Genomic DNA, 211,483 nt, shown 5'->3' on the forward strand with positions numbered 1-211,483 from the left:
ACCCTTCTTCTCTTCTTCGTGAATATCCAGCACAATATTTCCGGAATCCATCATCAGGATACGGTTTCCAAGATCCAGCGCAGACTGCATATTGTGAGTGATCATCAGACAAGTCAGCTGATGTTCCTCCACGATTCTCTTCGTAAGATTCAATACTTTCTCTGCTGTTCCCGGGTCAAGGGCTGCTGTATGCTCATCCAGTAACAACAATTTCGGTGGATTCATAGTTGCCATCAAAAGTGTCAGCGCCTGTCTCTGTCCACCGGAGAGAAGTCCTACCGGCTGAGTCATACGCTTCTCAAGTCCGATATCCAGAAGTTTCAGTTCTTCATGGAATCGTTCTTTCTCCTGCCTGGACACATGGGAAAGCCATCCGCCTTTCCCTGCCGCAAGCGCCAGATTCTCTTCTATCGTCATTCCCGGCGCTGTTCCTCGCATCGGATCCTGATACAGACGTCCGATCGCCTTTGCACGCACATGCTGTGACATAAAAGTAATATCCTGTCCATCCAGCATGATCACTCCGGAATCTGTAAGGAAATCTCCGCAGATTGCGTTAAAAAGCGTTGATTTTCCTGCTCCGTTAGAACCGATGATCGTTGCAAAATCACCTTTCTCCAAATTCAGGGACAAATCTCTGATGGCCTGTTTCTCGTTTACCGTACCCGGATTAAAAGTCTTGGAAATATGTTCAATCTTCAGCATAAATCACTGTACTCCCTTCCTGTGAGTCATTCTTCTCTTAATCTGCGGCCACTGTTTCTTCAGATACGGACCTGAGATAGCCAGTACAACAATCACAGAAGATACCAGTTTCAGCATAAATGCCGGCATATTAAATCTCAGAGCAATCGTATATACCAGACGGAAGATAAATGAACCAAGCACCATACCGACCGCTCTTACAAAAATACCACCTCTGCCAAGAATCGTGCCACCAATCAGCAGAGAGGCAAGTGCGATTGTAACCATTCCCTGTCCAATATTAATGTCTACAGATTTCTGTGACTGAGACAGAAGACATCCGGAAAGTGCTGTAAATGAGTTTGCCACACAAAGGCCTACGATTGTAGTAAATACCGGGTTAATAGAGGAAGATTTAACCATATCTGCATTATTTCCGGTTGCCCTGATTGCCAGACCAAGTCTTGTTCTAAGGAAAAATACAAGAAAGACAACCACTATGGCTACTGCGATAAAAGCAACTACAATATCTCCTCTCCCTTTCAGTGGTGTATTTTTCAGCGCCTCTTTCATCATGGAAAACACAGTATCTGTTCTGTTCATATTGATCAGAGAAGAACCTCCCATCACTGCAATATTCACAGAATACAAACCTGTATTTACGATAATTCCGGCCAGAAGACTGTCAACGCCAAGCTTCGTCTGAAGTATAGCCGTCACAAATCCCGAGCACACGCCTGCAGCCATAGCTGCAAAAATTGATAAAAAAGGATGTCCGCTGACTGCCACTGCCGCTCCAACAGCTGCTCCCAGAGTAAAGCAGCCATCAGTGGAAAGGTCACAGACATTCAGCATAGAATAACTGAGAAACAAAGCAAGAACTGTCAGTGAACAGATCAGACCAAGTTTCAGTGCGGTCTCTCCAAGAGAGAGTATAGTCGCAATAGTCACGATGATTTCCTCCTACTCCTCTACTTCATCAAAGCTCTCTGCTGTAACGGTTTCATTTACCTGTGTGCACAGTGGCTCGAAATCTTTCTTGATTGTTTCTAAATCAAGTCCAAGTCCCTCGCAGGTTTCTGTGTTAATAGTTGCTGTACCATTATCAAATGTCTCTACAGGAGTTGTTGCAGGATCTGCATCGTTCATAAGGATATCTGCGATCATATCTGCTGTCTTCTGCCCAAGGTTTGCGTAATCAACACCATATCCGACAAATGCGCCATTTAATGCAAAAGAATCAGCTCCTGTGTACTGCGGGATACCTGCATCAATGAATTTCTCATAGATAGAAAGCTCTGCTGTCATAATTGTATTGTCAGTCGGGGTAAATACTGCATCCACACCATCTGCTACCAGTGCATCAGCCGCGAGCTGTACTTCATCTGTTGTAGTACCGGTACGCTCTACATATTCGATTCCTTCTTTATCCAGATAATCCTTTGCTTCCTGAATTGCTGTTGTAGAAGAATCCTGTCCGATATCATACAAAAGACCGATTTTCTTTACATCAGGGTTTACTGCCTGAATCAGTTTCATAATTGATGTTGTATCCAGATAATCGCTTGTACCTGTGATATTTGCCCCAGGGGCATCTAAATCTTCTACAAGTCCACTGCCTACCGGATCAGATACTGCGGAGAATACAACCGGTGTACCTGTTCCTTCTGTTGCGGACTGCATACGCATTGCTACAGGTGTCGCAACACCTACCATTAAATCTACATTATCAGCCTGAAAATCAGAAATGATCTGTTCCATAACGTTGGCATCTGCATTACAGTTATCATAGGATACATCAAAAGTAACATCTTTGTCCTCGCCGATTTCTTTCAGACGGGACTGGATATTATCTACAATCTGATTTAAGGAAGCGTCATCTACATAGTTGCAGATACCGATTTTGAAATCCTGTGCCATAACCGGTGATGCCATCATCATAGTTGCCATTGCTGTTGCTGCGATTGCTAATACTCTTTTTTTCATAGTCTTTTTTCCTCTCTCTACATCTTATTTAGCAGTTCATTTTTGACTGCCATAGTCTCAGGGATATTTGCCAACCCCTTGTTACTGTCTGTGAGAAAGAACTCCCCGGATTCCTTTTCCCGGATGTGTCAATTACTCTGAAGAACCACTCAGATCAAAAAGAATTCCTGCCCTGTCATTTTTTATCTGTCGGGCTTTTATATATAATAGCAGAAATCTTAATAAGGTTTCTTTATATATAAAAAATCCGCCACAAGCTATCTCCTGCTTGAGACGGTAATAAGAATCTTATTATCGCGGTACCACTCAAATTGACGAATCGTCCACTTTCTCATGTACAAACATACACTCCTGATTTATAACGGGTTCGGTTCCCGTCGGCGCCTACTCTCACGCTTATTAAGATTTCGGACCGCCCTCGAAAGGCCATTCAACAATCAGCTTCATACGGCTTCCCACCAGTGACCGCTCTCTGGAATGATTCATAATTGCTTACTCTTCTTTCTCATCGGTTTTGATGTGTTTACTTTACCACGGTAACGTGCATATGTCAAGAGGTTTATTTTTTCTTTTTTTCAATAGGGACGCGAGGATTACTGTTCACACACCACTATCCTGCGAGGAGTTCTTGGCAAAATAACATATTCTCAAATACAACTGTAAATAGTTACTGGTTATCCGTAAGAGCTTGTGATAATATATCAGATAAAGAATAACTGCTAAAAACAAACAGGGATAACTTCATACAGAAACGAGGAATATTATATGTCAACTACTAAAATGGTTTTTCACGGAAGTGATATTGAAAAAATATGCGAGGTTTACCACCTCAAACAGGAAAATATTGTAAAATTCGGAGCTAATGTAAATCCACTGGGGCTTTCTGAGAATGTGAAAAAACAGCTCGCCAGCCACCTGGACATCCTGTCCTCTTACCCGGACAGAGACTACACTTCTCTTCGCAATACAATCTCAGACTACTGCAACGTCCCCGCCGAATTCATCCTTCCCGGAAACGGATCCAGCGAGCTGATTGCTCTTCTAATCCAGGAAAGAAATCCGAAACACACTCTAATCCTCGGGCCTACCTACTCCGAATATTCCAGAGAACTTTCCTTCTCCGGAAGCACCCAGGAATACTACCACCTTCGCGAGGAGGATAACTTTATCCTGGATATAGATGACTTCTGCCAGACTCTGAATGGAAAATACGACTTCCTCATCATCTGCAACCCAAACAATCCAACCTCTTCCGCCATTTCCACAGAAAATTTACGAAAACTTCTCGCATTCTGTGCCGAGAAAAACATCTTCGTAATGATCGACGAAACCTACGTGGAATTCGCCCCCGACATCCAGGCAATCACTGCTGTAACCCTCACCAGGGAATTCACCAACCTCATAGTACTTCGCGGCGTATCCAAATTCTACGCTGCCCCGGGAATGCGCCTCGGCTACGGAATCACCGGAAACCTCGAATTTCTCAAAAAAATGAAAGAAAAACAAGTCCCATGGTCCCTCAACAGCCTCGGAGCTCTCGCCGGTGAACTCATGCTCAAAGACCAGGAATACATCAGCCAGACCCGGACTCTGATCCTCTCTGAACGTGACCGTCTCCTTCACGCCCTGAGCCAGATTCCAACATACAAAACCTACCCCGCCTATGCAAACTTCATCCTCCTGAAAATCCAGAAACCAGCCCTGACCTCCTACGACGTCTTCGACGCCTGCATCCGTCAAAGCCTCATGATCCGCGACTGTTCCTCCTTCGAATGCCTCGACGGCGAATACATCCGCTTCTGCATCATGACACCCGAAGACAACACCAAGCTCCTCCATATATTAAAATCATTATAAATCATCCAATATTGCCCCACTCACACCAACAACCAGCGTGGCAGAAAATACTTTGTCTGCCACACGTCCCTCCTGTTTAAAAAAGGAGAGCCAGAAACTCCCTCTCCCGAAGTTCCTGACCCCTTATTTTTCTGACAATATTAATTTTTAAAACTATGAATCGGCGCCGGAATTCTACCCCCACGCTGCACAAACGCATCACAAGAAAACTGATTCACCGGCATAATCGGCGCATAACCCAACAATCCGCCAAACTCAACAACCTCGCCAACTCCCTTACCAATAACCGGAATCAGACGCACAGCCGTAGTCTTCTGATTAACCATACCAATCGCAGACTCATCCGCAATAATACCCGCAATCGTAGAAGCCTTCGTATCTCCCGGAATTGCGATCATATCAAGGCCTACAGAACATACACAAGTCATCGCTTCCAGCTTCTCAATCGTCAGCGCACCTGCATTAACCGCATCAATCATACCCTGATCCTCACTGACCGGAATAAATGCGCCACTCAGACCACCAACTGCTGTGGAAGCCATAACGCCGCCCTTCTTAACCTGGTCATTTAACAACGCAAGAGCAGCTGTTGTTCCCGGTGCACCCGCATGCTCAAGACCAATCTCCTCCAGAATCTCAGCAACACTGTCGCCAATCGCCGGAGTCGGAGCAAGAGACAGATCCACGATTCCAAATTTCACACCCAGACGTCTGGAAGCCTCCTGTGCAACCAGCTGTCCCACACGTGTAACCTTAAACGCAGTACGCTTGATCATCTCACAAAGAGTTTCAAAATCCTTACCTCTTACCTGTTCCAAAGCTGTCTTTACAACGCCAGGTCCGCTGACACCCACATTAATAATGGTATCTGCCTCTGTCACACCATGGAACGCACCTGCCATAAACGGGTTATCATCCGGTGCATTACAGAATACAACCAGTTTCGCACATCCAAGAGAATCCTGCTCTTTCGTAGCCTGAGCTGTCTCCAGAACAATCTCTCCCATCAGCTTGACAGCATCCATATTGATACCGGTACGTGTAGAACCTACATTCACAGAACTGCACACACGTTCCGTCTTTGCGAGCGCCTGAGGAATAGATTCGATCAGAAGCTTCTCTGCCGGAGTCATTCCCTTGCTTACCAGTGCAGAATATCCACCGATAAAGTTTACGCCAACTGTCTTGGCAGCTTTATCCAGAGTCTCTGCGATCGTAACAAAATCTTCTTTTGTCTTACATGCAGCTCCGCCTACCAATGCAATCGGAGTTACAGAAATTCTTTTATTTACGATCGGAATTCCATATTCACCGGAAATTGCCTCACCTGTAGATACCAGATCCCTTGCGCAGGTTGTGATCTTGTCGTAAATCTTTTTATTTAATGTTTCAAGGTCACTGTCAATGCAGTCAAGAAGACTGATACCCATTGTAATGGTACGCACATCCAGGTTTTCCTGTTCGATCATTTTATTCGTTTCATTTACTTCAAAAATATTGATCATGTCTAATTTCTCCCTTGTATGTTTTTTCAGCGTTTTGAATCAAGTGAAATTCGCAATCCGCTTCGCTACTTGCCTTCCTCTATTAGATTCTGTGCATTACATTGAAGATGTCTTCATGCTGGCAGCGAATTACTACGCCAATCTGATCTCCAAGGGCTTCCAGTTCTTTTGCAAGAACCCCGTTATCTTTCTCGCATTTGCTGGCATCAGTTACCATCATCATGTTGAAATATCCCTGTACGATGGTCTGGGAGATATCAAGAATATTTACATTGTTGTCTGCAAGATACGTACAAACTTTTGCGATAATTCCTACGGTGTCGTTTCCTACTACTGTGATGATTGTCTTTTTCATAAGTTCTTTTTCCTTTCTACACTGTAATTGCTTCTGATATGCAATCCCTTTTCGCCACCTGGATCTTAAAATCACGGGACTTATAAGGGTTGTCACCTAAGGTTACCTCTGAACAGACGGTTTCATATGCCAATTCTTCATAATTGTTTTCCCTGCTTAAATGCCCAAGGAATATGGCTTTCATATTGTCATGCAGTAATCTGCACAAAAGTCTTCCCGCATTTTCATTGGAAAGATGGCCTCTGTCTCCCAGAATTCTCTGTTTCAGATAATAAGGATACTTTCCAACCTGAAGCATGCGGATATCATGATTTGCCTCCAGAAGAAGCGCGTCAAGATTCAGCAGATTACTGATTATGTATTCATTATATTTTCCAAGGTCTGTAGCAATTCCCACAGAATGTTCTCCACATTCCACGCGATACCCGACCGGCTGTGCCGCATCATGCGGAATCGTAAAGGGATTTACTGTCAGATCTTTTATTTCAAAAGGTTCATCCTCATAAATTTCATGAAAAATCCCTTCCGGCATTTTCCCAAGATTCATCCGGGATAAAGCATCCACAGTTCCGCCGGTCGCATAGATCGGAATCTGATGTTTCCTTGCAATCACGCCCAGGCCTTTGATATGGTCGGAATGTTCATGTGTAATCAAAATACCATCAATATCTTTTCCTGTCAATTCCAAAGAATTTAATCCCTGCTCCACCCGCTTTCCACTGATGCCTACATCCACCAGAAGATGGGTATTGTCAGAGCCAACATAAATGCAGTTTCCACTGCTTCCGCTGGCAATGCTACAAAGTCTCATATTTCCTGATTCCTTCCTCAATCTGCTGCCTGGTCTGTGCAAAATTGCCATTATTTACAACAACATAATCTGCATTTTCCCGAAAAAAGCTCTCCGGAGCCTGACTCGCAATGATACTGGCTGATTTCTCTCTGGTATAACCACGATTCTCCATCAGCCGCTGAATACGGATTTCTTCATCCGTATGGATATACCATATGGTATCACAAAATTCCTGATAATGATCCTCCAGAAGAAGTGCAGCCTCCACCACACATACCTTCTGTCCCTGCTGTTTTTTTATCTCCAGCTGCTCTTTGATATACTGCTTCACAGCCGGATGAATAATCTGATTTAACTTCTCCAACAGTTCGGGATGTGAAAATACTACATCCGAAACCTGCCTGCGGTCAATAGTTTTATCATTTTTTATTACTTGTTTTCCAAATAATGCAATCACAGGTTCATAGCAGACCTGCCCCGGCTCCATCACCAGATGGCCGATCTCATCCGCTTTCATCACATATGCCTGATATTTTTCTTCGAGAAAATCAAGCACTGTACTCTTTCCGGCACCTACTCCGCCGGTAATTCCTATTGTAATCATTTCTGCCTCTTATCTATTCTTACATCTGCTGCTGAAAGTCAAACAGATATTTACAAACCGTTTTTACTTCGCCTCGTACCAATTATTTCCCTGATGCATATCTACTTCCAGTTCTACTGCAAGCTTCGCCGCACCTTTCATCTCTTCTTCCAGAATCGCAGATACCTGTGGAATTTCCGCTTTATAGGTCTCTATCAGAAGCTCATCATGCACCTGAAGCACCAGACGGGACTTCAGATGTTCTTCCTTTAATCGTCTGTATACACGGTTCATTGCAATTTTGATGATATCCGCCGCAGTTCCCTGAATCGGAGAGTTCATCGCAACCCTCTCGCCAAAAGATCTCTGCATGAAATTGCTGGATTTCAGTTCCGGAATCGGCCTGCGCCTGCCAAACATGGTCGTCACATACCCTTTTCCCTTTCCTTCTTCCACCAGCCCGTCAAGAAATCCCTTAATCTTTGGATAGGATTTAAAATATCTCTCAATATATTCTGCGGCTTCTTTTCTAGTAATACTTAAGTCCTGACTCAGTCCGAATGAACTGATTCCATAAACGATTCCAAAGTTTACCGCTTTTGCATTTCTTCGCTGCAGATCCGTCACCTCATCAAACGGTACATGGAATACTTCTGATGCCGTATGTCTGTGGATATCCTGTGCCTCCCGGTATGCCTGAATCAGCTTTTCATCCCCGGACATATGTGCCAGAACACGAAGCTCGATCTGTGAATAATCCGCATCCAGAAATACGTATCCTTCTTCTGGCACGAAAACTTTTCGAATCAGTCGTCCCAGTTCCATTCTTATCGGAATATTCTGCAGGTTTGGCTCCGTACTGCTGATTCTTCCTGTAGCCGTGATTGTCTGATTAAAGGTAGAATGAATCCTGCCATCCTCTGCGATCACATTTGCCAGACCATCCGCATAAGTTGATTTCAGTTTTGTAAGCTGACGGTATTCCAGGATATTCTTTACAATCGGGTATTCCGGTGCAAGCTTCTCCAGAATATCTGCCGCTGTAGAATAGCCCGTCTTTGTTTTCTTTCCACCTTTAAGGCCAAGCTTTTCAAAAAGAATCACGCCCATCTGTTTCGGTGAATTGATATTAAACTCTTCCCCTGCCTGCTGCCAGATCAGTTTCTCCAGCTCCTCAATGCGGACATTCAGTTTCTCCCCGTAGCTTTTGAGTTCTTCTCCTTTTACGCTGATTCCCCACTTCTCCATGGAATCCAGAGTAAAGATCAGAGGAAGCTCAATCTGTGTATATACATTCCACATACCAGTCTCTCTCAACGTCTCACACATCGGCACCTGGCAGGCAAACGCCGTATATGCCATATAGCAGGCCCAGAAGGTAAGTCCCTCTACGCTTTCTTCCCATGCTTTCTCTGCCGTTTTCTTTCCAAGAAGTTCTTCTCTTGTCGGCAGAATTCGTCCATTCAGGTATTCCTTCGCCATATCATCATACGTGTATGATGATTTTAACGGATTTAACAGATATGCTGCCACGCCTGCATCAAACACTGCTGACGGATCATCAAATATCACATGTTTCAATATTGCTTTTATATCTAGCGCGCAGACTACATGACGCTCTGTACCGGCGTCAGTGTTGTTTGCCGCCGCACTGTCTTTCATATTACTTTTTGCATTATGCTCAGATGCTTTCTTAAAAAGTGTTTCCAGCTTTCCGCAAAGATACGCCTCTGTAACCATTCCCTCTACCGGAATATAATAAATCTCTTCTTCGCTCAGTGCAATTCCTGCACCGTACACATGGCCATTTTCACTTATAAGAGAGACACCTGTTCTGGCACCTGCTTCTGCTTTTTCAAACAATGCTTCGCATCCTGACAGGTCTGCACAGGTAAAAAACTCCTGTTCCAGTGCATCTTCCTGCACTGCCTCAGAATCAAAACGGCTCAGCAGATTCTTAAATTCCAGCTGTCGGCACAGAATAAACGCTTCTTTCGTATAAAGATTTCCCAGTTTCGCCTTCTCATAGGAGAAATCGATCGGACTGTCTGTACAGATCGTTGCCAGTGCCTTGCTCATCTGTGCCATATCATAGTGCTCTCTCATGGATTCTCTGGCTCTGTTTGGTTTCAGTTCCTCCAGATGCTCATGAGCATTTTCAATGCTTCCGTATTCCACTATGATCTTCGTGGCAGTCTTTTCACCCACGCCCGGAATTCCCGGAATATTATCGGCACTGTCACCCATCAGTGCTTTTAACTCTATGATCTGTGGAGGTGTCACCTGATATTTCTCAATTACTTGCTGCGCATGATAATCCTCTATCGTAGTTTTCCCTCTTACTGTCTTGGGCAGGCGGATCATAATCTTATCCGTTGCAAGCTGAAGCAAATCCCTGTCCCCGGAAAGGATTGTCGCGTCCATCCCCTCTGCCTCGCTCTTCTTTGCCAGAGTTCCCAGAATATCATCTGCCTCATATCCTTCTTTTGTCACAATGTTAACGCCCATTGCCGTAAGGACTTCCTTGATCAACGGCACCTGTTCTCTCAGTTCCTCAGGCATCGGCTTACGCGTTCCCTTATATGCCTCAAACATCTTGTGACGGAAAGTCGGCGCCTTCAGGTCAAATGCCACCGTCAGATACTGGGGCTTCTCCTCCTCAATCGTACGAAAAAGAATATTCAGGAATCCATATACTGCTCCTGTATGTTTTCCCTCTGAATTTGTAAGATCCGGCAGGCCATAAAAAGCTCTGTTCAGAATGCTGTGCCCGTCAATCAGTAATATTTTCTCACTCATAAAATCCTCCAGTATCTCATATGATATGAATTGTTTCCATCATTATATAAACCAATATTGCCGCAAGTGCAGCGATCAGAAGACAAATCCCCGCCCCGACCAAAAACCAACTTGATTTCTTCTTGCGGATATATCTTCTGGATTTCCGGATGTCCTGCTCAAGCAGCCCTTTAAAATTCAGAACAGAATTACTGCTGTTATCGTCAAGCTGCTGCGTCACCTCATGGACAATAAAATATGTTTCCAGTTCATCATAGCAGGATGAACAATTCTGTACATGGTCAAGAAATTCCTCCAGCTCATTTACCGGGAGCTCATGCTCAATATAGCTGTTCACCATTCCCTCTGCTGTCTGGCAATCCATACCTGTTCCCTTCTTTCTCTTGCAGTGTTACTATCTGTGCTGTACCCGGCAGCATGCTTCGCGATGCATAAATCTGTACTGCACGTCTCGTGCTCACTATTACGAATTATAACCGAACCGGCGTTAATTGGCAAGGAAAAGCGCAAGAGAGCAACAGAAGCCTTTATTGCCCCTGCTGCCCTCTTTTGTAAAAACTGCATCTGTATTTAATCTTTAGTTTTCAGTACTCTCAGTATTCTCACTGTTCTCTTCTGATTTTGTCTGAGATTTTTCCAGAACAACTGCTTTCGGAGTTTCCAGAGGAGCATTCAGAATCTTCATAAATTCCTCACCTGTGATTGTCTCATGTTCATAGAGATATTTGGCAAGTTCATGAAGTTTACCAATATTGTCCTGAAGAATCTTCAATGCTTTCTGATGCTCTGTTCTTACAAGTTCTACAACCTTCTTATCCAGAAGTGTCTGTGTCTCAAAAGAACAGCTTAAGCTGGAGTCTCCGCCCAGGTACTGGTTGGTCACGTTCTCCATGGCTACCATGTCGAAGTCTTCACTCATACCATATCTGGAGATCATCGCTCTCGCAAGCTTGGTTGCCTGCTCAATGTCATTGGATGCTCCGGTTGTAATTGAATGGAAAATCAATTCCTCTGCGGCACGTCCGCCTGTAAAGGTTGCAATCTTATTTGCAAGCTCTTCCTTCGTCATCAGATAATGATCCCCATCATCTACCTGCATGGTATAACCCAGGGCTCCTGATGTACGTGGAATAATCGTAATCTTATGAACCGGCGCAGATTCTGTCTGCTTTGCAGCAACCAGCGCGTGTCCGATCTCATGGTAAGCAACGATCAGTTTTTCCTTATTGGAAAGAACTCTGTTTTTCTTCTGATATCCGGCGATAACCACCTCAATGCTCTCTTCAAAGTCAGCCTGTGTGGCAAATTTTCTGCCATCACGTACGGCGCGAAGAGCAGCCTCATTGACAATATTTGCAAGCTCAGCACCGGAAGCTCCTGCAGCTGCTTTCGCAATATCGTCAAAACGTACGGAATCCGCGATCTTAATCTTCTTTGCATGAACTTTAAGGATTTCTTCACGTCCTTTTAAATCAGGAAGCTCAACAGGAATACGTCTGTCAAAACGTCCCGGACGGAGAAGTGCAGGGTCAAGGGAATCCGGTCTGTTCGTTGCAGCCAGGATTACAACACCCTTGGAACCGTCAAAACCATCCATCTCTGTAAGCAGCTGGTTCAGAGTCTGCTCACGTTCATCATTGCCGCCTGTAAATCCGGCACCATCACGTTTTTTACCAATTGTATCGATCTCATCGATAAATACGATACATGGAGCTTTCTCATTTGCCTGTTTGAAGAGGTCACGCACTTTGGCAGCACCCATACCAACAAACATTTCTACGAATTCAGAACCGGAAATAGAGAAGAACGGAACTTCTGCTTCGCCGGCTACTGCCTTCGCAAGAAGTGTCTTACCTGTTCCAGGAGGGCCTACAAGAAGCGCTCCTTTCGGCATGGATGCACCGATTTCTCTGTATTTCTGAGGATTGTGAAGATAGTCTACGATCTCCGTCAGAAGATCTTTCGCTTCATCCTCTCCTGCTACGTCTGAAAATTTAATTCCTGTAGATGATTTCACATATACTTTGGCATTACTTTTACCAAATGACATTGCTCCGCCAGGGCCACCACCCATAGAGCTCATCATCTTCTTACTGAGCCATCTTCCAAGAAAGATAAAGATAGCAATCGGCAAGATATATCCTGCCAGCAGACTGATCCAGATAGATGTCTGCTGAGGTGCTGCCGCACCAAATTTCACATTTGCATCATGTAAACGGTCTACAAGGTCAGGATCATTTACCTTAACGGTTCTGAAATAACCCTCCTGATTATCGCTGACATCTGCTACATAATAAATATAATCATCCTGAATCTCTACTGTCTTGACATAACCCTTCTCTACTCCTGTCAGGAAGACACTGTACTCTGTTGTCTGTACCTTTCGTCCCTCAATCGCAGGAAGTAACAGCACATTCAGAAGAATGATAATAATTGCCGCGATGATATAATATACATAAAGCGGTTTTCTGCCTGGTTTTTTATTATCAAAGTTCATCGGCTTTTCCTCCATTTGTTATTGTTATGATGTACCATATCACTTATTTCTTCGTTTTTCAAGAAAGGTCGGTTAAATTTCATAAACATTTTAGAAATATCCTGAATTTTTTATCATTATTCTTTCACTATTTAAATTTTTTATCTTAATCAGTAAGTTCTTATTTTGCATTCGCAGCCAATAATATGGCAATCATTTCACTGCCTTATACCATTTACCCGCCGGAGAAAGGTCTGAAGTTTTGAAATTTCCGGTTCTGGTGCAGCTGCTTTTGAGAAGAGAACAGCTTTCCGCTTTGTTGGAAAGACTCCAGCATACGTAACTAATCTTATTTTTCTTCAGGAACGAAATCCATGTATCTGCCTCTTTCTTATCGATCGCGCCATTTCCCGAACTCTCAGATATGCCGAATTCGCTTACAAAGACAGGCAGACCTTTATTGATCGCTGTCTGAACTTTATTTCTGTAATAATCTTTGTGCGTTGCGGCATAGAAATGGAATGTATACATGATATTACTGTAACCTTTGATCGGGCTGCCTGCGACAATGTCCACATCCTGTGACCATGTCGGAGTTCCTACCAGAATAATATTTTTCTTGTCGTAAGCACGAATTGTTTTAATCACTGCAGCGGCGTAGCTTTTGATCGTCTTCCACGAAGTATTTCCATTTGGTTCGTTACATATTTCATAAAAAACATTTTTCTGGTTTTTGTATTTCCTTGCCATCTCTTTGAAAAATGCTACCGCCTGTTTCTGATTCTGTTTTGGATTGCTGTCACTGAGGATATGCCAGTCAATAATCACGTACATGCCAAGTTCCGTAGCATATTTTACGCCATTATTTATAAGTTTCTTCAGGTCACTTTGATTGCCACCGGAGCAATATCCGTTATATTCTGTTGTATACATCGGCAGTCTGATACAGTTTACTCCCCACTGGTCACGCAGGGTTTTAAAGGCAGATTTATTGATATACTGTGGAAACCAGTTAATGCCATGAATACTCACGCCCTTAAGGGTAACTGTTTTTCCACTGGAGTTTACGATTCCGGTGCCTTTTACTTTCAGCTGGCCATTCGTCTGCAATGGTGTAGAACTGCCGGCATATACCGGATACACTGACATTTGTAACAGTAAGCAGCAGATAAGGGAACTTATGATTACCATTTTCAAACCAGCACGTTTATCCCGTACATCTGACATCCTCACTACTTCTGATTTGTTCTCTCTTTTCGGTCTTTCCTGTGATACATTTTCTCCCATCCTCTCACCTTTTCCTTTCCGTAAAGCAGCTGCTTATCATTAACAAATTTCCTTATAAGCATACTATATCAGAAAATTCTTATCTCTTCTTGCCTTTTCTATATTTTTGTAACCCCAAAATGCCAAAAAATTTTCCAGAAAATCCAAAAACTCTCTTGCCATCTGATTGAAATCATGTTATTATATTAAACGTTCAAACGCCGGCATGTCGGAATGGCAGACGAGGCAGACTCAAAATCTGTTGTGGGCAACCACGTGTGGGTTCAAGTCCCACTGCCGGCAGTTAAAAAACTGGATTCCTGAGAATCCAGTTTTTTTATGCCAATATAGGTAAAATCATCTCTTATATAAATAGGTTTAGTTTTTTACAGTTCATTATTTTCTATTTTTCCACATATTATATCTTTCTCTTGTTTCTGTAAATATACCGGATTCAATTTTCTTTTCGTATACTGCAAGTAGCTATTTTCTGTCTTTCTAATAAGAAAAGCTGTAAAAAAAGTTCTCACCCACTGCTTATTGCTCTTCGCAACCTCCGCAGGGGACTTACTTGATTTAATTAAGCATTTGTCTCTGCCTGTCCTTATATTTGCTTTTTATTACACTATTATAGCCAAAAGCAGCAGCTTTGTACATAGCTGCTGCTTCGGATAAAATGTTTAAGATTTTATAAATTTTGTCTTCGGATATACGCTGCTTGCCTTGATCAGTTTCTGATATTTAGTAAATAACTTCTTTGGAAGTTTCATCGTGACTGTTTTATTAACGGCGAGGCCTTTCCTTCCAACGTATTCAAGTGCTGTGCTGTTGATCTTAACTGTTTTAACAGCCGGGCACTGATAAAAAGCTTTGGTGTCAATGTGTTTCACGCTTGCGGGAAGTGTGAAATTTTTCAGTTTTGCACATTCTGCAAATGCATTACTTCCGATTTTGGTTACTTTTGTACCAAATCTTATGGTTCTGAGATTTGGGCATTGATAGAAAGCCTGTTTTTCAATGGTAGTTACATTATTTCCAAAAATGACATCTGTAATCTCTTTGTCCGCACTGAATGCACTCTGATCAATCGTCGTTACTTTATAGGTCTTATCATTGATCACAACGGTGGACGGAATCTGCACGACATTAAGTGCTGCGCCAAATCCTGTCACGCTTACTTCTTTTTCATTCAAAATTTTATATCCGAGTCCGCCTATCAGATAGTTGTAGCTTTTTCCCTGATCTGTTAATGGTGCTGCGTTGAACTGGTATCTTACTGGCTGGATAATGTCATTTTTCACCCATACGTTTTCAATATATTCTTCCCTCTGGAAAAATACATACATATTATATGCGCGTTCTACTTTTGTATAAATTCCTTTTGCAGAACCGATTTCCCATTTTCTGTTGATATTACTTTCCTGAGGTTTAATGGACAAACTCCAGTATAGTGGTGTCCATCTGACATCTCCGTTGACAGGATTCATATTCTGTGTACCGGCACCGATCACATTAAATTTGTAATATGTATTTGGGTAAAAGACGAGTGGTTTCTCAAATCCTTCTACAATACTGTCGTTCGCGCTTACGCTCTTCGTTTCCTCTGTATCGTTTGTCGCATCCTCTCCGGCAGACCACGAATAGTCATAATTATCATCAAAATATTCTTCTCTTTCTGTATCCGTTCCATCTGAAAATTCTGCCGCATTTACTGTAGTAAATGATCCTGCTGTCAGTACACCTGCCAGGATAATAGCTGCTAGTTTCTTCATCAGGTACTCCTCCTTTTCATACATACTTAGATTACATTTTTCATTTTACTTTCTTTTCCAGCAAATGTCCACTTAGATTTTCTGCGAACTTTGTCGTATTTGCCTATATCTCATCCCTCATATGCCATTCCTGGTCTGCTTCTTTTATATCTGGTATGTTTTTAAATACTTCGCAGTCCTGGTCACATCCATCTTTTATGCATGGACAGACCATCTTTACTTTCTTAAAATGGCCGGGAACTCCCTCATACTGCACAGTCCATAAACCATTATAATGTAACTGCTTACACATTCCTGCTTCATATTCATATTTAATCATAAATTTTTCTTCTCTTTTCCTGCTATTTAAAGGTTACTGTTCACTCCGTACCCAGTAACCTTTAAAGCTCAAACTTTTTCTGTCCAGGTGCAAAACGAAAGGCACTGACCATTTTTTTCTTACAGATCAGCACCTTTCACTTTATACGTCTTACTTTATATTATTTGATTTGTACTTCTTCAGTTGGAATAAATATCCGGATTTATTTCATATCTTCCAGAAGTTTCTCATAAATCGGGAAGCAGTCAAATGTTGCAAAGTAATCCTTCGGTGTCTCAGCACGACGAATCATCTCGAATCTTCCATCCTCATGAAGAAGAATCTCAGAAGATTTCAGTTTACCATTATAGTTGTATCCCATTGCGAAACCATGAGCACCTGTGTCATGGATTACAAGCAGATCTCCCATGTCAACCTTCGGCAGGTAACGGTCGATTGCAAATTTATCATTGTTCTCGCAAAGAGAACCTGTTACATCATACATGTGGTCACATGGCTGATCTTCTTTTCCCATAACAGTGATATGATGATAAGCTCCATACATTGCAGGACGCATAAGGTTTACGGCACATGCATCAACACCGATATACTCTTTGTGAGTATGTTTCTCATGGATTGCCTTTGTTACCAGGCAGCCATAAGGTCCCATCATGAAACGTCCCATCTCTGTATAGATTGCAACGTCACCCATTCCGGCCGGAACGAGAACTTCTTCGTATACTTTACGAACGCCTTCACCAATCTCTCTGATATCGTTTGGAGTCTGATCTGGTTTATAAGCGATTCCGACACCACCGGAAAGGTTGATGAACTTCACATGAGCGCCTGTCTCTTTCTGAAGCTTCACAGCCAGTTCAAACATCTCTTTTGCTAACATCGGATAATACTCATTTGTCACTGTGTTACTTGCAAGGAATGCATGGATACCCAATTCCTCAGCACCTTTTTCTTTCAGGATCTTGAATGCCTCAAAGATCTGCTCAGTAGTCATACCATATTTCGCATCTCCAGGATTATCCATGATATCGTTGCTGATCTTGAATACTCCACCCGGATTGTAACGGCAGCTGATCACTTTCGGAATATATCCTACCGCTTTCTCTACGCTCTCGATATGTGTGATATCATCAAGGTTGATGATTCCACCGATCTCATTTGCATATTTAAACTCTTCTTCCGGTGTATCATTTGAAGAGAACATGATGTCTCCTTCTTTGCATCCGATTGCTTTGGACATCATCAGCTCTGTCATGGAAGAGCAGTCACATCCACAGCCATACTCCTGAAGAATTTTGATCAGAAATGGGTTTGGAGTTGCTTTTACAGCGAAGAACTCTTTGAAACCTTTGTTCCATGCAAATGCTTCTTTTACTGCTTTTGCGTTTTCACGAATACCTTTTTCATCATAAAGATGGAAAGGGGTTGGAAACTGTGCTGTGATTTCCTGGAGTTTATCCAGGGTGACAAATGGTACTTTTTTCATAATAATCTTCTCTCCTCTTACTTCTTGTGTATATGTGTATATAAGTGATCCTGACAGTACTCATAATTTCCATTACATTTAGAACAGAAACGGAATTCCAGATTTGGATCATCTTTCTCTGTACGTCCACAGACTGCACATTTATGCTTCGTCACTCCCTGTGTATTACCAGGGAAAGGAACGGTCTTACTTTCTCCCATCGCTCTCTTAAACTGATTTCTCCGGTGGATTTCCTTCGGATTATATCGGTTAAGATTTCTTGTTCCCAGGAAGAAAATAATAAAGTTCAGTAAGGATGCAACGATTGGCAGAGCCATAAACCATGCTCCGTTCATAACATAGCTTACAACGTTCCATCCAACAATCAGAACATAAAAAAGTGCCATCCATTTCATTTTTATAGGAATCACAAAATATAACAAGATTTTCATCTCTGGATATGTCATCGCATATGCCAAAAAAACGGATAAACTAATATAATAAGTTGTAAATGGCTGACCATTTAAAATATCCGAAGCTCCTCCTGTAATAAAATACAATATAAATGCGGAAATTACAGTAAATAGTATTCCCGATAAAATATATAATGTAAATTTAAAAGAACCCCACGTATGTTCCAAAGAATTACTTACAGGATAATAGAAGCACACAATTACTATAATAAATAAAAATAAATTCGTTGTTGTTGGCGGATAAATTACCCACGTTATCAATCTCCATATCTGTCCATGTAAAATTTGAGTCACATTCAAAGTAAGCATAGACAACAATCCTGGATTCAAAAACATCAGCGCATATCCCAGCACATAACTTACAATAATATATATCGTAAGATTCTCAATCCCGCGATTTCCAAATTTGCGTTCCAGTTTGTCAATAAATTTCATAAGTCTCCTTTACTAAATGAAGCGAAGCTCTCCTTCGCTTTACTCTGTCCACGACCAGTCTGCCTCTTAAGCCAAACTAATCATGTGTTACCGACACCTTTATTCTCAGTGGCAATAAAGTTTCTACAGTATACAGTAAAATCAGAAAAACTTCTTCTTGGAAAGAAATGCCCCTGCAATGATACTCACCACAACAGAAAGGATGATAATAAGTAAAAATCCCCATGGTGTCTTGGAAAGCGGCATTCCCGCTGCACTTACGTTCATTCCATAGGCACTGAAAACAATAGTCGGTATACTCATAACGATCGTAATCAAAGCCAGTGCTTTCATAACGATGTTCAGATTATTTGAGATTACAGAAGCAAAGGTTCCCATCATACTGCTTAGAATCCCGCTGTAAATGTTCGCCATCTCAATCGCCTGCTTATTCTCAACGATAACATCCTCCAGAAGTTCTGTATCCTCCGGATATTTCTTGATACTCTCCACTTTCAGGAGTTTCTCAAGCACCATTTCATTTGATTTTAGAGAGGTTGTAAAATATACCAGTGATTTCTCCAGTTCCAGAAGTTCCATTAACTCCTGATTTCTCGTAGACAGATGAAGTTTCTCCTCGATCTGCTCGCTCTTCTTATCTATAATACGCAGATATCTCAGGTACATACTGGCATTACGGTATAAAATCTGCAGGATAAATCTTGTCTTCATATAAGTAAAGAAATTTCTGACCCTGCCTTCCATAAATCTGGTAAGCACCTGTGTATCTTCCAGACATATGGTAAAAATCATCTTCTGCGTTACTATAATACCAAGAGGGATGGTCACATACCAGTCCTTCTCATTACGCTCTTCAATGGTAGGTACATCTGCAAGGATAAGGGTGTAATTGTCCTCCACTTCAATACGGGAACGTTCCTCCTCATCCAAAGGCGCGCGCAAATCGTCTACCTCTATCCCAAACTGCTCGGAAATTTCAAAAATCTCTGTTGCTGTAGGATTCGTCAGTGCAATCCAGCATCCTTCCTGTGGTTCCTGTATTTCATGGATTGAGCCATCGATTGTCTTAAAAATCCTTACCACGATCCACACTTCCCTTCTTCTCTCGATTTCCCCTCATCATATAAGCTGCTCCTCATCCTGTATACGGCAACCTATATAAACTCTCTGTTTTGTACAAAGATTCAACATCCATTATAATTTGAACATGAATTTTTGTCAATTCCAATGCTTTCGGTTTACAAAACTTTTACACTTCGCTATAATAAAGTCATATGTGTACCTCAAACATGTACACACTATATAAAAAGTGATAGCAAGAAAGGACTTAAAACATATGAGCCAGTCATCATTTGGAAATAAATTCAAGGTAACTACCTGGGGAGAATCCCATGGAAAAGCCCTCGGCGCTGTTGTAGACGGATGCCCTGCCGGGCTGTCCCTCTGTGAAAAGGATATCCAGGTCTTCCTCGACAGAAGAAAACCAGGACAGAGTAAGTACACCACCGCTCGCAAAGAGGGAGACCTCGTAGAGATCCTCTCCGGCGTTTTCGAGGGCAAAACAACCGGTACTCCTATCTCTTTAATGGTAAGAAACACAGACCAGCGTTCCAGAGATTATGGTAATATCGCTTACTCCTACCGCCCGGGACACGCTGATTATACTTTCGATCAGAAATACGGATTCCGCGATTACAGAGGTGGCGGTCGTTCTTCCGGACGTGAAACTATCGGAAGAGTCGCAGCAGGTGCTATTGCTTCCAAAATTTTAAGCGAACTTGGCATCTCCATCTGCACCTACACCAAATCCATCGGACCTGTAGAAATCACAACATTTAATAAAGAAGAGATAAATAACAACGCATTCTATATGCCGGATGCCCTGGCAGCTGCCAAAGCAGGTGAATATCTGGAAGAATGTATGAAAAATCAGGACAGCGCCGGCGGTGTGATCGAATGCCGCATCAGCGGTACTCCTGCCGGACTCGGCGACCCTGTCTTTGACAAACTCAATGCCGTACTTGCACATGCTTTAATGTCTATCGGAGCTGTCAAAGCCGTAGAAGTCGGTGATGGCATTGCCGTAACCTCCCTGAAAGGCTCTACTGATAATGATGGTTTCACAGTCAAAGATGGAGAAATCGTCAAAACTTCCAACCATGCCGGCGGCATCATGGGCGGTATCAGCGACGGAAGCGAAATCATTCTCCGTGTTCACATTAAACCAACTCCGTCCATCAGCCAGCCACAGCAGACTGTCACCAAAGACAAGGAGCCACTTTCCATGGAAATCCACGGCCGCCACGATCCCGTTATCGTTCCAAGAGCCGTTGTTGTCGTAGAATCCATGGCTGCAATCACACTTGCAGACGCACTCTTCGCCAACATGAGTTCACAGATGGATAAAGTGCGCGACTTTTACCTGTAAATATTGGCAGCTGTTCAATAAGCAGCCATCCCTCAAAATGTTCAAACATAAAATTACAGAGCATATAAAATCCCCTGCGTTAATTACTTATCACCTTTTGTAATTAATGCAGGGGATTTTTCATACTCTAATCAAATGATGTCAGAAACAAAAAATCTTTGCTCCTAAGTTCTATTTATTCTTCCGGAACCGGCCAGATACGGATACTGTTCGGTTCTGAAACTTTTAAAGGTTTTCCGTTCATTACAATAATATTCTTCTCATAATCCACTGTAAAAATAGTAATAGTATTACTTACATGATTTACAGCAGCCAGATGCTTATCATCCGGGAAGAGTATCAGGTCTTTCGGATACTCACCACTAATCGGAAGTGTAAACTTTCTGGTAAGCAGTCCTGTCTCTTCATCTCTCTCAAACATAGATACGGTATCCTCACCTGCTGTTGTGCAGAACAGATGCTTTCCATCATTTGCAAGGGACAGACCTGATGCAGCATTATGTGTATCGTGAGAATCCTTCTTTATACTTGTCTCAATACTCTGAATCAGTTCAAACTCCGGTGACTTACCGCTTCCATCATATTTATAAGCCTTGATCTCATTTGTAAGTTCAAAAAGAATATAAGCAAACTTGCCATCATCACTGAAACGGATGATACGCGGACCGCTCTCTCTCGGACATCTTAAGATATCCACCAGTTCAAGCTTATCACGCATTTTATTGACACGATAAATCTTCACCTGATCAATTCCGTTATCAACTGCGCACAGATATTTATTATCCGGTGTCGGACGCACACAGTTTATATGCGGACGGAAGTTACGCTCTGCAACACTTCCAAGTCCCTTATGAAATACACCATCCATCAGGCTTCCAAGTCTTCCGTCCTTATGAGTATGTACAACGGTCACCTTACCGTCATGGTATCCGGCAACATAAAGATATCTGCCATCCACATCAGTGGAAAGGAAACATCCTCTCATTCCATCAATATTCACACTGTTGATACGTGACAGATCACCATTCTTATCACGTTCAAACACTGCAACACCCTCATCCTCGATAGAATAGAGATACTTGCCATTCTTTGAAACAGCCGTGTGGGATGAGTTACTTACTTCAACACTGCTGCGCTCTGTAAGAGTACCATTCTCCACATCAACATCATATACATGAATCCCCTGTCTGGAAGAGCCATGTGTATAAGAACCCACATAAGCTACATATTTTTTCTCACTCATAATGTTCGTCCTCCTGCTGTCCTTCTAATACATCAAAAATCAGTCAACTATTCACGATGTACTCATCTATTGCCCGTTACTCTGGCCGGCACTGCCATATGATGTCGATATTATAGCATATTTTGCTAATATTCACAAGACAACCCACCCCATTTTTATATATTTTTCCAAATCCAAAGAAAAAGGCCGTCATCTCCCCTTCGAAAGATAACAGCCATTTAATCCCATTATTTAAAATAATTCTTAACCGCTTCCAGCGTCTTATCAATAATCTCATCTGTATGAGCCGTAGAAAGGAACATCGCCTCAAACTGAGACGGTGCCAGATGAATCCCCTGTGCCAGCATTCCCTTGAAATATTCAGAAAACGCCTTCGTATCCGCACTCTTCGCAGAAGTATAATCCACAACCTCCTGCTCAGTAAAAAACAGACTACCCAGAGAAGAAACATGGTTCACATGATAAGGAAGATCTTTCTCAGCCAGGATCTTCTCCATACTGCTGTAAAGTCTCTCACCCTTCTTTTCCAGTTCCTTATAAACTTCCTGATGCTCATAGAGATATTTCAGCTGAGTCAGTCCCGCAACCATGGCGATCGGATTACCACTTAAAGTACCGGCCTGGTAAACCTTACCAACAGGAGAAACCAGTTCCATGATTTCTCTTCTTCCACCATAAGCGCCAACAGGCATACCTGCTCCGATGATCTTACCATAAGTAACCAGATCCGGTGTCACCCCGAAATACTCTGCCGCTCCGCCAAAAGCCAGACGGAAACCAGTGATAACTTCATCAAAGATCAGAAGTGCGCCATACTCATCACAGATCTTTCTCAGTCCCTCCAGGAAGCCTTTCTTCGGAGGAACCACACCCATGTTAGCGCCAACAGCCTCAACAATAACAGCTGCTGTCTGGCCATCAGCCTGTTCCATCAGTGCACGAACGCTGTCCAGATCATTATAAACTGCTGTCATGGTATCCTCTGTGCAACCTTTCGGTACACCTGCGCTGTCAGGAACACCACTTGTCATCACACCTGAACCTGCACTTACCAGCATTGCGTCACTATGTCCATGATAACATCCGGCAAATTTGATGATCTTAGTCTTTCCCGTAAAGCCTCTCGCAACACGAACAGCACTCATAACAGCTTCTGTTCCGGAGTTAACCATACGTACCATGTCCACATGCGGAATATGATCACAGATAAATTCTGCCATCTCCACTTCAATAGCAGTCGCACATCCAAAGCTTAAGCCCTTCTCGCAGGCCTTCAGTACGCTTTCTTTTACTGCCGGAAAGTTATGTCCAAGGATCATCGGTCCCCAGGAATCAATATAGTCCACATATTCATTGCCTTCTACATCATAAATATAGCAGCCATCTGCGCGGTCAATAAATCTTGGTGCCATACCGATTGCACCGTAGGCACGAACCGGGCTGTTTACTCCTCCCGGAATCACCTTCACCGCTCTGTCAAATAATTCTTCTGAAGTTCCCATTAGCCAATTCTCCCTTCATCCATACACTTGGCAAGTTCTTTTGCATAATAAGTCAGATAAATCTGCGCACCTGCACGATAAGCACTTACAGCCATCTCGCACATGATACGTTCCTCATCGATCCAGTCCATCTTTGCAGCGGCTTTTACCATTGCATATTCACCACTTACACTGTACGCTGCAACCGGCACATTCACTGCCTTGGATACTTCTGAAACCATATCCAGATAAGACATTGCAGGTTTTACCATAATGATATCTGCGCCTTCTTCTACGTCAGTCAGAGCCTCTTTCATTCCCTCTCTTCTGTTGTGGAAATCCATCTGATAGCTCTTTCTGTCACCAAAGGATGGGGCTGATCCTGCTGCATCACGAAATGGTCCGTAGAAAGCAGACGCGTATTTTACTGCATAAGACATGATCGGTGCTTCATAATGTCCGTTTGCATCAAGAGCTTCGCGGATTGCGCGAACACGTCCGTCCATCATGTCAGACGGTGCTACCATGTCTGCACCGGCCTCTATATGAGAAACGGCAGTCTTGGCAAGTAATTCCAATGTTGCATCATTGTCTACATCATGACCGCAGAGTACTCCGCAGTGACCATGGGAAGTATACTCGCACATACATACATCAGTGATATAGTACATATCCGGGAACTGTTTTTTTGCTTCTCTTAAAGCTTTCTGTACGATTCCGTTCGGATCATATGCACCGCTTCCCACTTCATCTTTGTGATCTGGAATCCCAAACAGCATAACACTGTTTACACCAGCCTTCTGCAGGCGTTCCAGTTCAAAAGGAAGACGGTCTATGCTGTAACGGAACTGTCCTTCCATAGATGGAATTTCTTCTTCAATTCCTGTTCCTTCTTTTACAAACAACGGATAGATAAGGGAAGACTTGTCCATTCTTGTCTCTCTTACCATTTTTCTTAAGTTTTCACTGCCTCTTAATCTTCTTGGTCTCTGAATTAAATCCATGTCTTTTTGCTCCTTTTTACATCTAAATCCATAAATTGGGATTTCTACTTATCAGCAAATTTCCAGTTTCATTTGCTCTACTAATTCAATCAGACTCTCAATCGTCGCCTTTTCAGCCATTCGGGTCTGCATGCCATATGCATCTGCCGCAGCTTTCGTCTGTTTTCCGATACATGCAGCTTTTACTTTTGTATAATCAAGACCAGGAGTCCCTTCCACAAAACCTTTTACGGTAGAAGCACTGGTAAATACCACACAGTCCACACTTCCGGTCTCAAATTCTTTCTTCTCATCGATCAGTCTGCTCTTCTCATAGCGGGTCGTATAAGTAGCAATATCATCTACTTTTGCGCCAGTTTCTTCCAGCAGACTGGTCAGTTTCTTATTTCCGGCTTCTGCCCTCGGAATCAGAATATTCTCATTCCCCTGCAGTTCCTTCGCAAGTTCTGCTCCGAGCGTATCCCCATCGTATACGCTCGGCACAAAGTCCGCCATCAGATGGTGTTCTTTAAGCTTTTTCTTCGTTCCTTCACCGATCACTGCGATCTTCGCCTGACCAATGCTTCGCACATCCATCTCTTTTTTATCCATCTCATCAAAAAAGATTTCCACACCGGCCGGACTTGTAAAGATGATCCACTGATACGTCTGAATCTTCTCAAATGCCTCGTATAATCTGCTGTTATCTTCTACCGGTACTGTACAGATTGACGGCAGTTCCAGCACCTCCGCGCCCCTTTTGCGAAGAAGATCAGCGGTCTTTGAGATATGCTGTCTTGGTCTTGTCACCAGGACTTTCCAGCCTGCCAGCGGAAGTTTCTCATACCAGGCAAATTTATCTGCCAGAGAACATACCTTTCCAACAACAATAATCGCAGGTGTCTCAATTCCCTGTCTGTCCACTTCTGCTTTCAGAGTACCGACTGTAGCTACCACACGTTTCTGTCCTGCCGTAGTTCCTTTCTGAAGGACTGCTGCCGGCATATCCGGATCCATACCCCCTGCAAGAAGTCCGCTGCAGATATCTTCCAGTGCAGCAATTCCCATCAGGAAAACCAGCGTTCCTTTTGTCTGTGTCAGCGCCTTAAAATCAATATCATACTCCTGTCCTGCACGTTTATGTCCTGTAATGATATGCAGGGAAGAGCAGAAATCTCTGTGTGTCACAGGAATTCCGTTATAAGCCGGAACAGAAATTGGAGAAGTCACTCCCGGTACAATCTCATACGGGATTCCATTCTCAGAAAGAAGTTCCAATTCCTCACCGCCTCTGCCAAAAAGGAATGGATCTCCACCTTTAAGTCTTACTACTTTATTTCCTTTTTGAGCCTCTTCCAGAAGGACTTTATTGATATCCTCCTGCACCATGGTGTGATGGTTTGCTCTTTTTCCCACGTTGATCAGTCTTGCGTGCTCTGGAATTCTTGCCAGAACGCCTTCGCCAACCAGACTGTCATATACTACCACATCTGCCTGCTGCAAAACCGCTTCGCCCTTTAATGTAAAAAGGCCGATATCTCCCGGTCCTGCACCAACCAGCCAAACTTTGCCAGATATCATTTGTTTTCTCCTTATTATCACCTGATATACCAATCTATTTTATATCAGTTATTTACTTTCGCAATCAAACTTCAACTGTTTTGCAAGAGCAATTCCCAGTTCAGTGCCTTCCCCTGCAGAACCTTTTATCTGCCCTGTAAGCCACTTTCCTGTCACTTCGCTATAATATAATCCACGGATAAAGATCTCATCTCCACTTACCTCTGCAAATGCGGCTACCGGTGAAGAACATCCTCCGTCCAGATATTTTACATAGGCACGCTCTGCACTTCCTGCCATCCATGCATTTCTGTCGCAATATCCTTTCAGATAAGAATAGTCCTGATCCTTTCGTCCTTGCACCGCCAGAATTCCCTGTCCGGCTGCCGGGATCATTTCATCCGGTGTAAAATATCGGTTGATTCTTGCCTCCAGGCCCAGACGTTTCAACCCCGCCGCAGCCAGAATCAGTCCGGAATACTCTCCCTCATCCAGCTTACGCAGTCTTGTCTGCAGATTTCCGCGAATACTCTTTACTTCCATCTCCGGATATAATTTCTTTAACTGAAGAGTTCTTCTTAAACTGGAACATCCCAGCGGTTTCTCAGGATTCAGTTCTGTGATACCCTCCGGAAGTACCAGCACATCCCTTGGATCTTCTCTCTTTGAAAAAGCCAGCAGCGGAAGTTCCTCAGGTACCTCCATCGGCATATCCTTCAGGCTGTGCACAGAAAGATTACTTCTGCCATCCATCAGTGCTCTGTCCAGTTCTTTTACAAACAATCCCTTGCCGCCTACTTTATCCAGGGTACGGTCAAGAATAATATCTCCTGTCGTTTTCATAGTGAGAATATCCACCGTTATCTCAGGACTGTTATTCTCTTCTATGTAACTTTTTACCATTTCACTCTGCAAAACTGCAAGTTTACTCTCTCTGCTTCCAATGATCACCTTCGTCATCATTCTCCTCCTCATCTTCCCGCGCGACTTTCTCCAGTGCATTCTGGATTTCTTCCCTTATCCTGCGCGCTTTCTTATGATCAAGACCGCTGGCCGTAATTCCGACCACCAGTCCTTCCTGCATATAGATTCCCGGAAAATAAAAATCACACTGCTCTCTGTCACTGGCTACATTTACATAAATCCCTTCCTGTCGGCAGATTCTATGTATCTCCTCATTCAGTTTTCTGTCATTTGTGGCAGCGATCACCATATACGCCATCGCAAAATCAGATCGCTTCACCGGACGTGTGAGCAGTTCCACATAGCCAGCTTTACCAAGCTCCATCATCTCCATGGTAACCTTCGGTGCAATGACTCTGATATTTCTGGTAAATGACAGCAGTGTTTTTACCCTGCGGGTTGCGATATTTCCGCCTCCCACCACCACGATATTCTTATCCGATAAATCTATAAACATTGGAAAATAAGGCTTATTCTTCATATATTTTCTCCAGTCCTGCAACACACTCCAGAAAAGCTTCCTGATTCAGACTGTCCCGTAAGCCAAAAATCAGCTTATTTACTACTTTTCCGGCGGCGGTATCTACTGCCTGCACCAGGTTCTGTCTGTCATCCTCTTCCATTGGTGTTTTCTTCAATATCTTCGCAATTCTGAGATTCAGGTCATTTACTGCCTCTTCTTTGATCTCCTGAATTCTCGGAATCAGGTCTCTTCCATCCAGCCATTGAAAAAACTCATCCATCTGTTCTCTTACAATTGCACCTGCTGCCTCCAGATTCTCCTGAAGTTCTGCCGGAATCTCTTCAATACGGAAACTATCCATATCGTAAAGTGTGATTCCCTGAATCTTTCCAATAGATGGCTCAATATCTCTTGGAACTGCCAGATCGATCAGAATCAGTTCATCTTTCATCTGAAGATTCTGAAACAGTTCTTCTCTTAATGTAAAATTCGGGCTCGCAGTCGCACTTACCACCAGATCACACTGCGGCACATATTTCATTCTCTCTCCGTAATTAATACGTTTGCAGCCCAGCGGAATATTTACCACACCGCTTCTGTACTGACGAATTGTTACTGTCACATCAGCACCCGCTTCTCTCAAAGCCTGTGCAGCTACTTTTCCCATCTCACCGTTTCCAATAACCATGCAGGTCTTGTCCTTAAGAGAATACCCCTTCTGGGCCAGGAATCCGATTGCCTGATGGATTACTGACGGGTTTCCATGAGAAAAGGGAACTTCCGTCTTGATTCTCTTTCCTGCTGTAACAGCCATTCTGAACAGAACTTCCAGAACCCCGTCTGCCGCAAAATTCTCTCTTGCCAGATTCAATGCATCCTTTACCTGTGTAAGGATCTGATCCTCCCCGATAATCTGGGATTTCAGTCCGCTTGTAAGATAAAAAAGATGTTCGACTGCCTCTTTGTCTTTTCGTTCCACAAAATATTCTCTATAAGAATCTTCTGTGGTTCCTTTTAACTGACAGAGACAGTCGTAAAGACAGACCTCCTCGTCATCATCCACACTCGCCCAGACTTCCAGGCGGTTACAGGTTGAAAGGATCACACATCCGTAAATTCCTTTGTGGTTCTTTATTTTTTCCATGGCTTCACCGGCATTTTTCTTTGTAAATGCGAAATGCGCACGTATATCTACCGGTGCCATATTATGATCTATTCCAATCATGGAAATACTCATAATTTCTACTTCTCCTTCGTATCTCCTATTTTCGTCCAAAAATATCATAAACACTTCCTGCGAAGATGTCAATTATAAACACACGAAAAGCGCCCGAAATGAGCATTTATGCTACCACACTCATTCGGACGTTTTTTGCTTTGCTACCTGACATCTGTATACAGGATGCTCCTGCAATATCTCACGGTGAATATTTTCTTACTCTTAACGGAATTCCATTCTGCGCAGCCAAAATCTTACTCTGCGCTACCTTTTCCTCCCCAATCACGTCTACAACTGTAAATCGTACATCGTCGATGTGCTGTTTGCAATCTCTTGCAAATTTCAGCATGGCATCAAAGGACTTCTCTCCGTATGCCGGTCGGACCACCTCATTGTAAGAAGCTGCATCCGGCATGTTAAGACTGATAGATACACTATCTACCGCCTGACAGACTTCCTTTGCCGTGGAACGGTTATGAATCAGATCAGAGAGCCCGTTGGTGTTCAGTCTGATTTTAAATGGATATCTCTCACGCACGTATTTACTTACTGCGATCAGATTCTCAAGAGCCATCGTCGGTTCTCCGTATCCACAGAAAACTACTTCCTGGCAGTCTGTAAAATCAAATTCATCGATTGCTTTATAAATTTCTTCCAGTCCCGGTTCATGGTCAAACCAGAGATTGGATGCCTCGCCGATGGCATCTTCTGTATTTCTGATACAGAACGTGCATCTGCATGGACATTTATTGGTAATATTAAAATATACCTGATTTTTATATCTGTATATGATATCTGTTGTCATTTTATGTTCCCTTCAAATTTCTGATACAAGGATTGCGCCTGCCGCACATGCATATGGAAATGGCAGAAATGCTGCTGCAAGATAGATCATCGTATCGCCAAGGTGAACATATCCTCCGTTCACACCCACCGGAATGTGAAAGATATAGGCGGTCATCAATGTGGTAAGTGCCGCCATTACAGCTGTTGCCGTAATTTTCTTTACTGTACTTGCAGTCTGTACATTCTGTTTTGTTGTTGTTACTTCTGACATAATAACTTCTCCTCGTTATGCCTTTTTAACTGTATTTTATGAATTTTCTGTCAATCAGGCTGATAAAAATATCCACCTATAGCAATCCTCGTAAATAATGCATTTAAGACAGTTCGGCAGAGTGTGAAAGACAAGGAAGATATCTGCAGGCGTGCTGACGCACGGCAAAGATATCTGACGCAGGATTTCACACTCTGATGGGCTGGATTAAGATGCATTATTTTAGAGGATTGCTATAGTATTCATTCATCCCCAAAACAGCTACAGCATTTTTAAATATTTTTCAAAGCAGACACCGTCATTTCTGTCGGTTCCTTCCAGTACCGCATCATGAATGGCCCCGGCAAGGAATGCGATTGCTTTCTGCACACATTCCTTCATGGATATTCCTTTTACCATTCCTGCGCTGAGCACGGATGCAAACAGGTCTCCGGTTCCGGAATAGCTTCCGCCTTCTTTTATGGAAAAATACCAGTCTGCTTCATTTTCCTCTATTACCAGATTACCCATTTTCACACTGCCATCACCGCACACTACATCCACTCCGGTGATAACAATCGATTTTAATCCAAAACGGTCTGCCAGCTCTCTGCCGGATTTCTCTGTTTCTTTCAGCTGCTGTGTCTCATCCATCTGAGAAAAAAGCTCCATTTTCTCTTTCATGCCCTGTTCTCCGTACAAAAGCAACAGTGCTTCTGTAAGATTCGGGGTAATTACGGTCGCATGCTGAACCAGAATCCTCATCTTCTCGCAAAGTTCTTCGGAATATGTCCTGTAAATATTTCCTCCATCGCCCATTACAGGATCTATCAGGATATGTGTCTCATCCGTACAGAACATATCTGTAAATTTCAAAATCACATCTACCTGTCTGGCATCTGCCAGAAACCCTGTATATACACCATCCGGTTTAAAACCCATTTTCTTCCATTCGTCCATGATCAGTTGCATCCGGTCTGTATAATCATCCCAGAAATAAGAACCGTATCCGGTCTGGTTGCTCAGCACTGCTGTAGGCAATGGACAGGCCTGCACTCCCATAGCAGAAATCACCGGTATTGCCGCTGTCAGGGAACATTTTCCCATTCCGGACAGATCATGAATGACTGCAATCTTCTTCAATTTATCAGTACCTCTTGCTTTCTTAATAAGTCTGTCATCAGCCTGAAACATCTGAATTCTTATTCTTCCAGATGTGATTTTCATTCTGACCTTATTAATATAGCATTGGATTCTGTATCTGGATATATCCAGTTTTGTATTTTTTTTAGAGGTCAGTTTTATGTCAGATATAATATAAAATAAGCTCAAATCCATCGGATATCTGTGATTCACTTCAATTACCTGTCCATAACAGGTAATCGGATTAATATCCTCTGTTATTATCGATCATATAAAGCAATGCATTACAGATACACGCCGCGATATTGCTTCCACCTTTTCTTCCTCTTGCCACAATATACGGAACGTCTGCCTGCATGATCAGTTCCTTTGACTGTACCACATTTACAAAACCTACCGGCACGCCAATAATGAGTTCCGGATTCAGTTTGCCATCCTCGATCAGTTCATAAAGACGCACCAGTGCTGTCGGGGCGTTTCCAATAGCAAAGATCAGTTTCTTTCCCATCGCTGCTGCTTTATCCATGCTGGCAGTTGCCCTTGTTGTTCCATTGGCTTTGGCTATCGCTGCCACATCTTCATCCGAAATAAAGCAGAATACCTCTCCACCATAACGGGAAAGAACTCTTTTATTGATTCCGGATTCCGCCATATGTGTGTCTGTCACAATGCAGGCTCCCTCTTTAATCGCCGCGATAGCTTTCTGTACTGCATCCTCAGAAAAGCAAAGATTCTTTGCATAATCAAAGTCTGCACTTGTATGAATGCATCTCTTTACGATCAGTTCCGTTCCGGGAATCAGTTCTGTATCTCCCAGCTCCTCTGTAATGATCTCAAAGCTGCGTTTCTCTATATCCATTGGTTTTACATTTTCCAGCTCTACTTTCATTTTATACCTCCAAAATCTGCTCGAGCAGATAATATCATCCGCTTTCGCTTCATAACTGCAGAACGTCTTTTATATTACACTCCCTGCTCCAGAATCTCATAAATTTTCTTCATATCCAGATGCTTCCGAAGTTCAGATGCCAGAATGTCATACTGTGTCTCTTTAAATGCCGTAAAATCAACTCCTGTCATCTCAGATACATCAAGTCCTTTCTTTTCTCCGAGCGCGCGGACAACAGCCTCCGCAACATCTTCTTTGTCAAAAACTCCATGTACATAAGTTCCACAGACATTTTTACAATATGCACCATCTTCCTTCCGGCTGCCTGATACGTGATCCTCAATCGACACACAATGACCTGCGTTCTCTTTCAGAACGGTCTCTCCCATATGGATTTCATAACCCTCCAGTTCCGCTCCTGAAAGAGCAGCAAGATCTCCGTCCAGATTCAGAAACTTTCCAGATACTCTGGTTCGTGTCTTATTCTCTGCAAATATGGTATCCATAGGCAGAAGTCCCATTCCTTTGATCGTTCCGCCCGCTTCTACATGGTGAGGGTCGCTTAAAGTTTCTCCGAGCATCTGATAGCCGCCACAGATTCCGAAAATAATCTTTCCTCTTGCTGCTTCTTTGAGTACTGCCGCTTCCAGTCCATTTGCGCGCATCCAGAGAAGGTCTTCCATGGTATTCTTCGTTCCCGGCAGAATAATCATATCCGGATTCTTTAATTCACTTACATGCTGTACATAACGAAGAGAAACCCCCGGAATACTTTCAAATGGGTTAAAGTCTGTGAAATTAGAAATTCTTGGCACCCGGATAACTGCTATATCAATCAGATCCACTTCCGTTTTTCTGTCAAATCGCTCCGTCAGACTGTCCTCATCCTCCACCTGAATATTGAGATAAGGCGCCACACCAACTACCGGGATATGACTTCTCTCCTCCAGCATTTGTACGCCCGGATCAAGGATTGTCTTGTCTCCGCGGAATTTGTTGATGATCAGTCCTTTAACCATCTGGCGCTCATCCTCTTCCAGAAGCTCCACTGTACCGATCAGCTGGGCAAAAACACCGCCTCTGTCGATATCTCCGACCAGAAGTACCGGAGCTTTCGCCATCTTTGCCATTCCCATGTTTACGATATCTTCTGTTTTCAGATTGATCTCTGCAGGGCTTCCTGCTCCTTCGATCACGATAATATCGTTCTCTGCTGCCAGCGCATTATATGCTTTCATGATATCCGGCACCAGTTTTTTCTTATATTTGAAATAGTCTCTGGCGCTCATGGTTCCAAGGACTTCTCCATTTACGATCACCTGAGAACCAACGTCATTGGTAGGTTTTAACAGAATCGGATTCATCAACACTGAAGGCTTGATTCCTGCGGCTTCCGCCTGCATAACCTGTGCTCTTCCCATTTCCAGCCCCTCTTCTGTAATAAAGGAATTCAGAGCCATATTCTGTGATTTAAAAGGTGCTACCCTGTATCCATCCTGCTTAAAGATCCTGCACAGACCGGCTGCCAGTAAGCTTTTTCCTGCATTGGACATTGTCCCCTGCACCATAATCGCTTTTGCCATTTCTTTGTCCCCTCTTTTCTTTTGCTGTATTTCTTATTTTCTATATTTTCATAATTATCTATAAATAATGTCAGGGATAAAAAATCTTTTGATTCCGACTTAATACCACCGATTATAATGGTTTATCCCATTAGTTCTGTCAACACCCGCACCAGCTTTTCATTCTGTTCATGAAGTTTCACTGCCACGCGGTAATATCCTTTCTGTAACCCCGGATAGTTGCTGCAGTCACGAATCAGAATTCCTTTTGGCACACATTTCTCAAATAAATCTTCCGGTCCACGAAAGAATATATAATTTGCCTCTGACGGATATACTTTCAGGCCAAGCTTTGTCATTTCTTCCTTCAGCCACGCAGATTCCTGAAAAATGATCTGTCTTCCTTTTTCTACGTATTCCGTTTCTTTCAGCGCCGCCAGTCCTGCCTGCTGTGCCATGGTAGATACATTCCAGGGTTGTGTTACTGCCTCCATCCGTTCCAGAACTTTTCTGTCAGAACAGAATCCATATCCAAGGCGCACACCCGGAATCGCATAGCGTTTGGTAAATGCCTTAAGCAAAAAAAGATTCGGGTGCTCTGCAAGTTTTCCCTTTAATGTGTGTCTGTCCGGATCTTTTACAAAATCCAGGAAGCATTCGTCCACGACCATAAAGATACCAAGTTCTGAACAACTTGCAAGAATCTTCTCCGGTAATTCCTGCGGCATTGTGATTCCTGTAGGATTATTTGGATTACACAGAAAAATAATATCTGGTTTTTCTGTTTTAAGAAGCTGCAGATAATTTTCCTCTACACAAAAATCTGCCGTTTCTTCCAGATAATATCTTGTGATCTCACATCCCACGCTCACCAGTGCCTGCTCATATTCTGCAAAGGTCGGTGCCAGAAGAAGTGCTTTTTTCGGATTTTTTGCTCTGCAGAGAGAAAAAATAAGGTCTGCGGCTCCATTGCCGCAGATCAGATATTCTTTTTGCGTCTGCTCATAAACTGCGATTGCTTCTTTTAATGGTCCACAGCCTACCCTTGGATAATCACTGAGACCATCCACGCTGTCTATGATTGCCTTTTTCACGCTCTGCGGTGTCCCAAGAGGATTACAGTTTGCTGAAAAATCCAGGCAATGATCATATTTATATACATCACCGCCATGTATGTGTTTTGTCATCTGTTCTCTCCCGTCTCATAATATATGTCTGTATCACAGTCAACCGGATAAAATCATCTGCTTCCGCTACTTGCTCATAACCACGTTCTGACTGCCGCACTAATCAGTATAAATACTATTACACCCAAAATCGCAGTAGCATAAAGCAGATGATTGGACCGTCTGATATCTTCTACTTCTATCGGCCGGATTGCATCTCCGATCGTCGGTTTCTCATAAAGTTTTCCAAAATAATATGCATTTCCGGCAAGCTGTACATCCAGTGCTCCTGCCATCGCAGCTTCTGTCTGTGCAGAATTCGGACTTGCGTGATTTCTTCTGTCACGACGGTAAATCTTTGCCGCATTTTTCACATCCATTTTTACAAACGCTGACGCAACTACCATAAGCCATCCTGAGATTCTTGCCGGAATATAGTTTGCCACATCATCCAGTTTTGCAGCACAACGGCCGAAATAAAGGTACTTGTCGTTTTTGTATCCCAACATGGAGTCCATCGTGTTGATTCCTTTATATAAAAACATCAGCCAGACTCCGCCGATTGCCATATAAAGCATCGGAGCTATAATTCCATCAGAAGAATTCTCTGCCACAGTTTCCACTGCCGCCTTTGTCACTCCCTCTTCTGAGAGGGACTGTGTATCTCTGCCGACAATCATAGATACTGCATAGCGTGCCTCATCCAGAGTTCCGTTTTTCAGTCTGTCATATACTTTCATGCTCTCTATTTTCAGAGATTTCGTTGCCAGAAGCTGATAGCACCAGAATGTTTCCAATGCCAGTCCTGCCCAGGCAGAAATTCCATAAAGAAAATATAAGATCAGAAACGGGATTCCGCCACTGAACAGACAGACCAGGATTACCTCTGCGGTACCTGCCGCAAGCTCTCCCTTATCTGTTTTTGGAAAAATCTTTCGAAGTATTTTTTCCAGAAATGCTATAAGATTTCCAATCATGCACACCGGATGATACAGCCATCTTGGATCTCCTACAATAAGATCAAGGATAAAACCTGCGGCCAGGGCATATATACTGTAATATAACATAATAAATAAGACTCCTTGTTACATACTTTATCTAAATCAGGATGTTACTGTTCGCTCCGTTCTGGGTAACACACTTCGCACCGTATATCTCGGAATTTTTGCATTTCATACAAAAACATCTCGTGGGATAGTGATGTGTGAACAGCAGCCATAACTGTTGCTATCTTTCAATATCATTATGATATTCCAGACACTTCAGCAAAAAAGCCTTGGGAATGTTCGGATTGCCATAATAGTACAGATGCGGGTATCCTGCCAGAAGATTTTCCTCACTATGTACACAGTCCCAACCTCGTTTGCTGAGAGGTTTTGACGCACGAAAATCTGTACCGCAGTTTTCAGAATCAAAATAGTGAAACTCATGAGCCGGAATTTCCCCTATTTCTTCTGCTGCCTGTCCAAATACCGGTTGTCTGGCATTCAGTGTGATATACCCAAACCTCGTCAGTTTCGGAGTTCTGTAACACTTTCCCGGAATCACCCCACAGGTTTTACGGCTGATTCCTTCCATATCCTCCATCTGTTCATGAAGATACATAAAACCGCCACACTCTGCCATACAAGGCATCCCTTGTTTAATCGCCCGAACAATCTCCTCTTTCATGGATTCATTTTGTTCCAATGCCTCTCCGTTTAATTCCGGATAGCCTCCATAAAGGAGCAGCCCATCTAAATCTGACGGCAGATGTGCATCATGAACCGGTGAAAAATAAACCAGCTCTGCTCCCATTTCCTGCAATAGCCGGAAGTTATCTTCATAGAAGAAACAGAATGCTTCATCCCTGGCTACTCCAATCTTCAGTTTCTGTGGCAAATGAAAATCAAAAGCAGGATTTTTCTGATCCAGAGATTCCGGCACATTCAGATCCGGTGCTTTTTCTGCAAGTGCAAGGATTCTGTCTATTTCCAATGTCTTTTCCAGCACGTCTGCCAGTTTCTTCAGACGACCTTTCAGATCTTTGATTTCTTCCGGAAGTACCAATCCCAGATGGCGGTTCTCAATCACACAGTCCTCTACTTTCGGTACATAGCCAAGAACTTCCACACCCAACTGTTCTTCTGCCAGCTTCTTCATCCTTGGGTAAAGCATCGGAGACATCTGATTAAAAATCACACCTTTGATATGGCTGTTCTCTTTATATTCCATAAAGCCTTTAATATAAGCAGCCAGGGAAATACTCATTCCCCTGCTGTTCACAATAAGAATCACAGGTGTATCTGTCGTATCTGCCAGGTCATAGGCACTTGCTTTCGTGGAAATACCTCCCACTCCATCATAAAATCCCATGACACCTTCCATCACTGCGATATCGCAGTCCACAGCATTTCGCCCAAGAAGATATCCGGTAACATCAGAATCTGTAAAAAAAGTATCAAGATTTCTTGATTTTGTTCCGATGACTCTGGAATGAAACATAGGATCTATGTAGTCCGGTCCACACTTAAAAGATGCCACCTTCATTTTTCTGTTTACCAGCGCCTGCAAAAGTCCGCAGGTAATCAGTGTCTTTCCACTGCCACTGGCTCCTGCTGCCAGAAGTATTCTTGGAATTTTCATCCTGTTTCTCCTCTATTTCTTCTGCAATGTAATAATATAAATTGGATTTTCGCCCATCATCATATGGTAACGTCCAATCGCCTTTGAACGTGCCGCACCGAGCTGGACAATCTCATTCTCCTCAAATCCAAATTCTTTCGCTGTCTCAAGTGCTTCAGACACTGTCTCCAGAGTAATGCAATTGATCACAATACGAACCTGGGGGTTCTTTTCGATCAGAAGCTTCACGATTTCTTTCAGATTTCCGGAGGAGCCTCCAATAAACGCATGTGTAGGTACCGGAAGTTCTGTCAGTGCCTCCGGTGCAAGTCCTTCAACGATCTCCAGATTATCCGCTGCAAATTTCGCCTTGTTCAGACGAATCAGTTCCACTGCATCCTCTTTCTTCTCTATCGCCCAGACTTTACCCTGATGAGCGCGAAGTGCCATCTCTATAGATAAAGAACCTGTTCCCGCTCCGACATCATAGCAGATGGAATCCTGTGCCAGACAAAGCTTTGAAAGTGATACAGTACGCACTTCCTCCTTCGTCATAGGTGCTTTGCCCCTGATAAATTCTTCATCCTTTATTCCATGAGTTTCCGGTCGTGTTATCGCATTCTCGTTGACCGCACAGACCACTGAGAGCGGATCACCCACGTACTCTGTCAGTTCACTGACAGATTTTACAAAAATTTTCTCATTATCATAGGAAAGATTCTCTCCCACATAAAGAAGAACGTCTCCCATGTTATATTCCACCAGTTTCTTCGCAAGGATTGCAACTCCATCTGAAGTTCCAAGAATCGCAAACACCTTTTTCTCATGGCGGATATGCGATATGAGATTACAGCCTCTTCCATGAGCACTGACAATCTTCGCATCATCCCAGGATAAGCCAATCTTTGACATAAAATATACTACAGAAGAAATTCCACACTGAACTTCTATCTTTGATTCTGCCATAACATCCAGCAGTTTTTTTGCTCCACTGTAGAATCCTACATCCCCAGAAAGAACAATCACAATGTTATCATACTCAGGGTGTTTCCCGATATAGTCTTTAATCTCCTGGCTTCTGTACTCTACGAATACGTCCTGTCCCGGACGCTTCACAGAATCCACCATTCTTTTCGCTCCGATCAGAAGATCTGCCTGATCCAGACTGTTCTTTCCCTGTACTGTCAGCGTCTGAGAACTTCCCATGCCGATTCCAAGAAGCGTAATATGCGGCTGATGCGTCAGGCTGAAATGTTCCATAAGGAATCTCTTGCATTCTTTTACAGACATTCCATCTTCTTTCAACGGGCGCCCGATGATCACAGGAATCGCGTCACATTCCAGCGCCGCATCTATCTTATCCTGAAAACCGCCCGCTTTTCCGGTATCCTTTGTCACCAGATATTTACAGTGGTACTGTCTTAACATCGCTGCATTTAATTCTCTGGAAAAAGGTCCCTGCATTCCGATCAGATGTTTTCCCTCAAAGCCCAGTCCGGCACATGCCTGCATGACATTCGGCAGGGAAAGGACTCTGGCATAAAGACGTTCCTTATAATCTTTCATTCCCGTAAAACCAGCCAGTTCCTTACTTCCTGTTGTCAGCAATACATTTCCCTGTGTCCGGTCCAGGTACTCAGCTGCCGCCTGCACACTCTCCACATAGACAGCTTTCTCTTCATGTCCGCCCATTTCCCGCAGAACTCTATAGTAAAGTGTCTGTGTTTTCTCACAGGCTGTCCGGATATTCATGGTAACCTCAGCTGCATAAGGGTGCGTCGCATCCAGCACCATCTCCGGCTCCTCTCTGGCAAAAATCTGCTCCATGGCAGTTTCATCCAGTCTTCCTGTCTGCACAGTGAGATATTCATTTTCCATAAGAGATTTGCTGCCGTATTCTGTCGCGACAAATCCCATCGTCTGTACCTGATGAGCTGCCAAAAAGCGGCAGACCTCATATCCTTCTGTTGTTCCTGCAAAAACAAGGACTTTATACATTCTTATATCCCCTTGGCGTAACCATCTTATGGTTGATTTCCTTTGTCTGCGAATTTCCGATAAATACAGTTGTAAACATATCTACCTGTGTATCTCTCAGTTCTTTTAACGTCATTACATTGGCTGTTTCGCCTTCTCTTGCGATATTGGAAACAGTTCCACAGATCGTATCCGGTGACTTATATTTCATCATCAGGTCGCATGCTTTCTGCAGATAATCATGGCGTTTCTTACTGGATGGATTATAAAGACATACGACAAAATCTGCCTGAGCTGCAGCCAGAAGTCTTGCTTCGATCTTTTCCCATGGAGTAAGAAGGTCGCTTAAGCTGATAAGACAGAAATCATGGATCAGAGGTGCACCAAGAACTGCCGCTCCGCCTGTAGCTGCTGTCACACCCGGAATGATCTCCAGTTCTGTTTCCGGATAATTAACGCCGACCTCATACATCAGTCCTGCCATACCATAAACTCCGGCATCACCGCTGCAGATCATAGAAACCGTCTTGCCTTTCTTCGCTTGTTCAAACGCAAGAACACAGCGGTCAACCTCTTTCTTCATTGGTGTAGTCATAAATTCTTTTCCAGGGAAGTATTCCTTTACCAGATCAACATATACAGTGTATCCGATGATCGCATCACTTTCATTCATTGCACGGATTGCCTTTCCTGTCATCTGGTCATAAGCTCCCGGTCCGATTCCGATTACATATATTTTACTCAAAATGTATCCTCCATTCTCTGGCTGCCACTGCTGTGGTCACACCGTTTTCTCCTTTTTTCTTCTGAATCAGTCTGCCATTACCGCTGGCAAAAACTGCACTTCTCTCACAGACATTATCTACACCTGTGATTTTCTTTACAAACGGTGAGGGCGTAAATTCTCCCGGCACCTGTTTTAATTCATCTTCTGTATAAGTGACAAAAGGAATCTGCCAGTCTTTTGACAACGCTTTGATTCCCTGTTCTTCTTTCTTCAGGTTAATGCTGGCGATCTGTTCAAATGCTTCTTTAAAAAATTCGCCTGTATCGAGCACTTTCTGTGCCGCCTCCGCGATTCCTTCGGCATCTTTGCCCTTACGGCATCCCATTCCCAGCGTCAGGTTTCCTGGAACAATCTGTGTCGTAGACGCAAAAGGCTGACAGGATGTATGTATTGTAACAGCGGCTCCACAATCTATCTCTGAACCATCCAGCTTTCCGACAGTTGATTCTGCATTTTCAGATATCATTTCTTTACCTTCTGGTGATTCCGTAGTATCTGACTGCATGCCTTCCATATTTCTAACCGGGATTCCCCGTTCGTCACACATAATCAGTCCTTCCGGCAGTCTGCCATCTACAGGAAATTCACTGTAAAATCCCACTTTTTTTCCTGCCAGAAGCGCTGCTGAAACTTCTTTTGCCGCTTTCATATTGAAAATGCTACAATCATTTTTCTTTGCAAAGACATCTACCGCAAAGCGATGATGCAGGTCTGTGGCGGTCGTTACCACCGGTACTGCGTTTAATATTTCTGCCGTTTTCAGCGCCAGTTCATTAGCGCCGCCCAAATGCCCTGACAGCAGTGAAATCACGAACTTCCCGCATTCATCCACCACAAGCACCGCCGGATCTGATTTCTTTGACACTACATAAGGAGCAATACTGCGGACTGCAATTCCACTTGCGCCAATGAAAATCAACGCATCTGAATCAGGAAATTTCTCCCCTGCCCATGCAGAAGTATTGATCTGTATGGAGTCCGGCAGGTATTTACTTTTTTTGTCAAGGGTTGCCGTTATGCCGACAGACTTCAGTCCCCTGCATAATTTCTCACCTGTTTCCTGTCCGGTCAGGCTGAAACAGATCATTGCAATCTTCATTTTATCCTCCTATCGAAGGTTCTTTTCTTATTTTGTAGCCTCGCGGAACTCTGTCGTAAATTCCGGATCGTACAGTTTGGAACGATCGTAATGTGCTGCTGCCACACTGTCACCAATGATCATCAATGCTGTTTTTGTGATATTGTTATCTGCTGCTGTTTTTGCCAGCGTTCCTACTGTGCAGACAAAAGTCTTCTGATCTGGCCAGGTGGCTTTGTATACGATAGCTGCCGGTGTATCTGCTGTATAACCGCCTTCAATCAGACGTCTGCTCAGTTCTTCCAGCATTCCTGTACTTAAGAATACAACCATTGTTGCCTGATGAGCTGCGAATGATTGAATGCTCTCTTTGGACGGAACCGGAGTTCTGCCTTCCATACGGGTGATGATTACGCTCTGGGAAATATCCGGAAGTGTATATTCCAGATTCAGGGCGCTTGCCGCACCACAGAATGCACTGACACCCGGACAGTAATCATACGCGATATTCTTCTCATCCAGAATATCCATCTGCTCACGGATCGCGCCGTAAATACAAGGGTCGCCTGTGTGGAGACGGACGGTTGTCTTTCCTTCTGCTTCTGCTTTCTCAATTACATGAATGACCTCTTCCAGTGTCATCCTGGCACTGTTATGGATTGTGCAGATGTCCTTTGTATATTCAAGAAGCTGCGGATTTACCAGTGATCCTGCATAAATCACCACATCTGCTTCTTCCAGATACTGTTTTCCTCTTACTGTAATTAAATCCGGTGCTCCCGGGCCTGCTCCTATGAAATGTACCATGTTTTACATCCTCCTTTTATCTATTTATCTTTAATTCTTTTATTCTGTATATTAATTTTTTCAATCAACTTGGCAGCATCTGCCGTCTGTCCCAGATATCCGCAGGTGTTAGAAAAAACTACTGCTCCAAGCAGAATCTGTTCATAGGATCTGTGATTCAGATAAAACTGGATTCTGTCCAGAACCTCTTTCATCGTTCCCTGGGTCATCTGGTATCTGTTCAAAATATCCAGTGCCTCATCTGTGGTAGATGCGTTCAGAATCTCTTTTGCACATTCCAGTGGTGCTCCTGCGCGGATTGCATTAGACGCCAGAACTTCCATTCTTGCATCTGCGCTGTGTGAATGTGTATTCATAATTCCGGCTGCTACTTTTACAAACTTCCCGATATGCGCAATGAAAAGGATTCCTTTCACGCCCATGTCGATTGCCATATCTATCGTTTCTCCTACATAGTTGCTACACTTGATGTTCTTCTCATATGGGAGATCCATGTGTTCTCTCAGATAATCTGCACCGTAATTCCCCGGTGTTACCAGAAGATATTCTTCTCCCTGGGAAAAGTGCTGTTTCATTTCCACCCGGATGCTCTGGACAAGGGCTGCCTCGCTCATAGGCTCTACGATACCGGATGTTCCAAGAATTGAGATTCCTCCGACGATTCCCAGTCTGGGATTGAACGTTTTCTTTCCGATTTCTACACCTTCCGGAACAGAAATGATAATCTTTAGGCCACCCTCGTAGTCATATTTTTCTGCTATTTCTGTGGCTGCCCGGAGGATCATGGATTTTGGTACCGGATTGATTGCAGCTTCTCCGATTTTCTGGGAAAGTCCGGCTTTTGTTACTCTTCCGACACCAATTCCACCGTCAAGAGTAATTCCCTGATCTTTTGTTTTCTCTACGGTCGCATAGACCAGTATTCCGTTTGTGGTGTCTGGGTCATCTCCGGCATCTTTCCGGATTGCACAGATTACTTTATCTGTTTCTATCTGAATGTCTTTCAGTTCCAGTGTGAGCAGAATTCCTTTGGGAGTCATCAGTGTAACGGTTTCCTGTAATTTGCCTCCAAGGAGTATTTCTGTGGCGCCTTTGCAGGCTGCTGCTGCGCAGGAACCTGTTGTGTAGCCGAATCTCATTTTTTTGTTTCCGCGGATTACGTAGTAGTCTTCCAGTCCGTTTTTCATGGGTGCTCCTTTGTCTTTCGCTGCCGGCGTATGAGATATAACAGTTCAATAAAATACTGCATTATTTTGCTGATTTATTTATAGTTACATAAAAGGAGGGATTTTTGTGTGCAACAAAATCCCTCCTGAAAGTTCCTAGTGTACTGGCTTAAAATATTCTCTGGTTGCCGCAGATTGTATTTCAACTGAAAAAGCAGACAGTATCTGGCTGTTACAGTAACGGACTTGCGCAGGGATTTCACCTGACTTCCTGTGGTGCTTTTCTGGGGTTATTTTCGACAATCATTATATAATTTTGAGAGGGAAAAGTCAATGTGTTTGACGGGCATTAAAGGATTAAAGGATACCCATTAAGGGACGCTCAGAAAAAGTTCTTGTATTGGGTGCGGTTTCGGAGACTAAGATATTCTAAGCTCTCAGAAATCTGCTAAAGGCATGAGAAGAAAAGTCTGGATTACTCGCCAGAGCGTGTTTGAAAAATGCTTTCTGCAAGATGTGCGCCACAATTTGTGGGAGATTTTGTCTGATTGAGGGCGACGTAGCGGGCTACGCCAACCGAAAGAAGGCAAAATATACCGCAAAGTGGGGCGTGCAGATTGCAGGAATGATTTTTCAAACACGCTCTAGCGCTCAGACAGAGGGCTTTTCTTCTCATAACGCAGATTTCTGAGAGCTAATAATATCTAAGACTCCTGCAAATGTACCCCACACAAGAACTTTTTCTGAGCTGGTGATTGGAAATGAGCAAATCGTCTATTGTAATGTATTTATTTTATGGGTAATATTCCTTACGACCAGCAGGTAGTTTATACTACTTTGTGGTTTAGCCATTTGCGGCTGTGGAAGCGGAGGGAGAATACGATTCCGCGGACGGTCCAGTCGGTAAACATTCCAATCCATACGGCCATTGGGCCGAAGCCTCTGAAGCGGATGAGATATACGCAGAGGCAGAATCGGAAGGCCCACATGGTGATGCAGGAGGTGAGCATGGAGAATTTTACGTCACCGGCGGCTCTGAGGCCGTAGGCAGGGACGAAGGCCATTACCCATACGATTGGTTTAATGATTGTGATCCAGGTTACCATGTGGAAGCACATCTGGGCGCTTTGGGGTTCCATTCCACCTAGTTTTGTTATCGGAATGGTCAGGGCGAATACCAGGAGGCAGCTTGCGATGATGATGATTTCTGCAATGATACTGAGTTTTTTTATGTAGTAAATGGCTTCGTCTTTTCTGCCGGCTCCGAGGCATTGGCCTACTACGGTCATCAGACCGATTCCTACGCCGATGGCGGCGATTCCGTTTAGGTTTTCGAGGATGTTTGTCATTGCCTGGGCTGCGATGGCTATGGTTCCCAGAGTGGATACGGAGGATTGGATTGACAGTTTTCCGAGCTGGAACATGCTGTTTTCTACACCGGATGGGATTCCCAGTGAGAGGATTCTGCCGATCATTTTTCCATCAGGACGGATCTGGTAATAGTTTTTTACTACGATTGGCTGTCTGTTAAGTCGCAGCTGCCAGAGTACGACTACTGCGCAGAAGATTCTGGAGGCCAAGGTTGCAATGGCAGCACCGGCTACGCCCATATGGAATACCCAGATCAGGACTGCGTTTCCACCGATATTGATTACATTTGATATGACGGAGACGGTCATCGGGCCTCTGGTGTTTCCCTGTGAACGGAATATAGAGGCACCGGCATCATAGAGTGCGATAAACGGGAAGGATAGCGCTGTATAGAAGAAGTATGTTCTGGATGCCGTCATAACGTCTGCTTCTACTTTTCCGAATATGAATTGTAAAAGAGGTATTCGGAATATCAGGCATAGTGTAGTTACCGCTACAGATATGGCTGTGATGATGAATAGTACCTGTCTGGCGGATTTGTTTGCCATTTCGTGATTTTTCTGTCCTATGTATTGTGAACAGATGATTGCGCCGCCTGCTGCCAGTGCTGAGAATGCCTGGATTACCAGTACATTGATGGAATCTACCAATGATACGGCGGATATTGCTGCGGAGCCTACATTGCTGACCATCATGGTGTCGACGGTTCCCATTAAGGAGTTTAACACCTGTTCAAAGATGACTGGTATCAACAGACTTCGAAGCATTTGATTTGTAAAAATGTGTTGCTGTTCTTTTGTATTTTCTTTCATCGTTTCCCCACCCATTTTATTTTCTTTTTCTGATTATACGCTTAATTTTTTGTGATGCAAGAGAGTGGGCTGTGTTTTTTCTCATATTTTTGTATAAAATCCTGTTGTTTTTCTTGTTATAGGCTGTAAAATCTGATACATTAGAGCCACATATAAGTTATAGATTCAGAAAGGTAAATAAAATACACCAGTCATGCAAAGAGTTATTGAATATATTATTTCTGAAAATACAAGTCCGGTTACGATTCTGGACTTTCTTAAAAGAGAGGGATTTTCCCGGCATATATTAAGTTCTATGAAGAATGCTTCTGATACGATCATCCTAAACGGCGAACGTGGTTTCGGACGGTCTGTGTTGAAGCCGCAGGATCATCTGGTAATCACTGTGCCTGAGACGGAATCAGGAGAGAGTATTATCCGGACGAAGATGGAATTAAAGATTCTTTATGAAGATGAAGATATTCTTGTGATAAATAAACCTGCTGATATGCCGGTACATCCTTCTGCCGGAAATTATGAAAATACGTTGGCTAATGGGATTGCCTGGTATTTTGATGAAAAAGGAGAAGATTTTGTTTACCGATGTATTAATCGGCTTGACCGTGATACAACCGGTGCTTTGATTCTTGCAAAGAATCCTCTGAGTGCCGCTATTCTGTCTGTGCAGATGAGAAATCGTCAGATCTGCAGAATTTATCTGGCACTCGTAGACGGAGTGCTTCCAGAATCAGGCACTATCGATGCCCCTATTGCACGAATGGATGGATCGGTTATCACACGTGAAGTAAATTTTCAGAATGGAGAATCTGCTGTTACGCATTATGAACGTCTGGCAGTTGGCAAAGACTATTCTCTTGCAGAACTTCATCTGGAGACAGGGCGCACGCATCAGATCCGGGTGCATATGAAATATATCGGTCATCCTCTTCCTGGAGATTTTTTGTATAATCCGGATTATCGTTGGATAAAACGGCAGCCGCTTCACTCCTATCAGCTGGAATTTACGCATCCAGTCACTAAAAAAGCGATGCTTTTCACAGCACCTGTTCCGGCTGATTTTGTTTCTGCCTTTTGGTCAAACCAAAACCATTCTGCGGGCAAAAAAATAGTTCATCAGCATTAATTATCTGATGAACTATTTTTATATTCCCGGAGAATTATTTATTTTTTTCGTAAATGATCAGAAGTCCTTTCAGCAGAAGTTCTTCATCCAGAATGATTTTTCTCTTACAGTGAGGAATGATTTTCTTTGCCAGACCACCTGTTGCTACTACTGTGGTTTTCTCGCCAAGTTCTTCTTCGATTCTGTCAATGATTCCGTCAAGAGCGGCTGCATTGCTGTAGAGAACTCCGCTCTTCATACATTCGATCGTATTTTTTCCGATTACATGTCGCGGGGCATCAATGCTGATTCCGCTGAGCTGGGAAGCTCTTGCGGTAAGGGCATCCAGTGAAACTCCCACTCCAGGAAGGATCATTCCACCTACATACTGCTTTCTGCTATTAACAACGGAAGCTGTAGTTGCAGTTCCCATATCAATGAGGATCAAAGGCACCGGGTAATTAGCAATTCCTGCCACTGCATCTGCCACCTGATCTGCACCAAGCTGTCCCGGATTATCCATCATGATGTTCAATCCTGTCTTTATACCAGGTCCAAGAACGATCGCATCTTTCTTAAGAATCTTCTCCGCAGCCAGCTTCGCAATATTTGTGATCTGTGGCACTACCGAAGAAATGATGCAGCCTTCGATATCTGTTTTCCTGATATGATAAATATCAAGAACATTCTTAAGATCTACCGCATATTCCAGTTCTGTCTTCGTACGATTGGTTGAAAGACGCTCTATAAAATATGTCTTTTTATCATCAATGCATCCAACTACAATATTTGTATTTCCGATGTCAATTGCTAAAATCATACTTATTTATCTCCAATTATCTTTCTAATGCTACTTTTCCGTTTTCACTGTCTGCTACTTTCTGCGCCGGAATCAGGTGTGCTTTTGAAAGGGCAGCTCCTACAGCTCCTGTGATCACTGTTGAGGACACCATTTCACATACTGCATTGATTCCAACCATCATACAACATCCGATAATGATATTTCTTCCACCCATCAGTCCCTGTACATACTCTGTATTTCCAAACAGACCTACCAGAGCAGTCATAAAGAATAAGGTATTGAGAAATGCGGAAAAGAATCCAGTCACTGCGCATGATACATATACATTTGTCTTTTTACGCATAGTCTTGTAAATATAGCCAAGGCAAATTCCGTCAAGAAGACGTGGCACGAATCTCTGGATAAATGCCAGAACCGGATTGATGCTAAATAGCATAGCTCCCATTGCACTTGTACCACCAAGTCCGATGCACTGTCCAAAACTTGTCAGTCCGAAGATCGCACCTGCAATTGCTCCGCCTGTCGGTCCAAGTACGACCGCACTGATTGCAACAGGGATCACGTTAAACGAAATCGCCAGTGGTCCGATGTTTAAGTATCCCAGTGGTGTGTAGGCCATCAGCAAAAGTACTGCTGCCATTAAGCCAAGCATAGTGAGCTGTGTCGTTGTGAATTTCTTTGTTTTCATTTTTTCCTCCTTGTTACCGTTCCGTTTCCGGATACAATACGGTGATGGAAAGCAGATTGGTATTTTCCCTGACGGGATTTCTGCTTTTCTGATATAAAGTTATTTTTTGCAGACTGGCAAAATCCTCTCCTGCATTTGCCTCATAAAAACAAAATCGGAAAATCACTGCTACCATCTGCTTTCTTACTGCTTCCTGCCTAAAATGAGGTCAGCGTAAGAATTTTATGTTACTGTTCACACGCCACTATCCCGCGAGGTGTTTTGGCATGAAAATGCCAAAATCCCGAGACATACCGCGCGAATTTATGCGATTAGCATAAATTCTGTGCATCGCAAAGCGTGTTACTGAGAACGGAGTGAACAGTAACAATTTTATCCAGGATTTTAAGGGCTGCGTCCTCCTTACTCATAAGTGGGAGTGATACTTCCTCATCCTGTGTAATCAGAGTCAGCACATTCGTATCTCCCTGAAATCCGGCGCCTTCTACTTTTACATTGTTGGCAGCTACCATATCCAGGTTCTTCTTTGTGAGCTTGGCTCTGGAATTACCGATCACATTCTGCGTCTCCATAGAGAAACCGCAAAGGAACTGTCCGTCACGTTTGTGTTCTCCCAGAAACTTCAGGATATCATCTGTTCTCTCTAATTCTATGGACATCTGTCCGTCACTCTTCTTGACCTTCTCGTCACTGACTTTCGCCGGACGGTAATCTGCAACTGCTGCCGCTTTGATGATGATATCCTGCTCATCGCTGACAGAAGTCACTGCTTCATACATATCCTTTGCAGTCACAACAGGCACTATTTTCACAAACATTGGTGGCTCGATTGCAGTACGTCCGCTTACCAGCGTGACATCTGCTCCACGAAGCATCGCAGCTTTTGCAATAGCATAGCCCATTTTTCCAGAAGAATGATTCGTAATATATCGTACAGGATCAATTGCCTCCTGCGTAGGACCTGCTGTTACAAGGATTTTCTTTCCTTTCAGATCTTTTTCACAGGCGGCTTCTCTCTCAATATATGCAAGTAATGTCTCAGGCTCCGGCATCTTGCCCGCACCTGTGTCACCACACGCCAGATAACCGCTTGCAGGAGCAATCACTTCATAACCATAATGCTCCAGAATCTTAAGGTTATCCTGAACTACAGGATTCTCAAACATATTTGTATTCATGGCAGGGGAAATGAATTTCTTGCATTTGCATGCCATGATCGTGGTAGTAAGCATATCATCTGCAATTCCATGAGCCAGTTTGCCGATCACATTGGCGCTTGCCGGTGCGATCATTACGACATCTGCTTTCTTTGCGATAGATACATGCTCTACCTGAAACTGGAAATTCCGGTCAAAGGTATCTACCAGGCATTTATTGCCTGTGAGAGTCTCAAAAGTGATCGGATTGATAAAGTTCGTCGCATTTTTTGTCATAAGTACATGAACATCTGCGCGGCGTTTCTTTAAGGCGCTTGCAAGATATGCAATCTTATATGCAGCAATGCTGCCCGTCACTCCTAATAATACTGTTTTTCCTTCCAGTGTCATTTTCTCTCTCCCTCTTTCTCCGGATCATTACTGACTGTTGTTTTCCTACATTCAGTAATTATTTCTGTTTTCTAACACAATTCTCCTTATTATAGACTAATTGTTATCAAAAATGCAATACAGGATTTGTTTTCTTTACAAAACAATCTTTCCTGTGTTACTGTTCACTCCGTACCCAGTAACTTTTGCCACAGGTAATCCAGAATGAATTTAGATAAGCGCTTGTTTAATCTTTCCATGTAAATTATAATAAAATTTACGAAAGGAATTGCTTTATTCCACAGAGGGATGGTTTTCTGCCATCTATTTAAACCTCAGGACATTTTCCGGGCAGGCTGCACTGCCTGACCATAATTCAGATATTTATGGCATGTTTACCTCGGCAATGATCGATCCTCTGCCCAAAAGCCAGCGGGAATTTCTTGCAGTTATGGGGCTTGCTGATGAATTCACCATAGAAATGGCGGAGTTTGTGACAGACAATCCTGATGTAGAAAAAATTCTTTCCAGACTCACTGCACAAAATGCCTTTGTAAAACGTCTTCCTGATGGTAGCACCTACCGTTTCCATCATATGATGAAGGAATGTGCCAGCCGGGTATTTCAAATGCTCGAAAAAGAAAAGCAGAGCTTTTATCAGAAGCGTTTTGCTCTTTGGTATGAAGAGCATAAACAATACCTTCATACGCTGAATGCTTACCGGCAAAGCGAAGATTATGACAGGCTGCTGCGTATTATCCAAAAAGATGCAGGCATTCTGCTGTCTTCACTAAATCCTGATGCCGTATTGTCTGTCATTGATAACTGTCCTGCTTCTACGCTTAAAGAACATCCTCTGTCACTCCTTGTACTGATGCGAAGCATATTCAACTGGAATCGTTTTCCTAAAATAATGGAAATGAGGTCGCTCCTTATGGCATCTATTGAGGAACACACGGAAATGTCAGCCAAGGAACGCGGAAATCTGCTTGGAGAATGTGATCTTATCATGAGTTTTCTTTGCTATAATGATATCAGCGCTATGAGCCGCCTGCATCGCAGTGCAAGCAATCAAATGTCCCGCCCCGCTATCAGTATCCATAAAAGTGGTGGATGGACTTTCGGTTCTCCTTCTGTCCTGATGATGTTTCATCGCGAACCCGGTGCAATAAAAAAAGAGCTCGCCGAAATGGATGAATGTATGCCTCACTATTATAAAATCACAGACGGACACGGGCAGGGAGCAGAAAAGATCATGTGGGCTGAAGCAGCTTTGATGCAGGGACAGTTCTCTGATACACTCATTGCACTGGAAACAGCCTATTCACAGATTGAAGGAAACGGGCAGGAGAACATGGCTTTATGCTGCGATTTCCTGGCACAGGGAGCTTATGCCAAAGTCATAGGCCGCAGTGAGAATCAGCTGGCGGCCTGCCAGACTATGCATTATGAACTGGTCAGAATCCATCTGCTTATTCAAACGGTCGCTGCCTATGAGATGCTTGGAAAACGCATTCAGGGACAAAAACTGTTGTTACAGGCATGTCGGAGGCTGTTGCCGACAATTTTCTGCTTCCTTTTGCAGAAAATTATATTTATCTGAAGCCGCTGCTTGAAAGCTGCACAGGTGCTGGAAATCAGAAATTTTTGCAGGATATCCTGGATTTGTGTCAGAAATACGAAGTCCGTCAGCAGGAACTGGACAATGCCGGTCCACGTCCCATGGTGCTCTCTTCGCTGACGGACCGTGAACACGAAATCGTCATGTTGTTGCAACAGCGCTTAAGTAATCGTGAAATCGGGGAAAACTTTTTCTTTCTGAAGGCAGTGTGAAACAATATATCAATCAGGTTTATTCCAAACTTCATATCGGAGGCGATACCCGCACAAAACGAAAACAATTATTAGAGCTGCTTTCATCCAACAATTAATTTATTTGTTACGTATCTGTCACTCTGGCAGAGATTTATGGAATTACGTAACTGTTCGGTACCTTCACAGTTACGAGTCAAATCCATTAAAAATCGCCTTTGGCGATAGGATTTTGACTTGTATGTCTCGGGATTTTGGCATATTTATGCCAAAACACCTCGCGGAATAGCAGACTGCTGAATAGTTACGGAATTACTACAATATATTTCATGGAGGTACATATGAAAAACTATCAGATTACACAGTGGTGTGCTAATTTTATCAGACAGCAGGTAACTGAGGGCGATTTCTGTATAGACGCCACTATGGGAAATGGCAACGATACACTTTTATTATCTCAATTATGCAAAACGACGGGGAAAGTGCTGGCTTTCGATATCCAGAAACAGGCACTGGCTGCCACCAGAGAAAAGCTGGCCGCTGAGCATGCTCCTCAAAATTACACCCTTCTTTTGGAATCCCATGCAAATATGTCTAAGTATGCCGAGGCAGATAGTATAAGCTGCATTGTTTTCAATTTCGGCTATCTTCCGGGCGGCGATCATTCCCTCGCGACCAGAAGCGAGACCAGTATTCAGGCTTTAACACAGGCTTTATCTCTGCTGAAAAAGGGAGGCATGATCTCTCTTTGTATTTACAGCGGCGGTGATTCTGGCTTTGATGAACGAAATCAGATTCTTTCCTGGCTGAAAGAATTGGATCCGCATAAATATCTGGTAATAAAAAGTGAATATTATAACCGGCCAAATAACCCTCCGATCCCTGTACTTATCATAAAAAATTGACAGCACAAAAAGACACCGGGAAAGAATATCGTAAAAATCTTTTCCGGTGTCTTTTGTAATCTAAGTATTTTTTTAATCTGTTCTTTCTCCGATTTTTCTTATCTGACCAGAGAATTGAGAATTCATTCTGTTTAGTCTGTGATCTTGATTGTCTCAATCACCGGCTGTTCATCTGCCGGAATCGTTCCGTTGTTGTCTGTTGGTTTAGCGTCCTCGCAGATCTTATCTACAATGTCCATTCCTTCTGTTACATGTCCAAATCCTGCATAATCACCGTCCAGGAATGTGCTGTCTGTCTGAACGATAAAGAACTGTGAGCTTCCGCTGTCCGGATCACTTGCTCTCGCCATGGAAATAGTTCCTCTTGTATGAGAAATATCGTTATCTACTCCATTGTTGCTGAACTCACCCTTAATGTTCTCGTCAGATCCGCCTGTTCCATCTCCATTCGGATCGCCGCCCTGGATCATAAATCCATCCATGATGCGGTGGAATGTCAGTCCGTCATAGAAACCTTCCTGTGCAAGCTTCACAAAATTTGTTACAGTAATCGGCGCTGTATCTGCATCCAGTTCCACATCAATCGTGCCATAATCTTTTACTTCGATTTCTGCATGATGAGTTCCTGTAAGTTCTTTGGAAGTATCCAGAAGTACATCTGTGCTGCTGTCTTTCCCATCTTCTGTATCACTATCAGTGTTATCTATATCCGAAGATTCGCTGTCTTCTTCATCAGATCCGTCAGTAAATCCTGCCTTCTCTGCCTCTTCTTCACTTACTGTATCTTCACTGTCAGAAGAAGTGGAATCTGTCTTGGTTTCTGTCTGATTGGAAGTTTCTTCCTTTGTTGTTTCTTCTGTCTTTGTTGGTTCCTCTGTTTTATCGCTGCTACCACATCCTGCCAGTAAACTTGCTGACATGGCTGTAACGCAAAGTGCTGCCAGTAATTTTCTCTTCATTATTCTCTACCTCCAAAATTATTCCGTTTCAAGGCTTTTATATCATTTATTGCCATCCTCAAAACACAATCTTATCTGATTATAACCTATCCTGAAAAAAAAACAACTCTTTTCACAAAATGTTCAGATTGTCTGGTTTACTTCCTGACATTTGCCTGTTAAAATATACCTGAAATACAGTAATATATAATGATATCCGGGTCAAAAAAGCCGTTCAGATCTATACAATAAAGCTTTTGGATTTTTGGTCCTGATACCATATATATTCATCTGCTAAAAGCACGAGTAATTATTCTTATTTGAAAGTGAGGAATCCGAAATGGAAAAAATTACAAGTTTTACCATTGACCATATTAAACTTCAGCCGGGTGTCTATGTTTCCCGCAAGGATCCGGTTGGAAACAGTGTGATCACCACATTTGATATCCGTATGACATCTCCGAATGAAGAACCGGTTATGAACACTGCCGAGCTTCACACTATCGAGCATCTGGCAGCTACTTTTCTCAGAAACCACAAAGAATTTGGTTCTAAGATGATTTACTGGGGTCCGATGGGATGCCGCACAGGTAACTATCTTCTTTTAAATGGAGATTATGAATCAAAGGATATCGTTCCGCTTATGATCGAAACTTTTGAGTTTATCCGTGATTTCGAGGGTGAAGTTCCTGGAGCATCTGCCAAAGACTGTGGAAATTACCTGGATATGAATCTGCCGATGGCTAAATATCTGGCTAAGAAATTCCTGGATGAAGTTCTCTATGACATCAAACCTGACAGACTTGTTTATCCACAGTAAGTAAGAATATATAAGTTACCAAGTGACTGTTTCTTAGCCATACTCTTTGCGTTGTATGTTTCAATATCAAGCGGATATTCGTAATTGATGCAAGAGCTTACTTAATTTGATTAAAATAAAATGCAGAAGCTACCGAGTTATTATCACTCACCGCTTCTGCATTTATTTTTTTCACACAATAAATCTAATATCTCTAATTCATGGATAGTTATTAAACTCCCAAAGTACTTCTTAGTATTCTGCACTTTCATCATAAGATGTATCTTCAGCTGCACCTGTATTTGCTGTTGCCACTGCCTCATCTGCTGCAGGAGCTGTCGTTGTCACAAAATCTCCGCTGGCATAGCATGTCTGTCCGTTGTAGTCCACACGGATCCAGCCATTCTCACATACACCTGTACTGTTCAGCTGAGTTCCGGATGCCACGCTTGCAATCAGTTCTGCATCTGCACTTGCGTCAGAGCGAAGGTTCAGTTCTGCAGATGCATAATATGTACCGGTCTTTGCTTCTACCTTCACACCACTGGCTGTCTGCTCTGCTGAAGGAGTAGGTGTTGCCTCCGGTGTCGGTGTCGCTTCCGCTACTTCAGGAGTAGGTGTTACCTCCGGTGTTGGTGTTACTTTAACGATCATAACACTGGAATCAATAGTAGGGTCAAATCCGCATCCCTGAACGGCAAATGCAAGTCCCAGTACCAGAACCAGCCAAAGTGATTTTTTCATAAGTAGAATCCTCCTTTATCAAACACGACTGCTATCCTTTCGTGTTTTCTTTGTCCGCTCGCGTGCGGGCAATAACCTTTAAGTATTAATATACACGATTCTCACGCAATATGCAAGTTAAACGTTACTGGCTACTGTTCACATACCTCAAAAAGGACTTCCACTTCTCCCCCGCAGATCATTCCCAGGTTTGCACCGCCCTGATTGGACAGATTATACCTTCTGATTTCTCCGTGCTTCGCTTCCGGTGCATATTTAAGAGCCTGAAATTCCACATTTCCTCCGCCAATGCTTCCATGCAATCTGCCTTCTTTGTCCAGGAACATTTTACTTCCTGTTCCTCTTGGTGAAGAGCCACTCTTGGAAATGATCGTGATCATAACTCCGCTTTCTTTTTCCCGGACAGCTTTTTCTACCGTTTCATCAATATAGGAAACATTGTATTTATTTTTTTCCTGTACGATCTCAGCAGTGATACTTACCGCAATTTCTGCCGGCATGTGCCCTCCGATTGGAAGTCCGATCGGTGCATGGATCGTATCAAGCTGTTCTTTGCTAAATCCCTCGCCAAGCAGTTTTTCCATAGTCAGTTTTACTTTATTTCTGCTTCCGATCATGCCCAGATAGGTATATGGACGTCTTAAAATCTGCCTTGCGCTGGCACTGTCTCCCAGATGGCCTCTTGTTACTATTACATAGTAAGCATTTTCATATTCCGGAATTTTATCGGGAATCTCATCATAACTTCCCGTTATCAGACGGTCTGCATCCGGAAATCTCTCCGGAGTCACAAAATCTTTTCTGTCGTCCATAACTGTCACATGAAATCCCAGCATTTTTCCGATTTTTGCCACAGGCTGAGACACATGTCCTCCACCAAGAATAATAAGCTGAGGATTTTTTACATAAATTTCTACAAAAAAATCATTCTCTTTGATATGAACGACTTTTGTATCCTGACACGCAGCCAGCTCTGCCTCATATTCCTTCCAGAAATCTTCTGTCTTACTGTCAAAGGCTACGCAGCTTCCTTCTTTTATCAGGCATTTCTCTCCTTTATGGCTGCCATTCAAAAACATCGCTGTTTTAACTTTTCCTGTTTCTTCCAATATCTGATAAATTTTCTTGTACATAGTCTCTCCTGTCTCAATCCCCTCTTCCTGTTTTTCATTGTGATTTTTTCAAAAATATATTATAATTGACGGAAAAGGGGGAAATATCATGAAAAAAAGCAAATTTCTACACAGCCTGCCGTTCAAATTACTTGTCGGCGTGGCTCTCGGCATTTGTATCGGACTCCTGCTGAATATCTCAGATGAATCCGCCATCACTACTGCCATATTGAATCTGGTTGTGACGCTGAAATATATCTTTGGTCAGCTGATCAATTTCTGTGTTCCACTAATCATTATAGGATTTATCGCGCCATCCATCACCAAACTTGGAAACAATGCTTCCAGAATGTTAGGAGTTGCAGTCTGTATTGCTTATGCTTCCTCACTGGGAGCCGCTTTATTCTCTGCGCTGTCCGGATATGTGCTGATTCCACACTTATCCATCAGTTCCACTGCTGATCACCTGAAGACTCTGCCTGACGTGATCTTTGAACTTTCTATTCCGCAGATCATGCCTGTTATGAGTGCACTTGTATTATCGGTTATGCTTGGACTTGCAGCTACCTGGACAAAAGCCAGCCTGGTTTCATCCTTTCTGGATGAGTTTCAGAAAATCGTGCTTTCTATTGTAGCCAGAATTATCATACCGATTCTTCCTTACTTTATCGGATTGACTTTCTGCTCTCTCGCATATGAAGGAACTATTACCAGACAGCTTCCTGTCTTTCTTAAGGTAATCGTAATTGTTTTGATAGGGCATTTTATCTGGATGGCTCTTCTGTATGTACTTGCAGGCATTTACTCCAAAGAAAATCCTATGGAAGTCGTAAAGCACTATGGACCGGCATATCTTACCGCCGTAGGAACCATGTCCTCTGCTGCCACACTTGCAGTTGCTCTCCAGTGTGCGCGTAAAGCAAAACCTTTAAGAAAAGACATGGTTGATTTTGGTATTCCGTTATTTGCCAACATTCATCTCTGTGGATCTGTTCTCACAGAAGTCTTCTTCTGTATGACGATTTCCAAAATCCTTTATGGCGCAGTACCTGCACCGGGAACTATTGTTCTTTTCTGTGTTCTGCTTGGTATTTTTGCCATCGGAGCTCCCGGCGTACCTGGCGGAACCGTTATGGCGTCTCTGGGAATCATTACCGGCATTCTGAAATTCGGAGATTCCGGCACTGCTCTGATGCTGACTATCTTTGCTTTGCAGGACAGTTTTGGAACTGCATGTAACGTAACAGGCGATGGCGCTCTGACTTTAATCCTTACCGGATATGCGAAACGTCATAATATTAAAGAACAGCATATCAGTGTTGATCTTTAACAGTATGAATTATAACGAATGCCCAACGCATCCTAGTGCAGCGAATATTAAGTAACTGCCATATTGACTTGCCTGATTTGGTTAAAAATGCATTCTGCAAAATATAATTGATTCACAAAACCATCATATGTATGCTTCTGTTTTAAACAGACATACACATGATGGTTTTTTATATCACAGGAATTTAATCACTACAGAGAATCTTTCAGGCACCAGACTGAATTCTTTCTTTATTTATAATTATGAGCGAGTTATGGGCGAATCACCTTGTCTGCACCTGTCATACGCTCAGCAATCGTATACATGTCTGTAACCTTACCAACCATCAGCTTATCCATCAGTCCGTAATGTTTCAGGCAGGTACCACAAGTCAGAATTTCTACTCCCTCTTCTTCCATCTTTTTCAGATCTCCAATACTCTCAGAACCTTCTGTCGTAAGTTTAGCTCCTCCATTATAGAAGAGAATTGTATCCGGATGTGTATCCATCTGAGAAAGCGCATAGATAAATCCCTTGATCAGAATCTTACCAAGTTCATCATCACCATTCCCCATAAAATTAGATGAGATTACAGCCACTGTCACTTTTTTATGTGGTGTCTCGCATACGAATTCCTCTTCATTTACATCTCCACCCGCCTGCTCTGTCTGAACAGTCATTTTTACCTGGTATTTCTTATCCTCCAACTTCTCTGACACAAATGTGCATCCTGTTTTATTTGCAAGTCTGCTCAGATTGTTTACTGCAGTTTCATTATCAACCAGAATCTCAATTTCATCACCGATTGCTGCCTTGTCAATTACTTTCTTTGTCATTACTACCGGGATTGGACACTGCTTTCCCATTGCGTCAACTTCATGTCTCATTTTGGGGCACCTCTTAATTATTTATTCTTTCAACATACAGCCTTGCCAGAACGCAATTTTATATGTTCAAATTCATTATTTATTCTATATCTTTCCACTCCATCACAGCAACTTCTTACCACGTTTAATATATTTACCGGCTTTCTCCACGAGCACCTTTCCATTCTGTACCACATGCGCGCCTCTTAAATAAACGCTGTCAATATCCCCATGAAGTTTAAATCCCTCATATGGATTGTTATCTGTATTATAAAGATGTGTCTTAGCAGAAATCACGTTTTCTTTCTCCGGGTCAAATACAACAATATCTGCATCACTGCCTTCACGTATCACACCCTTCTTCGGATAAACGCCATAAAGCTTTGCCGCATTTTCACTTAACAGACGGCACATCTGTTCCTGTGTAATTTTGCCGGTACGAACGCCATATGTATAGAGTAAAGTTCCTCTTGTCTGCACTCCGGGAAGCCCTCCCGGAATCTTCGTGAAATCATCTTTGCCAAGCGCTTTCTGCTCCATGGTAAAACTGCACTGGTCTGTGGCAACCGTCTGGATATCACCGTTTGCCAGCGCTTTCCAGAGACAGTCCTGATCTGTTTTCTTACGGATTGGAGGTGCGCACACATACTTCGCACCCTCAAAATCTGGTTTGGAATATACACTGTCATCCAGAAGCAAATACTGCGGACAGGTTTCTGCATATACCTTCTGTCCATTCATTCTGGCATGCATCACCTCTTCAAAAGCTTTCCTGTTTGTCAGATGAACCACCATAACCGGTGCATCTGCTGCATCTGCAATCACCAGAAGGCGGTGAACTGCCTCCGCTTCCATGATGTCCGGACGTACCAGGGGATGATTCTCAGGTCCAAATCGTCCTTCTTTCTTCGCCTCCGCGATTAACGCATCAATCGCTCCTGCATTTTCACAGTGTACTCCCGCAAAACATCCGTATTCATTTAATTTCTTAATAATTTTATAAAGATCACCGTCATCTACGATCATCGCCGGATATGTCATATAAAGCTTAAAGCTGGTGATTCCTTCATTGATCATATCCTGAATTTCTTTCTCCGTTTCTTCATTCCATTCTACAACAGACATATGGAACGAATAATCGCAGGAACATTTTCCGTCCGCTTTCTTATGCCATTTTTCAAGACCTTCTTTAAGAGTATGTCCGCCTTTGTCCTGAGACGCATAATCAATCACCAGCGTCGTTCCGCCTGCAATCGCAGCTTTTGTACCTGTCTCAAAATCATCCGCAGTTACTGTACCTGCCACTTCCAGGTCAAAATGTGTATGTCCATCAATAAATCCTGGGAAGAGTAATTTCCCACTGACATCAACAACCCGGGCATCCTCTGGCTCCAGATTCTGTCCTACCTTTACGATTTTCTCTCCATCTATCAGAACATCTTCCCTGACAGACATATCCCCCGATACTACCGTACCATTTTTCAATAAAGTTTTCACTTTTTTTGCCACCCCTTTCTTTTTTTGTATTTAAGGATTACTGTTACTGCCTATAATGAACAGCAACTATTTATGTGTAAAATATACCACCATTTAAATGACACTTCAATCATTTCAGAGAATATTCACAAATTCTTTTAGGTATTCATATTTATTTTTTTAACACTCTTTTTATTTTTATTTTTTTATGTTAAAATATAGAAAACGTGCAGTTTTCGTACATCTTGCTGTTCATTCTGTCTCTGCTTTTGGCAATCCAACACATGAACAGTAACAAAAAAATCATTTCATTTAGGAGGGAATTAAATGGGACGACTTACTGTATTAAAACAAATCGCCACTGATATCGCATCTCAGTTCGGACCTGACTGCGAAGTAGTAATCCATGACCTGAAAACTTCAGAACCAGAGCATTCTATCGTGTATATTGTAAACGGTCATGTTACAAACAGAGATATCGGAGACGGACCATCCAGCGCGGTTTTTGATGCGATCCGTAATCAGGAGAAAGGAAACGCCCCGGAAGACCATACCGGTTATTTGATGAAAACTTCCGACGGCAAGATTCTTAAATGCAGCACCTCCTACATCCATGACGATGACGGCACTCTTCACTATGTTTTCGGAATCAATTATGATATCACCAAACTTACCATGATCGAGTCCGCACTTCATTCTCTTGTCACTCCTGAGAACAAAGAAGAAAAGCCGAAAGAAATCACTCACAACGTTAATGATCTTCTTGACCATCTGATTGAAGAGTCTGTTGCACTTGTCGGTAAACCTGTAGCTCTGATGAATAAGGAAGATAAAGTTACTGCTATTCAATTCTTAAATGATGCAGGTGCATTCCTTATCACCAAATCCGGAGATAAAGTTGCAAATTACTTTGGCATCTCCAAATATACGTTATACAGTTATATTGATGTAAACAAATAGAAAAACTCCCTGGAATACTGTTTTTGCAGTATCTCAGGGAGTTTTTTTCTATATATCCAGGAACCAGAGGATAATTTATAATATCATGGCAGGAAATCATTTTTTCTTTTTGGCGCGAATGGTAACTATATGGTATAAATGGTAAGCAAATTAGGGGATATGGGGTTGTGTTTGATTTGGGAATCTTTTATACTGAACATATATTATGATGTTCCATATAATAATATTCCGACTGATAGGGAATTTTCTGTCAGGCATTGGCAATGCACCTGATTTTCGTCGGAGTTACAGATGAATGGAGGTGCTGTTATGCTGGTGCAGGTTTTATCTGCTATTCACAATGTAACTATCATGCTTTTCGGGATTTTTTGTTCCGCTTTTTTTCTTGGGATGAAACCCAGACGCAAAAATATCCTGACTTTATTTCTGCTGTTTTGCGGACAGGGATCGTTATATATTATTGATTTTCTGATATTCGGGAAAACACTTGCCAATCAGTCTTATCCTTTGATCGTACATTTTCCTTTGATCTTATTCCTGACTTTTTATTACAAGTATCCTTTAATCTCTTCCGCAGTTTCCGTTTTCTCCGCATACCTATGCTGTCAGGTGAGTAACTGGATGGGATTATTCGCTCTACAAATAACAGAAGCCCAATGGTGTTATTATACCGTAAGAATCCTGACTACACTTGCCACATTTATCCTTCTGTACAAATATATATTCCGCTCCACCCGGACACTCTTTTCCAAAGAGCCAAGAGAACTTTGCATCATAGGTTTTCTGCCTTTTGTTTATTATATTTTTGATTATGCCTCTACCAAATTTTCCAGTCTGCTTTATTCCGGTAATAAGACAGTAGTTGAATTTATGGGATTTGCTTTCTGTAACGCTTATCTCGCATTTCTCATAATCTACTTCCGGGAATATGAAAACAAACAGGAATTAAAACAATACAGCACGCTTCGTGAAATGCAGGTTCAATCCATGCAAAAAGAAATCGAACAGGTAAAAATAAGCAGCCAGAAACTTGCAATCCTTCGACATGATATGCGCCATCATCTGAATATCATTCTGACTCAGCTGCAAAATGAACATTCAGAAAAAGCACAGGAATATATCAAAGAAATCAGCTCTGCATATGATGATACGATTATCTCCAACTATTCCAGAAATGAAATGTTAAATTCCGTAATCTCTATTTATCATTCTCGTTTCACAGATAAGGGTTTCTCTCTTGAATGTAATATTTCCACATCAAAAGAACTTTCCTGTTCTGACATTGCAGTCTGTACAATCCTGTCAAACGCACTGGAGAATACCATGCATGCTCTGGAACAGATGAACATTGTTTCAAAGCGGGCCAGACTTATTGTTTCGCAGAAAAAAGAACATCTGCTGATCCAACTCGAAAATCCTGTAGAGAAAATTCCGGAGTTTGTCGATGGTGTTCCTGTTTCCAACAGAGATGGACATGGAATCGGAGTAAAAAGCATCATTTATTACGTTGAGCAGTTACATGGACAATGTCATTTTTCTGTCTCTGAACATTGCTTTGTTCTGAGAATTATCATCTGATGTTTTGGTATACAGATTTTAGCAATTCCGGAAAAATACCGGAGTTGCTATAAAATGGTTTTACATAATCTTATAGAAAGGTCTTATAATTTATGAAAATAGCAATCTGTGATGATGAACTATCTTCCATTCAGGAAATACGCTCTCTTCTGACGCACTGGGCGGTCAGACATGATCTGTCTTTTACCTTGTATCAATACTCCAATGGAGACGATCTGCTTCTTGCTTTGAAAAATACTTCTATGGATCTGATCATTCTGGATATTATCATGCCGTTACTAAATGGGCTGGATACAGCCAGAGAGCTTAGAAATGAGGGTATTACTGTTCCACTGATCTTTCTAACCTCATCGAGGGATTTTGCTTTGGAATCTTATGAAGTAAAAGCTTTAAATTACCTGCTTAAACCAATAGACAGCCAGAAGCTCTTCTCTGTCCTAGATGATTTTCTGAAGAATTTTGAAAGCTCTGCCGAAACTTTTACTGCACATACCGCAAACGGTTTCTGTAAAATAGCACTCAATGATGTAGATTATCTGGAAGCACAGAATAAATGGGTGCTGGTATATCTCTCTGACGGAAAAATCCAAAAACTACGTGAACAGTTTTCGAAATGCGAAGGGATCTTTACCCCTGAAAAGGGGTTCTTTAAGTGTCACCGCAGTTATATTGTAAACCTTTCACGTATCCGGCAGTTCACAAGAACACAGATCACTACTGCATTTTCTTCCTCTGTCCCAATTTCCAGGAACAGCTACGCCGCATTTAAGGATGCATATTTTGCATTTATGTTTGACTCAGGAACAAATTTCACAACTCTTGATTAATTTGATTAGTTCTTTACTTTTCCATCTCATGCGCCTGTTTATAAATTTCACAGGCAGCATGATTTACACATCTGTCATGTGCACAGTCCATAAATGTTAATGTTCTTTTGCCTCCTTCTACAGTATACTCGCAGCAAACCGTCTGCGCCCCATTACACGTTCTACAAAATCCCGAAATAAATTCTTCTTCAATTTCCATAATTCTTCTCCTATCTCATATAATAATGTTAAGGTAAAAAGGTCTTTTCTCCCTGACTTGATGTCTATGTCAAATTTTCTCTTATCTCGTTAAAATTGTAGCAATATTCACAATTTTTCCATTTAATTTCGTATTTTTATTGCATTTTATTACAAACAGATTTATAATCAGTATAACATAAAAATGTGCGGAAATGCCAAAATATAATGAAAAAGAGGGAAAATGTTATGAACAAAGAACTATATGACGAAGCGGTGCGCTCTAACACTCTTTCAAAGAATCTGATTGCTGAATTAATGGAGAGCATGAACTACAGCAGCATTTCATTTATCAACTGGACTGTAGAAGTATTGAAGATTATCAAAACACGACTGGAACGTGGAGATAAGATTACAGATGAAGTGTCTAAAATTACTTACGATATGAAATCTTTCCGTAAATTCGTAGAGACTAATTTCTCTTCCTATATTACAAGCCAGGTTTTCGATGCCCCTGACAAAGCCGAGAAAGTATATTTTTCTCTTGAAGCATCCGAAGACGGACATACTTACAATATGGTCATGACAAGTTCTTCAAAGAATAAAACATATAAGTGGATCTCCAGTCTCAGCGAGCGTTTCTCATTAGTTGAAATGATTGCTACCGGAATTGTATACCTGAAAGATAATAAAACAAATACATATCAGCCATTTATTTCCGAAAACGGTAAATACTGCAGATATGATGTAGAAAAGGGACAGATTATAGAATTATAACTTTAAGTCTATTGCCGATCGAATATTTACAATTGAATCAAAGGACAAATAAACGCTTCTGACAAACTTAAGAATATCATTAATAACAAAATTTATTTAAAAAATCCCCCGCCTAATGGCGAGGGATTTTAATTTAATCATATTCAGATTAGTTGTTGATAAGTTTATCTTCACCATTCCAGCTGTAAAGTTTACGGATCTCTTCGCCAACTTTTTCAGACTGATGTTCGGAAGCTAATTTTCTCATAGCTTTGAAGTGAACCTGTGCACCTGCATCAGACATATCAAGTAAGAATTCTTTAGCAAATGTACCATCCTGAATATCGGAAAGGATCTTCTTCATAGCTTTCTTTGTATCTTCTGTGATGATCTTAGGTCCTGTGATGTAGTCACCATATTCAGCTGTGTTGGAGATAGAGTATCTCATTCCGGCGAATCCTGACTGATAGATCAGGTCTACGATCAGTTTCATCTCGTGGATACATTCAAAGTATGCGTTTCTTGGGTCATAACCAGCTTCAACAAGTGTTTCGAAACCAGCCTGCATAAGAGCACAAACACCACCGCAAAGTACAGCCTGCTCACCGAAGAGGTCTGTCTCAGTTTCTACACGGAATGTCGTCTCAAGAAGACCAGCTCTTGCTCCGCCAATTCCAAGACCATAAGCAAGTGCAAAATCTTTAGCTTTTCCTGTGTAATCCTGTTCTACAGCAACCAGACAAGGTGTACCTTTTCCTGCCTGATATTCACTTCTTACTGTGTGTCCAGGTGCTTTAGGAGCAATCATAGTAACATCAACATTCTTTGGTGGTTTAATGCATCCGAAGTGAATGTTGAAACCATGAGCGAACATCAGCATATTACCTTCCTCAAGATTTGGCTCAATGGATTCTTTGTAAAGCTTAGCCTGTAATTCATCGTTGATAAGAATCATGATAATATCAGCCTGTTTAGCTGCTTCTGCTGCTGTATATACCTTAAAGCCCTGCTCTTCAGCTCTCTTCCAGGATTTGCTGCCTTCGTACAAACCGATAATGACATCGCATCCGGAATCCTTTAAGTTCAGAGCATGTGCATGTCCCTGGCTTCCGTATCCAATAATTGCAATCTTTTTACCATCCAGTAAGCTTAAATTGCAATCTTCCTGATAAAAAATCTTGTTAGCCATTTTATTTTCCTCCTGCTAATCGTAAAAAAAAAATTTATCGTTAAGGGATCTCGCCCCTAGCAAACTTAATAAAAATACAACCTGTTCCCTGAGATATGTAAATACTCTCTTAACCATCTCCAGGTTTCTACAGATAAGTAACATCCTCCGAACCTCTTGACAGTCCGGTCATTCCGGTACGTGCAAGTTCAAGAATTTCATAATCTCCCATCAGTTCAAGGAATGCTTCCAGTTTCTTATAATTGCCTGTCATCTCCAGAATCATGGAATCCACACTTACGTCTGCAACCTTTGCATGGAAAACATCCGCAATGGAAATAAGACTCTGTCTCTGCTCCGGCTTCGCTGCCACTTTAATCATCAGTAATTCATGGCATACACTGTTATCCGGTTCAAGAATCTTGATTTCTCTTACATCTACAAGCTTGGCAAGCTGATTCGTAATCTGCTCCAGGATCAGTTCATCCCCGCTGCACACAACGGTAATTCTGGAAAAGCGTTCGTCCGCTGTCACACCTCCGGTAATGCTGTCGATGTTGTAGCCTCTGCGGCTGAATAGTCCAGATACTCTGGTTGTTACACCTGCTGTGTTATCTACTAACAGGGATAATACTCTCTTCTGCATGTTCCACCTGCTTCCATCGTGCATCCTTTCAGCACGTTAATATAATAAATAGCTCGTATGGTTATCATTATATCAATAATCATAATTTTGTCAATAAATTTTTCACACAAAAACAAATGTCTTTCTGCGACAGCTTTTGTAGATTTTTTCGTTACCGGGCAAGAAGCGAACAGTAACATTTTTTCTGTCTATATCAGATACTTGTCCCTGAGTTCTTCCACCATCTTTGGTTTCAGATAAAATACCTCCTGGAAAAACTTTTCCATAGAGCCATATTTCAGCGTTATCATTTCAAATACGATTCTGAGATATCCCTCTTTTACTTCATAAAAGGTCTGCAGTTTTCTCTGCATATTTTCATCTGCTTCCGGCCAGGTCTGCAAAAGTCTCTGCATATACAGGAAATCCTTTGCCAGATACCGGTTCGTGCGCAGATAATCTTCATAGATGATCCGGTCCTCAACACCAAGCAGGCTCAGAAGAAATGCCGTTCCGAGTCCGGTGCGGTCTTTTCCTGTCTCACAGTGCCAGAGAACGGCTCCTGTCTCCTGCTGGAAAAGAATATCTATAAACCTGGCATATTGTTTCAACACCAGCTGATCTTCGCACAAATTTCTGTACTGTGTCCGCATATACATTTCTACATCATCCGGCATTTTATCCAGCCAGTCCAGAAGTTCTTCCTTGTTACTGATCTTCTGTATAGCTTCATCTACGACTGGCACATGATAGTACTCCACATCTGCCATAATCGTATCCGGTCTGCACTTACGTTCCACCGAAGAGCGCAGGTCAATAATTATTTTCAGATTATATTCTTCCACCAGTCTGGTCTTGTCTGCGTTGGACAGATGGTATAACTCCCCGCTTCTTAAAAGCCGTCTTGGCAGAATATGTCTGCCATCCGCAGTCGCAATCGCACCAAGATCCCTGGTATTCGAAAGGCTCTGAAGAAGGATTCTTCCTCCCTTTGGAAATCCGGACGCCATATCCGGGTTTAAGATTCTAAGAATCCGGATGCACTCATAGATTTCCTTCTCTGTCATATCAAATTTGTATCTTTTCTTACGTCTGGTAACGATTACAAGATAATTCACACTCAGCTGCCTGTCATCGCCCTCATCTGAGCCCTCTTTTCTCATATAAGCCCATACGATGTCTTTGCATGGAAGGCTGTTTATCATCATGTGTCTGGTAAAAACCAGAAATCCATCTTCAATTCGTATTTTTCCGTACTTCATGTTCCACCACTCCACTATCTACGGTTTTATTGTTTTTTTCATAACAATCTCTTTTTCAGGATAGCATAGAAATCCTGATTTGACAATTCCTGTCAATCGTTTATAATTTAGTTATTCTTCTGAAAGGATGCATAATTATGGAAAATCTTGTTTTCTGTCTTAACGCCACGATTCCCATCTTTCTGACATTGATGCTGGGACTTTTTTTCAGGCGGATCGGGCTTTTTGATGACATTTTTGTCAGCCGGTTAAACAAATTTGTATTTAATGCCGCATTGCCCGCTCTCTTGTTTCTGGACATTGCGAAATCTGATTTCTACAGTGTCTGGAATACAAAGTTCGTATTATTCTGTTTCTTTGTAACCCTGATCAGCATCGGAATCTCCACAGGACTTTCTTATCTGCTGAAGCCGCGCAACATTCAGGGTGAATTTATCCAGGCATCTTACCGAAGCAGTGCAGCGATTCTTGGTATTGCCATTATCCAAAATCTCTACGGAAACGCCGGAATGGCTCCGCTTATGATCATCGGAAGCGTGCCTCTTTACAATATCATGGCCGTCACAACACTTTCTCTCTTCGCTCCCGACGGCGGAAAGCTTGATACGGCAAAACTTATCAAAACTCTAAAAGGAATCGCCACAAATCCTATCATCCTCGGAATTCTGACCGGTATGATATGGTCATTACTGCATCTCCCGATGCCGGCGATTCTCGAAACTTCCGTAAATAATCTCGGAAAAACAGCTACTCCTCTTGGACTGATGGCCATGGGCGGCGCATTGAAATTCGGCAAGGCATTTGCAAGACCAAAACCGCTGATTGCCTGTACTTTCTTAAAGCTGGCAGGATATGAGGCAGTATTTCTTCCGATTGCCGTGATGCTTGGCTTTTCCCATGATATGCTGGTAGCGATCATTATCATGCTGGGTTCTGCCACAACTGTAAGCTGCTATATCATGGCAAAGAACATGAATTACGATGGAGCTTTTACCTCCGGTGTCGTTATGACTACCACTCTGTTCAGTTCGTTTACCATGACAATCTGGCTTTATATATGCAGAAGCCTGGGACTTATTTAATCCCAGGCTTCTTTTTTTATTGCTTTTATATTTTTCAGTACTCTTTTTCATTCGCTGCCTCTATCAGACAATATCCGGAATGATTTTTATCCGGCTCATATAAGTCCCAGATATTCAAGACCATTTCGGATTCCGTAATGGAACATATCCTGCGTGATATAATCTGCCAGTGCTTTTATCTTCTCTGAACCATTTCCCATCGCAACTTTCACAGCTGCGTATTTAAACATCGCCAGATCATTATTGCTGTCTCCGAATATGATCGTATCTTCCCATGGGATATCAAAGAGTTTACAGACTGCGGCAATTCCCACTGCTTTGTTAAATCCTTTTGGAACCAGTTCGATCGTCGTTCCTGCGATTCCGGAATTGCTCTCATGACGGATAATGTCATAATATTCGCCAAGCTCCCCGCATGCAGCTTCTGCATCACAGCCCTTCACCATCTTGGCACTGATCTTATTGATCTTCATACAGTCTTCATTTCCTCTGATTGGTCTCCATTTTGATCCGAGGGACTCTGTGATCAAGTCACAATACCAATTGATATCTGTATTATACTCGTCTTTGTCATAATACATGAAATCTGCGCCTTCCATCACAGGAATCAGACCGTATTTACGAAGAATTTCCACAGACAGTTTCGCAATTTCCGGCGTCATTTCTTTATTAAACAGGCGCTTTCCATCTTTCTCTATGGTTGCTCCGCAAGCACTGATCATTCCTGTAAAGGGAAGTTCTTCCAGATACCAGGATACAAAAGCTCTGCTTCTTCCTGTACAAAGCCAGGCTTCATGGCCGTTTTCTCTTAGCTTTTTCAGTGCTTCTTTTGTGCTGTCAGGAACTCCCTTTTCCATATCACAGAGAGTTCCGTCTGCGTCAAAAAATACTGCTTTTTTCTCTGTACTTCTGCTCATGTGCTGTTCTCCTGTATTTATGCAAACAGTACTGCTACTGCCTTTGCAAGGCTCTCGGTATCCTTTGCACCTGTAGTCTCATATACAGAATGCATGGCAAGCTGGGCAAGGCCGATATCTACTGTTTTCACCGGCACCTGTGTATTGGAAATATTTCCAAGCGTTGAACCACCTGCCATATCGGAACGGTTTACAAATGTCTGATACGGCACTTCTGCTCTGTCACAGATGTCTTTAAAGATTGCGGCAGAAACACCATCTGTACAGTATTTCTGATTTGCATTATATTTGATCACAATTCCGCCATTTAATACCGGGCGGTTTACCGGATCTGTTTTGTCCGTATGATTTGGATGAAGTGCATGAGCATTGTCCGCTGAAACCATAAAGCTGTCTGCAAGAGTCATCAGATATTCCTCCTGCGTTCTGCCAAGTCCCATATTAATCCTCATCAACGTATCCTTCAGGAAAGCAGACGCAGCCCCCTGTTTCGTAGTGCTGCCCACTTCCTCATTATCCAGCACGCAATGCACCGCAATACTTTCCTTGCGCTCTCCACGCAGAAATCCCTCCAGAGATGCAAATGCACACTGAATATCATCCAGTCTCGGCGCAGAGATAAATTCCTCATTCGCACCCCAGACCGTTCCCGGAGTCCTGTCATATAAAAAGAGATCATGACCAAGAATATCCTCTTCTGCCACATCTGCCTCTGCAGCCATAAGCTTCATAAAACTGCCTTTACCATCATAATCACTGTAAAGAGGCAGCATATCTTTCTGTACATTGTATTTATAGCCGTCATTCACCTCACGATTCATATGAATCGCAAGATTCGGAATAACCAGAAGATCCTTATCCACAGCGACAAGTTTCTCCTGAATCTCTCCGTTTTTGCGCACGATCAGACGACCTGCCACGGACAACGGTCTGTCAAACCATGGAGCAAGAAGCATGCCACCGTAGCGCTCTACGTTCAGCTTGATATATGCTTTCTCCACTTCCATCTCAGGATTCTCTTTGATCTTTAATGCCGGAGAATCACTGTGACTCGCCATAATGTGAAATTTCCATGCCGGTTTCTTTGGAATGCTGAAAGCTATGACAGCAGAGTGATTTCTGGTTACAAAATAGTTTCCGCCAGCTTTCAAATCCCAGTGTTTCTCTTCTTTTAATTCCTTAAAACCTTCCTTCTGCAGTCTCTGGCTCATTTCTTCGACTGCCTGAAACGCGGTCGGACTCTTCTGGATAAATTTTAAAAGTTTTTTTGCTGTTTTTTTGTACATGCTATCAGTCCTTGATAATCAGCGCCATAAATACAAGGTCTGTATTTCCTGTATTGGCAAGACCATGACCATGATTGTCTGGTGTGAAAGTGATATCTCCGGCTTTTACCGGGCGGTATTTACCATTGTCATTGTATTCACCCTGTCCCTGGATAATATAGTAAGTTTCACTCTCACCATGATGCTCATGATATCCAAGGGAACATCCCGGCTCAAGAGTCACCTGTGCATAAAGACCGCATTTACCGTTTAACTGCTCTGCGTCAAGGATTTCTTTAATGATTACGTGTCCGTTTCCACCTGCCATATGTTCTTCGCGCCTGATTTTCATTGTGTTGTCCTCCTGTATAACATTTTTATTTAACTTTTTTTCTAATAACAGTTTCTATCATATCACTGTTTCGGTGAAATAGCAAAATAAAGTATTAGAACCAGCCCGGGACGGGATGTTGTTTTTGTGCGCATTTGAAGGTTCATTGTAGTTCTTAGTATTTGGGAAGACGCGTTATTCAGAAATTGCTCACGTGTCTGAGCGAAGCGAGTTTGAGCAATTTCTGAATGGTTTTAGCGGCTTTCCAAATGCTTAGAAATACAATGGTTCTGAAACTAAGCGCAAAAACAACATCCCGTCCCGGGCGTCCCTTACCAAATTATTCTATTTATAAGTTTTTAATTCTCTCAATTGCCTCTAAAGTATTCTCATGTGTTCCAAACGCAGTAAGTCTGAAGAAACCTTCCCCATGAGCACCAAATCCGGAACCCGGAGTTCCTACGATATTAGCTTTTTCAAGAAGATAATCAAAGAACTCCCATGAAGTCATCTTATCCGGTGTTTTCAGCCAGATATATGGAGCATTTACACCACCGGATACAGAAAATCCTGCAGCACCTAATCCTTCATAAATAGCTTTGGCGTTACGCATATAGTAGCCAACCTGTTCTTTAAGCTGCGCTTTTCCTTCCGGAGAATATACAGCTTCACCTGCACGCTGTACGATATATGGAGCACCATTGAATTTAGTTCCATGACGTCTTGCCCAGAGTCCGTGAAGCGCTACACCATCGCGTACCAGATCTTTCGGAACAACTGTAAAGCCAAGACGTACACCTGTAAATCCTGCATTCTTTGAAAAACTGCGAAGTTCGATTGCACAGGTTCTTGCTCCTTCGCATTCATAAATACTATGTGGTACATTTTCTTCAGAAATATATGCTTCATATGCTGCATCATAGATGATGACTGAACCGTTTTTATTTGCATAATCTACCCATTCCTGAAGCTGTGGCTTTGTGATTGCACCACCTGTCGGATTGTTCGGGAAGCAGAGGTAAATAAGGTCCGGAACTTCTGTCGGGAATTCCGGTAAGAAGCCGTTTGCCTCTGTGCATGGCATGTAAATCACATTATCGAAGTTGCCGCGTTCTTTATTGTATTCTCCTGTACGGCCTGCCATAACGTTTGTGTCTACATATACTGGATATACAGGGTCGCATACTGCGATTTTGTTATCTAAGCCAAAGATTTCCTGGATATTTCCGGAATCACTTTTGGCACCGTCAGATACAAAGATTTCATCTGCCTGGATGTCACATCCTCTGTCCTCATAGTCATTTTTTGCGATTGCAGATCTGAGGAATTCATAACCAAGATCCGGTGCATATCCATGGAATGTAGCTGCATTTCCCATTTCATCTACAGATTTATGAAGTGCTTCAATGATTGCCGGAGCCAGAGGCTGGGTGACGTCACCGATTCCAAGTGAGATAACGTTTGCCTGTGGGTTGGCTTCTTTGTATGCTTTTACTTTCTTTGCAATTGTGGAAAACAGATAGCTTCCCGGTAATTTCAGATAATTGTGGTTTACTGTTACCATTTCGATTTCCTCCCTGGCATATTTCACAGTTCTGATATCTTCAAAATAGCGAACTGACTACTGTGCCTTTTATTATACTTGATTTTTTAGTCTTGTAAAGTCCAAAAGTGTTTTTTGATAAGAATCTCCTGTTGCTTTATAACTTTACTTTCTCTTCTCTACTTCCTTGATAAGTGTCTCGCGGACACTTGCAGGGTTTGCTTTACCCTTCATTTCTTTCATGATCTGGCCGACAAAGAAGCCCATGACTTTGTCTTTACCACCGAGAAGTTCTGAAAGCGGTCCCGGGTTTGCCTCAAGGATCTTGTTGATGGTTTCTTCCAGAAGTCCGGTATCCTCTACGATCTTCAAACCATGTTCTTCGATGTAGGATACGGGATCAATATCATCATCAAATACTTTCTCAAATACCTTTTTGGCATTCTGTGGGCTGACTTCTGATTTTTCAACCATTGCAAGAAGATCTGCCAGGTGTTTCGGTAAGAAAGATACCTGCTCCGGATCCATTGCTTTGTCCTTGGTCAGACGAAGTACTTCTCCCATAAACCAGTTTGCTGTTTTCTTGGCATTTCCGTAAATAGCTGCTGTTTCTTCGAAAAGTCCTGCCAGATGACGGGATTCTGTAAGGATTCCTGCGTCATAAGCCGGAAGTCCGTATTCTTCCTGATAGCGGGCCTGTTTTGCTTCGCGAAGCTCTGGCTGCTCTGCCTTGATTTTTTCGATCCATGCATCAGAAATATGAATCGGCGGAAGATCAGGATCAGGGAAATATCTGTAATCCTTGGCATCCTCTTTGGAACGCATCGCATAAGAGTATTCTTTATTATCATCCCAACGGCGGGTTTCCTGTGTGACTTCCTTACCTTCTTCAAGCAGTTCAATCTGGCGCTCTCTTTCACCTTCGATAGCTCTGGCAATCGCTTTGAAAGAGTTCAGGTTCTTCATCTCTGTTCTGGTTCCGAATTCTTCTGCACCTACTTCACGGACAGAAAGGTTAACGTCTGCACGCATGGAACCTTCCTGAAGTTTGCAGTCGGATACGCCCAGATACTGCATCATGCAACGGAGTTTCTCCAGATAGGCGATAACTTCTTCAGAGCTTCTCATATCAGGTTCAGATACAATCTCAATTAACGGTACACCACTTCGGTTGTAGTCTACCAAAGAGCAATCCTCCCATTCATCATGAATCAACTTACCGGCATCTTCCTCCATATGCATTTCATGGATACGGATTTTCTTTTTGCCTGCTGATGTCTCAATCTCTACCCAGCCATCATGGCAAATTGGCAGGTACAGCTGAGAGATCTGATAATTCTGCGGGTTATCCGGGTAGAAATAGTTTTTACGGTCAAATTTGCAGTACTGATTAATCTGGCAGTTAGCTGCAAGCCCTGCTTTCAGGGCAAATTCTACTACTTTCTTATTCAGTACAGGCAGGGAACCCGGCATACCTGTGCAGACCGGGCATGTATGTGTATTCGGTGCTCCTCCGAACTCTGTGGAGCATCCGCAGAAAATTTTCGTTTTTGTGGCGAGTTCTACATGGACCTCAAGTCCAATGACTGTTTCGTACTGTTTCATTATCTGATGCCTCCTTCTCCTGGTACGGCAAAGGAGCCGCGGCTGGTTTCATAAGCGTGTGCTGCACGCAGAATTTTCTTCTCCATGAAGCAGTCCCCGATCATCTGGATACCGATTGGAAGACCTTTTTGGTCTTTTCCGCATGGGACTGTGATTCCCGGAAGACCACAGAGGTTAACTGCTACTGTGTAAATATCTCCAAGGTACATGGCAAGAGGGTCTTTTAAGCTCTCTCCGATTTTCGGTGCCGTAAATGGAGATGCAGGTGCAAGAAGTACATCATATTTACTGAATGCCTCGTTAAATTCTTTTTTGATCAGTGCTTTAGTACGAAGCGCTTTCAGATAATATGCATCATAATAACCGGAGCTTAATACGAAAGAACCAAGCATGATACGACGTTTTACTTCCTCTCCGAAAGCTTCTGTTCTTGTCTTTTTATACATATCGTGGAGACCGTCATATTCTGCTGCACGATAACCATACTTTACACCATCGAAACGTTCCAGGTTGGAACTTGCCTCTGCACTGGCGATAATATAATAGGCAGGAATCATATATTCCATAGTCTTGATGGAAAAGAATTCTACTTCAGCGCCCATCTCTTTAAGAGTATCAAGTACGCCCATAAAGGATGCTTTTACTTCCGGATCAAGTCCTTCTGCAAGATATTCTTCCGGAACACCAAATTTCATACTTTTGACATCTCCTGTCAGTTCTTTGAAGAACTGCAGGTCTTCTCTTTTCATGGATGTGCTGTCTTTTTCATCATGTCCTGCAATAATTTCCAGAAGGGCTGCACAGTCAGCTACATCTTTGCCAACCGGGCCGATCTGATCCAGAGAGGATGCGTAAGCTATCAAACCATAACGGGATACCGTTCCATATGTTGGCTTGATTCCGGTCACGCCACAGTAAGAACTTGGCTGGCGGATAGAACCACCGGTATCAGAGCCGAGTGCCAGGTAAGTTTCTCCTGCTGCCACTGCTGCACAGGAACCACCGGAAGATCCGCCCGGTACGTGTTCTAAATTCCATGGGTTTCTGGTAATGCCATAAGCAGAAGTTTCTGTGGTACTTCCCATGGCAAATTCATCCATATTTGTTTTTCCGATAATGACCAGACCTGCTTTTTCTAGACGGTCGATTACTTCTGCATTATACTGTGGTACAAAGTTCTCGAGAATCTTTGATGCGCAGGTGGTTTTCTTTCCATTGATACAGATGTTATCTTTGATTGCGATCGGTACACCGGCGAGAGGGCTGGTATATGTGCCGTCCTCTATGCCTTTCTGTACTTCTTCTGCACGTTTATATGCTTCTTCTTTATATGTGTCAAGATAAGCGTGTACTTCAAAGTCCTGTTTTTCAATCTGTGCGAAAACAGTTTTTACTCCATCCAGGACGCTGACCTGACGCTGTTTTATTTTTTCCCCAAGCTGCAGGGCTGTTAATTTTTCCAACTCCATTGTCCTGTCTCCTATCCTATGGTCTTCGGAACCTGATACTGTCCTTCTTTTGCCTTTGGTGCGTTTGCAAGCATTGCTTCTTTGTTATCTCCATTTGTGACAACGTCTTCACGAAATACGTTCTCATCCTCGAAGATATGGGACATCGGTTCTACTCCTGATGTATCCAGTTCATCCAGTTTCTCTACATAATCAAGCATCTTCTGCATCTCTGCCTTGGCTTTTTCCTTTTCTTCTTCTGAGAGGGAAAGTTTGGCGAGGATGCAGACATTTTCCATTGTTTCATCATCTATGATCTTTGCCATGATTTTCTCCTTATTGATACTGCTTTATATCATTCTCAATATCGCTTTTATGCTGTTTTTATTTTGTTTCTGCAAAATATCTCATAAAATTTCTGACTTGACTTTTCTGTTAATTACGGCTCCAGACGATTCATATCTCTTGGGAAGAGACATGTTTCACGAACGTTCTCTTCTCCGAGAAGCTGCATAGCCAGACGTTCCAGACCGATTCCAAGTCCGCCGTGTGGCGGCATACCATGTTTGAAAGTATCCAGATACTGTTCCATGCCTTCCTGAGTCATTCCTCTGTTCTCGATTTTCTTTACCAGCATGTTGTAATCGTGGATACGCTGGCCACCTGTTGTGATCTCAAGACCTTTAAATAACAGGTCAAAGCTTAATGTAAATCTTGCATCTTTCGGATCATCCATCGCATAGAACGGACGTTTCTTTGACGGATAGTGAGTTACAAAGACAAAATCAGAACCATATTCCTCTTTGAAATACTGTCCGATCAGTGCCTCTTCTTCAGGCTCTAAGTCAAATGGGTTTCTGATCTTACGGTTATATTTTTCAGATACCAGTTCTTTTGCCACATCAAAACGAACCGCCGGAATCCTGGATACATCCGGAATATCGATTTTTAAAATCTGTATTTCTTTGGCATATTCTGTTTTCAGGAGGTTCATGGCATACTGTAAAAAACCTGTTTCCATAGCCATAATTTCTTCGAAACTGTCAATATATCCCATCTCAAAGTCAAGACTGGTATACTCATTTAAGTGACGTTTGGTATTATGTTTCTCTGCTCGAAATACCGGACCTGTCTCAAATACTCTGTCAAATACACCAACCATCATCTGTTTGTAAAACTGTGGGCTCTGTGCAAGTACTGCTGGTTTGTGGAAGTAACTGAATTTGAAAAGGTTTGCTCCGCCTTCTGCTCCTCTGGCTCCGATCTTCGGTGTATGGATTTCTGTAAATCCCTGACCATAAAGATAATCGCGGAATGCTTTTGTCAGCGCCTCCTGAATCTTAAATTTAGAACGTTCCTGAATGTTTCTCAAAGAAATCGGTCTATAGTTTAATTTTGCTTCCAGAGAAGTGTTCAGTTTCCATTTATCGATTGCCATTGGAAGTGGCTCAGCCGGTGTTGATAACACGTCAATATGACGGATACGAAGTTCTCTGCCATGCGGCGCTCTTTCTTCTTCGCGAAGGATTCCTTTCACTCTGACGGTCATTGCTTCCTTCAATTCATGAATGGAAACATTTGCCTGTTCATTTTCATAGACTGTCTGGAATAAGCCTTCCCTTCTTCTAAGAATGATAAATGCCACATCACCCATATTACGGATGCTGTGAATTGCGCCTTCGATTACGGCTTCCTGGTTCAGGAGATTATTACCTACGAGTTCCTCCCAGGTACTGATTTCTTTTTTCCATGTTCCATCCATAAATTCCATTTCCTCATCCTCCATTTCTTCTTTGCTGTAAACCTTTGTAAATATCCCTACGAATTGCTCCGCTATGCTCCCGAAATTCTACAAGCATGAACGACTTTCTGACCTTTAAACTCTGGGATATCAAAAAAGCGTAATCAGAAAATCCGGGGGGACCTCTCCCCTGGACTCTCTGATTACGCCTTTGTAATCATTCTTCCAAATTCATCTTATTTACTTCTATATAATATCAATATCTGATAAAAATCAATTACTATGTATCGCATTATAATACATAGTAATCTTTTTTTGCAATATGTTTTTATAAATTTTTTATAATTTTCTTCCATCATTTTAATATGGCTCTCTATTCAAGGAGATATCCACATTCCACATTTACTGTTTTACATGATTCAGTTAAGTCTCATCATACAGCAACATCAGAAGCATCTGTGCCGTTTCTACCATGTTCGTTCCGGAATCCATGCTGCATTTCTGGATATGCCTGTAAGCTTCATCCTCAGTCATGTGATTCTTTTCCATCAAGAGCATTTTCGCATTTACAATGTAATTCTGTTCTCTCTCTGATCTGGGTTTAGGCTTTTTCTTCTCTTTTTTAATCCGGCGTTCCAGCTGGTATAAGATATCATTGACTGTTTCTACCAACACACTTGCTTTCATAGGCATCTGCACCGTTTTTACAGAATCCGGTGCTTCATCTATGATTCGCTGCGAAGCAAGAAGCAGCATTTCAAAGTACTGTGGCAAATCATCAAGTACATCTTTATAATAACTATCTGATAGTTTATATCCACATATCAGTACTCCACTGTCAAGTTCTGAGATATTAGATAATGCGTTAGAAGCAGAACTACAGACAGAGGCTACTGTGAGCCCGTGTCTGCTAAGTATTGCGCGGATTTTCTTTGCGTCTTCAATTTTCGGTAACGCAATCACAATGCTGCTGCTCATAATTCTGCCACTCCTCTTCTCACCCCTGGTTAGATCCGATACAGATATTCCTCAATTTCCCAGGCTGAAATTTCTCTTGTATACCGCAGCCATTCCTTTCGTTTGGATGCTGCATATTCTCTGCAAAATTCCGTTCCCAGAACTTCCTTGATCCAGTCACTTTGCTCAAAGTAATCAATCGCTTCATTTAAATTTCCCGGAAGGTTCTCGATTTTCATCGTTTTCTGATCTTCCTCAGATAATTCTCTGCTTGAAGATTTTGTCGGATAAATCTTCTTATGAATTCCATCCAGACCTGCTGCCAGACACACTGCAAATACCAGATATGGGTTGGCAGCTGCATCCGGACTTCTCAGTTCGATCCTTGTCTCCATTCCTCGGGATCCCGGAATTCTGACAAGAGAATTCTGGTTATTCTTCGTCCATGTCAGTTCTGTCGGTGCCTCATACCCCGGAACCAGACGTTTATAGGAATTTACAATAGGATTGGTGATCAATGCCATCTCCTTGCTGTGAGCAAGAAGTCCGCCTACAAAATAATAAGCTTCTTCACTCAATTCCTGCGGATTTCCCGGATTAACAAAAACATTTCTTCCATCCTTATATAAAGAAAAATGAATGTGCATTCCTGAGCCGTTCACTTCTGCTCTTGGCTTTGGCATAAATGTAGCATGAAGTCCATGTCGTTTGGCAATGGTACGCACTGTCATCTTAAATGACATGATACGGTCAGCCATGGTACGGACTTCTCCATATTTGAAATCTACCTCGTGCTGTGCAGGAGCAGTCTCATGGTGGGAAGATTCCACTTCGATTCCCATATCTTCCAGATTTAATACAATATCACGTCTGGCATTTTCACCCAGATCTACAGGGCTGATATCCAGATATCCTGCTTTCTCATGTGTCACGGTAGTCGGAACTCCATTATCATCTGTGTGAAAAAGGAAAAATTCACATTCCGGATCGACCAGACAGGTATATCCTTCTTTCTTTGCCTCGCGGGCTGTCTTTTTCAGGATATATCTTGGACTTCTCTCATGTGGCGTTCCGTCCGGACAATAGATGTCGCATAACATTCTCGCAACTTTTCCCTGCTGTGGTCTCCACGGAAGGATTGCAAAGGTATCAAGATCCGGTCGTAAATACATATCCGGTTCAGATTCTCCTGCGATTCCTGCAATAAAAGAACCATCTACGATACATCGATTATCCAATGCACGGGGAAGTTCCCTGGCAGTTATGGCGATGTTTTTCAGTGTTCCGAACATATCTGTGAACTGGAGGCGGATGAACTCTACGTCTTCCTCCTCAGCCATCTGTAATATTTCTTCTCTGGTATAATTCCCCATTTTTATTCACTCCTTGCCAGCATTGTTTGCTATTTTTACTTTCTTAACAAATTAATTATATTCCTATCCTGTGATACAAGAAAGAATCCTGCCCGGAGGGCTTTTTTATATCACAGGGACATTATGGAGTAATTTCCTATGATATAAAAAATGGCGCACTTTCTACAGTTACTTTTCTATAGAAAGAACGCCCTTGTTCATGTAGGCAATTATAACAATCTGCCTGTTTTTTGTCAACTAAATTTTATTTGATATCCAATCCCATCATTTCAGCATTGCTGCTGTTATGATATAGCTGCTATTTTTAGTCACGCTAATTTTTTGCCCCTTAAGGATTTCCATCACAAAACGATAAGATCTTGTGTTTCGATCACTAATCGTCATTTTCATTTTTGTAATCTCAGGACAATTTCGGATTGCTTCAAAAGAAGCACAAAGAGAAGCAATAATTCTTCCGCTTCCAATCTTACTTTGCGCCTCTGATATCTGTTCTACCGATACAGTATTGATTGCCGGACGCGTAATCAAAGTGTATGCTTCAAGCAGCCCGTTCTTTACTAAAACATTACTGATCGCTGAATCAACGTTTTCAACACTGTTTTTGAAAAAGCCTTCGGGATTTAAGGAGTTTGAAAAGTGATTTGAGGAAGATTTTAACAGCTGTTCTCTTATGTCACTGTCCATTTTGCAAAAAGAAATACATTTTGAACCATCTCTTAGCAAAAACTCCTTCATACGCTGAAGCTGTAATTCATCCATATGTTTCCAAAGGCTTTCCCCCACTGGTACCGCATAGACACAGCTTGTGTCATTCATGATAAAACCAAGCTTATCAAGACAGGAGGCATAGTTCTTTCTCCGCTTCTCTTTATCAGTATAAATATAGTTAAGAACCCATCCTTCATTTTCCTTATTCAAAACCGCATATGCCACAGGCATATCATTATCACTAAGAAGAAATGCCATGCCTGATTCAGAATCTGCCATTTTCATATAGTGATCTGCAAGTGGGCTATGCCATTCATTGGGAAGTATCATCATATATTGTAACAAATACAATCTGTCAACTCGCAGCATTTCTCCATTCTCCTTTTCCAAAGCAGCGTTAATTTCCATTATTGTCATTTCCATAATTATCAATAAAGGCGATCACGTCGCCCACAGTCATAAACCGCTCCGAAAGATTAAGTTGAATCTTAAATTCATCCTCCAGCGCGATTGCAATCATTACCATATGAAGAGAATCCACTCCAAGATCGTTTGTAATCGATGTTTCCAATGTAATATTCGATACATCTGTCTGTGGCATTATCTTTACAAATATTTTTTTAAGTCTTTCGAACGTTGACACAGCTTTCACCTCTCACTTTTTATTCCTGTTTATTGCTCTCGAAGGATCTTCATCGCTCTTGAGCGCTTGAAATCTTCTGTTCTGACTACCAGTTTCGATATTCTCTTGTAGGTCGGCAGTTGTGTATTGATCTCATCAACAACACTTTGAAGCCTGATTTCAATTTCATCTGCCGTACAATCTGCAAATGCAGACATAAAAGGCAGGATTTCAATGCCAATGACCAGATTTTCATTTATCGTCATCTGGCTCACAAGACAATCTTTTACCAAAGCATTTTGATAAAATATGCTTTCAAGCTCCTCCGGAGAAACATTTTCTCCATTTGGCAAGAGGATCATATTTTTAACTCTGCCTGTAATTACAAGAAATTTTTCCTGCTTATATTCTCTAAACTCTGCCAGATCTCCTGTATGGAACCAGCCATCTGAAAAAGCCTTCTTTGTCGCTTCGGGATCATTATAATAGCCAAGCATTACATTATCCCCTTTTATATAGAGTTCTCCGTCAACAATCTTTACTTCCTGTCCCGGATAAACCGGACCTACTGATTCCGGAAATTCGTCGGCATCCACATTTCCTGATGTGAGATTGGCACACTCAGTCAGACCGTATCCCGGGCATACCTTGATGCCAAATGCGGCACATTGAATATGTTTTTTACTGTTGATCGCTTTTGCCGCCATAAGCGTTGCTTTAATAGTTCCCCCTATGCTGGTAATGCCAAGCATGCCTGACATATCCGAAAGACTTTCAGCCGACTGAAACTGCGGTACCCATTTTAATATTTTTTCAAGAAAGTCAATGATAACCTGTTCTGCACGTACGTCACCCGATGCCATATAATATTCAGAGCAAAGGCTGCAATGCCGCCTTCTCCCATTCCATATTCTACGGAAAGATATCCAAAGGAATCGTCATCACATCTATGATCAAGCCATCCAGCTTTGCCGCTGGGACCGATCAGCCTCTGTCCCCATATTTTATCAAAGACTGCGGCTGCCTCCTCACGAAAGGATAAAACTGGTTTTACATGAACTATTTGTTCAAAGGATGAAGTATCTTTTAAAACCTCATCCTTTAAGACATGAGCACAACGCAGAGACTGATGAATGATTCCTAACTCAAATTCGCATTCTGCATCTGTCATATGGTCAATCCTATATCGAACATTGTCTAAAATTGAGTGTGGAAAATAATCCGGCATAATACATTTTTCACCGGAATACAAATTTCTACTCTTCGCAAAACAATGGAAAATCGGAATATCTCCACAAAGCAATGCAGTCAGTTCCTCATCTGCAATCTCCTGTCCCAAACAGCTAAGCGCTTTCCTAAGCACTGTCACTCGTTCCTTGCGACAGTTTTTTGAAGATAGAAGCTTCACCGAATTAATCCCTGAAGCATTCTTGCATAATCATTTGTACTTCTTAGAAGACAGTTCACGTTCCTCACTTCTTTTTGGCAAAATACAGCTGTAAAACAGAGAATATTGAAGATCTCTTTGAAATAAATCTGTATTTTCCTTATTGAAAAAAATTGGAATTCCAAGAAAGGTCTCCAGATCAATAATCGCTGGAAATTCTCCTTTTGTCAAAATGTTTTCACAATGAAAATCACTGCTTTCAAACGCCTGAAAGATTGCACAGACTCCACCGAAACGGTAAAAGAATCTTTCTGCAGCGGCCTTTGTCTTTGCTGGTTCATCCACAATGAATTCAGCATAGCCATAGGAACCGAAGTCCAAAGCCTTTGGCAGGATAAGGACATCTGAAAACAAATCTGATACAAGCTGGAAAAGCAATGTATCTGCTTGCAGATTTCTCGGTTTGTAAAGAAATTTACCATGCTCTGTGATAATGATACAGGTAAATCTTCCATTCTGATGCCAGTCTGCACAACTGCTGTCAAATTTGATGATTTTTCCAAAATCACTTCCTCCAAAGAAAGTCTCCTGGATTTCCTGACGGTTTTTCTGTATCCGAATGAGCATTTCCTGCAGCGCATCTCCAAACTGCTTCGTACAAGTTTCCAATTGCTCACTTAATAGTGGTGATACATCAAATAACAGCTGCGAATTCCCCTCAAGCTTTTCGAGCAGGGAGCTTGCAGCCGTTTCCTTTATCTCTTGTGTTGCAAGTGCTGTATTCCATCCAAGCATCGGATTTATTTGTATCAATTCCTGTGTGTAAAGATACTCCAATGTGTTGGCAGCAATCTCATTGTATTCCCTGAATAAAAGAAGACCCGCACAGAATTTCGCAGAATCCGAAAGAAGTTTTTGTTCGATTTTTTCATCATCCCAAAAACGTTCCTCCCATTTATGGACAAAATGGATCAAAACCGAATAGTGCTTCTTTTCTATGCGGCAGTTTTCTTTTGTTAAATAATGTTTGGTTTTCACATTTTTACCATTTCTGACAAGTGGCTCCAAATGTAATTACAGAGCACAGTACATAGTCTACATCCTTACCGCCTGCAATCTGCTCGAGCTCATCATCAGAAAGCTCACCTGAAGCGGTACTTTTCTCAGTCAGAAATGTCTTAATCTCATCAAGTGTTGCCTTGCAGCCGTGTTTTTCGGCAAAGCCTTCCACTTCCTCTGGTTTCAGTGTAAGAAATTCCTTCTTCATTTCCTCACTTGCCATAACCTCATTGTAAAGTTCTTCAATTGTTTTCATTGTATATCCTCCTGATTTTTAATTATCTAATCGTTGTCTTTCGCAATTTGATGGTTTTTATTGACAAATTATAGCATAAAAAACCTGCATTTCGTTTCTAGGGTACGAAATGCAGGTATGGGGTACGAATTTTTTTGCCAGATAGCTATATCTTTTTACGCTTTACAGATAAGAATATCCCATCAGTGATTCATCCACCGCTTTCGCAGCCTCTCTGCCCTCGCGGATTGCCCATACAACCAGTGACTGGCCTCTGTGCATGTCGCCGGCTGTAAAGACTCTGTCTACGGATGTCTGATACTGTTCCGGTTTGGTATCTACGTTTGTTCTGCCGTTGATGGCTACTTTGAATGCGTCTGTTACGTATTTCTCACTGCCGAGGAATCCGGCTGCGATGAGAACTACATCTACAGGGATGACTTCTTCAGTACCTTCTACCGGTACCATCATCATTCGTCCTGTCTTTGCATCTTTTTCACTCTTTAATTTCGTGAGTTTGGCCTGGCAGACATTTCCGTTTTTATCTTTGATAAATTCTGTAACAGTAGTCTGGTATACTCGCGGATCATGTCCGAATACAGCAATCGCTTCTTCCTGACCATAGTCTGTCTTTAAGACTCTCGGCCACTGTGGCCATGGATTGGAAGGTGTACGTTCTACCGGTGGTTTCGGCATCATTTCCAGCTGGATAACGGATTTTGCTCCCAGACGGATGGATGTTCCTACACAGTCATTTCCTGTATCACCGCCACCGATGACCAGAACGTTTTTACCTTTTGCAAGTTCATATGGAACCTTGGCAAAATTGGAGTCCAGAAGTGCCTTTGTAACCTGTCCGAGGAAGTCTACTGCGAAATAGATTCCTTTTGCATCACGTCCCGGTACTTTGATATCTCTTGGATTGGATGCTCCGCAGGCAAGGATGACGCGGTCGAACTGTTTCAGAAGTTCTTCTGCTTTGATGTCCTTTCCTACGTTTACATTTGTAATGAATTTAACTCCCTCTTCTTCCATAAGATGGATTCTTCTGTCAACAACAGCTTTGTCCAGCTTCATGTTAGGGATACCGTAGCGGAGAAGTCCGCCTACACGGTCTTTTCTTTCAAATACAGTTACGCTGTGGCCCCGTCTGTTTAACTGCTGGGCTGCTGCCAGTCCGGAGGGACCGCTTCCGATGACTGCAATAGATTTGCCTGTGCGTACTTCCGGGATCTGCGGGGTTACCCATCCGTTCTCATAGGCTGTCTCAATAATCGCACGTTCGTTTTCTTTGGTGGATACCGGTTCTCCGTTTATATTACAGGTGCAGGCTGCTTCGCAGAGAGCAGGGCAGACACGTGATGTAAATTCCGGAAAGCTGTGTGTCTTGCTCAGTCTTAAAAATGCCTGTTTCCAGTTGCCTGTATAAACCAGATCATTTGTCTCAGGTACCAGGTTATGCAGCGGACAGCCGGATGCCATTCCGCCTAACATCATACCTGACTGACAGAACGGGACGCCGCATGCCATGCAGCGTGCGCCCTGAAGTTTCTGTTTTTCTTTATTTAATGGAGTCCTGAACTCTTTAAAGTTTGCAATGCGGACCTTTGGCGGCAGAACCTTTGCCGTCTCTCTCTCATATTCTAAAAATCCCGTAGGTTTTCCCATGATTTCCTCCTTTTCACCACATATACTGTGGCAATACTGATCTTAAATTATTATCAATGCTTAGCGCCAATACTTTCGTAGAACGCTTCCATCTGTGCCTGCTGACTGTTCAGACCTTTTTCTTCCAGTTTTGCACTTAAAGTAATCATCTTCTTGTACTCATTTGGAATGAGTTTCTTAAAGTGCGGCAGATAATAATCAAAGTCGGCCAGAACTTTCGCACCGAGTTTGGAACCTGTTGCTTCTACATGAGCTTCAATCAGGTCGCGAAGTTCTTTTTTGTCATATTTGTTTTCCACTTTTTCGATGGAAATCATGGCTTTGTTCAGGTTCTTGTAAAGAACATTATCCACATCAAGTACATATGCGATACCGCCGCTCATACCTGCTGCAAAGTTCTTGCCAGTCTTACCAAGTACGACTACGCGGCCACCTGTCATATATTCACAGCCGTGCTCTCCTACGCCTTCTACAACTGCGGATGCACCGGAGTTACGGACTGCGAAACGCTCACCTGCAACACCATTGATAAATGCAGTACCACTGGTTGCACCGTAGAGGGCAACATTACCTACAATAATATTCTCTTCTGCTTTGTATGCAGCTTTCTCCGGAACCTTCAGGATCAGTTTACCACCGGAAAGTCCTTTTCCGAAGTAATCATTGCTGTCACCGGTCAGTTCCAGTGTAAGTCCTTTGGGGATAAATGCACCGAAGCTCTGTCCGCCGGCACCGTTGCAGTGTACAGTTATGGTGTCATCTGCAAGTCCGTTTTTATTCTTTCTGGTAATCTCTGCACCAAGGATGGTTCCGAATGTACGGTCAATGTTTGTCAGGTTTACAGAAAGCTCTGTTTTCTGACCTTTATTGATTGCATTTGCGCATTTCTTAACCAGAACTTTTTCATCCATGGTTTTTTCCAGTTCGAAATTATATACAGCCTTCGGGTCAAAGGTAACTTTCTGATCTTTGCCTGCAAATGGATTGTTCAGGATTGCACTTAAATCTACTTTACCCTGATGTGGTTCCGCTACATTGTCTGTCTGAACCAGAAGATCTGTACGTCCAACCATTTCGCTGACTGTACGGAATCCCAGTTTAGACATATACTCTCTTAATTCCTGTGCGATAAAGCGCATGAAATTCTCTACATATTCCGGTTTTCCTTTAAATCTTTTGCGAAGTTCCGGATTCTGTGTTGCCACACCTACCGGGCAGGTATCCAGGTTGCATACACGCATCATTACACATCCCATGGTTACGAGAGGAGCTGTTGCAAAACCAAATTCCTCTGCACCCATCAATGCTGCGATTGCAACGTCACGACCACTCATAAGCTTACCGTCAGTCTCAATGCGTACACGATTTCTCAGCCCATTTTTGAGCAGTGTCTGATGTGTTTCTGCAAGTCCCAGTTCCCATGGAAGTCCAGCATTGTGGATAGAACTTCTCGGAGCTGCACCTGTACCTCCGTCATAACCGGAAATCAGGATCGTCTGTGCGCCTGCTTTGGCAACACCTGCTGCAACTGTGCCCACGCCTGCTTCAGATACCAGTTTAACAGAAATATCTGCATATTTATTTGCATTCTTAAGGTCATAGATTAACTGTGCCAGGTCCTCGATAGAATAGATATCGTGGTGCGGTGGCGGGGAGATCAGGCTGACACCCGGTGTAGAATGACGGGTTTTGGCAATCCATGGATATACCTTCTTTGCAGGAAGATGTCCACCTTCACCAGGTTTTGCACCCTGTGCCATCTTAATCTGGATTTCTCTTGCAGATACAAGGTAACGGCTGGTTACACCGAAGCGTCCGCTGGCAACCTGTTTGATTGCGGAACATCTGTCGTTGCTGCTTCCTGCGGAATCCAGTCTCTCATCACTTTCACCACCCTCACCTGTGTTGGATTTTCCATGCAGATGGTTCATGGCGATTGCCAGTGTCTCATGTGCTTCCTGTGAAATGGAACCATAGGACATGGCACCTGTCTTGAATCGTTTTACGATCTCGTCTACACTCTCTACCTCATCAATCGGAACCGGTGTCTCGGCATACTTAAAGTCCAGAAGTCCTCTTAAATTTCCGTGATTTTCTTTATCTACCAGATCTGTATACTGTTTAAACAGATCATAGCTTCCTGTCCATGTGGACTGCTGCAGAAGATGGATCGTCTGAGGATTATAACGATGTTCCTCACCCTGGCTTCTCATCTTGTGTGCACCTACACTGTCAAGAGTAAGGTCTGTAGGAAGTCCTAACGGGTCAAATGCTTCGGAATGAAGTTTCTCTACATTTTCCTCAATATCTGCCAGAGTGATACCACCTACACGGCTTACAGTACCTGTAAAGTATTTCTCGATCACATCAGAGGAAATACCGATTGCCTCGAAGATCTGAGAACCCTGATAAGACTGAATTGTAGAAATACCCATCTTGGAAGCGATTTTTACAATACCGCTTAATATTGCATGATTATAGTCATCTACTGCTGCATAATAGTCTTTATTTAACATATGGCTGTCAATCAGCTCATGGATTGTCTCAAGGGCAAGGTATGGGTTGATCGCACTTGCACCATATCCAAGTAATGTTGCGAAATGATGTACTTCTCTTGGTTCTCCGGATTCCAGAATGATGGCAAGGGATGTACTCTTTTTCGTCTTTACAAGATGCTGATGAACTGCGGATACTGCCAGAAGTGACGGAATCGGCATATGGTTTTCATCTACTCCCCTGTCTGAAAGAACAAGGATATTTGCACCCTCGCGGAATGCTTTATCTACTTCTACGAAAAGACGGTCGATCGCTCTCTCCAGTTTCGTACTCTTATAGTATAAGGTAGAAACTACTGCTGTCTTAAATCCTTCATGTTTAAAGTTCTTAATCTTCATCATATCTGTGTTTGTCAGAATCGGATTATTGATTTTTAATACCTGACAGTTCTCAGGTTTCTGCTCCAGAAGGTTTCCGTCTTTACCAACATAAACACTTGTGCTTGTAACGATTTCCTCACGGATTGCATCGATCGGAGGGTTAGTTACCTGTGCGAAAAGCTGTTTGAAATAGTCAAATAATGGTCTGTTCTGTTTGGAAAATACTGCCAGCGGAGTATCTACACCCATAGCGCCGATGCTCTCTGCACCATTTAACGCCATGTTTCTGATGGAAGTACGATACTGCTCATAAGTATAGCCAAATGCTTTCTGCAGGCGCGCTCTGTGCTCCGATGTGTATTCTTCCGGTCTTTCATTCGGGATCTTGATATCCTTTAACTGTACCAGATGGCTGTCGAGCCATTCACCATATGGCTGCATTTTTGCATAGCCTTCTTTAAGCTCGTCATCATCAATTACTTTACCTTTTACAGTATCTACAAGGAGCATTTTTCCAGGATGAAGACGCTCTTTTAATACGATTTTCTCTTCCGGAATCGGCAATACACCAACTTCGGAGGAAAGAATCATGTATCCGTCAGAAGTGATATAATATCTGGATGGACGAAGACCGTTTCTATCAAGAACTGCACCCATCACATCACCATCTGAGAAAAGAATGGAAGCAGGTCCGTCCCATGGCTCCATCATGGTTGCATAATACTGATAGAAATCACGTTTTGCCTGAGAAATTGTATCGTTGTTTGCCCATGGTTCAGGAATTGTGATCATCACTGCCAGCGGAAGTTCCATACCACTCATTACCAGAAATTCCAGTGTATTGTCAAGCATTGCAGAGTCAGAACCGTTTCTGTTTACAACCGGAAGCACTTTATGAAGCTGTCCTTCCAGATATGGGGATTCCATGTTCTCTTCTCTTGCAAGCATCTTGTCTGCGTTACCGCGGATTGTGTTGATCTCACCGTTATGTACCATAAAACGGTTGGGATGTGCTCTTTCCCAGCTTGGGTTTGTATTGGTACTGAAACGAGAATGAACCATAGCGATTGCAGATTCATAATCCGGACTCTGGAGATCTTCAAAGAATGTACGAAGCTGCCCTACCAGGAACATACCTTTATAAACAATCGTACGACTGCTCATGGAAACTACGTAAGTGTTATCATTACTCTGCTCAAACTCACGTCTTGCAATGTAGAGCATACGGTCAAACGGAAGACCTTTTTCCATATCTTCCGGTTTCTTGATAAATGCCTGCATAATGCATGGCATACATTCTCTTGCCTTATGTCCAAGCACTTCCGGAAATACCGGAACCTGACGCCATCCAAGAAGTTCCAGACCTTCTTTCTCAAGAATGATCTCAAACATCTTCTTTGCCTGCGCGCGTTTGATCTCGTGCTGTGGGAAGAAAAACTGTGCGATACCGTATTCTCTCTCATCTCCAATTTCAAATCCCTCTTTCTTACAGGCTTTTTTGAAAAATTTATGAGAAATCTGAAGAAGAATACCTACACCATCACCGGTTTTGCCTTCTGCATCTTTACCTGCACGGTGTTCCAGATGTTCTACGATTTTTAATGCGTTTGCAACAGTATCGTGGGTTTTCTTTCCTTTGATATTGACAACTGCTCCGATACCGCAGTTGTCATGTTCAAATTCAGGCCGGTACAGACCTTGTTGTTGCTGCTGTTCTCTCACTTCTTTCATAATCTCCTCATCCTTTCTATTTCTGCTGTTCTTCGCTTATTTTTTATTTCAAGTACACGAATGTGTTTGAGTAATTAATTACCTTTATAATCGACTGCCGCCTGGATAAATCCTCTGAATAAAGGATGTGCATGGTTCGGACGGGATTTGAATTCAGGATGTGCCTGGGTTCCTACATAGAACGGATGCCCTGCAATCTCGATCATTTCTACAATTCGGTTGTCAGGAGAAGTTCCTACAATATTCATTCCCTTCTCCTGAAGTTCTTTACGGAATGCGTTGTTTACTTCATAACGATGTCTGTGACGCTCATGAATCTCTTTCTTACCGAAGAGTTCATAGGATTTAGAGCCTTCTGCAAGGATACATGGGTAGCTTCCAAGTCTTAAGGTTCCACCGATATCCTCGACATCTTCCTGATCCGGCATCAGTGCGATCACCGGGTGTTTGGTATCCGGATTAAGTTCAATGCTGTTTGCATCTTCATATCCAAGTACATGGCGGGCAAATTCTACGATTGCCATCTGCATTCCCAGACAGATTCCAAGGTATGGAATCTTATATACTCTTGCATACTGCGCTGCAAGAATCATTCCTTCTGTACCTCTGTTTCCAAAACCGCCGGGAACTAAAATTCCGTCTACATCATGAAGCTGCTGATCCAGATTTTTCTCTGTCAGCTCTTCTGAATCGATCCAGTCAAGCTCCACTTTTGCTCTGCAGGAAATTCCACCATGTTTCAATGCCTCTACCACACTGAGGTATGCGTCATGAAGCTGTGTATATTTTCCTACAATCGCAATTTTTACTGTTTTGTTTGGATTTCTCAGACTTTCTACCATCGCTTCCCAGTCGCTTAAATCCGGTTTCCTGTTTTCCAGTCTCAGACTTGAGAGAACGACATCTGCAAGTTTTTCTCTCTCCATTGCAAGTGGAGCTTCATATAAATATTCTACATCCAGGTTCTGGAGTACATGACTGACTGGCACATTGCAGAACAGTGCGATTTTTTCTTTAATCTCCTCTGTCAGCTCATGCTCACTTCTGCATACCAGTATATCCGGCTGAATTCCCATTCCCTGAAGTTCTTTTACACTCGCCTGGGTTGGTTTTGTTTTCAACTCTTCGGATGCTTTTAAGTAAGGAATTAACGTTACATGAATCAGAATTGCATTGTCATGCCCCACATTAAGCTGGAACTGACGGATGGCTTCCAGAAATGGCTGGCTTTCGATATCACCAACCGTTCCTCCGACCTCGATAATGGCAATCTTGTTTTCCTCCGGTGATTTGGCGCGGTAGAAACGACTCTTGATCTCATTTGTAATATGAGGAATTACCTGTACGGTTCCTCCGCCGAAATCTCCGTGACGTTCTTTCTGAAGAACGGACCAGTAAACTTTACCGGTCGTCACGTTGGAATTTTTGTCGAGGCTCTCATCAATAAATCTCTCATAATGTCCCAGATCCAGGTCTGTCTCTGTACCGTCATCTGTTACAAAAACTTCTCCATGCTGAATCGGGTTCATGGTTCCCGGGTCAATGTTGATATATGGATCAAACTTCTGCATGGTTACCTGGTATCCTCTCGCCTTGAGAAGACGTCCCAGGGATGCAGCTGTGATTCCTTTTCCAAGACCGGAAACAACGCCTCCTGTGACAAATACATACTTTACTGCCATTTTGATTTCCTCCTCCATCATCCTTTGTTTATAATGAAAAAGCGTCAGATGCAGTATTCAGAGGGCACTTGACCCATCTGATATCCTGCATCTGACGCCTTTGTCAGATCAACATATCCTAATCAATATGTGTTTTCCTTTATTTCAATCCACAGTCAGTAATTTCACAAAATCTGACTTGTCAGCTCACCGCTGATTGTGACTTGTCCTATGTCAATAGGAGATACCGATTTCTCTCTGCCCACCACTGCTTATTGTTCTTCGCAACCTCCGCAGGGGACTTACTTGATTCGGTTAAATCTTCTACATATAACTCATCGAGAGAAAAGAATACTCCTCACAGATGTCTCTTAAAAATATGCTATACTATAAAACATTTTTTTTCGTTTGTCAATAATGAAGTTTCATCTTTAATCAAAAAGACAGCTTTGAATTCTTTATTCTTCAAGTCTGTCTTTTTTGAAATCAATATTTACTTATGAGCAAAAACTCTCATTATACCACTGCAAACTTTTTCAAAGTACGATTGAATTCTTTGCTCTCACCATGGCAGTCTACAGTCAGAACCTTTGTCAGGTCAAGGCTGAGTACGCCAAGAATTGATTTGGCATCAATTAAAAATCTGTTATAATATACATCAACATCAAAATCGCATCTGGTTGCTGCGTTTACAAATTCCTGCACTTCTTCCGTTGCATTTAATTTAATCTTGCTCTGTGACATGAAAATCACCCTTTCTAAAGTTATGAGTAACTGTCCTGTATCTGTTGCTGCTGTACCATATATCAAAAATAATCAATACCTGACAATTACGGTTTCATTTTATGGATTGCACACATTATCTTCCTCATTGCGAATTTTGTCAAGTTATTTCATGTATGTAATTTTATCCACAGGAACGTTATTTTTATGTATTTAGTATATTTTCATCATATAATAAGCGTTATTTTTTGTCACTATTACTCACCCATCCTCTATATTGGTTATACCACTATGTGAGATTGATTCCATAATCTGTGACAAGTTTCTACAATTTTTCACGAAATAAATATTACTATTCACTCCGTTCTTAATAGTACGTTTTGTAAAGCATTGACATATGAACAACAATGCATGTATGTATCTAAAGTCTAAAACAAATTCTTTTTCTCTCCAGCTTTCTTTTAAGCATAAAAATATAGAGGCAGGTAATCCCACCTCTATCTATAAATCAGATTCACTACAACTGATGCAGTACACTGTCAGCACGCTGCACCTTTCAAATATGAATCATCAACATTTCACAATATCAGCAAACTCCGCATGACTATAATCCGGAATATCCATTGGATAATTTCCATCAAAGCATGCCTTGCATAATGGCAGACCGCCTGCCATTCCCTCCAGATAATCTGTCTGCATATATCCCAGAGAATCCGCACCGATCATCTTTCGGATTTCTTCTGTACTGTGACTTGCAGCGATCAGCTGGTCATTGGATGGAACATCGGTTCCAAAATAGCATGGATGCAAGAACGGCGGTGAACTGATACGCACATGAACTTCCTTTGCGCCTGCCTCTTTTAGCATATGAATCAGATTGGCAATCGTCGTTCCTCTTACGATAGAGTCATCCACCAGTACGATTCTCTTACCCTTGACAACCGATTCCAGTACGCTCAGTTTCAGATGTACACTGGACTCACGTTCTTCCTGCGTAGGTTTGATGAAAGTTCTTCCAATATAGCTGTTCTTATAGAAGGCAAAAGCAAACGGAATACCAGAAGCTTCTGAATATCCCTTCGCTGCCGGAAGTCCTGATTCCGGAACACCCGTTACGATATCCGCATCTACAGGATAAGACTTAGCAAGAGACTTTCCGCCACGGATTCTGGCATCATAAACCTTCACTCCGTCAATCGTACTGTCCAGTCTTGCAAAATATATATATTCAAATACACAATGGGCTCTCTTTGCAGTTGCAAGAGTCGCAAGTTCCATATTGGATTTCAGCCCATCTTTTGTGATCGTAAGGATCTCACCCGGCTCAATATCACGGACAAATTCCGCACTGACAGAAGTAAGTGCACAGCTTTCAGAAGCAACTACATATGTATTTCCTCTTTTTCCAAGACATAACGGTTTTAAACCATAAGGGTCACGAACTGCGATCAGTTTTCTCGGACTCATGACAACCAGGCCATAAGCACCTTTGATTTTTCTGGCAGTTTTTAATACTGCTTCCTCTACGGTCTTGGAATGTACACGCTCCCTTGCAATATGGAATGCAATAACCTCTGAATCTGTAGTCGTGTGGAAAATCGCTCCATTCTGAATCAGTTCCCATTTCAGCTCCGGCGTATTTACCAGATTTCCGTTATGTGCAAGTGCAAGAGTTCCCTTTACATATGATAAAACAAGCGGCTGTGCATTCTCGGCAACAGAAGCTCCTGTGGTAGAATATCTTACATGACCAATTCCGATGTCTCCTTCGTATTTACGGACAACATCCTGTCTGAGAACCTCGCTTACCAGACCGAGATCCTTATGAAACTTCACATTTCCACGTTCTCCCTTAGTATCAGAAACTGCAAGTCCGCAGGATTCCTGACCTCTGTGCTGCAAAGAAGTCAGTCCATAATATATAGACGGAACTACATTGCCGCCATCCAGGTCATAGATTCCAAAGACGCCGCACTCTTCTTTTATTCCAGCCATCTGATTTCCTCCGATTCTTTCAAATGTTCTTTTGTCTGACAGGTTTCAAATCCAAAAAATCTTATCGTGCAGGCACGAACAGCTTTTCGTCACTTAAACCCTGACATCCCAAATTATAATAATTGAAACAAATTTGTCAACCTATCCTTTTTTTGCCACATCTCAAAAATTTTTTCTGAATTTTTTCAAAAAAAGTGCTTGACATCTGTTTTCATTTCGTTTATAGTACAGCACATAAAGCAAAGGCGCTTTGGATTTGAGATGAGTCCAAGGCGCCTTTTTCGTTTTATACTTTTCGCTTTATAGAAAATTTTCGATGAGGAATTTTCTATGAGACGAAATCCGTTACAGATTTTATCGTGATCTGTAGCCGGACTACACATATTCATTTTATCAGCGAAATCACAAACCGAAAGGAGCGTACCTATATGGCACAGAATATCCCTGAACTGTACGGCAGCTTAGTTTTCAACGACAAAGTAATGCGAAGCAAACTGCCAAAAGACATGTACAAAGCATTAAAGAAAACAATCGAGAACGGCACACATCTTGAACTTGATGTTGCTAACTCCGTTGCAGTTGCAATGAAAGAATGGGCTACCGAAAACGGAGCTACCCATTATACTCACTGGTTCCAGCCAATGACAAACGTAACTGCTGAAAAGCATGACAGCTTCATTTCTCCTACAGGAGATGGACAGGTCATCATGGATTTCTCCGGTAAAGAACTTGTAAAAGGTGAGCCAGATGCTTCCAGTTTCCCGTCAGGCGGTCTTCGTGCCACATTCGAGGCAAGAGGATATACAGCATGGGATCCTACCTCACCGGCATTTATTAAAGATGGAACACTTTACATTCCTACAGCATTCTGTTCTTACAGCGGTGAAGCTCTTGATAAAAAGACTCCTCTCCTTCGCTCCATGGAGACACTTGATAAAGAAGCTACAAATCTTCTTCATATAATAGGAAATAAAGAAGTCAGACACGTCAATACAACCGTAGGTCCTGAACAGGAATACTTCCTGGTAGACAAAGAATTATATAAACAGAGAAAAGACCTTGTATTCTGCGGACGTACATTGATTGGTGCCCCTGCTCCTAAGGGACAGGAAATGGAAGATCATTACTTCGGTGCTCTTAAACCACGTGTTGCGGCTTACATGCATGACCTGGACGTAGAGCTTTGGAAACTTGGTATTCCGGCTAAAACAAAACATAACGAAGTTGCTCCTGCACAGCATGAACTGGCTCCTGTATTTGATACCACAAACGTTGCAGTTGACCATAACCAGTTAACAATGGAAGTCATGAAGAAAGTCGCAGACAAACATGGTCTTGTATGCCTCCTTCACGAGAAACCTTTCGAGGGAATCAATGGAAGTGGTAAACACAACAACTGGTCTATGATTACAGACACAGGTGTAAACATCCTTGATCCAGGCAAAACACCTGCTGAGAATACACAGTTTCTGATTTTCCTGACAGCTGTTATCAAGGCTGTTGATGAATACGCAGATGTACTTCGTATTTCTGTAGCAAGTGCCGGAAATGATCACCGTCTTGGCGCAAATGAGGCTCCGCCTGCTGTTGTATCCGTATTTCTTGGCGATGAGCTGACAGAAATCTTAAAATCTATCGAAAATGGTGAATACTTTGCAGGAAGCCGCGCTGTCCAGATGGATATCGGTGCAAAAGTACTTCCTCATTTCGTAAAGGATAATACAGACAGAAACCGTACTTCACCATTCGCATTCACAGGAAACAAATTCGAGTTCCGTATGCTTGGATCCGAGGCTTCTGTCGCCAACCCGAACATCATCTTAAATACTGCGGTTGCTGAGTGTGTACACCAGTTTTCAGAACAGTTAAAAGATGTTCCGGATGACAAGATGGACGATGCAATCCATGAACTGATCAGGAAAACAATCACAGATCACAAACGCGTTATCTTCAATGGCAACGGATATACCGACGAATGGATTGAAGAAGCCGAAAAGCGTGGTCTTTACAACCTGAAATCCACACCGGATGCTCTTCCACAGTGGATCGCAGATAAGAATATTGAACTCTTTACCAAATATCATATTTTCACAAAAGAAGAGATTGAGTCCCGTTATGAGATTTGGCTGGAAACTTATTCCAAGATTCTTAACATTGAGTCCAATACTATGGTTGAAATGGTACAGAAGGACTTCCTTCCATCTGTATTTGCATACATCGATAAGATTGCAGCTACTGCTGTTGCCAAGAAGTCAGTTGTCGCAGATGTAAGCACAGCTTCCGAAGGAAAACTGATCAAAGAGCTTTCACAGCTTGCCGACGAGATTTCCACAGGTCTTGACACCTTAAAGGCAGACACAGCAAAAGCTCTGGCTACCGAAGATCCTCTGGCAAATGCAAAAGCATATCAGACAGTTGTTCTCTCCGATATGGAAACACTGAGAAAATCTGTAGATGCTGCAGAGGTTCTGATTCCGGATGCACTGCTTCCATATCCTACATATGATAAGCTTCTGTTTTCCGTATAATTGCAGAATCAAGGAATCTGCAAAATAACGGAGCAATCCGTAGAAATCAGATATCTATCAGGTAATAACAGGGGAATATCCTTATGAACTCTACTTCATAATTCATTATCGATTTCCTCATCCATTAATCACACGATATACGGATATTCCCTTGTTTTACATATAATTAATTGTAGCTTTTATGCATTACATAACAGATAACCCGCATCTTTTTGCATCAGATATGTTCTGCACTATAAAGCCAATAAAATTAAATATGGATTTTATATTCGCAAAAGCGCGATGAACCTGCAAAGATCAGGACATCGCGCTTTTTTATTTATATAAAATATGAGGAAATTTTTTATGAAGGAGGAATATTATTATGGAATTTTCCGCAGTAAACACAATATGGGTGCTGGTTGGCGCCGCGCTGGTCTTCTTTATGCAGGCCGGATTCGCAATGGTAGAAACAGGCTTCACAAGAGCCAAAAACGCAGGTAACATTATCATGAAGAACCTAATGGACTTCTGTATCGGTACTCCGGTCTTCTGGCTGATCGGTTTCGGTCTGATGTTTGGTACAGGTAATGGTTTTATCGGAAAGATCGGTGGTATCGCTTCTGAAGCAAACTACGGTACAGGAATGCTTCCTGACGGAGTTCCTTTCTGGGCATTCTTAATCTTCCAGACAGTATTCTGTGCAACATCCGCAACGATTGTTTCCGGTGCAATGGCAGAACGTACAAAATTTCTTTCCTATTGTATCTACAGTTTCATGATCAGTCTTGTTGTTTATCCTGTATCCGGACACTGGATCTGGGGCGGCGGCTTTATCAGTCAGATGGGCTTCCATGATTTCGCTGGTTCCTGTGCAGTACATATGGTAGGTGGTGTAGCAGCCCTGATCGGTGCTATTATCCTTGGACCTCGTATCGGTAAATATACAAAAAACGGCAAATCAAAGGCAATCCCAGGCCACAACCTGACTGTTGGTGCTTTAGGTGTATTCATTCTCTGGTTCTGTTGGTTTGGTTTCAACGGCGCTTCCACTGTCAGCATGGAAGGTGATGCTATCGTAAGTGCAGGTAAAATCTTTGTTACTACAAACCTTGCAGCAGCTGTTGCAACTGTAACTGTTATGATCATCACATGGGTCCGTTACAAAAAGCCAGATGTTTCCATGTCATTAAATGGTTCTCTTGCAGGTCTTGTAGCAATTACAGCCGGATGTGATACCGTATCTCCTACATCCGCAGCAATCATCGGTATTGCTTCTGGTTTCATTGTAGTATTTGGTATTGAATTTATTGATAAAGTTTTAAAAATTGATGACCCTGTCGGTGCTGTTGGTGTTCATGGTTTAAACGGTGCATTCGGTACTCTCGCTGTCGGTCTTTTCTCTGATGGTGCCGGTACTGGCTGGAAAGGACTTCTCACAGGCGGTGGTTTTCATGGATTTGGCGTTCAGTTCACAGGTATGATTATTACGATCGCATGGGTCGTTGTTACTATGACAATTATCTTCCAGGTCATCAAACACACTATCGGTCTCCGTGTTTCTCCTGAAGAAGAAATCGCAGGTCTTGACTCCAAAGAACATGGCCTTGCAAGTGCATATGATGGTTTCGCAATGGCAGGCGTTCCGACTCCTATGGGAACTTCTGTAAAAGCTCCTGTTGTTACCCCCAGACCATCTGCTCCTGCTGAATCTGTACCGGAACTTCCAAAAGAAGGAGTTCACAAACTTACAAAAGTCGTTATCATCACACGTCAGAACAAACTTGATGAGTTTATGCAGGCAATGAATGAGATCGGCGTTACCGGTATCACAATCACAAACGTTTTAGGATGCGGTGTACAGAAAGGTGCTCCTGCTTACTACCGTGGTGTTGAGATGGAAATGAATCTTCTTCCGAAGATCAAGATTGAAATCGTTGTCAGCCTCGTACCTGTTAAGAAAGTCATTGAAACTGCAAAAGCTGTCCTTCACACAGGTGAGATTGGTGATGGTAAGGTATTCGTATATGATATCGAAAATGTAGTGAAGATCCGTACCGGAGAAGAAGGTTATCTCGCTCTCCAGGATACTAAATAAGCCTCCACTCATAATAAATATCCAAATAAGACAAGAAAAGCCCGGGAAATTGATACAAAATCATTTCCTGGGTTTTTCCTGTTATTCCCGCGGTGACAATCTCGGCAGATTCCAACGATAATGAGCTGCAAGATAACGGATCAACACTACTACCACAGATGACACTACCATAGCCTCTACATTTCCCACAAAACGATTCATGTACACGCATACGATCGCACCGATAATAGAAGCGCAGGCATAAATATGCTTTACAAAAATATAAGGCGGCACACTTGCCATCATATCACGCAGCAGACCACCGCCAACTCCTGTGATCGTTCCAAGAAACACAAGCAGAAACGCATTATCCATATAACCCTGGCGGATTCCTGCATTAACACCCACTACCGTAAAAATACCAAGTCCCACAGAATCCAGCACCAGCATAAACTTGTCGTATGTCTCACGCCTGTGTCCTTCCAGAAGTTCTCTCTTAAAATAAAAAATAAAGAAAACAATGCATGAGGCAAGCACAGATACAAGTGCATATACCGGATTTGTAAATACAGCCGGTGGAATAACCCCCAGCACCACGTCTCTGATCATGCCGCCTCCCACCGCAGTTGCTACTCCAAGAACGCTGACGCCAAAAATATCCATATTACGCTCTACTCCTACCATTGCTCCGGAAGCCGCAAACGCGATCGTACCTGCCATTTCCATAATAAATGTCATGATTGACTGATAATCCATATCTAATTTAACTCCTGATTATTTTTCTTTAACATAATATCAGAGCCAAAAGACATTTTTTCTCTTCTTCTGACTCTGATATCCAGAATAACATATATTACTGTTCGCTGGCAATATCCCGCACAATATTTTACTTATCCGGCAACAACTGTTTTACGGATGCTCCTTTAAATAAAGTACCATCTACTGTGAATCGGTCAATCAATGTCGTCTTCGGATTCTCAATCAGATCGATCAGTTTCTCCGCTGCGATTCTGCCAATCGCAACCGTATTCTGACAAAGCGTAGTCAGCTTAGGTTCCAGAATCTTCGCGATCGTGATTCCATCATACCCTGCAATAGAAATATCCTCCGGAATGCGAAGTCTTCTCTCCCTGATCTCATTGATTCCACCTATCGCAGCATAATCATCTGGATAAAGAATGCAGGTCGGCGGCAACGGAAGATCTAACAGCTCCCCTGTCACCATTGCAGCGGTATCCGCATCTCTGTAAGGACATTCCTTAATATAATCATCCGGTATCTCTACTCCCAGTCTCTGCAAGGTTCTGTAAAAGCCAGAAAGTCTCATACGGGTTACAGAAGTATTATCCCCATGAATATAAGCAATGCGTCTGTGTCCCTGCTCATAAACATACGAAACAAGCTCTTCCATTCCCTGCGTATTATTGGAAACAACTGCAATATTTCCATCAAACACATGGTCGATCGTTACCACCGGAATTTCCGAACGAATCAGCTCCTGCACCTCATCTGCATAGAAATCCACACACGCGATCACAACTCCATCTACCCCTCTGTAACGGCAATGTTCGTAATAGCTTAGTTTCTGTCCGGAAATTTTTCCGCTCGTAAAGGTAATATCGTACCCTTTCTCCTCTGCGGTCCTTTTGAAGCTTTCCAGCACATGATTAAAATAATCATGAGTAAGTCCACTGGCCGCTTCATCAACAAACATGACTCCGATATTATAACTTCTCTTCGTCTTTAACGTTCTCGCAGAGGAATTAGGAAGATAGCCCATTTCCGAAACAGTTCGTAAAATCAGCTTCCTCGTCTCCTCACTGATATCGGAATAGCCGTTCAATGCTTTGCTGACACTGGCCACAGAGACATTACACTTTTTCGCAATTTCTTTCATCGAAACCATAGGTATGCCTCCTAAAATTTTCGTAATCGTTTTCGTACTTTCATTGTATAACTACTCGCACAAATTTTCAAGCTTGCAATTCATTTTTTTGTGCATATTTTATATTTTTTGTATGATTGCACAATTTTAACACCCATTATTTTTCCATTATCACAAATCCAATTCATCATTTTAACGAAAATCCCCTCTTATTTTTCTGTAAAACAATTGATTTTATCACTGTCTTCCGCTATACTAGAGACAAATAGCAGTAATGCCACGATAATCGTCTGTTTTCATTCTAAACTTATTCGTTTTCGTGTTTAAATTTTCTGTATATTTAAAACAACTGACGCAAAATCATAATAAAACAGGAGGACTTCTTATGAAATTCGGTTATTTCGATGACAACGCCAAAGAATATGTCATCACTACCCCAGATACTCCGCTTCCATGGATCAACTATCTGGGATCTCAGGACTTTTTCTCCCTGATTTCTAACACTTGTGGCGGATACAGTTTCTACAAAGATGCCAAACTTCTTCGCATCACCCGTTACCGCTACAACAATATTCCGGTAGATTCCAACGGAAAATATTACTATATCCATGATGGAGAAGAAATCTGGAACCCAGGTTCCATGCCTTCCAAGACACCACTGGATTCTTATGAATGCCATCACGGAATCGGCTACAGCCGTTTTCTGTCTTCCAAAAATGGGTTAAAAGCTGACCTTCTTGCTTTTGTTCCTGTAAACACAACCTGTGAGATTAATAAACTTACTCTCACAAACACAACTGATGCTCCGAAAACTTTTTCTCTCTTCTCTTATGTAGAGTTCTGCCTCTGGAATGCCGTAGATGACAGTACAAACTTCCAGAGAAATTTAAGTATCGGTGAAGTTGAAATCGAAGGCAGCACTATTTACCATAAAACCGAATATCGCGAACGCCGCAGACATTACAGTTTCTTTAGCGTAAACAGCCCGGTGGATGGTTTTGATACAAGCAGAGATGCTTTCCTTGGTATGAACAACGGAAATGCTTTTCCTATTACTGTAAAAGAGAATAAAGCAAGAAATTCTGTTGCAAGCGGATGGTATCCAATCGCAAGCCACCAGATTAATATAACACTTTCCGCAGGAGAATCCAAGGACTTTATTTTTGTTCTGGGATACAGCGAAAATCCACAGAATCAGAAATTTATCGCTCCAAACGTAATTCGCAAGGACGGCGCTCATAAGATTCTCAGACAGTTCCAGACAACCGAACAGGTTGATGCTTCATTTGCCGAGCTGAATGCTTACTGGGACAAACTTCTCTCCCGTTATCATGTAGAGAGTAACGATGAGCATGTAAATCGTATGGCAAATATCTGGAATCAGTACCAATGTATGGTTACCTTTAATATGTCTCGTTCCGCTTCCTATTATGAATCCGGTACAGGCCGCGGAATGGGATTCCGTGATTCCTGTCAGGATCTCCTTGGTTTCGTACATCTGATTCCAGAACGTGCAAGAGAACGTATCCTCGATATTGCTGCCACTCAGTTTGAAGATGGAAGTGCTTATCATCAGTATCAGCCACTTACCAAGAAGGGTAACCTGGATATCGGAAGCGGTTTCAATGATGACCCGTTATGGCTGATTGCAGCAGTTTCCGCTTACCTGAAAGAAACCGGAGACTTCTCTATCTTAAATGAAATGGTTGACTTTGATAATCAGAAAGAAAAGGCAGCTCCTCTGTATGAGCATCTGCGTTGTTCTTTCGAATATACAGCAACTCACCTCGGACCGCACAAACTTCCACTGATCGGACGTGCAGACTGGAATGACTGTCTGAACCTGAACTGTTTCTCCACAGAACCAGGAGAATCCTTCCAGACAACCGGCCCATCTGAAGGACCTGTTGCAGAATCCGTATTTATCGCAGGTATGTTCGTAAAATATGGAAAAGAATTCGCAGAAATCAGCCGTCATATGGGCGACACCGCGGCTGCCGAAAGAGCAGAAAAAGAAGTAGATCAGATGTATCAGGCAGTACTTGATGCTGGATGGGATGGAGAATGGTTTCTCCGTGCATACGATGCCGAATCTCAGAAAGTCGGTTCCAAAGAATGTAAAGAGGGACAGATTTTCATCGAGCCACAGGGTTTCTGCGTTATGGCTGGAATCGGGGTCAAAGAGGGCCTTGCCGAAAAAGCTCTGGATTCTGTCAAAGAGCGTCTTGATACGAAATATGGTATTATGATCCTGCAGCCGGCTTATACCCAGTATTATCTGAATCTTGGAGAAATTTCCTCCTACCCGCCGGGATATAAAGAAAATGCAGGTATCTTCTGCCACAACAATCCGTGGGTTTCTATCGCAGAAACCGTAATCGGACGCGGTAACAGAGCGTTTGAGATTTACAAGAAGACTTGTCCGTCCTATATCGAGGGCATAAGTGAGATTCATTGCACAGAGCCGTACATATATTCACAAATGGTTGCAGGTGCTGACGCGGTCTTCCATGGTCAGGCAAAGAACAGCTGGCTGACCGGTACAGCAGCATGGACTTTCTGGAATCTGTCTCAGGCAATCCTGGGTGTACAGCCATCCTATGATGGACTCTGCATCAATCCATGTATTCCGGAAGGCTTCGGTGATTTCAAACTTACCAGAACTTTCAGAGATGCTGTTTATTATATCGACGTTAAAAATCCTGATAATGTTCAGAAGGGTGTTAAGAAAGTCGTTGTAGACGGAAAAGAACATGAAGGATGCCTGATTCCATTTGAAGAAGGCAAGAAAGAATATCATGTAACTGTATACATGGGATAATAGAAACTATCTGTCGTAAACTTGTACAGCACTACATATCTTTTGCAAACAAAAGATATGTACAATCTGCTTTTACTATTTGGTACAATTTATAAAAGTAAAACCAGCTAATGACAATATTTCGTCTGGCGTATTTTGCAATTCGATGAAATATTATCAGATAGCTGGTTTTTAACTTGCTATAAGTTCAGAAAAATTTTATCTGCTACTTAAACTTTTTCTCATTCTCAGGATATTCTGTCCATCCATATATTCATAGGAAACTTCATCCATTATTTTCTTAACCATATAAATTCCAAGACCGCCAATTTCTCTCTCTTCCAGATTCAGGGTTATATCCGGATCTTTGTTCTCTAACGGATTATAGGGAATTCCCTGATCAATAAAAACCAGAACGATCATTTCTTTCTCTATCCCAGCCTGTACCGAAGCTTTTCCACCATCAGCGCCATAAGCATAATATGAAATATTTCCAAATATTTCATCAATGACAACATCTATCTGCATCTGAATCTTCATAGGGCAGCAATTTTCTTCTAAAATATCATTTACAAAATTTGTTACAACATCAATGTTCTCTACTTTTGCTTCAACTGTAATATCCTTCAAATCCCTTCTCCTTCCTACAAGTTGTTTTCTGGAGTATGTTTAAAAAATCATTCCGAAATACAGCTGGTTCTTTTTGCCTCTAATAATAACCAGTGCACCAACAAGTTCCAAAAAAGGGTTCTGTTCTCATCACAAAACCCTTTTTATAAATTACTCGATTGTTAATATATCATTGAATCCTGTAATTTCAAATATTTCCTCTATAACCTCGCTGACATGGGTCAATTTGAAATCTCCTTTTTTATTCATATATTTCTGTACTTTCAGGAGTACACGCAAGCCTGCTGATGAAATATACTCCAGATCCGTCAGATCAAATACAAGCTCCTGTGTATCTTTCAGTTTCTTTTCCCAGTTCCGGCGCCGTCGTTGTATCTAATCTGCCTGATAATAATACAGTATCTTTTGTTCCTTCACTTTTCTTTTCGATTTTAAGACTCATTTTATTCTCCCTTCAAATTATAAAACTTTCTATTGAATTTCCTTCAAATTATATTGCCTATATTATACATGATTTTTCTGAGATTTGAAGAAGTAATTTTTTTGTATTTCTAAACAAAGCAATGTACGTTTGAAGACCTGAAAAATGAAATTTAAAAAATAAAGAAATGGCTTCCTGCGGCAGAGCTTATCTGCCGTTTTTTGTATCTAAAAGTGTTAGCTACGCAAATTTTTTTGTGCTTTTTGAGACTGTTCCGTTCTAAAATCGTACCTTTTATCTCTACATAACAAAAGTGCCGCAAACCCTTGAGTTTACGGCACTTTCAACGCGCTTACACTTTATTTTCTTTTATATGAATTAGAACTTGCCAGTTTTAGCAGCTTCTTCAATAGAAACAGCTACTGCAACAGTCATACCAACCATCGGGTTGTTACCTGCTCCGATGAGACCCATCATCTCTACATGAGCCGGTACGGAAGAAGAACCAGCGAACTGTGCATCAGAGTGCATACGTCCTAATGTATCTGTCATACCATAGGAAGCCGGGCCTGCTGCCATGTTGTCTGGATGAAGTGTACGTCCTGTACCACCGCCGGAAGCAACAGAGAAGTATTTCTTTCCTGCTTCAAGACGTTCTTTCTTGTATGTACCTGCAACCGGATGCTGGAAACGTGTCGGGTTTGTGGAGTTACCTGTGATAGAAACGTCAACGTCTTCTTTCCACATGATAGCAACACCTTCCGGAACGCTGTTTGCGCCGTAGCAGTTAACTTTTGCACGAAGACCTTCAGAATAGGATTTTCTGAATACTTCTTTAACTTCGTTCTTGTATGGATCGTATTCTGTCTCTACATATGTAAAGCCGTTGATACGGGAGATGATCTGAGCAGCATCTTTTCCAAGACCGTTCAGGATAACACGTAATGGTTTCTGACGAACTTTGTTTGCTTTCTCAGCGATACCGATAGCACCTTCAGCTGCTGCGAAAGACTCATGTCCAGCCAGGAAGCAGAAGCACTCTGTCTCTTCTTCAAGAAGCATTTTGCCAAGGTTACCATGTCCAAGACCTACTTTACGTGTATCAGCAACGGATCCAGGAATACAGAAAGCCTGAAGTCCTTCACCGATAGCTGCTGCTGCGTCTGCTGCTTTCTTGCATCCTTTTTTGATTGCGATAGCAGCACCTACTGTATATGCCCAGCAAGCGTTCTCGAAACAGATCGGCTGAATGCCTTTGATCTGATCGTATACATTAAGACCTGCGTCTTTTGTGATTTTCTCAGCTTCTTCAATAGAAGCAATGCCATAGCTGTTTAAAACAGAATTGATCTTGTCAATTCGTCTCTCATATGATTCAAATAAAGCCATTTCCTGTTACCTCCTAAATTATTCTTTTCTTGGGTCGATAATTTTAACAGCGTCTGCAACACGGCCATACTGACCTTTTGCTTTTTCCCATGCAGTGTTCGGGTCATCGCCTTTTTTGATGAAATCAGTCATTTTTCCAAGGCTTACAAACTGATATCCGATGATCTCATCATCTGCATCAAGAGCAATACCTGTTACATAACCTTCTGCCATTTCAAGGTAACGAGGTCCTTTTTTCAGAGTTCCATACATTGTACCAACCTGAGAGCGAAGTCCTTTACCAAGGTCCTCAAGTCCAGCGCCTACAGGAAGTCCGTCTTCTGAGAATGCAGACTGTGTACGTCCGTAAACGATCTGAAGGAAGAGTTCTCTCATAGCTGTATTAATCGCATCACAAACTAAGTCAGTGTTCAGTGCCTCCATTACAGTCAGGCCCGGAAGAATCTCGGAAGCCATAGCTGCTGAATGAGTCATACCTGAACATCCGATAGTCTCAACCAGTGCTTCCTGGATGATACCTTCTTTAACATTTAATGTAAGCTTGCAGGCACCCTGCTGTGGTGCACACCAGCCAACACCGTGTGTGAGACCGGAAATGTCTTTGACTTCTTTTGCCTGTACCCATTTAGCTTCTTCTGGGATTGGAGCGGCGCCATGATGAACGCCCTGTGCAACTGGGCACATTTCTTCTACTTCGCGTGAATAAATCATTGTAAAACTCCTTTCAAGTATAGATTAACTTCATGTTGTTATACCCGCCACTATGCGGAACTGCTGAATGAACCACATAATGCAGATCTCTGCCGTCTGCTGAATGACTGCAGATGAGTATGCCTAACAACCTAGTGTTATTTTCTCACAAAAGTGGGGATTCGTCCAGTCATAATTTGTAAAATTTTTAACTATCTTTGATTTTTTTGTCTCTGGCAGATACTTTTTGTGGCGATTTTTTAGCAATTTAGACAAATTGCATAATATATAGGTCATCGGCTATGTTACTGTCTGCTACACCTGGCAACACGCTATGCGATATAGAAAATATGAGCTTTATTTGTGCAGGGCCAAGGAATATCGTTTGCTTCGCGATGCTGGGAACGGAGTGAACAGTAACTGCTAATCGTATAAATTCACACTGTATGTCTCGGGATTTTGCGTAATGTTTCCTTTTATGATAAAATAAAAGTCATAACATTCCAAATCATAAATTATATAGTAAGAAAGGTTTTTTATTATGACAACACAATTGCCTGTTTCTTTTCTTCCGGAACGATTTCGGGTTCTGAGTGGAAGTGCTTTAAAATTAATCGCGATCATCCTGATGCTTATTGACCATACAGGAGTCATGATCCTGTATAACTATCCGCCGACAAATGTAATCCTTTTCAGTTTTGGTGGAGTGGATTACAGCTGGTATCGTATTTTCCGTGATATCGGAAGGGCGGCTTTTCCTATTTTCTGTTTTCTGTTAGTCGAAGGATTTCTGCACACCCATAACCGCAGAAAATACGGACGGAATCTCTTTTTATTCGCATGTATTTCTGAAATTCCATGGAATTTTATGTTTACAAATACCTGGCGATATGAGAAACAGAATGTCTTTTTTACCCTGTTTCTGGGATATCTGGCCTTCTGCGCCCTTGAATACTTCTGGGATAATCAGAAAATGCAGTTTGTATACATACTGGCATTACTCGCTGTCTCCGTTTTTCTTAAGGCAGATTACGGATGGAGAGGGTTTGTTTTCCTGCTTATCATGTACTGGTTTCGCAATGAAAAAACTGCCCAGGCTATCATCGGAAGTTGCTGGCTTTATTATGAATGGAAAGCCTGTTTCGCTTTTCTTTCCATTAATATGTATAATGGAGAGCGTGGATTTGTGAAAGGAAAATTTCTGAAATATGTCTTTTACTGGTTTTATCCGGTACATATCATAATTCTGGTGATTCTCAGACAGCTTCTGTTCTTCCGGTAAAATGCGTTTAAAAACGTCCTGAGCTTTTTTTTATTCTTCACAGAAAAAGGTGTTAAGAAACCTCTGTTGTTCATCCGTTTCTTAACACCTTTTTCTATTTCACTGTTTACACCCACTCCGTTTTCAGTAACACAAAAAGTTACTTGCCATAGCTCTACTTTATCTCCACGTAACCTTCCCATCGCTTATATTCAGCGCATAGATCTTGTCACACCTGAGTCGGTACGGATATTGTTTCCTTGTTACAAAAAATAGATTTGCATCAGGATGGCCATTCTGCATACTGCAATCCATCATTTTCCACTCTGTACCTTTGCGCACTTCACACCATCCATGAGGCGATAACGGATATGTGGGTCCCCACGCAGTTACACCTCCTGCCGCGACCCGACTGTCATACCCCAGAACTCTGGCAATATATGCCATAGTAACTCCATAATAATAACAGTCACCGCATTTGCTGGTGAACATAAATCTGGCATAAGACGGTAACTGTGATGCCTTAGGCGGGGTATCTCCTTTATTCAGATATGGGTATCTTCTCAGCGCATCAAAACACTGTCTTAGCTGTTCTCTCTGTCTGGATTTACGGCTCGAATTCGCCGTTACAAATCTTACTGCCATCCGCACTTCGTCAGAAGTTACTCTTACACCGGTTTTATCCACATAATAGTAACCTTTTGATACCGATCCGACAATCTTATTTTTTGCCATCCTGTAGTCTGGCTCAAAATAATAATATTTTTTATTCAATTTTTTCCAGCCTTTAATTCTTTTTCCATTTTCAGCATAATAGCTATAACCGTCTTTTTTATACTGTCCGGTGTATAATTTGCCTTTCTGATCATATACTTTTCCCTTTTTCAGAATAATTTCTTCCGTTGCTCCTGAACCAGAATCTGCAGCTGCATATGCGCTCAAAGGTGCAGCCACAGACACAAGCACTGACAATATCACGGTCAGAACTATTTTCAAATATTTACTTTTTGTCTTCACTGTTTCTCTACAATTTCATTTTTTGATTTATAGATATGGTTTGCAGATACACAGCCTCTTACAGAGGAAAGCGGATAAATATTGCAGCAGCGTCCGATTACCGTTCCAGGATTTAATACAGAACCGCATCCTACTTCTACATTATCTCCCAGCATAGCGCCAAATTTCTTAAGTCCTGTCTCGATCTTCTCTTCACCATCTTTTACGATAACTAACTTTTTATCTGATTTTACATTGGAACAGATGGAACCTGCTCCCATATGGGATTTGTAACCCAGAATTGCATCACCCACATAATTATAATGAGGAACCTGCACTTTGTTAAAAAGCACTGCATTCTTAAGCTCTGTGGAATTTCCTACTACTGCTCCCTCACCTACGATAACTTTTCCGCGGATAAATGCACAGTGGCGTACCTCTGCTTCTTTTCCGATAATGACCGGTCCGTTAATGCAGGCTGTCGGTGCTACTTTCGCGCTCTTTGCAATCCATACATCTTCTGACGGATGATTATATTCTTCTTCACTTAAAGTCTGTCCCAGTTTCAGGATAAAACCGCCAATCTCCGGCAACACTTCCCATGGATAGGTTTTTCCTTCAAATAAATCCTTTGCAATCGTTTCATTTAAATCCAGAAGATTCGCAATCGTGAAATCCTTTAACATCCTGTTTTCCTCTTTTCTTTAATTATTATTTTCATTTTTCTCTTATTTTGCCCGGATAAACATTTTATGATTTTTGATAAGTACGTGGCCGCCCTGCTCTGGCTGTTGTTTTTGTATTGGTTTTGTCATCTGGGATTTTATAATTAACAGCTGCCGCGTCAAAAAACTGTCGCAGGTAAGGTTGGAAATTACTGTCCTCCACCTGTTTCGTACGCACTCTTACAAAATGTTCCAGCTTATCCATATATTCCTGCTCTGTGATACTTCCCTCCGCCACATAATTGAGACCTTTTTCCCAGCTTGCTGTAAGTTCCGGGTTCAGAAGCTGTCTGATAGAACAATTTACCACATCAAAAATCATCTCACCCAGAAGTGTCGGTGTGATCATCTGCGTTTTCTTATTCAGTGCCAAATATTTGATATTGAACAGTTTCTTCAGAATCTCAGCTCTGGTTGCACTGGTGCCGATTCCGCAGCTCTTGATCTGAGCACGAAGTTCCTCATCCTCGATCAGCTGTCCGGCATTCTCCATGGCAAGAATCATAGAACCGGAATTGTAACGCTTCGGCGGTGATGTCTCACCCTCTTTGATACTCAGGTCATCTACCGAGAGTATATCATCTTTCTTCAGGTTCTGCAATGCAGCCAGTAGTCTGGTGTCGCACGCCATATCCTCTGAAGAATTATCTGAGCCATTTTTTTCATTATCTGAATCCGCATCACTTCCGGCATTTCCAGCTGCGCTGGCTTGGTTTGCTCCATTTACTGCGTCTGCTGCCTTTCGTTTCGCAAAAGAATTTGAGGCAATCTTTAAATAACCTTCATCCAGCAGTACTTTAAATGAAGAAAAGAAGCTCTCTCCCTGTATCTTTGTCACAAGACTGACCTTCTGATATACTGCCGGCGGATAGAAAATGCAAAGAAATCTCCTTACGATTGTCTCATATACGCGCTGTGCGGTAAGAGAAACGCTTTTCAACGCATTTAGTCCCTGACCTGTCGGCACGATAGCATAATGGTCTGTAATCTGATTGTCATTGACATATCGGGTCTTTGCCAGATTTTTATAATTTCCCTGCTCAATAATGTGCTGCGCGATTTCTGTTGTGTGTTCATAATTGCGCAATCCTGAAATATTTTTATAAATCTCTTTAGCCGCAGCTGTAGACAATACACGCGCATCCGTTCTCGGATAGGTGACCAGTTTCTTCTCATACAGTTCCTGTACGATTTTCAATGTTTCATCCGGACTGATTTTAAACAGCTTTGAGCATACATTCTGAAGCTCTGCCAGATTAAATAAAAGCGGGGGATTTTTATTTTCTTTCTTTCTTTCAACCTTGTCCACCACACATTGCAACGGCTGGTTGACAGACAACTCCTGTATCAGCTTCTCTGCGTATGCTTTCTCTTTAAATCCGTTTTCTTTATACAGATAAGGAGTCTGGAAATACCGGCTGCCCTCAACAGCCCTCCACTCCCCTTCAAAGTTTTCTCCCTCAAGCACAATGCTGCTGAGTACCCGGTAAAACGGCGTTTTTACAAATACCCGAATCTCCCGTTCTCTTCGCACTACCATTCCAAGCACACAGGTCATCACACGCCCAACGGAAATGGCCTGATATTTCGTATTTAAATAATTTGACACACTGTTTCCATATCGCAGTGTCAGCACGCGGGAAAAATTTATTCCCATCAGATAGTCTTCTTTCGCCCGAAGATAGGCTGAAGCGGAAAGATTGTCATAAGCAGACAGATCTTTTGCCTCTCTGATTCCTCGCATGATTTCTTCTTCTGTCTGAGAGTCGATCCAGACTCTCTTTTCTTTCTTTCCATGGACACCTGCCATCTGTGCGACCAGACGATAGATATATTCTCCTTCACGTCCGGAGTCGGTACACACGTAAATAGTATCCACATCTTCCCTGTTTAACAGTCCTTTTACAATCTCAAACTGTTTCTGTACCCCAGGGATTATTTCATATTTAAATTCGCGCGGCAAAAAAGGCAGGGTATCTAAACTCCACCTTTTGTATTTGATATCATATTTTTCCGGGTAGCTCATGGTGACCAAATGTCCAACACACCAGGTCACCACACTGTCTGAAGATTCCAGGTAGCCGTCCCGTCTTTGTCCGTTGATTTTCAAAGCTTTCGCGAATTCCTGTGCCACACTGGGCTTTTCAGCTATGTATAAAGCTTTTGACATATTATTTATCTGCACTCATCTTTCTAAGTGGCCATGCCAGTAATAAGGCACCACCCACCATATTTCCTAATGTTACAGCTACCATGCTCTTAATCATGGCTCCGATGGATAATCCAGGTACCAGACAGTATGCGGTAACAAAGATTCCCATATTTGCGATGCAGTGCTCAAATCCACTTACAACGAATCCTGAGATACACATGGTAATCATCAGAAATCTTCCTGCATCGCTTTTCAGTTTCATACCACAGAGTACACCAAGACAGACGAAGAAGTTGCAAAGCACTGCTCTGAAAAACATCTGTCCAAGCGGGATACTCAGCTTGTTTCCGATAAATCCCGCAAAATAATCTGCAGTTCCGGATGCTCCTGCCCATGCAAAAAGCACTGCCATAATAAAACATCCTACAAAGTTTCCGAGGTAGCTTACGCCCCATACCTTGCCAGCTTCTTTCCAGCTTACCTGTTTATCAAAGGCTCCGAATGCCATTACCATATTATTACCGGTAAAAAGTTCACCGCCTACGAAGCTGATCAGAAGTACTGCGATCGAGAATACCAAAGCTCCCAGAAATTTTCCCCATTCCGGCGTGGTCTTGGAGAAAACATTTCCAACTACATTACTGTAGATCATGGCCATATCAATAAAGAATCCCGCCATGACCGCGCGTACAAAGTACTTGAAGAAGTTGGTGTTTACCAGATTGCTCTTGGCCTTCGCCGCATTTGACACTTTTTGTACATCTTCATAATTCATAACTACACCTCCGCAAATGTATTTATTTTTATACATTATAGCATTTTCATATCTATTGTACAACCGAAATCGTCATACAATTTCAGAATTTTATGCACGGATTTGTAATTATCTGTAAAACTTACAAGTGCAATTTTACATCAAAAGCTGTATCTTTATCAATATATATAACATCCCACACGAAATAGTCTGTTCGTATTATAAATGCAGCAATTGTTATTTTTCCAAAAAAGAAAGCTGAATGCAGCTTCTTACAAAGCAACATCCAGTCCCTTTTATTTCTTATTCGAAAATCACCGCTTTATCCTGCGGTTCTGTTACATATCCAATGATACCTCCAAAAATATCCATTCCTGACAGTTCTTTCGCCAGAGCATCTGCCTCTTCCGGTGGTACTGCCAGGAGAAGTCCGCCGGATGTCTGAGGATCAAATACCAGATCTTCCATCCAGAGTTCTTTGATCTCGCTTCTCACCTCACTGCCTGCAAAATCGCGATTTCTGTATGCCCCTTCAGGAATCAGGCCCATCTGCGCATATTCCTCAACGCCTTTTATAATCGGAAGTTTTTCTGTCTGGATCACCAATGCCTTATGGCTTCCTTTTGCCATCTCCAGGCTGTGTCCGGCAAGACTGAATCCGGTTACATCTGTGCAACTGTGAATCGTATATTTTAATGCAATCTCAGCCGCGTATTTGTTCAGCTTCGCCATGACTTTCTGTACTCTTTCAATTTCTTCCTGAGAGGCCATCTCTGCTTTGATGGCAGTGTTGAGAATTCCACATCCTAACGGTTTGGTGAGAATCAGAATGTCTCCTGCCTTGGCGCCATAATTTTTCCACATTTTATCCGGATGCACGAAACCGGTGACACAGAGTCCATATTTCGGTTCTTTGTCATTGATCGTATGTCCGCCAGCAAGAACTGCTCCGGCTTCCATAACCTTGTCTGCCCCGCCGCGCAAGATTTCTTCGAGGACTTCCGATCCAAGACAGTTTGGAAATGCAACTACATTTAATGCCAGTTTGGGAACACCGCCCATTGCATAGACATCGCTCAACGCATTGGCAGCTGCGATCTGTCCATACATATATGGATCATCTACCACCGGCGGAAAGAAATCCACTGTGTGGATCATTGCAAGTTCATCATTTATTTTGTATACCGCCGCATCGTCTGATGTTTCCGGTCCTACTAGCAGCATCGGATCTGTAAACTTCGGCAACTTTCCAACTACCTCTGCCAGTACTTTCGGTCCAATCTTCGCACCGCAGCCCGCTGCACTGGCAAGCTGTGTCAGACGTACACTATCTGTTCCTTTTTTCATAAGCTTCACCCCTATATCTCTAATTTACCAGGCAAACATCCATCAGCTGACTTTTAAGTCAATCAAGTCGTAGAACAATCTTGTTGGTACACCAGATTTCAAAGAGCACTAAGCAATGGATGAAAACTTGCCTGTCCGCTTATCTAATTGTACCATTCACTTATATGTCCGTCAAAGTTCAGGGCTGATATTATTTATAGAATTAATCAATAAGTATAAGAGATTTTATATAAGAATACGATAAATCTTCTCATACTCTAAATCCTGTTCTTTCATATAAGAATCTGTTTCCTCTTCTCCTTGTTCTATGCATTTCCACGCAAGTCCGCAGGAAGCAGAAATTTCCCTGGGTACAGGAATCAGCCTTCCTTCAAATCCAGTCTTTTTACATTCACGTTCCATTGCGATTGCCTGTGTGGTTGTTCCAAAAGTTACCACTGTCGTCAGAACTTTTTCTCTCATCCTTCATTATCCCCCCTATCTCTAAATAATCCAGAAAAAAAGAGGCACCAAAAACCAGTGCCCCTTTTCAATACTTTTATTTATTATTTCGCCTGAATATATCCTTTAGCTTTTAATGTCTCAGCACAGAGAACTGCTCCGCCTGCTGCACCTCTTACTGTGTTATGGGAAAGTCCTACGAATTTCCAGTCATATACAGTATCTTCACGAAGACGTCCTACGGATACGCCCATACCATGTTCGAAGTTTACATCCTCTGTAACCTGTGGACGGTTGTCCTCTTCAAGGTACTGGATGAACTGCTTCGGAGCACTTGGAAGCTCTAATTCCTGTGGAAGTCCTTTGAACTCTACCAATGCTTTGATCAGCTGTTCTTTTGTTGGTTTCTTGCGGAATTTAACAAATACAGCTGCTGTATGTCCGTTTAATACCGGTACACGGATGCACTGGCATGTGATAACAGGTTCTGTAGCCGGTTTGATTACACCGTCTTCTACTTTACCCCAGATTCTTAACGGCTCTTTCTCACTCTTCTCTTCCTCGCCGCCGATGTATGGAATGATGTTTCCAACCATTTCCGGCCAGTCTTTGAATGTTTTACCTGCTCCAGAGATTGCCTGATATGTAGTAGCAACTACTTCATATGGCTCAAATTCTTTCCATGCAGTTAATACAGGAGCGTAGCTCTGGATAGAGCAGTTTGGTTTAACAGCGATAAATCCGCGTGTTGTTCCAAGACGTTTCTTCTGGGATTCGATTACATCGAAGTGTTCCGGGTTGATTTCCGGCACTACCATAGGTACATCCGGTGTCCATCTGTGAGCACTGTTGTTGGAAACAACCGGTGTCTCTGTCTTAGCATATTCTTCTTCGATCTTCTTGATCTCTTCTTTTGACATATCTACTGCAGAAAATACGAAATCAACTGTTGCAGCAACTTTCTCTACTTCATTTACATTCATAACGATCAGTTTTTTAACAGCTTCCGGCATTGGAGTATCCATTTTCCATCTTCCGCCAACTGCCTCTTCGTATGTTTTTCCTGCACTTCTTGGACTTGCAGCTACAGTTACTACTTCAAACCATGGATGATTCTCAAGCAGAGAAATAAATCTCTGACCAACCATACCTGTAGCACCTAAAATACCAACTCTAAGCTTCTCACTCATAATATCTTTCTCCTCTTTATCTACTATCCGCATTTTCATTGTACTAATCTGACCAGCTGGATGTTCTCCATCTACTTCGCTATATAAATCTGCATCTGGAAAATACCCTGATACTTATCAGCGACCTGATATCTCTCGCGGACATTTTTATCTGTGTGTCTTTACATTACGCACATCTGTCTTTCTTGTACATACTATACCAAACTAAAGTAAAATGCAAGTATTTTTTTAATTTTCTTCCAGATATTTTTTATTTTCTGCGATCACTTTCTCCATCACATCCGGTCCCGGAGCTCCGATGGTCATACGTTTCTCTACGCAGGTACGCATGCTGATTGCTTCATAGATGTCGTTTTCAAATACAGGGCTGATTGCTTTATAATCTTCAAGCGGAAGTTCATCCAGAGAGATTCCCTTATCAATACATGTAAGCACCAGACGGCCCACGATACCATGAGCATCGCGGAAAGGCACTCCATGATTTACCAGATAGTCTGCTGCATCTGTTGCATTTGTAAAGCCATTCTTTGCACTTGCTTCCATGTTCTGTTTATTGAACTGCATGGTAGAAATCATTCCTGTAAATAGGGCAAGGCAACCCTTTACTGTGTCGATTGCGTCAAAGGTAAGTTCTTTATCTTCCTGCATATCTTTGTTGTATGCAAGCGGGATTCCTTTCATGGTGGTAAGGATGGATGTTAACGCACCGTATACACGTCCTGTCTTTCCTCTTACCAGCTCTGCGATATCCGGATTCTTTTTCTGCGGCATGATACTGCTTCCTGTACTGTAAGCATCATCGATTTCCACGAAACGATATTCGTTAGAGTTCCACATGATGATTTCTTCACAGAAACGGCTCATGTGCATCATGATCGTGGAGAATGCAGACAGAAGTTCAATTACATAGTCTCTGTCTGAAACGGAATCCATACTGTTTCTTGTCGGTCCGTCGAAGCCAAGAAGCTGTGCGGTGTATTCTCTGTCAAGTGGATAAGTTGTTCCTGCCAAAGCACCTGCACCCAGAGGACAGGTGTTCATTCTCTTACGGATATCTGCAAGTCTGCTTCTGTCACGTACAAACATTTCAAAGTATGCGCCAACATGATGAGCCAATGTAACTGGCTGTGCTTTCTGAAGATGGGTAAAGCCTGGCATATATGTGTGGACATTTTCTTCCATGATTTTCTGAAGTGCTTCGAGAAGTTTCTTCACAAGCTCATCTGTCTCGTCGATCTCATCTCTTACATAAAGTTTCATATCCAGAGCTACCTGGTCGTTACGGCTTCTTCCTGTGTGAAGCTTCTTTCCTGCATCTCCGATTCTGTCGATGAGGTTTGCTTCTACAAAGCTGTGGATATCTTCATATTCAGACGTGATCTCAAGTTTTCCAGATTTTACATCTGCAAGGATTCCGTCCAGTCCTGCTTCAATCTGATCTTTTTCTTCTGATGTCAGGATTCCCTGTTTTGCAAGCATCGCTACATGTGCTTTGCTTCCTCTGATATCCTGCTCGTAAAATTTCTGGTCGAAGGAGATTGATGCGTTAAAGTTATATACAAGTTTGTCTGTTTCTTTTGTGAAACGTCCGCCCCAAAGCTGTGCCATAGTATTTTTCCTCGTTTCTTCTTATTTTTCATAATTACTTTTATGTGTCAGTGTATCATATTTTTTCTGGATTGCAAAGTAGTAGTTTCGATCTTCTGCCTCTCACCTGGAGTAGACGCAGCCACAATAATTCTGGCGGTAGAGGTCGTATTCATGCGAGAGTTCTATAGAGCGTTTATAGCCGTTTTTCTTTTTGAAATCAGATGGAAGATGCTCTACATGATAGATTTCTGCCAGTTCTTCTCCGATTTCATTAATCTTGGCAGCATTCTTGAGTGGGCTGATTGACAGAGTGGTCGTAAAATAGTCAAATCCACCTTCTGCTGCCAGACGTGCCGTTTCTTCCATTCGCAGACGATAACATTTAAAGCAGCGTTCGCCACCTTCCGGTACATTCTCCAGGCCTTTTGCCATCCGGAAAAATTCCTGTAGATCATAGTGACCCTCTACCAGTTTTACCGGATGAACAAATTCCATGGAATTTACCAAACGTGTGATCTCATGTACACGTTTCTGATATTCCTCTTCCGGATAAATGTTTGGATTATAATAAAAAACTGTAATGTTAAAATATTGAGACAGATATTCAAGTACATAACTGCTGCAAGGTGCGCAGCAACTGTGAAGAAACAGACTTGGGACTTTCTGTTCTTTCTGTGCCTGGTCTATAAGTTTCTCCAGTTCTTTCTGATAATTTCGTTTATTCAATGCTTTTTTATTCCTCTCTTTTAGCACCGTATATCTTTCAGATGCATATTTGATGCATATTTCATTTTTCAGCTGTTTTTTACAAAACGTAATGCTTTTTTTACTTTTTTACATTCTCCGATACGTTCCCCCATTTTTACAATGGTTTCATATCCTTCTTCCGTATTATCAAGCAAGTCATAATCGATACGGACTTTTCCTGGCTGTAATAACAGAATCACTGTAGAACCGCCAAACTCAAAGTTGCCTTTCTCCTGCCCTTTCTTTACTGTGGCAGTCTTTTTCTGAAGATTCGAAATTTTCCCAACCATCATCGCTCCAACTTCCATCATCAGGATCGTACCAAATTTCTCCGTCTTCAACAGACAATATTCTCTGGCATTTTCTTTATAAATAGGGTATACATCATTTGCCGCCGGATTTACTGTATGAAAAACTCCGGGAAGTGTCACATTTTCGGACTTTCTGCCATCCGCAACGTAACAGTAGTGGTGATAGTCATCCACTGTCAGGCGGAAAATCAGTGCATATCCATCTGTGTATCGTCTGGCAAGCTGTTCATTTTTCAGAAGCTGTCCGACGGTATATTCTGTATCTTTGATATTGAAGCGGGAATCCAAACTGATCCTGTGTACAGAAAGTTTTCCATCACAGGGACTTACCAGTATATTCTCCCGCATATCTATCGGCCGTTCCTCTTTTCGGATACGCCTTTTGAAAAAATCATTCCATGAAGAAAAGTTCTGTTTCTCATAAAGACTCAGATCTATTTTATTGTGTTCTGCAAAATCAGGTACAAATCTGGCAGAAAGTCTGGTGTTCAATACTATTCCCGCCGCTTTTGACACAAAAGGCCTGATCAGGAGCTTCAGGCAAAGCCGTCCGCCACGATCATTATATAAATGTCTCAGGAGTTTATCCTGACTGTTTTCTTCAATGGTTATATTCCCTTTTCTGTCAATATACTTCATTTTTTCCTCCAATTGTAACTGCATGTGATGCCGTTCATTGCAAATCATATTACTATGCACTATTGAACAGTAATATGCCAGCAAAATAAAATACAGCCGCAGCCTCCCTACATTCAGGAACCGCTGCGGCCAGTCAACAGTCATATTCATTTTATATCAAACGGAACATCTTCGCAAGTGCAAGTGCCACCACTGCTACCAGCAGAACACGCACCGGATTCTGCGGTTTCTTTACCTTAATATTTAAGATAAACAGAAGACCTACTACGATTACCGCAATATGTATCACAATCAGGAAATATAATCCACAATACCGTCTCATAAGATAGAGAAATGGCAGGATGATCGCCATAGATGTAATCGGAAGCCCCTGATAATATTGTCTGTTCTCAGAGGTTTCACTCTGTCTTTTTGCTTCTGTCACATTGAAGTATGCAAGACGAATCACTGATGCAACACTGTAAAAGATCAATGCTGCGACTCCTCCTGATGTGTTAACTCCAAGGCAATAGCAGATCATTGCCGGAAAGATTCCGAAACAAACCACATCACACAGAGAATCTATCTGGATTCCGAAACTTTTCTCATCATCTGTACGATTCTTCTTCGTCCTGGCGATTTTTCCATCAAACATATCACACAATCCGGAAAGTGCCAGACAGAAAATCGCAATCCTGAAGTTCCCCTCCAACGCTCTTGTAATTCCAAATACTGAGATTCCAAGACTGATATATGTCAGCACCACCGTATAATCATAAAATCCTAATAACATAATTCCCCCTACTTTTCTTCTTGTTCTTTTCTTCCTATCACGAGATGTGCCACACAGGTCATTGCCGCACTGATCAGCATCTGTGCATAATAGGAAATTCCTCTGCTAAGCAACATAGCCGGAAGCAATGCCTCTCCAAAAACCGGCGCAAACATCACCAGATAAAGAGATTCACTGATCCCCATTCCCCCGGGCAAAGGCAGCATATCAACAGAAACAGATATAACTGACTGTAAAATCGTAAGAGTCACGATCGAATATCCTCGAAATCCCAGCGAACGATATACCCAGTATGTAACTGTAAATAACAAAATTCTCTGCACCATTGTGATCAGAAATACTTTCAAAATCACCATCTTATGTCCTGCCCAGAAAGCAGCTGTCTCATGATACTGATCCATAGATGCTTCCAGATTCTCAAGTCTTGTCTTCTTGGGCTTAAGGAAACGAAAATGCTCAATCAGTTTCAGACCTTTTACCATGATCCATTTCGCCAGACCCGGAGCAAATACAAGGATCAGCATAAAAGTAACACAAAAAATATTCAGCCCTACTCCCAGGTAAAACACCCACATATACTGTCCGAGGTAGCCTTTCAGGAATCCCTTTCCAAACAGCCAGATAACCAGACCGATTACAACCAGAACCGCCTTGTAAGTAATGGTAACGATCATCAGAACCAGTGTAGTGACCGGTATCGGCAGTTTGTCCTTTTTCATATAATAAATCTGCATTGGCTGTCCGCCGGATGCTGACGGAGTGATGCAGCTGAAAAAGAAACCTACAAAAGAATACAGAGCGCAATGTCCCATCTTCACTTTTGCTCCCAGGGTTCGCATCATATAAAAAATGATCACTGACTCCCCAAGTATAAATAATACTACGCAAACCACACTGATCAGAAGATAAACCAAATCAGCCTGCTGCACTGTATGAATGATCTCGCCCAGATCCTCGCCCCGAAATACCATATATACGGTCAGGGAAAACACAAGGATCAAAAAGACGGTGTTAAGTATCGCTTTTTTCTTATCTCTCATTTGTTTACACTTTCTTTTACAGTTTCTTACAGCATCCGTCTGATCTTTTATAGTTTCTGTTCACTGTATGCGCAGTAACCTTTTAGTTCCTGTTCACTCCGTTCTCAGAAACACCTTTTATACTTTATGTTGGTATGATTTTCAGTCTTATTTGTAATTACAGTCAAAATACTATAGTTTATTTATTATATCATACCTTACGCTTTCTGCATATCATAAATTATAAAAAACGTTACTGTTCATACGTCGTTACTATTCACACGACACTATCCCGCGAGGCGTTTTGGCATGGAAATGTCAAAATTCCGAGACATACAGCGCGAATTTATGCGGATTCGCATAAATTCTGTGCATCGCGTGGCATGTTACCGGGCACGAAGTGAACAGTAACCATACGTCATCATTTTACAAAGTGCATTACTCGAAAACAGAGTGAACAATAACTAAAAAACATAAGATTCCTCAGGATACTAAATCATTACCGTTTTTTATCCGATAATATAGAACTTATAATCCCACTATTATAAATGGAGGTATCTGTATGAAACCACTGCTGGATATTACAGATGTCAGTCTCTCCTACCACGACTTAACGGGGGAAACCCCTGCTCTTTCTCATATATCCTTTCAACTGATGCCCGGCGAATTTCTCGCCATTGTCGGGCCTTCCGGATGTGGAAAATCCACATTACTGAATCTGATCTGCGGATTGATCCAGCCAGAACAGGGACAGATTCTTCTCGATGGCATCCCTGTCACTTCCGGTGACCGCCGTATCGGATATATGCTGCAGAAAGACCATCTATTGGAGTGGCGGACAATTTATAAAAATGTTCTTCTTGGACTGGAGATTCGCGGAGAACTCACCGCCGAAAAACTTTCCTATGTCGATCAGATTCTTTCTGATTACGGTCTGGACAAATTCCGTCTGGCGCGCCCTTCGCAGTTATCCGGCGGAATGCGCCAGAGAGCTGCACTGATCCGGACTCTGGCATTAAAGCCGGAGCTTCTGCTGCTTGATGAGCCATTCTCTGCCCTTGATTATCAGACCAGGCTCAATGTCAGCGATGACATCGGCAAAATCCTTAAGCAGGAGAAAAAAACTGCAATTCTTGTCACCCATGACATTTCAGAAGCCATCAGCATGGCAGACCGGGTTATTATTCTCTCATCCCGGCCTGCCATTATTCGTAAAATCGTACCAATCCATTTCAATCTTGAAAACCGTACCCCGATGTCTTCCAGAAATGCACCAGATTTCAAATCCTACTTTAATCTCATCTGGAAGGAGTTAAACCATGATGTCTGAATCTTCATACTATCAGCAACAATATATATGCCGTCAGAAAAGAGAAAAGAAATTCATCAGTTTCCTGAGAATTTTTATTCTTCTTCTCTTTTTGATTCTGTGGGAAATTTCCGCCAGAGCGGGACTGATCGACTCTTTTATCTTCAGCAGTCCATGTATGATCTGGCATAGTTTTTACATCATGTGTAAAGATGGTTCTATTTTTCCGCACCTTTCTGTAACCATCACAGAAACTCTGATCAGTTTTCTCTTCGTGGTGCTTCTGGGTGCAGGTATGGCAGTTCTTCTGTGGATCTGTCCCAGAATTGCGAAAATCACAGAGCCTTATCTGGTTGTACTGAACAGCCTTCCAAAATCGGCACTGGCACCTTTGCTTATCGTATGGTTTGGTGCCAATGAGCGGACAATTATCGTCTGTGGAATGTCAGTCGCTGTTTTTGGTTCGATTCTGAATCTCTATACAGGATTCTGTGAAGCAGACCCGGAAAAACTCAAGCTCATCGAAACACTCGGCGGCGGCAAGAAAGAAAAACTTACAAAAATCATTCTTCCATCTTCTGTTCCGCTGCTGCTTAGTGTTATGAAAGTAAACATAGGTCTGTGTCTGGTAGGTGTGATCATAGGAGAATTTATCGGTGCCCGGAAAGGACTTGGCTATCTGATCATTTATTCCAGCCAGACCTTTAAACTTACCTGGGTGCTGATGTCCATTATCATCCTGTGCATCATCGCCATCATCCTGTACGGAATCCTTGGACTTATTGAAAAAAGGACTCACAGATAATTGTTATTTTCTTTACCGCTACCAGCTATAACGAGGCAGCCGCAAAATTAACTTCAAATTAAATTTAATGTTCTGATAAAAAAGAAATCCTGAAAAATCAGATATCTCAGCAGCTCTCTTGCTTCATTTAAATCTGATCTTCAGGATTTCTTTTTTCTTTATCTCTCACCCATTTTCAGAAACACTTTATGAATTTCATCATTTTCATCCAGTTCCGGATGAAATGCCAGTGCCAGCTGATTTTTATATTTCACTGCCACAATTTTTCCCTCTACTTTCGCAAGTATCTGTACTCCATCTCCCACTTCTGCCACATATGGAGCACGGATAAATGTCATAGGAATTTCTCCAATTCCTTCCAGTCTGGCTTCTGTATGAAAGCTACCAAGCTGTCTTCCGTAAGCGTTTCGTTTCACTGTCACCGGCATGGTCTGTAAATGCCCTGCCTCGCCGCCTTCCAGTTCTTCTGCAAGCAGAATCATTCCCGCACAGGTAGCCAGAACCGGCATTCCTGATTCTATCTGGGATTTAATGGTATCGAACATTCCAAGCTCTTTCAGAAGTTTCCCCTGTACAGTACTCTCGCCTCCCGGAAGCACCAGCCCGTCATAATGCTGTGACAGATTTTCTGCTTTTCTAAGTTCAATACAGTCTGCACCCAGTTTCTCCAGTTTTTTCTCATGTTCAATAAATGCGCCCTGTACTGCCAAAACTGCTATCGTCATTATTTGCCTCTTTCTGCCATAAGGATCTGAATTTCACTTTCATTGATACCAACCATAGCCTCTCCAAGATCTTCGGATAATTCTGCGATGATCTTTGCATCTGTATAGTTTGTCACTGCTTTTACGATCGCATTGGCTCTTTTTGCAGGATTACCGGATTTAAAGATACCAGAACCAACAAATACACCTTCTGCGCCAAGCTGCATCATCAAAGCTGCATCGGCAGGAGTCGCAACACCACCCGCTGCGAAGTTTACTACCGGAAGTTTGCCGTTTTTATGTACATATTCTACCAGTTCGTATGGTACCTGGAACTGTTTTGCAGCCTCGAAAAGTTCATCTTCTCTCATACTTGTAAGCTGTGCGATCGCACTGTTCATCTTACGCATATGGCGCACTGCCTGTACGATATCTCCTGTTCCCGGCTCACCTTTTGTACGGATCATGGACGCGCCTTCATTGATTCTTCGAAGTGCTTCTCCCAGATCTTTTGCACCGCATACAAACGGAACTTTGAAGTTTCTCTTATTAATATGATAAACATCATCAGCAGGAGATAACACTTCACTCTCATCGATATAGTCAATCTCGATTGCTTCGAGTACCTGTGCTTCCACAAAATGTCCGATTCTGCATTTCGCCATGACCGGAATCGAAACTGCATTCTGGATTCCCTGGATCATCTTCGGGTCACTCATTCTGGAAACACCACCTGCTGCACGGATATCTGCCGGAATTCGTTCCAGTGCCATAACTGCACATGCACCTGCTGCCTCTGCGATCTTTGCCTGCTCCGGTGTGGTAACATCCATGATGACACCGCCTTTTAACATCTGTGCAAGCTGCTTATTTAATTCATATCTGTTTTCCATGTGAAATCTCCTCTCTGTTTCGTATCTTGTAATTTTCTGATTCTCTTTTCCACCGTTAATCGTAGTAATCATGTTACTGTTCACTCCGTTCCCAGCAACACGCTTTGCGATGCACAGAATTTATTTCAATTTTTTCTGTACGAATCAGCATGGACAGAGTATAATGCAAAAGTGAATATATTTAAATCGTCAATTCAGATATATTCAGTAAGGTCAGATTGGAGAAAATATTACAAATGATTACCTATAATTTCACAAATACAGGGTCAGATTCTCTGTATGAATATTTATATAAATGCATCAAAAATGATATTTTACAGGGAAATATCAAGTCTGGGGAAAAATTACCATCCAAGCGCTCTTTTGCAAAAAATCTGGGTATAAGCGTGATTACTGTAGAAAATGCTTACGAACAGCTTATTGCAGAAGGTTATATCTATTCCATGCCAAAACGTGGCTTCTATGTTACCGATTTTAAGAAAGCTGTGGAAATCGAAAAGAAAAATATCACAAAAGAAATGGTTCCTCTCACAAGCGGAGATTCCGGATATCTGGCTGATTTTTCCAGTAATCAGACACAATCTGAGCTTTTCCCGTTCACCATCTGGACAAAAATGGTACGCGAAGTTTTAAATGAAAATCAGATGCAACTGATGACGAACCCTCCATGCGGCGGCATTTTTTTCCTCCGCAAGGCTATCGCCACATACTTAAAAGAATTCCGTGGAATGACCGTCCTGCCGGAACAGATCATCGTAGGTGCCGGTACGGAATACCTGTACGGACTTCTGATCCAGCTTTTTGGCAAAGACAAGGTTTACGCAGTGGAAAATCCGGGATACAGAAAGATTCCTCAGATTTATAAGAGCTGGCAGGTACCATGCCAGTATATTGATATGGACAATGACGGGGTAAAAGTTTCCAAACTGGAAGAAAAGAAGGCTGATATCCTGCATATCTCCCCATCCCATCACTACCCTACCGGAATCGTCATGCCGATCAGCAGACGTTATGAGCTTCTTGGCTGGGCTTCCAGGGAAGAAAACCGATATATTATCGAAGACGATTACGACAGCGAGCTTCGCCTGAGTGGGCAGCCGATTCCCACATTACAGAGCATTGATGTCTCTGATAAGGTCATTTACATGAACACTTTTACCAAGACACTCTCCTCAACCGTCCGTATCAGCTATATGGTCCTGCCCAGACAACTTCTGGATGAATTTTATAAAAAGCTTTCTTTCTATTCCTGCACTGTGTCTAATTTCGAACAGTATACACTTGCAAAGTTTATTCAGGAGGGTTATTTTGAAAAACATATCAACAGACTTAGAAACTATTATCACGCCAAGCGTGATGCCCTGATTACTGCTATCAGAAACAGCCGGTTAAATGATTTCGTCACAATCTCAGGAGAGGAGGCCGGCGTTCATTTTCTTATGAAAATTGAAACCTCACAACCAGAAGAAAAACTGATCCAGTCAGCCGGTACGCAGAGCATAAAAATGGCGCCTCTGTCCGGTTACTATCATGTTCCCGGCGAGGCGCCCGATAATGTATATATTATGAATTATTCTTCTATAGAAATAGATGATATCAAGGAGATCGTTCACAGACTGAACCTGTGCATTTAACCGAATCGGCAAGTCCCTCCTGATAAAACGCGGAGCAGTTATTCGGTATCGAGCCACGTAGCGGAAGCTGATTGCGAATATCCGATTGACTTCAGACGGATATTCACTATCCACATATTTTACTTAGTCTTCCTTAAGGCTCTCTACAGCTTCTGTAAAGTCCTGAATGAGGTCCTTCGCATCTTCAATTCCCACACTGATGCGAATCGTATCATCATATACACCGGCCTCAGCCATTGCTTCCGGCGTACTGTGAATATAAATCGTAGACGCCGGATGAATTACCAGTGTTCTCACATCTCCGATATTCGTGGCGATCTTTACATATTTCAGATGATTGATCAGCTGATATGCCCGTTCTTTCGAGCCAGTACGGATAGTCAGGATCGCACCACCTTTTCCATGAAGCTGTTTTTGGGCAAGCTCATGGTATGGACTGGATTTCAACAACGGATAATTGACAGATACGCCTTCCAGCTTCTCCAATGCCTGCGCAAGCCGGAAAGCATTCTCACAGACCCTCTCCATACGCAGACCAAGTGTCTCCATTCCGATAATATTCAGATAGGCATTCATCGGAGCCAGACAGCCTCCCATATTTCGCCAGATTCCATTTCTAAGCTTCACCAGATAAGCAAATTTTCCATACTTTTTATATTCTTTCATTCCCGGATATCTCTCCGGATTCCACGAGAAGTTTCCACTGTCAATAATAATTCCGCTGATGGCATCTCCACTTCCGTTTATATACTTTGAAGTGGAATGTACGACCACATCTGCACCATACTGAATCGGATTGAGAAGATACGGAGTAGCCGTTGTACTGTCTACGATCAGCGGCACGCCTTTTCCATGAAGGAAATCTGCAGTCTCTCGCACATCCATCACATTTAATGCCGGGTTTCCTATGATTTCACCAAATACCGCCTTAGTTCTCTCAGTCAGAAGCGGCTCAATCAGTTCTTTTTCTACTCTCGGAACAAAATATACCTTGATTCCAAATGCCTCCAGGTCATGAAGAAGGTCCAAAGTTCCTCCAAACAATGCGCTTCCGGCAATCACCTCATCGCCCGCCTGCAGAATATTAAGCAGTGACAAGGTAACTGCTGACATTCCGGAGGAACAGGCTACACCTCCGATTCCGCCTTCCAGCTCATTTACTCTTCGTTCAAAGGCATCCACTGTAGGATTTGCAATCCTGGTATACGCAAAACCCGGTGCCCGGTTCTGAAACACTTTCTCCAGCTGTTCTGATGACTCATAGGCAAACGCATTTGCCAGACTGATTGGCGGCACCGTGGAGCCATTTGCGTAATTATCTACTGATTTTCCATGTAATAATTTAGTCTGAAATTCCATGTCCATATTCCCCTTGTAAAATATATAATCATATCAGAATCCCCCAAATATCTGTATCAACATATAGAGTTTCCGCTTTCACCATTTCATAGTATTTTAGTATGAATAGTAGTATATTATCTTTATATGAAACTGTCAAGAAATCTGCATATACCAAATTTTTATACGGATATATAGTTTTAATTTATATATTAATATCTTTCTATAACATTTATTTTTAAAAAAATTATTGCGGTTCACTCCGTTCACAGTAACTTAGCCAAAATTCATTCCAGATTGCCTGTGACAATGGAATTTTGGCTTGTATGTCTCAGGTTTTCTGTTGCCAAGCATCCGTAAGAAGCTGCCAATGGCAGGTTCTGTAGGTGACCTTCGCTCACAAAAAACACCTCGCGGGATACTATCTGTGAACAGTAATGAAAAATCGACATTTTTTCACAATTTGTCGAAAATTCATAGCTTTTTTCATACACATCTGGTAAAATGATTGTAAATTATAATTTCAGCCAATACTTTTGTCTGAATAATATTCTTTTGCTTTCCAATACTGCGAAAACAGATATTCTGAAAGCAAAAACCACTACATAAGATTCATATAAGAACAGAAGGAGGCTCTTTATGAAAACAAGGAAAAAATGGTTAAGAAAAACAACAGCAATCTGTACAGCAGCTCTTCTGGGCACCGCTGTCATTCCATCTACAGCATTTGCTGCAGACGGCTATGCTTCCATTGAAAAAAATGCATGGGCAGAGGAAGTAAAAAATATGGCATCTTCCTATGCAGCCTCTATAGAAGAAAGCCAGGCTCTTGTGTCCGGAATGCAGAGCGATATATCTCTGAAAATCGAAGATTCCGGTCGCTCTCTTCTTGGATTTGTTGCACCGTTTGATATTTCCTGGTTAAATGACGTCACACTTGCCAATACCGTCTCTTTTACTGATGGAAAAGAGGGGCTTCTGATGAAAGTCCTCCTCAATGATAATCAGATCTGTTCTTTAGAATATTATCTTGATCCGGAAAGTCAGGATGTCTACATGCGTATTCCAGAACTCTCCGATAAATATTTTAAAACAAATCTGAAAGAAGCGGCTGATCAACAGGCTTCCAATATTGAAAGTGATATTGAAGAGTTAACTCCTGATGATACAGATGTTGATATTCCAACTGATAATTTTGCCTCAGCATATTCAGACAGTATCAGCCTGTCAGCTTCCCTGATGTCTGATCTGTCATCAGCACTGCCGGAAGCATCTGTAATTGAGACGCTTCTGGACAAGTACGGTTCCATGCTCTTTGATAATCTGACTGAGGGCGAAAGCAGTCAGGAAACTCTTACTGCCGGAGATATCAGCCAGGACTGTACCGTATATGAAGGACAGATTTCATCTGAGGACGCTGTCAAAACCGCAACCGAACTCCTGGAAGCAGCCAAATCAGACAGCGACATCGAAAGCATTCTCAATACCTGGAACGATAAACTCTCCAGTGACGAAAATCTATACGAAAGTTTCACTACTGCTGTGGATAAAGGTCTTAACGCCCTGAAAGACACTGACACCAGTGATTCCGAAGATTCTTACCTCTCCACTAAAATCTGGGTAGATGAAAACGGCAGAATCGCAGGACGCGCACTTGAAATTCAGGAAGGTGACACCACAACACCAATTCTCACCTGGCAGATGCCTGAAAATGGTTCCGATTTTGGTTATCTTCTTACCATCGCATCAGATGATATCAACACTTACTCTTTGTCCGGCTCCGGTCAGATTGATGGAGATAAATTAAACGGAACTTATGAACTCTCCCTCGCTGACAGTATTTCAGCCATTATTGAAGTAAAAGATTATGATACAGTTTCTGCAAAGGAAGGCAATTTAAATGGTAATTATAAAATTACTTTCCCGTCTTCCGATACAGACAATGAAGATGATTACTATAGCTCAATACTTGAGAACTTTGCACTTGTTCTGGATCTGAATTCCGAAAAAAATTCCGGTTCTGTTGCTCTCTCAATAGAAAACGCAGGCAGTACGCTTGGTACTCTCAGCATTACAGGCGGTGCCGGCGAAGCTGTTGAGATTCCGAATCTGGCTTCACTGAAAGATGTTTATGATGCAAACAACAACGATGATATGAATGCTTATGCTGCTACACTTGACTTTACTTCAATTATGGATAATCTGTCAAAAGCAGGAGTACCGGATGAGGTCATCACTTATATTCTCAGTGGAGGAAGCGCTACAGAAGATAGTTCCGACACAGAAGCTTCAGAAAACAGCGAAACTTCCGATAATGCATCTGATGGATCTGATACAGATGCTACAGCCTGATGTCAGATAGGAAACTTGCTTAATTCGGTTACACAATCAGAAACTAAAATATATAATAGAAGGTCAGATATCGTAGAGGATATCTGACCTTTCAAACGGATGAGGAAGGTCAATCGGATATTCGCAATCCACTTTGCAATATATCTGATTTATTTCAGAAGCCGGTTCCAATAATATTTAATACCGATACATACAACCACTGCTGTTGCGACTTCACAGATCCAGAACGCATTCCACACAGTTCCCGCTCCTGCAAAAAAGCACAGCAGGTAAGCCGCCGGAATGATTACGATAATATATCTTAATAAAGAAATCACCAGTGACTGGGTACCTTTGCCCAGTCCTTCTAATGCTCCGGAAGCGGTAACCGAAACTGCAGACGGAATAAATCCGATGCTGATAATTCTCAGTGCTGCTGTTCCCAGTCTTACTGTTTCCGGGTTCTCAGTAAACAATCCCATTAATGGAGCAGATGCCACGAAACAGATAATCGTTCCCGCCAGCATGATCATTCCGTTCAGGCAAAGAGAAAGTCCGAATATCTTCTTTACTCTCTTTGTCTCTCCGGCTCCGTAATTATATCCCAACAGAGGACGCATTCCCTGCACGATACCACTTGCCGGCAGATACAGAAATGTCTGTAATTTATAATAGATTCCCAGCACTACTACATAACTTCCTGAGAAAGCGGACAAAATCTGATTCAGGAAAGAAATCAGCACGGATGGAAGTGCAATATTCAGTATCGCAGGAACTCCGACCATATATAACTTGGCATCCAGATTCCTGTTCAATTTCAGATATTTTCTTCTGACTTCTACAGGAAGACTGCATTTCGCATATGCAATCAGATATACAATAACTGTAAACACCTGACCAAGCCCTGTTGCAAGTGCTGCACCCTTAATTCCCATTTTCGGAAAAAATCCTACGCCAAAGATAAGAAGTGGATCCAGGATAATATTGGAAATACATCCTACCAGAAGGCTGATCATTGTGATTTTCATTCTTCCTACTGCCTGGAAAATTTTTTCAAAAGACAGACTGACCATAATCACTACCGAAAATGCAAAGGCAATAGTGGAATACTGTGTTCCAAGCGTAATGACCTCCTGTTCTTTTGTAAACATTTTAAGGAATACCGGCATAAACGGAATACATAACGCGGTGATCACTATGCCATGGATAATATTAAAAAGCATACCATGCGTGGCAGCCGTATTTGCATTCCTTAAATTCTTTGCCCCCAGGTGGAAGGATATCTGTGCATTGATTCCAACACCGAAACCAATCGCAATCGCATTGATAAAATTCTGTACCGGATACACCAGAGACAATGCCGTCATGGCCTCTTCACTGATTTTTGCAACAAAAAAACTGTCTACAATGTTGTACAGTGAATTTACCAGCATGGACAGTACCATCGGCAGGGCCATAGATGCCAACAGTGGCAGTACCGGTTTTTCTTTCATAAAAGTATTGTTCATTCTTTTCCCCTTTCTTTAAAAATATCTGCTACCGCTTACAACAACCCGTAGTTTTGCATTATTGCCGTAATTACCGCAAAAAAATACCACACAATTATCATTACAGTTAATGTATGATAATTGTGTGGCGAAAAAAGTTTATGTTTATCATAAGACTAAAAAGTCCACACCAATTTTGGCGTGATAAACATATCATAGATTCCTGATATCTGTCAAGTATCTCTTATATTTTTAATTTTTAACCGGATCAATCGTTTCCAGCCATTTTACAGCATTCTCCTGATCAGGTGCAGAATATGGAACCACAATACACATTGGCTCATAGGATACCCCAAACTTCTCTGCAAGCTCACTGTCTGTGATTGAAATATGTGTAGTATCTGTCTGTGGTCCAAATGCTTCAAAATTATCTGCGCCCAGCAGTTCCTTCAGATCCACAAATGCCTGATTTTCATTTAAAGTCTGATAAAGTTCCTCCGGCATGACCATAATATCGATCGTTCCTACCTGAACCTGTGTCACATAAGCCATCTGCGCAGTATAATTGAACTCTGACGGATCAGCATCCGTAGTAAGGCTGACTCCTATTTCTACTTTGCTGTACTTATCATCGCCATAACCAAGTGCTTCCTTGATTTCCTGTTCAAACTTATCGGTATCACTTACTGTTGAATTTACCACTGAAATGGACATGACTGTTTTTATCTTGGACTGTTCGTAAAAATCTTTTACGACAAAGATAAGTGCAATTGCTATGATCACTCCAAAGATAGCTGGTTTATAATACATCCAGATATATTCCAGCTTCTTTTTCATTCCCATTCCTTTTAACTTTTCTTTTTCAATCAGGCGTCTTTCCTTCTTCGACAGATCCAGCTCATCCTTGATCTCCGGATTGAGTACACTCTCATCATGCTGCTCTGTCTGATTCACTCTCTTCTCCCTCTGTCTTGTGTCCTGATCTTGTTCTGCCATTTTTTCTCCTTTGTGTTTTCTGCAAATTTCATTACTGCATTTACTGTAACCAGTGTGCCGAATTACTGATTACTATAACATATTTCTATCTTTGTGAACAGTCTTTTAAACGCATATTTAACGTAAAAACACCCTGTATCACCCCCAGAGTAATTCCATACACCAAAAGTGGGCGCAGCCATAAATAGTATAAACTGCTGTTAATTCCCACATACTGCGAAAGTTTTTTTATTATATCGGCAACTGCCGGATGAAGCAGATAAATCAAAAATGCGTACTTTCGCCCTATTTCCGCCAGTATCGGTAAAATTTTCTTTTCTTTGCCATATAAGACAAGCCATAAAAACAGGCAGATGACTGCGATACAGTTTCCCAGATAAATTTCTCTCGCATTCTGAAAAGAATATTCCAGAATACTAAGCGCTGCCCCTGCTGACATGCCGACAACAAGCATCCATTTTATATATCCTTCTATATGCTTTCGAATAAAACATTGGCGCATCTTATCCTGATATTCATGAAGCATCTGTCCTGTCAGATAGAAACCAAATCCTGTAAACAGAAAGTTTCTGTATTCCATCGTATGATAAAATCCCCCGAAAAATCTGCAAAATTCCGCCCGCCACAAAAGCATTGCCAGCAATACAGGTATACAGCAATATGCAGCTTTCCTAAGTTTCCATTTTTCAACAAAGAAATCAACTGCATAGCAATAAATCAGCGCCGGCAAAAACCACAAATGAGCTCTCACTACAGAAGTACTGTTATATAAAGCAAATTCTTTCAGATGACTGCTATCTGTGATCTCTTTCAGCCATTCTCCTGTATTTTTCCCAGACATGAACTTCATAAGGTATTCCCAGACAAAATAAAACAAAATCGCTGTGAAAAAAAGTTTTAGAATATGCAAAATCTTAGATGGGATTTTATCCTCTGCTGTCTTCCCTTCATAATAGCAAAAATATCCCGATATCATAAAGAAAAACGGAACTGCACATCTGGCCAGAACCTTTATGATCTGTCCCACCTGCCCCGGAAAGCTTACATGAATAAACACCACGAGGCATGCAGCAACCGCTTTCGCCGCATCCAGACTTTTATTTCTCATTTTCCACCATTCCTTATCTGTAGTAATCTTTATATAATGATTTAACCAAATCAAGTAATTACCCTGTTTCAATTACAAAAAACAGTAAACCACAAGTAGAGATTGGCTTGTATTCCCTTGAATCGTACTTCCAATTACAAACCAAAATTCGTAAAAATGTCTCAATAGCTAGTTTTTAAATATAGCAAAACTTTCCAGACATGTCAATCTTCAGGCCGAAGGCGAAGACATCAGCCAGCTTCTGTCTACTCTGGCAAGAAGTCTCGCGTTATGATATGCCATACGGAGTGTCAGGCAAGTTCGCCCCAGATATTTACTTCCATCCGGTGTTTTCATACACGCAAGCGCCAGATCCGGTTTTCCCGGATACCTCAGACAGATTGGGATCAATAGCTGAATCGAGTGATTATAGTACTGTGGTATTGCAGTCTTATAGTCCGCTTCCAGCATTCTTCTGGTCTGTTTTAGTGCACCATCAAACAGCTGCAGTCTCATACTGCTGTCCCTGACCTCTTTTGGCAGACGTGATGCATTCTCCTCATCTCCAAAAATGTGCTCATACTGCGGAATCACCGGAAGCTTCGTGTCAAATACAAGATCAGCGGGATTTTCCACATAACATGCCTTTTGCGGCAAGTTGGTGATTCCTTCTTTTAATAAATAATATTCTGTGTAAAAGCCATCCAGAAACCACAACTGCCTGTCTGGCACCAGATTGGGAATAAAGTACGCATAAATCGGCTGATAATAGTAATTAAAGAGTCCTGTATTGAATATTGCATAATTCTTTCTCTCACACACCTTATTTTCTTCGTAAAGGCGTTTAAATGTATGTTCCAGATATCCTTTCAGGATTCCGTTATCATCTGTATCCGAAAAACTCCATTTCTCCGGCACCATCCTTGCAAGATTCTGAATCTGCCGGTTATAATCGCCGCAGTAAGTAAAATCGAATAAACTAATCATCAGGCTCCTCCTGTTCCTGCACCTTTGATATTGTTTTCTTTTTATTTATTGTATTTTGGAAAAGCTATGGCAGAACTGCCATATTGTGATTTGTATAAAAAATCCACAAGTATATCGATATCTTTAACTTGGTTTTTATTTACCATAGCACAATCACCCTGAAAAGACAAGCTTTACTATCTTTCAAAAATATCAATATTTCAACATTTTGTTACTGTTCACTCCGTGCCCAGTAACACGCTACGCGATGCACAGAATTTATGCTAAGCGCATAAATTCGCGCGGTATGTCTCGGGTTTTCTGTGACCTTCGCTCACAAAAAACACCTCGCGGAATACTACCAGTGAACAGTAACAACATTTTCTCCTCTTACCTGCTACTTGTAACCTGTCAGTAAACTATGTTATACTTCTGGCAACAGGCAAAAAATTCAACTAACGTGATCCTTTTCCTGTAATCCAGTTTATTTTTGAACAACACTATTTAAAGAAGGTTATTTCGTGAAAAAAGATGGCTATTACTCCTCCGGAGAATTTGCGCGCATGGCACATGTAACACTACGTACCATTCGCTACTATGATAAACAAAATATTCTAAAACCATCCTATGTGACAGAATCCGGCGCTCGTTTTTACACAGACGAAGATTTCGCAAGACTTTCCCAGATTCTGCTTCTGAAATATCTTGGCTTTTCCCTTGACGATATCCGTGAAATGACTATTGATGATTCTGATTACCATTTCATGGAAAACTCCCTGAATATTCAGCTGAAACTCGTCCGCGACCGCATTGAGCAGATGCAGCTGGTAGAAAAGGCCATTCAGGATACAACCGAAGCAATCCGTTCACAGCATGCGATAGACTGGAATCAGATGCTTGACCTGATTCACCTCACCGGTATAGAAAAAAGCATGAAGAATCAATACCAGAATGCTTCCAATATCTCATCCAGAATCAACCTGCACAGTCTCTACTCCCAAAATAAGCAAGGATGGTTTCCATGGATCTATAAACAATGCCAAATTCATCCAGACATGCGTATTCTTGAGCTCGGATGTGGCGACGGTGCACTTTGGACACAAAACATCCAGTTTCTTCCACAGGATATTTCCATTACCCTCTCTGATCTTTCCTCCGGAATGATCCGTGATGCCAGACGTGCACTCGGGCGAAAAGACAAACGTTTTTCTTTCGAAGTTTTTGACTGCGCAAAAATTCCACATAAAGACTGTAATTATGACCTGGTGATTGCCAATCATGTTCTCTTTTACTGTGAAGACATTCCTGCTGTGTGTAATGAAATCCAGCGTGTGCTTGTTCCCGGTGGGAAACTAATCTGCAGCACTTATGGCAGTCATCATATGCAGGAAGTCAGTCAGCTGGTCCAGGATTTCGATAACAGGATCGTTCTTTCCGCAGACAGACTTTACGAACGTTTCGGCAGAGAAAACGGTGCCGATATCCTTGCACCGTATTTTTCTGATATTTTCTGGGAATCCTATAATGACTCCCTTCTTGTCCCGGATGCAGAGCCACTGATTTCCTACATTCTGTCCTGCCATGGAAATCAGAATCAGTATCTTCTGGACAAATACAAAGATTTCCGGGGATTTGTATCGCGAAAGACAAAGGATGGGTTCTTTATTACCAAGGATGCCGGCATTTTTCTTTGTGAAAAATAACCAAAATTTAACTTTTTTGTAAAAAGTACTTGAAGGTGACCTAAGGTCACCTTTTATAATACAATCACCAGAGTCAGGATGATATCGTAACTCAGACTGACAATCCAGAAACCCGTTAAATTAGTATCGCAGTCGCCTGATATTTTGCTTATCATTTACACAGATAACTGACAGAATATCGCTCCGACCGCATACTGCCAATAACAAAGGAGAATACACATGAAAGGTATTATTTTAGCAGGCGGTTCCGGCACACGCCTTTATCCGCTTACAATGGTAACATCCAAACAGCTTCTGCCAATCTATGATAAACCAATGATCTACTATCCCATGTCTGTACTGATGAACGCAGGAATCCGCGATATCCTGATCATCTCTACTTCGCAGGATACTCCTCGTTTTGAGGAACTTCTTGGTGACGGACATCAGTTCGGTGTCCATCTCACCTATGCAGTACAGCCAAGTCCGGACGGACTTGCTCAGGCATTTATCATCGGCGAAGAATTTATCGGTGATGATACTGTTGCCATGGTTCTCGGCGATAATATCTTCGCAGGACATGGACTGAAGAAAAGACTGAAAGCTGCTGTAAAGAACGCAGAATCCGGCGAGGGTGCAACTGTTTTCGGATACTATGTAGATGATCCGGAGAGATTCGGTATTGTAGAATTTGACCATGAAGGCAAGGCTATCTCAATTGAAGAGAAACCGGAGCACCCGAAGAGCAACTACTGTGTCACAGGTTTATACTTCTATGACAATCGCGTCGTAGAGTATGCAAAAAATCTGAAACCAAGTGCCAGAGGCGAACTTGAGATCACAGATCTGAACCGCATCTATCTGGAAAAGGGCGAATTAAACGTAGAGCTTCTCGGACAGGGATTCACATGGCTGGATACAGGTACACACGAGAGCCTTGTGGAAGCCACCAACTTTGTAAAAACAATGGAAAGCCACCAGCACCGCAAAATCGGTTGCCTGGAAGAGATTGCATATCTCAATGGCTGGATTACAAAGGAAGATGTGCTGAAGGTTTATGAAATACTGAAGAAAAATCAGTATGGTCAGTACTTAAAAGACGTTCTGGACGGTAAATATCTGGATGTATTGCACTAACCGAAGCTTTTAGACCTGTACAAGCGAATTCGCAGTCAAGTGAGTGATATATCAAATTTTCAAACAGTTATTTGATATATCACCCGCCATGCAGCAAGGCGGATAATTTTATCTGCCTGACTCTATAACAGAATCTTACAGATATTCATATTATATATTTTTTAAGGAGAATCACTATGAACATTATCGTAACCGGCGGTGCCGGATTTATCGGAAGCAACTTTATTTTTCACATGTTAAAAAAATACCCGAATTACCGCATCATCTGTCTGGACTGTCTGACCTATGCAGGAAACCTTTCCACTCTTGCACCTGTCATGGACAACCCAAATTTCCGTTTCGTAAAAGAAAGCATCACCGACCGCGAAGCAGTTTACAAACTTTTTGAGGAAGAACACCCTGATATGGTTGTAAACTTCGCTGCAGAGAGTCACGTTGACCGCTCCATCGAAAACCCGGAAGTTTTCCTTACCACAAATATTATCGGTACTGCTGTTCTCATGGATGCATGCCGCAAATACGGTATCAAACGTTATCATCAGGTATCTACTGATGAAGTTTACGGAGATCTTCCATTAGACAGACCTGACCTGTTCTTCACAGAGGAAACTCCGATCCACACAAGCAGCCCTTACAGCTCTTCCAAGGCTTCTGCAGACCTTCTGGTACTGGCTTACCACAGAACCTACGGACTGCCTGTAACCATCAGCCGCTGCTCCAATAACTACGGACCATATCACTTCCCGGAAAAACTGATTCCGTTAATGATCGCCAATGCATTAAATGACAAACCACTTCCGGTATACGGAACAGGCGAAAACGTTCGTGACTGGCTCTATGTAGAAGATCATTGCCGCGCAATCGACCTGATCATCCACAAAGGACGTGTTGGAGAAGTTTACAACGTCGGCGGACACAATGAAATGACAAACATTGATATCGTTAAGATCATCTGTAAAGAGCTTGGCAAACCGGAAAGTCTGATCACATATGTGGCAGACCGTAAAGGTCATGATATGCGCTATGCCATTGATCCGACCAAGATCCACAACGAACTTGGCTGGTTACCGGAAACAAAATTTGCAGACGGTATCAAGAAGACCATCAAATGGTATCTGGATAACAAAGAATGGTGGGAAACGATCATCTCCGGTGAATACCAGAACTACTATGAAAAAATGTACGCAAACCGCGGGGAGGCATAATTTATGAGAATTTTTGTAACAGGTGTAGGCGGTCAGCTTGGACATGATGTTATGAACGAACTTGCGAAACGCGGCTATGAAGGTGTGGGAAGCGACATTGCTCCTTCCTACAGCGGAATCTCTGATGGCACTGCAGTTACCACAATGCCTTATGTTCAGATGGATATCACTGACAAAGCTTCTGTAGAAAAAGTCATTAAAGAAGCAAATGTTGATGCTGTGATCCACTGTGCGGCATGGACAGCTGTAGATGCTGCCGAAGATGAAGAGAATCAGCCGAAGGTCCGTCTGGTAAATGTAACAGGAACTCAGAATATTGCTGATGTGTGCAAAGAGCTTGACATCAAGATGCTTTATCTGTCCACTGATTATGTATTCAATGGTCAGGGAACCACTCCATGGGAGCCTGACTGCAAGGACTATAAACCATTAAATGTCTATGGACAGACAAAGCTGGACGGTGAACTTGCCGTATCCGGCACAGTTGATAAGTTCTTTATCGTCCGTATTGCATGGGTATTCGGCAAAAACGGCAAGAACTTTATCAAAACCATGATCAACCTCGGAAAAACTCATGATACTCTCTCCGTAGTCAATGACCAGATCGGTACACCTACTTATACCTATGACCTGGCAAGACTTCTGGTAGATATGATCGAAACTGAAAAATACGGTTATTATCATGCAACCAATGAGGGCGGATATATCAGCTGGTATGATTTCACAAAAGAAATCTTCCGTCAGGCCGCTGCCATGGGACACCCGGAATATCTCCCGGAAAACATGACAGTCAACTCCGTCACAACTGCAGAGTATGGCGCTTCCAAAGCAGCCAGACCGTTTAACAGCCGCCTGGATAAGAGCAAACTGACAGCCAATGGTTTCACACCACTCCCCACCTGGCAGGATGCACTTGGACGGTATCTGAAAGAACTGGATTTCTAAATAAAAAAATCCGGCAGGACACCCAAATGACAGGTGTTTTGCCGGTTTTTCTATTCTTCTCTATGCAGTTTTCTTCTTCTGCGCTGTCTGCCATACGCAGCATCCCACGATCAGAAGTATTCCCACAACATCAGTCATCAGTGACGGATCGATCAGCATCAGTCCGCCTGCTGCCATTAAGACACGAACCGGTACAGACATTTTCACTGACAGGAAGCCTTCCAGTGAGGAGGACAGTCCAAACACACCGATCAGTGAGGTGATAAAGATCTGAACAACCTTAAGCGATGTGGTATCGATCAGCAGCATTGCCGGATTGAAGCAGAATACATAAGGTACGATAAATACTGCGATAGCCAGCTTGGAGGCTGTAAATGCAGTCTTCATCGGATTGGCCTTCGCTATGGCTGAACCTGCGTAGGCAGCCAGCGCTACCGGCGGTGTGATATCTGCAACAATACCAAAGTAAAATACAAAGAAATGAGCTGCCAGTGTAGGTACTCCCATACGTACCAGGATCGGAGCACAGGTTGCTGCCATGATACAGTAATTGGCAGTGGTAGGTACACCCATACCAAGTACGATACAGCACAGCATAGTCAGAAGCAGTGCAATGATCAGTTTTCCGTTTGCAACACTGATGATTCCGTTGATCAGGTCATTGGCAAGTCCTGTCATGGTGATGGAACCGGAAATGATTCCTGCAACACCGCAGGCTACTGCTACGGAGATAACACCTCTTCCTCCTGCTTCCAGCGCATCAATACATTTGGTAACACTGATTCTGTTTTCTTTGTCAAAAAGACTTACGATAACAGAAAGAACGATTGCATAGCTGGCAGCCTTCTGCATGGTCATATAGTTTCCGGACACCCAGATTACCAGCATGACCAGAGGTAATAACAGATAGATTTTACGGATCAGAAGCTTAAATACCGGAAGGTTTTCCTTCGGAATTCCGGAAAGTCCTAATTTCTTTGCTTCCAGATGTACAGAAATAAAGATTCCTGTAAAGTACAACAATGCCGGCAGAATCGCCCTGACAATAATGTTGGAGTACGGTACACCCACAAAATCTGCCATAAGGAATGCGGCAGCTCCCATGATCGGAGGCATGATCTGTCCACCTGTGGAAGAGGCAGCTTCTACTGCTCCGGCAAATTCCGGTTTGTAGCCTGTGTCCTTCATCATCGGGATTGTAACAGAACCGGTTGTTACTGTGTTACCTACAGAGGAACCGGATACCATTCCACAGAGTGCAGAACTGATAACCGCTACCTTGGCCGGTCCACCTGCATATTTTCCTGCAATGCAGTTAGCCAGCTGAATAAAGAAGTTGGAGATTCCTGTTCTCTCCAGAAACGCACCGAAAATAATAAATACCACAATATATTTAGAGCATACATTTACAGGTGTGGAGAAAATACCCTCTTTTGTGTAGAAAAGATTCCGCACCAGGAATTTCACTCTTCCCAAAAATGCCGGATTGGTAAGCCCTACAGCCAGTGCATAGATCAGGAAAAAACCTGCCACAAACAGGATCGGCAGGCCCACGCATCGTCTGGTAAGCTCGATCAGTGCAGCAATACCGATAATACCGATTACAATCTGATAAGGGGCAAATCTGGTACCCTGATTGATGATCTGATTTGCAGAAAAAGTAAAATACAGAAAAGCACCTGTGCCTGCGATCATAAAAATAATATCGCCAATCGGCATGTAGTTTTCTCTGATATCTCCTTTTTTCGCCGGATAGGTAAGAAATCCGATAAGAATGATCAGCCCCAGAAAAGAAGTCAGTCGGATTTCCTCCAGGAAGGTTGCAAATAAGGTAACATAGATACACCACAGAGAAAAGGCAACCAGCAGGCCGCGTACAGCCAGCTTATATTTGCCGGTCCACACACGAATATTGGATTCGCGGTCGTATTTCTTCATTACTGCATCTACATCTGCTGTGCTCATGTTCTCAGAACCAGCCTGCCCTTCCGGGGATGTGTTTGCTTTTTTTATCTTATTTTCTTTCATCCTGACTATTCCCCTTTCGTATCCACTGTAATTCCATGCTCTGCATAATAACGCGCCGCACCCTTATGGAAAGGAATGGTCATACCGGAAGTAGCGTTTTCCAGAGAAAGCTCCGCTCCCTTGGCATTCTCAGCAGAAATCTCGTCTGCATGGTCAAAAATTGCCGCAGTCATATCATAAACTGTATCCTCATCCAGAGATTCGGACACTACGATCGTCGCCTTGACTGTGATGGTTTCTACAGGCTCATCCTGTCCCGGATAGGTTCCTGCCGGAATCTGGTAGGATGTATAATATGGACAGTCACTCAGGATTGAATCCCTGATCGCGCCGTCAATATTGATCATATAGACACCATTGGTAGTTGCAAGCTCTGTGATAGCTGTTGTAGGTGCACCTGCAACAATAAACGCAGCATCAATTTTTCCATCCTTCAAAGATTCCTTGCTGTCCTCAAAAGACAGATACTGGGGATGGATATCATCCAGGGTAATGCCGCCTGCATTTAAAACATCCAGAGCATTGAAATATACACCGGAGTTTGCCGCACCGATAGATACGCTCTTGCCCTTCAGATCTTCCACTGTCTTAATGTCAGGATCCATGGTAAACAGCTGGACAGTCTCTGCATACAGGCCGCCCAGAGTCCTGAAATCATGGGTTGCACCGTCCTGTTCAAATGCTCTTACGCCGTCCCATGCATAGGCCATTACATCTGACTGGACAAATCCAAGCTGAAAATCTCCGTCCTGTACTGACTGCAGGTTCGCTTTGGAACCACCTGTAGAAACCGCTGTAACCTTTACATTTGTATTATTGGTAATATACTGGGCCAGCACACCACCGTAGGAATAATACGTTCCCGCCGTACCGCCGGTACCGAACGTCAGACGTTCTTTACTTTGTCCGCAGCCGCTCAGAAGGCTGACTGCAAGTGCAAGAGTCAAAACAAAGCCAACAAGCCTGCCAGTTTTTCTCCTGCCTCTGAAAAGCTCTTTGTTTCTCATAAATCCATCTCCTTCAGGTACATAATATTTTGAATTATAACATATTTTTTCAAAAATGATAATCTTTATTGAATAATCTTACAAAAAACGTTACAATAAAGGAAAAACATGGATAACAAAATAAATAACAACCCAATGGAGGTATCTATTATGTCCGAAAGAAAATACCCTGTCATCACAATCAGCCGGGAGTTTGGTGCCGGGGGACACAGTATTGCAAGAGTAGTTTCAGAAAGGCTTGGTATCCCATATTACGATCGGGATTTCGCGAAACAGGCTGCTGCCAGAAGCGGATATTCCCAGGAGGATATTGATCGTGAGGGTGAAAATCTGAGCCGCAGCGCCAGACTTCTGGACAACATTCTGAATAACTCTGCAGGTTATTTCAGTTCCCATGATGCTATTTACCAGGCTCAGAAAGAGCTGATCCTTCAGTTCGCAGCAGAACAGGACTGTATTATTATCGGCCGCTGTTCCAATCTTATCCTGCGAAATGCCGGTATTCCCAGTCTGGATATTTTCCTTCATGCAGATGTAAATCTCCGCACAGAACATATTCAGAAATTAGGCTTGAACGGAAAGGAAGATCCCAGGAAATATCTCACCAAAATGGACAACCTGCGTGAAACCTATTTCAAAACCTATACAAAACATGAGCTTGGCACTTATCACGATTATGACCTGTGTCTGGATACCGGAACCCTTGGATACGATAACTGTATTGAGATTATCACTTCACTTGCAAAACAGCAGGGGTTGAATCTGAAGCATCAGTAGAAGGACCGCTGCAAGCTGTAAAACAGCAATAAGGCTGTGGCAATCAGAAAATCTGTGCCACAGCCTCTTTACTTCAGTCCTTTTAATAGTTGTTTCTAAATTTCTTTTATTTTACAAACTCATCCAGAGAACGGATCTGGATTCCTTCTTTTGCAAAAGCCTCTCTGATTTTTTCCACAAACGCCAGAGCCTTGGCTCCGTCTCCATGAACGCAGACAGAATCTGCCTGAATATCAATATCTTTTCCTGTAATTGCAGTAATCTTTTTCTCTTTGACCATACGGATCACCCTGACAATAGCCTCATTTTCATCAGTGATCACAGCGCCTTCCTTACGTCTGTTTACCAGAGTACCATCTTCTTCATAGGCGCGGTCTGCAAAAACCTCCATAGCTGTACGCAGGCCCATATCCTGAGCAGCCTTTGCCAGCTGTCCGCCGGAAAGAGCAAGTACGATCAGACTGCTGTCAAATTCTTTGATTGCCTCACAGATCGCAGTAGAAAGGGCATAGTCCTCTGCAGCCATATTATATAAGGCTCCATGAGGCTTTACATGCTGCATTTTTACACCGGTTACTCTGCAGAATGCATCCAGTGCACCCAGCTGATAGAGCACATAGGCTTTTGCCTCTGCAGGAGAAACACTCAAGTTTCTTCTTCCGAAGCCCATCAGATCAGGAAAACCCGGATGTGCTCCTATACGGATTCCCGCTTCCTTTGCCATTGCCAGCGTATTTCCCATAACTACCGGATCTGAAGCATGATAACCGCAGGCTACATTTGCAGAGGAAATCAGCGGAATGATCTTATCATCATTACCGATTTTATAATTTCCAAAGCTCTCTCCCAGGTCACTGTTTAAATCTACTGTATACATTCATCTTACCTCTTTTTTATTTATCATCCTTTGATTTTCAGCACATTTTCTATAAATCCCGTATCTGCCTTTCCGTCGCAGAATACCTGATTCTTCATAATCTGATACTGGAAATCAAGGTTTGTCTCCACACCCATGACCACCATCTCATCCAGCGCAGAGCGCATTTTCTGCAGGGCAGCCTCTCTGTCAGGTGCATGAACGATTACCTTCGCGATCATGGAATCATACTCTGACGGAATCTTATAGCCTGTATAAAGGGCAGTATCCACCCGGACTCCGTTGCCTGCCGGAAGATGCATATGCTGTACTACTCCGGGACTTGGCATGAAATTTTTCTCAGGAATCTCTGCGTTGATACGGCATTCAATAGCATGTCCTTTAATCCGGATATCTTCCTGTTTAAAGCTTAACTCCTCTCCCATAGCCACACGAATCTGCTCAATGATCAGATCTGTGCCTGTAACCATCTCTGTTACTCCATGCTCCACCTGGATTCTGGTATTCATTTCCATGAAATAGAAGTTGCCTTTGGGGTCTACGATAAATTCAATAGTTCCTGCATTGGTATAACCTACTGTTTTCGCAGCAAGAACTGCATATTCATTCATTTTCCTGCGAGTTTCTTCATCAATGGCAGGGGAAGGGGATTCCTCAATCAGCTTCTGATGATTTCTCTGTACCGAACAGTCACGTTCTCCCAGTGCCACCACATTTCCATGACTGTCTGCCATAATCTGGATCTCCACATGGCGGGGATTTTCTACAAAACGTTCAATGTACATGGTATCATCCCCAAAAGCATTGGCTGATTCTCTCTGTGCCATATTAAACTGAAATTCAAATTCATCCTCATTGGCAGCCACACGCATTCCCTTGCCACCACCGCCTGAGGAAGCCTTGATCATAACCGGATATCCAATCTCTTCAGCCAGTTTTTTACCTGTTTCTGCATCGTATACAGGTTCCTTTGTTCCCGGTACAACCGGTACACCGGCATCCATCATGGTTTTACGGGCATGGGATTTATTTCCCATCTTATCGATCACATCCGCATCCGGTCCGATAAAGGTAATTCCGTTTTCTTTGCATTTGCGGACAAACTCACTGTTTTCTGAAAGAAAGCCAAAACCGGGATGGATAGCATCTGCTCCCATATTTTCTGCTGCAGCAATGATCCGATCCATGTTCAGGTAGCTGTTTCTGGCAGGACCTTCTCCGATACAGATACGCTGGTCTGCCAGCTGTACATGAAGGCTCTTAGCATCTTCTTTTGAATAAACAGCTACACTTCGGATCCCCAGATTCCTGCAGGCACGTATGATCCGAACTGCAATCTCCCCACGGTTGGCGATCAAAATTTTATTAAACAATATGAAAGCCTCCTTATCCTACAGTCTCTTAACACGGAACAGAGGCTGTCCATATTCTACTTTCTGTTCATTACTTACCAGAACTGCTTCAATCTCACAGTCATAGTCACTCTGGATCTCATTCATAAGCTTCATAGCTTCCAGAATACACACTGTCTGTCCTGCTTTTACCTGATCTCCCACCTTTACAAAAGCAGGTACATCCGGAGCAGCTGCAGAATAGAAGGTTCCTACGATAGGAGAAGTGATAAACAGACTTTCCTCCTCTTCTTCCTCTGCTTTTTCCACAATTGTATTCACAGGTGCAGATGCAGCCACAGGAACTCCCGCTGCAACTACAGGAGGATGATCCAGCTTGCTCATTGTAATCTTTACATCCTTGTCCTTATATGTGAATTCATTAAGGGATGAATCCTCAATAATCTTTACCAGTCCTTCAATCTTCTCTAAATCCATCGAACATTATCCTTTCTGTCTATTTTATATTATTTTTACGGTTATTCTTCAAACAGCTTGCGCAGTCTCTTTGCCACCAGACGGCAATCCAGAACCTCTTTACATGGCTGATGAATGATCTTTCTCAATCCGTCAAGTTCTTTCATTTCCTCAACATAAAGAGCCTGAGCCTCCTGTACGGTAATTGCTTTGAAATGTATCTTATCATCTGTTTTTCTCTGTACCAGCTTGGGAATATCCACAGATGCCACTGTGGCAATTTTCCCATAACCGCCCGTTGTCTGACGGTCAGCCAGCAGAATGATAGGTTTACCATGGGAAGGTACCTGTATAGCCCCAAATGCGATTCCGTCGGAAATAATATCCGAAGTCTCCTTAGGAGCAATAAACGGTCCCTCCAGCCTGCAGCCCATACGGTCAAATTCATTTGTCACTGTATACTCACTGCCCAGGAAAGTCTGGATGCCCTGTTTGCTGAACATACCATCCTGCGGTCCCATTACTACCCGCAGTGTTGCTTCTGTCTGATCAAACTCATCCATATCAAGCTTTCGGGAAAGGAAAAACGGCAGATAACGTCTCTTAATACGAAATCCGATATAATCGTCCGCTTCCAGTTTTCTTCCCTTAAATCCGCCCAGACCACTCTTTAAATTGGTGCATCGGCTTCCCATCACTACCGGAATATCCAGATAACTGGAAAAAGCAATATAACCTCTGCTTCCCGTTCTGGCGCTTCCAAATTTCAGTACATCTCCCTTATTTATATACAGGGCTGTATACATGGGAGCCGGCTCTCCATTAATGGTTGGCTGGAAATCTCCGCCTGTGATTGCAATGATAGTAGCTGATGTAAATTCAAGGGTTGGGCCTATCAGCGTTATCTCCAATACTGCCTCATTCTCCGGATTATCCAGAAGAAGATTGGCTATTTTGAATGAACGGACATCCATGACTCCTGCTACACTGAATCCCTGACTCTGATATCCATAACGTCCCAGATCCTGAACCGTTGTCATCATTCCGCCTTTTAATATACGAATTCCCATTTTATGCCTCCTCATGAACGGTGCACTGGTATTCGCCACGTTCTACTAATTCTCTGATCCGTTTGTACTCCTCTTCATCGATCGGTACAAAACGGATATAATCTCCTGCCTCTACCAGAATCGGGATGTTGCGGTCCGGATCATAGGTTTTTACAGGTGTCATTCCCATCAGCTGCCATCCTCCCGGAGAATCCAGGGGATAAATCCCGGTCTGAGAACCGCCTATTCCTACACTTCCTGCATTGATCTTAATTCTCGGATTTGCAAGGCGTGGTGTGTGGATTCTCTCATCCAGTCCGCCCAGATAACAAAAGCCCGGAAGAAAACCAAGCATATAGATCAGGTAATCTCTGGAAGAATGAATCTTTATCACTTCTTCTACGGAAAGTCCGGCATGTTCTGCAATATTCTCAATATCCGGTCCGTACTTTCCTCCATAACATACAGGGATCTCATAAATCTTTTTGCGTTCTTTTCCTGCTGCAACTTCCATCTTTAACAGAATTTCCAGTCTTTTTTTCAGGTCATCGTAGGAAATCACACGCGGGTCATAATTAACCAATAGAGAACAGAACGCAGGGATCATATCTACAACTCCCTCTATATGCTGTTCTCTCATAAGCTGTACAGTGGCAGTGATCTTCCGGTTGATCTCCGGACTGATCTCTTTGCCAAATTCAACCAGAACAGAAGAATCACCTTCTGTTAAAATTCTAATGTCCGGCATAATCTGCTCCTCTTTTCTTAATCTTTTTTTGCCATGTGTTTTTATAGCTGTTAATGAACCAAAAAGGTGTAACCTGGACGATCACACCTTTTTGATATACTCTCCAGTCAGAAAACCGGATACATTTTCCTCAATTATAACAATGTACCGATCTTAGATACAAATGTAGTCACACCGAGGTATGCTGTAAGAATTACCACGATCACTCCAAGAATGGTAAGCACTACCGGGTGATGATAATTCTCTCCCATAATGGATTTCTTATGTGCAGCAATCAGGCAGATCGCCAGTGTGATCGGAAGGATCAGACCATTCACAGCACCTGCAAGCACAAGAAGCACTGCCGGATTGCCAAGAATAAACATGATTGCTGTGGAAATAACGATAAATCCGATGATCACTTTATTTTCATTTTCTTCAATAGACTTACTGAAAGTCTTAAGGAAGGAAACAGAAGTATAAGCCGCACCAATGATGGATGTGATGGCTGCGCACAGAAGAACCAGACCTGCAAACCGGTATCCGATTTCACCAGCCCCCTGCTTAAAGGCATCTGCTGCAGGATTTGCAGCATCCAGTGTTACACCCTTGACAACAACACCCAGAACAGCCAGGAACAGGAAAATACGTACAATAGTGGCAATGATCATACCCATAACAGAACTCTTATTGATCTCTTTCAGGTTCTTCTCGCCTGTAATTCCTGCATCGATCAGACGGTGTGCACCTGAGAAAGTGATATATCCTCCAACAGTGCCTCCCAGAAGTGTAAGGATTGCAGGAATCAGATTTGTGGCACCGGCTTCTGGTACAAATGTATTCTTCAATGCACTTCCTACCGGTGGTTTTACCACAATGATCACAACAAAGATTACGATAATCATAATGGCACCCAGTATCTTGGTAATAGTATCCATGGCACTTTTGGCATTTTTCAGCACAAACACCAGGATTGCCAAAAGACCTGCCAGTATGTAACCAACTTTGGTAGGTATTCCAAGCAATGTGTTAAAACCAAGTGCTCCGCCACCTACGTTTCCGATATTAAATACCAGACCACCGAATACAATCAGTATAGATACCAGATATCCCAGTCCAGGAAGTACCTTATTGGAAACATCCTGTCCACGAAGTCCGGTCACACAAAGCACACGCCAGATATTCAGCTGTGCAATGGCTGCAAGGATTACGGAAACCAGGATAACAAATCCAAAACTTTCCTGATACTGTCCGGTAAAGGTTGCTGTCTGTGTCAGGAATCCTGGTCCGATTGCAGATGTGGCCATCAGAAACGCTGCGCCAAGTAAGGCTCCGCCACTCTTTTTCTTTTCGCTCATTTTTATTGCCTCCTTTTCATGTTATTATCGCACATTATACTAAAAAATGAATATTTACACAAGTAAAAATTATTTTGATAACTTTTGATGTCGAATTTTTATAATCTGTATTTTGTAATAAAAAACAGCAAAAGAGTACCCGGATTCCCATCCGATACAGCTCCTTTGCTGTTTTTTCAGTCAGGCGGATATAATCATCCTCTTTGTTGTTTGCTCATATAACCGAATAACTGCTTTGCAGTTTATTCAGTTAAAATGTAAATTTATCCGCAAAATATGCATCCAGTTCATCAATCTTCACACGAACCTGCTCCATAGTATCACGGTCGCGAATTGTAACTGCTCCGTCGTTTTCGGACTCAAAATCATAAGTTACACAGAACGGAGTACCGATCTCATCCTGTCTTCTGTAACGTTTACCAATGTTTCCACGATCATCATATTCACAGTTATATTTCTTGCTTAACTGCTGATAGATCTTCTCTGCGCCCTCATTAAGCTTCTTGGAAAGAGGAAGCACACCGATTTTAACAGGTGCAAGTGCCGGATGGAAATGAAGAACTGTACGAACATCATTCTTCTCTGCATCCAGAACTTCTTCGTCATATGCGCTGCACAGGAATGCAAGTACCACACGGTCAGCTCCAAGTGACGGCTCGATTACATATGGAATGTATTTCTGTTTCTTCTCATCGTCAAAGTATGTCAGATCCTGTCCTGATACGTTCTGATGCTGTGTCAGGTCATAGTCTGTTCTGTCAGCGATTCCCCAAAGCTCGCCCCATCCGAATGGGAACAGGAACTCTACGTCAGTAGTAGCTTTGCTGTAGAAGCTTAACTCTTCTGCATCATGGTCACGATAACGAACTTCTTCATCCTTCAATCCAAGAGAATGTAACCAGTTCAGGCAGAAGTTCTTCCAGTATGCAAACCACTCAAGGTCTGTATCCGGCTCACAGAAGAATTCAAGTTCCATCTGCTCGAACTCACGTGTACGGAATGTGAAGTTACCCGGTGTGATCTCGTTACGGAAAGATTTACCGATCTGACCGATACCAAACGGAATCTTCTTACGGGATGTTCTCTGAACATTCTTAAAGTTTACGAAAATACCCTGAGCTGTCTCAGGTCTTAAATATACAGTATTCTTGGCATCCTCTGTAACACCCTGGAATGTTTTGAACATCAGGTTGAACTGACGGATATCTGTAAAGTTATGTTTGCCGCATGTAGGGCATGGTACATTGTGATCTTTAATGAAGTTCATCATTTCTTCCTGAGACCATCCATCTACAGAGCTCTCCAGTTCAATTCCGTTCTCCTGGCTGAAATCCTCAATGATCTTGTCTGCGCGGAAACGCTCATGACATTCCTTACAGTCCATCAGCGGATCAGAGAAGCTTCCCAGATGTCCGGATGCTACCCATGTCTGCGGATTCATCAGAATCGCACAGTCAACACCTACGTTGTATGGGGATTCCTGAATAAATTTCTGCCACCATGCACGTTTTACATTATTCTTTAATTCCACACCAAGATTACCATAATCCCATGTGTTTGCAAGACCTCCGTAAATCTCAGAGCCCGGGTAAACAAATCCTCTTGCTTTTGCCAGAGCTATGATTTTGTCCATTGTTTTTTCCATCACAATTCTCCTCGTTCTTTTTTAGGATAATTTATCTCTTTTTGAGATAATTAATTACTGTCTGCTTTGATATCTTTCTGATTTTTCAACGGAATAAACAGCTACAGCTAACGCTATTATAACTGCATCTGTTCTCTTTTTCAAGGTATCTCAGCTCATTATTTCCAGAATTTCCAGACTTTTGAACCGTTTTTCGGTGTTTGAGGCAACATACGTATGAATATGTCGTTCCAGTTCACAGAGTACTTCCTCTGTCACAGTAAATGTATAAAGTTTGCCAAGAGATGTGGTCACTATGTATTGCATAGCATATAAGGCAGGTGCCGATATCCTCTTTGCATCATTTACCTGTCCCAGACAATGTTTGTCCAGAATCCCATGATTATGCTGGGAAAAGAATAGCTCCTCTCCCTCCACCGGCTGTCTTTCACAGCATACACAATGAAACAGCGATGGACACAATCCCTGCGCGGTCATCATGCGAAGTTCAAAGATACAACGCACCAGCCGGTCTTCAATATGTGGATTCAAGAGAGCCTTTACTGTCACATACAGAAGATTCATGGATTCTTTCTCGTCCGTACCCTCCTGGCCGAAATAATCCGCAAGCTCCAGAAAATAATATCCGTAATAGATTCCCGGCTGTTCTCCTGCCAGTTCTACGAAGTGATGAGTTATGGATACCTGATTCAGATTATAACTGGAACGACCTTCATAAAGGGTAAATGTTCCAAATACAAAAGGATTTGCAGCTGCCAGAAACTGACTGTTCGGACGGCGTGCTCCCTTTGCAAATGCAGATATCTTTCCTCTCTCTCTTGTGAGAAGAACGATCCTCTTATCATATTCTCCTACCGGCATGGCAGAGAGCACTACTCCCTGCACTGTTATCAAATCACTCATTCACTCTGTTCCTTAAATACTTTTTATTACTTTTAATACCTTTGGTACACCGGATAACTCTATGATACTCTATCAGATTTCTTTCTTATCGTAACCAAAATTCTTAATCAAAAAATCACTGTCTCTCCAGTCTTTCTTTACTTTTACCCAAAGTTTCAGGTTTACTTTTGATTCCAGCATACGTTCAATCTCGTATCTTGCGTTGCTACCGATTTTCTTTAACATAGCTCCCTGTTTGCCAATGATAATTCCCTTATGAGACTCTCTCTCACAGATAATGGTCGCATCAATATCCACGATTGGTTTCTTGCCCGGACGTGTTTTCATCTGATCGATAGCAACTGCAATTCCATGAGGAATCTCTGCATCCAGTGCATGGAGAGCTTTCTCGCGGATTACCTCAGCCACAATCTGGCGCTGTGGCTGATCTGTAACTGTATCCTCATCATAAAACATCGGTCCATATGGAAGATATTTCAGAATGCATCCAATGATATCCTCTGTGTTCTGTCCTCGCAGTGCAGAGCATGGAATGATTTCCGCAAAATCACATACCTTACGGTAAGTATCGATTGCCGGAAGAATCTCCTCTTTTGAAACGGTATCGATCTTATTAATGATCAGAATCACCGGCACTCCGATATTCTGAAGCTGTTCTGCAATATGGCGTTCTCCCGCACCGATAAATGTACTCGGCTCTACCAGCCACATAATGGCATCCACTTCTTTTAAAGTTCTCTCTGCCACCTGCACCATATATTCACCCAGCTTATTCTTCGCCTTGTGGATACCCGGTGTATCAAGGAATACGATCTGTCCCTCTTCACAGGTATACACTGTCTGGATACGGTTTCTGGTTGTCTGTGGTTTCTTAGATGTGATAGCAATCTTCTGACCGATCAGATGATTCATCAGAGTAGATTTACCAACGTTTGGTCTTCCGATGATTGCTACAAATCCTGATTTAAAATTTTCGCTCATTCTATCCTTTTCCTTATATTATTTTTAACAGTTAACCAGTGATTTCACTTCCATCAGTATATCGGAAGCTTCTGATACCTTGCTCTCACTTCCCACAACACAGATCTGGTCTGCTGCAAGAACTGCTTCGATAATCTCAGCAAGTGCACGGATATCCTCTACGGATGCATTCAGAATCTGATCACGTTCTTTCTGGATCATCTCTTCTGTCACGCCACAGAAATAAGCTGTTTTTGAAACAGCCCCCTTCATCTGAGGTGTCTTCGGTACATCCTTGCCACTGATGGTACCAATCACATATTTCGTCATATCTCTCTCATCTGCCTGGAAATTACGGACATAATCCGGAATTCCTTTATATACATCCAGAGTACGTTTCAGATGCGGATCACGATAGGAAACCAGATAACTCTCACCATTTCTCTTAAATCCGCTCATGCAGCCATACGCACCGCCTTTTACACGCAGATTAATCCACAGATAATCATAACTTAAGATAACTTTCAGAATTTCCAGCGCTCCTGTGTATTCCAGACCTTTCTTCTTAAAGTTACCGGTCTGAGCCACATACTGAACCTGTCCGGAGGTCTTAAATCCCTCATTCTTCTTTGTACAGATCAGTTTATCCTTTGATTTCTCTGCCGGTTCTGTACAAAGTCCTGCCTTTACAGATGCTGCCAGCTTCTTAACTGTTTCCAGAGATTCTTTCTCACCTGTATAACTGATCATAAAGTTCTCCGGGCGGAGAATTTCTTTCATAAGTTTGCGAAGTTCCTCTACAGTCTCATCTTTCCTTTGGTCAAAGTCTTTCTCCAGTTTCTCGATAAACTGATAATATCCGATACCCGCCATCTCATCCTGAAAAGCTGCCATCGGTGAAGAATAAGCAGTTGCTCTCAGTACAGCAGTAGAATGTCCGGCACCTGTCAGGCTTACCTGCGCGCGAGATTTCACAGAAGCAATAATCTCATAGAGACGCTTGGTATCCTCCAGTCTGGAAGTATTAAGAATCTCCTGGATCATTTTGAAAAGAAAATCCATCTTTGTATAAAGTGCCTTACCTCTTACAGAGAACATTGCCTGAAACTCTTCTGTTGAATCTGCTCTGTCAAATACCTCCACTCCACAGTTAATACCGCCTGTGTTGGCATTGATCTCATTAAACAGTTCTCCGTATGTGTAATCTTTCGTGTCAACATAGCCCAGTACTGATTTCAGCAATCCCAGATATGGAATCTGTTCCGGTGCAATGCTGTCTGTTTTAAACATCAGATCTACATAACCGATACCATTTGTGCGTACATCATGATAAAGGAACAGACTGTCATCTACAGATAATTCTTCATTTACAAACTTTGCAGCTTCTTTCTTAATGTCACTTCTCTTTAACATTGGAATGCATTCCAGCGCTTCCTGATTCTCTTCAGCTTCCTGATATGCTTCCAGTGCTTTGGTTTTCTCAACCATAGCATTCAGCTCCTGTTCAGAAAGGCTGCTTCTGTATGCTTCCAGTTTTTCTTCCAGTTCTTTCTCACGTTTGGCTGCCAGACCTTTCTTCGGAACAAGGGTAAGGACACAGCCATGAGGGTTCTCAAGAAGATATTTGCGGATCAGTTCCTCAAAATATCCTTCGTTAACTGCTGCTTTCAGTTTCTCAAATACCTCCAGCTGCTGTACCTGTGCAAAAGGATTTCCCTGTTCATACAGCCAGTCTCCCAGAATATCCAAACTGTACATCAGTCCCTTTGGATAAGATGAGAAATCTGCCTCACGATAACGGAATTCAAAATAATTGATTCCTGCCTCTATCGCTTTCTTATCGATTCCGTTCTTAACAATGTCTCCAAGTACCTGTCGGATCACAGATAAAAATTCTTCTTTCCTGTCTGGATTAGAGCCCTTCGCAATTACTGTAAAGTATGGCTGAAGAATACCATCATCATAAGAACCATAGACATCCTTACCTGCCTTTGCATCAAGAAGTGCCTGTTTCAGCGGTGCTCCCGGTGCGCTCAAAAGTGCATAATCAAGTACTTCAAACGCCATAGCCATCTGACTGTCTGAAGCATTTCCGACAACCATGTTATAAGAAAGATACGTATTATCCTCTTCTCCCTCATTCTCTGCAACCGGATACTCCAGTGCCACATCCTGGCATTTTTCAAACGCTTTCTGCTCCTGAATCACAGAGTCTACATCCAGATAATCAAAATTGGACAGATAATGCTCATCCAGGAATTTAAGTTTCTCTTCCATATCCATATTTCCATACAGATAAATATAGCTGTTGGATGGATGATAATAAGTTCTGTGGAAATTCAGGAAGTTTTCATAGGTAAGGTCCGGAATATTCTTCGGATCACCACCTGATTCGCATCCATAGGTAGTGTCAGGGAAAAGGTGATTCATAATCTCACGTTCCAGGACTTCATCCGGTGAGGAAAAAGCACCTTTCATCTCATTGTATACGACACCGTTATATTTCAATGGTCCTTCCGGCTGTTCCAGATGATAGTTCCAGCCTTCCTGTCGGAAAATCTCTTCGCGTTTATAGATATTCGGATAAAATACCGCATCCAGATAAACATGCATCAGATTCTGAAAATCCTGGTCATTACAGCTTGCCACAGGATAGCATGTTTTGTCCGGATAAGTCATCGCATTCAAGAATGTGTTCAGAGATCCTTTTACAAGTTCTACAAAAGGATCTTTTAACGGAAAGTCCTTAGAACCGCAAAGTACACTGTGCTCCAGGATATGCGCAACACCAGTGCTGTCCTTAGGCGGTGTACGGAATGCGATATTAAATACTTTATTCTCATCATCATTCTCGATCAGCATGACTCTGGCGCCAGTTTTCTTATGGCGAAGAAGCCATCCCTTAGAATGAATATCTGTCAGTTCCTCTTCTGTCACAACTTCATAAGCTGTCAAATTCTCTTTGTTCATATATGCCTCCAGTAATTTTTTATTGGCGTATCCTTATCTCTTATAATCCGCCTTCTCCCGGAAAATGATCCTCGTAAGCTTCTCTTGCTGCCTTTGTGATGATTTCCAGTTCCTGCTGCATATTAATTTCCTCCGGAAATGCGACTGCAGTCGTATATATATCATTCTGAAGCTTATTCTTTGCACTCTTCTCGCTGATATGAACAATCCCACACAAAGTTGTGTTATATGTCTTGTCCTTCTCACAAAGTTCCATATAAGTCTTTACCATATGGCAGCACTCTCTGTAAAGCAGTTCTCTGTGAAGCTCACTCTTCTCCTGCAATTCTTTGAATTTCATTCTGGCAAGATTCTTCTCAACTTCTTTGCGTGCTCTCTTACCGCCAAACATTCTTCCAGCAGCATCTTTACTGTATTCCATGGCCATCCACAATGCCAGGTATCCATCTGCGCGTGTATCTGGTCCCAGTTCTGAAGGACCGCCATAGCGAATCTCCCAGATTTCTTTTCGAACAGCATTTGCCTCTTCATCTTCCCCTGCTGCGATAGACTGATCAAGAAACATCTTTCTCTTCATCGGGTCATGCTCTTTGTAATAAAGAGCAATTGTTGGTGTATCTGTCATATATATATTTATCCTTTCCAGTTACTGTCTTAAAACTTTTTTCTAACGTGTATCACGGTTCTTCATAAGTAAGCTCTGTCTCTGCAAGAGAAAGTGCCTCCTCAATAACCTGATCCATATCCATGTAACGATACATGCCAAGTCTTCCGCCAAAGATCACATTCTTCTCTTCTAATGCGCGGCGCTCATATTTGTCAAACAGTTCACTATTCTTCGGATCATTTACCGGATAATATGGCTCTTTGCCTTTCTCCCATGCCGCAGGATATTCTCTGGTGATAACAGTCTTTGGCTGTGTACCGAACTCAAAATGCTTATGCTCAATGATTCTTGTATATGGAACCTCATAGTCCGTATAATTTACAACTGCATTTCCCTGATAATTACCCATATCCAGCACTTCTGTCTCAAATCTTAATGATCTGTATTCCAGCTCTCCATAGCAGTAATCATAGAATTCATCAATCATACCTGTAAAGAGTACCTTATCCGCCTGTGCCGTCAGTTCTTCTCTGTTTGCAAAGAAATCCGTATTCAGGCATACCTGTACGCCCTCAAGAAGCTTCTTCACAATGCGGGTATAACCACCTTTCGGAATTCCCTGATAAGGATCCTTAAAGTAGTTATTATCATAAGTATAACGCAAAGGAAGTCTTTTTATGATAAATGATGGCAGATCTTTACACTCTCTGCCCCACTGTTTCCTTGTATATCCTTCTACAAGCTTCTCATATACATCCTGTCCGACCAGGGCAAGCGCCTGTTCCTCCAGGTTCTTCGGATGAGTGATGTGCATTCTTGCGATCTGTCCCTGAATCTTCGCCTTTGCCTCTGCCGGAGTGCGTACTCCCCAGAGCTGATGGAACGTATTCATATTAAACGGCAGATTATATAATTCATCCTTATAGATTGCAATCGGCGAATTTACGAAATGATTAAATTCTGCAAACTGATTAATATAATCCCATACCTGTTTTCTGGAAGTGTGGAAAATATGTGCACCATATCTGTGTACCTGGATTCCCTCTACTTCTTCTGTGTAAATATTACCGCCGATGTGATTTTTCTTATCGATCACAAGACAGGTTTTTCCCCGTCTGGAAGCCTCATGTGCAAATACAGCACCAAAAAGACCTGCTCCTACTATCAGATAATCATATTTCTTCATGTACGACACCTTCTTCTTCGTAATATAAAAAAGCAGTAACGCTTTTTTTGCGCTACTGCCATTATAACAAATTCATCCGAAAATGGATAGTCTTTCTATTTAATTCTTATTTTGTTACAAAAGACAAATCGGACCATAGCCTTATTTCCTTCCGGCTACCTCATCGAATACGTCAGTAATCTCTTTAGACGGTGCTTTCGTAGCAAGGCTGAAGATGATGATCATTACAAGGCTGACTGCAAATCCTACTGCCAGAGAGTAAAGACCTGTATAAGTTCCAAGTGTCTGTCCTGCCGCAAGCGGTATGTAATCCCAGATGATAACTGTCAGACCACCGGAAACGATACCTGCAACTGCACCTGCAAGATTTGTTCTTCTCCAGAACAGAGACATAACCACAGTCGGTCCGAAAGCAGCTCCCAGACCAGCCCATGCATTAGATACCAGTCCCATAATACTGCTGTTCGGATTCCACGCAATGATAAATGCCACTACAGAAACAGCGATAACTGTGATTCTCGCAACTGTAAGAATCTCCTTTGAATCTGCATCTTTCTTAACAAACTGATGATATAAATCCTCAGATGCCGCAGATGCTGTTACAAGAAGCTGTGAATCCGCGGTAGACATGATTGCTGCCAGGATTCCACAGAGGAAAATTCCTCCGATAAACGGCAATGCCAGATCTGTAGAAAACAGCTTGTTGATCATCTCGATAAATACACTCTCTGCTGAGGAAGCGCCTTCTTCTCCCAGTACAGCCGGAAGCAGATATGCACGTCCGATCACACCAATAAAGCAGGCAGCTGTCAGCGAAAGAATATCCCATACGATCGCAATCACACTGGATTTCTTTAATTCTTTCTCGTTCTTTACAGCCATAAATCGAGTAAGGATATGCGGCATACCACAATATCCAAGTCCCCATGCCAGCTGGGAAAAGATTTCAATAAATGTATACGGGCGCTCTCCGTTCTCAAATGGATTGAGAAACGCTGCTGCTCCTCCCGGTGCCCCACTTTGAGTCAGAAGATCACTTAAATTTCCACTTAATGTGAAATAAGCAACCAGCGGAACGATCAACAGACCGATCAGCATCAGTGTTCCCTGTACAAAGTCAGTTACACATACTGCCATAAATCCACCCATAAAGGTATAGCAGAGAATAACTGCTGCTCCGATTGCCAGTGCAATATGGTAATCAATTCCAAATACGGTGTTAAAAAGCTTACCACCTGCTGCAAGCGCAGAGGCTGTATACACCAAGAAAAAGATTACGATCACAATAGATGAAAGCAATAACAGAATTCTCTTCTTATCCTGGAATCTGTTCTCCAGATATGCAGGAATCGTAAGGGAATTGTTTGCTGCGATCGTATATTTACGAAGTCTGTGTGAAATACAGACCCAGTTTAATACTGTACCGATAAATAAACCTACTGCAATCCAGATCTGGCCTGTTCCAAGAGAATAAATTGCTCCCGGAAGTCCCATCAGAAGCCATCCGCTCATATCCGATGCCTGCGCTGAAAGAGCAGCTACCCAGGCGTTCAGACCACGTCCGCCCAGAAAATAGTCTTCTGAGTTGTTTGTCTTTTTCATATAAACTACACCGATAACTATCATGAACAGAAGATAGACCACAAATGCAGATAATATGATCATTGTTGTACTACTCAAATTCTTTCCTCCTTCTTATCATTTAAATACTTTCCTGCCTGCTTCTGTAAAAAGCCCGCAGGATGTTTAGCCTTTACATAACGTAAAAATAACCGCGTACCTCTCTCGTACTCGGTTACTTTACCACATTACCTGTATATCATACAAGTGTATTTCTCATTTTTGGCTATTTTTTTGCCCATTTTTAGGTTTTACACCTTATTTTGGCATTTTTTATGCCAAAACACCTCGCGGAATAGTGGCGTGTGAAAATTAATGAGAAAGATACTTTTTAGAACCTGTTCTTTTTGACACATGTTTTGCATAAGCTCTTTTTTTATCCTTTTTCAAATAAACATTCCTAATATAAGAAATCAACACTTCCTCTCCATGATCATCAAGAATCCTTAACAGTCCCTCCAGATCTCTCTTCGTCTTTGGATGAATAAACCAAAGCTTCTCTTTACTCTTCATAAAATATTCCAAAGGCTGATGCTGGTCATATTTATTACCCAGATAATTTCTGGACGCGCTGATTCTGTCCATTACCATCTCTGCGATATATTTACGCGGCATAGGAACGCCATTGATAATGTGCTCATCTCCCGGCGCATAATCCACCCAGTATTCAAAATGATGTTTATTTCTGCCCTTATGATGCAGCCAGGACTTAGACAGTCCTGTTTCCTCTCGCTCGGCATTATTCGGACTTCGGTCTCCCTGATAATATTTACATCCAACCAGAAATTCTACCGGTTCATATTTCGACAAGTCATGGAGCAGTCCCTGTTTATACAAACCTGCCCGGAAACAATAATGCATGACCAGCAGTTTATGTCTGGTTATTGTTTTAAAGTGCAGCCACGGATGCATCTTTCTTCTCCTCCTCTACTGCCAGCAATACCACGATCGTACGCGGTGCGATCTCCAGCTTCTTACTGTATTTTTCTTCGCTTTCTTTAAGAAAGTAATTTTCTTTTTCGGCACTGGTATCAATCACCTTTTTCCAGCGTTTATGTCTCAGATTAGGAAGGGCAAATTCCCTGGTTTCCCAATGAAAATTATATGCGATATAAACAGAAGCATCATCACTTCCATCCGCTTTTTTTGCATAAGCACCATAGTACATGATTCCAAGTAATCTTGAAGTATTCTCTGAATTCATATACCAGGCACGCTCTCCATGAAGCGAAACATCCGGCAGTCCCTTTGTCTTGTAATCTACGCCCCGCAATTCATCCGGCACGTGAAGGATCGGATGCTCTTTACGAAACGCAATCGCACTTTTTACAAATTCAAGCAGTTGCCGATTCTTCTTCATACCCTTCCAGTCAATCCATCCTACCTGGTTGTCCTGGCAATACGCATTATTATTTCCGTTCTGGGAATTTCCTATCTCATCTCCACCATAAATCAGAGGCACTCCCTGGCTGAGCAGCATCATAAGAAACGCATTTCTTATCTGACGTTCTCTCATCTGACGGACCTGCAACTTTCTGCTTGGTCCTTCCACACCACAGTTCCATGAATAATTGTAGCTGCTGCCATCCTGATTATTCTCCTGATTGGCTTCATTATGTCTGTAATTATAGGTTACCATATCATTCAGGGTAAAGCCATCCTGACAGGCCATGTAGTTGATAACAGCGTAATCTCTCGGATTTCTTCTGAACCTATATGCCGCAGCACCGACCATATCTTCATCACTTTTTAAAAATCTGCGCATATCCTGCAGAAATCCCGGCTCATATTGTGCAATACATTTATCATCGGATTTTTTCTTTTTAATAATCTGATCTGCATTAAAATCGTGAAACATCAGTCGTGTATTACTCAAAATCGCATCATGCATAAGAATTTCTGTCGGAACTCCCTCTCCCAGTAAATGAAAGCCGTCCACATGATAATAAAGTTTCCAGAATTGTAATGCCCGCAATACTACGATCATGTTGCATTCTTTCGGAAAATACATTTCCATAATACAGGCAATTCCAGCCTGATGTAACTTTTTAATCAGTGTCTTAAACTCTTTCTCCGGGTCATCTGTGGCACAGTAAGATCTCTTTGGTGCAAAATAATAGCCTGGTATGTAACCCCAGAAATTCACGCGGCCCTCTGTACGTTTTTCAGATACCATTTCCTCTTTCTCTGCGTCTCTGCATGTGCCGCTTTCCATGAATTCATATGCAGGCATCAGCTCGATCGTATTAATACCCAGTTCCTTCCAGTATGGAATCATTTCTTCCAGAGCCTGAAAAGTTCCTTTCGTACCTGTTACAGTTCGGTTTGTCTTTGTATATCCTCTTACATGTAGTTTATAAAGAATCATTTCATGGTATGGAATTGACGGTTCTTTATCACCTTCCCAGTCAAATGCCTCATTTCGGAGAAATCCGCATCTTACCTTATGAATATCCGTATCCACTGCCGCACCAAATTTCTCTCTTCCCAGAATCCGGTACGCACAGGGATCGGTGTAAACTTTTCCATCTACCATAAAATTATATTCATATGCCTCCGGCTGAAAATCCGGGATGGATAACGCATACATATTCCCGATTCTTTCTTCTTGCGTAAAAGGAATCTCCACAAAAGGTTTTCTTGATTTCTTTTTGTAAAGAACCAGGGATGCCTGGCTGTTCTCCGGTACCTCCACTGCAAAATTATAGCCACCCGAGAGCTTATTTGCACCAGGCACAAGAGCCAGCCCCTTTTCTGTTCTTATCTTTCTGCGTTCAACCATCTCTTCGTCTCCTCCATCTTCTTTCTTACTGCTTATGTCTGTCCATATGATATGCCATCCCTGTCAATCGTCACTGTTCTCTCTACATCTTGCAACATACTTTGTGATGTGCATCAATCTAATTCTATCTCAAGTTCTACCGGACAATGGTCTGAACCCATGATATCAGAATGAATTTCAGCGCCTTTTAGCTTATCTTTCAGCTGTGGAGAAGTGATAAAATAGTCAATTCTCCATCCTGCATTCTTCTCTCTCGCCTTAAAGCGGTAAGACCACCAGGAATATCTTCCTTCCACATCCGGATAAAAATAACGGAACGTATCTATAAATCCGCTCTCAAGTATCTTATCAAAACATGCTCTTTCTTCATCTGTAAAGCCGGCGTTTTTACGATTTGTCTTTGGATTCTTTAAGTCAATTTCTTTATGGGCCACATTGAAATCGCCACAGCAGATCACCGGTTTCTTCTCCTGTAATTTTAAAAGATATGCCAGGAAATCCTCTTCCCAGTGCATACGGTATTCCAGTCTGCGTAATTCACTCTGGGAATTTGGTGTATATACAGTCACAAGATAAAAGTTCTCAAATTCCAGAGTGATCACTCGTCCTTCTTTATCATGCTCTTCGATTCCCAGACCGTAAGCTACAGATATCGGTTCTTTCTTTGTAAAAACAGCAGTTCCGGAGTAGCCGCGTCTGTTCGCATAATTCCAGTACTGATGATATCCCGGAAGTTCCAGTTCTACCTGTCCCTGCTGGCACTTCGTTTCCTGCAGGCAAAAAATATCTGCGTCAAGCGCAGCAAAACTCTCTTCAAATCCCTTGCCAATGCAGGCACGAATTCCATTTACATTCCATGAAATTAATTTCATATAAGCTGATCCCCTTATAATCTGAATATTTACTATAAACACTGTTTTATCCATTATAACACGTTTTGCACCTGTAACAAACATCTTTTTATATTGTAGTGTAGTTACTGAGAACAGCAGCTTGCATTCTTACTGTGTTTCTGCTACAATAAAACGAAATTGAGGCGGCAGATATTTCCCCGCTCACTGATAAAAAAGAAAGAATGAGGAATATAAAATGAGTGACGAATTTACATTTGGCGGATGTAACCCAAGTGACTGCGCTTCCTGCGGCGGCGGATGTAATTCCAGCAGTGGATATGGCACATCTGAAGAACACAAAACTATCACACTCACCATGGAAGATGATACTGAGGTAGAATGCGCGATCCTTACTATTTTCCCGGTAGATGCAAAAGAATACATCGCACTTCTCCCACTGGACGAGAATGGACAGAACCAGAGTGGTGAAGTTTACCTTTATACATTTGCCCGCACAGAAAGCGGCGATCCTATGCTTTCCAACATCGAAAGTGACGAAGAATACGCAAAAGCTGCTGTTGCTTTTGATACAGTTCTTCAGAACGCAAAGGATTCTCTCGAAAAGATCGACTAATTTAAAATAAGAATCTCCTACATTTTGTAAATGTTGGAGATTCTTATTTTTTATATATTTCATTTCCCATCAGAAAATTTCTATCTCTTCTGATTTTCAATATTCATATATTTCTATTTGCCGATTATTGACTTTTGCAATCGTAATACCTATTAAGGCAAACTCTTATTTAAACGAATCAAGTAAGTGTCTGCCCAAAGTCCTGACTTATATATCGTACACACTGCGCACTTTCAGGTTTTCTGGTTTTCCATCAAGGATTTTTACTCTGCGTTCGCCTGCATTCATATCGAAGTAATTATCCTCCAGAATCAGATCGTCGTTCTCATTCTGAATTTCTACGCTCTTAGCATAGGCTTCTGCACTGACAATAATCTCATCCCCTTCCACTCTCACTGAAAGCTTCGGATCCTGGTAATGGAAATATTTCGGATAGGAGAAGATCACTGTTCCCTGAGAAATAATCTTCTCATTCTCCCATGCTTCATAGCTTACATATTCATTGAAACTGTCAATTTCCGGAAGCTCTACTTTATCCATCCACACACTGGAAAGTGCAGGAACTTCTAGCCACTGTTCTTCCTGTCGCAGGATTTTGGCACTGGCATCACGCACTGCAAATTTTACCAGCACTTTACGCGCAGCCAGAGTCTCATTTGTCACATTCAGGCGGATAGACTTCTCAAATTCGAAATGCTGACGGTTCATATCCGCTTCCACTGTCATCCAGCTCTGCTCCTCGCAGGAAAGCATTACCGGTGCAAAGAATCTCTTCGCATAATAATGAAGAGCTTTCCATCTTCCATAATAATCAATGGATGACCAGGAAATAACCGGCCAACAGTCATTTAGTTGCCAGTAGATGGCTCCCATACAGCGACCTCGGTTTCTACGGTAATGTTCTACTCCATAGCGGATTCCATCTGCCTGAAGAAGCTGAGAGGCATATACAAAAGCACTGAAGTTCTCCGGATAACGATAGGCAGCCTGCATATACTTGGCAATCTTTCCATTTCCGCCATAGTTTCTCTGATGTTTCTCCATCACATAAGAAAACGGATTCAGTTCTCTCGGATCATCAGTTACCGTCTCCAGTGTCTTAACAGACGGGAATGACTGGAAGCCAAATTCAGAAGCATAGCGGAAGAAATATTTGCGATATTCCGCAAATGGCTTGTTTCCATGCCATACCTCCCAGTAATGCACATCTCCACGATTCGGATCATTCGGCTCATCAAAAGATCCGCCTGATGACGGGCTTGCCGGCCAGTAAAATGTATCCGGATCATATTCTCTGAGTACTTCCGGAATAATGCGCTCATACATCAGCAGATAGTCTCTCACCTCTGTAGGTTTCGTTACCCAATTACCCTGTTTTACAAACATTTCCATCTCATTATTGCCACACCACAGTGCAAGTGACGCATGATGACGGATTCTTTTGATATTATCAATAAATTCCTGACGGATATTCGCCTCAAATTCCGGTGTCAGTTCATAGACCGAGCAGGCAAACATAAAGTCCTGCCATACCATCAGGCCAAGTTCATCACAAAGATCAAAGAACCAGTCCTCCGGATAATAGCCGCCGCCCCAGACACGAATCGTGTTAAAGTTTGCTCTCTTACACTGAAGAAGCAATTCTCTGGTACGTTCCTTTGAGGTTCTCTGCAGCAGATTATCCTCTGGAATATAGTCTGCACCCATTGCAAAAACCTGATGGCCATTCACTTCGTGAGCAAAGCTTTCTCCCCACTCATCTTTCTCAATGTGCATGGTCAGTGTCCGAAGTCCGATTTTCTTACACCAGGTATCGACGGTTTTATCTCCTGCTTTCAGATCTACCTGAACCTGATATAATGGCTGCTCTCCCAGACCGTTTGGCCACCAGAACTGTGGATTCTCGATTACGATTTCATCCGGAGATCCGTCACTTACAATTTCCGTTCCATCTGGCTCAGTTACTGTAACTTCATATTCCAGTAAATCCTCATCCGCTTCACTTTCCACGCCCTGATCAGGAATCTCCACGCTGTTTTTTCCGTCTGTATCAATTTCCTCTTCGTCTACTGTCTCTACATCCACTTCCGGAATCAGCAGTACTTTTCCATCCTCATGTACCTGACGGATATATATGCTGTCCAGTCTGGCTGACTTGATTCCCAGAAGAGTTACTGGACGGAAAATACCGCCATCCGGCAGACAGGCACCCCAGTCCCATCCAGACATGTAATGAGCTTTACGAAGATGCATAAATCCCTCTACTGTATCTTCATTTCCGATGTTTTTGTACTTTTTAAAAGCCTCTGCCATGAATTTCAAAGGTGATCTGATGATAACCCGAAGTGTATTCTCGCCTTCCTGTAACAGTTCTCCAACCGGAAATTCCCAGACTCTGTGCATATTATCTGCTCTTCCCAGATAACATTCATTCAGATAAATATCTGCGATCGTATCGATTCCGTCAAATCTAAGAAGTACTTCCTGACAATTCTCAAACTGTTTCTCATCATATGTAAATACAGTTCGATATTCGTAATCCTCCTCCATCAATGCTTTCGCCTGATATTCGTTGTCTCCAAAGAATGGATCAGACATCTTTCCCGCTTTAAGAAGCGCTGAATAGATATCCCCTGGCACCTGCGCAGGAACCCAATCCTGTTTCTTAATATCGCATAATTGCCAGTTCTCATTAAGCTGTAATTCTACCATTTACTTTATCCCCCTTAAATTATTTTGATAAGCAAGTCTCAACTCACTCCAAAATAGTTACATTTATAGTAACTATTCAGCAGTCTACTATCCCGCGAGGTGTTTTGGCATGAACATGCCAAAATCCCAAGACATACAAGTCAAAATCCCATCGCCGAAGGCGATTTTTAATGGATTTTGACTCGTAACTGTGAAGGTACTGAACAGTTACCATTTATTTTTTTATTGTACACATCATACCATATCAAACCTTACCAGAAAACTAATTTCTTAAAAATCATATACTTTTAACTTCATCCGAAATTCAACAACCTACTAACCAATAGTTAATAGATTCCCTTTTTTTTATCTATATACTATAAGTAACCCCTAATATCATGTAACATTTACTATCAGCGGATGATATTACACCGTCCCAAGAGAAGGAGGTCTCTATATGATTAAAAAGAAAAACTTTCTACCCTTTGTCTTAAGTTTTCTTATGATTTTCTCTGATGCCCAGATTTCATGGGCTATTTCCGGCGAAGATTTTTCTGATGGAACTGTTTCTGATAATACTGTTTCTGATAATACTGTTTCTGACGAAATCTTCTCCGATGCAAGTATCTCTGATGATATCTGTAACGGTACTGATTCTGATAACATATCAGATATTTCAGATGATTCAGAACCAGAATTTCTTCCAAACGCAAATAAAGCTTCGTCCATTTCACTCACCGACGACAGCGGATTTGAAGACCCTGTCTTCAGAGAGTGGATTTCTGAAAACGTTGACACGGACCATAATGGACTTCTTTCTGCCAAGGAAATCGAAGCATGTACCAAGATCAATATATCTTCTATGTCTGTCGATTCGTTAAAAGGTATTGAATATTTTTACAATCTGAAAACTCTGGACTGTTCCCATAATCAACTGCTCTTTCTTGACCTGAAATCCAACACTGCCCTGAAATCCCTGAACTGTTCCTACAATAATCTGACTCGATTGAATCTCTCTTCCTGTAAAAAATTGAAAGAGCTGGATGCTTCTTCTAATTTTTTTGGAAATTCCACCGAGATAAGTTTTTCAAAAACTTCTTCTCTTGAAAAATTAAATATCGCTTCCAATTTTCTTAACGAATTTAATTTTTCACGTTTTTCCGGACTGAAAGAGTTAAATTGCAGCGACTGTAATCTTTCATCCTTAAACCCGGCTTCCATGCCAGCACTGGAAAAGCTTATCTGTTCCAAAAATTCTCTGGATATCCTGAACATGAGCCGACTTTCTAACTTAAAGTATCTGGACTGCTCTTCCAGCAGTATACAGACCTTAAAGCTGCCTTCCACCAGATCACTGGACACTATTTATTGCCAGAACAACCTTCTCACAGAATTGAACCTTTCCGGTTTTTCATCTCTGAAAAGATTAAACTGTTCTGATAATAAACTGTCTGATCTGAATTTTGGCGACTGTCCTCTCGAAGAATTAAACTGCGGCGGAAACACGGCACATACTCCCGAGGAATTCTATGACCTCTCTCAATTTGCAGATCCGGAAACCATCACAGTTGTGGAAAACGGCATGATTGATTCCTCTTATCGGCTGACAGCTGTTAATATAACATCTCCCGCAAAAATCCGGCGAAAATTTGTCAGCGCAGGTATTGAGCACTATGATACACAGCTCATTTACATTGGATATCTTCAGGAAAAAGACTTCCGGTCACACGACCTGTTTCAGCAGATGCAACAACTATATCCTCTGACGGACGACCATATGTTATCGCGTGAATATCTTAAAAAAGTTTCTTCTCTTACCTTCAGCGAAAACTTTCCTTTGTACCAGACAGATCTATTTTACTTTACAGGATTAAAGAGTCTGACTTGCACAGATCTTGAGCAGCTTACCGATCTTGACCTCAGTAAAAATTCTGAATTGATTGAACTGACCTGTACAGGCACAGGAATCCGTTCACTAAACCTTACAGCAAACTCCAGACTGGAATATATTCAGTTAAGTGGTAACAAACTATCTTCCCTAAATGTAAGTGGACTCACGAATCTTTCATTCCTTGACTGCCGTTTTAATTCTCTGGATACTATTGAAACCAACGGCTGTACTTCCCTGAAAAGTTCTCTGTTTTTTCCTCAGAGTGTATGTTTAGTCAAGGCAGATTCCTCAGGAAAAATTCCTTTTTCCGAAATCGGAAATTTCCATGAGAGCTTGTCACCTTCTGAAATACTCGTACCTGGCACCGAGCTGATGTATGCATCCGGAGACAATTTCTTCACTCTTCTAAATCCTGTCGGAACTATGACAGAAGCTTCTTTTTCTATTGTAAATTGCGATACCGGATTCACTCTCGGAACCTGTCATATGACAGTTACTATTGAATCAGGAACCCCAATCGCTCCTGTCAAGCCAACATTAAAGAAGATCAAATCCTCACATGAAGTCACCATCTTCTGGAAAAAAGTAAAGAATGTCAGTGGTTATCGGATTCTACGAAAAGAAAAAGATAAACAGGGTGCTTCATGGCAGGCTATTGCAACTGTTTCTCCTTCACAGACTTCTTACACAGATAATACCGGACTGATTAAAAAAGCTTATCTGTATACCGTGCAGTCTTACACATTTCAAAATGGTAACAGAGCCTATAGTAAGTATAATACCAAAGGTTTGAGCGGCACTGCAAAGTTCAAACGTCCCACCGTAAAAAAGCCTGAAAAAAATACACTTATGCTTCTTAAATGGAACGATATCACAGGTGCTGACGGCTATCGGATCTATCGCAGAAAGAAAGGAACATCCAAATGGACTAAACTGGCAGATCTCGATTATTTCGAAACATCTTATACAGACGAAATGGCAATTCCAAAAACAATTTATGATTATGCCGTTCGTCCCTATCGGAAAACTGGCAGCAAAATTTCTCTTGGAGACTACGGCTCTACCGGATACGTATGCCAATTATCCATTCCAAAAGTCAGCCTGACATCTGTCACCGAACAGAATATCGGTATCACAGTCAAATGGAAATATTTGCCTTATGTTACTGGATATTTCATTTATCGAGCTGATGATTCAAACAGCAAATACTATAAAATCGAAGATATACTAAACGATCCTGAAAGTGGCAAATACGTTGAATATTACGAATCTGCGGTATTTGACTCCGGCAGTCCATTATATAAAGTCCGTGCATATCTCCTTATAAACGGAAAATACTACTATGGTCCATATTCCAAATCCGTTGCTTTGAATCCATATTCTGATAACCCAAATGCCAGTGATTTTTCAGAATTTCATATGGGTTACCAGACAAGTAATCGTTCCTCATCCACAGGTTTTGACCGTAATTACGATGAAGGTGGCAGTCTTTCTATGGCTGCCGCCTATCTTACACGTGGAACTGGTCCTGTATACGAATGGCAGGCACCCTATAAGAATCTCCGTTCAGCAGCTGATGTTTCTTTTTCACCAGCTCTTAAAATAGATGAAATTATTTTTATCCCTGAACGAAAAAGTGCTCTGGATAATCAGGCGATCAAACAGGCCGTCATCAATTATGGGGCAGTATCCGCATCTTATGTTTCTGTTGAAGAATATTATTCCAGCGATGATCTTTCCTATTATCTCCCTGCTGATTATAACGCAGGCAGAGCGCCAGTTGGTTCTTCTCCCGTCATAGCAACAAATCACGCTATCGCCATTATCGGTTGGGATGATAACTACTCAAAAGAAAATTTTGTGACAGAACCCGCTGGGAATGGTGCATTTCTCTGTAAAAACAGCTGGGGAACAGAATTTGCAGACAAGGATTCACTGCTAAAACTTCCCACTCCTTCTGCATCAGGCACTTGCAAATATGCGGGATATCACACAGTAAACCTCAAGAAACCGATAACCTTAAAAAGCGGAACACGTTTCGCAGTTGTTATAAAATTATGGAGTACAGCCGGTGCAAAAACATATTTTGAGGCTCCGCTTGGCGACAGTAGTTCCCTCGCCACAGCCTCTGATGGCGAAAGTTACATTAGCCATCATGGAAATATCTGGACAGATTTTAATATCTATCAGCCTGGCACTAATGTCTGTATAAAAGCATTTAGCAATGGTGATATCGCAGAAAGTATTCCTGCTGCCGGCGCAGACGGAGAGGATATCTCCTGTGAAGTCTATTCCTCAAGCGAACTCAAAGAACATGGATTTATCCTCAACCCGACTTATACAGATGATTCATCCGGTATCATTTCCTCTATAACTACAGGCGATACCCCTTTTGCATCTACCGAAATATTTCCTGCTTTCTATGATTTACGTCAATATAACCGTGTATCCCCGGTAAAAGATCAGGGAGACTTCGGATTATGCTGGGCCTTCGCCACTTATGCTTCCCTTGAGAGTTTCTTGCTTTCCTGATATTATAGTTCTTCTTGACACTAACTAATTTTCTGTGCACAATAAGAAGAAAAAGCAGAATTTTACCCTGCTATGTTTAAGCTGGTGGATGAGAATTTTCAGCGCATGGAAGAAGACCTCGTATGGCTGTCAGATAAATTTGACTACAGAAACAAAGATGCCGACTGGAAAAATTCAAAGGATGCCCTGCAGCGTGGCATACAGAAACTGCGAAGTGGATATCCTGCGGATCCGGTATACAAAGCTAAATAAACAGATACCTTTATCTAATATTAATATTTTCTTCTAAATACCAATTAGCTAAAAAATATTCTCTCCTGACTGATATAAGTTGTTTTTACTGATATCCAGCTCCTGGAGAGAATATTTTTATCTGCTATAAAATCAATATTTTGGCAAACAGATCCTTTTTATCTTTTTTATTCTGTAATTCTATATTGAATACTCACTGTTTCATTTTTTCAATAAATTCTTCTATACTCCAAACCAATGCGTTCAAGAGAGCTATCAAAGTATATCCACATCTACATTATGATTCCATCAATCTCCACATCCGCATCCACATCCTGCGTATAGTCAATATCCTCATAGCGGAATCCGAACATATGATAGAAATCTTCCCAATATCCGTCAATATCACAATATTCATTTACAGTATCCGTAGTAACTGCTTCCCAGCATTTTTTTACCTCTTCCTGGATCTCCGGTGTCAGTTCATAGTCATCCATACGGATAAATCCATTTTCATCTGTCAGAAATCCTTCCGAAGTATAAAGTTTCTGTGTAAAAAGTCTCGCAATCTGCTGGATACAGTTCTCATGGTTTCCTGCCTTCTTCATCACCTTATAAAGAATTGCGAAATACAGCGGCACTACAGGAATAGCCGCACTTGCCTGTGTTACCAGTCCTTTATTTACCGAAATCACTGCGCGTACGTCCGGATGCGCCTGATTGATCTCCGTCATTGTTTTCTGCAAATGCTGCTTTGCTGTTCCGATTGTTCCATGATAATAGATTGGATAGGTAAGCTCCGGTCCGATATAGGAATATGCGACTGTCACTGCATTTTCCGTCAATACATCTGCCGCTTTCAGCGCATCAATCCAATCTGTCCAGTCTTCGCCGCCCATAACTTTCACTGTGCTAAGCACTTCTTCATCTGTGGCAGGTTCTACTGTCTTCTCTGTAATCTCGTTATTTCTTAAATCAAGACTCTTCTCTGTAAACGCTTCTCCTGTAGTTTTCAGACAAGATGACCATGTCTTTCCATCCGCATCCGTACGTCTCGGAGCAGCCAGGCTGTACACTACCAGATCTACTTTTCCCAGATCTTTTTTTATCAATTCAATGGCCTTATCTTTTATTTCTTTGGAAAAAGCATCTCCATTAATCGTTTTCGCATAAGCCCCCTTTTCTGCCGCCAGACGGTGAAATTCTGCTGTATTGTACCATCCCGGTGTTGCCGTTCTTCTGCCATTCGCCTGACGTTCAAACATAATTCCCAGGGTATCAGCTCCGCAGTTTTCCAGTGTACAGATACGGGATGCAAGTCCATATCCTGTAGAGCATCCGATAATCAGCGCCTTCTTGGTTCCATTTACAGTTCCCTGCTTACAGGCATAATCTGCCTGATTGCGCACACTCTCTGCGCAGCCCTGCGGATGTGCGGTTGTGCAGATATATTCTCTTACTTTTGGTTCAATGATCATGACTTTTTTTCTCCTCAATCTTCAACTTTTATAGTCCGGCAGATGAAATTCATCCGCTCCACCTTTTTACTCGATTAATTTTCCCATTTGCATCATTTACATAAAATTTTTAACTGGACTTATATTATATGTATTGCAAATATTTTGAATCTCAAAATATTATATCAAAGAAAAAGCAGAACGTAAAGAGAAAATCTTTGTTTCCTTCTCACGTTCTACTTTTTTAACATTCCGTTTTTAATTTCATCACATAACTTTGTAGATCATGCCTTATCATTATCAATATATCAGAAAATGAAATCCGGCTGATTACTACTTCGCAGTCGTACTTCCAAATCCACCATTACGGATTTCTGATACCTCATCATCAACTGTGATTCCGTACTCTACAAAGATTCCCTGCATAAATCCTGTATCTGCCGGAATGGTAAGAGTCTTATCTTCATTAGAGTCATTTGTGATCTTTGCAAAAATATGTCCTTCATTATCGGAATAGAAATAATCACTGTCAATGATTCCAACTGTATTATTAAGCTGCAGGCGGTATTTAAATCCCAGACCACTTCTCGGATAGCATTTCAGTACCCATTCCGGCTGCATTTCTACGCGAATTCCGGTAGGGATTTTCACTGTTTCGCCTGGTTTGAGTGTGAATTCTGCCGGTGCAAAGAAATCATAACCCGCACTTCCTGCGGTTGCTCTCTTTGGCAGGCGGATTGCTTCGTATACTTTTTCTGCTTCTTCCTGAGACTGTGCAAATGTATCAATCCAGTCTGCTGTGAAGCGTTCTTTGCTTACTTTGTGAAATTTTGCAATTCGTTTCATCTGTATTTTTCTCCTGTTTAGCAAAGCAGACAGTTCAGGTACACCTGAAGCATACTTGAACTGCCTGTCTCTATTTCTTTATTAATGCAATACGATTTTTCCTTCATGAAGAGTTTTGGGAACATCGATCACTCTCTGATTGCTCGAACCTTTCCATTTCAGGGAAAGTTCTTTCTTGTCCACCTCAAATTCACCGTCTACGCAGACATCCAGATAACGCACAATCTCTTCGCGACAGATTTCTTCCCATCTGAAACCTGTATAAAGCCAGATCGTTTTGCCCGGATATCTCTTTCTGATTTCCTTCGCAAAGGATGTTACCTCAGTAATATTTGCCGGGTGCAGCGGATCTCCACCTGAAAATGTGATTCCGCTTACGTAATCCTTATCCAGTTCCGCAAAAATCTCTGCACGCTCTGCCTCGCCGAAAGGCAGTCCGCCGTTTGGATCCCAGGTGACAGGATTCTGGCACTGTGGACAGCAGTGATTACATCCTGCCACCCAGAGAACTACACGAAGCCCGTCGCCGTTAAGCATATCGTCCTTGGTAATATTATGGTATCTCATATTTTTACGCTTCTTCCGGTACATCTTTCATGCTGAAGCTGATTCTTCCCATCTTGTCTTTGCCAAGGCATACAACCTTAACTTTATCGCCAAGTGTGAGAACATCTTCAACACGGTTGATTCTTTCTTTGCAGATTTTGGAAATGTGAACCATTCCTTCTTTGCCCGGTGCAAATTCAACAAATGCGCCAAACTCTTTGATGCTGACAACTTTACCTGTAAAGATCTGTCCTGCTTCGAAATCAGTAGAAATAATCTTAATCATGTTAGCTGCCTCATCCATGCTCTTCTGGTCTACGCCACAGATAGATACAGCACCTTCGTCTGTAATATCGATCTTAACGCCTGTACGCTCGATGATCGTGTTGATAGTCTTTCCTCTCTGACCTACAACATCGCCGATCTTCTGAGGATCGATCTGAATCTGGATAATCTTCGGTGCGTATTCACCTACAGTAGTACGCGGAGCTGCAATACATTTCTCCATAACTTCTGTCAGGATATACTCTCTTGCTTCTTTTGTACGTCTGATTGCTTCTTCAACGATCGGTCTTGTCAGTCCATGGATCTTGATATCCATCTGGATTGCTGTGATACCGTCATGAGTTCCGGCTACCTTGAAGTCCATATCTCCGAAGAAGTCCTCAAGTCCCTGGATATCTGTCAGAACAATGTAATCATCATCTGTATCACCAGTTACCAGACCACAGGAAATACCTGCTACCGGTTTCTTGATCGGTACACCAGCTGCCATCAGGGACATTGTAGATGCACAGATGCTTGCCTGAGAAGTAGAACCATTGGATTCAAATGTCTCAGATACAGTACGGATTGCATATGGGAATTCCTCTTCACTTGGAAGTACAGGAACCAGTGCTCTCTCAGCAAGTGCGCCATGTCCGATCTCACGACGTCCCGGTCCTCTGGATGGTTTTGTCTCACCTACAGAGTAGGACGGGAAGTTATAGTGATGCATATATCTCTTTGTAGTTTCAAACTCATCAAGTCCGTCAAGTCTCTGAGCTTCTGCAAGAGGAGCCAGAGTTGTGATTGTACAGATCTGTGTCTGTCCACGTGTAAACATAGCAGAACCATGTACTCTCGGGATGATGTCTGTCTCTGCTGCCAGAGGACGGATCTGTGTGATTGCACGGCCATCCGGACGTTTGTGGTCTTTTAAGATCATCTTACGGACAGTCTTCTTCTGGTACTGGTATACAGCCTCTCCCAGAACTGCAAGCCATTCTTCGTTATCAGCGAAAGCTTCTTTCAGTTTCTCTGTTACCTGGCGGATATTCTCTTCTCTTGTCTGTTTGTCATCAGAGAATACTGCAACTTCCATTTCTTCCGGTGGTACGATTTCTTTCATTGCTGTGAAAAGTTCTTCCGGAACAGCGCAGGATTCATAGCTGTGTTTCGGTTTTCCGCATTCTTCTACGATCTTATCGATAAATTTAATGATTTCCTGGTTTACTTCATGAGCTTTGTAGATAGCTTCAATCATCTTATCTTCCGGAACTTCTTTTGCGCCAGCTTCGATCATGATTACTTTCTCTCTTGTAGAAGCTACTGTAAGCTGAAGTTCGGAAACATCTTTCTGTGCCATAGTAGGGTTGATAATATATTCACCATTGATCAGACCAACCTGTGTGGTAGCACACGGACCATCAAACGGAATATCTGAAATGCAGGTTGCAATAGCAGAACCCAGCATAGCCGGAATCTCCGGGTTACACTCCGGATCAACAGACATAACCATGTTTACCAGTGTTACATCGTTTCTGTAATCTTTCGGAAACAGAGGACGCATAGGTCTGTCAATTACACGGGAAGTAAGGATAGCATGTTCGCTTGCCTTTCCCTCTCTTTTGTTAAATCCTCCCGGGATCTTACCTACTGCATACATTTTCTCTTCGTACTCAACACTTAACGGGAAGAAATCGATTCCCTCTCTTGGCTCTTTAGATGCTGTTGCTGTAGATAAAACTGTAGTATCGCCATAATGCATTAATGCAGCACCGTTTGCCTGTTTCGCAACACGGTTGATATCTACTGTTAAGGTTCTTCCAGCTAATTCCATGGAATAACTTTTGTACATACGTTCATTCTCCTTTTTTCATAATTCTGTTGTCATTTTCTGTTACCGTTCACTGCATGTCCGGTAATTACTTTATTCTTTTCAAATTTGTCTGTTCCGTCTGCTGACAATCTTGTCCATCAACGTTCAGACTTTTTATGAAATTGTCACATTAAAACAGGAGTCCGAAACAACTGAAAAAACTACTTTTCAGGCAAATATATCTACCTACTTTGTTACTTTCCTATGCAAAATAATCTTTTCAGTAGTCTCGGAAATAACTCCTGTCATGTTTCGCAGTTTCTGAATATGCAGATGCAGTCGAAACAACAAGCCACCGCAATCCTGAAAAACACCATATTTTACAGAACTGCCATATACATAAAAAGAGAGGCGGATGGAAATCCGCCCCCTTCCGCATACTAAAAGGCTATTATTTTCTTAAGCCTAATTTCTCAATCAGTGCACGGTATCTTTCGATATCTGTTTTCTTCAGGTAAGCTAACAGTCCACGTCTCTGACCTACCATTTTCAGAAGACCACGTCTGGAATGATGATCTTTATGGTTTGTTTTTAAATGCTCTGTAAGTTCCTGAATTCTTGCTGTAAGAACTGCTACCTGTACTTCCGGTGATCCTGTATCTCCTTCAGTTCTTGCATATTCTTTCATGATTGCTGCTTTCTTTTCTTTTGAAATCATTTTGATTTCCTCCTGTATTCTATAATTATTATTGATTGACCGCCACATATTAAGAGATGGTCGGAGTGTCCTATCCCTGAACATGGGCTAAATTCATCTTGGATAGTATAGCACATTGATTTCAGCGTGTAAACCTCTTTTTTACAAAGTTTCAAAATATTCCTGTCCCTTCACAGCATCTTTCTCCAACTGACTTTTAAGTGCCTCCAGCGAAGAGAATTTCTGCTCCGGTCTGAGGAATTTTTTGAAATCTACTTTACAGTATTCTCCGTACAGGTTCTCATTGCAGTCAAACAGGTATGTTTCCACACCGACAAATTTCTCACCGCCAACTGTAGGTTTATGTCCTACATTGGTGATTCCCTGATAACTTCTGTCTTTGAAATGAGAAACTGTGATATAAACACCATTTGGCGGCATCAGTTTCTCTGCCGGTGGAATCAGGTTCGTAGTCGGGAGAAGGTATTTATGCCCCATTCCACGACCATGTTCTATAATCCCTTCCACTGAGAAGTCCGTTCCCATCAGGAATTGAAATTTCTCCATATTCCCTCTGTTTAACTCTTCTCTGATAAATGTGCTGCTGATCTTACGGCGTCCGTCCATTTCTTTCGGAAGGACCTCCGTATGAAATCCATATTTTTTTCCGAACTCTTTTAGCATGGCAGGTGTTCCTTTTCGCTCATAGCCAAAGCGAAAATCTTCTCCAACCGCCACATAGGAGACCTGAAGGTCCCCTATCAATATTTCTTTTATAAAATTCTCTGCTTTCATGTGCCGCATCTTCTCGGTAAGTGGACACTCAAGCAGTACATCCACTCCCATTTCTTCCAGAACGCGGCATCTCTCTTCCTTTGTGAGGATTGCTCTTGAGGCAGTACCAAGTGCAAGCACAACAGCCTGTGCGCCTTCCTGTTTCTGCTCAATAATTTTCTCAACCAGTTTCTGATGTCCACGGTGTATGCCGTCAAACTTCCCAAGTGTTACCGCACTGTGTGAAATTCTGGGAAAATCATTTTCAATCCTTAAGTATTCCATCATGTCTCCTAAAATCATTCCTGTTTACAGGTCAGCTGAAGTTTCATCCCCTTCACTGCTTTCCTGATTTCATCAAAACATCTTCACAGGAAAATATCTGTCTCTTTTTTCATCCCACTGGTAAACTCCGGCAAAGCTGCCCTCGCTGTTGCACATACGGATCCATCCATCTTTTTCCTCTGCATTGACCAATGCCTGGACAAGAGGATTTCCATTAGCCAGAAGTCTGTCTCCCTCTTTTGTACAGCAAACACGAGGATACTCTGCAAGGATTTCTTCAATCCCAAGAATCCTCTGCTCTATCTCACCGTTTCGCACTGCCTCTTCTGTCTGTGCCAGTGTGATCGCATCATCCAGTGTGAATCTGCCTACTTTTGTACGCAGAAGCGTTTCCATGGCAGCGCCGCAGCCCAGTTTCTCTCCGATATCGTGACATAAAGTACGGATATACGTTCCTTTACTGCATGTTACGCGAAAATGCACCAGTGGAAAATCAATGTCAAGAATTTCTATCTCAAAGAAATGCACCGGCCTTGGCTTGCGCTCTACCATCTTACCTTCTCTGGCGAACTCGTAAAGCTTCTTTCCATTGACCTTCAGTGCCGAATACATCGGCGGCACCTGCATATAATCACCTGCAAAAGATTCTGTTACTGTGCGAAGTTCCTCTTCTGTAACCTGAAACTCAGGCACTTCTGAAAGAACTGTTCCACTCATATCCTGCGTGTCTGTAACAACACCCAGACGCATCACTGCCTCATATGTTTTTTCTTTATCGGTGATCATATCCACCAGTCGAGTAGCTTTTCCCAGAGCCACCGGGAGCACTCCCTCTGCATCCGGATCAAGTGTTCCGGTATGTCCGATTTTCTTCATATGAAGAATTCCGCGAAGCTTTGCCACCACATCATGAGAAGTATAACCTTTTTCCTTACGGATTACAATTACTCCATCCATCAGATTTCAAGCTCCTGAAACTGTTTACAGATCTGCTCTGATATATTGTTGATCACATCGTACATAGAACCCTGCAGATCACATCCCGCAGCCCTCTTATGACCGCCGCCGCCAAAATATACCGCGATCTTACTTACATCTACTTTTCCATTGGAGCGCAGGGATACCTTAAAGGACTGAGTTTCCAGTTCATAAATGAACATGGCAACTTCTACCCCCTGTGTAAGGCGCAACTGGCTGACAATACCATCCAGATCTTTGCCGTCCACACCATAAAATTCCATATCCTTTTTCTTAAGATATCCAATGATGCATTTTCCATCCAGAAGCATAATACTCTCTGCAAGTACACGTCCCATTATCTGATTCTGAACATAGGTCTTCTGGTAAAAGGATTCATCAATGATCTTACTGAAATCAAAACCTGTCTTCATCAATTCACCCGCGATACGCATGGTTTCCGGTGAAGTTGAGGAATACTGGAACACACCTGTATCGTGAACCATTCCTGTATAAACAGGTTTTGCGATCGTGCAGTTAACTTTCTCAGAATCAAGCAGTCCATAAAGAACCTCACATGCAGAACTTACATCGCCTCTGATGTGGTTGACCTGTGCAAATCCAGGATTGCTGATATGATGATCGATACATGCTGTTTTCTTTGCTGAGTCAAAATATGGTCCCGCAAGAGCAAGTCTGTCTCTCGCACTTACATCGCAGGTGACAAAAAGATCGTACTCTTTATCTCCGTCCAATTCTGTTTTGATCTCATCCATGCAGTCAATATGTCCGAAAACAGGTTTTGGATTGTCCAGATAAACATCCACCTGAATCTCCGGATAATAGGTTTTTACATATAAATATAATGCCATACAGGAACCAACGCAGTCACCATCCGGACGGATATGTCCGCCGATTCCCATTGTTTTCACACCTTCCAGTATCTCCGCGATATTCTTCATGTATTCACCCTCTTAATTCTCTTCCTGCTCTTTGACCTGTCTGTGGGAGCTGTCCTTTTTGGTAACATCATCGATAAGCTTTGACATATTTACACCGTATTCAATAGATTCATCCAGAATGAAACGAATCTCCGGTGTATTTCTAAGGTTAAGATTCTTTGCCAGCTGGCGTCTGATATAACCTTCTGCACTGTTAAGACCTTTGATCGTTGCCTCTTTTGCTTCTTTCTCTCCTAACACACTGATGTATGCTTTACAGGTTTTCAGGTCAGGAGCCACTTCTACAGCCATGACGGATGTCATCGGGTGAATACGCGGATCCTTAATCTCATTACGGATAATGGTGCTGAGCTCTTTCTGAACTTCTCCATTGATTCGTGTATTCTTAATACTGTTTTTTCTCATTTTTAAGTTCCACTCCTCTATTTGAGCAGATATTCGGTAATTTGATATACCGAATATCTGTTTTACAATTGATTCAATTAAAACAGGTGCGCGTCACGCTGTACGTAACACCATGAAACCGCGCACCCATATCAGTTACTGTCGCTATCCTATCTTGGTACTTCTACCATGATATAAGCTTCTACTTTATCTTCTTCTTTTACATCATTAAATCCGTCAAATACAAGACCACATTCGTATCCTGCTTTAACTTCCTTAACGTCGTCTTTGAATCTCTTCAGAGATGCAAGTTCACCCTCGAAAATCTGCTCGCCTTCTCTGGAAATACGAACCTTGCAGTTTCTCTGGAAAATACCATCCAGAACATAGCTTCCTGCGATCGTACCGACACCGGATGCCTTAAACAGCTGACGTACTTCTGCATGACCGATAACTTTCTCCTCAAATACAGGGTCAAGCATACCTTTCATAGCAGCTTCTACATCTTCGATTGCCTGATAGATGACTCTGTACAGACGAAGATCTACGCCTTCCTGTTCAGCAAGCTGTTTCGCTGTCGCATCTGGACGAACGTTAAATCCGATGATGATAGCGTTTGATGTAGCAGCAAGACTTACGTCAGATTCATTGACAGCACCAACACCACCATGGATTACTTTTACAACAACTTCCTCGTTGGAAAGTTTTGTCAGACTCTGTTTTACTGCTTCTACAGATCCCTGTACGTCTGCTTTGACGATGATTGGAAGTTCTTTCAGATCGCTTGCCTGAATCTGGTCAAAGAGATTATCCAGAGATAATTTGCCCTTAGTCTCCTCAAGAAGACGGTTCTTATTTTCAGATACGAATGCACCTGCAAAGTTCTTCGCTTCCTTATCACTGTCAAAGGAAAGAAGGATCTCACCTGCATTCGGTACATCGCCAAGTCCGAGGATCTCTACCGGAGTGGAAGGACCTGCTTCTTTGATTCTGCGTCCCTTATCGTCCATCATGGCACGAACTTTACCATTGCATGCACCTGCGGCGATAAAGTCTCCTACATGAAGTGTACCTTTCTGAACAAGGATTGTAGCAACCGGGCCTTTACCTTTGTCAAGCTGAGCCTCGATCACAAGACCTCTTGCAGAACGGTTCGGATTCGCTTTCAGTTCGCAGACTTCAGCGGTAAGAAGAATCATCTCAAGAAGAGTATCGATTCCTTCTCCGGTGTGTGCAGATACAGGAACGAAGATTGTGCTTCCGCCCCAGTCTTCCGGAATCAGTTCATATTCGGAAAGTTCCTGTTTTACACGCTCGATATTTGCACTTGGTTTATCAATCTTGTTGATGGCAACAATGATCTCAACGCCAGCTGCTTTTGCATGGCTGATAGCCTCTACTGTCTGCGGCATGACACCATCATCAGCAGCTACAACCAAAACTGCGATATCTGTGGAGTTCGCACCACGCATACGCATAGCTGTGAAAGCTTCATGTCCAGGTGTATCCAGGAATGTAATCTTCTGACCGTTAACTTCTACTACAGAAGCACCGATATGCTGTGTGATACCACCGGCTTCTCCACGTGTTACATTTGTCTTACGGATTGCATCCAGAAGTGATGTTTTACCATGGTCAACGTGACCCATAACACAAACTACAGGTGGTCTCGGAACCATGTCTTTCTCGTCTTCTTCATCCTCTTTGAGGAGTTCTCCGATAACGTCTACTTTTTCTTCCGGTTCTGCGATGATATCATATTCAAGAGCGATTTCCTGAGCTTTTTCAAAATCAATCTCGTGATTTACTGTAACCATCATACCCTGCATAAAGAGTTTCTTAACGATTGCTGACGGCTGCATCTTCATTGCTTCTGCCAGTTCACGGATTGTCATCTTCTCCGGAAGTGTGATCTCCTTAACCTCAGGCTTCTTCTCTTCCTGTTTCGGCTGTGGAGTTGGTTTCTGCAGAGCTTTCGGGATTCTGGAATTCTTGTTAAATCCGCCCTGATTTGGTCTGCGTCCGCCGCCACTCTGTGTCTTATCGAAATCTTTCTTCTTATTCTTGTTCTCTCTGTCACGCTCTCTCTTGCTGTCTTTGGAAGTCTTAGTCAGTTCCGGTGCAAATACCATATCATCATTCTTTCTGGTATTCTGGCGCTGTCCCTGACGTCCCTGACCGCCGCTGAAGCGTCCATCGCGTCCTTCACTTCTGTTTCCATCCGGGCGACCCTGGCCATTACCCTGTGGTCTTCCACCCTGACCGGAACGTCCGCCCTGACGGTTTCCATCTCCCTGGAATCTTCCGCCCTGGCGTCCCTGACCATCACCCTGGGTTCTTCCCTGACCGAAACGTCCACCCTGACGGTTTCCATCTCCCTGTGGTCTTCCCTGGCGCTGTCCATCACCCTGGGTTCTTCCCTGACCAAAACGTCCGCCCTGACGATTTCCATCGCCCTGAGCTCTGCCTTCGCCCTGTGATCTTCCCTGGCGCTGTCCGTCTCCCTGCGGTCTTCTGTTACCGGCATTGGAACGATCATTATTTCTTCTTGGTCTGTCACCATCTGTTCTTGAATTATCAGAAGCCTTTGTTCCTTCTGCATTTCTCGGTGCACCTGTTCTCTCGCCTTCAGCTTTTACAGGTTTCTTTCTTGTTTTACCTCCGTCGCTTGCATTCTGTGCATGAAAAACGCGGATAATATTTTTTTTCTTTTTAGGTGTCTCAGTTTTATCTCCTTCAGATTTTGCTGTTACAACCTTTTCTTCTGTTTTGGGAGTATCCAATTTCGCAATATGCTCCTTTCCCCTATTGTTATTTTTTTTAAATCTATCTCTTACAATTGAAATCGCAGGCTCATCCACCATACTCATATGGCTTTTGACATCAATGCCTTTTGATTTCAGAAACTCGATTACTTCTTTGTTCTGTCGTCCAAGCTCTCTGGCCAGCTCATGTACTCTTAATTTAGACAATCGCTATACCTCCTTCATGATTGCTTTCGCAAAGTTCTCATCCTGAACAGCCAGACAGGCGCGGTACTCCTTTCCCATTGCTCTGCCTAAGCTCTCTTTATCTGAGAGGAAGTAAATCGGAACTTCATAAAAGCTGCACATGTTCCGGAATTTCTTCTTTGTATTTTCGGAGGCATCCTCAGCCACGATTACAAGCAGTCCTTTTCCTGTCTTGACAGATTTCTCTGTGGAAAATTCTCCGCTTACAGTCTTGCCTGCTTTGGTTGCCAGCCCTATCAGCGACAGTACTTTGTTATTTTTCAATATCTTCCAGCTCCTTCTTAAGTCGTTCGTATACCTCATCGGGAACTGCAGTTTTCAGAGATCTCTCAAGACCATGATTCTTGATTGCTTTGTCCAGACATTCTCTGGAAAAACACAGATACGCGCCTCTGCCGTTCTTCTTGCCGGTAGCGTCAAGCACAATCTCGTCTTCCGTAGTCTTAAGGACTCTGAGCATCTCTTTCTTGCTTTTCATTTCCCTGCAGCCGGTACACTGGCGCATGGGAATCTTATTCTTCGTCTTCATTCTCTCCTGCTTCCTGAGCCTGTGACTCTTCTTCTACAGGAACTTCCTCTGAAACTTCTTCTGCTTCGGTTTCTTCTGTCAGGGAATCTTCTGCTGATGCCTCTTCTGCATCTTCTGCAGTCTCGTCATCATCATAATCATAGAAATCACCGGCTTCTTTTGCCTGAGTCTCACTCTTGATGTCAATCTTAAATCCTGTAAGTCTTGCAGCAAGACGTGCATTCTGACCTTCTTTACCGATTGCAAGGGACAGCTGATAATCAGGAACAACTACCAGAGCTGTCTTCTCATCAGGATCTGCCATAACTGCGATAACCTTTGCAGGGCTCAATGCATTCTCGATCAGGATCGCAGGATTCTCATCCCAGTTGATAATATCAATCTTCTCACCGCGAAGTTCCTCAACTACTGCATTGACACGTGCACCATTCATACCTACGCATGCACCAACTGCATCTACATCCGGATCGTTGCTCCATACAGCGATCTTTGTACGGGAACCAGCCTCACGTGCGATGCTCTTGATCTCAACAGTTCCGTCTTTTACTTCTGCTACTTCTGATTCAAAGAGACGTTTCACAAGTCCCGGATGAGTTCTGGATACCAGAATACGAGGTCCCTTCGGGGTATCCTTGACTTCAAGAATATACACCTTAATTCTCTCTGTCGGCTGGAAGGTTTCCCCTTTCACCTGTTCATTCTCACTTAATACTGCATCTGCCTTACCAAGATTGATGCTTACATTCTTGCCCATCACACGCTGTACAATACCGGTTACTACTTCTTTCTCTTTTCCATAGTATTCATCATACAGCACTTTACGTTCTTCCTCGCGGATTTTCTGCAGGATAACGTTCTTTGCATTCTGTGTCGCAATACGTCCGAATTCCTTAGACTGGATTGGAACCTGTATCATGCCTCCGATCTCAGCTCTTGATGTGATCTTCAAAGCATCTGCCAGAGAAATCTCCATTGCAGGATCCTCTACGTATTCTACGATACTTCTGTCTGCATACACTGAAAAATCGCAGGTTTCCGGATCAATAGTTACATGTACATTGTCAGCTTTTCCAAAATGGTTCTTGCAGGCCTGGATCAGAGACTGCTCAATTGCCTCAAGCAGAGTATCTTTGCTGATACTCTTTTCCTTTTCAAGGATATCCAGTGCCTCCTTTAACTCTCTGCTCATTTTTTTCTTATCCTCCCGAATTAACTAAAACTCTATTGCGAGGCGTATCAGAGCTGTGTCTTTCTTATCAAAAACACGCTCGGTTCCATCCTCATCGATTGTCACACTGTTACTATCATATGCGGTCAAAATCCCGCAGAACTCTTTTTGCTTCTCGATTGGCCGGTAGGTACGGATTTCCACCAGTTTTCCCATGTTTCTCTCAAAGTCTTTGTCTTTCTTCAGCGGTCTGTCCAGTCCCGGTGAACTGATCTCCATAATATAACTGTCTTCGATAAAATCATTCTCATCCAGTTTGTCACTGAATGCTCTGCTGACTATCTCGCAGTCATTTACCGTAATTCCACCTGGTTTGTCAATGTATCCTCTCAGATACCAGTTACCTGCTTCCTTCACATATTCTACATCAACCAGTTCAAAGCCGTTAAGTTCTACGATCGGTGCCAGAAGTTCCTCTGCGCGCTTTTCATACTCTTCCCGTCTGCTCATTTTCCCACCTGCCTTTCTATGCAACAAATAAGAGTGGGCTCACGCCCACTCCTATGTCTGCAAGTTCTAATTTAGGTGTATTGTAACACCAATGTCAAAGAATTGCAAGGCTTTTCCCGTAAAAACCTTGTGATTTACCGCATTTGCCAATTTTTTAGGCTGTAAATAACAGTTTTTCAGGCACATTTAAGTATGTCCAAAAACATTTTCCACATGATTCACCGAAATATACTATACACGCGGTTTCACTCCCTTACTGTCTCGCTTGGAAAGTTTCACTTTGTTGAGTACATAAGGTTTATCATGATAGGTAATGGTGTATTCCTGACGGCTCTCTAAAAGATATGCATAAACAAGCTTATCTCCTTCCGCAAGTTTCATTCCTCGCACACCAATCGATGTTTTCTTCATAGAAGAAACATCCTGTTTCTGGAATCTCAGGAAATATCCACCCTCACTCTGAAGGACTATCTGTTCCATTTCATCCGCCGCTCCTACAAAGATCAGCGTATCATCTTCTGCCAGTTTAGTAGACACGATTGTTCTCTTTGACGCTTCAAACTCAGCACCGTTGACCAGCTTACACATAGAAGACGCAGTAACAAACAACAGCGTATTTTCTTTTACAGCCGCCAGCGGTGCTACATAAATCATTCGCTCCTGCGCGCTGTCATAATTACTCAGGTTATCTGCCGGTGTGCCTTTATCTCTGAAACGTACCAGCGGAATATCAGCTACTTTAATACTGTGCATCTTTCCACTGTCTGTAAAGATACAGATTTTATCCGTATTCATACAATTAAATACGTACTTATTCTCAGCATTGGCGGCCTCTTTATTTCTCTCATAAGCAGATTTATCAATAATTCGCATATATCCAAAACGGTCCATCAGGAATGTAACTTCCATCTCTTCCATCTTCTTCTCTTCGTATACGACTTCCTCTGCATTCTCTATTACTGTACGGCGTTTTGTTCCATATTCTTTCTTGATCTTATCCAGATCTTTCATAATCACATCCGCCATAGAATCATAATTATTCAGAATGTCCTCATATAATGCGATATTCTTCATTGTTTCTGCATAATCTGCCTGAAGTGCTTCAATTTCCAGACCGATCAGTTTATACAGACGCATATCCAGGATTGCTGCTGCCTGCTTTTCTGAGAACAGAAGCTTCTGCGCAGCTTTCTCGCTTGCTTTGCTCTTAAACTTGATTCCCTCTGTCACGCCGTCAACCAGGCATTTCTTTACCTGCTCACGATTCTTGCTTCCCCGCAGGATTTCAATAATCAGGTCGATCACATCGCAAGCCTTAATCAGACCTTCCTGAATTTCTTTTTTCTCCTGCTCTTTGTTAAGAAGTGTGGTATACTTTCTGGTCGTGACATCAAACACGAAATCAACATGATACTCGATCACCTGTTTCAGACTCAGTGTCTCCGGTCTGCCGTCTGCTACCGCAAGCATATTTACGCCAAAAGTGTCTTCCAGCTTGGTCTTCTTGTAAAGCATATTTGTAAGATTCTCTACATCTGCATCACGCTTTAAATCAAGAACGATTCGTATTCCTTCTTTAGAAGACTGATTAGAAATATCTACAATATCGGTTGTCTTCTTATTCTCTACAAGAGAAGCAATATCATTCAGGAATTTTCCGATATTTGCGCCAATCATAGTATATGGAATTTCAGTGATCACCAGCTGCTGTCTGCCACCTTTAAGCTTCACTGTTTCTACTTTACCTCTGACGCGGAGCTTTCCAGTTCCTGTCTCATAGATTTTAAGCAGGTCATCCTTATTTACTACCAGACCGCCAGTCGGGAAATCAGGTCCTTTGAGATAACGCATCAGACCTTTTACGCTGATGTCATTATTCTTCATATATGCTTTTACAGCATCTGCCACTTCCCCCAGATTATGAGGAGGGATACTGGTTGCCATACCGACTGCGATTCCATCCGCACCATTTACAAGCAGGTTAGGGATTCTCACCGGAAGTACCACCGGTTCCTTCTCCGTCTCATCAAAGTTCGGCATGAAATCAACCACATTCTTATCCAGATCTTCAAGAAATACATCCTGTGTCAGTTTCTCAAGTCTGGCTTCTGTATATCGCATAGCCGCTGCACCGTCGCCCTCGATAGAACCAAAATTTCCATGTCCGTCGACCAGCGTCTTACCTTTCTTAAAATCCTGTGCCATTACCACAAGTGCCTCATAGATGGAGCTGTCACCATGCGGGTGATATTTACCCATAGTATCACCTACGATACGGGCACATTTTCTGTATGGTCGATCATAACGGATTCCCAGTTCATACATATCATACAGTGTTCTTCTCTGTACCGGTTTCAATCCGTCACGCACATCCGGCAGGGCTCTGGAGATAATAACACTCATGGCGTAATCGATATAGGATTTCTGCATGACCTCCGCATAATCGGTAGGGATTACATTCTCCTGTTTTGTTTCCATTTATTTCATTCCTCCGTTCAGATACACACCGGCATATCTGTTTATTTATTTACCAAAATCCAGTACATTATTTCAAAAAGGCAATGTACCAGTAACTATTCGATTTGCAATCAATTTCCGGATATCAGATATCCAGTTCCGCATCTTGTGCATGCTCATAGATAAATTTCTTTCTCGGCGGGACATCGCTTCCCATCAGAATCTCAGTCACACTGGATGCCAGTCTCGCATCCTCGATCTCCACACGTTTCATCATTCTTGTCTCCGGATTCAGAGTCGTCTCCCAGAGCTGCTCTGCATCCATTTCTCCAAGACCTTTATATCTCTGTAAGGTAAAGCTTCCCGGTTTATGAGCACGTCTGTACTTCTCCAGCGCCTTATCATCATACAAATATTCTTCCTGTCCCTTCTTCGGCATAACCTTATATAGTGGCGGCATGGCAATATATACATGTCCCTCAGTGATCAGATCCGGCATAAATCGATAGAACAATGTAAGGAGCAGTGTGGAAATATGCGCACCATCCACATCGGCATCGGCCATGATAACGATCTTATCATAGCGAAGCTTCGTAATATCAAAATCATTTCCATATCCTTCGGAGAATCCACATCCAAACGCATTAATCATCGTCTTGATTTCCGCGTTGGCAAGTACTTTATCAATCGTTGCCTTCTCAACGTTCAGAATCTTACCTCTGATCGGCAGAATTGCCTGATAGTTACGGTTACGCGCAGTTTTGGCAGAGCCACCCGCAGAATCTCCCTCTACGATAAAAATCTCACACTGGGAGGGATCTTTCTTCTCGCAGTTTGCCAGCTTCCCATTCGAGTCAAAAGAATATTTCTGTTTCGTCAGAAGATTAGTCTTTGCTCTCTCCTCTGTTTTACGAATCTTAGCCGCTTTTTCCGCACAGGAAAGAATTGTCTTAAGAGTCTCCAGATTTCGGTCAAAGTAGAGTACCATCTGTTCTCCGACTACCTTACCTGTAGCACGGGATGCATCCTGATTATCCAGCTTCGTCTTTGTCTGTCCCTCAAATCGAGGTTCCGGATGTTTGATAGATACAACCGCTGTCATACCATTACGGATATCAGCACCGGTAAAATTCGGATCTTTATCCTTAAGAATACCGATTTCTCTGGCGTAAGTATTCATTACTGTCGTAAATGTGGTCTTAAATCCGGTCAGATGTGTACCGCCTTCTGCATTATAAATATTGTTGCAGAAGCCCAACACGTTCTCGCGGAATTCGTTGGTAAACTGAAATGCTACTTCTACCTGGATACCTTCAGCCTCGCCTTTCAGATAAACCGGATCATGCAGAACCTCTGCACTATGATTCAGATCTTTGATAAATCCAATGATTCCATCCGGCTCATGATAGGTGATATCTTCTACTTCCGCGCCTCTTTTATCTTCAAAATGAATCGTCAGCTCCGGGTTAAGATATGCAGTCTCATGAAGTCTGCTCTTTACCTCAGTTGCTGAAAACCTGGTCTTTTCAAAAATTTCCGGATCCGGAAGGAAATTAATGCTGGTTCCCGTCTGTCTGGTCTTGCCCAGTTTCGGCAGAAGTCCTTCTTCCAGCTCGAGTGTCGGGATTCCTCTTTCATAATGATCATGATGTACATATCCGTCACGGCTGATCTTGATATCAAGATATGTAGACAGCGCATTGACAACTGAAGAACCAACTCCATGAAGTCCTCCGCTTGTTTTGTAAGCAGAGTTATCAAATTTACCGCCTGCATGAAGAGTTGTAAATACAAGCCTCTCTGCCGACACTCCCTTCTCATGCATATCCACCGGGATTCCTCGTCCATTATCCGTAACTGTACAGGAGCCGTCCTTTTCCAGCACTACATGGATCAGGCTGCAATATCCTGCCAGATGTTCATCTACTGCATTATCTACGATCTCATAGATCAGATGGTTAAGTCCCTTTCGTGAAACACTTCCGATGTACATTCCGGGACGCTTACGAACCGCCTCAAGGCCCTCAAGGACAGAGATACTCCCTGCATCATAGGTGTTTTTCTTTGCCATGTCTGTTACATTTCCTTTCTATCTATAATCTTTACATACTATTACAAACGTTTGTTCTGTATTATAAATGAATTATTTTCATTTTTCAAGTATGCTGCTCAAATATATTTTGTCAAAATCTGTGAGTATCCGAATAAAATCCGAAAAAAAATGACCAGAACCGAAATTCTGATCATTTTTCCTAAGTTCTCACTATTTAGTAGCAGCCAGTACGGGAATCGAACCCGTGTTTTCGCCGTGAGAGGGCGACGTCTTAACCCCTTGACCAACTGGCCATTTGTTTCGTGTCAACTATCTGTTCCCCGTCGACTAGTTTAATATACACCATCTTTTTCTAAAATGCAAGTACTTTTTTAAAAAAATTTCAATTTTTTTATTTTTCTCGAATTTTTCCTGCAAAAAAGCCCATAAAGACGGGCTTTTTTGCAGGAATATTTTTTAATCCTCTATATCTTCCGCAGGCTCTGCCGGAATAAACACTCTGGATTTCTTTGCTTCATGTTTATGAAGTGCCGCTTTCTCTGTCGCCTCCATACAGAATTCCATCTGGGAATTGATCTGCACCTTGCCTCGCTTATCCTGTTTCGTATAAGTACCGTCCGGCTGTAACAGATGTGCCTTTACATTGTCCCTGAATTCAAGGTCAAGCACATGCTCCAGCTCTTTCTTAATTTTCTCATCTTCCACCGGGAACACAATCTCTACACGTCGGTCGAGGTTACGCGGCATCCAGTCCGCACTTCCCATATAAATTTCAGGATTTCCGCCATTCTCAAAATAGAAAATACGGCTGTGTTCCAGAAATTCTCCGACAATAGAGCGGACCTGAATATTTTCACTGACTCCCGGTATTCCAACTTTAAGACAGCAAATGCCTCTGACAAGAAGCTCCACCTGTACTCCACAAGAAGATGCATAATAAAGTCCAGCCATGATCTTCGGATCGCAAAGAGAGTTCATTTTAGCCCGGATATGCGCCGTCAATCCCTTCTTCGCATTCTCTGCTTCTCTCTCGATCAGACTCAGGAATCGGTCTTTCATCCAGATCGGAGCTACAATCAGCTTATTCCAGCATTTCGGCTCGGAATATCCGGAAAGCATGTTAAATACAGCAGTTGCATCCTCCCCAAAGCGCTCATCGCAGGTAAAAATACCGCAGTCTGTATAAAGTTTGGCAGTAGAATCATTATAGTTTCCTGTTGCCAGATGTACATAACGTCTGATTCCTGTCTCTTCTCTGCGTACTACCAATGTAATCTTGCTGTGTGTCTTAAGACCTACCAGACCATAGATTACATGACAGCCCGCCTTTTCCAGCTTCTTCGCCCATACGATATTGTTCTCTTCATCAAAACGTGCCTTTAATTCCACAAGTACAGAAACCTGTTTTCCATTCTCTGCCGCCTGCGCAAGTGCGGCAATGATCGGAGAATTTCCACTGACACGGTACAAAGTCTGCTTAATAGCCAGAACATCAGGATCTTTTGCCGCCTGTCGTACGAAATTTACAACAGGATCAAAGCTCATATAAGGATGGTGCAGAAACACATCTCCCTCACGTATCACCTGAAAAATGTCTTTGTCATTCTGAAATTCCGGTACAGGCGCCGGCTGATATCTCGGTGTTTTGTAAGTATCAAAACCTTCCGCTCCATATACTTTCATAAGCATGGTAAGATCCAGCGGTCCATTGATTTCAAAAATATCTGCTTCTTTAATATCAAATTCCATTTTCAGAATCTTAAGCAGACGTTCATCCATCTTATCTTCCACTTCAAGCCGAATAACTTCTCCCCACTGGCGTTTCTTTAGCTGGCGCTGGATTTCCACAAGAAGATCCTCTGCCTCATCCTCATCAATGGAAAGGTCCGCATTACGCATAATACGGTACGGATGCGCGCATACTACATCATAGCTCAAAAACAGCTTATCAATATTTCTCTCAATAATTTCTTCCAGAAGAATTACCATAGTATCTCCATCCTTTTTCGACGGGATCTGGACCACTCTCGGAAGCACTGACGGCACCTGGACTGTCGCAAAAAGGAGTTCTCCCTCCTCAGCTTTGTCCTTCCTGCTAAGTTTATCCTCTTTATCTTTCTTTGAAATCAGCGCACCAATATTCAAAGTCTTATTTCTGATCAGTGGGAATGGTCTGGAAGAGTCCATTGCCATAGGCGTCAGCACCGGATATACATTATCTTCAAAGTAACGATCCACAAAAGCTTTCTGTTCTTCTGTAAGATCTTCATGCGCAACAACCAGATGCATTCCTGCTTTCTCAAGCGCCGGGAGCAGTGAGCGGTTCAGTGTATTATACTGCACATGTACCAGTTCATGAGTGCGTGCACTGATTTCTTTCAACTGTTCTTTCGCAGTCATTCCTGCAATATCTGTCTTATGATACCCTGCGTGCACCTGATCTTTCAGAGATGCCACACGTACCATAAAGAACTCATCCAGATTGGATGCGGTGATACTTAAGAATTTCAGCCTGTCAAATAAAGGAAGATTCTTATCTCTTGCTTCACTCAGAACACGCTCGTCAAATTTCAGCCAGCTCAGCTCACGGTTTACGAAATATTCTTTCTTTTCAAACTTTCCAAGATCCATAGTAATCCTCCTTTACGCCCTTCCCTTACGTCTGAGAACCAGACGGATACCAAATACTTCTTCAAAAAATGCAACTTTATCCTTTAATAGTCCCAGCTCAAGAGAAATATCCTGACTGGAATCCACGATCATCTGTAATTCTCTGTCCTTGAGTACAGTCTTGATTCCTTTTACCTTCTGATAATGACTTCTGTCCATGGCATTGGCCAGACGAAGGATTGCCGTCATCTTCGCAATCTTGATATAGCCTTCTCTGTCGATAGCCATTCCCATATTCTGGATTTCATCATAATATGCAAAAGCTGACGTATTATATCGCACTGCACATGCGATCATCTGCCGTTCCAACGAAGAAAGACCGATAATATCTGTGGACATTATGATCTGATAAGAACACCCGGAGACATTTCCCATACTGATATATTTGCCACAGTCATGAAGCAGCGCCGCTATCTGTAGCAACAGGCGTTCTCTCGCCCCCATACCATGAACCTTCTTCATACTGTCAAAAATATTCAGACACAGATTCATAGTCCCCTGGATATGGTTCTTACTGCTGGAATACCTCTTTGCAATATTCTTTGAGGTAACCAGAATATCATTCTCAAAGTTATGGACACTCTTGATAAATTTATTCTTCTCTGCAAAATCATAAGCAATTCCGTCTAAAAGCGAAACTCCCGGTGCCCAGAGCGATTCCGCATTAAAAATATCAATAAAGTTCTTGCAGACAACCATTGTAGGAACAACAAGAGAGGCATACTCCGGATCGATTTCCATCTCCTGAGCCAGCAGATCAACAGATTTTCCCACCGTATCTTCATAGCGCTTCATAAACTCTTCCCGCGTGATGATCTTATCTTCCATCTCCTCCTGAAAGATCATATCTGTGATAAAATCTCCCATAAGAATCACATTCTTAATGTCTTTATCCTTAAGATATAGTCTCTGGAAGTTTGTAAGGTCATTGCGGATAAATTCTTCTACCAGCTTATCATAGTGAATCGTAGATTTCTCCAGTTCCTGCAGACGCTGTCTTATTCTCAAACTTCCCATCTTCAGCCCCTGGGTCGTAACAAGCGCATCCTTATCAAAAAGAGAAACCTGCAGACTGCCGCCGCCTACATCCAGAATTGCTGTTCCTTTCTGGATCATCTTTTTGAAGCCTTTTTCAATCGCAGCAATTGATTTATATCCCAGGAAATGCTGTTCTGCACTGCTTAAGATTTCTATTTTCATACCTGTACGCTGATAGATCTGTTCAATGATAATCAGTGGATTAGCAAGTTCCCTGAACGCACTGGTTCCGCAGGCACGATATTCATCTACGCCAAAATCCTGCATCAGACGTTTAAAATCATTTAGCACTTCGCATAAAACATTCAGCATTTCCGAATCAATCTTTCCCCCGGAATAAACCCCTTTTCCAAGTTCCAGACTGTATCTGACATCATTCAGTTCCCGAAATCCGATTCGCTTTGACATCTCAAAAATTTTCATGCTTACTTCATAAGACCCGATGTCAATAGCTGCAAAGGTCATAACTGCCATATGTATTCCCCCTTTATTATATAAGTTTAATCACATGACTCACTGCACATCGCAACTGATATCTGTAAAATCGTATACCCCAAATTTCACTCAGTTTCATAACTTTTTTCTTACTCCCGTACTTAACAGGCAACAGAATAGTTATCAAATATTTTTTACTCCTCAATTTTTCCCAACAGATGATCAATAAACTGCTGTGCAGTTCTTCCTGTAAGACCGCCATGGGAAAGTTCCCACTTATTTGCTTCCAGAAGCAGTTCATCCTCCGGCATGGTAATTCCGTTCCTTTGCGCAAGCGCTTTGACGATCGTCTGGAATTCTTTCTTGCTTGGCGCACCATAATAGATACGAACACCAAAACGATATACAAGAGAAAGTTTCTCCTGTACTGTATCGGAGGAATGCAGATCGTCGTCATCCATGATTTCCAGCTTATCACTGGATTTTTCCCTTACCAGATGTCTTCTGTTACTTGTTGCGTAGATCAGAATATTATCCGGTTTCTTCTCCAGACCACCTTCAATGACTGCTTTCAGATATTTATACTCAATCTCAAATTCCTCAAAGGAAAGGTCATCCATATAAATGATAAATTTATAATTTCTGTTTTTGATCTGTGCGATCACATCGTTTAGATCCTGGAACTGATGCTTGTACACCTCAATAATTCGAAGTCCCTCATCATAATAACGGTTCAGGATTCCTTTGATACTTGAAGATTTACCTGTACCCGCATCACCAAACAGCAGACAGTTGTTTGCTTTTCTGCCTCTTACAAAGGCTTCTGTATTCTCAATAAGTTTCTGTTTCGGAATTTCATAGCCTACCAAATCTTCCAGTTTCACATGAGCGATTCTTGTAATCGGCTGAATCTCTACATTATCATTCTCATCATGTCCTACACGAAACGCCTTATGTAATCCCAGTTTTCCTACACCGAAGTCTTTATAAAACTGTACCATATCTTTCATAAATTCTTCTGTTGTTTCTGCTGCTGCCAGTGTTTTGCTCAGATCACAGATACGGTCTCTGATGCGGGAATTAAACATCTTACTGTTACTTCCGGTATTTGTGTAATCCTTCAGAATCTTACAGCATGAAATTCTAAAAGCCTCATCCAATACTGTCAGGTCAAAGTCGTATAATTCTTTAAATACACAAAAATCATTCAGAGCCAGTTCATTAATACTTCCGTTCACAGCCCCTCTGATCTCGCAGGCTGTACTGAAAGCATTTTCATTATTTACCAGAAGAAATGTCAGATAACAGTGCCACAGATTTCCTGAAAAGCCATAAGAGCCAGCCATTTCTACAAGCCCGTTGGCACACTCGAAAAACATTCCTTCCTTATCTTTCAGATCCGGCGCTTTCTGTTCCCAGGCGTTCATCAGTTCTGCCATCTTATCAAGAATTTCACCATGTTCAAAGTTACGATATAAAATACATTCATTTAATCTAGCCATTATTGTTACTTCCTTTTATTTCATCATTTATGCATTTTGTCATTCTGCCGCAAGTAAGTCCCTATACACTGCTTATTGCTTTTCACAATTGAAACAGGGGACTTCCTTGCTTTGGTTAAACCCGGTATATTGTTTGCAAAATAATATACTAATAATTTCCCAGAATTCTCATTCTGTCAGCTTCCGCCTCGATTCCTCTCAGTGCATTCTTCACCGCACTGTCCTTTAAATTACCCTCGAAATCCACAAAGAATCTGTACTGCCAGTTCTTGCCTGTGATCGGGCGTGATTCAATCTTGGTCATATTCAGACCGTTATAGATGATATGAGACAGCATATTATAAAGTGTTCCGCTCTCATGAGGCAGTTCAAAGAAAATGCTGATCTTATGCGCATCTTTCACATAAATCGGCTTCTTACTCACAATCACAAAACGTGTGGCATTCTGTCCGTTATAGCAGATATTCTCAGCTAGGATTTTCAGCCCGTAAAGCTCTCCTGCCTGTCTGCTGGCAATCGCTGCCTGTGTCTTGTCATTATCCTCTTTGACTCTCTTGGCAGATCCGGCTGTATTTTCCATTTCTTTCTTCTTCCAACCCGGATGAGCTTCCAGATATTTTCCGCACTGGGCAAGTGCCTGAGGATGAGAACATACCTGTTTAATATCATCAAGCTCTGCATCCGGCATTCCCAAAAGCACATGCTCCGGACGGATAACCTGCTCACCTACGATACTCAGATCATATTCTGCAAGAAGATCATAGATATCTGCTACGATTCCTGCTGTTGTGTTTTCAATAGGAAGAACCGCGTAATCCGCTTTTCCCTCTACTACCTTCTCCATAGCATCTCGCCATGTCTTGACATGGAAACTCTTAATATCATCATGGAAATATTCTCTCATGGCAGCATAGCTGTATGCACCTTCTACCCCCTGAAAAACAACCGTCACATCATTTAATGAAAGCTTGTCTACCATTTCCAGTTTCTCATCATCTTCAACTCCATGTTCTGTCAGAAGCTGATACTGTCTCTTACGACTGATCGCCATAATCTGCTGAAAAAGCTCCTGGGCACCAAGCTGGTTAAATTCTCCATGCGCCTTTCCTCTCAGAGTTTCTAGCTTCTGCCTCTCACGTTCCGGATCCAGAACTTTTTTTCCTGTACGGATCTTATATTCAGCGACATCTTCAGCTACCTTCATTCGCTGTTCAAAAAGACGAATGATCTCGCTGTCAATCTTGTCTATTTCGTCTCTGCATTCCTGTAAATTTATCATTCTTTGTTATTCCTTTTTACTTTTTTGAAATTTTTATGTTCTTCCACAATATCCGTCATTTTCCCGATAAAGGAAAGAGAACCAAACGCAATGATCACATCTTCTTCTCTGGCAAGTTCAAAAGCTTTCTCTACCGCATCTGCGATCGTATGCATTGCCTGGACATTCGAATTATATTCGTTGACAGCCTCCGCCAGTTCTTCTGCCGGCAATGCCCTTACATTATCCGGAGTCTGTATTGTAAGAATCTGATCTGCGAAATGTGCTGTCTTTTCGATCACACTTCTATAATCCTTATCCGCAAAAACTCCCATAATATAAATCAGTCGTTTTCCTTTGAAATAGTGTTCTATCGAAGCAGCCATCATATCCGCAGCAGCCGGATTATGGGCTCCATCTACCACAAATAATGGTTTCTTACAGATCACTGTGAACCTTCCGTTCCAGTTTACTGTCTTAAGCCCCTCTATCCGTTGCTTAACAGTAGTCGGAAAGCCCAGATTATTCAACACCTTCAAAGCATTCAGGGCAACTACTGTATTTTCTTTCTGATAAACACCTGCCAGTGGAATCTCGTAATCCTCTCCACAATATTGTATCGTCTGTCCTAGGCAGCTCTCCTGAATCACCTGAGCATCAGAAGCATCTGCCACTGTACACTCTGCATTATGAGTCTTACAGATTTCCCGGATTACCCGCATTGCCTCCGGTTTCTGCATAGCAGTCACCACATGACATCCATCTTTGATAATGCCAGCTTTCTTTTCTGCAATTTGTGACAGGGTATTTCCAAGGAAAGACATATGATCCATACTGATTGATACAAGTACTGCCAGTAATGTATTCTTAATGATATTTGTGGCGTCCAGATTTCCGCCCATTCCGACTTCCAGCAAAACGAGATCACAATTCTCGTTTTTGAAAAACAGAAATGCCACAGCAGTCTCTATCTCAAATGCTGTGGGATGAGGATAGCCATCTTTTGTCATGGCTGTGATGGCATCTGCCACCTGTGTGATATATTCTGCAAAACTTTCTCTGCTGATTCTGCTGCCCGTGACTTCCATCCGGCCTCTGTAAGAATACAAAGTTGGTGAAACATACCTTCCGATACAATAGCCTGCTTCAGACAACGTAGAATATAAAAAGGCAATAACAGAGCCTTTTCCATTCGTACCGGCCACATGAACATATTTAAGATCGTCCTGAGGATTTCCCAGACGTTTCATCAATTCCCGCATATGATCAAGTCCCAGTACACTCGGGATTTCTCTTGTAATTTTATCTATATAATCCCGACTCTCCTGATAATTCATAATATACTCCTCTTATTTCTATGAGTTACACGTATTATTTTCTTCGAACCATTTCCGAATATATTCCCGATATGAGCATTTTCTCAATATGAATATTTACTCCGTTCACGGTTACCTTTCATACAATACGACAAACGCCTCAGTCTTTTAATGTGATAACGTGTTTTCATTATATCCTACACGTATGTTTTTTTCAAGGCAGGCAATACTAGAAACAGTTAAAATTTATTCTGTTAACATTCTGTTTGTTACTGTTCACAGAATAATCAATAATCTTAATTGGGAGGTTACTTATGAAAAAAGCATTTCTTTTCTGCGGCCTGACCGGCTGGTGTATGGAAGTTCTCTGGACAGGTCTGCATTCTGTCCTTTCAGGAGAACTGACTATGACCGGAAAAACCTCTCTTTTAATGTTCCCCATTTACGGCTGCGCAGCCATCATCCGCCCACTTTCCGAAAAATTTTCCACATTTCCTTCTTTTGTGCGTGGCTGCATCTACACAGTCGGGATTTTCTTTGTAGAATTCATCAGCGGCTCATTCTTACGTCATTTCCATATGTGTCCATGGAACTATGCTGACGCCCCTTTAAACTACAAAGAGCTGATTCGTCTGGACTACGCTCCGCTCTGGTTTGGAGTCGGACTCCTTTTTGAAAAAATACTCCAAAAACTCTCTTGAAAAAAGCACCTGATTATTATATGATGTTAGGAAGGATTATGTAACTGATTCCTGAACCAACAAAATATGGAGGTATGAAATGAGACACTTAATGAGTCCGCTGGACCTGTCTGTTGACGAGCTGAATACTCTTCTTGACCTGGCCAGTGATATTGAGAAACACCCTGATAAATACGCACATGTCTGTGACGACAAGAGACTTGCAACTTTATTCTATGAACCAAGCACCCGTACCCGTCTCAGCTTTGAAGCTGCTATGATGAATCTCGGCGGTAAAGTCCTTGGTTTTTCATCAGCTGATTCCAGTTCCGCTGCCAAAGGCGAAAGTGTTGCTGATACTATTCGTGTCGTATCCTGTTACGCAGATATCTGTGCTATGCGTCACCCAAAAGAGGGCGCTCCGCTAGTTGCTTCTATGGCTTCTTCCATTCCTGTTATCAACGCCGGTGACGGTGGTCATCAACATCCTACTCAGACATTAACTGATTTACTTACCATTCGTTCCTTAAAAGGACGCTTAGACAATTTAACAATCGGTCTGTGCGGTGACCTGAAATTCGGACGTACTGTTCATTCTCTGATTGAGGCACTTGTACGCTATACCAACGTAAAATTCGTACTGATTTCACCGGAAGAACTTCGCATTCCAAGCTATATCCGCGAAGATGTTCTGAAAAAGAATAATATTGAATTCCAGGAAGTTGAAAGACTTGAAGATGCCTTACCGGAACTTGACATTCTGTACATGACACGAGTTCAGAAGGAACGTTTCTTCAACGAAGAAGACTACGTACGCATGAAAGATTTCTATATTCTGGACAAGCAGAAAATGGAACTTGCAAAAGAAGATATGTACATTCTCCATCCACTTCCACGTGTAAACGAAATTGCAACAGAAGTAGATGCAGACCCGAGAGCAGCATATTTCAAACAGGCACAGTACGGTGTATATGTACGTATGGCCCTGATTCTCACATTACTGGAGGTAAAATTACCATGTTAAATGTTGGAGCACTTCGCGAAGGTTATGTATTAGACCATATCAAAGCCGGTAAAGCCATGACGATCTATCATGATCTGAAGCTTGATAAACTTGACTGCACAGTTGCGATCATCAAGAACGCACGCAGTAACAAAATGGGAAAGAAAGACATCATTAAGGTAGAATGCCCGATTGAGAATCTTGATCTGGATATTCTCGGTTTCATTGACCATAATATCACTGTAAACATCATCAAAGATGAAAAAATCGTAGCAAAGAAAGATCTGAAACTTCCGAAACAGGTTGTTAACGTGATCAAATGCAAGAATCCTCGCTGCATTACCTCTATCGAGCAGGGGCTTGATCAGATTTTTGTTCTTGCAGACAAAGAGAAAGAAGTTTACAGATGTAAATATTGTGAAGAGAAATACACAGGTAAACGCAACAAATAATTTTGTTAATACCTCTTATTAATCATTACATAGCCGGAAGCTCCAGGTTTCCGGCTATCTTTTTACTCTCATAAAAGAAACCGTTCACACATGTCCGCAATCAGAAAAGCTCCCGTTGCCTATGTAACTATGCTGTACAGACAACGAGAGCCTCTTATTTTTATTTCTTCTATTATATACACCTTATACGCAATCAGACCGATAAGCCGGGTTATGTCATTGAGTGATCATCTGTCTAGGCCTTACGTTGCCATAAGGCTCGAGCGACCCACCTGAAAGCACGACGGGCAGCCGTATCGCTTTCTATTCGGTCTTGCTTCGAATGGAGTTTACATGTGCCCGGCCTGTTACCAGGACGGCGGTAGTCTCTTACACTACCTTTCCACCCTTACCCCAACAAGTGAGGCGGTTTATTTCTGTTGCACTGGTCTGGGAGTCACCTCCACCGGACGTTATCCGGCATCCTGCCCTGCGAAGCCCGGACTTTCCTCGTCTGAACCCTTTCGTCTGTTCAGCCGCGATCACCTGGCCTGGTTGCGCAAGTGCTATTCTAGCACGTTTTTTTTCACTTGTAAACAATTATTTACACATTAAAACAGCTTCCGCCAATGAACTCTCTCAGAATAGAATTATGTGGCACTGCCTCACTCGGCACCGGAACAAAATATTCAAAGAATTTCAATAACCGCTTTGCTTCGATATATTCCGGCTCACTTTTATCAATTCCAAACAGCAACGGCTCTGCATAAACTTTCAGACATGCCAGTTCATAGATCAGCGCAGAATTAAACATTGCATCTGCCTCTTCCTGGAACGGGAAAATATTCTGTTCCTCTCCCCTTCGCACAGACGACCATCTCGCGATTGTCTCTTTCGCAGAACTTCCTCTGGTACGCGCATCCCTTACAATTCTACGGATCAGGCGTCCGTCTGTGGTCGGAATCCGATTGTGTTCATCAATATTCAACTGTGTCAGTGCACTGATATAAATCTTAAATTTGCTCTCCTTTGGCAGAGCATAACTAAGTTTATCATTCAATCCATGAATTCCCTCGATTACCAGAACATCATCCTTCTCCAGCTGCAGGAAATCGCCTTTATACTCTCTTGTACCTGTCTTAAAATTAAATACCGGCATTTCCACACGTTTTCCATCCAGAAGTGCAAGCATATCTTCATTAAATTTCTCTACATCAATTGCTTCCAGACATTCGAAATTCTTTTCGCCAAACTCATCTACCGGTGTGAGATGACGATCTACAAAATAATTATCCACAGCAATAGGATGTGGTTTCATTCCATGTGCCGCAAGCTGAATAGACAATCTGTGAGAAAATGTAGTCTTGCCCGATGAAGACGGTCCCGCAATCATTACAAATTTCTTATTTCTCTCAGAAGCAATTCCGGCAGCGATTTCTGAAATTTTTGCTTCCTGCATCGCCTCCTGAATCAGTAGAATATCCTGAATGCCACCTCTGGTGACCTTTTCATTCAGTTCTCCGACCGTTGCAATATCCAGCTTATCCCACCACTCCTGAGACTCCTTCTGTACATGAAAAATTTTTTCACGAGGCTTAAATTCCGGCACTTTATCCGGTTCTTTCTGTGTTGGAAGCTGAAGAACAAATCCACCCTCATACAAAAACAGGTCAAATGTTTTGATAAATCCAGTATGATTTGCCATAAAGCCATAGAAATAATCTTCAAAGCTCTCAATACTGTAAAGATTTACCTTAGATCCTCTGCGGTAATTAAACAGCAGTTCCTTGTCATACATATGATGTTTGTGAAAAAGCGCAACTGCCTCACTGGTGCTCACACTTCTCTTCACAATCGGGAGATTCGCATCTACAATTTTATGCATCTGTGCCTTTACCCGGTCTATAAAATCCTGGGTCAGTTCCATAGGACCTTTCATTGTAAAATAATATCCATCTCCAATAGAATAATGGATCACTACTTTGTCAATATTCTCCTGACCGGCTACATCATAAATCGCTTTCAGCAAGATCATAATCGCACTTCTGCAATAGGTTTTATGACCGATCGGATCCTTTGTCGTCACAAACTGAATCTCACAGTCTGATTTCAGATGTTTATGAAGTTCTCTCAGTCTCCCATCTGCCATTACCAGAATCACCGGTGCTTCTGTAGTACCTTCATATTCTTTCACAATATCCCCATAGGAAATCCCTTCCGGATACTGTTTTGTCTCTCCCTGTATCGTAACATTATACATTTTCTGTTCCATAAAACCTGCCTCCATTTCCAATATACTGACAAGGCAGCCATCCAACATCTATACCAGACAGCCGTCTGACTGCTCGACAAGTTAAGATTATTAACAGTTACTGTAGGCAAAAGCCCGTATCACAAAATCGTGTACGGGCTCTTCACTTTCGCGCAGGAAATCTTCAGATTCGGAAATGCCTGCGTCAGCTCTTTCTTCATTGCATCCATAAAAACATACTCAGTTCCGTAGTGTCCGGCATCAATCAATGCCATTCCCTGCGCAACGGTATCAATTCCTGTATGATGATCGATATCACCGGTCACGTACACATCCGCACCTGCCCTGATGGCATCCTGGATCATGCTTTTACCTGATCCTGTACAGACGGCTGCACGTTTTACTTTTCCGTCCAGATCTCCGTAAACTTTTATATCATTTAATTTCAGAGATTCTTTGACAAGTTTCGCATACTCCCTCAGAGTCATCTCCTGAGGAAGTTCACCGACTCTTCCGAATCCCTGTGTCTCACCATTTCTCTCTTCCGTTACAGAAAGTACTTCTGCATCGTGCATCTTTGTATATTCAGCGCTCAAGTCAGCCATACCCAGCACATCATAATTCGTATGCATCGCATAATAGACAATGCCTTTCTGAATCAGCGTAATGAGCTTTCTCCCGGTAAAACTGTGATTATTGATCTTCTTAATCCCGGAAAAAATCATCGGATGATGGGTAATGATCATGTCTGCCCCATTCTCTATCGCCTCTGCCAGCGTCTCCTCTGTCAGATCCAGCGCCAGGAACACATGACTGATCTCATTTGTGTCGTCTCCTGTGAGAAGTCCTACATTGTCCCAGTCCTCGGCTACATCTGCAGGATATTTTTTCTCAAGCCAGGAGATCAGTTCATATGCTTTCATATTCTTTCAAAGCAGCAATAATAGCCTGCCTTTCCTCCTCTACCTCACCAGCCCGTTTCTGAGCATTTGGTGCATTTTTTAATTTCTCAAGAATTTCATCGCGGATTCGAAGCTCTCTGTCCAGATATTCCTTCAGAACCGGATGTTTTCGTTCAAGGAGAAGTCCGCCAAACCACTCTTCTAAAGTATAAGGCATATCCGGAAGAATATTCTCCTTTTCTCCATGAATCACTTTCATCATGGGATAAAATTTGCCATCTTCCCGAACCAGTTCTTCCTCCACGATCTGCCATCCGATTTCTCTGATAAACCTGCGAAAATGTGGAATATCTGACTGTGGCTGCAAAATCATTTCCTTAAAACTCTCTCTGGCTTCTTTTCCATCAGTAAGAATCCTCTCCATCAGAGGGCCGCCCATTCCTGCAATCACAAGAGTGTCACCCTCCCCCGGTTTCAAAGCCTCAAGTCCATCGGAAAGTCTGGTTTCTATGTACGCATTCAGTCCATACTGCGAAATATGCTCCTGCGCTCTTGACAATGGTCCTTTTCTTACGTCCATTGCAATCGCATTTGGAATCTTTCCATCCAGGTAAAGAGCTACAGGCAGATATCCATGATCGCATCCCACATCTGCGAGTCTGTTTCCCCTGGTCACCAGGCCTGCTATCGCAGACAAACGTAATGAAAGCTGCATAACAGGCTCCTTAGTCCAGATAATCTTTCAGCTTGCGGCTGCGGCTCGGATGACGAAGCTTACGGAGAGCCTTTGCCTCAATCTGACGGATACGTTCTCTTGTTACATTAAATTCCTTACCAACTTCCTCCAGTGTTCTGGCACGTCCGTCATCCAGGCCGAAACGCAGACGTAATACTTTCTGCTCTCTGTCTGTCAGTGTGCTCAGTACTTCTACCAGCTGCTCTTTCAGAAGTGTAAATGCTGCTGCATCTGCCGGTACCGGCACATTATCATCCTGAATGAAATCTCCAAGATGGCTGTCCTCTTCCTCACCGATAGGTGTCTCCAGAGATACCGGCTCCTGAGAAATTTTCAGAATCTCACGTACACGGTCTACAGACATATCCATCTCTGCCGCGATCTCTTCCGGCGTAGGTTCACGTCCAAGTTCCTGCAGTAACTGACGGGAAACGCGGATCAGCTTATTAATTGTCTCAACCATATGCACCGGAATACGGATGGTACGTGCCTGGTCTGCAATCGCTCTTGTGATTGCCTGACGGATCCACCATGTCGCATAGGTACTGAATTTATAACCTTTACGATAATCAAATTTCTCAACCGCTTTGATAAGGCCAAGGTTTCCTTCCTGGATCAGATCAAGGAAAAGCATTCCACGTCCTACATATCTCTTCGCAATACTGACAACAAGACGAAGGTTTGCCTCTGCCAGACGTTTCTTGGCAGCTTCATCACCCTTCTCCATTCTCTTGGCAAGTTCAATCTCTTCCTCAGCAGAAAGAAGCGGAACTTTACCGATTTCTTTCAGATACATACGAACCGGATCCTCAATGCTTACACCTTCCGGAACAGAAAGATCGATCTTATCAAGCTCAATCTCTTCCTCATCCAGTTTATCGATGTCTGCATCGTCATCATCCAGAATCATATCATCTGCGTTGCCATCTGTAATTCTAAGCACATCCACTCCACTGGCTTCAAGAAAGTCAAATACTTTCTCCATCTGCTCAACTCCCAGTGGCTGGTCTTTAAAGAAGTCATTGATCTCCTGGTATTCCAGTACATTCTTTTTCTTCTTGGCAAGCTCCAGAAGTTCTACCAGTTTTTCACTGAATTTACCCATATTCATTTCCATATGTGCTCTATACCTCCATATAGTGTTTATATTTTATCCTTATTCGAAAGAAATATGCAACTGCTGCCGTTTTCTTCCGAGATCTTCCAATTCTTTCTTTGCTTTTACAAGTTCCTGCAGTCCCTGGATATCTGTCGGATCCCAGGTTCTGTTTCTCTCCTTAAGACTCTCGTCCTTAATTCTGAGTACAGCATCCGAAAAAGCCCGGTTCTGTTCCTCAGGAGTCTCCAGATGGATTGTCGCATTAAAAAGGGAAGAAACTTCTCTCTGCTCTTCGCTGTCAATAAAAGCATTCATCAGTCTGGCCGGATTCACATCTCCGTCCTTATGCTGCTGATAGAGCATCTCTGCCACCTGTCTGTATAGCGGAACCACGAAATCCGAAGGCTGGATATATTTCTCAACCGTATCGAAAATGCCTGGATAAGTTACCAGCCAGGTAAGCATCAGCTTCTGTGCTTTCTCCGCTGCGCTCTCCTTCTTCTTTGACTGTACTGTACCTATAGGCTTCGGCTGGATCCTCTGTTCTGCCGGAGTCCCTTTCATAGCAAAGGCACCAACTCTCTTTTTCAGATCCTCCACACTGATTCCACTGCTTCTGTAATCTTTCACAATTGCTTCTATATAAAGATTTCTCTCCAATTCATCTGAAAGTTCCAGCAACATCTGCGCACACCGTTCAAAAAAACGGTTCTGTCCCTGTGGTTCCTCCATTGGGAACTCCCGCTCTGCCATATGAACGCGGAACATAAAGCTGTCCATAGCCTGTTCCAGACGTTTCTCAAACTCCTCAGCTCCAAGTGCCTTGATAAATTCATCCGGATCCTTGTGCGGCCTGAGATTCACCACCCTGGAAGAAACGCCGGCCTCCCGAAGAATCGGAATCGCACGAAGCGCGGCCCTCACACCCGCATCGTCACTGTCGTATAACAGTAAAACCTCCTGTGTATAACGCTTGATCAAGCTTGCATGTCCTGAAGTAAGCGCCGTTCCCAGAGACGCCACTGCATTCGTAAATCCTGCCTGATGCATGGATATGACATCCATATATCCCTCACACAGAATCAGATAATTCTTTCTCGTTGTTCTCGCAACATTCAGGCCATACAAGTTCCGGCTCTTGTCGAAAATCGTTGTTTCCGGTGAATTCAGGTATTTCGGTTTCCCGTCACCCATCACGCGGCCCCCGAATCCAATCACACGATTATTTACATCCATAATTGGAAAAATAACCCTGTTCCAGAACTTATCGTACATTCCCCGGCGTTCATCCACATTGAAAAGACCTGAATCTCTCAGAAGCTCATCACTGTAATTCTTTGATTTCAGATATTTATACAGATCATCGCTGTATTTGTCCGAATATCCCAGACCAAACTTCTTGATAGTTTCCTCACTCAGCCCTCTTCCTGTCAGATAATCATGTGCCTGTTTTCCATTCTCACGGCGCAGCTGATAATAAAAATAGCCCGCCGCAAGTTTATTGATTTCAAGAAGAGCAGCCCGCCGTTCTGCCTTTCTCTTCGCTTCTCCGGAATACTCGATCTTCGGAAGCTGCACTCCCGCTCTGTCTGCCAGATGCTGCAATGCCTCTCCAAAACTGTAATTCTCATATTCCATCACAAAATTAAAAACATTCCCGCCTGCTCCGCATCCGAAACAGTAGTACATCTGCTTCGACGGTGTCACTGAAAAAGAGGGTGTTTTCTCATTATGAAACGGGCATAGCCCGAAATAAGTGCTTCCTCTTTTGTTCAGCTTCACATACTGGGATACAACATCTACAATATCATTCTTCATTCTGACTTCTTCAATGATATCGTCTGAATAACGCATGCTTCGTCCTCCTTCTTAATAGATTAATAGACTTCCCATGCTTTTGGTATGTAAATCTCCCGGAATTTCTCCATAGAATACTGATCTGTCATTCCTGAAAGATAGTCACATACTACCTGTTCCTTCTTCTCTCCGCGCATGATCAGTTCCCTGTACTCTGTCGACATTGCTTCCGGGTGTTCAGCATAATATTCATATAACTCTGTCAGCATCTTTACTACTTTCGATTCCTCTTTATGGGCTACCGGGTTCTCATACACATTTCGAAACATAATTGCCCTCAGATCCATCATTGCATCATAGATCTCCGCTGACATTTTTATGGTATCCTGCTCCAGACTGTTCTCTATAATATCATGTACAAATGTATTTAACCGCTCCCTGGTCGTATATCCAAGAAGCATACGCAACGTAACCGGGATGTCATCCTCCGTAATAATCCCTGCTCTCTGAGCATCATCCATGTCATGATGAATATATGCGATCTTGTCAGAAAGTCTTACCACCTGGCCTTCGAGAGTTGACGGACATCCACTGGTTCTGTGATTCAGGATGCCATCCCGGACCTCCCAGGTGAGATTCAACCCTTCGCCATTCTTCTCCAATACCTGTGCAACCCTGACGCTCTGTTTATAGTGGGCAAAGCCATCCGGATTCACTGCATTGAGAGCTCTCTCTCCTGCATGTCCAAAAGGAGTGTGTCCAAGGTCATGCCCAAGTGCGATTGCCTCCACAAGATCTTCATTCAGTCTTAAAGCCTTAGCGATAGTTCTGGCTATCTGTGATACCTCAAGAGTATGTGTCAGTCTGGTTCTGTAATGGTCACCCTGAGGTGCCAGAAAAACCTGTGTCTTATCCTTCATCCTGCGAAATGCCTTGCTATGAAGGATCCTGTCTCTGTCTCTCTGATAGACGGTTCGTACATCGCATTCTTCCTCCTGCCTCTCTCTGCCCTTAGAATAAAGGCTGAATGAGGCATAAGGGTTTAGCATCTTTAGTTCTCTCTGTTCCATGCTTTCCCTGATATTCATAAGCGATACCTCCACAAGCTGACAAAATACCTCTTATTAATTATATTCTACATAAAATTTCAAATTCCTCTTTTTTTCAAAAAAAATTTGAAATTTTTTATATTTTTTTCAAAAAGTTGTTGACATTGTCTTTTGCATCTGGTATAGTATCACTTGTCGCGAGGGAGAGCACAAAAGAATCCCAAAGAAATGCGATATGCGGAAGTGTCGGAACTGGCAGACGAGCAAGACTAAGGATCTTGTGAGCATTGCGCTCGTGTGGGTTCAAGTCCCATCTTCCGCATTAAAGAATGAGGAACTATGAGGAGTCATGGTGCCTTATTTTTTTGCGTTTTTATTTTAGGTATATAATAACCTCATTGCCTTGACACTGATTTTTAATAAATCCCGACATACAGATAAAAAACTCTGGCGAATGAGCTTCTCACTGATCTCACAGCACACCTGTCCGTAGTCTTTACATAGTATTCTCAATAAATAGCAACAATAATACTCTCTATAAATACAGATAAAATAATGACCAGTTATACCACCTTATGATATAGCCGGTCATATATTTTATCTGTTCATATTCATCGCAGCTCTGCAATTCTGCTGACTGCCACATAAATTTCCTGTATTTTGTACCAAGTCGGATAATCAACAATTCCCGTCTGTCCCAGGCCAAAAATCCCCTGAAAAACTCTGACAGCATTTTTTGTCTGATCTCCGTATATTCCATCCACAGTCACAGTTGGCACTGCCGGATATGCCCCGGCAATTGTATCTAACTGCTCCTGAATCTGACTTACTTTACTTCCTGTTGCACCAATATCAAGATCATATCCCGGCCATGATGCCGGAATCCCTGATACCGCTTCTGCCACATTAATGTACATATCATTTCCGTAAAAAGCCCGAAGAATCTCAATCGCAGAATATCCCTGATCACCCAATGTTTTACTGCCCCATTGCGTCATCCATCCCCTGTTTCTGCACTGCACCTGCTTTCCATCACAGTACTGTGTCAGAATCGGCTGGCGTACATTCGGTCTGGACAGATAATTCTCAAATAATTCATCTACAATGCGGTCGATACTGTCAAAAATATTTCTGCCATAGATCCATTTATGGTCATATGCAGTGGAAGAAGTTATGGTAAAATCATATCCTTTATTCCGGTACGTCGTGATAGTCAGTAATTCGGGGTAGCGTGAAGAAGTCATTCAGATTGATTTTGAAGCGGATATTGATATTATCTTTGGTAATATCAATCCTTTCGATCAGCTTATTTACGAGCACTCTCTTTGTTGTGGTATCTGCATTCCAGAATACATCCTGCCATGTAGGAATCTTGGTACGGATATTCTCCCAGTCGTCCATGGAAACTTTCATTGCATCGAGTTCCGCTTTCTTTTCTTCTACGATCCTCTTGTGCTTCTTTTCCAATTCCTTGTGCTTTCTGATGATTCCTGCCAGTTCCTCCAGACTCAAAGGATAGTCTCCTGTCATGGCATTTGGAATATTACTTTCCATAACAGCAATCTTACTCTGAATATTTTCCAGTTCACTCTGTTCCTTATCCAGTTCAGACTGTTTGACTGCTTTCTGCTGATTCTGGTTTTCTTCAATCTGAGTAAACACATCCTCATTCTCCTGAAGTTTTCCTATGTATTCTGCAAGTGCTTCAAATACCATAGGCTCAATCTGATCTGCACGATACTGTTTCGTTTTGTCATGGGGAATACCATTCCAGGCATTCGGACATTTATAAATGGCAATCTTGCTGGTACGCCTTTCCCCTGTATCTTTAATCGTCCAGTAATTATATTTACTGCCATTCGTCATTTTCCGTCCACAATAGCCGCAATGCAGAACATCAATCAGTGCAAGCATACCACTGTTTCTTCTTATTATAGTGACGTTCTGGTTTTCCAGAGACTTAATATACTTATCCGCTCTCTGTTTTCTGGTGTCCTGCGCCCGGTTCCACATATCTTCATCTATAATAGCAATCTCCGGATCAGGCTTCTCAGCAAATACCCATTCTTTACTGTCCAGTTTGTGATACTTGCCATCAATTCTTTCTCTTCGCTTATATGCTGTATATCCTGCATAGATTGGATTCGTAAGAATACTGGTAATGGTACCACTCTTCCAGATATCTCTGGGTGCTCTGTTCTTGTAAACCTCATGTTCACTCAGAATTTTCGTGATCTTCGTCGCTCCATATTCTTTATGTAAAGAAAGTTCATATATGTATTTTACCACTTCCGCCTGCTCCGGCACAACCACTAAATGATGCAGGGCACGGCCATGTTTGCTAACCTCCCCGGAAAGTTCCAGTTTATAGCCGTATGGAGCCTTTCCACCCATGAACTTACCTTTCTGTACCAGTTTTTGCGCAGTATCTTTTACACGCATTCCTGTATCGGAACTGCTTTTTTGAGCGTTGCCATATCTCAGTGCCAGCATCATCTGTCCCATGATATCATCGGATTCTGGAGAAATGCAGCCATCTTTGACTGTGTAAATATCCACACCGAAACTTTTCAGGCTCATAACATACGCTCCAATTTCCCACATACGCCTGCCGATACGGTCATCCTTATATACTACCAGAATATCGTATTCTTTCGCTTTTGCATCCTGTAACGCCTCCTGCAGAACATCTCTGTCTGCTACTGCATTTTTATAGCCACTGTTACTGCCCTCGAAATATTCCTTTTCGTCTAGCTTCCAGTCAATCTGGCCGGATATGTAATCTTTTACAAGTTGTCTCTGCACACTCAGATCTCCGTCTGCCTCCAACTGCTGATTGGAACTTACACGGAGAAGCATTCTTACTCTCTTCATTGGATTTATCCTCCTAAAAAAATACAGGGGCAGGAAAATTTCCTGCCCCATTGGCCTTAACTGATGTAAATCTTGCGGGATTTTTCTTTCAGCTCTCCTGAAATGATGTCTTTCACTTCCTGCTCGATCAGCTGATCTCTCGCTGACTTTGGTGGAAATTCTAAGTTAATCTGCATGCCGTTCCGTTTGATTTTCACAGTATCATACCTCTTGTCTGTCATTGGCTTCCTCGCAGAGATTGCCTTTTCTACAATTTTACGTTCCAGTTGTTCATTATATGTACTATTCTCCATGTATTAAAGTCTCCTTATACTAGGTGCTAATTTTTCTTTGTAATTCGTCTTTATTACAATTGGTCTGTTCATGTGTCGCCCTGATAACTCTAAGTTTCCAACAGCTACAGATTCTCCAATTTTGAGCTGCTTCAACATTAACATAGTTCGCTCTACATTAACACTGTCAATCTGAAGTGCCAGTTTCTTCGTTTCATTTAATGCAGGACGAAACTATAATCGAACCGCAGCCTGATTAAGCGCTACCAGCGTATCATTTGTAAATCGTGCCAAAGACTGCGTTGCCAAAATCACATCAAGTCCATACTTTCTTCCCTCTGTAAGCAACTGTACAAGCATTGCTTTCTTATTTAACAGCAAGTGTTGAAATTCATCAATGACAATTGTAATATTATTTTCCTTTACTATCAAAGCTTCTTTCCAAAGGTTTTTTAACAAAATCTCGGAAATAATAATTTTCAAATCAGGATCCAGTCCCTCCAGAGAAATGATATTAAGCTTTCCCTTCTGAATTTCTTTTTTACTTTCTCTGAAAACGTTGCACTTCAGCAGCTGCCATATTTTGTCTCTTACTCCGAGTGCCTTTTCGGTTCCAATTTCTTCAAGTCCTGCTTCGATAGCCTCAAAGTCACTTTCGAAATGCTGTCTATTTTTAAGTGCCCATGAAATTGCATTTCTCAGGATTCCCTTCTGTCTGTCTCCTGCTTTTGTCGCACTAAGAAGAAGATCTGTGACTTCAGATATATACATTTCTGTTTCATTTGCAGATTTTTTAAGCATTTCCGCATTCAAGAACTTCAATGCAATGCCATCTTCGTGCGCAGAAATAGTGTTCTCTTCACCACTTAAAACAGGATGTGAACCATCTAAGTCAAGTGCAATCACTGTGCTACCACCTGCAACTATCTGATTCTCAAGATCATAGATTCTAACTGATTTTCCTGTTCCGCTAATTCCGCTGATAACGATGCTTCTATTAGGTGAATCTGAAGAAATTTTAACCTTTATTCCATCCGCAAGCACACCGATATATTTCATCTCTGACATAAAAGGCCCTCCCTTGTATTTATGCATCCCTCAGTTACATGTTCGTACACATCTTCAAGCAACAATCCTTCAGATGACATGAGCGTTTCTTTTTTCATCTTCATGGCCCTCATGCGATTTTCGTTGATTGCTTCGCCGATCATACGGAAAACCTCACCAGCAATCTTAAAAAGACTTTCTATCCAGTTCATTCGCAGATTTTCTCCTTTCTGAGACTAAAAAAGAGAAGCAGTCCGTTACAACTACTTCTCTCTTTCACTATGATAATATGTCATCAAAAAACTCTGCTTTTACAAGCTCAATAAATTTAGCAATTTAATTATCATATATACATTTATAACATTAATAACGCAGGATAATATCCGCATGGACGGGGATTCGTTGGGACAAAGAAAATGATACAATTCAACGATGAACCCTTTAGACAGCAAAAAGGGTGTTCAAATGAACCCCCCCAGCCTGTCCGAAAACCTTATTTTTAGGCATAAATTTAGCCCCTTTCCTTCATCTGTGACATTGAAAACTGAATAAAATACACAGGATGAA

Annotated in this window: 177 protein-coding genes, 3 tRNA genes, 1 other RNA gene, 3 pseudogenes and 1 other annotated feature (1 of these 185 running past the window's edge); of the genes and pseudogenes, 34 read left to right on the forward strand and 150 right to left on the reverse strand. The window is 42.3% G+C overall.

Annotation, left to right across the window (positions count from 1 at the left end; all coding sequences use genetic code 11):
• The 3 genes in view from ACTNC0_RS00535 to ACTNC0_RS00545 are tightly spaced (at most 12 nt apart) and all read right to left on the reverse strand, a layout consistent with a single transcriptional unit that may run on beyond the window.
• Positions 1-705 carry the 5' portion of an ABC transporter ATP-binding protein gene (locus tag ACTNC0_RS00535; protein WP_441085880.1) on the reverse strand. It extends 90 nt beyond the left edge of the window, so 705 of the gene's 795 nt are visible here — the first part of the coding sequence; the start codon lies at positions 703-705; its stop codon lies off the left edge, out of view.
• A 3-nt stretch (positions 706-708) separates the two neighbouring features.
• Positions 709-1,635 (reverse strand): ABC transporter permease, encoded by a 927-nt coding sequence (locus ACTNC0_RS00540; protein ID WP_441085881.1) that lies wholly within the window; start codon positions 1,633-1,635, stop codon positions 709-711.
• A 12-nt stretch (positions 1,636-1,647) separates the two neighbouring features.
• A complete protein-coding gene (locus ACTNC0_RS00545; RefSeq protein WP_441085882.1) occupies positions 1,648-2,670 on the reverse strand; it encodes an ABC transporter substrate-binding protein in 1,023 nt (340 codons plus the stop codon).
• A 266-nt stretch (positions 2,671-2,936) separates the two neighbouring features.
• Positions 2,937-3,188 (reverse strand) — a binding site (T-box leader).
• Positions 3,189-3,435: 247 nt separating this feature from the next.
• On the opposite strand from ACTNC0_RS00545, the gene ACTNC0_RS00550 reads away from it, so the two are divergent.
• The gene (locus ACTNC0_RS00550) at positions 3,436-4,527 is read left to right on the forward strand and encodes a pyridoxal phosphate-dependent aminotransferase (RefSeq protein ID WP_441085883.1); all 1,092 of its coding nucleotides are present in this window, start codon (positions 3,436-3,438) and stop codon (positions 4,525-4,527) included.
• A 140-nt stretch (positions 4,528-4,667) separates the two neighbouring features.
• On the opposite strand, the gene ACTNC0_RS00555 is transcribed toward ACTNC0_RS00550, so the two are convergent.
• The 8 genes from ACTNC0_RS00555 to ACTNC0_RS00590 all read right to left on the reverse strand — a co-directional run bounded on the left by ACTNC0_RS00555 (position 4,668) and on the right by ACTNC0_RS00590 (position 14,325).
• On the reverse strand, positions 4,668-6,032 hold the full coding sequence (locus ACTNC0_RS00555; RefSeq protein WP_441085884.1) for a PFL family protein: 1,365 nt from the start codon (positions 6,030-6,032) through the stop codon (positions 4,668-4,670).
• A gap of 82 nt (positions 6,033-6,114) precedes the next feature.
• Positions 6,115-6,387, reverse strand: coding sequence for an ACT domain-containing protein (locus ACTNC0_RS00560; protein WP_117674729.1), 273 nt, complete (start codon positions 6,385-6,387; stop codon positions 6,115-6,117).
• A 16-nt stretch (positions 6,388-6,403) separates the two neighbouring features.
• On the reverse strand, positions 6,404-7,198 hold the full coding sequence (locus ACTNC0_RS00565; protein WP_441085885.1) for an MBL fold metallo-hydrolase: 795 nt from the start codon (positions 7,196-7,198) through the stop codon (positions 6,404-6,406).
• On the reverse strand, positions 7,185-7,784 hold the full coding sequence (coaE, locus tag ACTNC0_RS00570) for a dephospho-CoA kinase (RefSeq protein WP_441085886.1): 600 nt from the start codon (positions 7,782-7,784) through the stop codon (positions 7,185-7,187). Before coaE ends, ACTNC0_RS00565 begins: the two co-directional genes overlap by 14 nt.
• 63 nt (positions 7,785-7,847) lie before the next feature.
• A complete protein-coding gene (gene polA, locus ACTNC0_RS00575; protein WP_441085887.1) occupies positions 7,848-10,562 on the reverse strand; it encodes a DNA polymerase I in 2,715 nt (904 codons plus the stop codon).
• Positions 10,563-10,578: 16 nt separating this feature from the next.
• A complete protein-coding gene (locus ACTNC0_RS00580; RefSeq protein ID WP_441085888.1) occupies positions 10,579-10,926 on the reverse strand; it encodes an anti-sigma factor family protein in 348 nt (115 codons plus the stop codon).
• Positions 10,927-11,139: 213 nt separating this feature from the next.
• Positions 11,140-13,059, reverse strand: a complete 1,920-nt coding sequence (gene ftsH / locus ACTNC0_RS00585) for an ATP-dependent zinc metalloprotease FtsH (protein ID WP_441085889.1) — start codon at positions 13,057-13,059, stop codon at positions 11,140-11,142.
• 192 nt (positions 13,060-13,251) lie between these two features.
• Positions 13,252-14,325: a glycoside hydrolase family 5 protein gene (locus ACTNC0_RS00590; RefSeq protein WP_441085890.1), complete on the reverse strand. Its 1,074-nt coding sequence runs from the start codon at positions 14,323-14,325 to the stop codon at positions 13,252-13,254.
• A 199-nt stretch (positions 14,326-14,524) separates the two neighbouring features.
• Between ACTNC0_RS00590 and ACTNC0_RS00595 the strand changes: the two genes are divergently transcribed.
• Positions 14,525-14,607 (forward strand) — tRNA-Leu (locus tag ACTNC0_RS00595).
• Between the two features lie 377 nt (positions 14,608-14,984).
• Here ACTNC0_RS00595 and ACTNC0_RS00600 read toward each other — a convergent pair.
• From ACTNC0_RS00600 to ACTNC0_RS00620, 5 genes are all read right to left on the reverse strand, one after another.
• Complete coding sequence (locus ACTNC0_RS00600) at positions 14,985-16,076, reverse strand: leucine-rich repeat domain-containing protein (RefSeq protein WP_441085891.1); 1,092 nt, start codon at positions 16,074-16,076, stop codon at positions 14,985-14,987.
• Positions 16,077-16,179: 103 nt separating this feature from the next.
• On the reverse strand, positions 16,180-16,395 hold the full coding sequence (locus ACTNC0_RS00605) for a hypothetical protein (protein WP_117674722.1): 216 nt from the start codon (positions 16,393-16,395) through the stop codon (positions 16,180-16,182).
• Positions 16,396-16,597: 202 nt separating this feature from the next.
• Complete coding sequence (locus ACTNC0_RS00610; RefSeq protein WP_441085892.1) at positions 16,598-17,878, reverse strand: diaminopimelate decarboxylase; 1,281 nt, start codon at positions 17,876-17,878, stop codon at positions 16,598-16,600.
• A gap of 17 nt (positions 17,879-17,895) precedes the next feature.
• Entirely contained in the window at positions 17,896-18,765 is an 870-nt protein-coding gene (locus ACTNC0_RS00615; RefSeq protein WP_441085893.1) for a hypothetical protein, read from the reverse strand.
• A 141-nt stretch (positions 18,766-18,906) separates the two neighbouring features.
• Positions 18,907-19,848, reverse strand: coding sequence for a magnesium transporter CorA family protein (locus ACTNC0_RS00620; RefSeq protein ID WP_441085894.1), 942 nt, complete (start codon positions 19,846-19,848; stop codon positions 18,907-18,909).
• Positions 19,849-20,101: 253 nt separating this feature from the next.
• Between ACTNC0_RS00620 and aroC the strand changes: the two genes are divergently transcribed.
• Entirely contained in the window at positions 20,102-21,193 is a 1,092-nt protein-coding gene (aroC, locus tag ACTNC0_RS00625; RefSeq protein ID WP_441085895.1) for a chorismate synthase, read from the forward strand.
• A gap of 175 nt (positions 21,194-21,368) precedes the next feature.
• Here aroC and ACTNC0_RS00630 read toward each other — a convergent pair whose 3' ends face one another.
• The 21 genes and pseudogenes from ACTNC0_RS00630 to ACTNC0_RS00730 all read right to left on the reverse strand — a co-directional run bounded on the left by ACTNC0_RS00630 (position 21,369) and on the right by ACTNC0_RS00730 (position 43,915).
• On the reverse strand, positions 21,369-22,436 hold the full coding sequence (locus ACTNC0_RS00630) for a lactonase family protein (protein WP_441085896.1): 1,068 nt from the start codon (positions 22,434-22,436) through the stop codon (positions 21,369-21,371).
• Positions 22,437-22,663: 227 nt separating this feature from the next.
• Entirely contained in the window at positions 22,664-23,938 is a 1,275-nt protein-coding gene (hemL, locus tag ACTNC0_RS00635) for a glutamate-1-semialdehyde 2,1-aminomutase (protein WP_441085897.1), read from the reverse strand.
• Entirely contained in the window at positions 23,938-24,921 is a 984-nt protein-coding gene (hemB, locus tag ACTNC0_RS00640) for a porphobilinogen synthase (protein WP_117674715.1), read from the reverse strand. Before hemB ends, hemL begins: the two co-directional genes overlap by 1 nt.
• 51 nt (positions 24,922-24,972) lie before the next feature.
• A complete protein-coding gene (gene cobA, locus ACTNC0_RS00645; protein WP_441085898.1) occupies positions 24,973-26,481 on the reverse strand; it encodes a uroporphyrinogen-III C-methyltransferase in 1,509 nt (502 codons plus the stop codon).
• 48 nt (positions 26,482-26,529) lie between these two features.
• Complete coding sequence (gene hemC, locus ACTNC0_RS00650; protein ID WP_441086057.1) at positions 26,530-27,420, reverse strand: hydroxymethylbilane synthase; 891 nt, start codon at positions 27,418-27,420, stop codon at positions 26,530-26,532.
• On the reverse strand, positions 27,386-27,904 hold the full coding sequence (locus ACTNC0_RS00655) for a precorrin-2 dehydrogenase/sirohydrochlorin ferrochelatase family protein (protein WP_441085899.1): 519 nt from the start codon (positions 27,902-27,904) through the stop codon (positions 27,386-27,388). Before ACTNC0_RS00655 ends, hemC begins: the two co-directional genes overlap by 35 nt.
• Complete coding sequence (gene hemA, locus ACTNC0_RS00660) at positions 27,894-29,123, reverse strand: glutamyl-tRNA reductase (RefSeq protein ID WP_441085900.1); 1,230 nt, start codon at positions 29,121-29,123, stop codon at positions 27,894-27,896. The genes ACTNC0_RS00655 and hemA overlap by 11 nt, the downstream gene beginning before the upstream one ends.
• Before the next feature lie 181 nt (positions 29,124-29,304).
• Entirely contained in the window at positions 29,305-29,910 is a 606-nt protein-coding gene (locus ACTNC0_RS00665) for a TIGR04100 family radical SAM protein (RefSeq protein WP_441085901.1), read from the reverse strand.
• 30 nt (positions 29,911-29,940) lie between these two features.
• Positions 29,941-30,162 (reverse strand): annotated as a pseudogene (locus tag ACTNC0_RS00670) (ECF transporter S component); the annotation flags it as partial.
• Positions 30,163-30,423: 261 nt separating this feature from the next.
• Positions 30,424-31,368 carry a pyridoxamine kinase gene (locus ACTNC0_RS00675; protein ID WP_340283146.1) on the reverse strand — a complete coding sequence of 315 codons (945 nt, stop codon included), beginning with the start codon at positions 31,366-31,368 and terminating at the stop codon, positions 30,424-30,426.
• A gap of 160 nt (positions 31,369-31,528) precedes the next feature.
• A complete protein-coding gene (locus ACTNC0_RS00680) occupies positions 31,529-32,173 on the reverse strand; it encodes a precorrin-8X methylmutase (RefSeq protein WP_441085902.1) in 645 nt (214 codons plus the stop codon).
• A 74-nt stretch (positions 32,174-32,247) separates the two neighbouring features.
• The gene (locus ACTNC0_RS00685) at positions 32,248-33,756 is read right to left on the reverse strand and encodes a cobyric acid synthase (RefSeq protein ID WP_441085903.1); all 1,509 of its coding nucleotides are present in this window, start codon (positions 33,754-33,756) and stop codon (positions 32,248-32,250) included.
• A gap of 122 nt (positions 33,757-33,878) precedes the next feature.
• Positions 33,879-34,922, reverse strand: a complete 1,044-nt coding sequence (locus ACTNC0_RS00690; RefSeq protein WP_441085904.1) for a pyridoxal phosphate-dependent aminotransferase — start codon at positions 34,920-34,922, stop codon at positions 33,879-33,881.
• Between the two features lie 74 nt (positions 34,923-34,996).
• Entirely contained in the window at positions 34,997-35,968 is a 972-nt protein-coding gene (cbiB, locus tag ACTNC0_RS00695) for an adenosylcobinamide-phosphate synthase CbiB (RefSeq protein ID WP_441085905.1), read from the reverse strand.
• Between the two features lie 160 nt (positions 35,969-36,128).
• Entirely contained in the window at positions 36,129-37,526 is a 1,398-nt protein-coding gene (locus ACTNC0_RS00700; protein ID WP_441085906.1) for a cobyrinate a,c-diamide synthase, read from the reverse strand.
• 12 nt (positions 37,527-37,538) lie between these two features.
• Positions 37,539-39,503: a precorrin-6A reductase gene (gene cobK, locus ACTNC0_RS00705; protein WP_441085907.1), complete on the reverse strand. Its 1,965-nt coding sequence runs from the start codon at positions 39,501-39,503 to the stop codon at positions 37,539-37,541.
• Positions 39,496-40,227, reverse strand: coding sequence for a precorrin-3B C(17)-methyltransferase (gene cobJ, locus ACTNC0_RS00710; RefSeq protein WP_441085909.1), 732 nt, complete (start codon positions 40,225-40,227; stop codon positions 39,496-39,498). Before cobJ ends, cobK begins: the two co-directional genes overlap by 8 nt.
• Positions 40,220-41,368: a cobalt-precorrin 5A hydrolase gene (locus tag ACTNC0_RS00715; RefSeq protein ID WP_441085911.1), complete on the reverse strand. Its 1,149-nt coding sequence runs from the start codon at positions 41,366-41,368 to the stop codon at positions 40,220-40,222. The genes cobJ and ACTNC0_RS00715 overlap by 8 nt, the downstream gene beginning before the upstream one ends.
• Positions 41,369-41,395: 27 nt before the next feature.
• Positions 41,396-42,154 carry a precorrin-4 C(11)-methyltransferase gene (gene cobM / locus ACTNC0_RS00720; protein WP_441085914.1) on the reverse strand — a complete coding sequence of 253 codons (759 nt, stop codon included), beginning with the start codon at positions 42,152-42,154 and terminating at the stop codon, positions 41,396-41,398.
• Positions 42,155-42,174: 20 nt separating this feature from the next.
• Positions 42,175-43,341, reverse strand: a complete 1,167-nt coding sequence (gene cbiD / locus ACTNC0_RS00725; RefSeq protein WP_441085916.1) for a cobalt-precorrin-5B (C(1))-methyltransferase CbiD — start codon at positions 43,339-43,341, stop codon at positions 42,175-42,177.
• A 454-nt stretch (positions 43,342-43,795) separates the two neighbouring features.
• Entirely contained in the window at positions 43,796-43,915 is a 120-nt protein-coding gene (locus tag ACTNC0_RS00730) for a DUF6783 domain-containing protein (protein WP_441086058.1), read from the reverse strand.
• Between ACTNC0_RS00730 and ACTNC0_RS00735 the strand changes: the two genes are divergently transcribed.
• Positions 43,868-44,011, forward strand: a complete 144-nt coding sequence (locus ACTNC0_RS00735; protein ID WP_441086059.1) for a DUF6783 domain-containing protein — start codon at positions 43,868-43,870, stop codon at positions 44,009-44,011. The genes ACTNC0_RS00730 and ACTNC0_RS00735 overlap by 48 nt on opposite strands.
• A 136-nt stretch (positions 44,012-44,147) precedes the next feature.
• Here ACTNC0_RS00735 and ACTNC0_RS00740 read toward each other — a convergent pair whose 3' ends face one another.
• Positions 44,148-45,503: an MATE family efflux transporter gene (locus tag ACTNC0_RS00740; RefSeq protein ID WP_441085918.1), complete on the reverse strand. Its 1,356-nt coding sequence runs from the start codon at positions 45,501-45,503 to the stop codon at positions 44,148-44,150.
• A gap of 193 nt (positions 45,504-45,696) precedes the next feature.
• On the opposite strand from ACTNC0_RS00740, the gene ACTNC0_RS00745 reads away from it, so the two are divergent.
• Positions 45,697-46,626 (forward strand): RluA family pseudouridine synthase, encoded by a 930-nt coding sequence (locus ACTNC0_RS00745; RefSeq protein WP_441085919.1) that lies wholly within the window; start codon positions 45,697-45,699, stop codon positions 46,624-46,626.
• A 34-nt stretch (positions 46,627-46,660) separates the two neighbouring features.
• Here the strand turns inward: ACTNC0_RS00745 and ACTNC0_RS00750 are convergent, their stop codons facing one another.
• From ACTNC0_RS00750 to coaBC, 3 genes are all read right to left on the reverse strand, one after another.
• The gene (locus ACTNC0_RS00750) at positions 46,661-47,425 is read right to left on the reverse strand and encodes a type III pantothenate kinase (RefSeq protein ID WP_441085922.1); all 765 of its coding nucleotides are present in this window, start codon (positions 47,423-47,425) and stop codon (positions 46,661-46,663) included.
• A 16-nt stretch (positions 47,426-47,441) separates the two neighbouring features.
• Positions 47,442-48,095, reverse strand: a complete 654-nt coding sequence (locus ACTNC0_RS00755) for an ECF transporter S component (RefSeq protein ID WP_441085924.1) — start codon at positions 48,093-48,095, stop codon at positions 47,442-47,444.
• A gap of 311 nt (positions 48,096-48,406) precedes the next feature.
• Positions 48,407-49,642 carry a bifunctional phosphopantothenoylcysteine decarboxylase/phosphopantothenate--cysteine ligase CoaBC gene (coaBC, locus tag ACTNC0_RS00760; protein WP_441085925.1) on the reverse strand — a complete coding sequence of 412 codons (1,236 nt, stop codon included), beginning with the start codon at positions 49,640-49,642 and terminating at the stop codon, positions 48,407-48,409.
• Positions 49,643-49,910: 268 nt separating this feature from the next.
• Here coaBC and ACTNC0_RS00765 point away from each other — a divergent pair, with 268 nt between their 5' ends.
• Both ACTNC0_RS00765 and ACTNC0_RS00770 read left to right on the forward strand, forming a co-directional pair.
• Positions 49,911-51,224, forward strand: coding sequence for a hypothetical protein (locus ACTNC0_RS00765; protein WP_441085927.1), 1,314 nt, complete (start codon positions 49,911-49,913; stop codon positions 51,222-51,224).
• Positions 51,225-51,774: 550 nt separating this feature from the next.
• Positions 51,775-52,338, forward strand: coding sequence for a class I SAM-dependent methyltransferase (locus tag ACTNC0_RS00770; RefSeq protein ID WP_441085929.1), 564 nt, complete (start codon positions 51,775-51,777; stop codon positions 52,336-52,338).
• Positions 52,339-52,469: 131 nt separating this feature from the next.
• Here ACTNC0_RS00770 and ACTNC0_RS00775 read toward each other — a convergent pair whose 3' ends face one another.
• The gene (locus ACTNC0_RS00775) at positions 52,470-53,297 is read right to left on the reverse strand and encodes a peptidylprolyl isomerase (protein ID WP_243118095.1); all 828 of its coding nucleotides are present in this window, start codon (positions 53,295-53,297) and stop codon (positions 52,470-52,472) included.
• Positions 53,298-53,616: 319 nt separating this feature from the next.
• On the opposite strand from ACTNC0_RS00775, the gene ACTNC0_RS00780 reads away from it, so the two are divergent.
• On the forward strand, positions 53,617-54,096 hold the full coding sequence (locus ACTNC0_RS00780; protein ID WP_441085931.1) for an S-ribosylhomocysteine lyase: 480 nt from the start codon (positions 53,617-53,619) through the stop codon (positions 54,094-54,096).
• A 231-nt stretch (positions 54,097-54,327) separates the two neighbouring features.
• Here ACTNC0_RS00780 and ACTNC0_RS00785 read toward each other — a convergent pair whose 3' ends face one another.
• Together ACTNC0_RS00785 and ACTNC0_RS00790 are read right to left on the reverse strand one after the other, a co-directional pair.
• Positions 54,328-54,819, reverse strand: coding sequence for an SH3 domain-containing protein (locus ACTNC0_RS00785; protein WP_441085933.1), 492 nt, complete (start codon positions 54,817-54,819; stop codon positions 54,328-54,330).
• Between the two features lie 131 nt (positions 54,820-54,950).
• A complete protein-coding gene (locus ACTNC0_RS00790) occupies positions 54,951-55,952 on the reverse strand; it encodes an XdhC family protein (protein WP_441085936.1) in 1,002 nt (333 codons plus the stop codon).
• Between the two features lie 88 nt (positions 55,953-56,040).
• On the opposite strand from ACTNC0_RS00790, the gene ACTNC0_RS00795 reads away from it, so the two are divergent.
• Positions 56,041-57,261 carry a dicarboxylate/amino acid:cation symporter gene (locus ACTNC0_RS00795; RefSeq protein WP_118247435.1) on the forward strand — a complete coding sequence of 407 codons (1,221 nt, stop codon included), beginning with the start codon at positions 56,041-56,043 and terminating at the stop codon, positions 57,259-57,261.
• 251 nt (positions 57,262-57,512) lie between these two features.
• Here ACTNC0_RS00795 and yedF read toward each other — a convergent pair whose 3' ends face one another.
• Together yedF and hydA are read right to left on the reverse strand one after the other, a co-directional pair.
• Positions 57,513-58,127: a sulfurtransferase-like selenium metabolism protein YedF gene (gene yedF / locus ACTNC0_RS00800; RefSeq protein ID WP_441085937.1), complete on the reverse strand. Its 615-nt coding sequence runs from the start codon at positions 58,125-58,127 to the stop codon at positions 57,513-57,515.
• A gap of 102 nt (positions 58,128-58,229) precedes the next feature.
• Positions 58,230-59,603, reverse strand: a complete 1,374-nt coding sequence (gene hydA, locus ACTNC0_RS00805; RefSeq protein WP_441085938.1) for a dihydropyrimidinase — start codon at positions 59,601-59,603, stop codon at positions 58,230-58,232.
• A 306-nt stretch (positions 59,604-59,909) separates the two neighbouring features.
• On the opposite strand from hydA, the gene ACTNC0_RS00810 reads away from it, so the two are divergent.
• The 3 genes from ACTNC0_RS00810 (at position 59,910) to ACTNC0_RS00820 (ending at position 62,947) form a co-directional block, all read left to right on the forward strand.
• Positions 59,910-60,542: a helix-turn-helix transcriptional regulator gene (locus tag ACTNC0_RS00810; RefSeq protein ID WP_441085940.1), complete on the forward strand. Its 633-nt coding sequence runs from the start codon at positions 59,910-59,912 to the stop codon at positions 60,540-60,542.
• Positions 60,543-61,163: 621 nt separating this feature from the next.
• Positions 61,164-62,120 carry a sensor histidine kinase gene (locus ACTNC0_RS00815; protein ID WP_441085941.1) on the forward strand — a complete coding sequence of 319 codons (957 nt, stop codon included), beginning with the start codon at positions 61,164-61,166 and terminating at the stop codon, positions 62,118-62,120.
• Between the two features lie 92 nt (positions 62,121-62,212).
• Entirely contained in the window at positions 62,213-62,947 is a 735-nt protein-coding gene (locus tag ACTNC0_RS00820) for a LytR/AlgR family response regulator transcription factor (RefSeq protein ID WP_441085942.1), read from the forward strand.
• A 13-nt stretch (positions 62,948-62,960) separates the two neighbouring features.
• Here the strand turns inward: ACTNC0_RS00820 and ACTNC0_RS00825 are convergent, their stop codons facing one another.
• Positions 62,961-63,146: a hypothetical protein gene (locus ACTNC0_RS00825; protein WP_117674685.1), complete on the reverse strand. Its 186-nt coding sequence runs from the start codon at positions 63,144-63,146 to the stop codon at positions 62,961-62,963.
• Positions 63,147-63,373: 227 nt separating this feature from the next.
• On the opposite strand from ACTNC0_RS00825, the gene ACTNC0_RS00830 reads away from it, so the two are divergent.
• Positions 63,374-63,901 (forward strand): hypothetical protein, encoded by a 528-nt coding sequence (locus tag ACTNC0_RS00830; RefSeq protein ID WP_441085944.1) that lies wholly within the window; start codon positions 63,374-63,376, stop codon positions 63,899-63,901.
• Between the two features lie 148 nt (positions 63,902-64,049).
• On the opposite strand, the gene ilvC is transcribed toward ACTNC0_RS00830, so the two are convergent.
• The 3 genes from ilvC to ACTNC0_RS00845 all read right to left on the reverse strand — a co-directional run bounded on the left by ilvC (position 64,050) and on the right by ACTNC0_RS00845 (position 66,935).
• On the reverse strand, positions 64,050-65,069 hold the full coding sequence (gene ilvC, locus ACTNC0_RS00835) for a ketol-acid reductoisomerase (RefSeq protein WP_441085945.1): 1,020 nt from the start codon (positions 65,067-65,069) through the stop codon (positions 64,050-64,052).
• A 127-nt stretch (positions 65,070-65,196) separates the two neighbouring features.
• The gene (ilvN, locus tag ACTNC0_RS00840; RefSeq protein WP_117674683.1) at positions 65,197-65,694 is read right to left on the reverse strand and encodes an acetolactate synthase small subunit; all 498 of its coding nucleotides are present in this window, start codon (positions 65,692-65,694) and stop codon (positions 65,197-65,199) included.
• Between the two features lie 188 nt (positions 65,695-65,882).
• Positions 65,883-66,935: a tyrosine-protein phosphatase gene (locus tag ACTNC0_RS00845; RefSeq protein WP_441085946.1), complete on the reverse strand. Its 1,053-nt coding sequence runs from the start codon at positions 66,933-66,935 to the stop codon at positions 65,883-65,885.
• A 137-nt stretch (positions 66,936-67,072) separates the two neighbouring features.
• Between ACTNC0_RS00845 and ACTNC0_RS00850 the strand changes: the two genes are divergently transcribed.
• The gene (locus ACTNC0_RS00850) at positions 67,073-68,017 is read left to right on the forward strand and encodes an AEC family transporter (protein ID WP_441085948.1); all 945 of its coding nucleotides are present in this window, start codon (positions 67,073-67,075) and stop codon (positions 68,015-68,017) included.
• Between the two features lie 95 nt (positions 68,018-68,112).
• Here ACTNC0_RS00850 and ACTNC0_RS00855 read toward each other — a convergent pair whose 3' ends face one another.
• The 21 genes from ACTNC0_RS00855 to purF form a co-directional block, all read right to left on the reverse strand.
• The gene (locus ACTNC0_RS00855; RefSeq protein ID WP_441085949.1) at positions 68,113-68,934 is read right to left on the reverse strand and encodes a Cof-type HAD-IIB family hydrolase; all 822 of its coding nucleotides are present in this window, start codon (positions 68,932-68,934) and stop codon (positions 68,113-68,115) included.
• Between the two features lie 17 nt (positions 68,935-68,951).
• Positions 68,952-70,220: a M18 family aminopeptidase gene (locus ACTNC0_RS00860; RefSeq protein ID WP_441085951.1), complete on the reverse strand. Its 1,269-nt coding sequence runs from the start codon at positions 70,218-70,220 to the stop codon at positions 68,952-68,954.
• Between the two features lie 4 nt (positions 70,221-70,224).
• Positions 70,225-70,551 carry a cupin domain-containing protein gene (locus ACTNC0_RS00865; protein ID WP_117674679.1) on the reverse strand — a complete coding sequence of 109 codons (327 nt, stop codon included), beginning with the start codon at positions 70,549-70,551 and terminating at the stop codon, positions 70,225-70,227.
• 328 nt (positions 70,552-70,879) lie between these two features.
• Entirely contained in the window at positions 70,880-72,094 is a 1,215-nt protein-coding gene (locus ACTNC0_RS00870; protein ID WP_441085952.1) for an LL-diaminopimelate aminotransferase, read from the reverse strand.
• 144 nt (positions 72,095-72,238) lie between these two features.
• Complete coding sequence (gene gatB, locus ACTNC0_RS00875) at positions 72,239-73,681, reverse strand: Asp-tRNA(Asn)/Glu-tRNA(Gln) amidotransferase subunit GatB (protein ID WP_441086060.1); 1,443 nt, start codon at positions 73,679-73,681, stop codon at positions 72,239-72,241.
• A complete protein-coding gene (gene gatA / locus ACTNC0_RS00880) occupies positions 73,678-75,147 on the reverse strand; it encodes an Asp-tRNA(Asn)/Glu-tRNA(Gln) amidotransferase subunit GatA (RefSeq protein ID WP_441085954.1) in 1,470 nt (489 codons plus the stop codon). The genes gatB and gatA overlap by 4 nt, the downstream gene beginning before the upstream one ends.
• Before the next feature lie 11 nt (positions 75,148-75,158).
• Positions 75,159-75,452: an Asp-tRNA(Asn)/Glu-tRNA(Gln) amidotransferase subunit GatC gene (gene gatC, locus ACTNC0_RS00885; RefSeq protein WP_441085955.1), complete on the reverse strand. Its 294-nt coding sequence runs from the start codon at positions 75,450-75,452 to the stop codon at positions 75,159-75,161.
• A 113-nt stretch (positions 75,453-75,565) separates the two neighbouring features.
• Positions 75,566-76,897, reverse strand: coding sequence for an aspartate--tRNA(Asn) ligase (gene aspS, locus ACTNC0_RS00890; RefSeq protein WP_441085957.1), 1,332 nt, complete (start codon positions 76,895-76,897; stop codon positions 75,566-75,568).
• A 393-nt stretch (positions 76,898-77,290) separates the two neighbouring features.
• Positions 77,291-77,845 carry an ANTAR domain-containing response regulator gene (locus ACTNC0_RS00895; RefSeq protein WP_441085958.1) on the reverse strand — a complete coding sequence of 185 codons (555 nt, stop codon included), beginning with the start codon at positions 77,843-77,845 and terminating at the stop codon, positions 77,291-77,293.
• 29 nt (positions 77,846-77,874) lie between these two features.
• On the reverse strand, positions 77,875-79,197 hold the full coding sequence (locus ACTNC0_RS00900) for a glutamine synthetase family protein (protein WP_441085959.1): 1,323 nt from the start codon (positions 79,195-79,197) through the stop codon (positions 77,875-77,877).
• A 264-nt stretch (positions 79,198-79,461) separates the two neighbouring features.
• Positions 79,462-80,313 (reverse strand): hypothetical protein, encoded by an 852-nt coding sequence (locus ACTNC0_RS00905; protein ID WP_441085961.1) that lies wholly within the window; start codon positions 80,311-80,313, stop codon positions 79,462-79,464.
• Entirely contained in the window at positions 80,303-80,548 is a 246-nt protein-coding gene (locus tag ACTNC0_RS00910) for an acyl carrier protein (protein WP_441085962.1), read from the reverse strand. The genes ACTNC0_RS00905 and ACTNC0_RS00910 overlap by 11 nt, the downstream gene beginning before the upstream one ends.
• A gap of 29 nt (positions 80,549-80,577) precedes the next feature.
• Positions 80,578-81,390 (reverse strand): AMP-binding protein, encoded by an 813-nt coding sequence (locus ACTNC0_RS00915; protein ID WP_441085964.1) that lies wholly within the window; start codon positions 81,388-81,390, stop codon positions 80,578-80,580.
• Positions 81,330-81,866, reverse strand: a complete 537-nt coding sequence (locus ACTNC0_RS00920) for a hypothetical protein (protein ID WP_441085965.1) — start codon at positions 81,864-81,866, stop codon at positions 81,330-81,332. The genes ACTNC0_RS00915 and ACTNC0_RS00920 overlap by 61 nt, the downstream gene beginning before the upstream one ends.
• Positions 81,867-81,965: 99 nt before the next feature.
• Positions 81,966-82,889 carry a DUF4135 domain-containing protein gene (locus tag ACTNC0_RS00925; RefSeq protein WP_441085967.1) on the reverse strand — a complete coding sequence of 308 codons (924 nt, stop codon included), beginning with the start codon at positions 82,887-82,889 and terminating at the stop codon, positions 81,966-81,968.
• A 67-nt stretch (positions 82,890-82,956) separates the two neighbouring features.
• The gene (locus ACTNC0_RS00930) at positions 82,957-83,229 is read right to left on the reverse strand and encodes a hypothetical protein (protein ID WP_441085969.1); all 273 of its coding nucleotides are present in this window, start codon (positions 83,227-83,229) and stop codon (positions 82,957-82,959) included.
• A 162-nt stretch (positions 83,230-83,391) separates the two neighbouring features.
• Positions 83,392-84,876: a glutamate synthase subunit beta gene (locus tag ACTNC0_RS00935; RefSeq protein WP_441085971.1), complete on the reverse strand. Its 1,485-nt coding sequence runs from the start codon at positions 84,874-84,876 to the stop codon at positions 83,392-83,394.
• Between the two features lie 53 nt (positions 84,877-84,929).
• Entirely contained in the window at positions 84,930-89,483 is a 4,554-nt protein-coding gene (gene gltB / locus ACTNC0_RS00940; RefSeq protein ID WP_441085972.1) for a glutamate synthase large subunit, read from the reverse strand.
• A gap of 74 nt (positions 89,484-89,557) precedes the next feature.
• Positions 89,558-91,165 carry a CTP synthase gene (locus ACTNC0_RS00945; RefSeq protein WP_441085974.1) on the reverse strand — a complete coding sequence of 536 codons (1,608 nt, stop codon included), beginning with the start codon at positions 91,163-91,165 and terminating at the stop codon, positions 89,558-89,560.
• A gap of 495 nt (positions 91,166-91,660) precedes the next feature.
• The gene (locus ACTNC0_RS00950) at positions 91,661-91,888 is read right to left on the reverse strand and encodes an HPr family phosphocarrier protein (protein ID WP_441085975.1); all 228 of its coding nucleotides are present in this window, start codon (positions 91,886-91,888) and stop codon (positions 91,661-91,663) included.
• Positions 91,889-92,437: 549 nt separating this feature from the next.
• A complete protein-coding gene (gene purF / locus ACTNC0_RS00955; RefSeq protein WP_117846050.1) occupies positions 92,438-93,862 on the reverse strand; it encodes an amidophosphoribosyltransferase in 1,425 nt (474 codons plus the stop codon).
• Positions 93,863-94,290: 428 nt separating this feature from the next.
• On the opposite strand from purF, the gene ACTNC0_RS00960 reads away from it, so the two are divergent.
• Positions 94,291-96,390, forward strand: a complete 2,100-nt coding sequence (locus ACTNC0_RS00960) for a glutamine synthetase III family protein (protein ID WP_441085976.1) — start codon at positions 94,291-94,293, stop codon at positions 96,388-96,390.
• A gap of 364 nt (positions 96,391-96,754) precedes the next feature.
• On the forward strand, positions 96,755-98,467 hold the full coding sequence (locus ACTNC0_RS00965) for an ammonium transporter (protein ID WP_441085978.1): 1,713 nt from the start codon (positions 96,755-96,757) through the stop codon (positions 98,465-98,467).
• Between the two features lie 81 nt (positions 98,468-98,548).
• Here ACTNC0_RS00965 and ACTNC0_RS00970 read toward each other — a convergent pair whose 3' ends face one another.
• Both ACTNC0_RS00970 and ACTNC0_RS00975 read right to left on the reverse strand, forming a co-directional pair.
• Positions 98,549-99,202, reverse strand: a complete 654-nt coding sequence (locus tag ACTNC0_RS00970) for a trimeric intracellular cation channel family protein (protein ID WP_441085979.1) — start codon at positions 99,200-99,202, stop codon at positions 98,549-98,551.
• Positions 99,203-99,332: 130 nt separating this feature from the next.
• Positions 99,333-100,352 carry a LacI family DNA-binding transcriptional regulator gene (locus ACTNC0_RS00975; RefSeq protein WP_441085981.1) on the reverse strand — a complete coding sequence of 340 codons (1,020 nt, stop codon included), beginning with the start codon at positions 100,350-100,352 and terminating at the stop codon, positions 99,333-99,335.
• 364 nt (positions 100,353-100,716) lie between these two features.
• On the opposite strand from ACTNC0_RS00975, the gene ACTNC0_RS00980 reads away from it, so the two are divergent.
• Entirely contained in the window at positions 100,717-103,152 is a 2,436-nt protein-coding gene (locus tag ACTNC0_RS00980) for a GH36-type glycosyl hydrolase domain-containing protein (protein ID WP_441085983.1), read from the forward strand.
• A gap of 198 nt (positions 103,153-103,350) precedes the next feature.
• Here the strand turns inward: ACTNC0_RS00980 and ACTNC0_RS00985 are convergent, their stop codons facing one another.
• From ACTNC0_RS00985 to ACTNC0_RS01005, 5 genes are all read right to left on the reverse strand, one after another.
• A complete protein-coding gene (locus ACTNC0_RS00985; protein WP_441085985.1) occupies positions 103,351-103,761 on the reverse strand; it encodes an ATP-binding protein in 411 nt (136 codons plus the stop codon).
• Between the two features lie 150 nt (positions 103,762-103,911).
• Positions 103,912-104,136 (reverse strand): STAS domain-containing protein, encoded by a 225-nt coding sequence (locus ACTNC0_RS00990; RefSeq protein ID WP_441086061.1) that lies wholly within the window; start codon positions 104,134-104,136, stop codon positions 103,912-103,914.
• Positions 104,075-104,203, reverse strand: a complete 129-nt coding sequence (locus ACTNC0_RS00995; RefSeq protein WP_441085987.1) for a hypothetical protein — start codon at positions 104,201-104,203, stop codon at positions 104,075-104,077. Before ACTNC0_RS00995 ends, ACTNC0_RS00990 begins: the two co-directional genes overlap by 62 nt.
• Before the next feature lie 357 nt (positions 104,204-104,560).
• A complete protein-coding gene (locus ACTNC0_RS01000) occupies positions 104,561-105,571 on the reverse strand; it encodes a GGGtGRT protein (RefSeq protein ID WP_441085989.1) in 1,011 nt (336 codons plus the stop codon).
• Between the two features lie 18 nt (positions 105,572-105,589).
• On the reverse strand, positions 105,590-106,282 hold the full coding sequence (locus tag ACTNC0_RS01005) for an iron-sulfur cluster assembly scaffold protein (protein ID WP_019161164.1): 693 nt from the start codon (positions 106,280-106,282) through the stop codon (positions 105,590-105,592).
• Positions 106,283-106,802: 520 nt separating this feature from the next.
• Between ACTNC0_RS01005 and ACTNC0_RS01010 the strand changes: the two genes are divergently transcribed.
• Positions 106,803-107,543 (forward strand): TraX family protein, encoded by a 741-nt coding sequence (locus tag ACTNC0_RS01010; RefSeq protein WP_441085990.1) that lies wholly within the window; start codon positions 106,803-106,805, stop codon positions 107,541-107,543.
• A gap of 159 nt (positions 107,544-107,702) precedes the next feature.
• Here the strand turns inward: ACTNC0_RS01010 and ACTNC0_RS01015 are convergent, their stop codons facing one another.
• The 12 genes from ACTNC0_RS01015 to ACTNC0_RS01070 all read right to left on the reverse strand — a co-directional run bounded on the left by ACTNC0_RS01015 (position 107,703) and on the right by ACTNC0_RS01070 (position 120,226).
• A complete protein-coding gene (locus ACTNC0_RS01015; protein ID WP_441085991.1) occupies positions 107,703-108,539 on the reverse strand; it encodes a transglutaminase domain-containing protein in 837 nt (278 codons plus the stop codon).
• The gene (locus ACTNC0_RS01020) at positions 108,536-109,204 is read right to left on the reverse strand and encodes a UDP-N-acetylglucosamine pyrophosphorylase (protein WP_441085992.1); all 669 of its coding nucleotides are present in this window, start codon (positions 109,202-109,204) and stop codon (positions 108,536-108,538) included. Before ACTNC0_RS01020 ends, ACTNC0_RS01015 begins: the two co-directional genes overlap by 4 nt.
• A 64-nt stretch (positions 109,205-109,268) precedes the next feature.
• Complete coding sequence (locus ACTNC0_RS01025; protein ID WP_441085993.1) at positions 109,269-111,413, reverse strand: DNA topoisomerase; 2,145 nt, start codon at positions 111,411-111,413, stop codon at positions 109,269-109,271.
• Between the two features lies 1 nt (position 111,414).
• Positions 111,415-112,170 carry a formate/nitrite transporter family protein gene (locus tag ACTNC0_RS01030; protein WP_441085994.1) on the reverse strand — a complete coding sequence of 252 codons (756 nt, stop codon included), beginning with the start codon at positions 112,168-112,170 and terminating at the stop codon, positions 111,415-111,417.
• 282 nt (positions 112,171-112,452) lie between these two features.
• On the reverse strand, positions 112,453-113,496 hold the full coding sequence (selD, locus tag ACTNC0_RS01035; RefSeq protein WP_441085995.1) for a selenide, water dikinase SelD: 1,044 nt from the start codon (positions 113,494-113,496) through the stop codon (positions 112,453-112,455).
• 225 nt (positions 113,497-113,721) lie between these two features.
• Complete coding sequence (locus tag ACTNC0_RS01040) at positions 113,722-113,958, reverse strand: DUF3343 domain-containing protein (protein ID WP_118247576.1); 237 nt, start codon at positions 113,956-113,958, stop codon at positions 113,722-113,724.
• Positions 113,959-114,041: 83 nt separating this feature from the next.
• Positions 114,042-115,127: an aspartate-semialdehyde dehydrogenase gene (gene asd, locus ACTNC0_RS01045; RefSeq protein WP_117676240.1), complete on the reverse strand. Its 1,086-nt coding sequence runs from the start codon at positions 115,125-115,127 to the stop codon at positions 114,042-114,044.
• A 228-nt stretch (positions 115,128-115,355) separates the two neighbouring features.
• Positions 115,356-116,735: an argininosuccinate lyase gene (gene argH / locus ACTNC0_RS01050; protein ID WP_118137207.1), complete on the reverse strand. Its 1,380-nt coding sequence runs from the start codon at positions 116,733-116,735 to the stop codon at positions 115,356-115,358.
• Positions 116,736-116,837: 102 nt separating this feature from the next.
• Entirely contained in the window at positions 116,838-117,443 is a 606-nt protein-coding gene (locus ACTNC0_RS01055; RefSeq protein ID WP_441085996.1) for an epoxyqueuosine reductase QueH, read from the reverse strand.
• Between the two features lie 68 nt (positions 117,444-117,511).
• On the reverse strand, positions 117,512-118,414 hold the full coding sequence (locus ACTNC0_RS01060) for a phosphatidylserine decarboxylase (RefSeq protein ID WP_441085997.1): 903 nt from the start codon (positions 118,412-118,414) through the stop codon (positions 117,512-117,514).
• A 151-nt stretch (positions 118,415-118,565) separates the two neighbouring features.
• On the reverse strand, positions 118,566-119,186 hold the full coding sequence (locus ACTNC0_RS01065; RefSeq protein WP_441085998.1) for a CDP-alcohol phosphatidyltransferase family protein: 621 nt from the start codon (positions 119,184-119,186) through the stop codon (positions 118,566-118,568).
• Between the two features lie 8 nt (positions 119,187-119,194).
• A complete protein-coding gene (locus ACTNC0_RS01070) occupies positions 119,195-120,226 on the reverse strand; it encodes a lysylphosphatidylglycerol synthase transmembrane domain-containing protein (RefSeq protein ID WP_118137203.1) in 1,032 nt (343 codons plus the stop codon).
• A 541-nt stretch (positions 120,227-120,767) separates the two neighbouring features.
• On the opposite strand from ACTNC0_RS01070, the gene ACTNC0_RS01075 reads away from it, so the two are divergent.
• Positions 120,768-121,535, forward strand: coding sequence for an ABC transporter ATP-binding protein (locus tag ACTNC0_RS01075; RefSeq protein WP_441085999.1), 768 nt, complete (start codon positions 120,768-120,770; stop codon positions 121,533-121,535).
• Positions 121,528-122,319, forward strand: coding sequence for an ABC transporter permease (locus ACTNC0_RS01080; protein ID WP_441086000.1), 792 nt, complete (start codon positions 121,528-121,530; stop codon positions 122,317-122,319). Before ACTNC0_RS01075 ends, ACTNC0_RS01080 begins: the two co-directional genes overlap by 8 nt.
• Before the next feature lie 158 nt (positions 122,320-122,477).
• On the opposite strand, the gene pdxT is transcribed toward ACTNC0_RS01080, so the two are convergent.
• Together pdxT and pdxS are read right to left on the reverse strand one after the other, a co-directional pair.
• Positions 122,478-123,044 carry a pyridoxal 5'-phosphate synthase glutaminase subunit PdxT gene (gene pdxT / locus ACTNC0_RS01085; RefSeq protein WP_441086001.1) on the reverse strand — a complete coding sequence of 189 codons (567 nt, stop codon included), beginning with the start codon at positions 123,042-123,044 and terminating at the stop codon, positions 122,478-122,480.
• Positions 123,044-123,916, reverse strand: coding sequence for a pyridoxal 5'-phosphate synthase lyase subunit PdxS (gene pdxS, locus ACTNC0_RS01090; protein ID WP_441086062.1), 873 nt, complete (start codon positions 123,914-123,916; stop codon positions 123,044-123,046). Before pdxS ends, pdxT begins: the two co-directional genes overlap by 1 nt.
• 236 nt (positions 123,917-124,152) lie before the next feature.
• On the opposite strand from pdxS, the gene pdxR reads away from it, so the two are divergent.
• Positions 124,153-125,550 (forward strand): MocR-like pyridoxine biosynthesis transcription factor PdxR, encoded by a 1,398-nt coding sequence (gene pdxR, locus ACTNC0_RS01095; protein WP_441086002.1) that lies wholly within the window; start codon positions 124,153-124,155, stop codon positions 125,548-125,550.
• 123 nt (positions 125,551-125,673) lie between these two features.
• Here the strand turns inward: pdxR and ACTNC0_RS01100 are convergent, their stop codons facing one another.
• Entirely contained in the window at positions 125,674-126,909 is a 1,236-nt protein-coding gene (locus ACTNC0_RS01100) for an O-acetylhomoserine aminocarboxypropyltransferase/cysteine synthase family protein (protein ID WP_441086003.1), read from the reverse strand.
• 618 nt (positions 126,910-127,527) lie between these two features.
• Here ACTNC0_RS01100 and ACTNC0_RS01105 point away from each other — a divergent pair.
• Positions 127,528-129,240 carry a hypothetical protein gene (locus tag ACTNC0_RS01105; protein WP_441086004.1) on the forward strand — a complete coding sequence of 571 codons (1,713 nt, stop codon included), beginning with the start codon at positions 127,528-127,530 and terminating at the stop codon, positions 129,238-129,240.
• A 149-nt stretch (positions 129,241-129,389) separates the two neighbouring features.
• Here ACTNC0_RS01105 and ACTNC0_RS01110 read toward each other — a convergent pair whose 3' ends face one another.
• The 4 genes from ACTNC0_RS01110 to ACTNC0_RS01125 form a co-directional block, all read right to left on the reverse strand.
• Positions 129,390-130,727 carry an MATE family efflux transporter gene (locus ACTNC0_RS01110; protein WP_441086005.1) on the reverse strand — a complete coding sequence of 446 codons (1,338 nt, stop codon included), beginning with the start codon at positions 130,725-130,727 and terminating at the stop codon, positions 129,390-129,392.
• Positions 130,728-130,958: 231 nt separating this feature from the next.
• Positions 130,959-131,702: a hypothetical protein gene (locus ACTNC0_RS01115; RefSeq protein ID WP_441086006.1), complete on the reverse strand. Its 744-nt coding sequence runs from the start codon at positions 131,700-131,702 to the stop codon at positions 130,959-130,961.
• An 85-nt stretch (positions 131,703-131,787) separates the two neighbouring features.
• Complete coding sequence (locus ACTNC0_RS01120) at positions 131,788-132,810, reverse strand: acyltransferase (RefSeq protein WP_441086007.1); 1,023 nt, start codon at positions 132,808-132,810, stop codon at positions 131,788-131,790.
• A gap of 210 nt (positions 132,811-133,020) precedes the next feature.
• Entirely contained in the window at positions 133,021-133,776 is a 756-nt protein-coding gene (locus ACTNC0_RS01125; RefSeq protein WP_441086008.1) for a DUF3825 domain-containing protein, read from the reverse strand.
• 500 nt (positions 133,777-134,276) lie between these two features.
• Between ACTNC0_RS01125 and ACTNC0_RS01130 the strand changes: the two genes are divergently transcribed.
• The 4 genes from ACTNC0_RS01130 (at position 134,277) to rfbD (ending at position 138,724) form a co-directional block, all read left to right on the forward strand.
• The gene (locus tag ACTNC0_RS01130) at positions 134,277-135,458 is read left to right on the forward strand and encodes a MerR family transcriptional regulator (RefSeq protein ID WP_441086009.1); all 1,182 of its coding nucleotides are present in this window, start codon (positions 134,277-134,279) and stop codon (positions 135,456-135,458) included.
• A gap of 219 nt (positions 135,459-135,677) precedes the next feature.
• Complete coding sequence (gene rfbA, locus ACTNC0_RS01135) at positions 135,678-136,574, forward strand: glucose-1-phosphate thymidylyltransferase RfbA (protein WP_441086010.1); 897 nt, start codon at positions 135,678-135,680, stop codon at positions 136,572-136,574.
• A 176-nt stretch (positions 136,575-136,750) separates the two neighbouring features.
• Positions 136,751-137,779: a dTDP-glucose 4,6-dehydratase gene (gene rfbB / locus ACTNC0_RS01140; protein ID WP_441086011.1), complete on the forward strand. Its 1,029-nt coding sequence runs from the start codon at positions 136,751-136,753 to the stop codon at positions 137,777-137,779.
• Positions 137,780-137,782: 3 nt separating this feature from the next.
• Entirely contained in the window at positions 137,783-138,724 is a 942-nt protein-coding gene (gene rfbD / locus ACTNC0_RS01145) for a dTDP-4-dehydrorhamnose reductase (RefSeq protein WP_441086012.1), read from the forward strand.
• 60 nt (positions 138,725-138,784) lie between these two features.
• On the opposite strand, the gene ACTNC0_RS01150 is transcribed toward rfbD, so the two are convergent.
• Together ACTNC0_RS01150 and ACTNC0_RS01155 are read right to left on the reverse strand one after the other, a co-directional pair.
• On the reverse strand, positions 138,785-140,752 hold the full coding sequence (locus ACTNC0_RS01150; protein ID WP_441086013.1) for a TRAP transporter permease: 1,968 nt from the start codon (positions 140,750-140,752) through the stop codon (positions 138,785-138,787).
• 5 nt (positions 140,753-140,757) lie between these two features.
• Positions 140,758-141,759 carry a TAXI family TRAP transporter solute-binding subunit gene (locus tag ACTNC0_RS01155; RefSeq protein ID WP_441086014.1) on the reverse strand — a complete coding sequence of 334 codons (1,002 nt, stop codon included), beginning with the start codon at positions 141,757-141,759 and terminating at the stop codon, positions 140,758-140,760.
• Between the two features lie 150 nt (positions 141,760-141,909).
• On the opposite strand from ACTNC0_RS01155, the gene ACTNC0_RS01160 reads away from it, so the two are divergent.
• The gene (locus tag ACTNC0_RS01160; RefSeq protein ID WP_008707544.1) at positions 141,910-142,536 is read left to right on the forward strand and encodes an AAA family ATPase; all 627 of its coding nucleotides are present in this window, start codon (positions 141,910-141,912) and stop codon (positions 142,534-142,536) included.
• 106 nt (positions 142,537-142,642) lie between these two features.
• Here the strand turns inward: ACTNC0_RS01160 and ACTNC0_RS01165 are convergent, their stop codons facing one another.
• From ACTNC0_RS01165 to ACTNC0_RS01240, 16 genes are all read right to left on the reverse strand, one after another.
• Positions 142,643-143,413, reverse strand: coding sequence for a LamB/YcsF family protein (locus tag ACTNC0_RS01165; RefSeq protein ID WP_118575604.1), 771 nt, complete (start codon positions 143,411-143,413; stop codon positions 142,643-142,645).
• Between the two features lie 23 nt (positions 143,414-143,436).
• Positions 143,437-144,786 carry an acetyl-CoA carboxylase biotin carboxylase subunit gene (accC, locus tag ACTNC0_RS01170; protein ID WP_008707547.1) on the reverse strand — a complete coding sequence of 450 codons (1,350 nt, stop codon included), beginning with the start codon at positions 144,784-144,786 and terminating at the stop codon, positions 143,437-143,439.
• An 18-nt stretch (positions 144,787-144,804) separates the two neighbouring features.
• Positions 144,805-145,242 carry an acetyl-CoA carboxylase biotin carboxyl carrier protein gene (gene accB, locus ACTNC0_RS01175; protein ID WP_022380575.1) on the reverse strand — a complete coding sequence of 146 codons (438 nt, stop codon included), beginning with the start codon at positions 145,240-145,242 and terminating at the stop codon, positions 144,805-144,807.
• Positions 145,243-145,283: 41 nt separating this feature from the next.
• Complete coding sequence (locus ACTNC0_RS01180; protein ID WP_441035445.1) at positions 145,284-146,291, reverse strand: biotin-dependent carboxyltransferase family protein; 1,008 nt, start codon at positions 146,289-146,291, stop codon at positions 145,284-145,286.
• A gap of 1 nt (position 146,292) precedes the next feature.
• Positions 146,293-147,018 (reverse strand): 5-oxoprolinase subunit PxpB, encoded by a 726-nt coding sequence (gene pxpB, locus ACTNC0_RS01185; protein ID WP_441086015.1) that lies wholly within the window; start codon positions 147,016-147,018, stop codon positions 146,293-146,295.
• Positions 147,019-147,152: 134 nt separating this feature from the next.
• A complete protein-coding gene (locus ACTNC0_RS01190) occupies positions 147,153-148,355 on the reverse strand; it encodes an NRAMP family divalent metal transporter (protein ID WP_441086016.1) in 1,203 nt (400 codons plus the stop codon).
• Between the two features lie 250 nt (positions 148,356-148,605).
• The gene (locus ACTNC0_RS01195; protein WP_022380971.1) at positions 148,606-150,000 is read right to left on the reverse strand and encodes a glycine--tRNA ligase; all 1,395 of its coding nucleotides are present in this window, start codon (positions 149,998-150,000) and stop codon (positions 148,606-148,608) included.
• A gap of 150 nt (positions 150,001-150,150) precedes the next feature.
• A complete protein-coding gene (gene recO / locus ACTNC0_RS01200) occupies positions 150,151-150,903 on the reverse strand; it encodes a DNA repair protein RecO (protein WP_441086017.1) in 753 nt (250 codons plus the stop codon).
• Positions 150,904-150,975: 72 nt separating this feature from the next.
• On the reverse strand, positions 150,976-151,884 hold the full coding sequence (gene era, locus ACTNC0_RS01205) for a GTPase Era (protein WP_441086018.1): 909 nt from the start codon (positions 151,882-151,884) through the stop codon (positions 150,976-150,978).
• Between the two features lie 24 nt (positions 151,885-151,908).
• A complete protein-coding gene (locus tag ACTNC0_RS01210; RefSeq protein ID WP_441086019.1) occupies positions 151,909-154,833 on the reverse strand; it encodes an insulinase family protein in 2,925 nt (974 codons plus the stop codon).
• Between the two features lie 40 nt (positions 154,834-154,873).
• Positions 154,874-155,458, reverse strand: a complete 585-nt coding sequence (locus ACTNC0_RS01215) for a DUF6553 family protein (protein ID WP_441086020.1) — start codon at positions 155,456-155,458, stop codon at positions 154,874-154,876.
• Between the two features lie 52 nt (positions 155,459-155,510).
• Positions 155,511-156,626: a UDP-galactopyranose mutase gene (glf, locus tag ACTNC0_RS01220; RefSeq protein WP_441086021.1), complete on the reverse strand. Its 1,116-nt coding sequence runs from the start codon at positions 156,624-156,626 to the stop codon at positions 155,511-155,513.
• 141 nt (positions 156,627-156,767) lie between these two features.
• Complete coding sequence (gene putP, locus ACTNC0_RS01225; protein WP_441086022.1) at positions 156,768-158,306, reverse strand: sodium/proline symporter PutP; 1,539 nt, start codon at positions 158,304-158,306, stop codon at positions 156,768-156,770.
• 252 nt (positions 158,307-158,558) lie between these two features.
• Complete coding sequence (locus ACTNC0_RS01230; RefSeq protein ID WP_441086023.1) at positions 158,559-159,158, reverse strand: DUF5662 family protein; 600 nt, start codon at positions 159,156-159,158, stop codon at positions 158,559-158,561.
• Positions 159,136-161,028, reverse strand: coding sequence for a Type II secretory pathway, pullulanase PulA and related glycosidase (locus ACTNC0_RS01235; protein ID WP_441086024.1), 1,893 nt, complete (start codon positions 161,026-161,028; stop codon positions 159,136-159,138). Before ACTNC0_RS01235 ends, ACTNC0_RS01230 begins: the two co-directional genes overlap by 23 nt.
• Positions 161,029-161,141: 113 nt before the next feature.
• Positions 161,142-161,900, reverse strand: a complete 759-nt coding sequence (locus ACTNC0_RS01240) for an exodeoxyribonuclease III (RefSeq protein ID WP_441086025.1) — start codon at positions 161,898-161,900, stop codon at positions 161,142-161,144.
• Between the two features lie 217 nt (positions 161,901-162,117).
• Here ACTNC0_RS01240 and ACTNC0_RS01245 point away from each other — a divergent pair, with 217 nt between their 5' ends.
• Complete coding sequence (locus tag ACTNC0_RS01245) at positions 162,118-162,495, forward strand: DUF1292 domain-containing protein (protein ID WP_441086026.1); 378 nt, start codon at positions 162,118-162,120, stop codon at positions 162,493-162,495.
• 207 nt (positions 162,496-162,702) lie between these two features.
• On the opposite strand, the gene ACTNC0_RS01250 is transcribed toward ACTNC0_RS01245, so the two are convergent.
• Positions 162,703-165,207, reverse strand: a complete 2,505-nt coding sequence (locus tag ACTNC0_RS01250; RefSeq protein WP_441086027.1) for a beta-mannosidase — start codon at positions 165,205-165,207, stop codon at positions 162,703-162,705.
• A 436-nt stretch (positions 165,208-165,643) separates the two neighbouring features.
• Between ACTNC0_RS01250 and ACTNC0_RS01255 the strand changes: the two genes are divergently transcribed.
• A complete protein-coding gene (locus tag ACTNC0_RS01255) occupies positions 165,644-169,609 on the forward strand; it encodes a lectin like domain-containing protein (RefSeq protein ID WP_441086028.1) in 3,966 nt (1,321 codons plus the stop codon).
• 60 nt (positions 169,610-169,669) lie between these two features.
• A pseudogene (locus tag ACTNC0_RS01260) lies at positions 169,670-169,861 on the forward strand (DUF6062 family protein); the annotation flags it as partial.
• A gap of 272 nt (positions 169,862-170,133) precedes the next feature.
• Here the strand turns inward: ACTNC0_RS01260 and fabV are convergent.
• From fabV to ACTNC0_RS01370, 22 genes are all read right to left on the reverse strand, one after another.
• Positions 170,134-171,318, reverse strand: a complete 1,185-nt coding sequence (gene fabV, locus ACTNC0_RS01265) for an enoyl-ACP reductase FabV (RefSeq protein WP_441086029.1) — start codon at positions 171,316-171,318, stop codon at positions 170,134-170,136.
• A gap of 312 nt (positions 171,319-171,630) precedes the next feature.
• On the reverse strand, positions 171,631-172,143 hold the full coding sequence (locus tag ACTNC0_RS01270; RefSeq protein ID WP_441086030.1) for a deoxyuridine 5'-triphosphate nucleotidohydrolase: 513 nt from the start codon (positions 172,141-172,143) through the stop codon (positions 171,631-171,633).
• An 81-nt stretch (positions 172,144-172,224) separates the two neighbouring features.
• Positions 172,225-172,710 carry an anaerobic ribonucleoside-triphosphate reductase activating protein gene (gene nrdG / locus ACTNC0_RS01275; RefSeq protein ID WP_117676283.1) on the reverse strand — a complete coding sequence of 162 codons (486 nt, stop codon included), beginning with the start codon at positions 172,708-172,710 and terminating at the stop codon, positions 172,225-172,227.
• Between the two features lie 4 nt (positions 172,711-172,714).
• The gene (locus ACTNC0_RS01280) at positions 172,715-174,808 is read right to left on the reverse strand and encodes a polyribonucleotide nucleotidyltransferase (protein WP_117844929.1); all 2,094 of its coding nucleotides are present in this window, start codon (positions 174,806-174,808) and stop codon (positions 172,715-172,717) included.
• Positions 174,809-175,220: 412 nt separating this feature from the next.
• Positions 175,221-175,487 carry a 30S ribosomal protein S15 gene (rpsO, locus tag ACTNC0_RS01285; RefSeq protein WP_117676285.1) on the reverse strand — a complete coding sequence of 89 codons (267 nt, stop codon included), beginning with the start codon at positions 175,485-175,487 and terminating at the stop codon, positions 175,221-175,223.
• A 141-nt stretch (positions 175,488-175,628) separates the two neighbouring features.
• Entirely contained in the window at positions 175,629-176,525 is an 897-nt protein-coding gene (locus tag ACTNC0_RS01290) for a bifunctional riboflavin kinase/FAD synthetase (RefSeq protein ID WP_441086031.1), read from the reverse strand.
• 72 nt (positions 176,526-176,597) lie between these two features.
• Complete coding sequence (gene truB, locus ACTNC0_RS01295) at positions 176,598-177,485, reverse strand: tRNA pseudouridine(55) synthase TruB (RefSeq protein ID WP_441086063.1); 888 nt, start codon at positions 177,483-177,485, stop codon at positions 176,598-176,600.
• Positions 177,482-178,444 (reverse strand): DHH family phosphoesterase, encoded by a 963-nt coding sequence (locus tag ACTNC0_RS01300; RefSeq protein ID WP_441086032.1) that lies wholly within the window; start codon positions 178,442-178,444, stop codon positions 177,482-177,484. The genes truB and ACTNC0_RS01300 overlap by 4 nt, the downstream gene beginning before the upstream one ends.
• 12 nt (positions 178,445-178,456) lie before the next feature.
• Positions 178,457-178,849, reverse strand: coding sequence for a 30S ribosome-binding factor RbfA (gene rbfA / locus ACTNC0_RS01305; RefSeq protein WP_441086033.1), 393 nt, complete (start codon positions 178,847-178,849; stop codon positions 178,457-178,459).
• Positions 178,850-178,998: 149 nt separating this feature from the next.
• On the reverse strand, positions 178,999-181,800 hold the full coding sequence (gene infB, locus ACTNC0_RS01310) for a translation initiation factor IF-2 (RefSeq protein ID WP_441086034.1): 2,802 nt from the start codon (positions 181,798-181,800) through the stop codon (positions 178,999-179,001).
• Between the two features lie 3 nt (positions 181,801-181,803).
• The gene (locus tag ACTNC0_RS01315; RefSeq protein WP_118508557.1) at positions 181,804-182,103 is read right to left on the reverse strand and encodes a L7Ae/L30e/S12e/Gadd45 family ribosomal protein; all 300 of its coding nucleotides are present in this window, start codon (positions 182,101-182,103) and stop codon (positions 181,804-181,806) included.
• On the reverse strand, positions 182,093-182,368 hold the full coding sequence (gene rnpM / locus ACTNC0_RS01320; protein ID WP_117676292.1) for an RNase P modulator RnpM: 276 nt from the start codon (positions 182,366-182,368) through the stop codon (positions 182,093-182,095). The genes ACTNC0_RS01315 and rnpM overlap by 11 nt, the downstream gene beginning before the upstream one ends.
• Positions 182,352-183,557, reverse strand: coding sequence for a transcription termination factor NusA (gene nusA / locus ACTNC0_RS01325; RefSeq protein WP_441086035.1), 1,206 nt, complete (start codon positions 183,555-183,557; stop codon positions 182,352-182,354). The genes rnpM and nusA overlap by 17 nt, the downstream gene beginning before the upstream one ends.
• A 24-nt stretch (positions 183,558-183,581) precedes the next feature.
• A complete protein-coding gene (gene rimP, locus ACTNC0_RS01330; protein WP_441086036.1) occupies positions 183,582-184,046 on the reverse strand; it encodes a ribosome maturation factor RimP in 465 nt (154 codons plus the stop codon).
• Between the two features lie 231 nt (positions 184,047-184,277).
• The gene (locus tag ACTNC0_RS01335; RefSeq protein WP_441086037.1) at positions 184,278-186,524 is read right to left on the reverse strand and encodes a DNA gyrase/topoisomerase IV subunit A; all 2,247 of its coding nucleotides are present in this window, start codon (positions 186,522-186,524) and stop codon (positions 184,278-184,280) included.
• 124 nt (positions 186,525-186,648) lie between these two features.
• Positions 186,649-188,574 (reverse strand): DNA gyrase/topoisomerase IV subunit B, encoded by a 1,926-nt coding sequence (locus ACTNC0_RS01340; protein ID WP_441086038.1) that lies wholly within the window; start codon positions 188,572-188,574, stop codon positions 186,649-186,651.
• 203 nt (positions 188,575-188,777) lie between these two features.
• Positions 188,778-188,849 (reverse strand) — tRNA-Glu (locus ACTNC0_RS01345).
• A gap of 163 nt (positions 188,850-189,012) precedes the next feature.
• On the reverse strand, positions 189,013-191,187 hold the full coding sequence (locus tag ACTNC0_RS01350) for an RNA degradosome polyphosphate kinase (RefSeq protein ID WP_441086039.1): 2,175 nt from the start codon (positions 191,185-191,187) through the stop codon (positions 189,013-189,015).
• Positions 191,188-191,199: 12 nt separating this feature from the next.
• Positions 191,200-192,738, reverse strand: coding sequence for a Ppx/GppA phosphatase family protein (locus ACTNC0_RS01355; protein WP_441086040.1), 1,539 nt, complete (start codon positions 192,736-192,738; stop codon positions 191,200-191,202).
• Between the two features lie 155 nt (positions 192,739-192,893).
• Positions 192,894-194,201 carry an ATP-binding protein gene (locus tag ACTNC0_RS01360; RefSeq protein WP_441086041.1) on the reverse strand — a complete coding sequence of 436 codons (1,308 nt, stop codon included), beginning with the start codon at positions 194,199-194,201 and terminating at the stop codon, positions 192,894-192,896.
• Between the two features lie 148 nt (positions 194,202-194,349).
• The gene (gene pheA, locus ACTNC0_RS01365) at positions 194,350-195,480 is read right to left on the reverse strand and encodes a prephenate dehydratase (protein ID WP_441086042.1); all 1,131 of its coding nucleotides are present in this window, start codon (positions 195,478-195,480) and stop codon (positions 194,350-194,352) included.
• Entirely contained in the window at positions 195,477-196,796 is a 1,320-nt protein-coding gene (locus ACTNC0_RS01370; protein WP_441086043.1) for a bifunctional folylpolyglutamate synthase/dihydrofolate synthase, read from the reverse strand. Before ACTNC0_RS01370 ends, pheA begins: the two co-directional genes overlap by 4 nt.
• 293 nt (positions 196,797-197,089) lie before the next feature.
• On the opposite strand from ACTNC0_RS01370, the gene ACTNC0_RS01375 reads away from it, so the two are divergent.
• From ACTNC0_RS01375 to ACTNC0_RS01385, 3 genes are all read left to right on the forward strand, one after another.
• Complete coding sequence (locus ACTNC0_RS01375) at positions 197,090-197,476, forward strand: putative ABC transporter permease (RefSeq protein ID WP_441086044.1); 387 nt, start codon at positions 197,090-197,092, stop codon at positions 197,474-197,476.
• A gap of 79 nt (positions 197,477-197,555) precedes the next feature.
• Entirely contained in the window at positions 197,556-198,479 is a 924-nt protein-coding gene (gene pyrB / locus ACTNC0_RS01380; protein WP_117676302.1) for an aspartate carbamoyltransferase, read from the forward strand.
• Positions 198,473-198,910: an aspartate carbamoyltransferase regulatory subunit gene (locus ACTNC0_RS01385; protein ID WP_117676303.1), complete on the forward strand. Its 438-nt coding sequence runs from the start codon at positions 198,473-198,475 to the stop codon at positions 198,908-198,910. The genes pyrB and ACTNC0_RS01385 overlap by 7 nt, the downstream gene beginning before the upstream one ends.
• Before the next feature lie 186 nt (positions 198,911-199,096).
• On the opposite strand, the gene rnpB is transcribed toward ACTNC0_RS01385, so the two are convergent.
• The 7 genes from rnpB to ACTNC0_RS01420 all read right to left on the reverse strand — a co-directional run bounded on the left by rnpB (position 199,097) and on the right by ACTNC0_RS01420 (position 206,762).
• Positions 199,097-199,447, reverse strand: an RNA gene (gene rnpB / locus ACTNC0_RS01390) — RNase P RNA component class A.
• A gap of 46 nt (positions 199,448-199,493) precedes the next feature.
• The gene (locus ACTNC0_RS01395; RefSeq protein ID WP_441086045.1) at positions 199,494-201,161 is read right to left on the reverse strand and encodes a nucleoside kinase; all 1,668 of its coding nucleotides are present in this window, start codon (positions 201,159-201,161) and stop codon (positions 199,494-199,496) included.
• Positions 201,162-201,280: 119 nt separating this feature from the next.
• The gene (locus ACTNC0_RS01400) at positions 201,281-202,063 is read right to left on the reverse strand and encodes a Nif3-like dinuclear metal center hexameric protein (RefSeq protein WP_441086046.1); all 783 of its coding nucleotides are present in this window, start codon (positions 202,061-202,063) and stop codon (positions 201,281-201,283) included.
• Positions 202,050-202,757: a tRNA (adenine(22)-N(1))-methyltransferase gene (locus tag ACTNC0_RS01405; RefSeq protein ID WP_441086047.1), complete on the reverse strand. Its 708-nt coding sequence runs from the start codon at positions 202,755-202,757 to the stop codon at positions 202,050-202,052. Before ACTNC0_RS01405 ends, ACTNC0_RS01400 begins: the two co-directional genes overlap by 14 nt.
• A 10-nt stretch (positions 202,758-202,767) precedes the next feature.
• The gene (gene rpoD / locus ACTNC0_RS01410; RefSeq protein ID WP_118137176.1) at positions 202,768-203,895 is read right to left on the reverse strand and encodes an RNA polymerase sigma factor RpoD; all 1,128 of its coding nucleotides are present in this window, start codon (positions 203,893-203,895) and stop codon (positions 202,768-202,770) included.
• 39 nt (positions 203,896-203,934) lie between these two features.
• Positions 203,935-205,731, reverse strand: coding sequence for a DNA primase (gene dnaG / locus ACTNC0_RS01415; protein WP_441086048.1), 1,797 nt, complete (start codon positions 205,729-205,731; stop codon positions 203,935-203,937).
• A gap of 23 nt (positions 205,732-205,754) precedes the next feature.
• Entirely contained in the window at positions 205,755-206,762 is a 1,008-nt protein-coding gene (locus ACTNC0_RS01420) for a deoxyguanosinetriphosphate triphosphohydrolase (RefSeq protein ID WP_441086049.1), read from the reverse strand.
• A gap of 198 nt (positions 206,763-206,960) precedes the next feature.
• Between ACTNC0_RS01420 and ACTNC0_RS01425 the strand changes: the two genes are divergently transcribed.
• Positions 206,961-207,045: transfer RNA gene (locus ACTNC0_RS01425), tRNA-Leu, on the forward strand.
• A 289-nt stretch (positions 207,046-207,334) separates the two neighbouring features.
• On the opposite strand, the pseudogene ACTNC0_RS01430 reads toward ACTNC0_RS01425, so the two are convergent.
• The 5 genes and pseudogenes from ACTNC0_RS01430 to ACTNC0_RS01450 all read right to left on the reverse strand — a co-directional run.
• A pseudogene (locus ACTNC0_RS01430) lies at positions 207,335-207,925 on the reverse strand (peptidoglycan-binding protein); the annotation flags it as partial.
• Positions 207,915-209,597 carry a recombinase family protein gene (locus ACTNC0_RS01435; RefSeq protein WP_441086050.1) on the reverse strand — a complete coding sequence of 561 codons (1,683 nt, stop codon included), beginning with the start codon at positions 209,595-209,597 and terminating at the stop codon, positions 207,915-207,917. The gene ACTNC0_RS01435 and the pseudogene ACTNC0_RS01430, both read right to left, overlap by 11 nt.
• A gap of 56 nt (positions 209,598-209,653) precedes the next feature.
• Entirely contained in the window at positions 209,654-209,890 is a 237-nt protein-coding gene (locus ACTNC0_RS01440; RefSeq protein WP_441086051.1) for a hypothetical protein, read from the reverse strand.
• A gap of 213 nt (positions 209,891-210,103) precedes the next feature.
• Entirely contained in the window at positions 210,104-210,937 is an 834-nt protein-coding gene (locus ACTNC0_RS01445) for an ATP-binding protein (protein ID WP_441086052.1), read from the reverse strand.
• Complete coding sequence (locus tag ACTNC0_RS01450) at positions 210,925-211,128, reverse strand: hypothetical protein (RefSeq protein ID WP_441086053.1); 204 nt, start codon at positions 211,126-211,128, stop codon at positions 210,925-210,927. The genes ACTNC0_RS01445 and ACTNC0_RS01450 overlap by 13 nt, the downstream gene beginning before the upstream one ends.
• Positions 211,129-211,483 lie beyond the last annotated feature (355 nt).

Origin of the sequence: Blautia sp. HCP3S3_B11, assembly GCF_052064435.1 — a bacterium.
Lineage (GTDB): Bacteria > Bacillota > Clostridia > Lachnospirales > Lachnospiraceae > Blautia_A.

What these genes read in the sequence shown, in the direction of transcription:
- rfbD (WP_441086012.1), top strand. Translation starts at nt 137,783, where the DNA reads ATGAGAATTTTTGTAACAGGTGTAGGCGGTCAGCTTGGACATGATGTT.
- ACTNC0_RS00755 (WP_441085924.1), bottom strand. Translation starts at nt 48,095, where the DNA reads ATGAAAACAAAGAAATTCACAACGACACAGCTCACTATGCTTGGCTTA.
- ACTNC0_RS01245 (WP_441086026.1), top strand. Translation starts at nt 162,118, where the DNA reads ATGAGTGACGAATTTACATTTGGCGGATGTAACCCAAGTGACTGCGCT.
- ACTNC0_RS00900 (WP_441085959.1), bottom strand. Translation starts at nt 79,197, where the DNA reads ATGGGGAATTATACCAGAGAAGAAATATTACAGATGGCTGAGGAGGAA.
- cbiD (WP_441085916.1), bottom strand. Translation starts at nt 43,341, where the DNA reads ATGAAAAACGGACTGGAAGACTACTACGTAATCCGCGGAAACAAAAAA.
- gltB (WP_441085972.1), bottom strand. Translation starts at nt 89,483, where the DNA reads ATGAAAGAAGTGAGAGAACAGCAGCAACAACAAGGTCTGTACCGGCCT.
- ACTNC0_RS00630 (WP_441085896.1), bottom strand. Translation starts at nt 22,436, where the DNA reads ATGAGTGAGAAAAAATATGTAGCTTATGTGGGTTCTTATACACATGGC.
- cobA (WP_441085898.1), bottom strand. Translation starts at nt 26,481, where the DNA reads ATGATATCTGGCAAAGTTTGGCTGGTTGGTGCAGGACCGGGAGATATC.
- ACTNC0_RS01180 (WP_441035445.1), bottom strand. Translation starts at nt 146,291, where the DNA reads ATGGGAATTCGTATATTAAAAGGCGGAATGATGACAACGGTTCAGGAT.
- ACTNC0_RS01340 (WP_441086038.1), bottom strand. Translation starts at nt 188,574, where the DNA reads ATGGCAAAGAAAAACACCTATGATGCAGGGAGTATCTCTGTCCTTGAG.
- ACTNC0_RS01370 (WP_441086043.1), bottom strand. Translation starts at nt 196,796, where the DNA reads ATGAATTATCAGGAGAGTCGGGATTATATAGATAAAATTACAAGAGAA.
- ACTNC0_RS00560 (WP_117674729.1), bottom strand. Translation starts at nt 6,387, where the DNA reads ATGAAAAAGACAATCATCACAGTAGTAGGAAACGACACCGTAGGAATT.
- ACTNC0_RS00580 (WP_441085888.1), bottom strand. Translation starts at nt 10,926, where the DNA reads ATGGATTGCCAGACAGCAGAGGGAATGGTGAACAGCTATATTGAGCAT.
- ACTNC0_RS00545 (WP_441085882.1), bottom strand. Translation starts at nt 2,670, where the DNA reads ATGAAAAAAAGAGTATTAGCAATCGCAGCAACAGCAATGGCAACTATG.
- ACTNC0_RS00915 (WP_441085964.1), bottom strand. Translation starts at nt 81,390, where the DNA reads ATGGCATCGGGTGACGTACGTGCAGAACAGGTTATCATTGACTTTCTT.
- era (WP_441086018.1), bottom strand. Translation starts at nt 151,884, where the DNA reads ATGAGCGAAAATTTTAAATCAGGATTTGTAGCAATCATCGGAAGACCA.
- asd (WP_117676240.1), bottom strand. Translation starts at nt 115,127, where the DNA reads ATGAGTGAGAAGCTTAGAGTTGGTATTTTAGGTGCTACAGGTATGGTT.
- rfbA (WP_441086010.1), top strand. Translation starts at nt 135,678, where the DNA reads ATGAAAGGTATTATTTTAGCAGGCGGTTCCGGCACACGCCTTTATCCG.
- pdxS (WP_441086062.1), bottom strand. Translation starts at nt 123,916, where the DNA reads ATGGAAAACAGATATGAATTAAATAAGCAGCTTGCACAGATGTTAAAA.
- ACTNC0_RS01335 (WP_441086037.1), bottom strand. Translation starts at nt 186,524, where the DNA reads ATGGAAACAAAACAGGAGAATGTAATCCCTACCGATTATGCGGAGGTC.
- coaE (WP_441085886.1), bottom strand. Translation starts at nt 7,784, where the DNA reads ATGATTACAATAGGAATTACCGGCGGAGTAGGTGCCGGAAAGAGTACA.
- ACTNC0_RS00795 (WP_118247435.1), top strand. Translation starts at nt 56,041, where the DNA reads ATGAAAAAAAGCAAATTTCTACACAGCCTGCCGTTCAAATTACTTGTC.
- ACTNC0_RS01250 (WP_441086027.1), bottom strand. Translation starts at nt 165,207, where the DNA reads ATGGTAGAATTACAGCTTAATGAGAACTGGCAATTATGCGATATTAAG.
- ACTNC0_RS01350 (WP_441086039.1), bottom strand. Translation starts at nt 191,187, where the DNA reads ATGGATCTTGGAAAGTTTGAAAAGAAAGAATATTTCGTAAACCGTGAG.
- ACTNC0_RS00810 (WP_441085940.1), top strand. Translation starts at nt 59,910, where the DNA reads ATGGGACGACTTACTGTATTAAAACAAATCGCCACTGATATCGCATCT.
- ACTNC0_RS01060 (WP_441085997.1), bottom strand. Translation starts at nt 118,414, where the DNA reads ATGAAGTATATTGACAGAAAAGGGAATATAACCATTGAAGAAAACAGT.
- ACTNC0_RS00590 (WP_441085890.1), bottom strand. Translation starts at nt 14,325, where the DNA reads ATGGGAGAAAATGTATCACAGGAAAGACCGAAAAGAGAGAACAAATCA.
- ACTNC0_RS01440 (WP_441086051.1), bottom strand. Translation starts at nt 209,890, where the DNA reads ATGGAGAATAGTACATATAATGAACAACTGGAACGTAAAATTGTAGAA.
- aspS (WP_441085957.1), bottom strand. Translation starts at nt 76,897, where the DNA reads ATGGAATTTATGGATGGAACATGGAAAAAAGAAATCAGTACCTGGGAG.
- ACTNC0_RS01280 (WP_117844929.1), bottom strand. Translation starts at nt 174,808, where the DNA reads ATGTACAAAAGTTATTCCATGGAATTAGCTGGAAGAACCTTAACAGTA.
- rbfA (WP_441086033.1), bottom strand. Translation starts at nt 178,849, where the DNA reads ATGAGAAAAAACAGTATTAAGAATACACGAATCAATGGAGAAGTTCAG.
- ACTNC0_RS00820 (WP_441085942.1), top strand. Translation starts at nt 62,213, where the DNA reads ATGAAAATAGCAATCTGTGATGATGAACTATCTTCCATTCAGGAAATA.
- ACTNC0_RS00815 (WP_441085941.1), top strand. Translation starts at nt 61,164, where the DNA reads ATGGGATTATTCGCTCTACAAATAACAGAAGCCCAATGGTGTTATTAT.
- ACTNC0_RS00785 (WP_441085933.1), bottom strand. Translation starts at nt 54,819, where the DNA reads ATGAAAAAATCACTTTGGCTGGTTCTGGTACTGGGACTTGCATTTGCC.
- hemC (WP_441086057.1), bottom strand. Translation starts at nt 27,420, where the DNA reads ATGACGAAGGTGATCATTGGAAGCAGAGAGAGTAAACTTGCAGTTTTG.
- ACTNC0_RS00865 (WP_117674679.1), bottom strand. Translation starts at nt 70,551, where the DNA reads ATGAAAATCAGGCGCGAAGAACATATGGCAGGTGGAAACGGACACGTA.
- ACTNC0_RS01165 (WP_118575604.1), bottom strand. Translation starts at nt 143,413, where the DNA reads ATGTATACAGTAGATTTAAACAGTGACCTGGGAGAGAGCTTTGGAAAT.
- ACTNC0_RS01230 (WP_441086023.1), bottom strand. Translation starts at nt 159,158, where the DNA reads ATGCATCCGTGGCTGCACTTTAAAACAATAACCAGACATAAACTGCTG.
- pxpB (WP_441086015.1), bottom strand. Translation starts at nt 147,018, where the DNA reads ATGCCGGACATTAGAATTTTAACAGAAGGTGATTCTTCTGTTCTGGTT.
- ACTNC0_RS01070 (WP_118137203.1), bottom strand. Translation starts at nt 120,226, where the DNA reads ATGAGAGATAAGAAAAAAGCGATACTTAACACCGTCTTTTTGATCCTT.
- ACTNC0_RS00845 (WP_441085946.1), bottom strand. Translation starts at nt 66,935, where the DNA reads ATGAAGTACGGAAAAATACGAATTGAAGATGGATTTCTGGTTTTTACC.
- cobM (WP_441085914.1), bottom strand. Translation starts at nt 42,154, where the DNA reads ATGGTACATTTCATAGGAGCAGGCCCGGGAGCACCGGATTTAATTACA.
- ACTNC0_RS00945 (WP_441085974.1), bottom strand. Translation starts at nt 91,165, where the DNA reads ATGGCAGTAAAGTATGTATTTGTCACAGGAGGCGTTGTTTCCGGTCTT.
- ACTNC0_RS00975 (WP_441085981.1), bottom strand. Translation starts at nt 100,352, where the DNA reads ATGGTTTCGATGAAAGAAATTGCGAAAAAGTGTAATGTCTCTGTGGCC.
- ACTNC0_RS00825 (WP_117674685.1), bottom strand. Translation starts at nt 63,146, where the DNA reads ATGGAAATTGAAGAAGAATTTATTTCGGGATTTTGTAGAACGTGTAAT.
- recO (WP_441086017.1), bottom strand. Translation starts at nt 150,903, where the DNA reads ATGAGTGATTTGATAACAGTGCAGGGAGTAGTGCTCTCTGCCATGCCG.
- ACTNC0_RS01080 (WP_441086000.1), top strand. Translation starts at nt 121,528, where the DNA reads ATGTCTGAATCTTCATACTATCAGCAACAATATATATGCCGTCAGAAA.
- ACTNC0_RS01155 (WP_441086014.1), bottom strand. Translation starts at nt 141,759, where the DNA reads ATGAGAAACAAAGAGCTTTTCAGAGGCAGGAGAAAAACTGGCAGGCTT.
- ACTNC0_RS01195 (WP_022380971.1), bottom strand. Translation starts at nt 150,000, where the DNA reads ATGGAAAAAACAATGGACAAAATCATAGCTCTGGCAAAAGCAAGAGGA.
- ACTNC0_RS01300 (WP_441086032.1), bottom strand. Translation starts at nt 178,444, where the DNA reads ATGAAGAATATCGCGGAGATACTGGAAGGTGTGAAAACAATGGGAATC.
- ACTNC0_RS00930 (WP_441085969.1), bottom strand. Translation starts at nt 83,229, where the DNA reads ATGAAAACAATTGAAGAACTTTACAATGAGGTTATGGCAAGTGAGGAA.
- ACTNC0_RS01215 (WP_441086020.1), bottom strand. Translation starts at nt 155,458, where the DNA reads ATGACAGATACACCAACAATTGCTCTTTATTACAAAGAGCATGACCCG.
- purF (WP_117846050.1), bottom strand. Translation starts at nt 93,862, where the DNA reads ATGGCTGGAATAAAAGAAGAGTGCGGCGTCTTTGGAATCTATGACCTG.
- ACTNC0_RS01385 (WP_117676303.1), top strand. Translation starts at nt 198,473, where the DNA reads ATGTTAAATGTTGGAGCACTTCGCGAAGGTTATGTATTAGACCATATC.
- ACTNC0_RS00555 (WP_441085884.1), bottom strand. Translation starts at nt 6,032, where the DNA reads ATGATCAATATTTTTGAAGTAAATGAAACGAATAAAATGATCGAACAG.
- ACTNC0_RS01075 (WP_441085999.1), top strand. Translation starts at nt 120,768, where the DNA reads ATGAAACCACTGCTGGATATTACAGATGTCAGTCTCTCCTACCACGAC.
- rnpM (WP_117676292.1), bottom strand. Translation starts at nt 182,368, where the DNA reads ATGAAGACGAAGAATAAGATTCCCATGCGCCAGTGTACCGGCTGCAGG.
- polA (WP_441085887.1), bottom strand. Translation starts at nt 10,562, where the DNA reads ATGAGTGAGAAAATATTACTGATTGACGGGCACAGCATTCTGAACAGA.
- ACTNC0_RS01020 (WP_441085992.1), bottom strand. Translation starts at nt 109,204, where the DNA reads ATGTTAAAGGATTTCACGATTGCGAATCTTCTGGATTTAAATGAAACG.
- ACTNC0_RS00850 (WP_441085948.1), top strand. Translation starts at nt 67,073, where the DNA reads ATGGAAAATCTTGTTTTCTGTCTTAACGCCACGATTCCCATCTTTCTG.
- ACTNC0_RS01255 (WP_441086028.1), top strand. Translation starts at nt 165,644, where the DNA reads ATGATTAAAAAGAAAAACTTTCTACCCTTTGTCTTAAGTTTTCTTATG.
- ACTNC0_RS00600 (WP_441085891.1), bottom strand. Translation starts at nt 16,076, where the DNA reads ATGAAGAAACTAGCAGCTATTATCCTGGCAGGTGTACTGACAGCAGGA.
- ACTNC0_RS00680 (WP_441085902.1), bottom strand. Translation starts at nt 32,173, where the DNA reads ATGAAAGTAGAGCTGGAAAATGTAAAACCAATGGATATAGAGAAACGC.
- rpoD (WP_118137176.1), bottom strand. Translation starts at nt 203,895, where the DNA reads ATGGAAATGAATATGGGTAAATTCAGTGAAAAACTGGTAGAACTTCTG.
- ACTNC0_RS01420 (WP_441086049.1), bottom strand. Translation starts at nt 206,762, where the DNA reads ATGAATATCAGGGAAAGCATGGAACAGAGAGAACTAAAGATGCTAAAC.
- ACTNC0_RS01000 (WP_441085989.1), bottom strand. Translation starts at nt 105,571, where the DNA reads ATGGCTTTATTTGAATCATATGAGAGACGAATTGACAAGATCAATTCT.
- ACTNC0_RS01375 (WP_441086044.1), top strand. Translation starts at nt 197,090, where the DNA reads ATGAAAAAAGCATTTCTTTTCTGCGGCCTGACCGGCTGGTGTATGGAA.
- ilvN (WP_117674683.1), bottom strand. Translation starts at nt 65,694, where the DNA reads ATGCAGAAGAGAGTATTATCCCTGTTAGTAGATAACACAGCAGGTGTA.
- aroC (WP_441085895.1), top strand. Translation starts at nt 20,102, where the DNA reads ATGAGCCAGTCATCATTTGGAAATAAATTCAAGGTAACTACCTGGGGA.
- nusA (WP_441086035.1), bottom strand. Translation starts at nt 183,557, where the DNA reads ATGAGCAGAGAGTTAAAGGAGGCACTGGATATCCTTGAAAAGGAAAAG.
- ACTNC0_RS00715 (WP_441085911.1), bottom strand. Translation starts at nt 41,368, where the DNA reads ATGAAGATTGCAATGATCTGTTTCAGCCTGACCGGACAGGAAACAGGT.
- ACTNC0_RS01190 (WP_441086016.1), bottom strand. Translation starts at nt 148,355, where the DNA reads ATGAGCGAAAAGAAAAAGAGTGGCGGAGCCTTACTTGGCGCAGCGTTT.
- ACTNC0_RS00565 (WP_441085885.1), bottom strand. Translation starts at nt 7,198, where the DNA reads ATGAGACTTTGTAGCATTGCCAGCGGAAGCAGTGGAAACTGCATTTAT.
- ACTNC0_RS01120 (WP_441086007.1), bottom strand. Translation starts at nt 132,810, where the DNA reads ATGAGAAATAAAAGTCTGGATGCGGCGAAAGCGGTTGCTGCATGCCTC.
- ACTNC0_RS01445 (WP_441086052.1), bottom strand. Translation starts at nt 210,937, where the DNA reads ATGTCAGAGATGAAATATATCGGTGTGCTTGCGGATGGAATAAAGGTT.
- ACTNC0_RS00935 (WP_441085971.1), bottom strand. Translation starts at nt 84,876, where the DNA reads ATGGGAAAACCTACGGGATTTTTAGAATATGAGAGAGAGACGGCAAAG.
- ACTNC0_RS01115 (WP_441086006.1), bottom strand. Translation starts at nt 131,702, where the DNA reads ATGGCAGAACAAGATCAGGACACAAGACAGAGGGAGAAGAGAGTGAAT.
- ACTNC0_RS00550 (WP_441085883.1), top strand. Translation starts at nt 3,436, where the DNA reads ATGTCAACTACTAAAATGGTTTTTCACGGAAGTGATATTGAAAAAATA.
- pheA (WP_441086042.1), bottom strand. Translation starts at nt 195,480, where the DNA reads ATGATAAATTTACAGGAATGCAGAGACGAAATAGACAAGATTGACAGC.
- ACTNC0_RS00775 (WP_243118095.1), bottom strand. Translation starts at nt 53,297, where the DNA reads ATGAAGAGAAAATTACTGGCAGCACTTTGCGTTACAGCCATGTCAGCA.
- ACTNC0_RS00960 (WP_441085976.1), top strand. Translation starts at nt 94,291, where the DNA reads ATGGCACAGAATATCCCTGAACTGTACGGCAGCTTAGTTTTCAACGAC.
- ACTNC0_RS00790 (WP_441085936.1), bottom strand. Translation starts at nt 55,952, where the DNA reads ATGTACAAGAAAATTTATCAGATATTGGAAGAAACAGGAAAAGTTAAA.
- ACTNC0_RS01040 (WP_118247576.1), bottom strand. Translation starts at nt 113,958, where the DNA reads ATGAGAGAAAAAGTTCTGACGACAGTGGTAACTTTTGGAACAACCACA.
- ACTNC0_RS00750 (WP_441085922.1), bottom strand. Translation starts at nt 47,425, where the DNA reads ATGATTTTAGCAATTGACATCGGAAATACAAATATTGTAGTTGGATGC.
- fabV (WP_441086029.1), bottom strand. Translation starts at nt 171,318, where the DNA reads ATGATCATTGAACCAAAAGTAAGAGAATATATCTGCACAACCGCACAT.
- gatA (WP_441085954.1), bottom strand. Translation starts at nt 75,147, where the DNA reads ATGGAGTTGGAAAAATTAACAGCCCTGCAGCTTGGGGAAAAAATAAAA.
- pdxT (WP_441086001.1), bottom strand. Translation starts at nt 123,044, where the DNA reads ATGACGATAGCAGTTTTGGCAGTACAGGGCGCATTTATTGAACATGAG.
- dnaG (WP_441086048.1), bottom strand. Translation starts at nt 205,731, where the DNA reads ATGCGTTATTCAGACGATATCATTGAAGAAGTCAGAATGAAGAATGAT.
- ACTNC0_RS00745 (WP_441085919.1), top strand. Translation starts at nt 45,697, where the DNA reads ATGCAAAGAGTTATTGAATATATTATTTCTGAAAATACAAGTCCGGTT.
- ACTNC0_RS01270 (WP_441086030.1), bottom strand. Translation starts at nt 172,143, where the DNA reads ATGAAACGAATTGCAAAATTTCACAAAGTAAGCAAAGAACGCTTCACA.
- ACTNC0_RS01360 (WP_441086041.1), bottom strand. Translation starts at nt 194,201, where the DNA reads ATGGCTAGATTAAATGAATGTATTTTATATCGTAACTTTGAACATGGT.
- ACTNC0_RS01435 (WP_441086050.1), bottom strand. Translation starts at nt 209,597, where the DNA reads ATGAAGAGAGTAAGAATGCTTCTCCGTGTAAGTTCCAATCAGCAGTTG.
- ACTNC0_RS00655 (WP_441085899.1), bottom strand. Translation starts at nt 27,904, where the DNA reads ATGAAGAATAAGCCTTATTTTCCAATGTTTATAGATTTATCGGATAAG.
- ACTNC0_RS00860 (WP_441085951.1), bottom strand. Translation starts at nt 70,220, where the DNA reads ATGTACAAAAAAACAGCAAAAAAACTTTTAAAATTTATCCAGAAGAGT.
- ACTNC0_RS00605 (WP_117674722.1), bottom strand. Translation starts at nt 16,395, where the DNA reads ATGATTAAATATGAATATGAAGCAGGAATGTGTAAGCAGTTACATTAT.
- ACTNC0_RS01105 (WP_441086004.1), top strand. Translation starts at nt 127,528, where the DNA reads ATGAAAACAAGGAAAAAATGGTTAAGAAAAACAACAGCAATCTGTACA.
- ACTNC0_RS01450 (WP_441086053.1), bottom strand. Translation starts at nt 211,128, where the DNA reads ATGAACTGGATAGAAAGTCTTTTTAAGATTGCTGGTGAGGTTTTCCGT.
- rfbB (WP_441086011.1), top strand. Translation starts at nt 136,751, where the DNA reads ATGAACATTATCGTAACCGGCGGTGCCGGATTTATCGGAAGCAACTTT.
- hemL (WP_441085897.1), bottom strand. Translation starts at nt 23,938, where the DNA reads ATGGGAACTTCAGAAGAATTATTTGACAGAGCGGTGAAGGTGATTCCG.
- ACTNC0_RS00870 (WP_441085952.1), bottom strand. Translation starts at nt 72,094, where the DNA reads ATGGTAACAGTAAACCACAATTATCTGAAATTACCGGGAAGCTATCTG.
- ACTNC0_RS00970 (WP_441085979.1), bottom strand. Translation starts at nt 99,202, where the DNA reads ATGGATTATCAGTCAATCATGACATTTATTATGGAAATGGCAGGTACG.
- ACTNC0_RS01030 (WP_441085994.1), bottom strand. Translation starts at nt 112,170, where the DNA reads ATGAATTATGAAGATGTACAAAAAGTGTCAAATGCGGCGAAGGCCAAG.
- rimP (WP_441086036.1), bottom strand. Translation starts at nt 184,046, where the DNA reads ATGAGCAGACGGGAAGAGTATGAAAAGCGCGCAGAGGAACTTCTGGCA.
- coaBC (WP_441085925.1), bottom strand. Translation starts at nt 49,642, where the DNA reads ATGACACTGGAAGGAAAAACAGTATTATTAGGAGTGACGGGCAGCATT.
- ACTNC0_RS00610 (WP_441085892.1), bottom strand. Translation starts at nt 17,878, where the DNA reads ATGAAAAAAGTACCATTTGTCACCCTGGATAAACTCCAGGAAATCACA.
- ftsH (WP_441085889.1), bottom strand. Translation starts at nt 13,059, where the DNA reads ATGAACTTTGATAATAAAAAACCAGGCAGAAAACCGCTTTATGTATAT.
- ACTNC0_RS00855 (WP_441085949.1), bottom strand. Translation starts at nt 68,934, where the DNA reads ATGAGCAGAAGTACAGAGAAAAAAGCAGTATTTTTTGACGCAGACGGA.
- ACTNC0_RS01240 (WP_441086025.1), bottom strand. Translation starts at nt 161,900, where the DNA reads ATGAAATTAATTTCATGGAATGTAAATGGAATTCGTGCCTGCATTGGC.
- ilvC (WP_441085945.1), bottom strand. Translation starts at nt 65,069, where the DNA reads ATGGCTAACAAGATTTTTTATCAGGAAGATTGCAATTTAAGCTTACTG.
- ACTNC0_RS00780 (WP_441085931.1), top strand. Translation starts at nt 53,617, where the DNA reads ATGGAAAAAATTACAAGTTTTACCATTGACCATATTAAACTTCAGCCG.
- ACTNC0_RS01355 (WP_441086040.1), bottom strand. Translation starts at nt 192,738, where the DNA reads ATGGCAGTTATGACCTTTGCAGCTATTGACATCGGGTCTTATGAAGTA.
- ACTNC0_RS01405 (WP_441086047.1), bottom strand. Translation starts at nt 202,757, where the DNA reads ATGCAGCTTTCATTACGTTTGTCTGCGATAGCAGGCCTGGTGACCAGG.
- ACTNC0_RS00830 (WP_441085944.1), top strand. Translation starts at nt 63,374, where the DNA reads ATGAACAAAGAACTATATGACGAAGCGGTGCGCTCTAACACTCTTTCA.
- ACTNC0_RS00980 (WP_441085983.1), top strand. Translation starts at nt 100,717, where the DNA reads ATGAAATTCGGTTATTTCGATGACAACGCCAAAGAATATGTCATCACT.
- ACTNC0_RS01005 (WP_019161164.1), bottom strand. Translation starts at nt 106,282, where the DNA reads ATGATTTATTCACGCGAAGTAGAAGAAATGTGCCCAGTTGCACAGGGC.
- ACTNC0_RS01210 (WP_441086019.1), bottom strand. Translation starts at nt 154,833, where the DNA reads ATGAACAAAGAGAATTTGACAGCTTATGAAGTTGTGACAGAAGAGGAA.
- nrdG (WP_117676283.1), bottom strand. Translation starts at nt 172,710, where the DNA reads ATGAGATACCATAATATTACCAAGGACGATATGCTTAACGGCGACGGG.
- ACTNC0_RS00895 (WP_441085958.1), bottom strand. Translation starts at nt 77,845, where the DNA reads ATGAGCAGCAGCATTGTGATTGCGTTACCGAAAATTGAAGACGCAAAG.
- ACTNC0_RS00995 (WP_441085987.1), bottom strand. Translation starts at nt 104,203, where the DNA reads ATGAGTCTTAAAATCGAAAAGAAAAGTGAAGGAACAAAAGATACTGTA.
- ACTNC0_RS01395 (WP_441086045.1), bottom strand. Translation starts at nt 201,161, where the DNA reads ATGGAACAGAAAATGTATAATGTTACGATACAGGGAGAGACAAAACAG.
- hemB (WP_117674715.1), bottom strand. Translation starts at nt 24,921, where the DNA reads ATGGATTTAATTCAGAGACCAAGAAGATTAAGAGGCAGTGAAAACTTA.
- ACTNC0_RS01290 (WP_441086031.1), bottom strand. Translation starts at nt 176,525, where the DNA reads ATGGAATACTTAAGGATTGAAAATGATTTTCCCAGAATTTCACACAGT.
- ACTNC0_RS01125 (WP_441086008.1), bottom strand. Translation starts at nt 133,776, where the DNA reads ATGATTAGTTTATTCGATTTTACTTACTGCGGCGATTATAACCGGCAG.
- yedF (WP_441085937.1), bottom strand. Translation starts at nt 58,127, where the DNA reads ATGAGACATGAAGTTGACGCAATGGGAAAGCAGTGTCCAATCCCGGTA.
- ACTNC0_RS01025 (WP_441085993.1), bottom strand. Translation starts at nt 111,413, where the DNA reads ATGTCAAAAGCTTTATACATAGCTGAAAAGCCCAGTGTGGCACAGGAA.
- ACTNC0_RS00950 (WP_441085975.1), bottom strand. Translation starts at nt 91,888, where the DNA reads ATGTCACAGAGCAAGATTAAATTAAATGCAACGGAAGAAGTGCAGGAA.
- ACTNC0_RS00965 (WP_441085978.1), top strand. Translation starts at nt 96,755, where the DNA reads ATGGAATTTTCCGCAGTAAACACAATATGGGTGCTGGTTGGCGCCGCG.
- ACTNC0_RS01100 (WP_441086003.1), bottom strand. Translation starts at nt 126,909, where the DNA reads ATGGAATTTCAGACTAAATTATTACATGGAAAATCAGTAGATAATTAC.
- ACTNC0_RS00700 (WP_441085906.1), bottom strand. Translation starts at nt 37,526, where the DNA reads ATGAAAATTCCAAGAATACTTCTGGCAGCAGGAGCCAGTGGCAGTGGA.
- ACTNC0_RS01150 (WP_441086013.1), bottom strand. Translation starts at nt 140,752, where the DNA reads ATGAAAGAAAATAAGATAAAAAAAGCAAACACATCCCCGGAAGGGCAG.
- cobK (WP_441085907.1), bottom strand. Translation starts at nt 39,503, where the DNA reads ATGTATAAAGTCCTTGTTTTTGCAGGAACAACAGAAGGATATGAGGTC.
- pyrB (WP_117676302.1), top strand. Translation starts at nt 197,556, where the DNA reads ATGAGACACTTAATGAGTCCGCTGGACCTGTCTGTTGACGAGCTGAAT.
- ACTNC0_RS00685 (WP_441085903.1), bottom strand. Translation starts at nt 33,756, where the DNA reads ATGGCAAAAGCGATTATGGTGCAGGGGACAATGTCCAATGCAGGAAAA.
- hemA (WP_441085900.1), bottom strand. Translation starts at nt 29,123, where the DNA reads ATGAGTATTTCCATGATTGGAATAGATCATAATATGGCACCGGTAGAT.
- ACTNC0_RS01010 (WP_441085990.1), top strand. Translation starts at nt 106,803, where the DNA reads ATGACAACACAATTGCCTGTTTCTTTTCTTCCGGAACGATTTCGGGTT.
- ACTNC0_RS00770 (WP_441085929.1), top strand. Translation starts at nt 51,775, where the DNA reads ATGAAAAACTATCAGATTACACAGTGGTGTGCTAATTTTATCAGACAG.
- pdxR (WP_441086002.1), top strand. Translation starts at nt 124,153, where the DNA reads ATGATTACCTATAATTTCACAAATACAGGGTCAGATTCTCTGTATGAA.
- ACTNC0_RS01400 (WP_441086046.1), bottom strand. Translation starts at nt 202,063, where the DNA reads ATGAAAGCATATGAACTGATCTCCTGGCTTGAGAAAAAATATCCTGCA.
- ACTNC0_RS00905 (WP_441085961.1), bottom strand. Translation starts at nt 80,313, where the DNA reads ATGGAAATTAACGCTGCTTTGGAAAAGGAGAATGGAGAAATGCTGCGA.
- ACTNC0_RS00690 (WP_441085904.1), bottom strand. Translation starts at nt 34,922, where the DNA reads ATGACAAAACACATACATGGCGGTGATGTATATAAATATGATCATTGC.
- rpsO (WP_117676285.1), bottom strand. Translation starts at nt 175,487, where the DNA reads ATGATTTCAAAAGAAAAGAAAGCAGCAATCATGAAAGAATATGCAAGA.
- ACTNC0_RS00615 (WP_441085893.1), bottom strand. Translation starts at nt 18,765, where the DNA reads ATGAAATTTATTGACAAACTGGAACGCAAATTTGGAAATCGCGGGATT.
- cbiB (WP_441085905.1), bottom strand. Translation starts at nt 35,968, where the DNA reads ATGTTATATTACAGTATATATGCCCTGGCCGCAGGTTTTATCCTTGAT.
- ACTNC0_RS00665 (WP_441085901.1), bottom strand. Translation starts at nt 29,910, where the DNA reads ATGACAACAGATATCATATACAGATATAAAAATCAGGTATATTTTAAT.
- ACTNC0_RS00675 (WP_340283146.1), bottom strand. Translation starts at nt 31,368, where the DNA reads ATGAAAATCACATCTGGAAGAATAAGAATTCAGATGTTTCAGGCTGAT.
- ACTNC0_RS00740 (WP_441085918.1), bottom strand. Translation starts at nt 45,503, where the DNA reads ATGAAAGAAAATACAAAAGAACAGCAACACATTTTTACAAATCAAATG.
- ACTNC0_RS01235 (WP_441086024.1), bottom strand. Translation starts at nt 161,028, where the DNA reads ATGGTTGAACGCAGAAAGATAAGAACAGAAAAGGGGCTGGCTCTTGTG.
- accB (WP_022380575.1), bottom strand. Translation starts at nt 145,242, where the DNA reads ATGGATTTAGAGAAGATTGAAGGACTGGTAAAGATTATTGAGGATTCA.
- selD (WP_441085995.1), bottom strand. Translation starts at nt 113,496, where the DNA reads ATGAAAAAAGGAACAGATAGTGTACGTCTGACACAGCTTGCCAGTGCA.
- glf (WP_441086021.1), bottom strand. Translation starts at nt 156,626, where the DNA reads ATGAAGAAATATGATTATCTGATAGTAGGAGCAGGTCTTTTTGGTGCT.
- ACTNC0_RS01110 (WP_441086005.1), bottom strand. Translation starts at nt 130,727, where the DNA reads ATGAACAATACTTTTATGAAAGAAAAACCGGTACTGCCACTGTTGGCA.
- argH (WP_118137207.1), bottom strand. Translation starts at nt 116,735, where the DNA reads ATGGCACAGCTTTGGGGCGGACGTTTCACAAAAGAAACAGACAAACTT.
- gatC (WP_441085955.1), bottom strand. Translation starts at nt 75,452, where the DNA reads ATGGCAAAGATCATAGATGATGAAACAATGGAAAATGTCTGCATCCTC.
- ACTNC0_RS01160 (WP_008707544.1), top strand. Translation starts at nt 141,910, where the DNA reads ATGTCCGAAAGAAAATACCCTGTCATCACAATCAGCCGGGAGTTTGGT.
- ACTNC0_RS01065 (WP_441085998.1), bottom strand. Translation starts at nt 119,186, where the DNA reads ATGTTATTAGGATTTTATGATTATACGGTGGTGCTGACATATATCAGT.